Origin of the sequence: Mesonia hippocampi, from assembly GCF_014197445.1 — a bacterium.
GTDB lineage: Bacteria > Bacteroidota > Bacteroidia > Flavobacteriales > Flavobacteriaceae > Mesonia > Mesonia hippocampi.
Window position 1 is genome coordinate 173,014 of the sequence record NZ_JACIFO010000002.1, and the last position, 230,686, is coordinate 403,699.

General features: G+C 34.1%; 224 protein-coding genes and 4 tRNA genes (2 of these 228 running past the window's edge). 112 read left to right on the forward strand and 116 right to left on the reverse strand.

Annotated elements, in window-relative coordinates; genetic code table 11:
- On the forward strand, positions 1-113 hold the final stretch of the coding sequence (locus tag GGR32_RS02935; RefSeq protein ID WP_183476223.1) for an efflux transporter outer membrane subunit. 1,288 nt of this gene lie to the left of the window's left edge; the window shows 113 of its 1,401 coding nt (coding positions 1,289-1,401); its start codon lies off the left edge, out of view; it ends in the stop codon at positions 111-113.
- A 49-nt stretch (positions 114-162) separates the two neighbouring features.
- Here the strand turns inward: GGR32_RS02935 and GGR32_RS02940 are convergent, their stop codons facing one another.
- Entirely contained in the window at positions 163-642 is a 480-nt protein-coding gene (locus GGR32_RS02940) for a CYTH domain-containing protein (protein ID WP_183476226.1), read from the reverse strand.
- A gap of 97 nt (positions 643-739) precedes the next feature.
- Between GGR32_RS02940 and dinB the strand changes: the two genes are divergently transcribed.
- A complete protein-coding gene (gene dinB / locus GGR32_RS02945; protein WP_183476229.1) occupies positions 740-1,831 on the forward strand; it encodes a DNA polymerase IV in 1,092 nt (363 codons plus the stop codon).
- Between the two features lie 272 nt (positions 1,832-2,103).
- Here the strand turns inward: dinB and pyk are convergent, their stop codons facing one another.
- From pyk to GGR32_RS02970, 5 genes are all read right to left on the reverse strand, one after another.
- Positions 2,104-3,534 carry a pyruvate kinase gene (gene pyk, locus GGR32_RS02950; RefSeq protein ID WP_183476232.1) on the reverse strand — a complete coding sequence of 477 codons (1,431 nt, stop codon included), beginning with the start codon at positions 3,532-3,534 and terminating at the stop codon, positions 2,104-2,106.
- A complete protein-coding gene (locus tag GGR32_RS02955) occupies positions 3,535-4,023 on the reverse strand; it encodes an IPExxxVDY family protein (protein ID WP_183476235.1) in 489 nt (162 codons plus the stop codon).
- 78 nt (positions 4,024-4,101) lie between these two features.
- Positions 4,102-4,842 carry a ribonuclease III gene (gene rnc / locus GGR32_RS02960; RefSeq protein WP_183476237.1) on the reverse strand — a complete coding sequence of 247 codons (741 nt, stop codon included), beginning with the start codon at positions 4,840-4,842 and terminating at the stop codon, positions 4,102-4,104.
- A 15-nt stretch (positions 4,843-4,857) separates the two neighbouring features.
- A complete protein-coding gene (gene fabF / locus GGR32_RS02965; protein ID WP_183476240.1) occupies positions 4,858-6,111 on the reverse strand; it encodes a beta-ketoacyl-ACP synthase II in 1,254 nt (417 codons plus the stop codon).
- 11 nt (positions 6,112-6,122) lie between these two features.
- Complete coding sequence (locus GGR32_RS02970) at positions 6,123-6,356, reverse strand: acyl carrier protein (protein ID WP_183476243.1); 234 nt, start codon at positions 6,354-6,356, stop codon at positions 6,123-6,125.
- Positions 6,357-6,503: 147 nt separating this feature from the next.
- Here GGR32_RS02970 and purN point away from each other — a divergent pair, with 147 nt between their 5' ends.
- The 7 genes from purN (at position 6,504) to GGR32_RS03005 (ending at position 13,792) form a co-directional block, all read left to right on the forward strand.
- Positions 6,504-7,088, forward strand: a complete 585-nt coding sequence (purN, locus tag GGR32_RS02975; protein WP_183476246.1) for a phosphoribosylglycinamide formyltransferase — start codon at positions 6,504-6,506, stop codon at positions 7,086-7,088.
- Positions 7,088-7,726: a ribonuclease H1 domain-containing protein gene (locus GGR32_RS02980; protein WP_183476249.1), complete on the forward strand. Its 639-nt coding sequence runs from the start codon at positions 7,088-7,090 to the stop codon at positions 7,724-7,726. The genes purN and GGR32_RS02980 overlap by 1 nt, the downstream gene beginning before the upstream one ends.
- A gap of 63 nt (positions 7,727-7,789) precedes the next feature.
- A complete protein-coding gene (locus tag GGR32_RS02985) occupies positions 7,790-8,713 on the forward strand; it encodes a PfkB family carbohydrate kinase (RefSeq protein ID WP_183476251.1) in 924 nt (307 codons plus the stop codon).
- Between the two features lie 63 nt (positions 8,714-8,776).
- Positions 8,777-10,675 (forward strand): amidophosphoribosyltransferase, encoded by a 1,899-nt coding sequence (locus GGR32_RS02990; protein WP_183476254.1) that lies wholly within the window; start codon positions 8,777-8,779, stop codon positions 10,673-10,675.
- Between the two features lie 61 nt (positions 10,676-10,736).
- Positions 10,737-11,072 carry a hypothetical protein gene (locus tag GGR32_RS02995; protein WP_183476257.1) on the forward strand — a complete coding sequence of 112 codons (336 nt, stop codon included), beginning with the start codon at positions 10,737-10,739 and terminating at the stop codon, positions 11,070-11,072.
- A gap of 45 nt (positions 11,073-11,117) precedes the next feature.
- The gene (locus tag GGR32_RS03000; RefSeq protein WP_183476260.1) at positions 11,118-11,471 is read left to right on the forward strand and encodes a hypothetical protein; all 354 of its coding nucleotides are present in this window, start codon (positions 11,118-11,120) and stop codon (positions 11,469-11,471) included.
- A 104-nt stretch (positions 11,472-11,575) separates the two neighbouring features.
- On the forward strand, positions 11,576-13,792 hold the full coding sequence (locus tag GGR32_RS03005; protein WP_183476263.1) for a TonB-dependent receptor: 2,217 nt from the start codon (positions 11,576-11,578) through the stop codon (positions 13,790-13,792).
- 170 nt (positions 13,793-13,962) lie between these two features.
- Here the strand turns inward: GGR32_RS03005 and GGR32_RS03010 are convergent, their stop codons facing one another.
- The 3 genes from GGR32_RS03010 to GGR32_RS03020 all read right to left on the reverse strand — a co-directional run bounded on the left by GGR32_RS03010 (position 13,963) and on the right by GGR32_RS03020 (position 15,115).
- Positions 13,963-14,373: a hypothetical protein gene (locus GGR32_RS03010; protein WP_183476266.1), complete on the reverse strand. Its 411-nt coding sequence runs from the start codon at positions 14,371-14,373 to the stop codon at positions 13,963-13,965.
- Positions 14,374-14,394: 21 nt separating this feature from the next.
- Positions 14,395-14,724: a hypothetical protein gene (locus GGR32_RS03015; protein WP_246415162.1), complete on the reverse strand. Its 330-nt coding sequence runs from the start codon at positions 14,722-14,724 to the stop codon at positions 14,395-14,397.
- A gap of 106 nt (positions 14,725-14,830) precedes the next feature.
- Positions 14,831-15,115, reverse strand: coding sequence for a hypothetical protein (locus tag GGR32_RS03020; RefSeq protein ID WP_183476272.1), 285 nt, complete (start codon positions 15,113-15,115; stop codon positions 14,831-14,833).
- A 118-nt stretch (positions 15,116-15,233) separates the two neighbouring features.
- On the opposite strand from GGR32_RS03020, the gene GGR32_RS12025 reads away from it, so the two are divergent.
- From GGR32_RS12025 to feoB, 4 genes are all read left to right on the forward strand, one after another.
- Positions 15,234-15,467 (forward strand): helix-turn-helix domain-containing protein, encoded by a 234-nt coding sequence (locus GGR32_RS12025; protein WP_343066418.1) that lies wholly within the window; start codon positions 15,234-15,236, stop codon positions 15,465-15,467.
- A 321-nt stretch (positions 15,468-15,788) separates the two neighbouring features.
- Positions 15,789-16,475, forward strand: coding sequence for an SCO family protein (locus GGR32_RS03030; RefSeq protein WP_183476278.1), 687 nt, complete (start codon positions 15,789-15,791; stop codon positions 16,473-16,475).
- Between the two features lie 64 nt (positions 16,476-16,539).
- On the forward strand, positions 16,540-16,770 hold the full coding sequence (locus GGR32_RS03035; RefSeq protein ID WP_183476281.1) for a FeoA family protein: 231 nt from the start codon (positions 16,540-16,542) through the stop codon (positions 16,768-16,770).
- Positions 16,767-18,866 carry a ferrous iron transport protein B gene (gene feoB / locus GGR32_RS03040; protein WP_183476744.1) on the forward strand — a complete coding sequence of 700 codons (2,100 nt, stop codon included), beginning with the start codon at positions 16,767-16,769 and terminating at the stop codon, positions 18,864-18,866. The genes GGR32_RS03035 and feoB overlap by 4 nt, the downstream gene beginning before the upstream one ends.
- 146 nt (positions 18,867-19,012) lie before the next feature.
- Here the strand turns inward: feoB and GGR32_RS03045 are convergent, their stop codons facing one another.
- Positions 19,013-19,837 carry a ZIP family metal transporter gene (locus GGR32_RS03045; RefSeq protein WP_221403680.1) on the reverse strand — a complete coding sequence of 275 codons (825 nt, stop codon included), beginning with the start codon at positions 19,835-19,837 and terminating at the stop codon, positions 19,013-19,015.
- Positions 19,837-20,493 (reverse strand): metal-dependent transcriptional regulator, encoded by a 657-nt coding sequence (locus GGR32_RS03050; RefSeq protein WP_183476284.1) that lies wholly within the window; start codon positions 20,491-20,493, stop codon positions 19,837-19,839. The genes GGR32_RS03045 and GGR32_RS03050 overlap by 1 nt, the downstream gene beginning before the upstream one ends.
- 184 nt (positions 20,494-20,677) lie before the next feature.
- On the opposite strand from GGR32_RS03050, the gene GGR32_RS03055 reads away from it, so the two are divergent.
- From GGR32_RS03055 to GGR32_RS03065, 3 genes are all read left to right on the forward strand, one after another.
- On the forward strand, positions 20,678-20,971 hold the full coding sequence (locus GGR32_RS03055; RefSeq protein WP_183476287.1) for a hypothetical protein: 294 nt from the start codon (positions 20,678-20,680) through the stop codon (positions 20,969-20,971).
- A gap of 131 nt (positions 20,972-21,102) precedes the next feature.
- Positions 21,103-23,457, forward strand: coding sequence for a TonB-dependent receptor (locus GGR32_RS03060; protein WP_183476290.1), 2,355 nt, complete (start codon positions 21,103-21,105; stop codon positions 23,455-23,457).
- 17 nt (positions 23,458-23,474) lie between these two features.
- Positions 23,475-23,966, forward strand: a complete 492-nt coding sequence (locus tag GGR32_RS03065; protein ID WP_183476293.1) for a thioredoxin family protein — start codon at positions 23,475-23,477, stop codon at positions 23,964-23,966.
- On the opposite strand, the gene GGR32_RS03070 is transcribed toward GGR32_RS03065, so the two are convergent.
- Together GGR32_RS03070 and trpS are read right to left on the reverse strand one after the other, a co-directional pair.
- Positions 23,963-24,700 (reverse strand): TerB family tellurite resistance protein, encoded by a 738-nt coding sequence (locus tag GGR32_RS03070; protein ID WP_183476296.1) that lies wholly within the window; start codon positions 24,698-24,700, stop codon positions 23,963-23,965. The two genes, GGR32_RS03065 and GGR32_RS03070, sit on opposite strands and share 4 nt — an antisense overlap.
- Before the next feature lie 28 nt (positions 24,701-24,728).
- A complete protein-coding gene (gene trpS, locus GGR32_RS03075; RefSeq protein ID WP_183476299.1) occupies positions 24,729-25,697 on the reverse strand; it encodes a tryptophan--tRNA ligase in 969 nt (322 codons plus the stop codon).
- Between the two features lie 120 nt (positions 25,698-25,817).
- Here trpS and GGR32_RS03080 point away from each other — a divergent pair, with 120 nt between their 5' ends.
- A complete protein-coding gene (locus tag GGR32_RS03080) occupies positions 25,818-26,555 on the forward strand; it encodes a lysophospholipid acyltransferase family protein (RefSeq protein WP_183476302.1) in 738 nt (245 codons plus the stop codon).
- Here GGR32_RS03080 and GGR32_RS03085 read toward each other — a convergent pair.
- From GGR32_RS03085 to recA, 4 genes are all read right to left on the reverse strand, one after another.
- The gene (locus tag GGR32_RS03085) at positions 26,538-28,046 is read right to left on the reverse strand and encodes a hypothetical protein (RefSeq protein ID WP_183476305.1); all 1,509 of its coding nucleotides are present in this window, start codon (positions 28,044-28,046) and stop codon (positions 26,538-26,540) included. The genes GGR32_RS03080 and GGR32_RS03085 overlap by 18 nt on opposite strands.
- Positions 28,043-28,597: an RNA polymerase sigma factor gene (locus GGR32_RS03090; RefSeq protein WP_183476308.1), complete on the reverse strand. Its 555-nt coding sequence runs from the start codon at positions 28,595-28,597 to the stop codon at positions 28,043-28,045. Before GGR32_RS03090 ends, GGR32_RS03085 begins: the two co-directional genes overlap by 4 nt.
- A 6-nt stretch (positions 28,598-28,603) precedes the next feature.
- A complete protein-coding gene (locus GGR32_RS03095; RefSeq protein WP_183476311.1) occupies positions 28,604-29,023 on the reverse strand; it encodes a hypothetical protein in 420 nt (139 codons plus the stop codon).
- 127 nt (positions 29,024-29,150) lie between these two features.
- Positions 29,151-30,167, reverse strand: coding sequence for a recombinase RecA (recA, locus tag GGR32_RS03100; RefSeq protein WP_183476314.1), 1,017 nt, complete (start codon positions 30,165-30,167; stop codon positions 29,151-29,153).
- A 345-nt stretch (positions 30,168-30,512) separates the two neighbouring features.
- Here recA and GGR32_RS03105 point away from each other — a divergent pair, with 345 nt between their 5' ends.
- From GGR32_RS03105 to GGR32_RS03140, 8 genes are all read left to right on the forward strand, one after another.
- The gene (locus tag GGR32_RS03105; protein WP_183476317.1) at positions 30,513-31,754 is read left to right on the forward strand and encodes a peptidase U32 family protein; all 1,242 of its coding nucleotides are present in this window, start codon (positions 30,513-30,515) and stop codon (positions 31,752-31,754) included.
- Positions 31,754-31,984, forward strand: a complete 231-nt coding sequence (locus tag GGR32_RS03110) for a ferredoxin (RefSeq protein WP_183476319.1) — start codon at positions 31,754-31,756, stop codon at positions 31,982-31,984. Before GGR32_RS03105 ends, GGR32_RS03110 begins: the two co-directional genes overlap by 1 nt.
- 33 nt (positions 31,985-32,017) lie before the next feature.
- Positions 32,018-33,046: an oxygen-dependent tRNA uridine(34) hydroxylase TrhO gene (gene trhO / locus GGR32_RS03115; protein ID WP_183476321.1), complete on the forward strand. Its 1,029-nt coding sequence runs from the start codon at positions 32,018-32,020 to the stop codon at positions 33,044-33,046.
- A gap of 112 nt (positions 33,047-33,158) precedes the next feature.
- Positions 33,159-34,331, forward strand: coding sequence for a PSP1 domain-containing protein (locus GGR32_RS03120; RefSeq protein ID WP_183476748.1), 1,173 nt, complete (start codon positions 33,159-33,161; stop codon positions 34,329-34,331).
- Positions 34,324-34,800, forward strand: coding sequence for a gliding motility lipoprotein GldH (locus GGR32_RS03125; protein ID WP_183476323.1), 477 nt, complete (start codon positions 34,324-34,326; stop codon positions 34,798-34,800). The genes GGR32_RS03120 and GGR32_RS03125 overlap by 8 nt, the downstream gene beginning before the upstream one ends.
- 5 nt (positions 34,801-34,805) lie before the next feature.
- Positions 34,806-37,139, forward strand: coding sequence for a transglycosylase domain-containing protein (locus tag GGR32_RS03130; RefSeq protein ID WP_183476327.1), 2,334 nt, complete (start codon positions 34,806-34,808; stop codon positions 37,137-37,139).
- A 153-nt stretch (positions 37,140-37,292) separates the two neighbouring features.
- Positions 37,293-37,991, forward strand: a complete 699-nt coding sequence (locus GGR32_RS03135; RefSeq protein WP_183476330.1) for a CoA transferase subunit A — start codon at positions 37,293-37,295, stop codon at positions 37,989-37,991.
- Between the two features lie 32 nt (positions 37,992-38,023).
- Positions 38,024-38,677 carry a CoA transferase subunit B gene (locus tag GGR32_RS03140; protein ID WP_183476333.1) on the forward strand — a complete coding sequence of 218 codons (654 nt, stop codon included), beginning with the start codon at positions 38,024-38,026 and terminating at the stop codon, positions 38,675-38,677.
- Between the two features lie 66 nt (positions 38,678-38,743).
- Here the strand turns inward: GGR32_RS03140 and GGR32_RS03145 are convergent, their stop codons facing one another.
- The 5 genes from GGR32_RS03145 to GGR32_RS03165 all read right to left on the reverse strand — a co-directional run bounded on the left by GGR32_RS03145 (position 38,744) and on the right by GGR32_RS03165 (position 43,339).
- Complete coding sequence (locus GGR32_RS03145; protein ID WP_183476337.1) at positions 38,744-40,075, reverse strand: HTTM domain-containing protein; 1,332 nt, start codon at positions 40,073-40,075, stop codon at positions 38,744-38,746.
- Positions 40,076-40,079: 4 nt separating this feature from the next.
- A complete protein-coding gene (locus GGR32_RS03150) occupies positions 40,080-41,006 on the reverse strand; it encodes a bifunctional riboflavin kinase/FAD synthetase (RefSeq protein ID WP_183476340.1) in 927 nt (308 codons plus the stop codon).
- A 69-nt stretch (positions 41,007-41,075) separates the two neighbouring features.
- A complete protein-coding gene (gene pth, locus GGR32_RS03155; protein ID WP_183476342.1) occupies positions 41,076-41,642 on the reverse strand; it encodes an aminoacyl-tRNA hydrolase in 567 nt (188 codons plus the stop codon).
- Positions 41,643-41,748: 106 nt separating this feature from the next.
- The gene (locus tag GGR32_RS03160) at positions 41,749-42,366 is read right to left on the reverse strand and encodes a 50S ribosomal protein L25/general stress protein Ctc (protein ID WP_183476344.1); all 618 of its coding nucleotides are present in this window, start codon (positions 42,364-42,366) and stop codon (positions 41,749-41,751) included.
- Positions 42,367-42,394: 28 nt separating this feature from the next.
- Positions 42,395-43,339 carry a ribose-phosphate pyrophosphokinase gene (locus GGR32_RS03165; protein WP_183476346.1) on the reverse strand — a complete coding sequence of 315 codons (945 nt, stop codon included), beginning with the start codon at positions 43,337-43,339 and terminating at the stop codon, positions 42,395-42,397.
- Between the two features lie 143 nt (positions 43,340-43,482).
- Here GGR32_RS03165 and GGR32_RS03170 point away from each other — a divergent pair.
- Positions 43,483-43,564: transfer RNA gene (locus tag GGR32_RS03170), tRNA-Leu, on the forward strand.
- Positions 43,565-43,762: 198 nt separating this feature from the next.
- Here GGR32_RS03170 and GGR32_RS03175 read toward each other — a convergent pair.
- The 3 genes from GGR32_RS03175 to GGR32_RS03185 form a co-directional block, all read right to left on the reverse strand.
- Positions 43,763-43,836 (reverse strand) — tRNA-Asn (locus GGR32_RS03175).
- Between the two features lie 90 nt (positions 43,837-43,926).
- A complete protein-coding gene (rseP, locus tag GGR32_RS03180) occupies positions 43,927-45,237 on the reverse strand; it encodes an RIP metalloprotease RseP (RefSeq protein WP_183476349.1) in 1,311 nt (436 codons plus the stop codon).
- A 151-nt stretch (positions 45,238-45,388) separates the two neighbouring features.
- Entirely contained in the window at positions 45,389-48,454 is a 3,066-nt protein-coding gene (locus tag GGR32_RS03185; RefSeq protein ID WP_183476352.1) for a CHAT domain-containing protein, read from the reverse strand.
- Positions 48,455-48,660: 206 nt separating this feature from the next.
- On the opposite strand from GGR32_RS03185, the gene GGR32_RS03190 reads away from it, so the two are divergent.
- Complete coding sequence (locus GGR32_RS03190; RefSeq protein ID WP_183476355.1) at positions 48,661-51,639, forward strand: CHAT domain-containing protein; 2,979 nt, start codon at positions 48,661-48,663, stop codon at positions 51,637-51,639.
- Between the two features lie 18 nt (positions 51,640-51,657).
- Here GGR32_RS03190 and GGR32_RS03195 read toward each other — a convergent pair whose 3' ends face one another.
- Both GGR32_RS03195 and GGR32_RS03200 read right to left on the reverse strand, forming a co-directional pair.
- Positions 51,658-52,374, reverse strand: a complete 717-nt coding sequence (locus GGR32_RS03195; protein ID WP_183476358.1) for a tetratricopeptide repeat protein — start codon at positions 52,372-52,374, stop codon at positions 51,658-51,660.
- Positions 52,371-52,916: an RNA polymerase sigma factor gene (locus GGR32_RS03200; protein ID WP_183476361.1), complete on the reverse strand. Its 546-nt coding sequence runs from the start codon at positions 52,914-52,916 to the stop codon at positions 52,371-52,373. Before GGR32_RS03200 ends, GGR32_RS03195 begins: the two co-directional genes overlap by 4 nt.
- A 197-nt stretch (positions 52,917-53,113) precedes the next feature.
- On the opposite strand from GGR32_RS03200, the gene GGR32_RS03205 reads away from it, so the two are divergent.
- The 7 genes from GGR32_RS03205 to GGR32_RS03235 all read left to right on the forward strand — a co-directional run bounded on the left by GGR32_RS03205 (position 53,114) and on the right by GGR32_RS03235 (position 61,406).
- Positions 53,114-54,949, forward strand: a complete 1,836-nt coding sequence (locus GGR32_RS03205; protein ID WP_183476364.1) for a T9SS type A sorting domain-containing protein — start codon at positions 53,114-53,116, stop codon at positions 54,947-54,949.
- Between the two features lie 50 nt (positions 54,950-54,999).
- Entirely contained in the window at positions 55,000-56,592 is a 1,593-nt protein-coding gene (locus tag GGR32_RS03210; RefSeq protein ID WP_183476367.1) for an ELWxxDGT repeat protein, read from the forward strand.
- 6 nt (positions 56,593-56,598) lie between these two features.
- The gene (locus GGR32_RS03215) at positions 56,599-57,171 is read left to right on the forward strand and encodes a hypothetical protein (RefSeq protein ID WP_183476370.1); all 573 of its coding nucleotides are present in this window, start codon (positions 56,599-56,601) and stop codon (positions 57,169-57,171) included.
- Positions 57,172-57,206: 35 nt separating this feature from the next.
- Entirely contained in the window at positions 57,207-57,719 is a 513-nt protein-coding gene (locus GGR32_RS03220) for an outer membrane protein (RefSeq protein WP_183476373.1), read from the forward strand.
- 12 nt (positions 57,720-57,731) lie between these two features.
- The gene (locus GGR32_RS03225) at positions 57,732-58,988 is read left to right on the forward strand and encodes a hypothetical protein (RefSeq protein ID WP_221403681.1); all 1,257 of its coding nucleotides are present in this window, start codon (positions 57,732-57,734) and stop codon (positions 58,986-58,988) included.
- A gap of 86 nt (positions 58,989-59,074) precedes the next feature.
- The gene (locus GGR32_RS03230) at positions 59,075-59,620 is read left to right on the forward strand and encodes a DUF6252 domain-containing protein (RefSeq protein WP_183476376.1); all 546 of its coding nucleotides are present in this window, start codon (positions 59,075-59,077) and stop codon (positions 59,618-59,620) included.
- 19 nt (positions 59,621-59,639) lie between these two features.
- Positions 59,640-61,406, forward strand: coding sequence for an outer membrane protein assembly factor BamB family protein (locus tag GGR32_RS03235; protein ID WP_183476379.1), 1,767 nt, complete (start codon positions 59,640-59,642; stop codon positions 61,404-61,406).
- Positions 61,407-61,561: 155 nt separating this feature from the next.
- Here GGR32_RS03235 and GGR32_RS03240 read toward each other — a convergent pair whose 3' ends face one another.
- The 4 genes from GGR32_RS03240 to GGR32_RS03255 all read right to left on the reverse strand — a co-directional run bounded on the left by GGR32_RS03240 (position 61,562) and on the right by GGR32_RS03255 (position 63,555).
- Positions 61,562-61,978, reverse strand: a complete 417-nt coding sequence (locus GGR32_RS03240) for a PH domain-containing protein (protein WP_183476382.1) — start codon at positions 61,976-61,978, stop codon at positions 61,562-61,564.
- A 9-nt stretch (positions 61,979-61,987) separates the two neighbouring features.
- Positions 61,988-62,473, reverse strand: a complete 486-nt coding sequence (locus tag GGR32_RS03245; RefSeq protein WP_183476385.1) for a hypothetical protein — start codon at positions 62,471-62,473, stop codon at positions 61,988-61,990.
- Between the two features lie 55 nt (positions 62,474-62,528).
- Positions 62,529-62,894: an SdpI family protein gene (locus GGR32_RS03250; RefSeq protein ID WP_183476388.1), complete on the reverse strand. Its 366-nt coding sequence runs from the start codon at positions 62,892-62,894 to the stop codon at positions 62,529-62,531.
- A gap of 172 nt (positions 62,895-63,066) precedes the next feature.
- On the reverse strand, positions 63,067-63,555 hold the full coding sequence (locus GGR32_RS03255; RefSeq protein ID WP_183476391.1) for a hypothetical protein: 489 nt from the start codon (positions 63,553-63,555) through the stop codon (positions 63,067-63,069).
- 171 nt (positions 63,556-63,726) lie between these two features.
- Between GGR32_RS03255 and serS the strand changes: the two genes are divergently transcribed.
- From serS to GGR32_RS03295, 8 genes are all read left to right on the forward strand, one after another.
- Positions 63,727-64,998, forward strand: coding sequence for a serine--tRNA ligase (gene serS, locus GGR32_RS03260; RefSeq protein ID WP_183476394.1), 1,272 nt, complete (start codon positions 63,727-63,729; stop codon positions 64,996-64,998).
- Between the two features lie 47 nt (positions 64,999-65,045).
- Entirely contained in the window at positions 65,046-66,827 is a 1,782-nt protein-coding gene (locus GGR32_RS03265) for a tetratricopeptide repeat protein (RefSeq protein ID WP_183476397.1), read from the forward strand.
- 75 nt (positions 66,828-66,902) lie between these two features.
- The gene (locus GGR32_RS03270) at positions 66,903-67,223 is read left to right on the forward strand and encodes a DUF4286 family protein (protein WP_183476402.1); all 321 of its coding nucleotides are present in this window, start codon (positions 66,903-66,905) and stop codon (positions 67,221-67,223) included.
- Positions 67,207-68,040, forward strand: coding sequence for a 16S rRNA (adenine(1518)-N(6)/adenine(1519)-N(6))-dimethyltransferase RsmA (gene rsmA, locus GGR32_RS03275; protein ID WP_183476405.1), 834 nt, complete (start codon positions 67,207-67,209; stop codon positions 68,038-68,040). Before GGR32_RS03270 ends, rsmA begins: the two co-directional genes overlap by 17 nt.
- Positions 68,021-69,373: a magnesium transporter gene (gene mgtE / locus GGR32_RS03280; RefSeq protein WP_183476408.1), complete on the forward strand. Its 1,353-nt coding sequence runs from the start codon at positions 68,021-68,023 to the stop codon at positions 69,371-69,373. The genes rsmA and mgtE overlap by 20 nt, the downstream gene beginning before the upstream one ends.
- 81 nt (positions 69,374-69,454) lie before the next feature.
- A complete protein-coding gene (locus GGR32_RS03285; RefSeq protein WP_183476411.1) occupies positions 69,455-69,853 on the forward strand; it encodes an acyl-CoA thioesterase in 399 nt (132 codons plus the stop codon).
- Between the two features lie 5 nt (positions 69,854-69,858).
- Positions 69,859-70,809, forward strand: a complete 951-nt coding sequence (locus GGR32_RS03290) for a 2-hydroxyacid dehydrogenase (RefSeq protein WP_183476414.1) — start codon at positions 69,859-69,861, stop codon at positions 70,807-70,809.
- Between the two features lie 6 nt (positions 70,810-70,815).
- A complete protein-coding gene (locus GGR32_RS03295; protein ID WP_183476417.1) occupies positions 70,816-71,271 on the forward strand; it encodes a DUF1801 domain-containing protein in 456 nt (151 codons plus the stop codon).
- Between the two features lie 63 nt (positions 71,272-71,334).
- On the opposite strand, the gene GGR32_RS03300 is transcribed toward GGR32_RS03295, so the two are convergent.
- A complete protein-coding gene (locus GGR32_RS03300) occupies positions 71,335-72,477 on the reverse strand; it encodes a trans-sulfuration enzyme family protein (protein WP_183476420.1) in 1,143 nt (380 codons plus the stop codon).
- A 157-nt stretch (positions 72,478-72,634) separates the two neighbouring features.
- Here GGR32_RS03300 and GGR32_RS03305 point away from each other — a divergent pair, with 157 nt between their 5' ends.
- Both GGR32_RS03305 and GGR32_RS03310 read left to right on the forward strand, forming a co-directional pair.
- A complete protein-coding gene (locus GGR32_RS03305; protein ID WP_183476423.1) occupies positions 72,635-73,429 on the forward strand; it encodes a DUF3298 and DUF4163 domain-containing protein in 795 nt (264 codons plus the stop codon).
- Between the two features lie 4 nt (positions 73,430-73,433).
- Positions 73,434-73,793, forward strand: a complete 360-nt coding sequence (locus GGR32_RS03310; protein ID WP_183476426.1) for an arsenate reductase family protein — start codon at positions 73,434-73,436, stop codon at positions 73,791-73,793.
- On the opposite strand, the gene GGR32_RS03315 is transcribed toward GGR32_RS03310, so the two are convergent.
- Positions 73,788-74,276, reverse strand: coding sequence for an acyl-CoA thioesterase (locus tag GGR32_RS03315; protein ID WP_183476429.1), 489 nt, complete (start codon positions 74,274-74,276; stop codon positions 73,788-73,790). The genes GGR32_RS03310 and GGR32_RS03315 overlap by 6 nt on opposite strands.
- A 112-nt stretch (positions 74,277-74,388) precedes the next feature.
- On the opposite strand from GGR32_RS03315, the gene GGR32_RS03320 reads away from it, so the two are divergent.
- The 3 genes from GGR32_RS03320 to nadD are packed head-to-tail and all read left to right on the forward strand — an operon-like array spanning position 74,389 to position 76,420.
- Positions 74,389-75,246: a YicC/YloC family endoribonuclease gene (locus GGR32_RS03320; RefSeq protein ID WP_183476432.1), complete on the forward strand. Its 858-nt coding sequence runs from the start codon at positions 74,389-74,391 to the stop codon at positions 75,244-75,246.
- Entirely contained in the window at positions 75,247-75,819 is a 573-nt protein-coding gene (gmk, locus tag GGR32_RS03325) for a guanylate kinase (protein ID WP_183476435.1), read from the forward strand.
- Positions 75,820-75,832: 13 nt separating this feature from the next.
- Positions 75,833-76,420, forward strand: a complete 588-nt coding sequence (gene nadD, locus GGR32_RS03330; protein WP_183476438.1) for a nicotinate (nicotinamide) nucleotide adenylyltransferase — start codon at positions 75,833-75,835, stop codon at positions 76,418-76,420.
- Between the two features lie 6 nt (positions 76,421-76,426).
- On the opposite strand, the gene GGR32_RS03335 is transcribed toward nadD, so the two are convergent.
- From GGR32_RS03335 to GGR32_RS03345, 3 genes are all read right to left on the reverse strand, one after another.
- Entirely contained in the window at positions 76,427-77,470 is a 1,044-nt protein-coding gene (locus GGR32_RS03335; RefSeq protein WP_343066419.1) for a glycosyltransferase family 9 protein, read from the reverse strand.
- Positions 77,471-77,475: 5 nt separating this feature from the next.
- Entirely contained in the window at positions 77,476-78,084 is a 609-nt protein-coding gene (locus GGR32_RS03340; protein ID WP_183476754.1) for a DUF4254 domain-containing protein, read from the reverse strand.
- 83 nt (positions 78,085-78,167) lie between these two features.
- Positions 78,168-79,094, reverse strand: coding sequence for a DUF6427 family protein (locus GGR32_RS03345; RefSeq protein ID WP_221403682.1), 927 nt, complete (start codon positions 79,092-79,094; stop codon positions 78,168-78,170).
- A 42-nt stretch (positions 79,095-79,136) separates the two neighbouring features.
- On the opposite strand from GGR32_RS03345, the gene GGR32_RS03350 reads away from it, so the two are divergent.
- Positions 79,137-79,382, forward strand: coding sequence for a DUF6341 family protein (locus tag GGR32_RS03350; RefSeq protein ID WP_183476445.1), 246 nt, complete (start codon positions 79,137-79,139; stop codon positions 79,380-79,382).
- Here GGR32_RS03350 and purD read toward each other — a convergent pair.
- From purD to GGR32_RS03445, 19 genes are all read right to left on the reverse strand, one after another.
- On the reverse strand, positions 79,379-80,653 hold the full coding sequence (gene purD / locus GGR32_RS03355) for a phosphoribosylamine--glycine ligase (protein ID WP_183476448.1): 1,275 nt from the start codon (positions 80,651-80,653) through the stop codon (positions 79,379-79,381). The genes GGR32_RS03350 and purD overlap by 4 nt on opposite strands.
- 20 nt (positions 80,654-80,673) lie before the next feature.
- Entirely contained in the window at positions 80,674-82,029 is a 1,356-nt protein-coding gene (locus tag GGR32_RS03360; RefSeq protein WP_183476451.1) for an undecaprenyl-phosphate glucose phosphotransferase, read from the reverse strand.
- Positions 82,030-82,031: 2 nt separating this feature from the next.
- Positions 82,032-83,024 (reverse strand): UDP-glucuronic acid decarboxylase family protein, encoded by a 993-nt coding sequence (locus GGR32_RS03365; protein WP_183476455.1) that lies wholly within the window; start codon positions 83,022-83,024, stop codon positions 82,032-82,034.
- 35 nt (positions 83,025-83,059) lie between these two features.
- A complete protein-coding gene (locus tag GGR32_RS03370) occupies positions 83,060-83,806 on the reverse strand; it encodes a WecB/TagA/CpsF family glycosyltransferase (protein WP_183476458.1) in 747 nt (248 codons plus the stop codon).
- 34 nt (positions 83,807-83,840) lie between these two features.
- A complete protein-coding gene (locus GGR32_RS03375; RefSeq protein WP_183476461.1) occupies positions 83,841-85,007 on the reverse strand; it encodes a delta-aminolevulinic acid dehydratase in 1,167 nt (388 codons plus the stop codon).
- 7 nt (positions 85,008-85,014) lie between these two features.
- Positions 85,015-86,229 carry an O-antigen ligase family protein gene (locus GGR32_RS03380; protein WP_183476464.1) on the reverse strand — a complete coding sequence of 405 codons (1,215 nt, stop codon included), beginning with the start codon at positions 86,227-86,229 and terminating at the stop codon, positions 85,015-85,017.
- The gene (locus tag GGR32_RS03385) at positions 86,216-87,145 is read right to left on the reverse strand and encodes an SGNH/GDSL hydrolase family protein (RefSeq protein ID WP_183476466.1); all 930 of its coding nucleotides are present in this window, start codon (positions 87,143-87,145) and stop codon (positions 86,216-86,218) included. The genes GGR32_RS03380 and GGR32_RS03385 overlap by 14 nt, the downstream gene beginning before the upstream one ends.
- A gap of 156 nt (positions 87,146-87,301) precedes the next feature.
- On the reverse strand, positions 87,302-88,552 hold the full coding sequence (locus GGR32_RS03390; RefSeq protein ID WP_183476468.1) for a phenylacetate--CoA ligase family protein: 1,251 nt from the start codon (positions 88,550-88,552) through the stop codon (positions 87,302-87,304).
- Positions 88,552-88,974: a serine O-acetyltransferase gene (locus GGR32_RS03395; protein WP_183476470.1), complete on the reverse strand. Its 423-nt coding sequence runs from the start codon at positions 88,972-88,974 to the stop codon at positions 88,552-88,554. The genes GGR32_RS03390 and GGR32_RS03395 overlap by 1 nt, the downstream gene beginning before the upstream one ends.
- A complete protein-coding gene (locus tag GGR32_RS03400; RefSeq protein WP_183476472.1) occupies positions 88,967-89,995 on the reverse strand; it encodes a glycosyltransferase family 4 protein in 1,029 nt (342 codons plus the stop codon). The genes GGR32_RS03395 and GGR32_RS03400 overlap by 8 nt, the downstream gene beginning before the upstream one ends.
- A complete protein-coding gene (locus GGR32_RS03405) occupies positions 89,988-91,205 on the reverse strand; it encodes a hypothetical protein (protein ID WP_183476474.1) in 1,218 nt (405 codons plus the stop codon). Before GGR32_RS03405 ends, GGR32_RS03400 begins: the two co-directional genes overlap by 8 nt.
- Before the next feature lie 21 nt (positions 91,206-91,226).
- Positions 91,227-92,396 carry a lipopolysaccharide biosynthesis protein gene (locus GGR32_RS03410; RefSeq protein ID WP_183476476.1) on the reverse strand — a complete coding sequence of 390 codons (1,170 nt, stop codon included), beginning with the start codon at positions 92,394-92,396 and terminating at the stop codon, positions 91,227-91,229.
- Positions 92,397-92,399: 3 nt separating this feature from the next.
- Complete coding sequence (gene cysQ, locus GGR32_RS03415; RefSeq protein ID WP_183476478.1) at positions 92,400-93,161, reverse strand: 3'(2'),5'-bisphosphate nucleotidase CysQ; 762 nt, start codon at positions 93,159-93,161, stop codon at positions 92,400-92,402.
- A gap of 12 nt (positions 93,162-93,173) precedes the next feature.
- Complete coding sequence (gene rfbD, locus GGR32_RS03420) at positions 93,174-94,016, reverse strand: dTDP-4-dehydrorhamnose reductase (protein WP_183476480.1); 843 nt, start codon at positions 94,014-94,016, stop codon at positions 93,174-93,176.
- A gap of 2 nt (positions 94,017-94,018) precedes the next feature.
- A complete protein-coding gene (gene rfbC / locus GGR32_RS03425) occupies positions 94,019-94,570 on the reverse strand; it encodes a dTDP-4-dehydrorhamnose 3,5-epimerase (protein ID WP_183476482.1) in 552 nt (183 codons plus the stop codon).
- An 8-nt stretch (positions 94,571-94,578) separates the two neighbouring features.
- A complete protein-coding gene (locus GGR32_RS03430) occupies positions 94,579-95,523 on the reverse strand; it encodes a hypothetical protein (RefSeq protein ID WP_183476484.1) in 945 nt (314 codons plus the stop codon).
- Positions 95,520-97,205 (reverse strand): DUF6909 family protein, encoded by a 1,686-nt coding sequence (locus GGR32_RS03435; protein WP_183476486.1) that lies wholly within the window; start codon positions 97,203-97,205, stop codon positions 95,520-95,522. Before GGR32_RS03435 ends, GGR32_RS03430 begins: the two co-directional genes overlap by 4 nt.
- A gap of 3 nt (positions 97,206-97,208) precedes the next feature.
- Entirely contained in the window at positions 97,209-98,705 is a 1,497-nt protein-coding gene (locus GGR32_RS03440; RefSeq protein WP_183476489.1) for a GH3 auxin-responsive promoter family protein, read from the reverse strand.
- Between the two features lie 7 nt (positions 98,706-98,712).
- On the reverse strand, positions 98,713-99,588 hold the full coding sequence (locus GGR32_RS03445; RefSeq protein ID WP_183476491.1) for a M23 family metallopeptidase: 876 nt from the start codon (positions 99,586-99,588) through the stop codon (positions 98,713-98,715).
- A 120-nt stretch (positions 99,589-99,708) separates the two neighbouring features.
- Here GGR32_RS03445 and GGR32_RS03450 point away from each other — a divergent pair, with 120 nt between their 5' ends.
- Positions 99,709-99,909 (forward strand): Sec-independent protein translocase subunit TatA/TatB, encoded by a 201-nt coding sequence (locus GGR32_RS03450; RefSeq protein ID WP_183476493.1) that lies wholly within the window; start codon positions 99,709-99,711, stop codon positions 99,907-99,909.
- Positions 99,910-100,007: 98 nt separating this feature from the next.
- Here the strand turns inward: GGR32_RS03450 and GGR32_RS03455 are convergent, their stop codons facing one another.
- Genes GGR32_RS03455 through GGR32_RS03465 form a run of 3 tightly spaced genes read right to left on the reverse strand, consistent with a single transcriptional unit; the run spans position 100,008 to position 103,713 of the window.
- Entirely contained in the window at positions 100,008-100,988 is a 981-nt protein-coding gene (locus GGR32_RS03455; RefSeq protein WP_183476495.1) for a DUF4837 family protein, read from the reverse strand.
- A 19-nt stretch (positions 100,989-101,007) separates the two neighbouring features.
- Entirely contained in the window at positions 101,008-102,525 is a 1,518-nt protein-coding gene (locus tag GGR32_RS03460; RefSeq protein WP_183476497.1) for a lytic transglycosylase domain-containing protein, read from the reverse strand.
- Positions 102,526-103,713 carry a phosphoglycerate kinase gene (locus GGR32_RS03465; protein WP_183476499.1) on the reverse strand — a complete coding sequence of 396 codons (1,188 nt, stop codon included), beginning with the start codon at positions 103,711-103,713 and terminating at the stop codon, positions 102,526-102,528. It abuts the gene before it with no gap.
- A gap of 87 nt (positions 103,714-103,800) precedes the next feature.
- Between GGR32_RS03465 and GGR32_RS03470 the strand changes: the two genes are divergently transcribed.
- Positions 103,801-104,949 carry a DNA polymerase III subunit gene (locus GGR32_RS03470; RefSeq protein WP_183476501.1) on the forward strand — a complete coding sequence of 383 codons (1,149 nt, stop codon included), beginning with the start codon at positions 103,801-103,803 and terminating at the stop codon, positions 104,947-104,949.
- A gap of 102 nt (positions 104,950-105,051) precedes the next feature.
- Here GGR32_RS03470 and GGR32_RS03475 read toward each other — a convergent pair whose 3' ends face one another.
- From GGR32_RS03475 to GGR32_RS03500, 6 genes are all read right to left on the reverse strand, one after another.
- Positions 105,052-105,603 carry an OmpH/Skp family outer membrane protein gene (locus tag GGR32_RS03475; RefSeq protein WP_183476503.1) on the reverse strand — a complete coding sequence of 184 codons (552 nt, stop codon included), beginning with the start codon at positions 105,601-105,603 and terminating at the stop codon, positions 105,052-105,054.
- 213 nt (positions 105,604-105,816) lie between these two features.
- A complete protein-coding gene (locus GGR32_RS03480) occupies positions 105,817-106,662 on the reverse strand; it encodes a class I SAM-dependent methyltransferase (RefSeq protein ID WP_183476505.1) in 846 nt (281 codons plus the stop codon).
- Between the two features lie 5 nt (positions 106,663-106,667).
- Positions 106,668-107,165 (reverse strand): hypothetical protein, encoded by a 498-nt coding sequence (locus GGR32_RS03485; RefSeq protein ID WP_221403684.1) that lies wholly within the window; start codon positions 107,163-107,165, stop codon positions 106,668-106,670.
- A 14-nt stretch (positions 107,166-107,179) separates the two neighbouring features.
- Positions 107,180-109,051, reverse strand: coding sequence for a tRNA uridine-5-carboxymethylaminomethyl(34) synthesis enzyme MnmG (mnmG, locus tag GGR32_RS03490; protein WP_183476509.1), 1,872 nt, complete (start codon positions 109,049-109,051; stop codon positions 107,180-107,182).
- Between the two features lie 11 nt (positions 109,052-109,062).
- Positions 109,063-109,482, reverse strand: a complete 420-nt coding sequence (gene ybeY, locus GGR32_RS03495) for an rRNA maturation RNase YbeY (protein ID WP_183476511.1) — start codon at positions 109,480-109,482, stop codon at positions 109,063-109,065.
- Positions 109,475-112,906 (reverse strand): DUF4175 family protein, encoded by a 3,432-nt coding sequence (locus GGR32_RS03500; RefSeq protein WP_183476513.1) that lies wholly within the window; start codon positions 112,904-112,906, stop codon positions 109,475-109,477. Before GGR32_RS03500 ends, ybeY begins: the two co-directional genes overlap by 8 nt.
- A gap of 130 nt (positions 112,907-113,036) precedes the next feature.
- Between GGR32_RS03500 and gltX the strand changes: the two genes are divergently transcribed.
- Both gltX and GGR32_RS03510 read left to right on the forward strand, forming a co-directional pair.
- Entirely contained in the window at positions 113,037-114,557 is a 1,521-nt protein-coding gene (gene gltX, locus GGR32_RS03505; RefSeq protein WP_183476515.1) for a glutamate--tRNA ligase, read from the forward strand.
- Positions 114,558-114,660: 103 nt separating this feature from the next.
- On the forward strand, positions 114,661-115,674 hold the full coding sequence (locus GGR32_RS03510) for an SPFH domain-containing protein (protein ID WP_183476517.1): 1,014 nt from the start codon (positions 114,661-114,663) through the stop codon (positions 115,672-115,674).
- Positions 115,675-115,748: 74 nt separating this feature from the next.
- Here the strand turns inward: GGR32_RS03510 and GGR32_RS03515 are convergent, their stop codons facing one another.
- The 4 genes from GGR32_RS03515 to GGR32_RS03530 all read right to left on the reverse strand — a co-directional run bounded on the left by GGR32_RS03515 (position 115,749) and on the right by GGR32_RS03530 (position 118,560).
- Positions 115,749-115,970 carry a DUF6327 family protein gene (locus GGR32_RS03515; RefSeq protein WP_183476519.1) on the reverse strand — a complete coding sequence of 74 codons (222 nt, stop codon included), beginning with the start codon at positions 115,968-115,970 and terminating at the stop codon, positions 115,749-115,751.
- Between the two features lie 53 nt (positions 115,971-116,023).
- Complete coding sequence (locus tag GGR32_RS03520) at positions 116,024-116,422, reverse strand: competence protein (RefSeq protein ID WP_183476521.1); 399 nt, start codon at positions 116,420-116,422, stop codon at positions 116,024-116,026.
- 8 nt (positions 116,423-116,430) lie between these two features.
- A complete protein-coding gene (locus GGR32_RS03525) occupies positions 116,431-116,778 on the reverse strand; it encodes a YtxH domain-containing protein (protein WP_183476523.1) in 348 nt (115 codons plus the stop codon).
- Positions 116,779-116,886: 108 nt separating this feature from the next.
- Positions 116,887-118,560, reverse strand: a complete 1,674-nt coding sequence (locus GGR32_RS03530; protein ID WP_183476525.1) for a glutamine--tRNA ligase/YqeY domain fusion protein — start codon at positions 118,558-118,560, stop codon at positions 116,887-116,889.
- A 109-nt stretch (positions 118,561-118,669) separates the two neighbouring features.
- Here GGR32_RS03530 and folB point away from each other — a divergent pair, with 109 nt between their 5' ends.
- Together folB and GGR32_RS03540 are read left to right on the forward strand one after the other, a co-directional pair.
- On the forward strand, positions 118,670-119,026 hold the full coding sequence (gene folB, locus GGR32_RS03535; RefSeq protein WP_183476527.1) for a dihydroneopterin aldolase: 357 nt from the start codon (positions 118,670-118,672) through the stop codon (positions 119,024-119,026).
- Positions 119,027-119,078: 52 nt separating this feature from the next.
- A tRNA-Cys gene (locus GGR32_RS03540) sits at positions 119,079-119,152 on the forward strand.
- 37 nt (positions 119,153-119,189) lie between these two features.
- On the opposite strand, the gene GGR32_RS03545 is transcribed toward GGR32_RS03540, so the two are convergent.
- Positions 119,190-119,882 (reverse strand): LysE family translocator, encoded by a 693-nt coding sequence (locus GGR32_RS03545; protein WP_183476529.1) that lies wholly within the window; start codon positions 119,880-119,882, stop codon positions 119,190-119,192.
- A gap of 167 nt (positions 119,883-120,049) precedes the next feature.
- On the opposite strand from GGR32_RS03545, the gene GGR32_RS03550 reads away from it, so the two are divergent.
- Positions 120,050-120,319 carry a hypothetical protein gene (locus GGR32_RS03550; protein ID WP_183476531.1) on the forward strand — a complete coding sequence of 90 codons (270 nt, stop codon included), beginning with the start codon at positions 120,050-120,052 and terminating at the stop codon, positions 120,317-120,319.
- A 45-nt stretch (positions 120,320-120,364) separates the two neighbouring features.
- Here GGR32_RS03550 and rnr read toward each other — a convergent pair whose 3' ends face one another.
- A complete protein-coding gene (gene rnr, locus GGR32_RS03555; protein WP_183476533.1) occupies positions 120,365-122,563 on the reverse strand; it encodes a ribonuclease R in 2,199 nt (732 codons plus the stop codon).
- Between the two features lie 180 nt (positions 122,564-122,743).
- Here rnr and GGR32_RS03560 point away from each other — a divergent pair, with 180 nt between their 5' ends.
- The 6 genes from GGR32_RS03560 (at position 122,744) to GGR32_RS03585 (ending at position 128,480) form a co-directional block, all read left to right on the forward strand.
- A complete protein-coding gene (locus GGR32_RS03560) occupies positions 122,744-122,986 on the forward strand; it encodes a DUF2007 domain-containing protein (protein ID WP_183476535.1) in 243 nt (80 codons plus the stop codon).
- 563 nt (positions 122,987-123,549) lie between these two features.
- Positions 123,550-123,981 carry a ribose 5-phosphate isomerase B gene (gene rpiB / locus GGR32_RS03565; protein ID WP_183476537.1) on the forward strand — a complete coding sequence of 144 codons (432 nt, stop codon included), beginning with the start codon at positions 123,550-123,552 and terminating at the stop codon, positions 123,979-123,981.
- A gap of 6 nt (positions 123,982-123,987) precedes the next feature.
- Complete coding sequence (locus GGR32_RS03570; protein WP_183476539.1) at positions 123,988-124,890, forward strand: cation diffusion facilitator family transporter; 903 nt, start codon at positions 123,988-123,990, stop codon at positions 124,888-124,890.
- On the forward strand, positions 124,890-125,336 hold the full coding sequence (locus GGR32_RS03575; protein WP_183476541.1) for a GNAT family N-acetyltransferase: 447 nt from the start codon (positions 124,890-124,892) through the stop codon (positions 125,334-125,336). Before GGR32_RS03570 ends, GGR32_RS03575 begins: the two co-directional genes overlap by 1 nt.
- An 81-nt stretch (positions 125,337-125,417) precedes the next feature.
- On the forward strand, positions 125,418-126,761 hold the full coding sequence (locus GGR32_RS03580) for a DUF5723 family protein (RefSeq protein ID WP_183476542.1): 1,344 nt from the start codon (positions 125,418-125,420) through the stop codon (positions 126,759-126,761).
- A 183-nt stretch (positions 126,762-126,944) separates the two neighbouring features.
- Complete coding sequence (locus tag GGR32_RS03585) at positions 126,945-128,480, forward strand: SulP family inorganic anion transporter (RefSeq protein WP_183476544.1); 1,536 nt, start codon at positions 126,945-126,947, stop codon at positions 128,478-128,480.
- Between the two features lie 3 nt (positions 128,481-128,483).
- Here GGR32_RS03585 and GGR32_RS03590 read toward each other — a convergent pair whose 3' ends face one another.
- The 8 genes from GGR32_RS03590 to GGR32_RS03625 form a co-directional block, all read right to left on the reverse strand.
- A complete protein-coding gene (locus tag GGR32_RS03590) occupies positions 128,484-129,302 on the reverse strand; it encodes a DUF1853 family protein (RefSeq protein ID WP_183476546.1) in 819 nt (272 codons plus the stop codon).
- Between the two features lie 2 nt (positions 129,303-129,304).
- Complete coding sequence (locus GGR32_RS03595) at positions 129,305-130,939, reverse strand: S41 family peptidase (RefSeq protein ID WP_183476548.1); 1,635 nt, start codon at positions 130,937-130,939, stop codon at positions 129,305-129,307.
- Between the two features lies 1 nt (position 130,940).
- Positions 130,941-131,774, reverse strand: coding sequence for a DUF4349 domain-containing protein (locus GGR32_RS03600; protein WP_183476550.1), 834 nt, complete (start codon positions 131,772-131,774; stop codon positions 130,941-130,943).
- Positions 131,761-132,117, reverse strand: a complete 357-nt coding sequence (gene rnpA, locus GGR32_RS03605; protein WP_183476552.1) for a ribonuclease P protein component — start codon at positions 132,115-132,117, stop codon at positions 131,761-131,763. The genes GGR32_RS03600 and rnpA overlap by 14 nt, the downstream gene beginning before the upstream one ends.
- Before the next feature lie 139 nt (positions 132,118-132,256).
- Positions 132,257-134,077 carry a M1 family metallopeptidase gene (locus GGR32_RS03610; RefSeq protein ID WP_183476554.1) on the reverse strand — a complete coding sequence of 607 codons (1,821 nt, stop codon included), beginning with the start codon at positions 134,075-134,077 and terminating at the stop codon, positions 132,257-132,259.
- A gap of 117 nt (positions 134,078-134,194) precedes the next feature.
- On the reverse strand, positions 134,195-135,859 hold the full coding sequence (locus tag GGR32_RS03615; protein WP_183476556.1) for a S8 family peptidase: 1,665 nt from the start codon (positions 135,857-135,859) through the stop codon (positions 134,195-134,197).
- Positions 135,860-135,869: 10 nt separating this feature from the next.
- Positions 135,870-136,730 (reverse strand): MBL fold metallo-hydrolase, encoded by an 861-nt coding sequence (locus GGR32_RS03620; protein ID WP_183476558.1) that lies wholly within the window; start codon positions 136,728-136,730, stop codon positions 135,870-135,872.
- Positions 136,731-136,802: 72 nt separating this feature from the next.
- A complete protein-coding gene (locus GGR32_RS03625; protein WP_183476560.1) occupies positions 136,803-138,587 on the reverse strand; it encodes a monovalent cation:proton antiporter family protein in 1,785 nt (594 codons plus the stop codon).
- A gap of 119 nt (positions 138,588-138,706) precedes the next feature.
- Between GGR32_RS03625 and GGR32_RS03630 the strand changes: the two genes are divergently transcribed.
- Positions 138,707-140,548, forward strand: coding sequence for a cation:proton antiporter (locus GGR32_RS03630; protein WP_183476562.1), 1,842 nt, complete (start codon positions 138,707-138,709; stop codon positions 140,546-140,548).
- A 6-nt stretch (positions 140,549-140,554) separates the two neighbouring features.
- Here GGR32_RS03630 and GGR32_RS03635 read toward each other — a convergent pair whose 3' ends face one another.
- The 9 genes from GGR32_RS03635 to lepA all read right to left on the reverse strand — a co-directional run bounded on the left by GGR32_RS03635 (position 140,555) and on the right by lepA (position 153,459).
- Entirely contained in the window at positions 140,555-142,057 is a 1,503-nt protein-coding gene (locus GGR32_RS03635) for a helix-turn-helix domain-containing protein (protein ID WP_183476565.1), read from the reverse strand.
- Between the two features lie 135 nt (positions 142,058-142,192).
- A complete protein-coding gene (gene galE / locus GGR32_RS03640) occupies positions 142,193-143,218 on the reverse strand; it encodes a UDP-glucose 4-epimerase GalE (RefSeq protein ID WP_183476567.1) in 1,026 nt (341 codons plus the stop codon).
- Between the two features lie 10 nt (positions 143,219-143,228).
- The gene (locus GGR32_RS03645) at positions 143,229-143,762 is read right to left on the reverse strand and encodes a DUF1573 domain-containing protein (RefSeq protein ID WP_183476569.1); all 534 of its coding nucleotides are present in this window, start codon (positions 143,760-143,762) and stop codon (positions 143,229-143,231) included.
- A gap of 6 nt (positions 143,763-143,768) precedes the next feature.
- The gene (locus GGR32_RS03650) at positions 143,769-145,904 is read right to left on the reverse strand and encodes a DUF4838 domain-containing protein (protein ID WP_183476571.1); all 2,136 of its coding nucleotides are present in this window, start codon (positions 145,902-145,904) and stop codon (positions 143,769-143,771) included.
- Entirely contained in the window at positions 145,891-148,680 is a 2,790-nt protein-coding gene (locus tag GGR32_RS03655; protein WP_183476573.1) for a tetratricopeptide repeat protein, read from the reverse strand. Before GGR32_RS03655 ends, GGR32_RS03650 begins: the two co-directional genes overlap by 14 nt.
- 34 nt (positions 148,681-148,714) lie before the next feature.
- Complete coding sequence (locus GGR32_RS03660) at positions 148,715-150,169, reverse strand: glycosyltransferase family 2 protein (RefSeq protein WP_183476575.1); 1,455 nt, start codon at positions 150,167-150,169, stop codon at positions 148,715-148,717.
- 26 nt (positions 150,170-150,195) lie between these two features.
- Positions 150,196-150,996: a HEAT repeat domain-containing protein gene (locus tag GGR32_RS03665; RefSeq protein WP_183476577.1), complete on the reverse strand. Its 801-nt coding sequence runs from the start codon at positions 150,994-150,996 to the stop codon at positions 150,196-150,198.
- Positions 150,977-151,180: a hypothetical protein gene (locus tag GGR32_RS03670; RefSeq protein ID WP_183476578.1), complete on the reverse strand. Its 204-nt coding sequence runs from the start codon at positions 151,178-151,180 to the stop codon at positions 150,977-150,979. The genes GGR32_RS03665 and GGR32_RS03670 overlap by 20 nt, the downstream gene beginning before the upstream one ends.
- Positions 151,181-151,662: 482 nt before the next feature.
- A complete protein-coding gene (gene lepA / locus GGR32_RS03675) occupies positions 151,663-153,459 on the reverse strand; it encodes a translation elongation factor 4 (protein WP_183476580.1) in 1,797 nt (598 codons plus the stop codon).
- A gap of 349 nt (positions 153,460-153,808) precedes the next feature.
- Here lepA and GGR32_RS03680 point away from each other — a divergent pair, with 349 nt between their 5' ends.
- From GGR32_RS03680 to dusB, 7 genes are all read left to right on the forward strand, one after another.
- Positions 153,809-153,985 carry a hypothetical protein gene (locus tag GGR32_RS03680; RefSeq protein WP_183476582.1) on the forward strand — a complete coding sequence of 59 codons (177 nt, stop codon included), beginning with the start codon at positions 153,809-153,811 and terminating at the stop codon, positions 153,983-153,985.
- Positions 153,979-154,731 (forward strand): GLPGLI family protein, encoded by a 753-nt coding sequence (locus GGR32_RS03685; RefSeq protein WP_183476584.1) that lies wholly within the window; start codon positions 153,979-153,981, stop codon positions 154,729-154,731. The genes GGR32_RS03680 and GGR32_RS03685 overlap by 7 nt, the downstream gene beginning before the upstream one ends.
- Before the next feature lie 51 nt (positions 154,732-154,782).
- Positions 154,783-155,526 (forward strand): GLPGLI family protein, encoded by a 744-nt coding sequence (locus GGR32_RS03690; RefSeq protein WP_183476585.1) that lies wholly within the window; start codon positions 154,783-154,785, stop codon positions 155,524-155,526.
- 254 nt (positions 155,527-155,780) lie between these two features.
- Positions 155,781-155,942 carry a hypothetical protein gene (locus GGR32_RS03695; RefSeq protein ID WP_183476586.1) on the forward strand — a complete coding sequence of 54 codons (162 nt, stop codon included), beginning with the start codon at positions 155,781-155,783 and terminating at the stop codon, positions 155,940-155,942.
- Between the two features lie 63 nt (positions 155,943-156,005).
- Positions 156,006-156,731: a GLPGLI family protein gene (locus GGR32_RS03700; protein ID WP_183476588.1), complete on the forward strand. Its 726-nt coding sequence runs from the start codon at positions 156,006-156,008 to the stop codon at positions 156,729-156,731.
- Between the two features lie 6 nt (positions 156,732-156,737).
- A complete protein-coding gene (locus GGR32_RS03705) occupies positions 156,738-159,440 on the forward strand; it encodes a TonB-dependent receptor (RefSeq protein ID WP_183476590.1) in 2,703 nt (900 codons plus the stop codon).
- A 38-nt stretch (positions 159,441-159,478) separates the two neighbouring features.
- Entirely contained in the window at positions 159,479-160,474 is a 996-nt protein-coding gene (gene dusB, locus GGR32_RS03710) for a tRNA dihydrouridine synthase DusB (RefSeq protein WP_183476592.1), read from the forward strand.
- A gap of 7 nt (positions 160,475-160,481) precedes the next feature.
- Here dusB and GGR32_RS03715 read toward each other — a convergent pair whose 3' ends face one another.
- Positions 160,482-161,681: an ABC transporter permease gene (locus GGR32_RS03715; RefSeq protein ID WP_183476594.1), complete on the reverse strand. Its 1,200-nt coding sequence runs from the start codon at positions 161,679-161,681 to the stop codon at positions 160,482-160,484.
- Position 161,682: 1 nt separating this feature from the next.
- Positions 161,683-162,078: a 30S ribosome-binding factor RbfA gene (rbfA, locus tag GGR32_RS03720; RefSeq protein WP_183476596.1), complete on the reverse strand. Its 396-nt coding sequence runs from the start codon at positions 162,076-162,078 to the stop codon at positions 161,683-161,685.
- Positions 162,079-162,156: 78 nt separating this feature from the next.
- On the opposite strand from rbfA, the gene mce reads away from it, so the two are divergent.
- From mce to GGR32_RS03770, 10 genes are all read left to right on the forward strand, one after another.
- The gene (mce, locus tag GGR32_RS03725) at positions 162,157-162,555 is read left to right on the forward strand and encodes a methylmalonyl-CoA epimerase (RefSeq protein WP_183476598.1); all 399 of its coding nucleotides are present in this window, start codon (positions 162,157-162,159) and stop codon (positions 162,553-162,555) included.
- Positions 162,556-162,629: 74 nt separating this feature from the next.
- Positions 162,630-162,703, forward strand: a tRNA-Ile gene (locus GGR32_RS03730).
- A 550-nt stretch (positions 162,704-163,253) separates the two neighbouring features.
- A complete protein-coding gene (locus tag GGR32_RS03735; RefSeq protein WP_183476600.1) occupies positions 163,254-163,826 on the forward strand; it encodes an RNA polymerase sigma factor in 573 nt (190 codons plus the stop codon).
- 126 nt (positions 163,827-163,952) lie between these two features.
- Complete coding sequence (locus tag GGR32_RS03740) at positions 163,953-165,092, forward strand: FecR family protein (RefSeq protein WP_183476602.1); 1,140 nt, start codon at positions 163,953-163,955, stop codon at positions 165,090-165,092.
- Between the two features lie 46 nt (positions 165,093-165,138).
- The gene (locus GGR32_RS03745; RefSeq protein ID WP_183476604.1) at positions 165,139-168,498 is read left to right on the forward strand and encodes a SusC/RagA family TonB-linked outer membrane protein; all 3,360 of its coding nucleotides are present in this window, start codon (positions 165,139-165,141) and stop codon (positions 168,496-168,498) included.
- A 10-nt stretch (positions 168,499-168,508) separates the two neighbouring features.
- Complete coding sequence (locus GGR32_RS03750; RefSeq protein WP_183476606.1) at positions 168,509-169,933, forward strand: RagB/SusD family nutrient uptake outer membrane protein; 1,425 nt, start codon at positions 168,509-168,511, stop codon at positions 169,931-169,933.
- The gene (locus GGR32_RS03755) at positions 169,920-170,405 is read left to right on the forward strand and encodes a hypothetical protein (protein ID WP_246415164.1); all 486 of its coding nucleotides are present in this window, start codon (positions 169,920-169,922) and stop codon (positions 170,403-170,405) included. Before GGR32_RS03750 ends, GGR32_RS03755 begins: the two co-directional genes overlap by 14 nt.
- A 6-nt stretch (positions 170,406-170,411) precedes the next feature.
- Positions 170,412-173,207, forward strand: a complete 2,796-nt coding sequence (locus GGR32_RS03760; RefSeq protein WP_183476608.1) for a M16 family metallopeptidase — start codon at positions 170,412-170,414, stop codon at positions 173,205-173,207.
- Positions 173,208-173,240: 33 nt separating this feature from the next.
- Entirely contained in the window at positions 173,241-174,707 is a 1,467-nt protein-coding gene (locus tag GGR32_RS03765) for an NHL repeat-containing protein (RefSeq protein ID WP_183476610.1), read from the forward strand.
- Positions 174,708-174,787: 80 nt separating this feature from the next.
- Entirely contained in the window at positions 174,788-176,278 is a 1,491-nt protein-coding gene (locus GGR32_RS03770) for a calcineurin-like phosphoesterase C-terminal domain-containing protein (protein ID WP_183476612.1), read from the forward strand.
- Positions 176,279-176,352: 74 nt separating this feature from the next.
- Here GGR32_RS03770 and GGR32_RS03775 read toward each other — a convergent pair whose 3' ends face one another.
- The 4 genes from GGR32_RS03775 to GGR32_RS03790 form a co-directional block, all read right to left on the reverse strand.
- Positions 176,353-176,805, reverse strand: a complete 453-nt coding sequence (locus GGR32_RS03775; RefSeq protein ID WP_183476614.1) for a hypothetical protein — start codon at positions 176,803-176,805, stop codon at positions 176,353-176,355.
- A gap of 4 nt (positions 176,806-176,809) precedes the next feature.
- On the reverse strand, positions 176,810-177,220 hold the full coding sequence (locus GGR32_RS03780) for an OsmC family peroxiredoxin (protein WP_183476616.1): 411 nt from the start codon (positions 177,218-177,220) through the stop codon (positions 176,810-176,812).
- Positions 177,221-177,317: 97 nt separating this feature from the next.
- Entirely contained in the window at positions 177,318-178,148 is an 831-nt protein-coding gene (locus GGR32_RS03785) for a helix-turn-helix domain-containing protein (RefSeq protein ID WP_183476618.1), read from the reverse strand.
- A gap of 21 nt (positions 178,149-178,169) precedes the next feature.
- Complete coding sequence (locus GGR32_RS03790) at positions 178,170-178,757, reverse strand: riboflavin synthase (RefSeq protein ID WP_183476620.1); 588 nt, start codon at positions 178,755-178,757, stop codon at positions 178,170-178,172.
- Positions 178,758-178,862: 105 nt separating this feature from the next.
- Here GGR32_RS03790 and pdxA point away from each other — a divergent pair, with 105 nt between their 5' ends.
- The 6 genes from pdxA (at position 178,863) to accC (ending at position 183,888) form a co-directional block, all read left to right on the forward strand.
- Complete coding sequence (pdxA, locus tag GGR32_RS03795; RefSeq protein WP_183476622.1) at positions 178,863-179,912, forward strand: 4-hydroxythreonine-4-phosphate dehydrogenase PdxA; 1,050 nt, start codon at positions 178,863-178,865, stop codon at positions 179,910-179,912.
- 72 nt (positions 179,913-179,984) lie between these two features.
- A complete protein-coding gene (locus tag GGR32_RS03800) occupies positions 179,985-180,527 on the forward strand; it encodes a YceD family protein (protein WP_183476757.1) in 543 nt (180 codons plus the stop codon).
- A gap of 9 nt (positions 180,528-180,536) precedes the next feature.
- Positions 180,537-180,734 (forward strand): 50S ribosomal protein L32, encoded by a 198-nt coding sequence (rpmF, locus tag GGR32_RS03805; RefSeq protein ID WP_183476624.1) that lies wholly within the window; start codon positions 180,537-180,539, stop codon positions 180,732-180,734.
- A gap of 199 nt (positions 180,735-180,933) precedes the next feature.
- A complete protein-coding gene (locus GGR32_RS03810) occupies positions 180,934-181,929 on the forward strand; it encodes a beta-ketoacyl-ACP synthase III (protein WP_183476626.1) in 996 nt (331 codons plus the stop codon).
- Between the two features lie 29 nt (positions 181,930-181,958).
- Positions 181,959-182,441, forward strand: a complete 483-nt coding sequence (gene accB / locus GGR32_RS03815; protein WP_183476628.1) for an acetyl-CoA carboxylase biotin carboxyl carrier protein — start codon at positions 181,959-181,961, stop codon at positions 182,439-182,441.
- A gap of 88 nt (positions 182,442-182,529) precedes the next feature.
- Positions 182,530-183,888 (forward strand): acetyl-CoA carboxylase biotin carboxylase subunit, encoded by a 1,359-nt coding sequence (gene accC, locus GGR32_RS03820; RefSeq protein ID WP_183476630.1) that lies wholly within the window; start codon positions 182,530-182,532, stop codon positions 183,886-183,888.
- A gap of 73 nt (positions 183,889-183,961) precedes the next feature.
- Here accC and GGR32_RS03825 read toward each other — a convergent pair whose 3' ends face one another.
- From GGR32_RS03825 to GGR32_RS03865, 9 genes are all read right to left on the reverse strand, one after another.
- Complete coding sequence (locus tag GGR32_RS03825; protein WP_183476632.1) at positions 183,962-184,411, reverse strand: TlpA family protein disulfide reductase; 450 nt, start codon at positions 184,409-184,411, stop codon at positions 183,962-183,964.
- A 129-nt stretch (positions 184,412-184,540) separates the two neighbouring features.
- Positions 184,541-186,691 (reverse strand): prolyl oligopeptidase family serine peptidase, encoded by a 2,151-nt coding sequence (locus GGR32_RS03830; protein ID WP_183476634.1) that lies wholly within the window; start codon positions 186,689-186,691, stop codon positions 184,541-184,543.
- Positions 186,692-186,783: 92 nt separating this feature from the next.
- On the reverse strand, positions 186,784-187,590 hold the full coding sequence (locus GGR32_RS03835; protein ID WP_183476636.1) for a DUF4625 domain-containing protein: 807 nt from the start codon (positions 187,588-187,590) through the stop codon (positions 186,784-186,786).
- A 382-nt stretch (positions 187,591-187,972) separates the two neighbouring features.
- Entirely contained in the window at positions 187,973-190,345 is a 2,373-nt protein-coding gene (locus GGR32_RS03840) for a TonB-dependent receptor (protein WP_183476638.1), read from the reverse strand.
- Positions 190,346-190,408: 63 nt separating this feature from the next.
- Positions 190,409-190,738 (reverse strand): hypothetical protein, encoded by a 330-nt coding sequence (locus tag GGR32_RS03845; protein ID WP_183476640.1) that lies wholly within the window; start codon positions 190,736-190,738, stop codon positions 190,409-190,411.
- Between the two features lie 58 nt (positions 190,739-190,796).
- Positions 190,797-191,786: an aspartate-semialdehyde dehydrogenase gene (locus GGR32_RS03850; RefSeq protein WP_183476643.1), complete on the reverse strand. Its 990-nt coding sequence runs from the start codon at positions 191,784-191,786 to the stop codon at positions 190,797-190,799.
- Between the two features lie 133 nt (positions 191,787-191,919).
- Positions 191,920-192,339, reverse strand: coding sequence for a large conductance mechanosensitive channel protein MscL (gene mscL, locus GGR32_RS03855; protein ID WP_183476645.1), 420 nt, complete (start codon positions 192,337-192,339; stop codon positions 191,920-191,922).
- Between the two features lie 53 nt (positions 192,340-192,392).
- Positions 192,393-193,505, reverse strand: a complete 1,113-nt coding sequence (gene alr, locus GGR32_RS03860) for an alanine racemase (protein WP_183476647.1) — start codon at positions 193,503-193,505, stop codon at positions 192,393-192,395.
- Positions 193,483-194,139 carry a thymidine kinase gene (locus GGR32_RS03865; RefSeq protein ID WP_183476649.1) on the reverse strand — a complete coding sequence of 219 codons (657 nt, stop codon included), beginning with the start codon at positions 194,137-194,139 and terminating at the stop codon, positions 193,483-193,485. Before GGR32_RS03865 ends, alr begins: the two co-directional genes overlap by 23 nt.
- 100 nt (positions 194,140-194,239) lie before the next feature.
- On the opposite strand from GGR32_RS03865, the gene GGR32_RS03870 reads away from it, so the two are divergent.
- Both GGR32_RS03870 and rsmI read left to right on the forward strand, forming a co-directional pair.
- Complete coding sequence (locus GGR32_RS03870; RefSeq protein WP_183476651.1) at positions 194,240-195,034, forward strand: hypothetical protein; 795 nt, start codon at positions 194,240-194,242, stop codon at positions 195,032-195,034.
- Positions 195,034-195,702, forward strand: coding sequence for a 16S rRNA (cytidine(1402)-2'-O)-methyltransferase (rsmI, locus tag GGR32_RS03875; protein WP_183476653.1), 669 nt, complete (start codon positions 195,034-195,036; stop codon positions 195,700-195,702). Before GGR32_RS03870 ends, rsmI begins: the two co-directional genes overlap by 1 nt.
- A gap of 56 nt (positions 195,703-195,758) precedes the next feature.
- On the opposite strand, the gene GGR32_RS03880 is transcribed toward rsmI, so the two are convergent.
- On the reverse strand, positions 195,759-196,148 hold the full coding sequence (locus tag GGR32_RS03880; protein ID WP_183476655.1) for an ankyrin repeat domain-containing protein: 390 nt from the start codon (positions 196,146-196,148) through the stop codon (positions 195,759-195,761).
- A gap of 113 nt (positions 196,149-196,261) precedes the next feature.
- Positions 196,262-196,693: a hypothetical protein gene (locus tag GGR32_RS03885; RefSeq protein ID WP_183476657.1), complete on the reverse strand. Its 432-nt coding sequence runs from the start codon at positions 196,691-196,693 to the stop codon at positions 196,262-196,264.
- A 37-nt stretch (positions 196,694-196,730) separates the two neighbouring features.
- On the opposite strand from GGR32_RS03885, the gene recJ reads away from it, so the two are divergent.
- Entirely contained in the window at positions 196,731-198,428 is a 1,698-nt protein-coding gene (gene recJ / locus GGR32_RS03890) for a single-stranded-DNA-specific exonuclease RecJ (protein WP_183476659.1), read from the forward strand.
- A 64-nt stretch (positions 198,429-198,492) separates the two neighbouring features.
- Positions 198,493-198,828 (forward strand): DUF6686 family protein, encoded by a 336-nt coding sequence (locus GGR32_RS03895; RefSeq protein WP_183476661.1) that lies wholly within the window; start codon positions 198,493-198,495, stop codon positions 198,826-198,828.
- Here GGR32_RS03895 and GGR32_RS03900 read toward each other — a convergent pair.
- A complete protein-coding gene (locus GGR32_RS03900) occupies positions 198,825-199,580 on the reverse strand; it encodes a UDP-2,3-diacylglucosamine diphosphatase (RefSeq protein ID WP_183476663.1) in 756 nt (251 codons plus the stop codon). The two genes, GGR32_RS03895 and GGR32_RS03900, sit on opposite strands and share 4 nt — an antisense overlap.
- 23 nt (positions 199,581-199,603) lie before the next feature.
- Positions 199,604-200,062, reverse strand: a complete 459-nt coding sequence (locus GGR32_RS03905) for a 6-pyruvoyl trahydropterin synthase family protein (protein ID WP_183476664.1) — start codon at positions 200,060-200,062, stop codon at positions 199,604-199,606.
- A gap of 107 nt (positions 200,063-200,169) precedes the next feature.
- Here GGR32_RS03905 and GGR32_RS03910 point away from each other — a divergent pair, with 107 nt between their 5' ends.
- Complete coding sequence (locus tag GGR32_RS03910) at positions 200,170-200,808, forward strand: 2OG-Fe(II) oxygenase (protein WP_183476665.1); 639 nt, start codon at positions 200,170-200,172, stop codon at positions 200,806-200,808.
- 3 nt (positions 200,809-200,811) lie between these two features.
- On the opposite strand, the gene GGR32_RS03915 is transcribed toward GGR32_RS03910, so the two are convergent.
- The 3 genes from GGR32_RS03915 to GGR32_RS03925 are packed head-to-tail and all read right to left on the reverse strand — an operon-like array spanning position 200,812 to position 203,598.
- Positions 200,812-202,131, reverse strand: a complete 1,320-nt coding sequence (locus GGR32_RS03915) for an MATE family efflux transporter (protein WP_183476666.1) — start codon at positions 202,129-202,131, stop codon at positions 200,812-200,814.
- A gap of 2 nt (positions 202,132-202,133) precedes the next feature.
- On the reverse strand, positions 202,134-202,643 hold the full coding sequence (locus tag GGR32_RS03920; RefSeq protein ID WP_183476667.1) for an acyl-CoA thioesterase: 510 nt from the start codon (positions 202,641-202,643) through the stop codon (positions 202,134-202,136).
- Between the two features lie 22 nt (positions 202,644-202,665).
- Entirely contained in the window at positions 202,666-203,598 is a 933-nt protein-coding gene (locus GGR32_RS03925; RefSeq protein WP_183476668.1) for an HU domain-containing protein, read from the reverse strand.
- 98 nt (positions 203,599-203,696) lie between these two features.
- Here GGR32_RS03925 and dprA point away from each other — a divergent pair, with 98 nt between their 5' ends.
- The 11 genes from dprA to GGR32_RS03980 all read left to right on the forward strand — a co-directional run bounded on the left by dprA (position 203,697) and on the right by GGR32_RS03980 (position 213,071).
- Positions 203,697-204,794, forward strand: coding sequence for a DNA-processing protein DprA (gene dprA / locus GGR32_RS03930; protein ID WP_183476669.1), 1,098 nt, complete (start codon positions 203,697-203,699; stop codon positions 204,792-204,794).
- A 607-nt stretch (positions 204,795-205,401) separates the two neighbouring features.
- Positions 205,402-206,661, forward strand: coding sequence for a protein kinase domain-containing protein (locus tag GGR32_RS03935; RefSeq protein ID WP_183476670.1), 1,260 nt, complete (start codon positions 205,402-205,404; stop codon positions 206,659-206,661).
- 540 nt (positions 206,662-207,201) lie between these two features.
- Positions 207,202-208,230 carry a DNA-binding protein gene (locus GGR32_RS03940; RefSeq protein ID WP_183476671.1) on the forward strand — a complete coding sequence of 343 codons (1,029 nt, stop codon included), beginning with the start codon at positions 207,202-207,204 and terminating at the stop codon, positions 208,228-208,230.
- Positions 208,230-208,664 carry a type II toxin-antitoxin system death-on-curing family toxin gene (locus tag GGR32_RS03945; protein ID WP_183476672.1) on the forward strand — a complete coding sequence of 145 codons (435 nt, stop codon included), beginning with the start codon at positions 208,230-208,232 and terminating at the stop codon, positions 208,662-208,664. The genes GGR32_RS03940 and GGR32_RS03945 overlap by 1 nt, the downstream gene beginning before the upstream one ends.
- A 107-nt stretch (positions 208,665-208,771) precedes the next feature.
- Positions 208,772-208,894, forward strand: coding sequence for a DprA-like winged helix domain-containing protein (locus GGR32_RS03950; RefSeq protein ID WP_183476673.1), 123 nt, complete (start codon positions 208,772-208,774; stop codon positions 208,892-208,894).
- A gap of 58 nt (positions 208,895-208,952) precedes the next feature.
- Complete coding sequence (locus GGR32_RS03955; RefSeq protein ID WP_183476674.1) at positions 208,953-209,375, forward strand: lipocalin-like domain-containing protein; 423 nt, start codon at positions 208,953-208,955, stop codon at positions 209,373-209,375.
- Complete coding sequence (locus GGR32_RS03960) at positions 209,359-209,958, forward strand: hypothetical protein (RefSeq protein WP_246415165.1); 600 nt, start codon at positions 209,359-209,361, stop codon at positions 209,956-209,958. Before GGR32_RS03955 ends, GGR32_RS03960 begins: the two co-directional genes overlap by 17 nt.
- Positions 209,959-210,106: 148 nt before the next feature.
- On the forward strand, positions 210,107-210,517 hold the full coding sequence (locus tag GGR32_RS03965; RefSeq protein ID WP_183476675.1) for a BrxA/BrxB family bacilliredoxin: 411 nt from the start codon (positions 210,107-210,109) through the stop codon (positions 210,515-210,517).
- A 137-nt stretch (positions 210,518-210,654) separates the two neighbouring features.
- Positions 210,655-211,392 (forward strand): lysophospholipid acyltransferase family protein, encoded by a 738-nt coding sequence (locus GGR32_RS03970; RefSeq protein WP_183476760.1) that lies wholly within the window; start codon positions 210,655-210,657, stop codon positions 211,390-211,392.
- Positions 211,393-211,414: 22 nt separating this feature from the next.
- Positions 211,415-212,407: an acyl-ACP desaturase gene (locus GGR32_RS03975; RefSeq protein WP_183476676.1), complete on the forward strand. Its 993-nt coding sequence runs from the start codon at positions 211,415-211,417 to the stop codon at positions 212,405-212,407.
- A gap of 7 nt (positions 212,408-212,414) precedes the next feature.
- Positions 212,415-213,071 carry an HD domain-containing protein gene (locus GGR32_RS03980; protein ID WP_183476761.1) on the forward strand — a complete coding sequence of 219 codons (657 nt, stop codon included), beginning with the start codon at positions 212,415-212,417 and terminating at the stop codon, positions 213,069-213,071.
- Positions 213,072-213,073: 2 nt separating this feature from the next.
- Here GGR32_RS03980 and GGR32_RS03985 read toward each other — a convergent pair whose 3' ends face one another.
- The 7 genes from GGR32_RS03985 to GGR32_RS04015 all read right to left on the reverse strand — a co-directional run bounded on the left by GGR32_RS03985 (position 213,074) and on the right by GGR32_RS04015 (position 220,565).
- Positions 213,074-214,144: a PA0069 family radical SAM protein gene (locus GGR32_RS03985; RefSeq protein ID WP_183476677.1), complete on the reverse strand. Its 1,071-nt coding sequence runs from the start codon at positions 214,142-214,144 to the stop codon at positions 213,074-213,076.
- 239 nt (positions 214,145-214,383) lie between these two features.
- Positions 214,384-215,166, reverse strand: coding sequence for an enoyl-CoA hydratase/isomerase family protein (locus tag GGR32_RS03990; protein ID WP_183476678.1), 783 nt, complete (start codon positions 215,164-215,166; stop codon positions 214,384-214,386).
- Complete coding sequence (locus GGR32_RS03995) at positions 215,163-216,581, reverse strand: sensor histidine kinase (protein ID WP_246415166.1); 1,419 nt, start codon at positions 216,579-216,581, stop codon at positions 215,163-215,165. The genes GGR32_RS03990 and GGR32_RS03995 overlap by 4 nt, the downstream gene beginning before the upstream one ends.
- Positions 216,582-216,629: 48 nt before the next feature.
- Positions 216,630-217,181 carry a CopD family protein gene (locus GGR32_RS04000; protein ID WP_183476680.1) on the reverse strand — a complete coding sequence of 184 codons (552 nt, stop codon included), beginning with the start codon at positions 217,179-217,181 and terminating at the stop codon, positions 216,630-216,632.
- A 4-nt stretch (positions 217,182-217,185) separates the two neighbouring features.
- Positions 217,186-218,553, reverse strand: coding sequence for an MATE family efflux transporter (locus GGR32_RS04005; protein WP_183476682.1), 1,368 nt, complete (start codon positions 218,551-218,553; stop codon positions 217,186-217,188).
- A 6-nt stretch (positions 218,554-218,559) separates the two neighbouring features.
- On the reverse strand, positions 218,560-219,585 hold the full coding sequence (hemH, locus tag GGR32_RS04010) for a ferrochelatase (protein ID WP_183476684.1): 1,026 nt from the start codon (positions 219,583-219,585) through the stop codon (positions 218,560-218,562).
- An 89-nt stretch (positions 219,586-219,674) separates the two neighbouring features.
- The gene (locus GGR32_RS04015) at positions 219,675-220,565 is read right to left on the reverse strand and encodes a helix-turn-helix domain-containing protein (protein WP_183476686.1); all 891 of its coding nucleotides are present in this window, start codon (positions 220,563-220,565) and stop codon (positions 219,675-219,677) included.
- Between the two features lie 195 nt (positions 220,566-220,760).
- Here GGR32_RS04015 and hemA point away from each other — a divergent pair, with 195 nt between their 5' ends.
- From hemA to GGR32_RS04070, 11 genes are all read left to right on the forward strand, one after another.
- Positions 220,761-222,014, forward strand: a complete 1,254-nt coding sequence (gene hemA, locus GGR32_RS04020) for a glutamyl-tRNA reductase (RefSeq protein ID WP_183476688.1) — start codon at positions 220,761-220,763, stop codon at positions 222,012-222,014.
- An 8-nt stretch (positions 222,015-222,022) separates the two neighbouring features.
- Complete coding sequence (hemC, locus tag GGR32_RS04025; protein ID WP_183476690.1) at positions 222,023-222,943, forward strand: hydroxymethylbilane synthase; 921 nt, start codon at positions 222,023-222,025, stop codon at positions 222,941-222,943.
- A gap of 355 nt (positions 222,944-223,298) precedes the next feature.
- Entirely contained in the window at positions 223,299-223,949 is a 651-nt protein-coding gene (locus GGR32_RS04030) for a uroporphyrinogen-III synthase (protein WP_183476692.1), read from the forward strand.
- An 11-nt stretch (positions 223,950-223,960) separates the two neighbouring features.
- A complete protein-coding gene (gene hemE / locus GGR32_RS04035) occupies positions 223,961-224,986 on the forward strand; it encodes a uroporphyrinogen decarboxylase (RefSeq protein WP_183476694.1) in 1,026 nt (341 codons plus the stop codon).
- Positions 224,987-224,989: 3 nt separating this feature from the next.
- A complete protein-coding gene (gene hemF / locus GGR32_RS04040) occupies positions 224,990-225,892 on the forward strand; it encodes an oxygen-dependent coproporphyrinogen oxidase (protein WP_183476696.1) in 903 nt (300 codons plus the stop codon).
- A 25-nt stretch (positions 225,893-225,917) separates the two neighbouring features.
- Positions 225,918-226,910, forward strand: a complete 993-nt coding sequence (gene hemB, locus GGR32_RS04045) for a porphobilinogen synthase (RefSeq protein WP_183476762.1) — start codon at positions 225,918-225,920, stop codon at positions 226,908-226,910.
- Positions 226,911-226,957: 47 nt separating this feature from the next.
- On the forward strand, positions 226,958-227,320 hold the full coding sequence (locus tag GGR32_RS04050) for a hypothetical protein (protein ID WP_183476698.1): 363 nt from the start codon (positions 226,958-226,960) through the stop codon (positions 227,318-227,320).
- Positions 227,321-227,397: 77 nt separating this feature from the next.
- Positions 227,398-227,850: a hypothetical protein gene (locus GGR32_RS04055; protein ID WP_183476700.1), complete on the forward strand. Its 453-nt coding sequence runs from the start codon at positions 227,398-227,400 to the stop codon at positions 227,848-227,850.
- A 128-nt stretch (positions 227,851-227,978) separates the two neighbouring features.
- Positions 227,979-229,085, forward strand: coding sequence for a CNNM domain-containing protein (locus GGR32_RS04060; RefSeq protein WP_183476702.1), 1,107 nt, complete (start codon positions 227,979-227,981; stop codon positions 229,083-229,085).
- A gap of 43 nt (positions 229,086-229,128) precedes the next feature.
- Positions 229,129-229,842, forward strand: coding sequence for a 3'-5' exonuclease (locus tag GGR32_RS04065; RefSeq protein ID WP_183476704.1), 714 nt, complete (start codon positions 229,129-229,131; stop codon positions 229,840-229,842).
- Between the two features lies 1 nt (position 229,843).
- A protein-coding gene (locus GGR32_RS04070; protein ID WP_183476706.1) for an ABC transporter ATP-binding protein crosses the window boundary here: on the forward strand, positions 229,844-230,686 show its 5' portion. The gene runs 846 nt beyond the window's last position; only the first 843 of its 1,689 coding nucleotides appear in the window; it begins with the start codon at positions 229,844-229,846; the stop codon falls past the right edge of the window.

Below are 230,686 nucleotides of genomic sequence, written 5' to 3' on the forward strand. Positions count from 1 at the left end.
TAACCGCTAAAGAAAACTCCTTAAATTCTGAACTCGGTTTAATCGATGCTAAATTTAATCAGTTAAAAGCTACCATAGACTTATACAAAGCCGTTGGTGGTGGATGGAAATAAACCATAAAGCACATTACAAAAATAGCCTTGCAAAAAGCAAGGCTATTTTTTATTCTTTTCCCCATGTTTTAAAAGGTTTATTAACCAATGCTGCATTATAAAACCTAGCATCTCCTGTAACCTCTTTTCCTAACCAATCTGGATAAACAGGTTGCTCTTTTTCTGAAGAAAGCTCTACCTCTGCGACTACCAAACCATTGTTATCTCCAAAAAACTCATCTACTTCATACAAGAAATCTGCTACTTGTACTAAGTAACGTCTTTTTTGTATTTTTCCTGGCTCACATAACTTTAAAAGTTCTTTTGCATCGGTAATCGCAATAGGTTTTTCCCACTCAAAACGACTTAATCCATCTTCAGAAGACTTCCCTTTTACCGTTATAAAAGCTTCATTTTCCTTTATCCTAACACGTACCGAACGCGCTGGGTGGCTATTTAAATAACCCTGCTCTATTATAAAAGAAGCATAAGCTTCCTTTTTATAAATTTCTGAAAGCACTAAAAATTTACGTTCTATCTCGTAGGCCATAACATTAACGTTTTATGCTGCAAATTTCTGCTTTTTAAAATTGTTGTCCCGAGAATAGTGATTAAAAAATTGAATAAATTTAACCTAAGTTTGCAGAATGAATATGGGCTTACAATCTCGAAAAATAATTCATATCGACATGGATGCATTTTTTGCTTCGGTAGAGCAATTGGACAATCCTGCTTTACGCGGAAAACCCATTGCTGTTGGCGGAAGCTCTAAACGAGGCGTAGTAAGTGCCGCCAGTTATGAAGCTCGAAAATTTGGTGTCCGCAGCGCGATGAGTTCCATTACGGCAAAAAAATTATGTTCTGAGCTTATTTTTGTTAAATCTCGTTTTGATAGGTATAAAGAAATTTCAAGAAAAATCAGGGCTATTTTTCTCGAATATACCGATTTAGTAGAACCTTTATCCTTAGACGAGGCCTACCTAGACGTTACCAAAAACAAAAAAGATATGGATAGCGCCAGCTCGATAGCCAAAGAAATTAGAGCAAGAATATATAAAGAAACGGGACTTACGGCATCGGCAGGAATTTCTATCAACAAATTTATTGCTAAAATTGCCAGCGATTACCATAAACCTAATGGACAAAAAACCGTTTCGCCCGACGAAGTCGAAGACTTTCTAGAACAATTAGAAATAAAAAAGTTTTACGGAGTAGGAAAAGTTACCACCCAAAAAATGTATAGCTTAGGAATTTTTACAGGTTATGATTTAAAACAAAAAAGCCTTGCCTTTTTAGAGAGAAATTTTGGGAAAAGTGGCGCTTATTATTACAATGCGGTAAGAGGAATTCACCATAGTGAAGTTAAACCTAACCGCATACGAAAATCGGTAGGTGCAGAACGTACTTTTGCAGAAAACATAACCTCTGAAGTCTATATGTTAGAAAAACTAACCCATATTGCAGAAGAGCTCGAATTGCGCTTAAAAAAAGGCAAAATTGCAGGAAAAACAATCACCCTAAAAATTAAGTACAGTACCTTTGCTACACAAACCCGAAGCAAAACCTTGGTTTACTTTATTGCTAGTAAAGATTTAATTTTAGAGAATGCCAAAGCATTACTTTATCAAGAAAAGCTTACCGACTCGGTGCGTTTATTAGGTATTTCCTTAAGCAATTTAAACACCGAAAAAGAAGAGAAAAAGCAACCCGAATATATCCAGTTAAGTTTTAAGTTTTAAAAGAATTTACTGCTTCCTAAATACCTTAACCGCTTTTTTTATCCCTAGAACAAGCCCTACGAGAAACTCCCTTAAAAACACCTGGTATACTTTCTATAAAATAATAAAAGTATGTTTTGTGCAAAACTTATCCAGAAGCCAAAGGAATAGTTAGCAGTACAAAAACTCTAAGCAAATGCTATAAGGAGATCTATTCAAGTTATTATAAAAGCCTATAAATTTAAAAAACATTTACAGGCTTTATATATACTGTTTTCAATAAAAAAACAGCTCTATTCTATCTCCGAAACACGTAATGTATTTACCATTCCTTTATTGCCAATAGGCATCGCTGCAAGGTTTACCACAAAATCTTTTGGGTCTAAAAAACCATGTTCTTTTGCAAACTGATTAACGTCATCTACCGTTTCATCTGTACTTACAAACTTATCGTAATAAAAAGCATTTACGCCCCATAATAAGCTCAACTGTGTTATTATTTTAGGGTTAGAACTAAAAGCTAGAATGTGAGCATCTGGCCTCCATGCCGAAATTTGAAATGCGGTATAACCACTATTGGTTAATGTACAAATAGCTTTAGCACTTATCTCGTTTGCTAAGTGTGCTGCATGGTAACAAATAGATTTTGTAATATAACGATTGGTACGTATGTGTGGGGGTTCTTGAGGAACTTTTATCAACTCAGAGTCTTCTACACTTTTAATAATATCAGACATCCGCTCGATAACTTGCACGGGGTATTTTCCCACCGAGGTTTCTCCACTTAACATTACGGCATCACTTCCGTCCATTACAGAGTTGGCTACATCGTTTACCTCTGCTCGGGTTGGCGTTAAACTAGAAATCATTGTTTCCATCATTTGGGTTGCAATAATTACCGGAATACGTGCTTGCTTAGCCCTGCGCACCAATTGCTTTTGGATAAGCGGAACCTCGTTAGCGGGTACTTCTACACCAAGGTCTCCACGTGCCACCATAAGTCCGTCGCATTGTGTAACAATAGCATCGATATTTTTAACGCCTTCTGGCTTTTCTATTTTGGCAATTATCGGAATTTTATGGTCACTATGCTCGTTAATAATGTCTTGCAGTTGCTTTAAATCTTCTGCATGGCGAACAAACGAAAGGGCAATCCAATCTACTTCTTGCGCAATAACAAACTCGGCATCTTTTTTATCCTTTTCGGTTAGTGCAGGTAAAGATATATCGGTATTGGGCAGGTTTACCCCTTTTCTAGAACGAAGCGGACCTCCCTGAATTACTTTAGCTTCAACCTCATCGATATTATTGGTTTTCACCACCTCAAAGATAAGCTTACCATCATCTAGCAAGATTCGTTCTGTTGGTTTTACATCTTTCGGGAAGTTTTTATAATTCATATAAACCCTATCGGCCGTTCCTTGAAACTCTTTTGTGGTAGAAAACACAATTCGGTCGTTTTTTGCAACCACAACGTCCTCTTTCATTGCACCTATCCTTAGTTTAGGGCCTTGTAAATCGGCTAAAATCCCTACGTTATAACGATAGGTTTCATTTAGCGATCTGATAATATTTATTTTTTCTTTTACATCTTCGTAATCAGCATGAGAGAAGTTTATTCTAAAAATATTCACTCCTTTTTCTATCATGGCTTTTATCGTGCTTTTTTGGCTAGTTGCAGGGCCTAATGTTGCTACGATTTTTGTTTTCTTTAATTGCTTCATTTAACTGAAAATTAAATTTTCTTTAGATTTTATATGGCTTTGGTCTATCTGGTACGCTGTGTTTATTAAAGGAATCTCTTTTATTTTTTCGATAAATTCCTGAATAGAGAAGCGTTCTGGAGGGTCTTCTATTTTTATAAAATAATCTACCTTTTTATACTCTGGTATCAATATACAATCTAAACTCTGCGTGATTTCTTCAAACAGAGATTGTGTAGTTACAGAAAGGTTTATGGTTTCTGTTTTAACTTTATTTCCTACTAAAAAATAATCGCAATTTTGCACTATATCATAATACGTAAATAAAGGGTAATATGCAAGTATTTCATCTCTTTGTTCATCTACATCATCTGTTCTATAAAAACTTGTACGCAGATGTTTATTAAGTACAAAAGCTATTTTATAGGCTTCAGCATGGCTATGTATAGCTAGTAGAAGGAAATTTTCCTCAAAAAAATCATCAAACAGAATGTGCTTTTTAGCGGACATCTACAATTTTATTTTTGTATAAAAATACTGTTTGTATACCGAATGCTAATGCTATACAATGTTAAATGTTCTTGAAGATTATTGGGTAGGTTTTATTTTGGTTTGTAATGCAAAATAAGCTCTTTTAGAGGCTTTTTCTTCTGCTTTTTTCTTTGAAGTAGCTCTTGCTTTTGCGATTACTTTTTCATCTATTCTTAACTTAACCGCATAATGTTTTTGTTCGTCTTTTCCGGTGTCTTCATAAACTTCATAATCAAAATCGTGCTTCTCTTTTTGGCACCATTCTATCAGTAGGCTTTTGTAGCTTATTATTTTGCCTTCTAGTTGCTCTATATCAATATAGGGGTCTATTACACTTTCGTGAATAAAACGCTTGCAATAAACAAACCCTCTATCTAAATAAATTGCGCCTACTAAGGCTTCAAATAGGTTTCCATAGATATTATCTCCAAACTGCTCTTTAGGGATGTTTGTTTTTACAAACTCGATTAGGTGTAAGTCTTTTCCTAATTCGTTGAGGTGCTTTCTGCTTACTATTTTAGAGCGCATTTTTGTTAAATAGCCTTCGTTACCCCCTGGAGCTTCATCAAACAAAAAGCTTGCAATAACTGCGCCTAGCATGGCGTCTCCCAGAAATTCTAAGCGCTCATAATTAAGCGCATTTCCTTTTTCATCTTTTTTATTTAGCGATCTGTGTGTAAAAGCACGCTGGTAATGTGCGATATCTTTAGGCTTAAAACCTATAATTTTATGTATTGCTGAAAAAAAATTCTCGCCCTTAGCAGAACGAGAATTTAGTATTTTTTGGATTACATTCATCTTAGAATGTGAAATTTACTCTTTCAATTTTTTAAATAAGAGACATGCATTATGTCCTCCAAACCCAAATGTATTGCTCATAGCTACATTTACTTCTCGTTCTTGAGCTTTATTTAGGGTAAGATTCAATGACGCGTCAATATTTTCATCTACAACCTCATGATTTATTGTTGGAGGCACTACACCATTTTCCATAGAGAGAATAGAGGCAATTGCTTCTATTGCTCCTGCGGCACCTAGTAAGTGTCCTGTCATAGATTTTGTAGAGTTGATATTAATACTTTTAGCATGCTCACCAAACACTTCGCCTATTGCTTTAAGCTCTGCAACATCTCCTAAAGGAGTTGATGTACCATGGGTATTAATGGCATCTACATCTTGAGGTTGAAGCCCTGCGTTTTGCAAGCAATTTTTCATTACAGCGATTACCCCTATCCCTTCTGGGTGTGGTGCGGTAATATGGTAAGCATCAGAAGACATCCCTCCGCCTACAAGCTCTGCATAAATTTTTGCTCCTCTTGCTTTTGCGTGTTCATACTCCTCTAAAACCAATGCTCCAGCACCTTCTCCTAAAACAAAACCATCGCGTGTAGCATCAAAAGGTCTTGATGCCGTTGCAGGCTCATCGTTACGGGTAGAGAGTGCGTGCATTGCATTAAACCCTCCCATACCTGCTTGGGTAATGGCTGCTTCGCTACCTCCTGAAATAATAACATCACTATAACCTAAACGGATATAGTTTAATGCATCTATCAAGGCATTTGCCGAAGAAGCACAAGCCGAAACTGTGGTATAGTTAGGTCCCATAAATCCATTTCTCATAGAGATATGCCCTGGAGCTATATCTGCTATCATTTTAGGGATAAAGAACGGGTTAAAACGAGGAGTTCCGTTTCCGTTTGCAAAATTTTTCACTTCTTCTTGAAAAGTTTCTAAACCTCCAATACCTGCTCCCCAAATAACTCCTACTCGTTGCTTATCTATTCGCTCTAAATCTAAGGCGGAATCTTTTATTGCTTCATCGGAAGCAACAATGGCATACTGAGAAAATTTATCTAGTTTACGAATTTCTTTTCGGTCAAAATAACTTTTAAAATCAAAGTTTTTAATCTCGCAAGCGAACTTCGTTTTGAAATTTTCTGTATCGAAATAGGTAATGGGTGCACCACCACTTTTACCGTTCACCAAGGCATTCCAATATTCTTCAATATTATTACCAATTGGTGTTAGTGCGCCTAAACCAGTAACTACTACTCGCTTTAACTCCATAGAATAACTAATTATTTAGCGTCTTCGATATAAGATATTGCTTGACCTACTGTTGCGATGTTTTCTGCTTGGTCATCTGGGATCTGAATATCAAATTCTTTTTCAAACTCCATAATTAATTCTACAGTGTCTAAAGAATCTGCTCCTAAATCGTTTGTGAAACTAGCGTCGTTAACTACTTCGTTCTCGTCAACGCCTAATTTATCAACGATAATTGCTTTTACTCTTGATGCAATGTCTGACATAATCTTAATGTTTTTAAATTTTGATTAAGTTGCAAAAATAAAAAACTTTAGTATAAAACAAGTTTTCTTCGTGAAAATATGGTTCCAATTTACATATTTTTGCCAAAAGTAACTATTTTTAACCTTCATAATTTGTAATTTTTAGTTTTGGACACCCAAATAGCACACCCTAAAAAACTCGTTATTTTCGCCTCAGGCACAGGAAGTAACGCCAAAAATATCATCGAATATTTTCAAAGCAACCCCAAGGTGGTTGTCTCTCATGTTTTTTCGAACAATCGTAGAGCAAAAGTACTTCAAACAGCATTAGACCTAGAAGTTACAGCCTTACATTTTGACAGAGAAAGCTTTTTTAACTCTAACGAGGTATTACGCATCTTAAAAGACATACAGCCCGATTTAATTATTCTTGCTGGTTTTTTATGGCTATTTCCCGAAAACATCATAGCGGCATTCCCGCAAAAAATAATTAACCTTCACCCCGCTTTATTACCCAAATATGGAGGAAAAGGAATGTATGGGCAGCATGTACACGAAGCCGTCTTAACTAATAAAGAGCAAGAAAGCGGCATCACCTTCCATTATGTAAACCAAGCTTATGATGAAGGAGAAATTATAGCCCAGTTTAAAACCTCGATAAGTGCCGATGACAATGTAGCAAGCTTAACGCAAAAAATAAGAAGCTTAGAACATAAACACTTCCCCGAAATAATCGAAAATTTACTCGCGTAATGGCGAAAACAAAAAAATACTATGTAGTTTGGAAAGGGCATAAACCTGGGGTTTACGACTCGTGGCAAGCCTGCAAAAAAAGCATAGACAAATATAAAGGTGCGCAATACAAATCTTTTCTTAGCCTTCAAGAAGCTAAAAAAGCTTTCGATAAAAGTTTTAACGATTACAAAAACAAGAACACAAAAACAACCTATACCACTGCAGCACAATTAGCTTTAATTAAAAAAGAAGTAAATTTCAACTCTATTGCTGTTGATGCTGCTTCTAGCGGAAACCCAGGTAAAATGGAATATCAAGGCGTAGACACCGCAAGTAAAAAAGTACTTTTTAAAATAGGCCCTTTTGAACAAGGCACAAACAATATCGGGGAGTTTCTTGCTTTGGTTCATGGGTTAGCTTTTCTTAAACAACACAACAGCAATCGTATTATTTACACCGATTCTAAAATTGCACAAGGTTGGGTGTCGAAAAAAAAATGCAATACAAAACTAGCCCCTAATGCTAAAAACAAAGAGCTTTTCGAGCTCATTTCCCGGGCAGAACACTGGTTAAAAACAAACACATACACCACCAACATTGTAAAATGGCAAACGAAACGATGGGGAGAAATCCCCGCAGATTTCGGAAGAAAATAAACAGATAGGCATCCTTTATATTTTTTCGATTCAACGTATATTTGCAGCAAATTGTTAACAATTATGAGTAAACTAGTTATTGTAGGTACAGTAGCCTTTGATGCTATCGAGACACCTTTTGGGAAAACCGATAAAATTCTTGGAGGAGCAGGAACATATATAGGCTTAGCCGCAAATAATTTTGATATAGACAGTAGCATTGTCTCTGTTGTAGGAGGAGATTTCCCTCAAGAATACATCAATATTTTAAAAGAAAGAAACATCAACCTCGACGGGCTCGAAATTATCCAAGAAGGCAAAACCTTCTTCTGGAGTGGGCGTTACCACAACGATATGAATTCTCGAGACACCCTAGATACTCAACTTAACGTGTTAGCAGACTTTCAACCCAAAGTACCTAATGCATATAAAAACGCCGAAGTGGTTATGCTAGGTAACCTACACCCACTTGTTCAACAAAGTGTTTTAGAACAAATGGAAAAACCTAAACTTGTTATTTTAGATACCATGAATTTCTGGATGGATAACACCTTAGAGGAATTAACCAAAGTAATAAGCCAAATAGATGTTATCACGATAAATGACGAAGAAGCTAGACAATTATCTGGAGAATACTCTTTAGTAAAAGCAGCTAGAAAAATAAATAAAATGGGGCCTGCTTACGTTGTTATTAAAAAAGGAGAACACGGAGCTTTACTTTTCCATAACGACCAAATGTTTTTTGCCCCAGCATTGCCGCTAGAGGATGTTTTTGACCCTACGGGAGCTGGAGATACTTTTGCAGGAGGCTTTGCGGGCTATTTAGCCAAAACAGGAGACTACTCCTTCGAGAACATGAAAAACGCCATTATATACGGCTCTAATTTAGCTTCTTTCTGTGTAGAAAAATTTGGCACCGAACGCATGCTTAATTTAGACCAAAAAGAAGTAGAAAAACGCTTAGAAACGTTTAAAGCCTTAACGCAATTTAATATCTCTTTAGCTTAGAAAAATATGCCCTTGACTCAAGGGCTTTTTTAATATTTACAATCAACACAACACCCAAAACTTATGAGTGACGCAATAAAACACGAATGCGGAATTGCCTTAGTTAGACTCTTAAAACCTCTTTCGTATTATAAAGAGAAATACGGTACTTCATTTTATGGATTAAATAAAATGTACCTTATGATGGAAAAGCAACATAATCGAGGGCAAGACGGAGCTGGACTAGCAAGTATAAAGCTAGACATGAAGCCAGGAGACCGCTACATTAGCAGAGTGCGCTCTAATCAGGCACAACCCATACAAGATATTTTTGCACAAATTAACGACCGTATAAACACCACGTTAAAAGAGCACCCTGAATATCAAGACGATTTAGAAGAACAAAAAAGAAATGTTCCCTACATCGGAGAAGTGTATTTAGGGCACGTGCGTTACGGTACTTATGGAAAAAACAGCATTGAAAGTGTACACCCTTTTCTTCGCCAAAACAACTGGATGCATAGAAACTTAATTGTTGCAGGAAACTTCAACATGACCAATGTTTTTAAACTCTTTGATAACCTTATCGAGTTAGGACAGCATCCAAAAGAACGTACAGATACCGTTACTGTACTCGAAAAAATAGGTCATTTTTTAGACGACGAAGTAGAAAAACTTTACCGAAAACTAAAAAAAGAGGGACACAGTAAAAAAGACGCTTCGCCACATATTGCAAAAAAATTAAACATTGCAAAAATTTTAAAAAGATCATCTAGAGATTGGGATGGAGGTTATGCCATGGCTGGCTTATTAGGTCATGGAGATGCTTTTGTACTTCGCGACCCAGCAGGAATCAGGCCAGCATATTACTATAAAGATGATGAAGTAGTAGTGGTTGCCTCAGAGCGCCCTGTAATTCAAACCGCATTTAATGTAGCTTTTGATGATGTACACGAATTACCACCTGGAAACGCGCTAATTATCAAAAAAAGCGGAAAAACAAAGCTTTCCGAAATTTTAGAACCACTGCCCCGTAAAGCCTGTTCTTTCGAGCGTATATACTTTTCTAGAGGAAGCGATGCCGAAATTTATCAAGAACGAAAAAACTTGGGTAAATTTATCATGCCTGAAGTTTTAAAAGCTATTGATTACGACACCATAAACTCGGTATTCTCATACATTCCTAACACTGCCGAAACTTCTTTTTACGGAATGGTAGAAGCCGCACAAGACGAGCTTAATCGTCAAAAAAACGAGGCAATCCTAAAGGAAAAAGACAGCCTTACCGACGAGCGGCTAACCGAAATTTTATCTTACCGATTACGTACCGAAAAAATAGCCATCAAAGATGCTAAATTACGTACGTTTATCACAGAAGATAGCAGCAGAGACGACTTAGTAGCGCACGTATATGATATTACTTATGGCGTTGTAAAACCTACAGACAACCTTGTTATTATAGACGATAGCATTGTTAGGGGAACCACGCTAAAGAAAAGCATCCTAAAAATGCTTGACAGGTTATCACCCAAGAAAATTATTGTAGTTTCTTCTGCACCACAAATTAGGTATCCAGATTGTTACGGGATAGATATGGCACGACTAGAAGATTTTGTTGCTTTTAGAGCTGCCTTAGCCCTACTTAAAGAACAAAACAAATACAACTTGGTAGAAGAAGTTTACCAAAAATGTAAAGCACAAACCACATTAGAAGATCATGAGGTTAAAAACTTTGTAAAAGAAATTTACGCCCCTTTTACCGACGAAGAAATCTCCGATAAAATTGCCGAATTATTAAGCAATAATGATTTAAAAACCGAGGTTAAAGTAATCTATCAAAAAGTAGAAAAACTACACGAAGCTTGCCCTAAAAATCTAGGAGATTGGTATTTTACAGGAGACTATCCAACACACGGAGGAAATCGGGTTGTAAACAGAGCTTTTATCAATTTTTATGAAGGCAACAAGCAACGCGCTTATTAGAATAGAAGTTAAACTTTCTGTTCCATATTTTAGTTTATAGATTAATTTATATCTTTGAAATATGGGACAGAAAGTTATCATATACTTTTTACTAAGCGTTTTCCTTCTTATCAGCTTTAAGCCAGGTATAGCATACGCTTTCGAAAAACCTTCTACCCAATGCTGCAAAACAATACTATCCTGTAGCGCGGAAAACACACCATCAAAAGAACAAAAAACACCTACAAAACACTGTAGCACACACGCTTGCAGCTCTTGCATTATTTTCTATAAAGACCTTATCGTAATAGACCTTCAACAAGTAAGCAACAACTCACTTACACATATTTTTTCATACAAAAATATAACTTATACCCATTATCTAAAATCTTCGTGGAAACCCCCACAACAGGTTTAATTTACATCGTTAACACTTAACCTTATAAATTTAAACCATTTACCCATGAAATATTTACTAATTACAGGGGCTCTTTTTTCTGCCCTAATGCTACAGCCTATACAAGCACAAGAAAAAAACAACTCCTTAAACCAATCCCAAACCACCAAACAGTCTGTAGTTGAAATACAAACAAAAGTAAAAGGCATTACTTGTAAAAATGATGTGAGTACACTCGCTACCAACGTAGAAAAACTACATGGCGTTATTTCTTGTACAGCTAAAAAACTTGGACCAACAACCACTTTTACCATTAAATACAACGAAACCTTAGTGCGTAAAGAGCGTATTTTTAAAACCCTTGAAAATACACCAGGCTGCAAAAACCCAGAAGAACGACCTTATCAAATTAAACACTAAGGTTTTTATTCCCGATAAACATTTTACCAGCACTTCCGCTAATTAAATTAATTAGCGGAAGTGCTCCCTAACCCATTTTTTCACATCAACAAACATAAAAAGTCATGAAAAAACACTTTTTCTTATTAGGGTTTTTCTTCATTTCCTTATATACAATAGCACAAAACCTTACAGGAAATATACGCAACGAGTATAATGAACCGCTTATGGGAGCAAACCTTATTTGGCTAAACTCAACCACAGGAACAACTTCTGATTTTGACGGAAATTTTAAACTTCCCCAAAAAAGTAATCAAAAACTTGTTGCCAGTTATCTTGGTTACCTTTCAGACACCCTCAGCATTACCCAGCAAACACATATCAACATCGTTTTAAAGGAGGATAACAACCTAAACGAAGTTGTTATTACCTCAAAAGAAAAAGGCACGCGTATAAACAACAAAACAAGTATTAAGTACGAGCATCTTTCTAAAAAAGAACTTACCAAAGCTGCTTGCTGCGATTTATCTGGATGTTTTCAGACTCAAACCACCGTACAACCACAAACTACCAATTTGCTTACCAACGCTAAAGAACTTAGCATCTTGGGGCTCTCTGGAGCTAACACCCAAGTGCTTATCGATGGATTTCCGCTTATACAAGGCTTAGCCGGCACTTATGGCATAAGCAGTATTCCAGGAACATTGGTCGAAAATATTTCTATTTCAAAAGGGGCAAATAGCATCTTACAAGGAAGCGAGAGTTTAAGTGGGCAAATCAATGTACAACTCCTAGATCCCGATACTGCCGATAAGCTTCTTATAAACACTTACCTTAATAGTTTTGCAGAAAAACAGATAAACAGCCACCTTAGCTTTCGCGGAAAAAAATGGCGAAACGCCACTGCAATACACCTCGTGCTGCCCGCCAATAAAATTGATAATAATAATGATGATTTTTTAGACCTCCCTTTATTAACACGTTATTTGGGCTATACCAAATTTAAGTACGGAAGAGAAGCCGATTGGGGATGGCACACTACAATAGGCGGGCGGTTTCATCACGAAAAAAGAATTGGCGGACAAAAAAACTTTACAGAAGCTAAAAAAGGAACTTCGACTAATTATGGGCAAGTTATCCATATCAACCAACCTGAAATTTGGGCAAAAACAGGTTACAGGTTAAACGACACGCACAACCTTACCCTATACACAGCAGCGCTGTTTCATGAGCAAAAATCTTATTTTGGCACAACAAGCTACGATGCAAAACAAACAAACGCTTACCTTAACCTTCAGTATGATTTTAACTACAAACAGCATCAACTCAAAGCAGGGATAACCTATAGAATGTTAGACTTAAATGAAGCGCTTTTATTCTTAGAAAACCCTACAAACAAAACTTATCAGGGCGAATACCAAAAAAACGAAAACATCAGTGGTATTTTTGCCGAAAACAAATTAAGCTTATTTGATGAAAAACTAGATTGGACTCTTGGCATAAGGGCAGATTACCACAACAAACACAAATTAAAATGGACGCCAAGAACCATGCTTAAATACGCCATTACCCCAAACACAACCGCCAGAGCAAATATAGGTTGGTCTTGGCGAACTTTTAACCTGTTTAGCGAAAATATAGGCTTACTGGCTAGTGCAAAAGATATTATCATTGCAGAAAATTTAAACCCAGAGGAAGGCTTAAATTACGGGCTAAACCTTACACATAACTTTGAGGGAAACAATATTTCAGGCTTTATAAGTTTAGATTATTACCAAACACGTTTCCGTAATCAAATCTGGATAGATTATGATACAGACCCAAATCTAGTTTTTGTACAAAACTTTGATGGTAAAAACAAGAGCGAAGTATTCCAAGTAGAATCGCTTACCAACATCGGTGAGAACCTCGAAATAAAATTAGGATACACCAACATGAATGTTTTTAGAAACATCGACCACAAAAAACAATCGGTGGTTTTTATCCCTGATTATAAAATTGCAGGGTCTGTAAATTATACTTTCTTAAAGAATTTTAAAGCAGATATAAACGCACACTTTTTTGGGCGCAAACGTTTGCCAGACACCCAGCAAAACCCCATAGCCTATCAACGCCCTAATTATTCTAAACAATTTGGCATCTTTAACGGCCAGTTAAGTTATGATAAAAACCAATGGAATATTTATGCTGGATGTGAAAATATATTTAACTATACACAAAAAGACCCGATTATTGCCAATAACGACCCTTTTGGCCCTTATTTTGACACTTCTGTAATTTGGGCTCCTATACGCGGCAGGGAGTTTTTTATAGGCGTTAAATACCGTTTAAAACATAAATAAATTCCCTCAGAAAAAAGACAGGTAATTTCGATAAGTTAATAAGGGTGTAAATATTTAAGAGGCAAACTCCGCCGCTATATAGTAGCGGAGTTTGCCTACTTGATTATTAGCCCAAGGGAAAACTAGTTTAATAAAATTTGGTTTTTAACTCAGTTCTTTGTTGGGCAAAGTTATTTTTTGTATTCCAAAATTTTGCCATCCTTTTTGAATATAACAATAATCGATTTGTCATTGGCAGTTAAAATTTGGACTGGGCCACTACTTTGTGTATCGTAATAGATGCTCTTTTGAAAAATTGTGCTACCTTTTTCAACATATCCACTGTCTTCAATTAACGCATAATAATTTGGGTTATAATCTTTGCCTGGCTCTAAAACGGTAAATAATTTCTTAATTTGTGGGTCTGATGGATATTCAAATTCAATTTTGTAAGAGCCATATTTAGTATCTAAAACACGATTAGATGTTCCGTTTTGAGTTTCAACATTAGCCAGTATAGTTAATTTTGAAAACTTATATGTTTGACTATATGTCGAGGCTGTAAAAAAAATAGATAATATAAATATTATTGTAGATTTCATAGATTGATATTTAAAGGTTTTTTATTCAAAATCAGGTGCACAATCTAAATTCTTATTATAAGGTTGGATATATTTCCAAAACGCTTTACCAGCACTATCCAAATAGTTTAAAGAGTAATTTAGTTTAGTATTGGATGCAACTTGATATAAGTATTCACTACAATTATAAGAATATTCGCTTTTAAAACATACGATTGCAAAATAATATGTTTGATAATCAATCATTACTTCATAGAAAGTTACTTTTGAGATGGCTTCGCTCGTGTAACTACTATATGTTGTTCCGTAGTTGTTTGCTTTAATAGATTCCATAAGCTCATCACAAGACTGAGAATTACCTTGGTATCCCATAAAACATAAAAAAATTAAAATGTAAATCCTTTTCATATTATTGGTTTTAATTGCTTACAACACCCTGTTGACCAGTGTTTAGCAAGACAAAATAAATAACTATATATTATTTAGTTAAAGAATTAGAAAGATTTTTAGCTTTAGTGGCTTCCATAAAAACAGAACCAACTTGTTTATAGACGTATCTTTCTCCACAAGCTTCAATAGAATATGTTGCTCCTCCCGACCTTTTTATACGATCTACTATTTTTATGTTTTCTTTAGAACAGTTTTGTTCGATTGAAACAGTTTTAATTAAGTTTTTTTCCGTTGAACCTGTCCAGGTTCTGCTAACAGAACCACAAGAAAATAAGGAAAAAGATAAAACAGACAGTAGAATAATTTTTTTCATAATTTTTAAATTAAAGTGTGATTAGATTAAAAAACTGTGGAAATCCACAATCTATAAAACAAAAGTACAAAAAATAATCAAAAGACACATTTATGTGTCTGATTAGTTTATTAGATAAGTGCAATTTTCACTTGTGTTAGAAGAAAAGGAAATAGAGCTACTTAAATCCGTTGGAAGTAAAATAAAACAACGGAGAAAAGAACTTGAGTTATCACAAGCTATTCTTTCATACGATGCTAACATCCCTAGAAATCAAGTAGGCAGAATTGAAAGAGGAGAAATAAACACTTCTATTTTAACTTTACAAAAAATATGCAATGCCTTGAAAATAGACATTAAGGACTTATTTTAAAAAATAAGCAGACATTTAAAGGATCAATCTCAAAAGTTGTGTGTAAATTGGATTTATAGTATGATCTTTGTTTTAAAAACAGACTTTATTGGATCCATACATTGACTTACTAAGGGTTCTCTTACCTGAACTATTAATTACTCATTTCGATATTGCTAAGCACAAAATAAACAGATAGATTACATTCTCTATAGTTTTTACTTTACAAATCCTTTATTTGTTCATAGTGTTTATGAATCAGCTATATTCAACATTAAGCGAATGTTAAAGTAGCTCTAAATCCAAAAAATAGATTGTATTTTTGTAAGAAATATTACCGCTATGCTCGATTTTTTCAAGAAGTATAAGTTTTTTTGGATTTTCTTTTTTGTCCTTACGGCAACCATCTGTTATATTATATTCACCTTGCTTATTCCCAAACCTTCATTGCCTATTTACCAGCCCAATATGGTAAATGCAGAACTGGTAGATAGCACAGTACAATACATACGTAAATACCATAAAATAAGCGACTTTAAACTTATCAACCAAAACGGAGATACCATTACTCAAGAAAACTATAAGGATAAAATTTACATTGCTGATTTTTTCTTTACCACTTGTCAAACAATTTGTCCTATCATGACAGATCATATGGCAAAAATACAAGAGGAATTTAAAAACGATGATGAAATAATGCTCCTTTCGCATACCGTTACCCCTAGTATAGATACCGTTGCACAACTTAAGCGTTATGCGGTAAAAAAAGGAGTTCTAGACCATAAATGGAATTTAGTTACAGGCGATAAAAAACAAATATACGACCTGGCAAGAAAAGCATACTTGGTAGCAAAAACACAAGGTGATGGCGGAAAATATGATATGGTACATACCGAAAATTTTGTACTGGTAGATAAACAAAAACGCATCAGGAAATTTTACGATGGCACCGACCCCGAAGCCATTGAAGAACTTATCGAAGATGTTAAAATCCTTAAACAAATAGAAGCTCAAAAAGAAGTCCAATAATCGGTTTTAAAAACTCGATAAAATCACTTACTTTTGAGCTGTTTAAATCTAATCTAAATTAAGTTTGGAAACAACAGCTGCACAACTCAAAAAAGGACAAAAAGGCATTATAAAAACCTATCATGCTGAACATATTCCTTTAAAGCTTTTAGAAATGGGGTGCCTCCCAGGAAACGAGATTGAATTATTGCATATCGCACCATTAAAAGATCCGTTATACATAAACATTAACGGAAGCCACCTAGCTATACGTAAAGAAACTGCCAAACATATAGAAATAGAAGTCGTAAAATAATGCAAGAAATAAATGTTGCCCTTGTCGGAAATCCCAATACTGGAAAAACCTCTGTTTTCAACCAATTAACGGGTTTAAACCAGCAAGTAGGAAATTACCCTGGAATTACTGTTGACAAAAAAACAGGAGGCTGCCAGCTTTCTAAAAACCAATCGGCAAAAATCATAGACCTTCCTGGTACTTATAGCCTTAATGCCTCATCTGAAGATGAACGCATTGTAACCAAACTGCTATTAGACGAAAATCAGACCGATTTCCCAAACCTTGCTGTTGTAGTATGCGATGCCCTTAATTTAAAAAGAAACCTACTGCTTTTTACACAGATAAAAAGTCTTGGTATCCCAACCATCCTAGCCATTAATATGGCAGACCAAATGGATAGAAAGGGAATAAACATAGATGTACCTGCCCTAGAAAATGCTTTAGATACAAAAATAGCCCTAATAAGCGCAAGAAAAAAACAGGGTTTTAACGAGTTAAAGCAACTTATTGCAGACTATAAAAATTTACCGGTAAATACTTCTTTCAACATCGATGACATTGCTCCCGAATATTTTAATACGTTAAAAAATGAGTTTCCTACGCAAGAAGCTTACAAACTATGGCTGGTAATTTCGCAGGATATAGTGTTTGGCAATATTACAAAACAACAAATTTCCGATAAAAATAAAAACCTACTTCTTGAAGCTTCTGCACTTAAAAAGCTTCAACACAAGGAAACCGTAAAGCGCTACCAATTTATAAAAGAAAAATTAGACAAGCATTATAATATAGACTTGAATAAAGCAACAGGCTTTAGGGCTAAATTAGACAATATCCTAACCCATAAAGTTTGGGGTTATGTGATATTTTTCTTTATCATGCTATTAATTTTTCAGGCGATTTATGACTGGTCTAGCTACCCAATGGACTTTATAGATAGCTCTTTCGCCTCGTTAAGCACGTGGATAAGTGAGTTACTCCCTCCTGGAAAATTTACCGATTTACTTACCGAAGGAATTATCCCAGGAATAGGTGGTGTTGTAATTTTTATCCCACAAATTGCATTTCTGTTTTTCTTTATCTCTATTTTAGAAGAATCGGGGTATATGAGTCGTGTTGTATTTCTTACCGACAATATCATGAAACGATTTGGGCTTAGCGGAAAAAGCGTAGTTCCATTAGTATCAGGAACAGCTTGCGCCATTCCCGCAGTAATGGCTACGCGAAACATCGAAGACTGGAAAGAACGCCTAATTACCATATTGGTTGTTCCGTTTACCACCTGCGCAGCAAGGTTACCTGTTTATCTTATTATAATTGCGCTAGTAATACCCGACCAGCGTGTTTTAGGCATTTTCAACTTACAGGGGTTAACCCTAATGGCACTTTACGTACTTGGGTTCGGGATGGCTATCTTATCTGCTTGGCTTCTTAACAAAATACTCAAAAGCAACGTTAAAAAGTACTTTATTATCGAGATGCCAGCCTATAAACTTCCGCTTGCAAGAAATGTTTTTTTTAATGTGGTAGAAAAAACAAAAGCTTTTGTGTTTGGTGCGGGGAAAATTATTCTTGCCATTTCAATTATTTTATGGGTATTGGCAAGCTATGGCCCTACAAAAGAATTTTATGACGCAGAAACCTTTGTTACAGAAAATTATGCCGATAGCTTAAGCCCAGAAGAAATAGATACCAAGATAGCTTCTATTAAATTAGAGAATTCTTTCCTTGGCTTAGCAGGAAAAGGAATAGAACCTATTGTTGCTCCGCTAGGTTACGACTGGAAAATAGGCATTGCCATTGTAAGTTCTTTTGCCGCTAGAGAAGTTTTTGTAGGAACACTAGCTACCATATATAGTGTAAATAGCGAAGAAGAAGAAACTATAAAAAACCGTATGGCTGCAGAGGTAAACCCTATTCTTGGTGGACCATTATTTAACTTTGCTAGCGGAATAAGTTTGCTATTATTCTATGCCTTTGCCATGCAATGTATGAGCACATTAGCTATTGTAAAACGAGAAACAAAAACATGGAAATGGCCTATGTATCAGCTCATATCTATGTCGGCAATTGCTTATATTTTTGCCTTAGCCGCCTTTCAATTATTAAAATAATCTAGGTATGCTTCAAGAAATTTTAGTTTTTATATGTTTTGGTTTAGCCGTTGGGTTTATGATAAAGAAATTCTTTTGGAGTGGTTCTAAAAAGAAAAAAGCCGCAAAAAATTGCGGCTCTAATAATTGCGGATGTGGGTAGGCTCTTAGCCTAAACCTACATCTAATGTCATCATAACCATAAAGCCTCCTATAAAGCCTAAGGTAGCCAAATCGGTATACGAAGCGCGTTGAGATTCTGGTATTACTTCCTCTACCACTACAAAAATCATAGCACCTGCAGCAAATGAAAGCGCATAAGGTAAAATAGGCTGGAACTCCATAACTGCCCAAGCTCCTAATACCGCCGCAAAAGGCTCTACAATTGCCGAAAGTTGCCCGTAATTAAAACTTTTCCAACGGCTTAATCCTTGCCTTCTTAAAGGCACAGCCACCGCAAACCCTTCTGGGAAATTTTGCAGGCCAATTCCCAAAGCTAAAGCCACCGCACCACCAATAGAAGCTCCTTCAAAACCGGCTGCCGCACCACCAAAAAGTACACCTACCGCTAAGCCTTCTGGAATATTATGCAATGTAATGGCTAAGGTTAATAATACAGATTTATGCCAAGGGGTTTTTATTCCTTCGCGCTCATGGGTTTGAAAATTTACGTGTAAATGAGGTAAAATTTTATCTAAACCAAAAATAAAAAGGGCGCCTAAACCAAAACCTACCACTGCCGGAATTACTTTTTCAAAACCTTCTCCGTCGCTCATTTCTATTCCTGGCGCTAATAAACTCCAAAAACTTGCCGCAACCATTACCCCTCCAGTAAAACCTAATAAGCTATCAAATACAGCCCTGTTAATTTTCTTAAAAAAGAATACCAACGAGGCACCTAAACCTGTAACACCCCATGTAAATAAAGTGGCATATAAGGCTGCTAAAACAGGGTCTATACTTCCTAAATGTTCTATTACATTTTGTATCATTATTTTACTATTTTAATGTATAAATTTGTTGAAACTAAGCTTGATAATGTTAATTCATCCTCTCCTACTTTTACCAACATAGAGTTATCAAAGCTTTCTTTCCCTAGTACTTTGATAGATTTTCCTAAAGAGATATGATGCTTATCAAGGTATTTTAAAAATGCAGACGAAGAATCTTTTACCCCTATACAAACCCCACCTTGCCCAACTTCTAGTTTGCTTAAAATGGTTTTTTCTATACGGTGTATTTTTCCGTTTTCATCAGGAATAGGGTCTCCATGAGGATCTGTTTTGGGATACCCTAAAAATTTATCCAACTCCTTTATCAGTTTTTCCGATTTTATATGCTCCAATTGTTCTGCCACTTCATGAACCTCATCCCACGAAAAATCTAGCTTATCTACCAAGAAGCTTTCCCAAAGTCTATGCTTTCTAATTACTTTTACAGCATGCGCACTGCCTTCTTTGGTTAATTTAGCACCTTGATAAGGTTTATATGCTATTAAATCTTTTTCAGATAAGCGCTTTATCATATCGGTAGCCGAAGATGCTTTCGTATCCATTTCTTCTGCAATGGCATTGGTAGGAACTCCCTTTGTATATTTTTTCTCTAAGTGAAAAATTGCCTTTAAATAATTTTCTTCAGATAGCGTCATTCTATTTTTTTATGCAAAAATACATTTTTTTACAACAATAAAACTTATTTTTTAGATTAGACTAAAAATAAATTTCAAAATGATTTTCATAAGCGATTACAATCAATATACTTTTAGAACTTTAAAGAATTAATTATTTTTAGTCTATTCTATTATTATTCTGTACCCAACCAATATGTTATTTATGCCTGATAAAAAAACCATACGACTAATTGCCAACAAATTAGACCTAAAAAATATACCCGATGACAATAAATCTTATCAAGAACAATTTGAAACTTTAGCCGCTTATATCGAGCAGTTAATCCAAACAGATTTTAATAGACTTATCGCTATTTTATATCGGATAGATGTAAATGAAGATAAATTAAGAAAGGTATTGGATGAACATAAAAACACATCATCAGGAAAAATTATAGCAAAACTCATGATAGAACGCGAGGCAGAAAAAATAAAATGGCGTGAAAAATACCGCTAATAGCAACTAAACAAAGGCTTACACACATAAGAATTTCTGTTACTTGTATTTATTCTAAATAATATTTCATTTGTTTAAATTTTATTTTTAGTTTTGTCTAAAAATTTATTTAGAGTAAAAACAAAAACATTATGAGAATATATTACACATTATTATTCCTCTTTAGCTTAGGCTATACTGCCTCTGCTCAATACGAAATAAAAGGAGTAGTTACTGATGAGCAAGAAAAAATCCCTTATGTAAACATTTACATCCCTAACTCTTCTTACGGAACGTATACCGATGAGGAAGGGAATTTTAGTCTAACCATAAAAGAAGAAGGCCTTTATACTATTGTTTTTCAAGCCATAGGATTTCAGAGCTTAACAAAGAAAATTCACACAAAAGATTTAGATGAAAAACCGTTAAACATCAACCTTAAAAAAGATTTATTAGGGTTAGAGCAAGTAGTAGTAAGTGCTACCCGAAACCGCGTAAATGCAAAAAAAGCACCTGTTGTGGTGAATATTCTAGGAGAAAAGTTATTTAATGCCACACAATCTATCGCTGTAGCAGAAAGCTTAAATTATCAGCCAGGTGTGCGTGTAGAAACCAACTGCCAAAACTGCGGATTTACCCAAGTTCGGCTTAACGGATTAGACGGAAGTTACACCCAAGTATTAATTAACAGCAGGGCCGTTTTTAGTGCGCTAAATAGTGTTTATGGATTAGAGCAAATTCCTACCTCTATTTTAGACAGAATAGAAGTAGTACGTAGTGGCGGCTCTGCTTTATATGGCTCCAATGCAATTGCCGGAACCGTAAATATTATTACAAAAGATCCTGTGTTAAACTCGTGGGAAGTAGGAGGAAATCTAGGTTTAATCGATGGAAAAGTAGCCGACAGAACCACCAATGTAAATGCCTCTGTAGTAAGCGAAGATTTAAAAAGTGGGGTAACCGTATTTGGAATGAATAGAAACCGAGATGCCTACGATGCAGACAACGATGGTTTCTCTGAAATAACAGAACTCACCAATACTACCATGGGAGCCAAAGCCTTTTTTAAACCTAACGAACTAAATAAATTAAGTATCGACCTAACCGCTATAGATGAATACCGAAGAGGAGGAAACAAATTAGATTTAGCACCACATCAAACCGATATTACAGAACAATTAGACCACAATACTTTTCTTGGTGGAATTACGTATGATATTACCAATAAAAAAGAAAACAACAAATTCTCAATATATGCATCTGGGCAACATACCGACAGAAAAAGTTATTACGGCGGACTTGGAGGAGGAAGAACCTCAGCAGATTCTATTTTAGCAGCTAATGCCTACGGAAATACTAAAGATTTAGCAGTATTGGGAGGAGGGCAATTTACACATCAATTTAAAAACAACGACATCCTAACCGCAGGAGCAGAATACAAATACAACAATACCGAAGATGCCATTGCAGGCTATAACAGAGTTATAGATCAAGAAGTAAATGCCCTAGGCGCATTTGCCCAATACGAATGGAAACCTTCAGAAAAATTTACCGCCTTACTTGGCGCACGATTAGATAATATAAATGTAACCGGAAGCTACCAAGTAGGCAATGTTCAACGATCGGTAGATATAGACCAAACAGCATTTAGCCCACGTATTACACTTATGTATGATGTTAACGAGAACCTTAAATTTAGAGGTGGTTATGCACGCGGATTTAGAGCTCCACAAGCGTTTAATGAGGATTTACACGTATCCTCTGTAGGTGGCGAACCACAATTTGTAATTCTATCAGAAAATCTAGATACCGAATATTCTAATGCATTTACGGCTTCTTTAAACTTTACTAAAAACTATAACAAAGTACAAACCAACTTTCTTATCGAAGGTTTTTATACCACGTTAGAAAACCCATTTACCCCCGTAAGCACAGGAGCAACCCTCGCAAACGGATCTATCCTAGAAGAAATAAGAAACGGTGAAGGTGCTTACGTAGCTGGAACCAACTTTGAATTAGGAATATCGCCTTCCGAGCGTTTTATTTTCCAATTAGGAGGAACCCTACAGCAAGCCAAATACAACGAGCCTCAACTGCTTTATGAAGCAACAACCCCAGAGGAATCTAATATTTTAATCGATAAATTTGTAAGAAACCCTAATACCTATGGTTATTTTAACACCAATTATAAACTTACCGAGGCTACTACAATAGATTTAACCGGAACTTATACGGGAAGTATGACGGTTCCGCGTGTAATTTCAGATACAGGTTTTCTTCAGCTTAATAAAACAGATGCTTTTTTTAATATGAATTTTAAACTGAGTCACCATATAGATTTTACAGACACATTCCACATAACATTACATGCAGGAGTGCAAAACATATTTAACAGCTATCAAGATGATTTTGATACGGGAGCTACAAGAGATTCAGATTATATTTATGGTCCTTCTCAACCACGAACTTTTTTCTTTGGATTAAAGTTTGGAAATTTACATAACTAAAAAACAATAGAGCAAGTATGATAAAAAGGTTGTTCAGCTATTGCTTTATTTTTATATCATTCGCAGCAATAAGCCAAAACGCTGCGAATGATTCTTATTGGATAAGTTTTGAAGAAGCAGAACAAAAACTAACCGAAAAACCTAAAAAAACACTGCTTTACTTCTACACAGATTGGTGTGTTTATTGTAAAAAAATGGAGCGCAATGCTTTTGTAAATGATGAAGTAAAAAAGCTGCTTCAAGATAATTTTTACGCCATAAAATTAAATGCCGAACATACAGGGCAAATACATTTTGATGGCATCTCTTTCGGAAATTCTGATGCAAAAACACAACGCAATGCCGTTCATGACATTGTTAAAATATTTGCCCGTCGAGATAAGGCACCAATAGCTTTTCCTGCAGTAATTTTACTCGATGAAAACTTTAAGGTTATCGATAGGCGTTTTACCTACCTCACTACAGATAAATTAGTAAACTTTCTAAAACAAACAGAAGGCATTAATTAAAAGCCTCGTTGTTTTTGTAATTGCTCGTAAGCCTCTTGTACTTTGGTAAATTTTTCTTGTGCTCCTTTCCGATAAGCCTCATCCATGTGTTGTAATTTATCGGGATGGTATTTTTTTGCCATGTTCCGATAGGCTTTTTTTATTTCGGCTACGCTTGCATTCTTATCAATTTCTAAAATCTTATACGCGTTATCTTCAGATTTTACAAACATGGCTTTAATACTGCTAAAATCGGCACTATTAATTCTAAGATAACCTGCTATACGTTGCAACACATGCAATTCGCTATTAGAAACATTGCCATCGGTAAGTGCTATTCCAAACAGGAAATGTAAAATTTGCAGCCTAACCTCATAACTTGTTCTTGCTGCCAAATAAGTACAAATACGTTGTTCATCTATTTGGCGTTTTTTTATTACTTCATTAAAGGTTCTAAAAGTTGCATTGGCTTTATCTTTACCGTATGCCCCTACAAAATAATTTCTAACGTAATCTAATTCGCGTTGGCTTACACTGCCATCGGCTTTAATAACAATAGAACTTAAGGTAAGTAAGTTAAGCTCAAAATCTCCAGGAGAAACTCTATCTTCGGTATCTATATTAAAATCTGTGTATTTATAAGCTTTTCCTTTGCTTATAATCGCATCGATAATACTGCCTATAAAAAAACCTACTACCGCTCCAAAAATACCCCTATAAGAAAGCCCTACTACTGCGGCGATCCATTTTACCATTCTTAATTTTTCCTTTTGGGTGCTATTATTAATATCCTAATTTTTCTCGTACACGTTGTAAAACTCCATTTGCTACAGCTTGTGCACGTTCTGCTCCTGCTGTTAGCGCTTTATCTATTTCGTGAGTGTTTTCTATATAATACGCAAACTTTTTACGCGGTTCTGCATATTTTTCTACAATAAGTTCATACAATGCTTGTTTCGCATGCCCATAACCAAAACCTCCTGCTAAGTATTTTTCTCTTAGTGCTTCTGTTTGAGTTTTACTTGCTATAACTTTATATAAATTAAAAACATTACAAGTGTCTGGGTTTTTAGGTTCCTCTAGTGCTGTACTGTCGGTTTGTATACTCATTACCTGCTTCCGAAGCTTTTTATCGGTCTCGAAAATATTAATAAAGTTACCTCTAGACTTACTCATTTTCTCTCCGTCTGTTCCTGGAATATATTTGGTTTCTTCCTGTACTTTCCCTTCAGGAAGCACAAAGGTTTCTCCTAACTTTGCATGAAAACGACTAGCAACATCGCGTGTAATTTCTAAATGCTGCATTTGATCTTTCCCAACAGGTACAATATTAGCATCATACAATAAAATATCTGCTGCCATTAACATAGGGTAAAAAAATAAACCTGCATTTACATCTTGTAGCCGGTCTGCTTTATCTTTAAACGAATGAGCAAGCGTTAAACGTTGATACGGAAAAAAGCAGCTTAAATACCAAGTAAGCTCGGTTGTTTGCGGAACATCACTTTGCCTGTAAAACACTGTTTTTTCTATGTCTAAACCAAAAGCTAACCAAGTTGCCGCTACGGCATACGTATTGTAACGCAACTCTTCGGCATCTTTAATTTGGGTTAATGTATGTAGATTTGCAATAAAGATAAACGAATCGTTATCTTGCTGGTTTGCCATTTCGATAGCGGGTTGTATTGCTCCTAATATGTTTCCTAAATGTGGAGTTCCTGTACTCTGAACTCCTGTTAAAACTCTTGCCATTATGTATAGAAATCTTTTTTTAGGTAAAGATAATGGTTTTGTGCTATTTCCTAAGCTTGTATTTTATATTTTTGGTTTTATAATTGAGTTTAATTCTAAAAATTAGGCTACATTTATCTTATGAGCTTCTTTAAAAAAATTCTTATTTTAGGTTGGCGTATTTGGTTTTACCTTCTGGTGCTGGTAAGCCTTCTTATAATGTTTCCGTTATTGTTAATTTTTACTGCTTCAGAAAAGCTTTATCCTTATTTTTTTAAACTCGCACGCGTATGGGCAAAAACCATACTCTACGGGATGGGCTTTTTTCCTATTATTAAGTATCAGCAACAGCTTATCCCTAACAAAAGTTATATGCTTATTGCCAATCACACTTCTATGACAGATATTATGCTGATGCTTTGTGTAGTAAAAACGCCTTTTGTTTTTGTTGGAAAAAAAGAATTAGCCAAGCTTCCTATTTTTGGTTTTTTCTATAAACGCACTTGCATTTTGGTAGATCGTAATAATGCCCATAGCAGGAAGGCTGTTTTTGAAAGTGCAAACCAACGTTTATTACAAGGAAATAGCATTTGCATATTCCCTGAAGGAGGTGTTCCCGATGATATTAGTGTTGCTTTAGACAGCTTTAAAGATGGCGCCTTTAGGCTTGCGATAGAACACCAAATACCTATTGTGCCTATGGTTTTTTATGATAACAAAAAACGTTTTCCTTATGTTTTCTTTAAAGGAAGCCCCGGCAGAATGCGTGCTAAAGTATTACCGTTTATAGAAACTAAAGGAAAAAACATCAACGATAAAAAAGAGCTTCGAGAAAAAGCCCATCATATGATTTTGGAGGAATTAAAATCTAAATTCTAATCCGGTATAAACGCCAAAATAATAAGGGTTATAATCGCTTGCGCTACCACTAAAAGCATTTAATTGATACTTAAAAGTAGGCTCTACACTTAAGCCTAAGTTTTGTGTGATTTTATAACCAAAACCAAGCCCTACATTTGTACTAAAGCTTACGTCGTTTAAATTATCTGCTTTTCCTAATGTGGTATTACCAACAAGTGTTTGCAGGTGCACTTCATTTTTTTGAACAAACATAGTACTCGCTCCTCCAATTACTTCTATTCCAAAACGCTTGTCTAACAAAGTGTAAGATATCTCTAAAGGAATTTCTAAATACCCGTATTGCTGACTCACTTCTGCCAAACCATAAAAGCTAGGCGCTACTGCAGAAAGAGCTACCCCTTCGGTACCTTCATGTTTTGGAAGATTTTTGGCATTATACAAACTAATATTTTGTGTGCTAGGATGGGTATTTATATTTTTTAAACTTACCCCTCTACCGTCTGGAGCAAATAAAACATCTTGAGTACTATAATTCATCTGAACTTTATTAACCCCCGTACGAAGCTTTACTTTATCTGATACCGCATAAGCTATTTGTACACCATAAGCCATAGTTACTTCACTTTTACTTGGGTTGTCTGAAATACCTGGGTCTAAAATTTTTCCCGCTTTATTACCTTCATAATAAACAGGTGTTAAAGTTGGTTGAACAGCCCAGCGTTTTGAAGATGAAAATTGCTCGTCTAACCCATCTAAGATTTCCTCTTGTTCTTTTTGTTTTTTTATTTCCTCCAGTAAAGATTTTTTAGGTAGGGTTTGTTCTGCTATGGCTTTTTCTTCCGTTTGGGTATCGTTAAATTTTTGACGACTATGGGTTTGTTCTGATTTTTGAGAACTTTCAAACGCTATATCAAGAGAAGAAGCTTCTTGGTTAATTTCTTCTGTTGCTTTTTCTGTTGTTTGTTTTGTATTTTGCACCTTAGCTCGTTTTCCAGCAGTGTTTTCGTGATTTGCTGCAATTAAACTTGCTTGGGTATTTTGGTTTTTGGTTTTACCTGTTGGTTTTTGGTATGCTCTTTTCTTTTCTGGGTAATCTTCTTTTAGTATTTTTTTCTCCTCTTCTGTCTTCTTTTTTGTGTTAACAATGGCTACTGATGTTGTTTCTGCTTCTTTTGTTAATCTATTTACCTCAATTTCCTCAATAAAGCCTTTTTCTTCAACCAATTCTTCTTTAGCTTTTTTATTTTGCTCTTCTGCCTCTTGATGGGTTACTGAATTCTCTATAGGTAATTTACTTTCTGTGGTTGTAAAAACGCCACTCAATCCCAGTATTAAAGCAATTAAGGCAGCAACGCCTCCTAATTTATACCACAACGGAAGCAGAAAAACTCTTCTTTTCTTTGGCTGAAGCTCTTCTTTTATCTTTCCCCAAAGTTCAGGAGAGGGCGAGGCTTCAAAGTCTTTAAACTTTTCCTGAAACAAACGGTCTATGTCTTTATTTTCTTTCATTTCACAAACTGAAAATTAGTAAGTGTCGCATCTTGTGCGCTTATTTTTTGTTGTAATATTTTCCTAGCTCGAGCCAGGTTAGATTTCGATGTTCCTTCCGAGATATTCATCAATTCGGCAATTTCTTTATGCGAGTAACCGTCTAACGTATAGAGGTTAAATACCATTCGGTAGCGGTTTGGAAGTTCTTGCACTATTTTTAGCAGAAACTCTAAAGAATACTGCTCATGGTCTAAGTTTTCTTCTGGAATTTCGGGTATTTTCTCTTCATTTACCAATTGAAACACCTTCCCCGAGCTCCGGTAACGTTGAAGAGCCGTATTAACAACAATACGTTTCATCCAACCTTCAAAAGAGCCTTTGTGCTTAAACTGATGTATTTTTTTAAAAATAGTTATAAAGGCATCTTGCAAGTTATCTTCTGCCTCTTGTCGGTTTCTTGCATATTTTAGACTTACCCCAAAAAGCTTATGTGCAAACAACCTGTACACTTGCTCTTGTGCCTTTAGGTTTTGCGCTTGGCATTGCTTAATGAGTTCTGGTAAATCCATATAATTTTACTGTTGCATTGACACAACGGGTATTTCTTTTTCGATAAACGTATCTTCTCCTTCTTCATTTACTCCCGACCAAAACCTAAAACTATATGCCTCTCTGTTTTGTATGCTTATTTTAAAACTCTCCTCTTGTGTTTCTCCTTCTAACACTTCACATTGTTCCCCTCGTTTAAAAGCTATTGCCGTGATGTAATGTTTATTTTCACTAAAACTATATGCAATATCATAAAACTGGTGGCAATCTGTTTTCTTTAAAAAAGAAATTTTAAAGTTTTCTTGTTTACCAAACATAAGTGTATCGGGAGCTTCTACAGATACAATAGGCATTTTATCATAAGTCACTTTAGATTCCTCACCATCATCTAAGCTACAACTTACCAAACTTAATACCAATACTAAACTTAAAATAATTTTTTTCATGATTCAACTATATTTACTCCTCTTTTCTTTATAGATAAAAAATTAGTGAAAGGGTTGCGTCTCAACAAAAAAAGCCTTACTTAAAAACTAAGCAAGGCTTTTTTTACGTTATTGTATCGCTAAAATATTACTCCGATTTTGCTATTTTGATAGCTTCGGTAATTTTAGTTTCTAATTCCTCCATCAATTCTGGGTTATCGCGTAATAGTGTTTTAACAGCATCGCGTCCTTGACCAAGTTTAGTATCTTCATAACTAAACCACGACCCCGCTTTTTTTATAATTTCATAATCTACACCTATATCTATAATTTCCCCTACTTTAGAGATCCCCTCTCCGTACATAATATCAAACTCTGCGGTTCTAAAAGGTGGCGCCACTTTGTTTTTTACCACTTTTACTCGGGTTTTATTCCCCTTAACCTCACTGTTATTATCTTTTATTTGTGTAGATCTTCTAATATCTAAACGTACCGAAGCATAGAATTTAAGTGCATTTCCTCCAGTTGTTGTTTCTGGATTTCCAAACATCACCCCAATTTTCTCTCTTAACTGGTTAATAAAGATAACTGTACAATTTGTTTTGCTGATAGTAGAGGTTAATTTTCGTAAGGCTTGCGACATTAATCGCGCATGAAGCCCCATTTTAGAGTCACCCATTTCTCCTTCTATCTCACTTTTAGGCGTAAGTGCTGCAACAGAATCTACGACAATAATATCTATAGCTCCAGAACGGATTAAATTGTCGGCAATTTCTAAAGCTTGCTCCCCATGATCTGGTTGGGAGATAATAAGTGAATCTATATCGATTCCTAACTTCTCTGCATAAAACCTATCAAAAGCATGCTCTGCATCGATAAAAGCAGCTATCCCTCCTGCTTTTTGAGCCTCTGCAATGGCATGTAAAGTCAAGGTTGTTTTCCCAGAAGATTCTGGCCCGTAAATCTCAATTATTCTTCCGCGAGGGTAACCTCCAACTCCTAAAGCCAAATCTAAGCCTAAAGAACCCGATGAAATCGCTTCTACATCCTGTACGGCTTGGTCGCTCATTTTCATTACAGTTCCTTTTCCGTAAGTTTTATCTAATTTATCTAGGGTAAGCTTTAATGCCTTCAGTTTAGCCTCTTTCTCTGTATCTTTACTCATATTCTTATTATTCAAGGTGTTAAGTTATTGCTTCAAGAAATGCTAAAGTACTATATCTTTTACTGTCGGGCAACTCTACGCAACCTTTTTATATCATTTTCATCTAGAAATTAGATAATATCTGTTATGAAAATAGTAGTAAAAATAATAATCTCCGAGCTAAAATCGCTTTCTAAAAAAGTGATTTTAGTTGGCATAATTAGATTAGATGGCGGTTAGTTTTATTTCTTTTAATTGAAGAATAAAATTTTAAAAATCAGAATTAGCCGCCTAAAAATACTCGTAATTTAAACGGGTATTTTTATTTTTTGTACCTTTGCCGCTTAATTTGTAAGTAACTCTCTAATGACTGATTCTGGTAAGATTGAGCTTATGGCTCCTGCAGGGAATTTTGAATCGCTACAGGCTGCAATAGTAAACGGAGCCGATTCTGTTTATTTTGGGGTAGAACAATTAAACATGCGTGCCCGTGCAAGCATTAATTTTACACTTGACGATTTACCCGAAATTTCTCGCAGATGTAAAACGCTAAACGTAAGAACCTATCTTACCTTAAACACTATTGTTTACGACCATGACCTCTCTATTATAAAAACAGTATTAGATGCCGCTAAAAAAGCCGACATCACTGCCGTTATCGCTATGGATCAAGCCGTAATTGCTTATGCGAGGCAAATTGATATGGAGGTGCACATCTCTACACAAATAAACATTACCAACATAGAAACCGTGCGTTTTTACGCCATGTTTGCCGATACTATGGTAATGAGCAGAGAACTAAGCCTTAGACAAGTAAAAAAGATTACAGACCAAATAGAGAAAGAAGAAATTAAAGGCCCTTCTGGCAACCTAGTAGAAATAGAAATTTTTGGACACGGAGCTTTATGTATGGCCGTTTCTGGAAAATGTTACCTAAGTTTACATTCACATAACTCCTCTGCCAATAGGGGCGCTTGTAAACAAAATTGCCGAAAAAAATATACGGTAATCGACCAAGAAAGCGGATTTGAAATAGAAGTTGACAACGAGTATATGATGTCTCCTAAAGACCTCTGTACCATAGATTTTCTAGACCAAGTAATCGATGCGGGAGCAAAAGTACTAAAAATAGAAGGAAGAGGAAGAGCACCAGAATATGTAACCACTGTTATAAAAACCTACCGCGAAGCAATTGATGCTTATCACGAAGGCACCTATACAAAAGAAAAAGTTACGCAATGGATGCAAAACCTAGAAAAGGTTTACAATCGTGGTTTTTGGAGCGGTTATTACTTAGGGCAAAAACTAGGCGAATGGAGTGATAGTCCAGGCTCTCAGGCAACACAAAAAAAAGTATATGTAGGCAAAGGAGTACATTATTTTCCGAAAGCAAACATTGCTGAGTTTAAAATTGAAGCTTACGATATCAAAGTAGGCGATAAACTGCTAATCACCGGCCCGACAACTGGTGTAGAAGAATTTGAACTGACAGAAATGATGGTGAATGATGCAAAACTAGATATTGCAAAAAAAGGAGACTCCTGTACGATTCCAACAAAGTTTAGAATCCGAATGTCCGACAAATTATATAAAATAGTTCAAGCATAATGGTGGTTGTAACCCTACAACGAGCAAAATGTATTGGGTGTAATTATTGTGTAGAAATGGCACCTGGACAATTTCAAATGTCAAAAAAAGACGGTAAATCCGTGCTATTACATTCTACAGAGAAAAAAGGTTTTTTTACCCTAAAATCTCATGACGATGGTATTTTTGAAGAATGTACAGAAGCTCAAAAGGCTTGTCCTGTCAATATCATTTCTACCAAAAAAATATAAAATTAATACCTTTAACCTTAAAAATAGTATAGCATGCAACTGTACAACAAATTAAGCGCAAAAGAGAGAGCAGAATTATTAGACAAAGCTGGCGAAGACCGCCTAACGCTTTCTTTTTATCAATACGCAAAAATTGGAAACCCTGAGTTATTTAGAAATCATTTATTCCTTGCTTGGGATAATATGGAAGTTTTAGGACGTATTTATGTAGCTCACGAAGGCATAAATGCACAACTTTCTGTCCCTGCAAAACGATTTAATGAATTTAAAAACTTCTTAGATCAAATATATTTCTTAAACAATATCCGTTTAAATATTGCTATAGAACACGACACAAAATCATTCCTTAAGCTCAAAATAAAAGTTAGAAAGAAAATTCTAGCAGATGGGCTTAACGATGCTAGTTTTGATGTAACTAAAAAAGGCGTACACCTAAATGCAAAACGCTTTAACGAAATTACAGAAGATCCTAATACTATTATCATTGATATGCGTAACCACTACGAAAGTGAAATAGGACACTTTAAAGAAGCAATAACACCAGATGTAGACACTTTTAGAGATTCTCTTCCTATTATCGAAGACCAACTAAAAGACTATAAAGAAGATAAAAACATTGTAATGTATTGCACTGGCGGTATACGCTGCGAAAAAGCAAGTGCTTATTACAAACATAAAGGCTTTAAAAACGTATATCAGTTAGAAGGCGGAATTATAGAATACGCCCGTCAGGTAAAAAATCAAGGTTTAGAAAATAAATTTATCGGGAAAAACTTTGTTTTTGATCACCGTCGTGCAGAGCAAATTTCAGAAGATATTATTGCACAATGCCACCAATGTGGCAAAGCTTGCGATACGCACATTAACTGCGCTAACGAAGCCTGCCATTTGCTTTTCATACAATGTGATGAGTGTGCCGAAAAAATGAATCATTGCTGTTCAGACCACTGCAAAGAAGTACACGCACTACCAGAAGATGAACAAAAAGCATTACGCAGAGGAAAGCATAACAGCAATAAAATATTTAGAAAAGGAAGGTCAGAAGCACTTACCTTTAAATAGCAGCCAACTAGTTTTGCAGCTATTTTTTGGTATATTTACCTTCTAAAAATAATTACTAACATACAACATAGGTTGGTTTTATAACTAACCTATGTTTCAATATATAGATTATATGGCGTGTGGCAACTGCTCTACAGGAAAAGATGGAGCCCCAAGAGGATGTAAAAACAATGGAACCTGCGGAACCGATAGCTGTAACAAGCTTAATGTTTTCGATTGGCTTTCCAATATGACACTGCCTCAAGACCAAGAAGAATGCAAACTGGTAGAAGTGCGTTTTAAAAATGGTAGAAAACACTTTTACAAAAACACCGAAAACCTTTCTTTACTTATGGGCGATGTGGTAGCTGTAGAAGCCTCTCCAGGTCACGACATTGGCATAATAACCCTTACAGGCGAGCTTGTAAAAGTGCAAATGCGCAAGAAAAAAGTAAAACCTGATAGTGAAGAAGTTTTAAAAATATACCGCAAAGCAACTCAAAAAGATATCGATGTTTGGCAAGAAATGAGGCAGCGCGAAGAAAGTATGAAAGTTCGTGCGCGAGAAATAGCCATAAAACTCAAACTCCAAATGAAAATTAGTGATATCGAATTTCAAGGAGACGGCTCGAAAGCTACTTTTTACTACACCGCAGAAGAACGTGTAGATTTCAGACAGCTTATTAAAGAATTTGCTTACGAGTTTAAAACCCGTATCGAAATGCGACAAATAGGCTTTCGCCAAGAAGCAGCACGCCTCGGTGGAGTTGGCTCCTGCGGAAGAGAATTATGCTGCTCTACATGGCTTACCGATTTTAGATCGGTTACCACCTCCGCCGCCCGATACCAACAATTATCGTTAAACCCCTTAAAACTTGCAGGACAATGCGGAAAATTAAAATGCTGCCTTAACTTTGAGTTAGACGCCTATTTAGACGCACTTAAAGCATTCCCAAAGCAAGACATAAAACTTCAAACAAAAAAAGGTACAGCTGTTTGCCAAAAAATAGATATTTTTAAAGGCGTTATGTGGTACGCTTATGAAGGCGAATGGATGAATTGGTTTGAACTAAGCACCCAGCAAGTTACACAAATAATAAAAGCTTCCGAGAACAAAAAACCCATAGACAGCCTTGAAGAGCTTGTGGCCGAAAAACAAACAGAAATAGAAAATACAAACTTTGAAGACACCGTTGGGCAAGACAGCCTAACACGTTTTGATAAACCAAAACGTAAAAAACCTCAAAAAAGAAGACCTAACAATAAACAAAACCGAAGAAGAAAAAAGCCTCAAAAAAATGCATAAGTACCTTGTTTTTTTTATAAGCTTAGCTTTGTTTTCTTGCGACAGCAAACAAGTGTATGACCAGTACCAAAGTCTTTCGGGCTATTGGTCAAAAAACAACACCATCTCTTTTACTATAAAAGAAATAGACACCACCAAAAAATACAACCTATTTATTAACGTTAGGAATAATAACAATTATCCTTATCAAAACCTATTCTTAATTACCAATATGAACTTCCCAAAAGGAAAAACCATTACCGACACACTAGAATACGAAATGGCAAACCCCGACGGAAGCTTAAAAGGTAGTGGCTTTGGCAAGCTAAAAGAAAATAAACTTTGGTATAAAGAAAACATAAGCTTTCCCGAAAAAGGAGAGTACACTTTTAGCATTAGACAAGCTATGCGCAACAGAGAAGATCAAAACGCTATTGATAGCTTAGCTGGAATTATAGATATTGGTTTTAGAATAGAAAATACAAATTAACAACCGTGACAAAAAAAACAAATCCATCAAAAAAAAAACCTCAAAAGCCTACCTATAGAAAATATATACTTTGGTTTTGGGGTCTCTTCATCGCTGGTTTATTAACCATTTCCTTTTTATTTGTCCTTGCAGGCTGGGGGGCTTTTGGAAAAATGCCAACTTTTGAAGAGCTAGAAAACCCAGAAACCAACCTTGCTACCGAAGTCTTCTCTTCAGACGGAGAAACGCTAGGAAAATATTACAACGAAAACCGCACCCCTATAAAATATGAAGAATTACCCAAAACATTAATTCAGGCCTTAGTTGCCACCGAAGACGAACGCTATTATGAACACTCAGGAATAGATGCCAGAGGAACCCTTAGGGCTGTTGCCTATTTAGGAACAAAAGGAGGTGCAAGTACCATTACCCAACAGTTATCAAAATTACTTTTCTCTGCCACACCAGATAACAAATTAGAACGTGTCCTGCAAAAACTTAAAGAGTGGGTTATTGCAATCCGTTTAGAACGACAATACACAAAAGAAGAAATTATCACCATGTACTTAAACAAGTACGATTTCTTATACCAAGCGGTAGGAATACGTTCTGCCTCTAGAATTTACTTTTCTAAAGAACCTACAGACCTAAAAACAGAAGAAGCAGCAGTTTTAGTTGCCATGCTCAAAAACCCTATTCTATACAACCCACGAAAAGAAAAATTTAAAAAAAATGCCCTACAACGCAGAAACCAAGTACTAAAACAAATGCAAAAAAACGGGTATTTAGACGAACAACAAAAAGACTCTCTACAACAATTACCCTTAAAACTTAAATTTTCTCCCGAAGGGCATGACGAAGGGGTAGCTACTTATTTTAGAGCATACCTACAAAGCTTTTTAAAAGAATGGATTGAAGAAAACAAAAAACCTAACGGAGAAAAATATAACATTTATCGCGATGGACTTAAAGTTTATACCAGTATAGATTCCCGTATGCAAAAATATGCCGAAGAAGCTGTAGAAATGCACATGGCAAAACTCCAAACAGAATTTGACCGGCAAAACAAAAACAACAAAACCGCACCGTTTAGAGACCTCTCTAAAAATCAAATAGAAAACATCATTACCCGAGCCATCAAAAACAGTGACCGTTGGCGAGCAATGAAAACTAAAAACATCCCAGAAGATAAGATTCTCGCTTCTTTTGATGAAAAACAAGAAATGAGGGTTTTCTCTTGGAAAAACAATACCGATATAGACACTATCATGTCTCCAAGAGACTCCATTTACTACTATAAGTCATTCCTAAATACAGGAATGATGTCTATGGACCCACAAACAGGAGAAGTAAAAGCATGGGTAGGAGGCATTAATTTCAAACACTTTAAATACGAACACGTAAAACAAGCCAAAAGGCAAGTAGGCTCTACTTTTAAACCGTTTGTTTACGCCACAGCTATAGACCAATTACACCTCTCGCCTTGCTACGAACTTCCTAACACACAACACACTATTCCTGCAGGAAGACATGGCGTATCTAAAGACTGGACGCCTAAAAACTCTAGCGGAAAGTACGGAGGAATGGTTACTTTAAAAGAAGCCCTGGCAAACTCTTTAAATACAATTACAGCACGACTTATCGATAAAACAGGACCAGAACCCGTTATCGATTTACTTAAAAAACTAGGAGTAGACACCTCTGAAATAGACCCCGTTGCTGCTATTGCACTTGGATCGGTAGACATTAGTGTTTTTGAAATGGTCTCTGCATATTCTACATTTGCCAACAAAGGTATCTATGTAAAACCCGTTATTGTAACACATATAGAAGATAAAAACGGTACTATTCTCTACCAACATATTCCAGAAAGTAGAGATGTAATGAGCGAAGAAGCCGCTTATGTTACTGTAAAACTCATGGAAGGCGTAACAGAAAGCGGTTCTGGTTTACGTTTACGCACCACATGGGCAGTAAACGCACCCCATTATAAACGCGCCGTAACAGGTTATCCTTATGCACTGAAAAACCCCATTGCAGGAAAAACAGGAACAACACAAAACCAAAGTGATGGTTGGTTTATGGGAATGGTTCCTAACCTAAGCACAGGCGTTTGGGTTGGTGGCGAAGATAGGTCTGTACACTTCCCAGGAATAACTTACGGGCAAGGAGCAACTATGGCCTTACCTATTTGGGGGATATACATGAATAAAGTTTATGAAGATGAAAGCCTAAATGTTTCTAAAGCAGATTTTGAAGCTCCAGAAGAATTGACTATAGAAGTAGATTGCGAAAAAGCAAAAAAAGAAAATCCAGAAAACAACAATGCTGAAGAAATTCCAGACGAATTAGATTTTTAACCCCTATATTTACTAGCAACAACAAAAAGCTCTTTTTTATTAAAGAGCTTTTTGTTGTTAAATCAAATTCTTAAAGCCACGAATGTATCGCTGAAAGCTTTTTATGGAATCTTTATATTTTTTTCGTATTTTTCAACAAAATTTTTTTATCAAATGATAACAAAAACCGTAAAAAACGTACAAGAAGCCCTAAAAGGGGTTGAAAACGGAATGACATTTATGCTTGGAGGCTTTGGCTTATGCGGAATCCCCGAAAATGCGATTGCAGAACTTGTAAAACTTAACATTAAAGACATTACTTGTATTTCTAACAATGCAGGCGTAGATGATTTTGGATTAGGCTTACTTCTCCAAAAAAAACAAATCAAAAAAATGATCTCTTCTTATGTTGGTGAAAACGCAGAATTTGAACGCCAAATGCTTAGCGGAGAACTTGATGTAGAGCTCACCCCACAAGGAACACTCGCCGCAAAATGTCAAGCAGCACAACAAGGTTTCCCGGCTATTTACACCCCTGCAGGCTATGGCACCGAAGTTGCCCTAAACAAAGAAACCCGTATGTTTGACGGAAAAATGCACGTTCTAGAAGAAGCTTACAAAGCAGATTTTGCCTTTGTTAAAGCATGGAAAGGCGATACAGCTGGCAACCTTATTTTTAAAGGAACTGCCCGTAACTTTAACCCTTGTATGTGTGGTGCTGCAAAAATAACCGTTGCCGAAGTAGAAGAACTCGTTCCAGCAGGAGAACTAGACCCTAACCATATTCATATCCCAGGAATTTTTGTTCAACGTATCTTTAAAGGAGCACATTTTGAAAAACGTATAGAGCAACGTACAGTTAGACAAAAATAAAACCTTACTATTAACAACAACTCAACAAAATCATGCTAGATAAAAACGGAATAGCAAAACGTATTGCACAAGAAGTTAAAAATGGGTTTTATGTAAACCTAGGGATTGGTATTCCTACCCTTGTAGCCAACTTTGTACGTGACGATATAGAAGTAGAATTTCAAAGCGAAAATGGAATATTAGGAATGGGAGCTTTCCCTTTTGAGGGCGAAGAAGATGCCGATTTAATTAACGCAGGAAAACAAACCATTACTGCACTACCAGGAGCAAGCTATTTTGATTCTGCAACAAGCTTCGGGATGATACGAGGAAAACACGTAGACCTTACCATACTAGGCGCCATGGAAGTTGCCGAAAATGGAGACATTGCCAATTGGAAAATACCAGGAAAAATGGTAAAAGGCATGGGCGGAGCTATGGATTTAGTAGCCTCGGCAGAAAATATTATTGTTGCCATGATGCACACCAATAAAGCAGGCGAATCTAAACTTCTAAAAAAATGCAGCTTACCACTCACAGGAGTTGGCTGTGTAACAAAAATTGTAACCAATCTTGCGGTATTAGAAGTAATCGAAGAAGGTTTTAAACTCATAGAACGTGCCCCAGGGGTAAGCGTCGAAGAAATTCAAAAAGCAACCGAAGGAAACCTTATTATAGAGGGCGAAATCCCAGAAATGGAGCTATAAGAACCGTTCAAAAAGCTAAAAATCGCCTTTATTACAAGGCGATTTTTAGTTTCAAATATATTTATTTCAATCACTTTTATTTTTATCTAAAGCACTAGGCAGTATCCATTCTGCATGACCAAAATAAGGCCAAGGTTCTGCGGCCAAATCTACTTTACTGTCTATAAAATTGGTATAAGGCCTTCCGTTTACGCTTACATTGGCATGTACATAAACTTCAATAGCTTTTCCTTTTTTAGCGTATTCTTTTTTCAGGTGTTGAGCAAATTGCCAAATCATATCGGGTTTGGTCGCTATTCTGCGCTGTTGTTTTTCCGAAAGGTAATCGGCTTTTTTTATAGCTTCTTGCTTTCCTGTTTTTTTATCTTTTACAATAAAGGTGCTTGTGCCACTTTTAGAGCGAAGCATCATTCGCCAGCTTAATCGGTGTCCTTCTTCGGTCCATAAAACATCATCGTTAATAAACCAATGCCTTAAGGGTAAAGCTACCTGAATAAGCATCCAAACACTAAAAAAAACAGCAATAAACTTGGCGTTTTTGGGAATTTCTAATTGATTTTCTTTATAAAAGGTTTTCTTTTTGAGAAAAGTTTTATGGATTGTTTTTACAGGGAAAAAGAACAAACAAAAAGCTAATGATAAGTACGGGAAAATACCTATATGAAATACAAGACTATTGAAAAGATGAAAAAATACAGCAGCAAAAAAGGTAAACTTGCGTGTAGGTTTAAATAGCAATAACGGAACAACAAGCAAATCGAAAAATATGCCGTAATACGCAACCACTTTAGGAACCCATACTGCCTGTAACCATTGGCCAATAATAGGCAAGTTAGCTTTACTTTGCATAAGCAGTGTAGGCATTGTGCCATCTAGCCAATCGGGGTATAATTTTGCTATAGCAGCATAGGTGTAAACAATAAAAAGCTGTAAAATGATAAAATACTTTATCCATACAGGCATGTTTGCTTTTTTTAGTTTGGGATTTAGCCGAGTGTCTATTGAGGCATACCTGTTAGCAGGCGCAATAAGCATAAATACACAAATTAACAGCAAAAGGTAGTAGTGATTATTGTAACTTGTTTTCTGCATAAAATACACCGCAGCCCACATTGTGGTAAATCCAGCCATACTCCAGCGATATTTATAACCAATAGTAACTAGAACCCCTAAACACCCCATAAGGAAAAAATAAAAATACATGCCATTTCCGGGTAAAGGCTGTAGAAAGTCTAAACCTATAAAATTAAAAGTAAATTGGGGCTCGATGAGTGTACGTTTTATCCAACCTGTAAAAATAGCTCCCCATGCTTCTAATGTAATTAAGATTCCGAAAAAAATACGAAATACAATAAGGGCACTGTTATCGGTTTGGCGAAATAAAAAACATATACTCATGGCATTATACTTTACTTAAGTTTTTTATAAAAGTTTGGGTGTAAAGCTTATCGGCTTCCATGGCATTGATTAAATCATCTACTGTGGCAAACTTTTTTTCATCTCGGATGCGTTTAAGGAACTTGATACGAAAGGTTTTCCCGTATAAATCTTCATCAAGATTAAAAAAATAGGTTTCTATATTCTCTTTAGTTTCGTTAAAGGTAGGATTGGTACCTATGTTGGTCATTCCAAAGATTTTTTTCCCGTTGTAGGTACTTTCTACAATGTAAACTCCGTGTTTAGGAATAAGTTTATAGCTTTCTGGTATGGCTAGGTTTGCGGTAGGAAAACCTAATTTTTTTCCAAGACCTTTACCTTGTTGTACAACGCCACTTAGGCTGTAGGGACGCCCTAAGTATTTGTTGGTCGTTTCTATATTGCCTTCTTTTAAAGCGTTTCTAATTTTTGTAGAGCTTACAGCAACTTCATCTATATCTTGTTTAGAGATTTCTTCTACTGTAAAGTGATATTTCTTTCCAAATTCTTTAAGCTCTGTAATACTGGCGGTTCTGTTTCGCCCAAACCTATGGTCGTAACCAATAATTATTTTTTTTACATTGAGTTTCTTTATTAAGATTTCTTCAATGTACTCTTGTGCAGTAAGTCTAGAAAACTCTTTAGAAAAAGGATAAACAACAAGCTGGTTAATCCCGAGGGTTTTGATTATTTTTTCTCGCTCTCCAATAGTATTTATCAGGCGTATATTCATTTCTTTTTGTAGCACCATTCTTGGATGAGGAAAAAAAGTGAGCACTGCCGAATCTAGGTTTAGTTTTTTTGCTTCGTTTACAACACGTTGTAGTATTTTTTGATGCCCAATATGTACACCATCAAAGGTTCCTACTGTTAAAACACAGGGTTTTGTAAGCGAAGGTATATTGTTATCCATATAAAGCGTAGCGATAAGTTTTCTTAAAAATTGTTATGATAGCAAATGTAAATGAAGTTTTTTAAAGTTTTAGGTATTATTAAAACTGTTCATGGTATTTGTTACGCCAGCTATTCCAAAAGATTTTATGGCTTCTGCAGAACGATCTATGCGTTCGGGCAGTGATTTTTCTTCATTCTTAGACCAAGTTCCTAAAACGTACTGTATTTGTTTTCCTTTCGAAAAATCGTCACTAATGCCGAATCTAAACCTACTGTATTTGTTAGTGTTTAATGTTTGCTGAATGTGTTTTAAACCGTTGTGCCCTCCGTCACTTCCTTTTGTTTTGATGCGTATGCTACCAAATGGTAAGTTGAGGTCGTCTGTAACAACCAGTAAGTGTTCTAGTGGAATTTTTTCTTTTGTAAGCCAGTAGCTTACAGCTTTCCCGCTAAGGTTCATAAAGGTACTTGGTTTTAATAGAATAAACGTTCTTCCTTTTTGTCTAAATGTTGCCATTTCTCCAAGTTTTACACTCTCGAAAGTTACCTCTTGTTGCTTTGCCAGGTAATCTAGTATTTGGAAGCCTATATTGTGGCGTGTATTATGGTATTCTGGACCTATATTGCCAAGGCCTACAATTAAAAACTTTTTCATGTTTAGAAAAGTGCGATTTATTTTTTGCTAAATTACGTAAATTCTTATAAGCATAAAAAAGCACCCTTTTTGAGGGTGCTTTAAGGCTGTTATAACTAACAAAATTTTATGCTTCTGCGGTTTCAGTAGCTTCGCTAGTTCCTTCTGTATCATCATCATCATCGTCGTCTGCTACAGCATTACGAGATGTTCTTACTTGGCAAATTACAGTGTTGTCTGGGTGTAAGATTGTGTAATCTTCACTTTCAACAGCAGTTACATATAATTTGTTTCCTATTCTTAGGTTTGTTACTTCTGCAGTGATATAATCTGGTAAGTTTTGCGCTAAACCTCTTACGCGTAAACGACGTAAGTTTAAACGTAAAACCCCTCCACTTTTCACCCCTCTTGCTACTCCTTGAGTATGCACTGGGATTTCCATAGTAATTTCTTGATTTTCTGTGAATTGATAGAAATCTATGTGTAAAATAACATCGGTTACAGGGTGGAATTGAATGTCTTGAAGGACAGCGTTTGCTTTGCTTCCGTCTTCTAATTCTATCACTACGGTATGTACATCTGCAGTGTAAACAAGACTGTTAAACTCAACTTCTGGTGCTGAAAAGTGCAATGGCGTGTCTCCTCCGTATAATACGCAAGGAACCTGTCCAGCATTACGTAAGGCTTTTGTTGCTTTTTTGCCTACGCTTTCTCTTTTAGATCCTTTGATCGTAATTGACTTCATTTCTAAAAATTATAATTAATAAATATTTTTACATTAAAAATTTTGAGCTAATCGATTTGTTTTCATGAACGCTTTTCATGACAGCGGCAAAAAGATCGGCACAAGATAATACTTTTATTTTTTTGGTTTCCTTTTCTAAAGGAATGGTATCGGTAACAATTAGCTGTGTTAGCTGAGAATTTTCGATACGATCGTAAGCTTCGCCCGAAAGTATTGGGTGTGTACAGATAGCTCTTACGCTTTTTGCGCCACGTTCTATCATTAAATCTGCTGCCTTGGTTAATGTACCTGCTGTATCCACCATATCATCTACTAGTACCACATTTTTTCCTTTTACATCTCCTATCAAAGCCATGTGCGAAATTACATTTGCTTTAGCTCGTTGTTTATAGCATATTACAACATCGCTTTCTAAGGCTTTAGAGTATGCATAAGCTCTTTTAGAGCCTCCCATATCTGGAGATGCAATTGTAAGGTCCGACAGGTTTAACTCTCTTAAATAAGGTAAAAAGATTGTTGATGCAAAAAGATGATCTACTGGTTTTTCAAAGAAACCTTGAATCTGATCTGCATGTAAATCCATGGTAATAATACGTGTTGCACCTGCTGTTTCTAGCATTTTAGCTACTAGTTTTGCTGCTATTGGCACACGTGGTTTATCTTTTCTGTCCTGTCTTGCCCAACCAAAATAAGGCATAACCGCAGTAATGTGTCTAGCCGAAGCACGTTTTGCAGCGTCTAGCATAAGTAACATTTCCATTAGGTTGTCACTACTTGGGTGCGTAGATCCTACAATAAAAACACGGGCTCCACGAATAGATTCTTCAAACGAAGGTTGAAATTCTCCATCACTATACGTAGAAGTAATTACGTTACCTAAAGGAATGCCGTAAGCATTCGCTATTTTTTTTGCAAGGATTTTACTTTGTGAGCAGGCAAAAATTTGTGCATCTGCGGTAATAATCTTAGACATTTTTCTTTAAGTTTTTGTAAACTAATTATTTACCTATCTTGTAATGGGGTGCAAATTTAAGAATATTTTTTAAGTAAGAAAAGAAAGTTTATTTTTTTTATACTTCAAATAAAATATAATTGTTATTTTTGCCCTGTACTTTTGCTCAAGTGGCGGAATTGGTAGACGCGCTGGATTCAAAATCCAGTTCTTTCGGGAGTGTGGGTTCGATTCCCACCTTGAGTACAAAAAAACCTCAACTATTTAATTTTGAATAGATTGAGGTTTTTTTATTTTAAACCCTCTATATTTAAACGGATAATAGAAGGTCAAGAACAATTGTTGTGTTTATGCAAAAATTGTAGTTAATCTATACAGGAAGAATTCACTAGAAAAATCGCAATAAAAAAGCCTTACATTTCTGTAAGGCTTTCGTTTATTTTGCTCCTCAGGTTGGGCTCGAACCAACGACCCTCTGATTAACAGTCAGATGCTCTAACCAACTGAGCTACTGAGGAATTTTTCATACTCATTTGTTTCGCTGAGCGGTTGCAAATATAAACACTTTTTTAGTTCTGCAAAATATTTTTTCTATTTTTTTATAAAAATTATCCAAACAACCACCTATATACGTCATTTCCATTGGCATACAATACTAAAGCGATAAGGATAAAGAAGCCTATCATTTGTGCATACTCCATAAATTTGTCGTTTGGTTTTCTTCCTGTAATCATTTCATATAATAAGAACATCACGTGCCCGCCATCTAATGCTGGAATAGGAAGTATATTCATGAAGGCCAAAATAATAGAAATAAGGGCTGTTGTCATCCAAAACGATTGCCAATCCCAAACGGAAGGAAACAGGTTCCCTATAGCTCCAAATCCACCTACTTGGGTTGCTCCTTTTTTGGTAAATACGTATTTAAATTGTGCTACATAATCGTGTAATGTCCAGTAAGCAAAATCAAATCCTTTTACAATGCTCTCCCCAAAGCCATACTCTTTTACGCTAATTTTAGGGGTATCAAAAGACATAAAGCCTACACTTCCTTTTTCGTTAGGGGCAACTTGCAATTGCTTTATCTCGTTATTACGTTGCACCATAAGCGTTACTTGATCTTTTCCTTTTAACTCCTTACGAAGCTGATCGAGATATTCTACTTTTTTTCCTTCTGCTGCTACAATTTTATCGCCTTTTATAAGTCCTGCTTTTTGTGCTGGAGAATCGGGTAAAATAGAATCTACTTTTGCCAATACTTTTATTGCAAAAGGCTCTAAAACTCCTGACTGGAACATGGTATGCCCGATATCCTCTGGCAGAGAAAGCACTTCTTCTGTTCCGTCCTGGTGCCTTACCTTCATTGTTTCTACTCCTCGTACTAATAAATGCTGATTTACGGCACGCATATTTTCTAATTCTTCCCCATTGGTTTCTAAAACGATATCTCCGTCTTTAAAACCATATTGATGAAAACTTTCATGAACCGAAAAACCTTCAGGAATAGCCTCTTTAGAAATATAGCCTGTACCCCAAACAAAAAGTACCATAGCATAAATTAAGAAGCCTAAAATTAGGTTTACCGTAACTCCTCCTAGCATAATAATAAGTCGTTGCCATGCAGGTTTACTACGAAACTCCCAAGGTTTAGGCGGTTGTGCCATTTGCTCTTTATCCATGCTCTCGTCTATCATCCCAGATATTTTTACATAGCCTCCTAAGGGAAGCCAACCTATACCGTAAACGGTATCGCCTATTTTCTTTTTAAACAGTGCAAATTTCACATCGAAGAAAAGAAAAAATTTCTCTACGCGGGTTTTAAAAATTTTGGCAGGAATAAAATGACCTAACTCGTGTAAAACTATTAAAAATGAAAGACTTAATAATAGTTGAATGGCTTTTATTGCAAATGGACTCATAGTCTGTTTGTATTCTAATTTTTATTTTAAAAATGCTACAAAAGTAGTCTTTTTCTATGGGTAGAAAAAATTAAAATCGTCTTACCTTAAATAGATTAACATTTCTTTGAATTTGATGGTAGTTTGTTTTTGACTTTTAAAAGCTGGCTTTTTATTTTTTAATTTTCTTAAAATATGCATATACCAAAATCAAAATTGCAATTACAATTAATGCCAACCACAAACCATCTGTCCATTCTGATTTTTCTGCTAACAAAATAGGTGTTTTATCGCCAGAAAGCACAAAGCCTGCCCAGTAAAACGGGTGTTGTAAGTTAGCATTTGTTGTGTTTTTAAGATAGTCTAGTTTTGCATTTTGTAGCGCGGTTGCTTTATTTTCTCCATTTTGTAGGTTTTTGTAAAAAGCAACCATAATTTCTTTAGTAGATAGGTCTGGTGCATTCCAGAGGCTTGCAACAGTAGACGGAATTCCGGCGGTAGTAAACGCATAATGCATGGAAACGAGGTTACCTCCGTCCTTAAAACCTCCAATACCTGTATTACATGCACTTAAAACAGCTAGGTTTGCATTAAAACTTAGTCCGTACAACTCTGAAATATACATTTCATAATCTTGCTCTGAGTCTGAAAAAACCAAATTACTTAATTCTGGCGCTTTATCGTTAAGGTTAGAGTGCATTGCAAGGTGAATAACGGAAACATTGTTTTCTAAGGATTTGAATTGTGTTTTAGAGGCCTGATTTCCGATATATACATCTCCTTCTATAAACGATGAAATTTGAGTAACTTCTTCTTTTGCTCCTAATAAAGAGTAGGCTTCTCCTCTAACGGCTAGTTTACTTTCTGCTAGTTGTCCAGAATATTCTGGAGCGAAAAAAATTGCCTTTTCGGCTTTACTGCTAACAGGAGTACTGGTTTGCTCTGCTATAAAATAAAGACTCGGCGTGTAAGAAATAGTGTAATTTTCTACGAGGTACTTGTTATCTTTTACCAAAAGATCAAACGGTAGGTAATGCAGTACATCGTCTGGAATAATAGTAGTAACTGTGGCTGCTGTATCAAAGTCGTTTGTAAACAATTTTTTATACAAATGAGCTCCTTGCTTTTTTAAATCGTTTATGCCTACATTTAAATTGTTTATGCTTTCCAGGTAATGCTCTATTTCTTGTTTTATATTGTTGTAATTTTCTAGTTTAGTATACGTTATATTTCCCTCTCGAATAGTTATTTTAAACAACTGATTATCTAAAGCTTTAAACTTTATAATATTCTCGCCTGTCAAGCTTTTAATATCAATTGCAGGGCTTACAAAAGGGTTGTTGCTTTTATATTGTGTTGCAATTTTTTCGGTAACTTTTTTTAGTTCTAGTTCCTTCTCGAAAATTTGTTGTTTAAGGGTTTCTTCTTTTTGTTTTAAATATTCTTTTTTAAGGTATGTAATATAAGCCCTAAGGTATTGTTCTTCTTCTATAAGGTTGTAATGCTGTGTACTTCCTGCTATTTCTCTTTTTAACAAAAACTTATTTATAAATTCTTGCGAAGATACTTTTTCTATAAAATTAAGCAATTGGTTGTTTTCTTCATCTGAAAAAGGACGTTCTAAAGCACTGTTTATTAAACCTGCTGTTATTTTATCGAAGGTGTTTTTAAGGGTCTTGTTTAGAGGCGTATTCCCTATGTTGTTTTGGAATTGTGCTAATGCCAACCAATAGAGTTTTTCTTCTTCAGAGGAGTATTCTCCATAATATTCTCGAAAAGACTCGGCTAAACGCACCAATCTTACCGCATCTGAAATTGCTTCTCCAGGAACAAAGTTTTGCACCTCGCTTTCAGGAAGTTTAAATGTTATATTTTGGTTTGATATTTTAATTAGAATTTGGTTGATAACCTCATATCCTAAGGCTAATTTATTTCTACTAAATAGGCATTCGGCTTTTAATTCTAATAGTCGTTGATCGTGTAGATTTCCTCCTGTTTTTTCTGCTTCATCAATTAAATCGAGTGCCTGCTGATAGTGCTTTTTTTGAAATAATATGTTAATCTCATCTATTTTTACTTGTTGATTAAAGGTTTCTAGGGAATAAGGGGCTTTTTTAGAGTCAAAAACAACTTTTTTTGCTAGATTATTATACTTTTCAGCTTCTCCTGGTAAGTTATGACCTAAGTAATAACGAGTTACTATGCTTAAAATTCCTTTGTAATTAGCTTTTTCCACTTCATCAAGTTGGTTTTCTTGTGTGATTTTTATTACTTCTCTTAGGTTTTCTAATATTAATTGTTCTTCACTTCTATCTCCTTGTTCGCTTTTATCCATGAGAATAGTTAAGTAGCTTCTGTATAAAGCAAACTCGAGTTTAAAACCAATCTGCGGGTTAGCGCTTAGTTCTTGCTGGTGCTTTTTATATAGTTTTAATGCTTTATTAATATAATTTATACTACTTTCATAATTATTGTATTCTCTTTCAAAAAGAGCTAATCTCCTATATGTGTTAATTATCGATTCATTATGTAAAGATTCCATTTGCTCAAGAACTTCTTTAGAAGCTATTGTATATTGATATTCTTTTTGTGGAATATCCATAAACTGCGCATTATAAAGCAAAGCCATATTATAGTAAATTTTAGACTTCAACTCTAAGTCCTTGTCACTTTTAACCTTTAGTTCATCAAAAAGTTTCAGCCCTTTTTCATTGGTTTTAATAGCCTCTTCGTAATCTCGAGATAAAATTTTCATATATCCAGAAAACTCTAGCATTTCTATTAAATAGATAGTGTCTTTTTGAGTTGTTTCAGAAAAATAGTTAAAGGCTTTACCTAAATACTTTTCGGCCTCTTTTGGGTTATACATATAATCAAAAGAATTTTCTGCCAATCTGCGATTAACACGACTCATTCTCTCTGGAGCTGCATTTGCTTCTTGCAAGGTATCAATTGCATTTTGCATTAACTGATAAGCCTCTATATTTGATTTTTTTGTAAAAGAAAAACTGGCCTCGGCTTTTGTAAACAGCTGTAAGCCTCGTAACATTTTCTGAGTGGAATCTGGTGCTTTATCAGCTAGCTCTAATGCTTTTGTTCGATAATTTAAAGCTGCTTGAAATTGAAAGTTTAAATCAAGAGAATCGGCTTTTTTTGTATGCAAATCCCATTCATTTTGAGAAAAAAGATGAATACTTGTTAATAAAAAAGCAAAAATTAAAACAATTTTATTTTTCATATTGTTAAGGGTTGGTTGTATTACAAATATAACTTTTAAAAATAATTAGCACATTAAAAAACTAGCTTATAGCCTTTTATACAGTTATTATTATTTGTTCTATTTTAGAATAGCGCACTTACCCTTATTTCCAAAAAACTATTTTAAAAAACATAATTAAAAATTTAACATTTTTAATACCTTTAAGTTTTAATTCCCTTTAAGTAATGAGGTATCTGTTATTTCTATTCGTTTTTAATTTTTGTACACTACAAGCATTTTGTTACACCTACAAGGATAGCACCACTGTAAGAAAAGCTAAAGAACTTGTAGATGAAAAAGACTACAACAACGCATTGGCACTTTGGAAAGACATTAATAATCAATCTCCTGAAAATAAAGAATATACTGCTTATTACAACCTATGTAAAGCAAAAATAAAAGCAGATAATAGAAATTATAAAGAAGCCATAGAGCTTTACAAAAAAGAACAAAAAGCATTAGAAAATCATAAAGAATATTCAGGCTTACTTGTTAAAATTTACAACGGATTATATCATGCATTAGCTTATTCTGGCAATTGGAACGAAGCCTTAAAAGAAGGAGAAGAAGGGCTAGCTTTAGTATACAAACTTAACGATATAGACATTACCGAAAAAGCAAATTACATCTACGATTTAGCTTACATTAACGACCGGTTAAAAAACTACCCAAAAGCTATCGAGCTATATAACCAATCTATAAATTTATACCTGCCACTAGAAAACAAAAACTTTGATATTGGGTTAGCTTACAACAATTTAGCTACTTGCTATGCTAAAATTGGGTACTTTACTATGCGCCTAGAAAGCTATAAAAAAGCACAATACTATTGGGAGATAAATAAAGAGGAAACAGGAAAAAACTATTTAAACACCCTTTATGGTAACCTTTTAAAGCTTTATGCTGAATATGGCGACATTGACCACGCAAAAGACTATCACCTTGCCATTAATAACCTAATCGATATAGAAACAGAACAAAATATCAGCTTAATAGCAAGCGTTTATAATCGTAATATTTTGTTTTTTAACCTGGTAAATAATTTTGACGAAATAAAAAAGCAAAGTAAAAACTTTAAAACTTTTTTTTACAGTTTACCTAAACCCGAACAACAAAAAATAAGTCATTGGCTATTGGCTAGCTTAAACACTACCCTAAATGTATACGTAAATCATAAACTAGATAAAGAAGCCCTTAACCTTGCTGACACCATTATAAACCTTGCAGATACTTACAGGAAACCTTATGAAAAAATACACCCCTATGTAAAAACCAGTACCATTTATACAGAAGTAAAAAAACCGCTTTTGGCCATAGCTCAAATAGATAAAGCCATTGCCATTAGCAATCAGATAAATATAGGGTCTATTAACCTTGCCGCCCTTCAATTAAACAAGGCAAAACAACTACTCGAAATAAATAAACTAGATGAAGCAGAAATTTCGTTTCATAAAGGGGTTCGTTCACTTATAAATAAAGACTACACAGAACCTACAGACCTTATTAATTATTTTAAAGAAACCACTTTCGATTATTATCGTATTTCAGCAATAATAGATATTGCCGATTATTACCTTAAACACCACCAAAAGCTCAACAACAAACAAAGTTTAAGGCATGCAGCGACAGTTTATTTGTTAGCCGCAGAAAATTTTAATAAATATTACCAAAAAAACGCTTACAACTTATACTTAAACAGGTTAAATTCAAAAATAACCGAAGGTATTTTAACTACGAGCATTCTTTTAGAAGAACCTATAAATACGGTAACCTTAACCCTGTTAGAGCACAATAAATCTCATGTATTAAGAAAAGAATTTTTAGCAAAACATTCTAAACTTGGTGTAGATAAAGCACTTATTTTAGAAAAAAATACTTCCCAAATAAAATTAGAGCAACTACGCTCTCAAAAAGAAACCAACCCAGACAGCATTACTCTAATAAAAACCAAGTTAGCCCGTATAGATGAAGAGATTAATAAGGCACAACCCATGTACTTAAATTTCTACTCTGGGAACTTTTCGGCAGATACCTTCCTCAAAAACATCAAAAAGAACGAAGCCATTATAGCTTATTTTATAGGAATAAAAAACAGTTATGCCATTGTTTATACAAACCATAAAGCTTCTGTTTTTAAACTAGGAGACACTCAAAAAATAGAACCGCTTATTATTGCTTATCATCAACAATTAAAAGATCCTAAAGAAGATTACGCAGACACCAGCAAACAATTGTACCAAGTTCTAATTGAACCTTTAGACAATCTTCTAAAAGAAAAAAATAAGCTCACTTTTATCCCAGATAAAAACTTAAATTATATTCCTTTTGAAACTTTACAAAGTGAAACATCACCACTGATAGAGGATTACGATATTTCTTATCATTCTTCTCTATCTATGTTACAAACCATAAACAACGTTAACACAAATCATAACGCTTCAAAAAAAGCATTGGCAACTTTTGCCCCTAATTATACGGCAAACAAGAGTATAGAAATTGTTTCTAGGTCTAATCGATTCTCTGCATTAGAAGGAGCTAAAAATGAAGCCCAAACCATTACAGATTATTTTAAAGGAGACGCTTATATCGCTAAAAATGCCACAAAACAAAACTTTATCGATGCCACTACATCGTATCAGGTATATCATTTAGCAATGCACGCTATATTGCATGAGCAAGAAAATATTTCTCCTAGTTTGGTTTTCCAAGATAATGAGCTTTTAAATATCAACGCTATTTACAATTTACATTTCCCTGCAGAACTGGTTGTTTTAAGTGCTTGTAATACAGGAATAGGAAAACTAGACCAAGGCGAAGGGCTTCTAAGCCTTTCTAGGGCATTAACCTATGCAGGGGTAAAATCTAATGTTTTTAGTTTATGGGAAGTTCCCGATAAAGAAACTGCCGAAATCATGATTAATTTCTACAAGTATTTAAAAGAAAATAAAGAAAAAAACACCGCTTTGGCCTTAGCTAAAAAAGATTTTATCAAGGCAAATCCTGTTAAAGCTCATCCTTATTATTGGGCGGGATTTGTAGTAAGTGGAGATGTTGCTGAAGTTGCTACAAAGCTTCCTTTTTACCAAAATGTTTTTTTTATTATTACCAGCGCTTTTTTTATCATTATTATTTTCATTTTGTTTTTTTACAAGAAGAAAAAATAACGTTTTATCAACTAATACCTACTTGATTGCTTTTAGTATTTTTTGGGCTTGTGCTGCTCGCGAAGCCTTACCTGCTTTTACTTTCTCTAAATATGTTATGGCATTAGTTTTATCTTGAAGCTTTAAATAACCCAATGCAATATACCAATCAACTTGTTCTTGGAGTATTTTTGAAGCCTCCCAATTTTGGTTTTCCAACACCTTGATTGCTTCTGTAGTTTGGTTATCGGCCATTAAGCTAATTCCATAATAAAAATTAAAATAAACCTCCTTGTCTTGTATATATAGTTTTTTTAAGGCTTCTGCCGCGTTGGCATAATCGCGATTATCGTATGCATTAAAGGCTTTTTTTACATCGCTTTTATCGGCAGTATTATCGCCTCGTACTGTTGGAACAACAACATTAGGATAAGGCTTAAAATTTTCGGCATAAATTTTATCATAATCAAGCGGTTGGTTAAAAAACCAAAATAAACCTACTCCTAACACTAAAACAGCAGCCACCTTCCAAACTACCGAAAATATGTTGGTTGATTTTTCGTTTTTATCTACTTGCTTTAAGTATTCTTTAATCTCCGCTCCCTCTTCTTGCTTAATAGCTGCTTGTAGTGTTAACTGAAAAGAAACCTCTTTTTTAAAGTCCTCATCTTCTTCCAACAGCCGTTTCACCTCCTCTTGTTCTTCTGGGGTTAGCTTATGCTGAATATATTTTGCTATTAAATTAGAATGCTTCATTTATTTTCCTTTAACATCATTTCTCTTAACTGTTTTAAACAGCGCGATTTTTGGCTCTTTACTACATCTTTAGAGGTATATTTTAGTTGTTGTTTAATTTCCTCTAAAGATAAATTTTCATAATAAAACATTTTCAAAACCTCTTTACATTTTCCGCCTAAGTTTTTATAAAAAAAACGCAGTTTTTTTATATTCTCCTCCTGAAGTTCTGTGTTTTCCTCGTTCTCATCCTTCAATAAGTACTCGAAATCTGTAATATCTTTTGGAGACATTTTCACCTTTAAACAGTTATATATTTTATATTTTCCTATAGCAAACAAATAGGTTTTTACAGAACACGATAAAGTTTCTAATTTACCCGAAACAATATTTTCGTATAGCGCAACAATAGCATCTTGATAAATATCTAGAACTTCTTCTTTTGGTATAGAAAAGCGCGAAGAGTACAACAAAAACTCTTTTTTATACTGAGTATACACACGCCCTAAGGCGGTTTTATTACCAGATTTTATATGTGCTATTAAACGTTTTTCTTTATTCATTAATAACTAAAAGTTAGGCAAGTAAACATTTTTTTAAAAAAAATATAAAAATTAATGTTTACCTATTTCCATTTTCTATATCAATTATAAAACCCTCGTGCATTACAGGGCAAAGTTATGCTTTTTTATAAACAAATAACAGCGTACAAAACTAAAACTAACCAATATCAAGAATTTATTCTTAAAAAATTAAAACTATGAAAAAAAACTACTACACATTACTTGCATTTCTATTTGCACTGAGTGTTGCTGCGCAAAGCACCCGTTATGTTGATCCTACAGGAACAGATTCAGGAAACTGCCTAGACCCTTCTAGCGCCTGTGCAACAATAAATTACGCGTTAAGCGTAGCAGGAAGCGGTGACACTATTGCTATTGCTTCTGGCGTTTATACAGAACAGCTTGACATAACTAAAGAGATAACACTACAAGGTACAGGAAACAATCAACCTGGTGGTAGCATTATTCAGGCACATACCTCATCTGGACAAGCGACAGGAAGTGTAATTACTATAGACGGAAATTATATTGTTCAAATTGCAGACTTAATCATTAAAAATGGTGGAGCTACACTACCTAACAATCCTACCGGAGGAGGAATAATGTTAAAAAACGGAACTTTAAATCTAACCAATATTACTTTTATAAACAACGAAGCCTCTGAAGCTGGTGGAGGTTTATATAACCAGAATGGAACATTAACATTAAGTAATGTAACCTTCAACCACAATGAAGTTTTTAATGATAATTTATCTGCTGGCGGCGCAGGTTTATTCTCAATCTATGGGACGGTAAACCTCAGTAATGTTAGTTTTAATGCAAACCTAGCCACCGAGAGTCATGGCGGAGGGATGTTTCTTTCAGAAAGCAACGGTACATTAACCGATGTTAGCTTTATAAATAACGAAGCTGAAGGTGGTGGTAGTGGCGGCGCTTTATCTATTAGTGAAAGTACACTGAGTTTTACCAACACCAATTTTACTGGAAATAAAACTGACGCAAATTCTGGTGGAGCTATATATGCAGAAAATAGTACACTTGATTTTGTTAGCACCAATTTCATTGAAAATGAAGCCTATCAGCTAGGAGGCGGAATATTTTCTATTAACAGTAACCTCACACTTTTTGATGTACTGCTTGACGAAAATATTGCAGGAATGGGAGGCGGCATTATTTGTCTTGGAAGTAATACGGCCATCACCTCTATAAAAAACACCTATTTTAAAAATAACGAGGCAAGAGGTATCTACGGAGGAGGGCTTCTTAATGAAGGTACTACAGTAACATTAGTCAACACCTTATTTACTGGAAATAAAGCCATGGAAGCAGGTGGGGCTATCATCAATGCCGGGGAATTACACCTATTAAATAGTACCATCACCCAAAATGAAGCAACTCTACTAGGCGCAGGGGGTCTATATAATTTTGATGCCAATAGCAACATGACAATGACCAATAGTATTGTATGGGGAAATATAGCACCCGGAGCTCCAGACATTGCTAATAATGGTGATTTTATAGGAAGCTACTCTCTTTATGACAATTCAGATATTTTCAATGATGGCGATTTTGCTTGCGACAACTGCCTAAACCTTGCCCCTAATTTTGAAGATGTTGCAGGGGGTAATTTTAGGCTTGCAAGCAACTCGCCTGCTATTGACGCTGGCGACCCTAATACCAACCTCTCTTTATTCCCCACAAATAATAATAATACAATAGATTTAGATAATAACAATCGAGTACATGACAATAATATAGATATAGGAGCATACGAATATGGCTCACTCTCTATAGACAACAGTAGTGCAATAACTCCGAATATTCGCACATACCCTAACCCTGTGACGAATGTACTCCATATCAAAACTCGCCACGAAATAAACAGTCTAAAACTGTATAGCATTACAGGGCAACACCTACAAACTTGGCAAAATCAAACTCAAATTAATCTAGCCACCTACGCTAAAGGAATCTACTTCTTGCAAATACAAACCCCTAGAGGTATAAAAACAGAAAAGATAATTAAAAAGTAGAGTCTTTAATACACGCATAAATACCATTACTAACCCACATATTTTTAACTATGAAAACAATTACAAACTTATTAACAGCAGTATTCGCACTTATATCTACCATGAGCTTAAACGCACAAACTTTTGAAATGGTCAAAGATATTAACCATGGAAACTTAGACAGTACCCCAGAAGAACTTACCCCAACAGACAATTATTTGTTTTTTAGAGCAACAATTGAAGAACAACAAGGACAAATGCTAGAACGCTTATGGAGAACCGATGGAACAGAAGCTGGCACCACAATAATAGCTGGCGGACAAGAAAACCTTATAAATCCCAGATACATGGTTTCCTTAAATGGAGTCCTATACTTTAGTGCTGCCAGTGAATACGATGGAAACGAATTATGGAAAACAGACGGAAACTCAACCCAACTCGTTAAAAACATTAACCTTACCACCTACGCAGGAAGCAACCCCCGAGATTTAACCGTATTTAATAATAAAATTTATTTTTCTGCCGATAACGGAACAAGCGGAAGAGAGCTTTGGGTAACCGACGGAACTGCTACAGGAACACATATATTAAAAAACATTAAGCCTAATGGAAGTGGGGATCCGTATGGCTTTACCGAATATAACGGGAAACTTTACTTTTCGGCTGATGATGGAACAAATGGCGATGAACTTTGGGTAACCGATGGTACTACTGCTGGAACACAACTATTAAAAGACATTAATCCTGGTGGAAACTTGCTTAACTCTACTAAATATAATGGGGAACTTTATTTTCTCGCTGATGACGGAACAAACGGAAGAGAGCTTTGGGTAACCGACGGAACTGCTACAGGAACACAACTATTAAAAGATATTAACCCTAACGGAAGTTCGTTTCCTAGTCAACTTATAAAATATAACGGGCTACTTTATTTTCTCGCTGATGACGGAACAAATGGCGATGAACTTTGGGTAACCGATGGAACTACTGCTGGAACACAACTATTTAAAGACATTAATCCTAGTGGAAGTGGGGAACCGTTTGGCTTTACCGAATATAACGGGAAACTTTATTTTTCGGCTGATGACGGAACAAATGGCTTTGAACTTTGGGTAACCGATGGAACCTCAGCTGGAACACAACTATTTAAGGACATTAACCCTAACGGAAGTTCGTTTCCTCATCAATTTATAAAATATAACGGGCTACTCTATTTTAAAGCTGATAACGGAACAAATGGCGATGAACTTTGGGTAACCGATGGAACCTCCGCAGGGACACAAGTAATACAACCCGCTGTTTCTCCTAATAACAACCCTTTAGCAATAAAGCCTTTTTTTACAATCTTTGATGGTTCATTATACTTTTCCGCCAATTACGATAGTAACGGACAAGAGCTTTGGAAGCTCACCACACCTAACATGTCTGTAAAAACAGAAAAACTTGCAACTGTTAATATATACCCTAACCCTGTGGCGAATGTTCTCCATATTGAAACTCGCCAAGAAATAAGCAATCTAAAACTGTATAGCATTACAGGGCAACACCTACAAACTTGGCAAAATCAAACTCAAATTAATCTAGCCACCTACGCTAAAGGAATCTACTTCTTGCAAATACAAACCCCTAGAGGTATAAAAACAGAAAAGATAATTAAAAAATAATAAGTCATGAGAAAATTACTTTTTACCCTAATAACCTTGTTTTCAATAGGACTTATAGCCTGCGAAAACGATGACAATAAAAACAACCCTCCCAATAATTCAGATTTTGGAGAAATTACACTTAAGGTTGCAGGAGACCTAAATGCTAATTTTTCTGGGATGGCAGATTTTCATTTATTAAAAATTTTAAATGTAGAAAGCTGGGAAGTAAATGGGCATGATTACAATCCCCAAACATTTTCTATTACTATTAGCAATAGAGCTATTAACAGCGCTTCTCAAAGACCAAACCCTGGTACTTATACCATAGGAAGTTCTACCAATGCTGATTTCTCAGTAGACCTTACCTATATTCCAGATGGAGATTTTATAAACACCGTAGAATTTAGCACCTCATTATTAGCTGACTTGGCTGAACCTGCCGAAAACAGAGGAACCCTCACCATTACTTCTTCTAACGAAGATACCGTAAAAGGACATTTTGAATGTACTGCCTTTAGAATCGATGATGACCTAAATATTGTGGAAACCATAGAAATCTCTGGGGAGTTTACTGCAAATAAAAGAAGATTTGACTAAGCGTTTAACTTTAAAAATAAATAACAATTAAAACTATGAATTTAAAATCAACATTTTTTGGAATTTTAATAGGCCTTGGGCTGGTATTATCGGCACAAGCACAAGAAAACATCCGTATAGGCGCCATGCTTGCTTATGGATCTGAAATAGAAAACCCAGGAATAGGTGTTAATGCAGAAATTCCTATTATGGAAAATCTAAACCTTGCCCCTTCCTTGATTTACTTTATCCCGAAAGAACAATACGGATTTAAAACAAACTGGTTTGAAATCAGTGCAAATGCTAATTACTATTTCCTTAAGCAATCAGGCTTAAACGTTTACGCTTTAGGCGGTCTTAATTACACCCATCTAAAAACTTCATACGACGGAAAAAATATATGGGGAGTTACTAACGATGTTTCTGCTTCAGAAGGACGCTTTGGGCTCAACCTTGGCGGAGGCGTTAACTTCCCTCTAGGAAAAATAACACCTTTTGCAGAGGTTAAATATGTTGTAATAGAAGACGGACAAGTAGTTGCAGGAGCAGGCGTAAAGTTTAATTTATAAACCATCATAATTATGAAAATGTTAAAACAAACCCCAAAAATTGTAGCCCTATTAATGGGCTCATTAATGCTATTATCCTCTTGTTCTGAAGATGATGATGTGGCAACAGAACCAGAAGCAGAAATACTACCTCCCATTGTATTAGACTGCGATTATTTTAAAGAAGATCGTATTTTAGAGAACGACCCACAAAGACCCATAGATTACATTGTAACCTGTTGGGCACGTGTACAAGGAAGCCTAAAAATAGAAGCTGGAGTAGTTATTGAATTTGAAAACCATGCAGGACTTAGAGTAGACCTCGATAATAACGTTTTTGAAATTAAAGGAACTTCTAGCGAACCTGTCATTCTATCGGGAACCTCTAAGCAAAAAGGGTATTGGCGAGGAATTTTTCTTTCAGAAGCACATAACCCTAACAACCTTATTGAACACACGGTTATTGAATATGCAGGTTCACAAAATTTAACGGGTTCATCTCCCGTATATGAAGGTAGCTTGGCTATTAGAGGCTCTTCTGGAACCACCCCACAAGCCCTTACGTTAAATCATGTAGAAATAAGTAACGGAGGTAGTGTTGGAATAGATTACCATAGAGTTACAAAGCAAAATTCTGTTGCTACCTCCAACCTAATTATCACAGGAAATGAGGATGTCCCTGTAAAAGTTTCGGCAGAAATGGCTCATATTTTTGATAGCTCTTCTTCTTATAGCGGAAATGCCTCCGATTTCTTGAATATCACCACTTCATCTTATGAAATTGAAGACCAAACCGTAACTTGGGAAAAGTTAGACGTACCTTATTTGGTAGATGGTCGAGTAAGTATTGGTGATGATGGTCACCTCACCATTGAAGCAGGGGTAGAAATGGAATTTAAATCTGGAGCATACCTACAACCTTACGGTTTTCTTCCACCTTATAATTTAAGTCTTAAAATTATGGGAACGGCAGCAGATCCTGTACATTTAAGAGCTCATAACGATATTAACTGGGGCGGTATTCAATATGGCTTTACACAAGAAGACAATATTATAAACTACGCCATTATTGAAAATGCCAAAGGCGATTTTCCGGTGGGAAACCATCAAAATACAGGGGCTATCTATATGCACGCAAGTCCTAAATTAAGAGTTTCCAACACCACGTTTAAAGATTTACAAAACTGTGCCTTTTACTCACCATACGGTGCCGATTATTTTGATAACCTGGAAGTAACCAATGTTACTTTTGATAATGTGGCAGGTGGCGAGTACTGCGATAATGATTAATTTCTAACAGAACCCACAAACGGCAAGCCTGATTTTATGAGTTAGTCAGTGGTTTGCCGTTTATTTTCTTAATTTAATCTAATTTTATGAAAAATTTCAACCTTCTTTATACCGCATTGCTTATTTTTTCTTTCCTTTTATTTTCTTGTAATAAAGATGATGATACTGGTAACAGCAATAACAACAGCAACAATATAGGTGTCAACAAAATAGCTATGGATGTTTCTGGCTCGCAAACAGGCCACATGTCCGGAAATGCCTTTATAGAAATATACAACAGCCAAGGTTATAACACTTTTGAAATAGAAGGAGGTGATGCCTCCGAAGCTACTTTTAAAATAAATTTTTACACCTACAACGGCGGTAGCAACCCTGTGCCTTGGCCCGAAAAAGGAACATACCCATTAGATAGCGGCGCTGATATTATCAACGGGAAAGGCTATAAAGTAGGTTTTGAATATATTCCTGAGTGGCGAGACTATAGTAAAAATGTTACCGGAAGCCTGACTATTACCGACAATAGTAACAACCAGCTTAAAGGCACTTTTGAGTTTTCTGCCGATGAAAATGGAGACAATGGAAGTATTACAGTAACCAACGGTACTTTTCATGCAGAAATAAAAGAAGAATAACCTCTTGATATAAAAAATTATGGGAAAAATTTCAACAGCAATATGCTTTCTTTTAGTTGCTTGGATCTCCTTAGCACAAAGCACACAAAAGTCCAATACCATTAACCTAGATTTTACTCCAGATTTTATCGATTTTTCTCCAGACGATAAATACATGATCGCTGAAAACGAAGACCATTACAGCGTTTGGGACATTAAAAAAAATACGAAAATTATTGAAGGAGAATATAATTTTAAAATAGGTAGACTCTTAAAAAACACACCTATTCCAACAGGAAGTGGTTATTTTTTATTTGGTAATGAACAAATTTTTCTGACCATAGACTATCAGCACAACAACACCAAAATAAAAGGCTTTAGCTTAAAAAACGGTTCACTCCTATGGGAAACCAACCAGCTAGATATCGGTGTAACAGTAACCGAAACAATTATTGGTGCTCATGCAGGAGGAATGTTAACCATAGAAGTAAACGGAAATAAATTTTCAAAAACACAAAAAGCTAATAACTTTTTTACCCGAGACCGGTTTTTAGATAGACTTATTAATTACATTCCTGCCAAAAATGCCATTGTTATTAACGGGAAAGATGGTTTGCAAATGTTAGATATACGCAATGGAAAAACACTATGGACTCAAAAAGATTTTAAAGGAGGTATAGGCGAATTATTATTCAGCCAAAAAAACAATAAGCTACTTGCTATTACTATACCAGCTACCGATGGAGCTTTAGACCTCCTAACCACAACTCCAAAAGTTATTGCCTTAGAGGCTAACACAGGGAAAATACTATGGGAAGTAACATACACAGGAGATTTTATTCCAAATTATGCCACTATAAAAGATAACACACTAATATTACCTTATCTAGATCTTACATTTATCGACCTAAAAACAGGTTTAGAGCGCAACGGAGATATAAAAAATCGCACCGCTACGGCTAAAAATGTAACAAAAGGATTAGGGAAAATTATGGCGCTTGATAAAGCCCTGAATGGCAACACTCATACATTTAACAATGCCCCAAATAAATACAACAGGCTAATTCCTAGGCAACTTTATTTTAACAACAACGGAAAATTATGCTATTTTACAATATTTGATAAAAACGGAAAATGGAATACTGGCAGCAAAAAAGGCTATACCATTATCGATATACACAACGATAAAATAGCACTAGAAAAATATGCTGTACTAGACAACCAATGGACCGTTATGCAAGATGCCCTAGCTAATAACATTTTCTACATAAAAGCGAGTGGTAACCTTAACAGAACCATTATCAAAGCAATAGACGCAAAAACAGGCGCCGATATTTTTGAAACAGAAAAAGCAAAAAACAGTGCCGATATCGCTAAAGCCTTTAATCCGTTTATTGTAAACAAAAACCTGCTTATAGATATTGTTTCCCGAGGAATTTATATTCTAAACGCAAAAACAGGAGAAAAAATTTCTTACACCTCCACCAAAGATTTAGGAACAGGAACCATAAAGTTTAGTGAGCTTTACAACAACGGGATTATTATTTTTGGAACAAAAGCCGTTGGGGTAATAGATTACAAAGGAAACATCATAGCTAATGTTCCTGCTAAAAACGTAAAAAGCTTTGCGGTTACCGAACACGAAATATTACTATTGGAAAGTAAAAACTTTACCCGTATAGATGCTAAAAGCGGAAAAATATTAGAAACCTTCGGTTTTAAAAAAGCAGACAATGTTGCTTTTAGCTCTTCAGGAAAAACCCTTGCTAAATATAAAGGCAAAAGCATAACCTTAATACAACAATAGAGTTTTAAAAACATTCTTAGAAAAATAAAACAACCCCTAAAATTTCACATTTGTTTTCTTTAATGATGCCTGTTTTATTACCCTTCTTAAAAACCTTTAAGAAGGGTTCTTTTTTTGGCAAATTGCATTAAAAACGCTAAAACCCTTACCTAAACTTACACTTCCACAACCTTTATTTTGGGGTTTAGTGTAAGTAAATCGTTTACAAATTTATCATTATCCTGAGGAGCTATATAAATTTCGTCATACTTACTGTATTTTATAATAATTCCACCGCTTGACATGGCGGGTTTTAACCCGCTCCACATGGTTTTACCTACATGAAGCTGAACAATTTTACTAATCTCTATTCTTCCTTCTATAAAAGCTGAATGGTAATAAAGATATTTTGAATCAACTCTATAACCCGTGTTAAAATAAATCCATAAAAATAAGATAAAGGGTAACAACAATAAAAGACCTACTATTTTACCTTCGGAAAATATGACATATATACCAACCCCTGAAAGAAGAGCAAAAATAGCTAGTAAATAATGTATAAACTTACTTTTTTTAGCTTTATAAGTTTTCATAACAAGATTTTATAAAAGTGTATTCACTATAAACGGGAACTTACTATATTTTTCTGGTTTTTGGATACCGATAAGCAAGTGCTTACCGCTTTTATAGGTAATACTCAGTCCTAAGTTTCCGCTTATATTATAGGCCATACCTTTTTTTCCGCTTCGAAATCCCCAATCGCCATATTCTTTTAATGGTTTGTATTTTACAATTTTTGCTTCCGCTATATCTTTTATTAAAATAACCTCTTCTGCTACTAAGGGCGGAAACTTAACAACAATTTTTTCGTTATCAATATAGGTTTTCAACACAATATTATAAATAAAATAAAACAGTCCTAATGTCATTAAGCAGAAAAAAATTAACAAGATATCTGGACCAGAGTTGTTTCCAAAAGGTATCTTAAATATTATTTGCTGCACAAAACCATAAAGCATAAAAGCGTTTATGCTTATAAGGATAACCCAAAGCCATATTTGGCGAAATCGTTGTTTTTCTATTAGCATTTTGTTTTAAAATTAAAATCAATCTGGCCAGTTGCACTTATAACTTGGGCATGGCTTATTCATTTTTATCAAATTTATTTTTTATAGCACGTTCCGTTTGGATAATCGGAAAAATTGCACTGAGAATAATTAGGATAGCAATAACTCCTATAATATAAAGAGTATATATTTTATTTTCAGGAATTATAAACCCAAAAACTGTGGTTGCACAAAGAAATATACCTGAACGTATAAGTTCTTTGGCACTTTTACATTGAGCAAAGTCCCAACGGGTTTGATTTTTCATGGAACTTTTTGAACGATACCCGTATAGTGGATTGATTTTTTTAGGTGGATTTTTCTTAAAAAGAAATCCTGTAACAATAAGAAGAATTCCGCCAATTAAAACGCCACCTATAAAAAGTAATTGATTAGGATTCATGGGTTGTTTTTTATAAAAAATCTTAAAGATAATTGAAACAAGAAAAATAATAGTTTTTTGGCAGAATATCTTTGAAAACTATCTATAATACTTACTCCCCATAGTTTAGGGAAACCTATAACCATAAAGTACATTTACTTTTTTTAGCTTTATAAGTTTTCATAACAAGATTTTATAAAAGTGAATTCGCTATAAACGGGAACTTACTATATTTTTCTGGTTTTTGGATACCGATAAGCAAGTGCTTACCGCTTTTATAGGTAATACTCAGTCCTAAGTTTCCACTTATATTATAGGCCATACCTTTTTTTCCGCTTCGAAATCCCCAACCGCCATATTCTTTTAATGGTTTGTATTTTACAATTTTTGCTTCCGCTATCTCTTTTATTAAAATAACCTCTTCTGCTACTAAGGGCGGAAACTTAACAACAATTTTTTCGTTATCAATATAGGTTTTTAATACGATAACATTAAGAAAAAGATAGGATAGTCCTAACATCATTAAGCAGAAAAAAATTAATAGGATATCTGGACCAGGATTATCTCCAAAAGGTATCTTAAATATTATTTGCTGTACAAAACCATAAAGCATAAAAGCGTTTATGCTTATAAGGATAACCCAAAGCCATATTTGGCGAAATCGTTGTTTTTCTATTAGCATAATCATTTAAATTTTATGGAAGAAGTAGGTTTCAAAAATAATTAACCTCATCTAAACAAGAAAACCCTATAAATATTATGAAACACTAAATGTAAAAAACTTCTGTTAGAATCGTTATTTTTTAATTTATAAATCTATAAATTTGACTTCTTAGCATATAAAATTTACAACATGTTACAAGTAGCCCAAATTAGAGCCCATAAAGAGGCGTACATCGAAGCATTAAAGAAAAGAAATTACGATGCGGCTCCGGTGTTTGAAAATGTTTTACAATTAGACGAAACACGTAGATCTACACAAACTACATTAGATGCTACCTTGGCAGAGTCTAATAAATTATCCAAAGAAATTGGGCTTCTTTTTAAATCGGGCGAAACAGAAAAAGCAAACCAAGCAAAAGAAAAAACCGCAGGTTTAAAAGAAACCACCAAAAATTTACAAGAAAAATTAAACACAACTGTTACTGCTTTAACAAAGCTGCTTTATGAAATTCCTAACATTCCGCACAACACAGTAGTGGCAGGAACTTCTGAAGAAGATAACGAAGAAGTGTTTAGAGCAATAGATTTTCCTAACCTAGAAGAAAATGCTTTGCCCCACTGGGAATTAGCAAAAAAATACGACCTGATAGATTTTGACTTAGGAAACAAAATTACAGGAGCTGGTTTTCCTGTATATAAAGGGAAAGGAGCCCGTTTACAACGTGCGCTAATCGCCTATTTTTTAGACAAAAACACCCAAGCAGGTTATACCGAATACCAAGTACCTCTTATGGTTAACGAGGCTTCGGGCTACGGAACAGGGCAATTACCAGATAAAGAAGGACAAATGTATCATGTTACCGAAGATGATTTATACCTTATTCCTACTTCTGAAGTTCCGCTTACCAACTTTTTTAGAGATGTCATGTTAAATGAAAACGAGCTTCCGCAGAAGCTTACGGCATACACACCAAACTTTAGACGAGAAGCAGGCTCGTATGGAGCTCATGTACGCGGATTGAATCGTTTACACCAATTTGATAAGGTAGAAATTGTAAACGTAACCTTGCCCGAAAAATCTTATGAAGTTCAGGAAGAAATGCTTTCTCACATCAAAAATATCTTGAAAGAATTACACCTTCCTTATCGTATTTTACGCTTATGCGGAGGCGATTTAACCTTTACCTCTGCCCTAACTTACGATTTCGAGATTTATTCGGCAGCACAAGAGCGTTGGCTAGAAGTTTCTTCGGTATCTAATTTTGAAACCTACCAAGCAAACCGCTTAAAATTACGTTACAAAACCAACGACGGGAATAAAGCGCTTGCCCATACACTTAACGGAAGTTCTTTAGCTTTGCCTAGAATAATGGCAGGAATTTTAGAGAATTACCAAACTCCAGAAGGTATAAAAGTACCAGAAGTTTTGAAACCCTATACAGGTTTTTCTATCATTGATTAATCCTAAAAAAACAAGCAATTTAAAATCGCATTTTCTATCTTAGCAAAATGCGATTTTTATTTTTTATAGGATTTTTTTTAGGGAGCTTTATATACGTAAATGCGCAATCTCCTGCATTAGCAAAAAACTATTTCGAACAAGGTGAGTTTGCCAAAGCTAAAGCCATTTATCAAGAAATATATCAAAAAAACCCGCAGAACCTTAGTGTGGCTTACAGCTATATAAACACCTTACAAGAGTTAGAGGAATACCAAACTGCCGAAAAAATTATCCGAGAACAATTAAAACTTTATAAAAACTACCCCAATTTGTATGTAGAGTTAGGATACAATTACCAGCTACAACAAGAAACAACAAAAGCCAAAAACGCTTACCAAGAAGCAATACAAGAACTAGAAAAGCGACCTAATTATGCTTATGGCGTAGGAAAAGCCTTCCAGAAATACAACCTACTAGAAGAAGCCATTAACGCATACAGCATAGCTTTAGAACGCTCCTCGAACATCTCTGCCCGTGTAGAGCTTGCAAAAATTTATGGCGAGCAATTAAAGCATAAAAAAATGTTCGACACGTATATAGACGTGGTAAAAGAACAACCCAATTACCTTTATGTAATTCACCGTAGTTTTGCCGAATACATTACCGATGATAAAGAAAATACCGAAAATAAAGTTTTAAGGCAACTGCTATTAGAACGCTTACAGGAAGAGCCTCTGCTTCTATATAATCAATTACTCAGTTGGCTTTTTATTCACGAAAAAAACTTTAAGATGGCGTTTATCCAAGAAAAAGCCATTTATAACCGAGAAGGAAAAACCAATCTTCAAGCCTTTTTTCAGCTAAGTGAAATTGCACAAGAACAGGGCGATTTAAAAACTTCGGGAGAAATTTTGGATTATATCATCACCGCATCTCCTCTTCCTTATGTTAAGATAAAAGCAGAAGAGTTACGCCTACAACAACAAATAGATATTGCCACGGCTAAAGATTATCCGAACATAACTAAAAACTTCGAAAAAGTTTTTACCACCTATGCCCCTGATGAAAATTTATTTTATATAAAACTTCAACATGCGCGTTTTTTAGCCTTTAAACTATCGCAAACTTCACAAGCCTTAACACAATTAAAACAACTGCTCACAGCAGATTTATCGATGCGAAAAGAAGCTTTGTTAAAAATGCTTTTAGCCGATATTTTAGTACTAGACGAACGCTATAACCAAGCCCTAATCTACTACAGCCAAGTGCAAAACCTTTACGAGAATTCTCCCATAGGGCACGAAGCCCGATACAAAGTAGCTAAAACCAGCTATTATAAAGGAGATTTTGATTGGGCAAAAACACAATTAGATGTTTTAAAAACCTCTACCTCTCAGCTTATTGCTAACGATGCTTTAGAACTTGGTTTACTCATAAAATCAAACACAGAGGAAGATAGCTTACAACCTGCCTTAAAAAAGTTTGCAAAAGCAGATTTACTTCAGTTTCAAGAAAAATATACAGACGCTTTAACCCTTCTAGACACCTTGTTAAACCAATACAAAGGCTATAAAATAGAAGACGAAGCTTTTTTCCGTAAAGCTAAAATTCATGAACATTTAAAAAACTATGAATTAGCTGCCACTTATTATGAGAAAATAGTTGCTTTCTATCCAGAGGAATCGCTAGCAGACGATGCGCTCTTTGCGCTTGCTAAACTACACCAAGAAAAGCTTAACCAAACTACAAAAGCTCAGGAATACTACAAACGTATTATCTTTGAATATCCCAATAGCCTTTATGTTAATGAAGCAAGGAAAGCCTATCGGGAAAATATCCCTCCTACTTAATGCCATATAAAACCTAAAAACATCGAGTAAGCTTTCTAAAAAATAATACTTTTGCAGTAACACTAAATAAAAACCATGTATATTTATAATGTAACCATCAATATTGCAGAAGATGTCCATGACAAATGGGTAAAATGGATGAAAGAAACACATATCCCAGAAATGCTAAATACCGGCAAATTTATAAAAGCACTTATGAGCCGTGTAATGGTTGAAGAGGAAATGGGCGGGATTACCTACGCTATACAATACACTGCAAAAAACAAAACAGATTTAGAAAACTATTATAAAGAAGACGCCGAAACATTAAGAGCTAAATCGGCTATTTTTGAAGGAAAATTTGTAGCCTTTAGAACAGAGTTAGAAGTAATAAGTCAACATGAAAAAAACACCTAAACTTAGTGACCAAGTCCGTGCTAAAAAGCATTTAGGACAACATTTTTTAAAAGATGAAAACACTTCTAAAAAAATAGCCAACACCCTAAGCCTAAACAATTACACTAAGGTATTAGAAATAGGTCCAGGAACAGGGATGCTCACCAAGTATCTTCTTCAAAAAGATATAGAGGTTTTTGCCATGGATATCGATAAAGAATCGATTGCTTATTTACAACAAAATTTTTTTCTAGATTACCCTTCCCTTACCAAAAATAACAAATTACATGTTTTAGAAGCCGATTTTTTAAAAACCAACCTCAGCGAATATTTTGGAAAGGAAAACTTTGCCATTACCGGAAATTTCCCCTATAATATTTCTACCCAAATAGTTTTTAAAACCTTAGCTATAAAAGAACAAGTTCCTGAGTTTACGGGCATGTTTCAAAAAGAAGTAGCCCAAAGAATTTGCGAAAAACCAGGCAGCAAAACCTATGGGATTTTATCGGTTTTAACACAAGCATTTTACCATGCCGAATATTTATTTACCGTTCCTCCAGGAGTATTTAATCCGCCCCCAAAAGTAGATAGCGGTGTTTTACGCTTAACCCGAAAAGAAAACACCCAACTCCCTTGTAGCGAAAAGCTGTTTTTTAACGTCGTAAAACTAAGTTTTCAACAACGCCGAAAAACCCTTCGTAATAGCCTAAAAAGCTTTAACTTGCCTCCTAACTTAAAAGAAGAAAAGCTATTTGGGCAACGCCCAGAACAACTCTCGGTAGAAGAGTTTATAATGCTCACTCAAAAGATCGAAGCACATGCAATTTCAGATAAGTAAAGAACTCATAGAGAAAATAGAACAGCTTATTGAGCAACAGCACAATAAGGATCTTCTGTTATATCTAAACGATTTGCACCATGCAGATATTGCCGAAATAATCGATGAGCTAGACTTAGACGACGCTACGTATATTATAAAGCTTCTTAACAGCGAAAAAACCGCAGAAGTACTTATGGAACTCGATGAAGACAATCGAGAAAAAGTACTAAGCAACCTCTCTGCAAAAGAAATTGCCGACGAAATTGAGGAAATGGACACCGACGATGCCGCCGATATCGTTGCCGAACTTTCCGAAGAAATTAAAGACCAAGTAATTGCCAATATCGAGGATGAAGAGCATGCCGAAAATATTGTTGAATTACTACGTTACGATGAGGATTCTGCTGGAGGACTCATGGCCAAAGAGCTAGTTAAAGTAAACGAAAACTGGAGCGTTACCGGTTGTATGAGCGAAATGCGCGAACAAGCCGAAAATGTAACCCGTGTTCACTCCATCTATGTAGTTGATAATAAGCAACGTTTAAAAGGAAGGCTTTCCTTAAAAGATTTACTTACCGCCCCAAGCTCTGCACAAATTAGCGATGTTTACATAAAAAAAGTTGATTATGTAAAAGTAAATACGCCAGGAGAAGAAGTAGCTAGAATTATGCAAAAATACGACCTCGAGGCCATTCCCGTAGTAAATGAAACAGGAAAACTCGTAGGTCGAGTTACCATAGATGATATTGTAGATTTTATAAAAGAAGAAGCCGATAAGGATTACCAAATGGCAGCAGGTATATCGGAAGATATCGAGGCCGATGCTGGAATTTTAGACATGGTTAAAGCCCGACTACCTTGGCTAATTTTAGCCCTTTTAGGAGGTTTTGTAACTGTACGTATTACAGGAAATTTTGAAGACGCCATGACCAAATACGGAGTATTATTTTTCTTTACACCCCTTATTGCAGCAATGGCAGGAAATGTGGGGGTGCAATCTTCTGCAATTATGGTACAAGGTATTGCCAACAACACCCTTCGAGGCTCACTTATAAAACGTTTACTAAGAGAAATAGGACTTAGTTTGCTCAATGGTCTAATTCTCGCAGGAATTTTATTACTAGGCTCTCACTTCCTATTAGGCCAAGCCTATATTATTGGTGTTACCGTAGCTATTTCACTCATATCGGTAATTATTATAGCCTCTACCATTGGTACAGTTGTCCCAATTACTTTACACAAATATGGGATAGACCCTGCACTAGCAACAGGACCTTTTATTACCACAAGTAACGATATTTGCGGAATTCTAATTTACTTTACCATTGCTAAATTTATACTTGGTTTTTAACTTTTTTAAAATAACTTAGGCAAAGCCTTACCTCTTAAGGTTTTTAAAATTTACTTACCTTTACTTCTTAAAAGGTATTTTATGAAACCCATCCCCTACGAAGATACACTTATTGTTCCTTCAAGTGCTATCGACCAATTAAACCATGTAAACAATGTTACCTATTTACAGTGGATACAAGATATCGCTCAAAAACATTGGGAAACAAAAACACCTAAAACAATAAGAGAAAAAGTAGGTTGGGTAGTTTTAGACCATTTTATCGAATATAAAAAACCCTCGTTTGAAGGAGAAAAACTATCGTTAAAAACATGGATAGAAGACTACGGAAACTTTAAAAGTCAACGTTGTGTAGAAATCAAAAACACCAATACCAATGCCTTAATTGTAAGAGCAAAAACCACCTGGTGTTTAATCGATTTAAAACGCCAAAAACCAACCCGTATCACACCAGAAATAACCCAACCTTATTTTGAATAAACCTTATGAAAATTATTCATATAGATAAAAATCACTCGCTACTTATCCAACAATTGTCAACCTTAGGATTTGAGAATATCGAAAATTATTCTTCGCCAAAAGAAGAAGTCCTAAAAAGCATTCACCAATATGAAGGTATTATTATAAGAAGTCGGTTTAAATTAGACAAAGACTTTCTTAAAGCCGCAAAAAAATTAAAATTTATAGGTCGGTTAGGCGCAGGCTTAGAAAATATTGACACTGAATATGCCAAAGAACAAGGCATTACACTATTCTCGGCACCAGAAGGCAACCGAAATGCCGTTGGAGAGCATGCCCTAGGAATGTTATTAAACCTAATGAACAAACTTCGCATTGCAGATAACGAAGTTAGAAACGGAATCTGGTTACGGGAAGAAAATAGAGGCTATGAGATAGAAGGTAAAACCATAGGTATTATTGGCTACGGAAACATGGGAAAAGCATTTGCTAAAAAATTGCGAGGCTTTGATTGCCAAGTGCTTTGCTACGACATAAAAAAGCAGGTAGGCAATCAAGATGCAACACAAGTTAGTTTAGAAGAATTACAACAAAAAGCCGATATTCTAAGTTTACACACGCCGCTAACTCCAGAAACGACCAACATGATAGATGCCGCTTTTATAGCGCGTTTTAAAAAACCTTTTTGGTTTATTAATACCGCCAGAGGAAAATCGGTAATAACCTCCGACCTTGTTACCGCATTACATACGGGTAAAATTTTAGGAGCCGGTTTAGATGTTTTAGAATACGAAAAAAGTTCTTTTGAAAACCTATTTCAGGAGGATGGTGAAATGCCCGAAGCTTTCCAATACCTTATTAAATCTAACAAGGTGTTGTTATCTCCGCATATTGCAGGATGGACCATAGAAAGTAAAGAAAAACTTGCACAAACAATAGCAAACAAAATAAAAAACTGGTTAACCGAAAATAAATAACAACGCATGAAATACGATGCAACATCTCCCGAAAACTATATAAATAAAACCCCAGAGGAACGCCATGAAGCGCTCCAAAAATTACGTAAAACCATAAAAAAACACCTTCCTAAAGGTTTTCAAGAAGGCATGCAATATAACATGATTAGTTATTATATTCCGCATAGTTTATATCCTGATGGTTACCATTGTAACCCTAAAAAACCTTTGCCTTTTATGAGTTTTGCTTCGCAAAAAAATTCTATAAACTTATACCACATGGGAATCTATGCAAAACCAGAGTTGTATAACTGGTTTGTTAATGAATACCCTAAGCACTGTTCCTTAAAGTTAGACATGGGGAAAAGCTGTATCCGTTTTAAAAACGTAAACAAAATACCTTTCTCATTGATTGCTATGCTTTGTGAAAAAATGACGCCACAAGATTGGATAGATTGTTATGAAAAAAGTTATAAAAAATAAAAGGATGAACATTAACGCTCATCCTTTTTACTTTACCATATCCGCTAAAAAACAAGATTGTTTTTATCCTAAAGCTTGCTTTAAATCGTTAATTAAATCTTCCTTATCTTCTACACCAACACTAAGCCTTACTAACGAATCTACCACGCCTGTTTTCACTCTTTCTTCGGCAGGAATAGATGCATGTGTCATGCTGGCAGGATGACCCGCCAAAGATTCTACACCTCCTAAAGACTCCGCTAGCGTAAATACTTTTAATTTTTCCACAAAAGAAATAGCCTCTTCTAGCGAGTTATTTTTTGTGGTAAACGATAACATCCCTCCAAAATCACGCATTTGTTTTTTAGCAATTTCATGATTTGGGTGTGTTTCAAACCCCGGCCAATATACTTTATCTACTTTAGGGTGTTGTGCAAGGTATTCGGCTACAGCTTTCCCGTTTTCGCAATGTCTTTGCATGCGTAAATGCAAGGTTTTTATCCCTCGAAGCACCAAGAAACTATCTTGCGGACCAGCCACTCCTCCACTTGCATTCTGGATAAAATAAAGCTTATCGGCAAGTGCTTTATCTTTTACGGCCAACACTCCCATAACAACATCACTATGCCCGCCTAGGTATTTTGTTGCACTGTGCATAACGATATCTGCGCCTAAATCTATAGGAAGTTGTAAATACGGTGTTGCAAATGTATTATCTACCGCCAACAAAAGTTCATGCTTTTTAGCTGTTTTTGCTAAGGCTTCTATATCAATAATATTTAGCATTGGGTTGGTGGGTGTTTCCGCCCAAATTAACTTTGTATTTTCCGAAATATGTTTTTCTATTTCCGAAGCTTTTTCCATCCCGATAAATTTGAATTTGATTCCAAATTTCTCATAAATCTGGGTAAACAAGCGGTAAGTACCTCCGTATAAATCGTTGGTAGAAACCACTTCATCTCCTGGTTTTAAGAGTTTCATTACCGCATCTATAGCTGCCAAACCAGAACCAAATGCTAAACCATAATTAGCGTTTTCTATGCTTGCTATTGCTTTTTCTAGCGCATGGCGTGTGGGGTTTCCACTTCTAGAATACTCAAATCCGTTATGCCCTCCTGGTGTAGATTGTGCATAAGTTGATGTTTGGTATATAGGCGGCATCACCGACTGGTAAGCAGGATCTATATTTTCTTGCCCGCCGTGGATTGTTTTCGTATTAAATTTCATTTTTATTTATTTTAAATTTCATGGCTAAACTCGCCAATAATCATTCCAAAAATTGTAATTTTTTCTTATTTCTTTCTTAACAAAAATAAAGGAAGCTTTGTGCTTTACCAAAATTGATGTACTTTTATTGTAGATAACAATACCTTTAATCTTTATCATGAAAAAAATCATTTTATTCCTTAGTATTATTGGCTTGCTTTTTTCTTGTAAAAATGATCCAAAAACCACCAACAAAACAGAGGTAACAACGACAGAAACTCCTATTGAAAAAATAACTTCTAAATTAGAAAACATTAACGTAGAAGCTTTTAAAGCTTGCGAGGAAGCTGATTGCCCAATTCTTGAAGTTAGTTACCTAACCATTACAGGAGCGCATGCCGAGACTATAAATAAAGTAAACCAACAGCAGCTTATCACTATTTTTAATTCTGCCGAAGAAAACGCACCTCAACACGCTAGCCTTAAAGATGCTATCGGTTCTTTTATAGACGACTATATTAATTTTAAACACGAGTTTCCTGATTCTCATGCCGAGTACGAGGCCAATATTTCTCAAGAAGTTAGAGCAGAAACAGCACAAACCTTATTATTACAAACCAATTATTACCTGTTTACGGGTGGTGCACACGGTTATGGCGCTACAAGATACACCAACTTTGATAAAAAAACAGGAAAGGCACTAAGCACTAAAGATTTAATTAAAAATTTAGATGCATTTACCGCTTATGCAGAAAAAGAGTTCCGAAAAAAATATAAACTTAGTAAGGAAGAAAACATCAATGCAAAAGGGTTTTTGTTTGAAGACAACAAATTTGCACTCCCTACTAACATTGGGATTACTAACAACAAAGTTCTTTTAGTATACAACCGTTATGAAGCGGCAAGTTATGCTGATGGCGAATTAACAATAACCCTAGACAAAGAGACTGTTAAAAACTGGCTTAATTATTAATAAAATGCCGAAAAAAGTATATTACCTAGCTACTTGCGATACGTGTAAACGTATTTTAAAAGAAGTAGCACTACCCGATTTTTTTGAAAAACAAGAGATTAAATCATCTCCTCTTACCCCTGAGCAATTAGAAGAACTCTATCAGTTATCAGGAAGCTATGAGAGTTTATTTAACAAACGTTCAAGGTTATATAAAGAAAGAGGTTTAAAAGATAAAAACTTAGAAGAAAGCGATTATAAAAAGCTTCTTTTAGAGCATTACACCTTTCTTAAAAGGCCCGTATTTATAGTTGACCAACATATTTTTATAGGAAATAGTAAAAAAAACATTCATGCCCTAAAAGAAGCTTTAAGTAATTTATAAAGCTATTTCTGGACAGTTTTCTGGCTTCTGCCCATAACGACGTGTATCTTCTTTAGTCAACACTTTAAAATCTGATGTTTTAGAGAGTTTGTTTAAATTGGCATACATATGTGGCTGAAGCTTTGTTATTTTACGCGTTTTTAAATCTATCCAAGTTCCCATCATTTCACAACGCGCATAATTTACACCTTTATCATCATAAAAATTATGCTCAAATTGGAAAAACTTTCCATCTTCAGAAAGTCCCTTTAACTCTAGTGACACCCGTATTTTTTGGTCAGGAAAAATCTCCTTAAAGTAGTATACATGCTCGTAAAAAACTACAGGCCCTAAATTGTTTTTTATTAATTCTTTCTGCCCAAAGCCATTTTCTACCAAAAACGCCATACGTGTATGGCTCATAAAATTAATGTATGCCGAATTGGCTAAATGCCTATTCGCATCTACATCACTCCAACGAATGTCAAACTCTTTTAAATACATATCTTTTTTAGGTAAAATTACAAAAAAGCCCTCTATAAAACCTAACTAGGTTTAAAATCTATTTCTATCGTAAATGATTTTATTACCTTTGCCTAACTTAAAATTGTACGCTATGATTCAGTCAATGACGGGTTACGGAAAATCTGTTTTAGAGCTTCCTAACAAAAAAATTAGTATAGAACTCCGTTCGTTAAACAGTAAAAATTTAGATTTAAACACCCGTATTCCCTCACAATATAGAGCAAAAGAGCTTGATTTGCGTAATATAATTTCTTCTAAACTAAAAAGAGGAAAAGTAGATTTTTCTCTCTATGTAGAACTTACAGGAGAAGAAACCAACACCATTATTAACACCGAGGTGGTAAACCATTACCTAAAGCAATTACAGCAAATAGAAGGTGCCAATAACAACAACCTGCTAGAAATTGCCATGAAGCTTCCAGATACTTTAAAAACCACTCGAGAAGAAATAGATGAAGCTGAATTTAATGCCATAGAAAACAGTTTAAAAGCAGCGATAACCGATATTGAAGCTTACCGTCTAGATGAAGGAGAAGCGCTGGCTAAAGACTTTAATTTACGCATTGGAAACCTAGAAAAGCTACTTAAAAACGTAGAAGAAATTGATCCTGAGCGCATAAAAGCTGTAAAAACAAGATTGCAAAAAAGCATTGAAGAATTAAAAGAAGAAGTAGATAAAAATAGGTTTGAACAAGAGCTTATTTATTACCTAGAAAAATACGACATCACCGAAGAAAAAATAAGGTTAAGCAACCACTTAAGTTATTTTTCAGAAAATTTAAACTCAGAAGTTTCTAATGGAAAAAAATTAGGCTTTATTGCGCAAGAAATAGGTCGAGAAATAAATACCATAGGCAGCAAATCTAACTTTGCCCCCATGCAGCAATTGGTAGTACAAATGAAAGACGAACTAGAAAAAATTAAAGAACAACTTTTAAACGTACTCTAAATGAAACAAGGTAAACTATTAGTTTTCTCGGCACCTTCTGGCTCAGGAAAAACCACTATTGTAAGGCACCTCCTTAAGCAAGCAGATTTAAACCTTGCTTTCTCTATTTCTGCAACTTCACGCGAGCCACGAGAAAATGAAGTAAACGGAAAAGATTATTATTTTTTTCCGCTAGAAAAGTTCAAAAAATTTATAAAAGAAGATAAATTTCTAGAGTGGGAAGAAGTTTATAGAGATAACTTCTATGGCACATTAAAAAGCGAAGTAGAACGCCTTTGGGCAGAAGGAAAAAATGTTGTTTTTGATATTGATGTAGTTGGAGGTTTAGATATTAAACGCATTTATCCTGAACGCACTTTAGCCGTTTTTGTAGAGCCGCCCAGCATCGAGGAATTAAAAATAAGACTTAAAAAGCGTAAAACAGAAACCGAAGAGCGTATTAATATGCGTGTAGCTAAAGCATCTATAGAGATGGCCACAGCTCCTCAGTTTGACCACATCATCATCAATAACAATCTTGATACAGCTTTAAACGAAGCTTATCAACTCGCTAAAGATTTTCTAACAAAATAACCTAAAACTTAGGATGTTTAGTAAAAAAATAGGCTTATACTTTGGTACATTTAACCCTATACATATAGGGCACCTAACCATTGCAAACCATATCGCAGAATTCTCTGATGTAGACGAAGTATGGCTTGTAGTAACCCCTTTAAGTCCTTTTAAAAAGAAAAGCACTATGCTTCCCAGTTACGATAGGTTTGAGATGGCTTTACAAGCTACCCAAGCTTATGAAAAAATTAAACCTAGCGACATCGAGTTTAACCTTCCGCAACCAAATTATACCGCCAATACACTCGCTTATTTAGAAGAAAAACATCCCAATTACTCCTTTGTATTAATCATGGGAGAAGATAACTTATATAGCCTCCCTAAATGGAAAAACAGCGAGGTTTTATTAAACAATTATGAAATTTTAGTTTACCCTAGAATAACTATACATAAAGAAAAAAGCCCTTTGGCTAAACACCCTTCGGTAAAATTTATAGACGCCCCGATAATGGAAATCTCTTCTTCTTTTATTAGAAAATGCATAAAAGAAGGAAAAAACGTTCGACCAATGTTGGCTCCCGAAGTATCAGCTTATATTGAGAAAATGAATTTTTATAAATAAAAAGTGCTAAGAAAGCACTTCTGTTAAGGTAGTTACTACTGTTTCTGGCGCTATACTATACATTACCTCTTCATAGCCTTCTACCGCTTTATTTCCATAAATAGAAGTAGGTAAAAGCGGGTATTTTTCTAAATCGGGTACTAATTGCTGCGATGCAGGTTGTAAAAACGGAGCAAAACCAGCATAAGGATGAGTAGCTCCCCAGAGCGTTACTACAGGAACCTGATAAGCAGCGGCCAAATGCCCATTTCCACTATCCATCGATAGCATTACATCTAGGTTTGCTATCAGCTGTAATTCTGCTGTAAAGCTCATCTTCCCTGCCACACTATACACATTGCTATACTTCTTACTTAAGGCCGACAGCTGCTCTACCTCTTGTTTTCCGCCTCCAAAAAGCAAAACGATATAGTTATTTTCTTGCTGAAGAAGCGCTAGCGTTTTCTCTGTTAATTCTAACGGATACATTTTACTTGTATGAGCTGCAAAAGGAGCAAAACCTATCCATTTTTTTGTATTTCCGTTTATATTTTCATTCAGAATTTCTTCTGGAATTGGGTACGAACGCTTTGGTAAGGCAACCGATAAATCTATAGGAAATCCCAATTGTTTAAAAACATCTGCATAACGTTCATGAGTTGTTTTTAAAGGCTTTAGTACTTTGTTTTCAGCACGTACTAAAGCCTTTTTTTCTTTTCGTCCTTTATCAATGGTTTTCCAATGTTTTTTTGGAATACCCTGCATAAAACTACTCACTATTTTTGTGCGTAATACATTGTGTAAATCTGCAACCTTTGTTACGGGTAATGCCTGTAGTTCTTTAGATAGTTTCCAGAGCCCTAGAATGCCTTTATGTTTATCTTTTACATCAGCAGCAATAATGTTTACCCTTGGAATATCTTTAAACAAAGGTGCAAAAAAAGGCCGTGTAACAAACGTTATTTCTACAAAAGGGTATTGTGCTAAAAGCAACCTTATTACTGGTACACACATAGCGACATCACCCAAAGCAGATAATCTAAAAACTAATAAGGATTCTTTTTTTGACACAAAGTTTATTTTTTCCCACGAAGAACAGGGTTTAGTTCATCGTCGTTATACATTTTCATCTGCTTATAAACCTTCATATACTTATCACCGTTTTCAATATCAACTAACAATTGGTCTATGGCAGACGATAAATCTGTTCGTTGCTCTAAAAGCACCTCTAGTTTAGCTTGGCAAGCATCACGATGCTCCTGAGAGGCATCTGTACGATTGGCTTCTTCTTCCATATGGTAAACTTTAAGTGCCAAAATAGAAAGACGATCTATTCCCCAAGCAGGGCTTTCTGTATTGATGGTAGCACCCGATTTAGCTTTTGTTTCTTTATATTTTTCCAAAAAATAACTGTCTATATACTCTACCATATCGGTTCTATCTTGGTTAGAGGCATCTATTTTACGCTTTAAAGCCAAGGCAGAAACTGGGTCTATCTCTGGGTCTCTAATAATATCCTCATAATGCCATTGTACCGTATCTATCCAGCATTTTCTGTAAAGTAGATGAGCTAAGAGCTCTTCTTTATCGTTGTATGGATTAGAAAATGTTTGGTTTACATCGTCTTTAATATGATATGTATCGATTGCTTCTTGAAAAATTTTATTTGCTTTTACTGAAAACATCATTTAATTTTTTTAAAATTACTTCATTAAACTTTCGCAATATACAGATTTATTGTGCTTTTAAATGCTTTATCGTTTATAATTTACAGTAAAAAGCTGCTAAAATAAATACTAAAACAACCCAAAATAAGCCCCCATAGAAGCACTTCATTTTTCCATCGTTTACGAGATTGCTCCAGGTAATTGCCTCCTAAAATACTAATGGGTATTATGGGAAATAAAATTTCGGCAACATTATTTTTTGCCGAAAAAACAACCATACCCAAACAAATAAGCGTTGCGGTTAATAACAAGTACACACTTACCCTAAAGTTTCTCACGCTTTTTTGCATATTTTTAAATAGCAATGCTAGGCTAAGAAAAAAAGAAAGCAGCAATACACTAACTCCTGCAAGTATTTGCCATTTGTAAAAATTTAAAAAATTAAATTGAGGAAGCACCTCTTGGATTGCTACGTGGTAAAACTGATTGGTAGAAAAAAGTGATACTGTAGTTGCTAATATATAAACGCAAAATACAGAAACTAAAGGAATTGCCCAATTACTAATTACTTTGGGTTGATAAAAATAAACACTTGCCCAAACCAGCAACAAAAACAATCCGCTTTGAGGAACACATAAAAAAGCGAAGCAACTCCACAGTGATGCGTCAAAAATTTTCTGTTTAAGTGCCTTTCCAGATTGCATACTCATTATACGGCGTAACGCCAACAATAAGAAAAGAGAAGCGCCTAAAACTTGATAATCTGTATATATTTCGGGAAACATACAGGTAAAAGCAACAAATAAAAATAAGGTATAAGTATTCTGTTCGGTAACTTTATTACGATGAACAATAAAATTTACTAACACCATTAAAAACAAGTATAAAAGCAAGAAAAAGAGGCTTTCTCCTAAAGTATTTAATGCAAAAAATTTAAAGAAGTTATTATTTATATAGAAAAAGCTTGCCACAACTCCTACTAATAAATAATTTATAGGTTTTGATTTGCGAAAAAAACTTGTTAACATGGCTTTATTTTATACTTTTGTATTTATATAAATTTATATACAATGAAAGACTTCTTAAATGCTATTGCATATTTGTTTGAGGACATTTTACTTGTTCCGTTAAACACTCTCCGTGAACTAGAGCTTGAAAATTGGTTTGCTGCAAATACACTAAACTGGGTATTTATGGCTATTACTTTTGTTGCTTTTGTATATTGGATGAAACAATTAAAAGAATTTGACCGTAAAGGCGATGACAGAAAAGATGTTACTGCTCACCGCATTTTAGGAAAAAACGCTGAGCTTTAACTCAGGTCTTTTCCTAGATCTTTTCTATAATACATCTTATCGAAATGTAGTTTTTCTGCATTTTGATAAGATTTCTTTAGTGCTTTTTTATAATCTGTACCCAAAGCTGTTACGGCTATTACGCGCCCTCCGTTGCTAACAACTTGTCCTTCATTTATAGTTGTTCCTGCATGAAAAACAATAGCCTCCTCTATTTTATTTAATCCTGTAATTATTTTACCTTTCTCGTAAGCTTCTGGGTAACCTCCAGAAACAAGCATTACAGTGGTTGCAGCTTGTGGATTTATTTCTAGCTGAACCTCATCTAATTTTTGCAATGCCGTTTTTTCTAAAATCTCTACTAAATCTGTTTTTATTCTAGGCAATACTACTTCGGTTTCAGGGTCTCCCATACGTACGTTGTATTCGATAACATAAGGCTCGTCTCCTACCTTGATTAAACCTATAAACACAAAACCCTTATAGTTTAGTTGGTCTGCTTGTATTCCTTTTACCGTTGGTTTTATTACTTTTTCTTCTATTTTTTGCATAAAAGCATCATCGGCAAAAGGTACTGGAGATATTGCTCCCATTCCTCCTGTATTTAGTCCAGTATCGCCTTCTCCTATACGTTTATAATCTTTAGCGGTAGGAAGGGTTAAGTAGTTTTTACCATCGGTAATTACAAACACGCTTAATTCTATTCCGCTTAAAAACTCTTCGATAACTACGGTGGCACTAGCTTCTCCAAACTTATTGTCTTTAAGCATTTGTTCTAATTCTGCTTTAGCTTCGGCTAAATTGTCTAGAATTAAAACACCCTTTCCTGCTGCAAGTCCATCGGCTTTTAATACATAAGGAGGCTGTAGGCTTTCTAAAAATGCTTTTCCTTCCTCTAGGTTAGCTACGGTAAAGCTCTGATATTTTGCCGTTGGGATATTATGCTTATTCATAAACTTCTTGGCGTGCTCTTTACTCCCTTCAAGCATAGCGGCGGCTTTATCTGGACCTATGATAAGCACATCTTTTAGGTCGTTATCTGTAAGGAAAAAATCAACAATTCCTTCTACTAAAGGAGCTTCTGGCCCTACAACCACCATAGAAATATTATACGCTAATACCGCTTGTTTAACTTCTGTAAAGTTTACTGGGTTTACGGCAAGATTTGTTGCTATTTGAGCGGTTCCTGCATTTCCTGGAGCAACGTATAATTTATTACAAGATTTGCTTTTTGCTATTTGATAGGCAAACGTATGTTCTCTACCTCCAGAGCCTAATACAAGAATATTCATAAGTTATTGTTTTTAAGTGATTAATATGCTTTTTCTTCTCCGCGAACGGCATTATATACCGTTTGAAAAATTATTTTTATATCGAGTAATAACGACCAATTTTCTAAGTAAAAAATATCGTAACGCACACGGCTAATAATGTCATGATCTGTTTCTACTTCGCCTCTATAACCGCTTGTTTGTGCCAAACCTGTAATGCCTGGTTTTATAAAGTGACGTACCATAAATTTATCTATTCGGTTTGCATACATGTGCGTATGGCTTACCATGTGTGGTCTTGGTCCAACAACAGACATATTTCCTAAAAATACATTGATAAATTGAGGCAATTCGTCCATACTTGTTTTACGAAGAATTCTCCCCACTTTTGTAACCCTTGTGTCGTTTTTAGTGGCTTGTATTAAATTTGCCTCTGGGTTATCTTGCATAGAACGGTATTTATAACAGAAAAACTCTTGATAATCTAATCCATTACGCTTTTGCCTAAAAAATACAGGCCCTTTAGATTCTAATTTTATAAGTATTGCCAAAATAGGCGTTAACCAACTTAGAATAAATACAATAACAAAGGTAGAGAGCGCTAAATCGAAAGCTCTTTTTATAAATTTATTAAAGGGATCGTTAAGAGGAATTTCCCTAAGCGATAAAATGGGTTGGTAACCATAATAATCTAATTTCATTTTACGAGAATACACATCCTTATTATCTGGAATAAACTTTAAGGTTTTTAGGTTATTGTCGGAAAAATCTATTAATTTATTAAGTTGTTTGTTGCTAAGTTGACTTATGGAGCAATAGATTTCGTCTATATTTTCGTCTAAAATATAATTGAATATAGGTTTTAATTTAAACTTTTCTGTAGTGGATATTGCTATTGTTTTTTTACATTGGTAGCCATATTCGGTAGCTTTTTCAAAGAACCCTGCCAATTTCCGGGCCTGAAATGTATCGCCGATAATAATTGTTGTTCTGTAATTTCCGCCAAGGTGTTTACGGTAGCGTTTTAATAAATAAAACATACTTAATTTTACAAGTAAAACAAGGCTAAAAGAATACAGCATGTATTGTAAAACGCTTTTTGCTGAACGGTTTAACTCTTCAAAAATCCCAAAAAAGGAAAATACAATAAGGCAGAATATTAAGGCTTGTAGCAAGGTTAACGAAATTATTTTTACCACTTGCGTGTATCTATAAATTTCATAATAACCCGATTTTATTGACAATATCATCCAGCCTGTAGCAATGTATACACAAAAACCTATGTAGTTTTCTATAGGCAATTTAAACAAGGCTGCCATCACGAAAAAGATACCCAAATCTATAAGGTAAGAAATAGGTTTTAAATAAATAGAATATCTTCCGGGGCGTTTAGGCATATTTACTTTCTGTTATGTTTACTGAAATCTTTATGTGCTATTTTTTCGAGCGCTGCTTTAGGCAATTGTTTAAAGTAATTAAAGGTTTTTTGCATGCCCTCTTCTCTAGTTACTTTAGGTTCCCATCCTAAAATTTCTTTTGCTAAATTTATGTTGGGTTGACGCTGCATAGGATCGTCTGTTGGTAAAGGTTTAAATACTATTTTTTGTGTAGTATCTGTAAGTTTTATTATTTCCTTTGCAAAATCTAAAATACTTATTTCATGTGGGTTTCCTATATTAACCGGTAAGGAATAGTCGCTTAACAGCAGCCTGTAAATTCCTTCTATCTGGTCTTCTACATAACAAAAAGATCGTGTTTGAGAGCCATCTCCAAAAACGGTAATATCTTCACCTCGTAAAGCTTGTCCCATAAAAGCAGGTACGGCACGACCATCGTTTAAACGCATTCTTGGTCCGTAGGTATTAAAAATACGAACAATACGTGTTTCTAAACCATGAAACCTATGGTATGCCATGGTAATAGATTCTTGAAAGCGCTTTGCTTCATCATAAACCCCTCTTGGTCCTATGGCGTTTACATTACCGTAATAATCTTCTGCTTGTGGATGAATTAACGGGTCTCCATAAACTTCTGAAGTACTTGCAATAAGGATTCTGGCGTTTTTTTCTTTAGCAAGCCCGAGTAAGTTATGCGTCCCTAAAGAACCTACTTTTAGGGTTTGAATAGGAATTTTTAAATAGTCTATAGGGCTGGCTGGACTAGCAAAGTGTAAAATATAATCGAGCTTTCCTGGAATATGAACAAAAGTGGTTACATCGTGATGATAAAACTCAAATTGTGGCAACTTAAACAGATGCTCGATATTTTTAAGATCGCCCGTAATAAGGTTATCCATCCCGATAACGTTATAGCCTTCTGCTATAAACCTATCGCAAAGATGCGAGCCTAAAAATCCTGCGGCTCCTGTAATCAATACTCGTTTCGATTCCATGGGTTACTTTTCTAAACCTATTACATTTTTTGCTTTTATTTATTTTTTGAAAACTTCTCCCGGAAAACCAAGGCTATAAATTTTGAGTTTCCTATCAAATACCTTTTCCACATGCGCTTAGGCTCTTGAATAAATCTATAAAACCATTCTAAACCTGTTTTCTGCATCCAGAGGGGAGCGCGTTTTGTTTTTCCTGCTAAAACATCAAAACTTCCGCCTACGCCCATAATAAAATTAAGCTTTTGTAATTGGTTTCTATACTGATGCAAAAATATTTCTTTTTTAGGAGAACTCATTGCTACAAATAACATATTTGCGTTGCTTTGAGTTATTTCTTCTACAATTTGAGGTTCTTCTGCGGTTGTAAAATAACCGTTACGATAGCCTGCTATAATATTTGGGTTATATTTCTCTGAGATGATAGTTACAAGGCGTTCTACCACCTCTTGCTTGGCTCCTAATAAATAAAATTTATACTTATGTTTATGTGCATGTGCAATTAGGTTTTCAAACAAATCTATTCCTGCAACACGCTCTTTAAGGGGTTTGTCTAAAAGCTTAGCCGCCCAGATAACCGCTTGCCCATCGGCATTAATAATATCTGCTTCGTTTACGCTTTTGCGCAAAGTAACATCGGTTTGCATGGCTACAATTTTACCGGCATTAACTACTGTATGATGGATATGTTTCTGTTTTTCTATTGCATCAGAAACCAACCTCAAGGTTTCTGTCATCGAAAGGTTATCGATGTTGGTGTTTAAAATATGTATTCGGTTAATCATGTGTGTGTTTTAATCTAAAAATACAGTGCTTCTTTTATGAATTGGATTTTATGTAATATGAAAACGCATAAAACATCCAAGCTTGAGCCCAACGCATATAAGGTATTTTTGAAGATAAAAATTTTCTTTTTTGATAATAAAAATAACCTTTCTTATCCTGCATATTGGTAATGGTCCATGTTAACACCCGGTTAACTTCATTGGAGTACTCCTGTAACTTTCCTAATTTATATAATGTAACTATAAATTGTGCTGGAGCATGTATATCTATCGGATAAGTTTGATTGTTGTAATACTTCGACTTCCCGTCTGCTGTAAAAAAGTTATTTATATAATAATCAAATCCCAAATCGATTTCATTTTGATATGAAGTATCTCCTGAAATATGTTGGTATGTATGTAAGCATTCTAAATTGTAACCTGTATGAAAACTATCTATCCACTGGTGATAAGGTAAATTACTATACGCCCAAGCACCTGTTTCCTGTTGTTTATCTACAACATATTGTACTATTTTTTTAGAAAACGCTAAATATTCTTCTTCCTTAAAAATGGGATATAAAAGGCATAAGGTTTTTACCCCTAATAAACCGGCATTAAAAACTTGTGTATGGTCTAATGGAGAATAAGATAATGTAAAGTTATTTTTATCATCAAAAGTTTTATTCAAATCTTTGGTTATAAATAACCCAACCGACTTTAAGGTTTCTAAAATATCTTTACGCTTTGTGATATGGTAAGCCTCGATAAGGGCTTCTGTTATAAACGATGTAGCTACCACCGTTGGTGTGTTTTTAGGCTGAAAAAAGGCTCGTGCTTGCCAATCAAAATTATATCCCCAACAAACTCCACTATATCCTTTTGCTTGTTTCTCTAAAAGTAAATTGATAAGGTTATTTATCTGGATTAAATGCGCTTCTTTTTTTTCTATTTTATACAGATTGCAGTAACCTATTAAAAAAAGCCCCAAGCCTTTTGGATTATGTGTTTTATCTACCCCAGTTATAGGTCTTAAATTAACAGGTAGGCGTTTAAAAAGCTGTATCCATGCTAGCCGAGCAAACCTACTTTTCTTTAAAAAAGGGGTTTTATTAAACAATTTACTGTTTAAACCGTCGTAAGGATCCCAGCCTTTAAAGTCTTGAGATTCGCAAAATAGTTTTAATTTTAAAAAACTTTTCTTAGCCGTTGTATTCTGCAAAGCTTATCTAATTATTAATTTCTAATTTCTTTTTATTGCTAAAGTGAATTATACTACAAAGCAATGCCACAATGAGTATTCCTGATTGACGCTCCAAAATAGATTCGGTAATTCCGTACATAAAAAAAAGTAGTACTATTAATATTCCAAAAATATCATTCATCCGAATTGCGTAAACTAATGCCGTTAAGAGTAATATTATATAGCTAAAAACTCCAATAAAACCATTAGATAGCAACAACTCTATGTATTCATTATGAGTATTATACTTATTTTTATAACCTACTAAAAAATCATTTTTTAAATACTGATTGTATAAATTTTCTTTTCCGTCTCCCGTTCCTTTTCCTATTAAATAGTTTATGGGTTTTAAGGTTTCTAATGCCGATTTCCAATGCACCAATCTTGTATTTAGCTCGTTGTTTTCGGTGATTTTATCAGGGTTTTCTGATATAGACTCAAATCGAGCAACATAATTACTACTAAATAACAAAGTGCTTAGTAAAGCGGTTATCACTATTAGGCTTAAAAAAACTTTTTGTCTTTTCTGTGTAATTTGAATTTTAATAAAGTAAATAGCCACCAATAATAACGCCAAAATAGCAATTCTGGCACTTAACAAGTAAATAAATACCAATAAAACAACAATGCCTAATAATGAAAGAAATTTATTTGTTCTCTTCAGGTATAACATATCATATACAAAATATACAAGTGCAATTACACAGTATAAAGAATAGTAGGTTGTATGCTTATCGAGCAACAAGGCTAATTTATCATAAACAAAATAAGACCCTAAGCCTTGCGTATACATATAGCTAGCCTTTAAAAATGCAAACACCGCCATTAATACCACCGATATGCTAAATATTTTTACAAAATTATACTTATTCTTTAATAAATTTTCTTGATTTGTAGCCATAATAAAAGGCAGTAGTAACAAAGGAAGCTTATCTTTTAATTGCTCCAATCCGTGCGAGGTATTTTGCGTATATAGCATTCCCAGAATAAGAACAATATAGAGACCACTTAATAAACCAAGGCTTGCTAAGTTTTTTTTAATTGTAAGCGCTTTTTCTTTAAAAGAACTTTGTAATAACCAAGCTATACAAAGCACAATAAATGCTTGGGTTGATAAACTATATTTTGGCATAGGAAGCGTAATAAACACCATTGCCAAACTCCAATTAAAAAAATGCTGTTTGAGTTTATTTATTTCCATCTATTTTTTTATTAAGAAGTTCTACCAATTGTTTATATGCTTCTGCATTATAATGTATGCCGTCTTGCGTTTTTACCCCTGTTTTTTGATTTTTAATAAGTGCATAAAAATCTATTATTTCTACTTGATTTTTAGCTATACTCGGTAATTGTTTATTTATAGCTTGATTATATTTTTCTCTTTTATTATCGAGCGATGGCGGAAGGTTTATAACATAAATAGTTGCCTTAGGGCTTTTTCTTAGCAAGGTTTCTTTTAAGGTATTAAAACCTTCTATAACTTTAGGTGTGTGTGTTGTTATATCGTGTGTTCCAAGCATAACAACATATACACTAGCGGCTGGTATATTTGCTTTATTCTCTAGTGTTTTTTCTACACTATTTAAAATTTCTCCTGTATAAGGAAAGCCATAAACATCTGTTTGGTTACCTACAAAAACATAGTTTTTATTTTCTTCGAATAACCATTTTCGAACATTTTTACCTCCACGCCAAAGCAAATGAGCATCTGTAATTATATTTATCTTTAAATTTCCAGGCTGTTTTACTGGTAAACGTACGGTTTTAGCAGAAGCTTTTCCTTTTTTTATAGGTTGATTTAAAACCCAAAAACCTCCTGTAAACTTAATTTTATTTTGCTTGATATATGCGTTTTCAAAATTGAAGTAATAATTGTTGTTTAATAAAAGTGTATTCCCTGTAACTTGTTCGGGTGTTTTTTGCGTGGTTATTTCTATATAATTATACCTTACAGAATCTATTTTTACTTCTCCAAAATCTTCTAGATTCTCTATCGAATCCCATTGGTAATTAAATTGCCAAAATTTCTCTTCTTTCTTTTTAGAAAAATCTATTATTAAATAGCCTATCAAAATAATGTAGGTGATTATTAATGCTTTTATAGGTATAGATTTCATAGAAATTTAATGTAGATTTGATTGTATAAAAGTAGTTATTTTTTCTGCCATATAGTGAGCTTCTTTTACCTCAAAAAGGAATTGTTCTAGAAAGCACTTTTAGCTGATGTTTATTTTAATTATTTTGTTCTTACAAAAGAAATTAAATCCATCTTTTCATATTTTTGATATTACAAATTTATATTTTCCAGAAGCTGATGTAATCAAATCTTTTTCTAAAATTACTTGAAATTCTATCTCAACCTCATCTCCAAGTCTTTTTCGCAGTTTAGCCTCTAATATATTTGTAGCTATTGTTTTAGCCTCTTCTTCTTTTACTAAATTTATACACAATTTATCTAAAGAAACCTGAATGACTTGAGCTTTTTGTAAACCTTCTATTCCTGTAAAATCTCTATTTAACCTATTTATTCTTGTGCCATCTTTTAGTACAATAGCATCCTCCAATCTGCCTACAATGCTTTTTATTTCTACCGATTTTTTTGTAGCGCTGTAAGTTGATGTTGTTTCTATAAGATCGTTTACTTGATAACGTATTAAAGGAAAAGTAGTGTTTATAAGTCCTGTGGTTATTACTTCTGTTTGCTTATACTCTGTTATCGCATACAAAGGAGGCTCATAATAAGCATCGTTTTCTGAATATAGCGCTATTGTTCGTTCAGCATTTCCGTACCAATCAAAAATAGTGGTGGTTAATAATTGTTCTATCTTCTCCCGTTGAAATCCTAAAATATTTTCAGAGCTTGTAAACGTTAATGGGATTTTTAGTTTTGTATTTTCTTTTGCCAATAATAAAGCAAAATTATAGGCTGTACTTGGGTAACTAATTAACGCTTTAGGAGCAAAATCTTTAACTTTATCAATAATCTGCCTAGCGTTTTCTTTGTTTAAATGATTAGGTGAAATGTATAAAGTGTTTTCTGCTTTATTGAATTTAAAAAGTGATGTTCTGTTTAAATCGCTTCGAAAAGAAATTTTTCTATCCTTACTTGTTAAACCACAATTATTTCTGTACCACCAAACATAAGCATTCTCTTTAAGAATAGCTTTTAAATCTCTATAAACCATTAATGGCGAACCTGTACTTCCGCTTGTAAAACCTTTGATAATGCCTATGGGCATTTTTTTACTTAAAAAAGCTTTAGGGTTGGTTTTTACCATTGCTTTGGTTAGTACAGGTAGTTTTGGCAAATCATCTAAACTGGATATTTTATAAATATCTATCCCATTTTCTTTGTAGAATTTAGGGTAAAAAGTTGTTTTTTGCGCAGCTTTAATCAGCTTTAAAAATGCCTGGTTTTGTGTTTCTTTTAGCGTGTTAAGTTTAAAATAAGCATCTATTTTCTTTATTTCTTTTTCAAGAAAAAAGTTATGACGAAGGCTATATTTTAATTTATCTTTTATCATTAATTATATTTGATGATTTTTGCGGGAATTCCAGCTACTACGGCGTTATCTGGCACATCGTGAACAACTACAGCATTTGCACCTACAGTTACATTATTTCCTATTTTAATTGGGCCTAAAATTTTTGAACCTGTTGCTAAATATACGTTATCGCCAATAACAGGCACTTCATAATGCCCAGATTTACCACCAACGGTAACTTGAGTTCCTATCATACAGTTTTTCCCCATAACCGTTCTTTTATGCAACACAACACCTATTCCGCTATAAGCAAAACGAGTGCCTTTACCTAAACTACACTCATAAGGAATGCTAGAATTATAAATTAAAAAACAAAGTAGTTTTATCAATTTAGGAAGCACAGGAATTCTCTTTTGATAAAGTTTATGGGCTAAATAATAAAAGGAATAGGCATTAATCATAACTTTCTAAAATTCTTTTAAAAACAATATCTGAATTAAATTTTTTAAAACTACTTAACGCGTTTTTACTATATGCTGTATAATTATCTGTAGTAAAACTTTGCATCGCATTTGCCAAGGATTTTGGCGATTTTGTAGGAATAAGTAACCCATCTTTATGGTTGGCAACCAATTCTTTTAAGGCATTCCAGTCTGTACAAATTATAGGAACACCTACCGATAGTGCTTCTATTATTACTCCAGGATACCCCTCTCCTTGGTGAAAGGTAGGTAAAAGCATTACGTCGTAACCTGTAAGCGTGGGGACTACTTTTTCCGCGGGTAAGTTTCCGCAGTAATTTAACCCCATTTCATTAAGTTTAGTTTCGGTATAAAAACGTTTATCTATAGGTCCGTAAATATCTACTGTATATGCTTCTGGCAGCGTTTTTAACGCTTCTGCTATAATTTCTACACCTTTGGTTGGTGTTACCCTAGATATAAAAACAAAACGCATGCTATAGCTTTTTACAGGAATTTCAATAGCTGAAGGTTTCCTAGAGTTTGGTAGCCATTCTACTCGTATATTTTTTTCGTTAAAATAAGTTATCATCTCTAGTGTTTCCATAAAAATAGTGTTGGAACTAAAAATGGTTCTTTTTAAAATATATTGAAAAAATAATGGCAAGCGCTCATATTTTTTATGAAAATCTCCCCCTACAAAATGATAGGTTATTTTTTTAGAACAAAGTTTACTAAGCAAAATAATAAATGGCGCTATTGTTAAGTGAAAATCGGCAGAGGCATGAATGCTTACATGTGTTTTTCCTTTTATTCTTCTTAAAAATTTGAATGGAAGAAGAAAATAATCGAAAAGTTGAGCCTTAGGTTTCCAGTTCTTTCGAGTAGAAAGAAAATCTACTTTTACGCCCTGCTCCTGCAAATACTCATATATACGTTTGGTAAGTACGGTAGCTCCTCCGATAGAACGAGCATCGGAAGTAGGTAAATTACCCAGCATTAATATTTTTTGCTTAGACATTTTCATGTTTCTGTGTGTAATAAATTACTGGAAAAACCCATATTAGAGCAACAACCAAATAGCCTGTATTGTTTAATGAGTAGGAAAAAGCAGCATCAAAAAACAAGGCAAAGTATATGATACAGAGTATACGCAATGCGGGTATTGTTATTTTTTTTCTAAATAAAGGAGAAAGAAGAAATAATAAGTAGGCAAGCGCTCCTAACAAACCTATTTCAACAAATAAATGTGGAAAATAAGTATCGGTTGTGGCTAACTCCAAACCATACCAATTAAAATTTACCTCTCCATAAAAAGGCGATTTATGTGTTACCGAAGCAGGACCGCCAAAGCTTCCTAATCCTTCTCCTAATAATAACCCGGTATGCTCAAGCATCACCCTATAAGATTCTGATCTTGCAGAAGTTCCTTCAGAGATGTATAACTCTGTACGTAATTTTGCTCCTTCTATAAATTCATAGGCTTTTTCTGGAAAAGAAACTATAAAAATAACGGTCATTAACAAAAAGGCACTTACAATTTGAAGCTTCTTTTTTGATAAAATAAAAATTAAAATAAAAAAGGTAATAATCCCTTTATAAGATATACTCGCAAACAAACCTACAACAGCTAGCAACATCAGTAATACTTTAAACTTGCCTTTATAAAATGTTTCTACCAAAAAAAACATTAACAAACACAAAAAACCAAATAAGCTAAAAAAACCCATTATCCCCGTAGCTCTCAAAAAACCGTTAACGGTAGGTGCTGTATAATATCCATTGTCATGAATATCAAAAAACCATAATACTACCCCTTTTTGCCAAAGGATATAATGAAAAACTTGCGCAACAATATTGATAAGTAAAAAGGCAATAAAAAATTTAAAAATAAGCTTAAACTTATGCCTTAACGTAAAACTGTAAAAAATAATAACCACCGGAAATAAATACCTTATCAGCTCTTCTAACCCTGCTCTAAAGCTAAACGAAAGGAATAGATGGATTACAAGTATTGGAAGTACGATTAAAAATAACTGTACACTTATAATATTAAATTTACCTTTAGTTACACTAAAAATCAACATTAATAAAAGTGCCAAAAATTTAACTCCTACCCCAAGTTGTGGGGCTATAAAGTGAAATATTTCTGATAGAAACACCAAAACAAGCGGAAATAGAAGAAATGCATCTTCTATTTTACTTTTATGTATGGCGAGAGAGAGTTTCATAGGCTTAACGCAATGTTTCTTTTATATTTCATTGGTAACATAATATCTTAAAATAACGTACCTTATAGCTAACGACAATAAACTTCCTAATGCTATACCTATAAGCCCAAACAGCTTAAAAAACAAAAAGCTTATTATTAAATTAAATAATAAAATAAAAATATTAATATATAAATTCTGTTTGTACCTTTTTTGTATAATGATGCAAGCTCCAAACAAAACAGATTGAGACTGAAAAAATTTAGCCGCTAATATTGTTAAAAACAAATACATTGTGGTACTATAATTCTCATAATAAGTATTAATAAGTATTAAATACGCAGATAAAAGAAATAAAAGAAAAAATAAAGAATAAACCCCTATTCTTTTATCAAGGTTTTTAATTTTATTCTCTTTCTTTATACTCTCAACATCTACTTGAACTATTGTAAGAGGAATAAAAATTAACATATTAGCTATATTTAATACAAAGCTATAGTTTGCAATATCATTATTCGCATTTTCTGAAATCAATTTAATAATCATAATATCAGTATATAGAAACATTATATTAGCAAAATTACTAACAACCAATGTTAATGTATTCAATATCATTTTTTTAAATAATCTATAATACTTTTTTAATCTATTTATATCAATCGAGAACGATATAATTAACTTTCCTATATAAATGACAGCAAAAGGAAACAATATATAGTTGATAGATATAAAAGAATACTGAGGTTGACTACTAAAAATGAGTAACAATAAAACCCCTATATAGAAAAAGAATGATATTATCGATTTATAAATAGCTGATGTATTACTTCCTCTATCTGTTAAAAAATAAACAGGAAGTATCCCATTATTAAAAAATATAGCATGAAATAAAACGGGAATAAGCAAAAATAAGCTCTCCGAAATTATAAAAAAAGGAATAGACAACACTCCTAGAAGAAGAAGAAATAAAAAAGAAAGTGTAAAAAAATAAATTTTACTTAGCTTACTTCTTGTATATGTTAACAATAAACTTGGTAAACCAAAAGCAAAAAATACTGTAAGAGATTCTATAATTTTTTTATAAAATTCTAACTCTCCATATGCTTCTTTAGAAAGGAAATAAGCAGCATATAATAGTACTAAATACTCTAACCCTCTACTAAAAGCTATAGATGTCCCGTAAATGATATATTTTTTATTTATAAATTTCACACCTCAACGTTTCACTATAAAATTAGGGTTTTGTAAATTCTCTTTATTGTATTGCAAAGGCTTTCCGCTATTTTGATTGATAATTTCTATACCTAAACCATTACTTTTTAAAATGGCATGTGCCGCTGCGGTATCCCACTCCATTGTTGGAGAAAACCTCGGGTAAATTTCTGCCTTAGCTTCGGCTAAATGCATAAACTTTAGAGAACTTCCCATGGGGATAATTTCCGCCTTTGGGAACTGAAGCACATAACTTGCCATCCTGCTGCTTAAATGCGATCTAGAGGTTAATATACGTGTAATTTCTAAAGGTTGTTCTTTTCTCGTTAAAACAGTCGTTTTTTGATTGGTATAAACCTTTGCTGCGAGGTTTTCTCCTCCTACATAAAGCTTTTTCCAGACAGGAGCATAAATAACGCCCAAAACGGGTTTGTTTTTATAAATTAGAGCGATGTTTACACTAAACTCATCGTTGCGTTTTATAAATTCTTTCGTACCGTCTAAAGGGTCTACCATCCAGAAATAGGTCCAGTTTTTTCGTTCTGCAAAAGGAATTGTTCTGCCTTCTTCCGAAAGGATAGGGAAATCTGTTTCATTAAGTGCTTTTACAATAAGCTCATGGGCTTTTTGGTCTGCTTTTGTTAACGGACTATCGTCTTCTTTTTGCTCTACCGAAAAATCTTCTGATTGATATACCGATAAAATTTCTTCGCCTGCATTTTTAGCCGCTTCCATAATTAGCGGAATATAATTTTTCAGCTCCATATCCATATTCCTTTACTTAGGTTGTAAATTTCTTAAACTATCTTCCCACAAAGGGCTAGTTTCCTGGAAAGTTTTCTCGAACTTGGTAAGGTCTAGCACACTAAAAACAGGGCGTTTTGCTTTTGTTGGGTAATAATCTACCGGATTTACTTTTGTTGTTAACCCCGCATTTTTTACAATTTCCTTTGCAAATGTAAACCAGGTTGCTTGCCCTTTGTTGGTATAATGATATACCCCATATTTTGTGTTGTTTTTGGCTATAAGTTTTAAAACCATTTTAGCCACATCGGTAGCATTGGTAGGCGTTCCTGTTTGCTCGGTAGTAATGTTTAGTGTTTTATGAGTATTTGCTAAGTTTAAAATACTGGTGTAAAAATTTTTATTATAAGAAGAATACAACCAAGATATCCTAAAGATAAAATAGGTAGCTAGCTGCTCTTTAATAAGGTTTTCTCCTTTTAATTTTGATGCTCCGTAAACATTAATCGGATTGGGAATATCAGCTTCGGAATACGGTTGCTTTGCAGTGCCATCAAAAACATAATCTGTAGAAAAATGAATAAGTGTTAGGTTATTCTGGCGGCAACATTTTGCTAAGTTTTCTACTCCTATGGCATTTACTAAAAAAGCTTGTTCTTGAGCTTCTTCGGCAGTTTCTACATCGGTATAAGCCGCGCAATTTATGCAATAATCAAATTTATTTTCTAAAAAAAAAGCTTGCACAGCAACCGGAGAGCTAATGTCTAATTCGGTTTTATTAACAAAATAAAACGCAATGTTAGGGTATGCGGATTGTTCTGCCCGAAAGCATTTCCCTAACTGCCCATCTGCTCCTGTTACAAGTACTTTTTTCATTGCTACAAGGTTGTTTTAAAAGCTTCGAAGGTGGGTAATATTTTATCCTTATCAGAAATAATCATTTCTGCTGCTGGAATTCCCCAATCTATTGCCAACGTTGTATCGTTATAAATAATGCCCGATTCGGCATGTTTTGCATAAAAATTATCGCATTTATAAGCAAATATGGCTTTTTCTGATAAGGTAGAATACCCATGAGCAAAGCCTCTAGGAATATAAAGTTGATAATTATTTTCTCCAGACAACACTACGCAATAAACCTGACCAAAGGTAGTTGAGCCCGGCCTAACATCTACCACTACATCTAGGATTTCTCCTTGTATTGCCCTTACTAATTTAGCTTGTGCAAACTCGCCTTTTTGCAAATGTAAACCTCGTACGCTTCCATACTTTGATAAAGCTTGATTATCTTGAACAAAATTAGGCGCAAAACCTACCTTTCCCTGAAAAACCTGTTGATTATAACTCTCAAAAAACAAGCCTCTATTATCTTTAAATACTTTAGGTTTTATAAGGAAACAACCTTCTAACGGGGTTTTTTCTATCGTCATACTTCTTCTTAAGCTTTATTTAGTTTTCTGGCTTTTTTAAGCATTCTAACAAAAAGAATAAAAGCAATATATAAGAAAATAAATGCTATTGGAAAAACATAAATACGCTTTCCGTAAAAAGAAAAACCTTGCACTTGTTTTGCCGAGCCTTTGGTAATTGGTTTTAAAAACTCCTGGTGAGCAATTTCCTCTTTTTGCAGGTCTAATGTATGCTTTTGTAATTGTTTACGTGCTAGCACATAGTTTTCAAAATCTATAGCTTCTCCATTTATAGAGTAGGGTAATTTTTCTGCTCCTGTAAGTTTTGTATTTAAAACCTTATCGAGTTGTTTCTCGGCTTCTAAATTACTTTGTATATGAATTGCTAGCTGCTCTTTATAAATCGCTGCTAATTGCTTGTAATATTCGTTTTTACGAAGGTAATCTAGCACTTTAGTTAACACTTGTTGCCCGTTGATGGTTTTAGGGTGTGTTAAGCTTAATTGTACTCTAGAAGCTTTATCTAAAATGGTTTTTTTAAGCTCTTCTTTTTCTAAAATATTATTCTCGGATACAAACCTTAAGAATAGGTGTTCTTCTCCGTCAATATGCCTTAAATCCGTCAAGGGTTTTACTTGTAGGCTATTAAAATCTGTTGCTTTTACTCCTGCTTTTTGTAAAAGCGCTGGATTTTTCGCGTTAAAATCTTCGCTAAAATCTTTAAGGTATTCTCCGGTAGAAAAAGCTACGGGTATTACCAAAGTGGTCTGGTAGCTCGGTGTAATACGTTTATCTAAAACATAACCCGCTACAATTCCCAAAACAATAAGAACAGCTATAACGATAGCATTGCGGATAAAGAAATTTATAATTCTAAGAAAAAAGTGTTCTGTTTTTTGTCCCGCTTTTTTAAAAATTTTAAATAAATCGAGTATATCTACCTCTTGCGTGCTATTTTCTTCTGAATTTTTCATTGATATTCTGCAAAAATTTGTTCAAGTATTTTTTCTGTAATTAAATAAGTTGGCTTTACTCCTGTTGTACCTAAACCTCCCGAAGCCAATGTACTTCCTGTTTCTAAAGGATTATCGCTGGCGTAATATGCATACCTAACTTTTACACTTGGTTTTATATTACCGCGTAACATTGAGGCAGATTGGATAGCTTTTTGGTAATGCGCACCTTCCATCTCTAAGCCTATAACATTCCAAGTAGAGTCGTGAAAAAAGTTTAATACATCTTTATTTTGTAAAGAGGTTCCTAAAACAGTAACCATAGATCCTGCTACAACCCCTATATCATGCCCTTCTAAGTCTTCTTTTCTTAATTGGTTCTGAAAAGGATAATTGTCTGCTGTGCCTTCAAACAAATGCGCACTCGGAATCATAATATCGCCTTTAACTCCTTCTAATATTCCTGCTTTTCCCATAATAGATATAGAATTTACATTTAAATGAAAATTCTCATCTCCTATTTGATACGGCTTTAATAACTCATCCATTGTTTCATAAGCTTGCTCTCCAAAAGCATAATCCATCACAACAATTACAGGAGCTGCTGCTGGGTTTGAAACCTGAAAAGGAGTTTTATCCTGCGGTAGTTTACCCGTATCAAATACTTGTACATTGATATTTGTACCGCTGGTATCCTCTAGGTAAATCATCCCATTTTCTAAAGCCTTTTTAGTTACTTGCTTTCTTAAGTTTGAATTTTCTGAATCACTAAGTGCTTCATATACTACAAATTCATTTCCTTCCTTAAATTCTTTAGGCAAAGCTAGAGGAGCGTATAGCGTATTCATTACGCTATGCATATTGGCGCTAATAATATGAATTTCCCTATCTAATAAACCGTGTTTAGCTAAAGTATCTTTAATATTATTGGCCCATACTTCTCCATGAATGTGATGTCCTAAACGCTCTCGTAATACAGGACTAAACGAAATAGCGCGTTTTAGGTTATGCAGAGCCTCATCGATAGCTAATTTTCCTAAATGATAAATAATGTGAAGAAAACGCTCCTTATTTTCGGGTACGGCATAATGCTCGTATGTGTTTCTTACATCATAAAATGTTCTGCCTAAAATGTTTGCTGCATGGGTAATGGCTACTTCGCATTCTTCGGTAGTTAGTTTTCCTTTTTTTACGGCTTCTTCTAATTTAATCCAATCGCGAGAAACATTACCTTCCTCATCTACAATAGCTCTGTTTTTTATTTTTTCCGATTCGATAAATAAGAACGTAAGGTGGGTTAGAATATCATAAATATCAGACCTGCCTCGTGTAATTTCTATATTCATTTGCTCCTCATCTATACGATAGCAGTTTCTTCTTCGTTTAGGAGGAATAATAGATTTAAAATGAGAATCTTTATAGCCTTCGCTACTGGTAAGGTTTATATATCGGCATTCTTCTATGCCAATGGGCAACCTGTCCATTACATACATTAGTCCGTCTAATTCAAATTTTTCTTCTGCTATAAAGCCATATATTTCTGGACGTAAGGTTAGTAAACTTTCTCGTAGTGTTTCGCCAGAAACGCCCATAGGTTTATAAAAACCTCTGTTTATTAGATGTCGCATGGTAATGTACAAACGTTCTATGGCGTTGGTACTTTGCTGCGCTCTGCTTCTATGATAATACTTGTTTTCTTTCATAATTTACTTTTTATACCAAGGTTTTAAAGCATCTGCAATGTTTCGGTTATTTGCCAATCTGGCAACTTTATTTTGTCCTCCTAGCTTCCCTATAGATTTCATGTATGCCTGAAAGCCCTTGGGTGCTATTTTTGTAATCACTAAAGGTCGTAAAATATTGCCTTGTATAAGGTCTAAATAATACGAATTTTGCTTTTGCATATTTTCATCTAGCCTTAAGGCAAAAGCCTCTATATCGTCGGGCTCTTGATCAAACTCTATAAACCACTCATGGTAAGGTAATCCCGATGTTGGATTGGTTTGTGGCGCTACACTAAACTCGTTTACAGAGGCGTTAGTTGTTGCAATGGTTTCCTTTAATGCGTGTTCTACCTCTTTGGCAATTACGTGTTCCCCAAAGGCAGAAGTAAAGTGCTTTATTCTACCAGATACCAAAATCCTGTATGGTTGCGTAGAAGTAAACATAATTGTATCGCCTAAATTGTATGCCCAGAGCCCTGCGTTGGTAGAAATTATCATGACATAATTTACATTAACTTCTACTTCGCCTATGGTATAGCGTTTAGGGGCAGCGGTATCAAACTCGTCTGCTTTTATAAACTCATAAAAAATTCCGGCATTTAAGCGTAAAAGCATTCCTGGATTGTTTTGTTTATCCTGAAAAGCAAAAAAGCCTTCCGATGCAGGATAAAGCTCTATGCTTGGAATGGTTTTTCCTATCAACTGATTAAATTTTGCTCGGTATGGTTCAAAGTTTACTCCTCCGTAAATAAAAAGTTTAAAGTCTGGAAAAACTTCGCTAATGCTTTTATTGGTTTGTTGCTGAATTTTTTCAAAATACATTTGCACCCAAGAAGGTATTCCGCTAATCACACTCATCTTTTCGGGAAGGGTTTCTTTAATAATAGCCTCTACTTTTTCTTCCCAATCTTCAATACAATTGGTTTCCCAGCTTGGTAAACGGTTTTTTTGTAAATATGCCGGAACGTAATGCGCTACAATTCCTGAGAGTCTTCCTGTTTTTATTCCGTTGGTGCTTCCCATAACAGGGCTTCCTTGCAGAAAAATCATTTTCCCGTCTACAAATTTATTTTCTCCGGTTTCGGCAATATAATTTAGAATGGCATTTCTTGCTCCTTCAATATGAGTTGGCATAGATGCTTTGGTAAGCGGGATGTATTTTGCCCCACTTGTAGTTCCCGAAGTTTTAGCAAAATACAAAGGTTTTCCTGGCCATAAAATATCTGCTTCTGCTGCTACAACCCTATCTATATATGGTTTTAAAGCTTCGTAATCGCGTACAGGTACTTGTTCCGAAAAATCTTTATGGGTATGTATCGCTGTAAAATTATGTTCTTTTCCAAAAGCGGTATTTTTAGCTTGATTTATGAGTTGCTGAAATACTTTCTCTTGGGTTTCTACAGGATTATTGGCCCATTTTTTTATCTTTTTGCGAACTGTTTTGGCAAATATTTTTGCAGCGAACGATTTTATCGACATTGTTTTTTTAATTAAATTCTATAAAGTCTGTTGGGTTTAAAGGGTAACCATTACTCCATAATTCAAAATGTAAATGAGGTCCTGTAGAAAAATCTCCCGTAGAGCCTACACTCGCAATAACTTCTCCTGTTTTTACAAAATCGCCTTGTTCCTTAGCAAGGCTTGCATTGTGTTTATAAACCGATATTAACCCGTCTAGATGTTCTAAAATTAACACAAAACCTGTTTCTGTTGTCCATCCCGAAAATATTACTGTTCCATCGGCTACGGCTTTTATAGGGGTGTTTTCTTCTGCAGCCACATCTACAGCAAAATGTTTTTCTGCAATATTATAAGTGTTTGTAATTTCTCCTTTTAATGGTGGGAACAATTTAACATTGGTTTCTGCCACAGCAACATCAAACACGTTGTATTTATCTTCTTGTGCAACTTTTTCTCTTAATAACGAATCTACTTTAGAGGGTTTCATGTTTAACCGCTCTATTTCTATTTCTGCCGAAAGGCTATCTACAGGGCTTTTAATATCGATACTGTCTATGCTTACTTTTCCTTTTAAAGCCTGCTGTACACTAGCGTAATAAATATTGTTCCGCTGGATAATACGTTCTAACGAGTCTGCTTTGTAAATAAGCTCTATCGCCTCTTTTTTAACATTGTTCGAGGTGTATCCTGGGATATACTCTTTTAACGGAGTATAGGCTATGAGCATTGTAGTAAGCCCTATAAGAATAATTGCCGATAGCCCTAAAATAACGTATACATTAAGCCTTGTAAGCCTTATAGAGAGACGTTCTTCGTAGGTATCTTCATTAATAATAAGTAAGCGGTATTTATGCAAGAGCTTTTTTACCAGCTTCTTTTTTTGTTTTTTTGATGCTTCCATACCGAGTTTTTAGTATTGCAAATATAAGCGATAAATAAATTGTTTGCTTTTATTGGTTAGATAAGATTTTTGTTTGAAATATAATTATTAATTTTGTAGCATCTTAAAAAACATAGAATTATGGTTACAGGCATATTTTTAGCAATTGGTGTATGGCAGTATGTTATCATTGGGGTAGTTATTTTATTGATTTTTGGTGGAAAAAAAATCCCAGAACTTATGCGTGGCTTAGGTAGTGGTATCAAAGAGTTTAAGGATGCTTCTAAAGATGAAGAAGCCAACAATACACCTAAAAAAACAAACGACTCTGAAAACAATTAAAAAAATAAACCTTTTGTAAAGGTGTAAAAAAGGGCTGAAGTGAATTTCAGCCCTTTTTTAATATCTTATCCCGTCTTTAAAAATTAAAAACGCGTTTCTTAATTTTTAAACTTTATCGATTTTAAGATAGCTTCTAATTCTAGCATGTGGTCTCTTTTATTAACCGATGGTCTAAATAAAAAGCCTTCTGCAATAAGGTAACGGTTATTTTTCTCGTCTCTAATGGCATAATTAACAAAAGGTCCTGCCATAAAAGCACCTTTAACATCCCAGGTTCCTTTGGTTTCGTAAGCAAACTTTCCGTCTATTTTGGTAGTGAAAAGATAAGGAGAAAAGGCTTCTTCTGTTCGCATATAACTATCTTCTACATCGCCAGAAGGTCCTGGTATATATTTTTTCCCGATAGAATCTCGTATTTTTATGATGTCTGCAACTACATTGTTTTCATCTATTTTAGATAAAGGGACTTGATAAAGCAAAATTTCCATACTGCCTTTAGGAATATCTTTTCTTATCCAAAAAAAGTCATCTCCTTCTTTAGCATAGCGGTATGCGGTAGGGAAATCTATATTTATATGAAGCTTTTCTGTTATCTTTTTATCGTCTTTTAAAGATTTTGCTATCCTGCGTTGCTTCTCTGTGATTTCGGTATCTCTAATAGCCTTTAAAATAGCTGGTTTTTGTTCATCTATTTCTTTTGTAATTTCTGCAATATTGCTTCCTCCTATAAAAATACCTGTTTGTGGTTTTGCAAAAGTATCAGTTACAATACTAAAGTATGGGGTTTCTGTTTTTATGATTTTTACAAAGGTGCGATTGTTTCTTACAAAACCTGTAAATGCATTGGTTGGAATATGGTTGATGTTAAACATAGGTTCTTGTTGAGGCAACCCATCTACAGGGCTTGCCAAAACTTTGCGTAAATGCTCTCCTATTTCTCCTTTCCAATTTTGGTGATCTACAACTACCGATAGGTTGTTTAACCTTCCGGAAGATGAGGGGATGTGCTGAGCTTCTGCGCCTTCTTTACAGGAAAACAATATCCCAAACGCACAAACTAAAACGATAATTTTTTTCATACAAGTCCTATTTATAATTTTATCCAGAGATTTTGAGTTTCATTCCTGGTTTTAAATTACTACCACTAATACCGTTCCATTCTTGGATATCTTTAACACTAATTCCTGTAAATTTTCTAGAAATACTCCATAACGAATCTCCTTCTTGTACGGTATAATACTTTTTACCGCTTCTTTTTACTTTTGAAGATTTTTTGGCAACCACTCCTTCTATGTTTGGTTTTTTAGGATATATGGTTAAGTACTGCCCTGTACGTAAGCTAGAGTTTCGCATGTTATTCCAACGTTTTATTTCACTTACACGAACGCCAAATTTTCCTGCTATTTTACCCAAATAATCTCCAGATTGTACGCGATACCTTACTTTATCGGTAGCTTCATAATACTTAGGCAGCTCTTCTTCTGCTTGTGCTATTTGTGTTGTTGCTACTTCATATATTTTATCTTCGTTAGCAACAAACTTCCCTACTTCGGATACGGGTAAACGCAGGTAGTATGTTTCTCTTTCTATACTCGGAATAATATCTAATTTATAGCTTGGGTTTAAAAACATTAATACATCTTCATCTACTCCTGTAGCTTCTACAATTTGATCAAACTTTATAAGTTGTTTTACTTTTATGGTATCGGTATCAAAATAGGTAATTTCGGGCTTATAACGTTGGTAACCATGCTCGTTAGCATACTCAAATAAATACATTGTAGCAATAAAAGCAGGAACATAGCCTGCGGTCTCTTTAGGCAGGTAATCTCTTAATACCCAATAGTCTTTGCTTCCTCCGCTTCTTCTAATTGCTTTAGATACATTTCCAGGACCTGAATTGTAGGATGCTAAAGCCAAATCCCAGTCTCCAAAAATACCATATAACGTAGAAAGGTATTTGCAAGCTGCCTCGGTAGCTAATACAGGGTCCATGCGTTCGTCTACATAGCTGCTTACTTCTAAACCGTGCATTTTTCCTGTTGTAAACATAAATTGCCATAAACCCGTTGCTCCTACTCTAGATTTTGCTCTTGGATTTAATGCCGACTCTACAATAGCTAGGTATTTCATCTCTAAAGGGATGTTATGCTTGTCTAGCTCTTGCTCAAACATAGGGAAATAGAATTCGCTTAATCCCATTAGTTTTTCTACATGTAATCTGCTACGCTGCAAATAATAATTGATAACTTTCTCTAAACTCTCGTTATACGAAATATGAAAGGGTGTTTTAGCATCCAATCGTGCCAATCGTGCCTTTAGCGTATCGGTACTTACGGTTTTTTTTATTTCTGGTAAAGAGTCTATCTTAGGATCGGTATATGATTTATTGGCTAAAGATGTTTTCATTAAATCTTTCCAAACCGAATCTACTTTTGCCGTATATCTTATATCTTCTATATTAGAAAAAACAGCATCTACGGCTTCTATTGTAGCTTTAACACTGTCTGGAATAGCAATATTATTAGGGTTAATTTCTGGCGTTTGTGCAAATATGCCTGCCGGAAACAAACAGCAAATTCCTAAAAGTTTAAAATGTTTAAAATACTTCATCATTTATTCGTTTGTAATTGCTGCAATTCCTGGTAATGTTTTTCCTTCTAGCATTTCTAACATTGCTCCGCCGCCTGTAGAAACATAGCTTACCTTTTTCTCTAAGCCAAACTTTTTTGCTGCAGCTACACTATCTCCTCCTCCTACTAACGAAAAACTTCCATTTTTTGTTGCCTGAGCAATGCTATTTCCGATGGCTTTTGTTCCTCCTGAAAAATTTTCTAATTCAAAAACTCCCATTGGACCATTCCATAAAATAATAGCCGATTTTAAAATAACTTCATTAAATGCTATCTGTGTTTTTTCTCCTACATCTAATCCCATCCAGTTTTCAGGAATTTCATCTATTTTGCACAATTTTTTGTTTGCATTATTACCAAATGCATCAGCAATTATAGCATCTTCTGGTAAATATACGGCTACATTTTTTTGTTTTGCTTTGGCTAAAATTTCCAACGCTAAATCAAGCTTATCATCTTCAACCAACGAGTTTCCTACCTTTCCGCCTTGGGCTTTTATAAACGTAAAGGTCATGCCTCCTCCTATAATCAGGTTATCTATTTTATCTAAAATATTTTCGATAACCGTAATTTTAGACGATACTTTTGCGCCTCCTAAAATAGCCGTTACGGGGTGTTCTGTGCTATTTAAAACTTTATTTAAGCTCTCAATTTCTTTTGCTAATAAATAACCTAAGCATTTCTCGTTAAAAAACTTTGCAATAATTGTTGTAGAGGCATGCGCTCGGTGTGCTGTCCCAAAAGCATCGTTTATATAAATATCTGCATAGCTTGCTAATTGCTTAGCAAAAGCTTCGTCTCCTGCTTTTTCTTCGTCATGAAATCTTAAGTTTTCCAACAATAAAATTTCTCCCATAGCTAGTTCATCGGCCATTTTTTTGGCTTCTTCTCCAATACAATCTGGAGCAAATTTTACGGCAACACCTATAATTTCTGAAACTCTTTTTACAATATGTTTTAAAGAATATTTAGCTTCTTCTCCTTTAGGTCTTCCTAAATGACTCATTAAAATTACAGCTCCTCCATCTTCTAAGACTTTTATAATACTGGGTTTAGCAGCATCTATTCTGGTAGTATCTGTAATTTGGAAGTTTTCATCCAAAGGAACATTAAAATCTACACGTATAATGGCTTTTTTGCCCTTGAAATTGTAATCAGAAATGGTTTTCATAAATTTAAATTTTTCCAAAAATAAGTAATTCTATGTTTTTTAATTTCGGTACTCAAAAATAAATTAAAATAACTAATTTCGCTTTCTATGGAATTTTCAGACGTTTTAGGTTTACCCCATCTAAAAAATCATTTAATAACAAGTGCCGATAGCGGGAGAATACCTCATGCACAATTGTTTGTTGGTGCCAGTGGTAGCGGAACTTTACCTATGGCAATTGCCTATGCTAGGTACCTGATTTGCAACTTAAATAAAGATACTAAAGCACAAGCCTGTGCTGCAAAATTTAACAAATTAGCGCATCCCGATTTACATTTTGCTTTTCCCGTAAATACCAGTACTAAAGTAAAAAAAGATGCTGTATCTGCTCATTATTTAAACGATTGGAACAGTTTTTTGGCAAATAACCCCTACGGAAACTTATACCAGTGGTATAGCCATATTGGGATTGAAAACAAACAAGGCATTATTGGTGTAAATGAAGCTACTGATATTGTAAAATCGCTTTCGTTAAAATCGTTTGAAGGCGGGTATAAAGTAATGTTGATTTGGGGAGCTGACAAAATGAACGATAGTGCCGCAAATAAACTTCTTAAACTAATTGAAGAGCCTCCACAAAAAACAGTATTTATTTTAATTACAGAACAAGAGGACCAAATACTTACCACTATAAAATCTCGTTGCCAAGTATTACATTTCCCTCCTCTAAGCGAAGAAATAATTACCCAAGCCCTTATAGAAAAACAACAGTGCGAACCCACTGAAGCTAAAAAAATAGCACATGTTGCTAATGGCGATTATAATAAAGCACTAAAAAATTTAAACCAAGATTATACCGACGATGTTTTTGAAAATTGGTTTATTATATGGGTAAGAACGGCTTTTTCTGCCAAAAAAAATAAAAAAGCCATACAAAGTTTATTACAATGGAGCGACGAAATAACAAGTAGTAACAGGGAAACGCAAAAGAATTTTTTACTCTATTGTTTAGACTTTTTTAGGCAAGCATTACTCTTGAATTACAAAACCGATAACTTGGTTTATTTATCTACAAAAACAAAAGGCTTTGAATTAGAAAAATTTGCTCCCTTTGTACACAACGGAAATATTTTAGAAATACAAAAAGAAATAGAAAAAGCCATTTATCATATAGAACGCAATGGCTATGCAAAAACCATTTTTACCGATTTATCTATCCGTTTAACACGTTTATTACATCGTAAAGAAATCGTTTAACAACATATAAAGTATTGATTTACAATAAATTAAAAACCCCTATTTAGGTATTTCTAAATAGGGGTTTTTAATAAGCATTCCTTTTAACCTTTTTGGCTAAATTTATTTTTTATCGGTAGTAGTATCGGTAGTATCTTTTACTGCCGAACCATATTTTTTATTTAAAGCCTCTAATACGGTTTTGGTAATATCTTTACCTTCTTTGGCATACATAATATTGGCGGTTTCGTTAGAACCAAAAATATAAGTGTAGCCATTATTCTTACCATAATCTGCAACAAAATCTTTTACTTGAGTGATAATAGAATCGATAGCTTGATCGCTCTCTTCTCTAAGGGTGTTGCTTTCTGCCTGTTGCTGACGCTGTAGAATTTGCTGTTTTTGCATTAAAGCTTCTTCTCGTTTTTGACGCTTAGCCAACGAAAGCGTTGGCATTTCTTTCTGATAAGTTTGTACTTCTTCCTGAAAAGCACGAGCTACAGAATCTAAACGCTTACGCATTGCCTCAGATTTTTTACTAAATCTTTCCTCTGTAGATTTCATTACCTCAAAATCTTGCACTAACACCTTATTGTCTACATAAGCTGTTTTCTCTTTTTCTTGACAAGCCATAAGTGTAAAAACACCCATAACTGTAAGCAGCATTTTTTTCATGTTCTATTAAAATTTTAAAATACAAATTTAATAAAGTAAATACTAAAAGTGTACTTCCGTAGAATTATTTATATTTTTTATAACAAAAATTTAATCTATAAATATAATTGATAAAAATTAGCTTATTATAAAGACTATTTAAGAGTATTTTAAAAAACAGTAGATACATAACATATCTTAAAGCTGTATCTATTCTTAAAACGCCTTAAAAAGCTATTTTAAACAAAAAACATAGACCAATGATGAATACTCTCCCGTTTTTTTTGCTTTCCGATTACTTTTATAACCTAGTTGCATTGCTTTAAGAAAATTAGTTGATTTGTGTTTGTATTTTTCTGAAAGCAAGCTTACATAATAAGCATCAAAAATAAGAGGATGAATATTGCAAAGCTTAAAACCTTGCTGAGAAAAAATACGCTCAATACCTTCTTTAGAAAAATGCCAAAGGTGCCTTGGTACATCGTAAGCCGCCCAATGTTCTTTGTAATAAGCAGCATCGTAACTTTTAAAGTTAGGTACTGCTATAAAAACAAAACCATTTTCTTGTAGGTGGTTTTTTATAAAAGAAATTTCGTTTTCTAAATTTGGCACATGCTCCAAAACATGCCACATGGTTATTGCCGAAAATTTAGTATTGATTTCGGCATGAGTCTCGCATAAAGTTATTCCTTTTTTTAAGGCTAATTTTCGAGCGTCGGCATTTGGTTCTATACCTTTTATTTTCCAATTTTTATTTTTTGCTTCTTTAAGAAAATCTCCTGTTCCTGCGCCAATATCCAACAAAGTTTTTGCTTCTCCTTTTATATAATTATTTAGCCAAGAGATTTTTTTAGCAAGCATGTATTTTTTTACCCGTTGGTAAATTTTATCTTTTATAGAAGTTGCAGAATCGGTATGCGAAATATAAGCTTCACTTTTGTAGTAATAAGGAAGCGCTGTTAAATTAGGTACAGGCTTGGTTTGTAAAATATCTCTTTCTTGATTATAGCATAAATCAAATGTTTCTCCCGAAACGGTATAATCTTTACAACGTAAAAAGGTTGTTTTATTTACATCCATATTAATCAATCTATCAAACGTTGATAACGATTTAGTTTATCCATTAGCGTTTGGTTTCTTATACTTTCTTCTTGTAAAACATCATTATCAAACTGGTCTTTTATTGCGACAGAAATATAATAATACGGATATTTTTTAGGTAAAGGTTCGCTTTCATCAGAACCCAAAAGCTGTTGTAAGGTAACTAAACGAATCCATTTATCGCTATCTGAAGAAGTATTTATAAAAACCGTCAACGTATCTTTAGGGTATAGTTTTGTCGTGGTAAAACTATGTGGTATAAAAGCATTAGGGTTTAACCCAAAAAAGGATTTTGTTTTGCGTTCAAAATCTACATAATCTCCATCAAATTCAAAAACAAAAGCAGAAAGCCCTATGCCGTTTCTATCATCAATTTCATTAATATCTATACGTCTTGCCTTATGTACACGAAAACAAGATTGCATACAAAACAGCAGGATTAATAAACCTAATAGATAATGATATTTATTATTATGTTTCACGTGGAACATTTTATTTACCTTCCCATATAAACCAACAAAACAGAAATATCTGCGGGGCTTACACCACTTACTCTAGAAGCTTGAGAAACGGTTCTAGGTTGAATTTTATTAAGCTTTTCCCTTGCCTCCATCGACATAGATTTCAGCTTTGAATAATCAAAATTTGAAGGAATTTTTATGTTTTCTAAACGGTGCAATTTGTCGGCATTGTTCTTTTCCTTTTCGATATAACCAGCATATTTCACCTGAATTTCGGTTTGTTCTAACACCTCATCTTTCAAGTTGTTTTCTACAATATAATTTTCTACAGAAGGAATTACCCTTAAGTCTGACAAGGAAATATTTGGGCGTGCAAAAATCTTAAACATCTTTCCGCTTTGCTTCACTTCTGCCGATTTTTTTCCTTTTAAAACAGGATTAATTTCTTCCGGTGCAACGCTGGTTTCTTTAAAAAAGGAAACAAAAGCTTCGGATGCTTTTTTCTTATCTTCCATTACACGCAAACGCTCTTGGCTAGCTAAACCGAGTTTATAAGATTTTTCAGTTAAACGAAAATCAGCATTATCTTGGCGCAATAAAGTTCGGTATTCTGCCCTACTGGTAAACATACGGTAAGGCTCTTCTGTTCCTTTAGTAATTAAATCGTCTATCAGAACACCTATGTAAGCTTCGTCGCGATTTAAAACAAACTCTTCACGCTCTTGTACTTTTAAAGCTGCATTTATCCCTGCCATTAAACCTTGACAGGCTGCCTCCTCATAGCCTGTTGTTCCGTTAATTTGACCTGCAAAATACAAACCAGAAACAAGTTTGGTTTCTAAAGTTTGCTGAAGTTGTGTAGGCGGAAAATAATCGTATTCAATCGCATATCCAGGGCGGAAAAACTTTACGTTTTCAAATCCTTTTACAGAAGATAATGCTTTATACTGCACATCTTCTGGCAAACTGGTAGAAAATCCATTTACATAATATTCTATCGTATTCCATCCTTCTGGTTCTACAAACAGTTGGTGCCTATCTTTATCAGCAAACCTATTAATTTTATCCTCGATACTTGGACAATAACGAGGACCAATACTTTCTATTCGTCCATTAAACATAGGAGAACGGTCAAAACCTTCTCGTAATAAATCGTGCACCTGTACAGAAGTATAAGTCATGTGGCAAGAACGTTGTTCTACCAGTGGTTTTGTAATAGGCAAATACGAAAATTTAGCAGGATTTTCATCGCCAGGTTGTTCAATCATTTTAGAAAAATCTAAAGATCTTCCGTCTACTCGTGGCGGTGTTCCTGTTTTCATTCTACCAGCTTCAAACCCCAAATCAACCAAATCTTTCGTAATTCCTGTAGCGGCTCTTTCGCCAGAACGTCCTCCTCCAAAGCTTTTCTCTCCGATATGAATCAATCCGTTTAAAAAAGTTCCGTTAGTAAGTATAACCGCCTTAGTGTTTATGGTTAATCCGAGTGATGTTTTTACCCCAACAATTTTCTCTCCTTTCACCAAAATACCAGAAACCATATCTTGATAGAAATCGAGATTTTTAGTTTTCTCTAGCATCAAACGCCAATCTTCTGCAAAACGCATACGATCGCTTTGCACTCGAGGACTCCACATTGCGGGTCCTTTAGATTTATTAAGCATTTTAAACTGAATTGCGCTGGTATCGCTTACTATTCCGCTATAACCTCCCATAGCATCAATCTCACGCACAATTTGCCCTTTTGCAATACCTCCCATGGCTGGGTTGCAAGACATCTGCGCAATGTTTTGCAGGTTCATTGTAATAAGCAATGTTTTGCTTCCCATATTTGCAGCAGCAGCGGCGGCTTCACTTCCAGCATGCCCTCCTCCAACAACAATTACATCATATTCTGTAGAAAACATAGATTCTAGTGTTATTGTTCCACGTGGAACATTTTTATTTTTTCATCTTCTTTTTCACGCATTAACTTCGCTTCATTGGCTGTTTTATCTTTATAACCACAAAAGTGCAACAACCCATGTGCCATAACACGTAAGAGTTCTTGCGCTAAAGAAACCTTAAAGACTTCTGCATTTTCGGTTACGCGTTCTATGCTAATGTAAATATCCCCGCCTACTTGCTTGCCTTCGCTATGCTGAAAACTTATAATATCGGTTAAATCGTGATGGTTCAAATATTTAATATTGATTTCATTTAAATACGCATCATCACAAAAAATATAATTAAGCTCGGTTAAGGCTTTGTTTTCAGAAGTGGCTATCTGTAACAACCAAGCTCGGTAAGCATCTTCTGAGGTTAAATTAAAACTTGTCTCTGAAAAAAAATTAATCATTGTCAATTTGAAAATATCGATTTACTTTTTCTTTATAAATAGGCTGCAAAGGTAAACTATGTCGGTTTAAAATCTCTGTGGTATTAAAATATTCTTTTGCTTTTTCTTCAAAGTTATCTAGTTTACTTTGGTGTTGCATTTTTGCCGATTCTGCTTCTCGTTTACGTTCTTGTTCTTGCTCTAAAGCGGCTTCATTTAATTGCATTAGTTTATGTTCTACCTGCAGCATTCGTTTACGGGTTTGCTCGTTATATCCGTTTCGTAAAAGTTCATCTTCTATTGTTTTCATTTCTTCCAAAAGCATATTAGCATCCTGCGGATTTCCTAATTCCTTAAGCATGTTTTCTAACTGAAACCTAAGCTGTTGTTGTTCTTTATATATTTCATACAACATACGGCTTTGCTCCTCTCCTTCTTCTCCTAAAGAGCCTTCTTTGCCTCCTTTATTTCCTTCACCAGAGGCACCCGATTTCCCAGATTTTCCTTCTTTACTTCCTTTAGACGAACTCCCTTCGCTACCTTGTTCTCCTTTTTCTTTTCCTTCTCCTTTACTTCCTCCTGGCTTATTGCCTTGTTGCATTTGATTAGACAATTCCTGTTGTTTTTTTATAATGTCTGGCAACTGAAAACCTTTACCTTTTCCACTGCCTGATTTCCCCTGTCCCGATTTACCTTTACCTGAACTCCCTTTCCCCATAGCGCTCATTTGCATCTGCATTTGGTCTAAGCTTTGGTCTAGCAAGTTTGCTAAATCGTTTGTTGCTTTAAAGGCAAATTGTTGTGAAGCTATCCCCTGAGAGATTCTGTTTTGAGCAAAATCGTCTAAAGCTTCGTCTATATTATGGGTAACTTCAACCAGTTTTTCGGTTACTTTTTCAGAAATCAAAGGGTTTCTTGCCGCCAGTGCATACAAGCTATCATCAATAAATTTAAAGTTTTGCTTTAACGCATGTTGCTTACGCAAACGCTGGGCAAAATTTGGACTATTCTCTTCCATTGCTCTAAAAGCTTGCATTAGGTCTTCTTGTTGAAATGAAAATGCAATTAAATTATCTAAAACTTGTTTGAGCATTGCAGCGTCTTCTTCTTGCTGTTCCATCTCGGCTTCCATTTGCATTTGCTGCATTTGCGAACTCATTTGTTTCATTTTATCGGCAGCCGATTGTTGCTTTTGCTGAGCATTTTTCTGGCTATTTTCACTTTGGCTACCCGATTGTTCTTGTTCTTCTAAAAGTTTTTCTGCAGCTTTTTGATCTTCCTCAGCAGCGGCTTCTGTAGGTTTATCTCTACCCAGCTCCATAGGTTCTTTTAGTTTGCTATTTTCTTCTTCCAAAGCATCTAATTCTTCTTGGAATTTTTCAAAATCTTGATGCAATTCTGCTTGCTTTTCTTTGGTATTTGTAGAATCGTTTTTAGCTAATGCTTCTTGTTTTTTGGCAATATCTTGTAAATCTTCCCTTAATTTTTTTGCTTTCTCTTCTACATAAAAACGCTTGGTAAGTTCTAAGAGTTGTTCTAAATCTTTTTGTTGAACTTGCTGGTTTTTGGCTAATTTTTCTAGTCCTTTATCAAGCCTATCTTTATTTATTTTATCTTGGTATTTTTCTAATTCATCAATTAATTTTTCATTTTCTTTAGCTCGTTCCTTTTGCTTTTCTAAACGGTTTTCTAAAGTTTTTTGAAAATCATCTTTATTTTCTTCTTTAAATTCCTCTAGATTCTTTTTTAATTGTTCAGAGAATTTTTGCATCAGTTGTTCTTGCTCTTTCTGTCGGTCTAGGTATTGTTGTACCTTTTTACGATCTTGATACGAGTATTGGTTTTTTTCTTTCTGGAGTTGCTCTATTTTTTTATATTCTTGCTTATTTTCTTCTAGCTGTTTTAAGGCATTATCCATTCCGTGAATAGATTCTTGTTGTTCTTTTAATTGTACTTCCTCTTTTTCTTTTTTAGAAAATTTTCTAAAACTAAAGGTTTTGCTTTTTGTTTGTTTTGCCCCATTAACGCCATCGTTATCTTTTACCACAAAATACATTTCGTAGGAAGTCCCTTCGGTTAGGGTTAAATTTCCTGGAAAAGCGGTGGTAAACTGTGTAAGTGCTGCTTTGGGAACAGAAAGCGTTTTTATATTTTTATCACTTTGATTATCAATAGGATAATAAACTAAAGCTACCGAAGAAATTCCGTAATCATCTGAAGCATTTCCGAAAAAATAAAGCTGTTGATTATCGATAGAATCTCGCTTCACTTTAACATCAATCTTAGGGTATTGGTCTTTAAGTACTTTTAATTGATATGTTAGCTTTTCATAATGATGAATACTTGTGTTAGAGCTTGCTACGGTATAAGTAAAACTGTTTTTTACCTTAGGTTTTTGGTAAGTAAACAAGTTATTGCTTTTGTTAAATAAAGAAGCATTAGCTGTTGTAATAAAAGCTAGCGTATCTGTATTTTTTGTGGTTACCTTCCAGCTTACTTTTGTTCCTTCTGGAATAGTGGCATTACCTGTACCTATCAGGTTTTTATTTTTTTGTTGAACATAGGCAGGATAAACTAAATTCATCTCGAAATTTACCAAACTAGGAACTTTAGTAACCGATAATTGGTAGGGAATAGAAAAAACTTCATTTGCCGAAATTTTAAACTCCTGCTGCTGTTTTACTCGCTGAAAAGTATAAGAAAAAACTCCTGGAGAAAGCGTTTTCATTACATAGGTTTTATCGTCTATATGAATTTTAGCCTGTTGTGGAATAAGATTTCCTGTAGTTTTTACTTGCAGAGTAAAGTCTTGATTTTCGTGAATGTTTAGCGTATCGTTAAGCAACATAAACTGAAAAGGTGCTGGCGGAGTGTATTCTTTCTGATAATTAACTACCCGTTTATAAGAATCTGAAAACAAATCTACACTTCCAGAAAGGTATATTCCTACAATCACAAGCACAGGCAACAAAACATAAGCAGCATACTTTAGGTTATTTTTAAAGTTTATGGCTAATTGAAAAGGTATGGGTTTTAAATCGATAGATTTTTGTTCTATACTCGCCAAAAGCAAATCGGACGTTAACTTAGCTGCTTGTTCTTTAAGTTGTAAAATATTAACCAGCTTATCGTTAACTTCAGGAAAATGTTGCCCTATAATTTTAGAAGCTTCTGTATAACTAATTCCTTTAGACAACCGAAATAGTTTTGCTAATGGAAATAAAATAAACCTAAAAAACAAAAGACTTTCTACCCCAATAAAAGCCCAAAATAAAACAACACGAACCTTACTTGGTAACCAAAACAAATACTCTAATCCTACAATTAGAAGAAAGTAAAACAGCCCAATTCCTAGAAAAAACAAGCTTCCTTTTATCAAATCGTTTGTATAATACTTTCTGATAAAGCTTTCTAATTTTTTTATAATTAGGTCGTAATTACTCATTTGTATTGTTTTGTATAAAACTTATAAAATTACAATAATTATTTTAGACTAAAATAATTATCTGTTTTTACAAAAATATAGACTTTTAGCTGTAATATTTTTAATGTATTTTTGCCAAAAAAACAAGACTATGGCTACTGTACGCGTACGCTTTGCTCCAAGCCCAACCGGACCACTGCATATTGGAGGTTTAAGAACGGCTTTATTTAATTACTTATATGCAAAAAAACACAACGGCGATTTTATTCTTCGTATAGAAGATACCGACCAAAATAGGTATGTAGAAGGTGCCGAAGCCTATATTATAGAAGCATTAAACTGGTGTAATATTCCTTACGACGAAGGTCCAGGAAAAGAAGCCAATGTGGGTCCTTATAAACAAAGCGAACGTAAAGCATTATACGCAAAATACACACAACAATTGCTAAACGAAGGAAAAGCTTACTATGCATTTGATACCCCTGACGAGCTTACAAAATACCGCAGTGATTATGAAGCCGAAGGAAAAACCTTTATTTATAACTGGCATAACCGCTTAACGCTAAATAATTCTTTAGCCCTTACCGAAGCAGAAGTAAAAGAAAAACTAGCAACAAATACGCCTTATGTAATACGCTTTAAAAGTCCAGAAAATGAACTGCTTGCTATGCACGACGAAATTAGAGGCAATATACAAGTACAAACAAAAACCTTAGACGATAAAGTTTTATTTAAAAGCGATGGGATGCCAACCTACCACTTGGCAAATATTGTAGATGATCACCTAATGGGCATTACCCATGTAATACGCGGAGAGGAATGGCTACCCAGTTTAGCCTTACACCTCCTACTCTACCGAGCTTTTAATTGGGAAGCACCAAAATTTGCTCACCTACCACTTATCTTAAAACCTACCGGAAAAGGAAAATTAAGCAAACGCGATGGTGATAAAATGGGCTTTCCTGTTTTTCCATTACTATGGGAAGACCCTAAAACTAAAGAAATAGCCGCAGGATATCGCGAAGATGGTTACTTACCACAAGCTGTTATCAATATGCTTGCCTTTTTAGGATGGAATGAAGGCGAAGGTTCTGAAAAAGAAATTTACAGCCTAGAAGAACTCGTACAGGCTTTTAGCTTAGATCATGTTTCTAAAAGTGGCGCTAAATTTGATCCTGAAAAAACAAAATGGTTTCAGCAGCATTATTTACAAAAAGAAGATAACCAAACACTTGCTAAACAATACCTAAGTATCTTAGAAGAAAAAAATATTTCTACCACACTTAGTTATGTAACACAAGTTGTAAATAGCATTAAAGAACGTGCAACTTTTGTAAGCGATTTTTGGGAATTAAGCAGTTTTTATTTTGAAGCGCCAACTACCTTTAACAATAAAGCTGCAAAAAAAGCTTGGAAAGAAGATACGGCAGAAATTATGACTAAACTTGCAGAAGTACTTAGCACAATAGAAGATTATAAAACAGAAAACATACAAGAAGCAGTAAAACCTTGGATAAGTGAACAAAAAATAGGCTTTGGTAAAGTAATGCAACCTTTACGCCTTGCTTTGGTTGGCGATATGAAAGGTCCAGATTTATTCGATATCCTCTCAAGCATAGGCAAAACAGAAAGCTTAAAACGTATTGCATTTGCCATAGAAAAATTAGCTTAACACGATAAAATAACAAAGCTATAAATCCTATCGAGTTCGGTAGGATTTTTTTATTTCCAAATCATAAAAATACGTATCTTTAATGCAAATTAAACTATTTATTATGGGAAATGTATTTTTTGGATTTATAGTCTTTTTTGGACTAGTAATCTTAATTACAGGGATTTTCACTGTAAAACAACAAAGTGCCGCAGTTATCGAGCGGTTTGGAAAATTTTTAAGCATCAGAAACTCTGGATTACAATTTAAAATTCCAATTTTTGATAAAATTGCAGGACGTATAAATTTACGTATCCAACAATTGGATGTAATTGTAGAAACAAAAACTAAAGACGATGTTTTTGTACGCTTAAAAATATCGGTACAATTTCAAGTGATTAGAGAAAAGGTTTACGATGCTTTTTACAGACTTCAAAACCCGCAAGACCAAATTACTGCCTATGTTTTTGATGTAGTACGTGCCGAAGTTCCTAAAATGAGACTTGATGATGTTTTTGAACGTAAAGATGATATTGCAATTGCTGTAAAATCTGAACTTAACGACGCTATGAGCGATTATGGTTACGATATTATTAAAACATTGGTAACCGATATAGACCCAGATATACAAGTAAAAGAAGCCATGAACCGCATTAATGCTTCTGAAAGAGAAAAAGTAGCTGCCGAGTACGAAGCAGAAGCAGAACGTATTAAAATTGTAGCCAAAGCACGTGCAGAAGCAGAAAGCAAACGCTTACAAGGACAAGGTATTGCAGACCAACGCCGCGAAATAGCTAGAGGTTTAGAAGAATCTGTAGATGTATTAAACAACGTAGGGATAAACTCTCAAGAAGCATCGGCATTAATAGTAGTAACCCAACATTACGATACTTTACAATCTATAGGAGAAGAAACCAATACCAACCTTATTTTATTACCTAACTCTCCGCAAGCAGGTAGCGATATGCTTAACAATATGATTGCATCCTTTGTAGCCTCTAACCGCATAGGTGAAGAAATGAAAAAACAAAATGAAGCTAGAGGGATAGAACCTAAGAAAAAAAATAAACCCGAAAAACCTAGAAATGAGAATAGAGATGATTTTCTAGATTATGGAGATGATGAATATGTAAGCTAAACCAAACATGTTTAGATAAAAACTAAAAACCCCAAATCTTGATGATTTGGGGTTTTTAGTATACTGTTTTATATTTAAAAAAATCGTTTCGGGAGGATTTTGGTAATTAGTTTAGAAACAAAAGCTTTTTTAGTAAAAGAAAGAATAGCATTACTTGCTATAGAAGATAAAGACAAGTCCTCTTTTACGTAATGAAAATTTCGTTTCATCTTTTCTTGATTAATTTTGGTTTGAAGTCTTAAAATTTTCAAATCATAATCCACTTCATCAAACGAGGTGTATTGCGTTTTTTTCATTTCGTAAGGGTTTGATACATTTTTTATTTAAAATGCAGAGAAACATATCTTATTTACTCTTTTGGAGTAATAGAACCTTTTATAATGTTCTCTATAGGTTCTTCATTATCAAAAAATAAAGTAGAAAAACGTTTTAGAATAACTTTATCTACCAATTGTTTTCTAAAGATGTAAATAAGAATTGTTATTAATAGAAAAACACCACTGATAATAAAAAAACCAGCACTGTAACTATCAAGAGCAGCTCCTATTAAAAAAGCAAAAGCAAAAGCTGTAAAAGCTAAGAAAAATAAAAAAAGGCTGCCAATACATAGTAATTTAACCAGCATAGCAGCACTTTGTGATGTTTTCTTAAATATATCGAGTTTATAATAAGCTAATAAACTCTCTATATAATTTTGTGTATGCTCATTTAAGTCTTTAAAATTATTATTTAGATGATTAAATGCCATATACTAAACTATGCTATTGAGCTTTTTTCTCCTTTTTGAAGTTTAGCGTTTTTTTTTCTTAATTCCTCAAGCTTTTCTTCCATTGCTACCAAAATATCATCGGCTTTATAACTTGCAGAAGATAGGGTTTCTTCTAACCTAGATTCAAAACCTGCTTTTGCTTTGGTAACCGATTCGTTTAAATTAGAAGCAGCCTCTTTTAATTGATGATCAAATTTATCACGAGCTTTATCGGCTTCTTCTCTTATTCTTCTACGGGTTTTGCTTCCTTTATCTGGTGCGTAAAGTATTCCTAATCCTGCACCTATGGCAGCGCCTGTTAATAAAGCTAAAATTGTGTTTCCTGTATTGTTCATAATGATGGTTTTTAAATTATTAACGTATTACTCAAATATACTATAAATAGCTAAGTAGTACTGTTAATTTGCCGTTAATATAATTTTAAAAACTACTATTTTATAAACTTAATTCTTTTTACCCCAAGAATCTCTTAAACCTACTGTTTTATTAAAAACTAATTTTTTAGCTGAAGTATCTTTATCTATACAGAAATAACCTATACGCTGAAACTGAAATTTATCTAAAACTTTTGCTTCTTGCAGACTAGGTTCTACATAACCTGTTATTACTTCTAACGAATTTGGATTTATAAATTCTAAATAATCTTTTTCTTTATCTGCATCTGGAGATTCTACGCTAAATAAACGATCGTACAAACGTATTTCTGCAGGAATAGCATGTTTGATAGATACCCAGTGTAAAGTCCCCTTTACTTTGCGTTGCGAAGCTTCTGTACCGCTGCCACTTTTAGTATCTTTATCGTAAGTACAATGTACTTCTAAAATGTTTCCTTCAGCATCTTTAATTACGCTTTCTGCTTTTATAATATAGGCATTTTTAAGCCTAACTTCTTTGCCTAATTTAAGTCTAAAAAACTTTCTGTTGGCTTCTTCTTTAAAATCTTCTCTTTCTATATAAAGCTCTTTAGAAAAAGGTACTTGCCTACTTCCTGCATGCTCATCTTCAGGATTATTTTCGGCAGTTAGCCACTCTTCCTCTTCTTCGTAATTGGTAATTACAATTTTAAGCGGATCGATAACCCCCATAACACGTGGAGCTATTTTATTTAAATCCTCACGAACACAAAATTCTAAATGCGATAAATCTACCACGTTTTCACGTTTTGCTATCCCAATAGAAGTTGCAAAATTACGTATAGAAGCTGGTGTATAACCACGGCGTCTTAACCCAGAAATGGTTGGCATACGCGGATCGTCCCATCCTGTTACAATACCTTCTTGTACCAGTTTAGCCAATTTACGTTTACTAACTACGGTGTGGCTAAAGTTTCTTCTGGCAAATTCTCGCTGCTTAGGTAAGAAATCGCCTGGTTTTTCTATTTTCTTTAAAAACCAATTGTATAATTCGCGGTGAGGTAAAAATTCTAATGTACAAAAAGAGTGTGATATCTGCTCGATAAAATCACTTTCTCCATGTGCCCAATCGTACATTGGGTATATTTTCCAAGTATTGCCTGTACGGTGGTGTGGTTTATGCAAAGTACGGTACATAATTGGGTCGCGCATAAGCATATTTCCAGCAGTCATGTCTATTTTTGCTCTTAATACATGTTCCCCTTCATTGGTTTCTCCGTTTTTCATAGCTTCAAATAAAGCTAAGTTTTCTTCGACAGAGCGGTTACGAAACGGACTCTCTTCTCCTGGTTTGGTAGGCGTGCCTTTTTGGGCTGCAATCTCTTCAGAGGTTTGGCTATCTACATAAGCATCGCCGTTTTTAATAAGCGCTATTGCCCAATCGTAAAGTTGCTGAAAATAATCTGATGCATAGCATTCTTTAGACCAGGTAAAGCCTAACCATTCTACATCCTTTTTTATCGCATCTACATATTCCTGCTCTTCTTTTGCAGGGTTTGTATCATCAAAACGTAAATTTACAGGAGCATTATAGCGTTTACCTAAACCAAAGTTTAAGTTGATAGAAGAAGCATGACCTATGTGTAAGTATCCGTTAGGTTCTGGAGGGAATCTAAATTTTAATACTTCTTTGGTGTAGTTTCCTTTTAAATCTTCTTCTATAATTTGCTCTATAAAATTGAGTGATTTTGTTTCTTCTGCCATGGCTAAATATTAGACTGCAAAGTTAATTAAAATAAACAGATTATAAAGCTAGCTTTCTTCTATAAACATGATAAATTTGCATAGAAATTTTTAGTATAAATTATTTATTTTGGGAAAAATTAAACTTACAAACATTAGGGTATTTACAAACCACGGATGCCTAGAAGAAGAAGGTAAAATTGGTAGTGAATATCGGGTAGATTTAACCATAGAGGCTAATTTCTCTAAATCGGCAGAAACCGATAACCTAGCAGATACAGTAGATTATGTGCATCTTAACCGAATTGTAAAAGAAGAAATGGCTATACGAGCAAAACTTTTAGAACAAGTTGCTAAACGTATTTTAGACCGTATAATGAATGAACTACAACTTGTTGATAAAGCTGAAGTTAGCGTTTCTAAAATAAATCCTCCCTTAGGTGGCGATGTAGAAATGGTAAGTTTAATTTTAAGCAAAACAAGATAGAATGTTTGTTATTTGCTAATTTTTATTACATTTGCATTTCTATTGCAAATAAGGTGTCGTGGCCGAGTGGCTAGGCAGTGGTCTGCAACACCATCTACAGCGGTTCGAATCCGCTCGACACCTCCACAAAAAACTCCTGATATTTTCAGGAGTTTTTTATGTTTTAATCTAAGCTATCTAAAGGTATTATTTGTTCTACACTATGCTCAAATTTATCTATACCTGTAGGGAAAATTCCTTTACTCATCATAATTAAACCACAAACAATAATAACTACACTTATGCTGCGTTTAAGTTTATATATTCTGGTAGGTGTTAATTTATGATTGAGTCTTTTTGCTAAAATTATTTTTAGCATATCTATTAAAAAATAGGTTATTATTATCGAGGTAAAAAATACCAATAAGCGTTGCGGATTCATATCCATAGCTGGACCAAAAGCGATAATTAAACCTAACCAAAAGCCCAAAACCCCAATGTTTACAAAGTTTAGTAGAAAGCCTTTTACGATTAAACCAAAAACATCGCTTTTTTTAAGTTTTTTAAACTCTTTTAAATCTGTATGCGGAACCTCTTTTTTTTGTTTGATAAAAGTTATAAACCCGTAAACTACCAAGATTGACCCTCCAAAAATAAATAATGCAGGCTCATCTTTTATACGGTTTAGAAGTTTACTTGTACTAAAATAAGCTATAAGTAAAAATACAATATCGGCAAAAATTACGCCTATATCAAAAAATATGGCAGCACGTATGCCTTTTAAGGCTGCGGTTTCTAACAATAAGAAAAAAACTGGCCCTAGTAAAAAAGCCAATAAAATACCTAAGGGTATGCCCGCAACAATATCTTGAAACATAATAAAACTCTATATTATTATTGTGCTACAAAGGTAGTTAATTTAAAAACTAGAAAATATATTATCTTTTCTTATTATAATTTTTATTCTATTGATAATTAATAATATATAAAAATAATTAATATATTTAGCACACTAACTCTTTTGTAATGTGTAAAATAACTATTATGAATACTAAAAAAATAAAGCTAATACTTAATGTATTAATTGCTTCAGCAATAACTATCGTTTTTATTAATTTAATAAGTTTAATTTTTAGCTTATTAACATTAAAATCTCCTATAGAGATAAATTCATTAATATTCGATAACGGAATGTTTTTTTTAAATGGAGAAAATATAGGAATGAATTTTATAGAAACAAAGTACTGGCTTTTTTACACGCTTTTACTTGTTACATATTATCATCTTTTTAAAAACAAAGAAAGCACTATTTAAAATTCTTATTTTTTCAATAAAAAGATGTTTTATAGATATAAAAACCTACAAAACATCTTCTTTACTTCCTAATAAGTTAAAATCTAAATGGCGTTTAGCGAGATCGGCATTTTTTACGTTAACATAAACCTCATCGCCTAAACGATAAGCTTTTTTTGTAGCCCTTCCTATTACTGCATACTCTTCTCTAACAAAATCAAAATGATCTTCAGGGATATCTTTTAAACGCACCATTCCTTCGCATTTATTTTCTTCTACTTCTACATAAATTCCCCACTCGGTAACCCCAGAAATTACACCAAGAAAAGCTTGATTTTCATGATCTTTCATAAACTTAACCTGCATGTATTTTATCGAATCACGCTCGGCATTGGTAGCAAAATTTTCTGCTTCGCTACAATGTTTACAATTCTCTTCGTAATTTTCTTGATTTGCCGAAGCTCCACCTTCTAAATATGTTTGTAAAAGCCTATGTACCATTACATCTGGATACCTACGTATGGGTGAAGTAAAATGCGAATAATAATCGAAAGCCAATCCGTAATGCCCAATATTTTTGGTAGAATAATAAGCTTTACTCATCGACCTAACTGCCAAGGTATCTACCAGGTTTTGCTCTTTTGTGCCTTGTACGTCGGTAAGTAATTTGTTTAAAGATTGGCTGGTAGATTTTCTATCTTTTAAATTTAATTTATAACCAAATTGGGCTATGATTGTTTGTAATGAAGCTAGTTTTTCATCATCTGGATCGTCATGGCAACGGTAAACAAATGTTTTTTCGGGTTCTTGTTTACCTATAAATTCGGCTACTTTTTTATTTGCCAATAGCATAAATTCTTCAATAAGTTTATTTGCTTCCTTTGCGGTTTTAAAATAAACTCCTACAGGTTCGTTAGCTTCGTCTAAATGAAATTTAACTTCTACTTTATCGAAAGATATAGCTCCTACTGCCATGCGCTTTTTACGCATTTGTTGGGCTAAATTATTAAGTTTTATAACGGCTTCTACTATTTTAGGATCTACCGTATATTCTTTATCTTGAATACTTATTTCTTTAGGGATAAAGCCTGCATTGGTTTCTATAATTTGCTGAGCTTCTTCGTAAGCAAAGCGAGCATCGCTATAAGTTACGGTACGCCCAAACCATTGGTTTTTTACTTGCGCGTTGTTATCTAATTCAAACACGGCAGAAAAGGTATATTTTTCTTCGTGCGGACGTAAAGAGCAAGCATTGTTTGATAATACTTCTGGAAGCATAGGTACTACCCTATCTACCAAATAAATAGAGGTAGCTCTTTCATAAGCTTCATTATCTAAAATACTACCTGGCGTTACGTAATGAGAAACATCGGCAATATGGATACCTACTTCTACGTTGCCGTTTTCTAAGGTTTTAAAACTTAGGGCATCATCAAAATCTTTTGCATCTTTTGGGTCTATGGTAAAGGTAAGTGTATCGCGCATATCGCGACGTTTTTTTATTTCTGAAGCTTGTATAGAGGTATCTAATTTGTTAGCAAATTCTTCTACTTCTGGCGGAAAATCGTGTGGCAACCCATTCTCGGCAAGTATGCTTTGCATTTCGGTCTCGTGGGTGCCTGCTTCACCAAGAACTTCTATAATTTTACCTTCGGGAGAATCAGATTTTTCTTTCCATTTTACAAATTCTACAACAACAATTTCTTTATCTTTAGCTTGGTTAATATGGTTTTTAGGAATAAATATATCGGTGTACATTTTATTTCCGTTTACCGTTACAAAACCAAAATTATCGTTTAGATGTAATTGCCCCACAAATTGGGTTTTATTACGTGTTAACACTTGTGTTATTTCGCCTTCGTTATTACGATTACGGCGGTGTTTATACACATAAACTTCTACTATATCGCCGTTAAAAGCACGGTTGATGTTATTTTTTGGGACATAGATATCTTCCTCCAGCTCTTCTACCACAACATAACCGTCGCCTTTGGCGGTTAAATCTAATTTACCTTGGTAATAATCTACTTGTTGGTTTAATTGAAATTTTCCGCGTTCTACTTGTATAAGTTTATCTTTACTAGCTAGTGCAGCTAACTCTTTTATAATTTGATTTCTGCTATTGGCATCGTTTACTTCTAAACGGGCTGCAATTTGTTTATAATTGAATGATTTTGTGGCATTTTTACGTAAAATGCTTATTATTTTGGTTGTAAGGTTCGGAATTTTTTTACTTCCTCTTTTTCTTTTCTTACGTTTTTTCATAGGGTATTTTATATATTTTAAAAGTACGTCTATATTTTAAGCTACACACATATTAAAATTAAAGTTATGTTAAGCCTATAAATGCTATTTTGCTGTAAAAAAGTGTACTAAGCTTATTTACAGTAGCTTTTTAAAATTATTTTTTTTGTATTTTGAGCAATAAATTTTTAATTAAGTTAAATGCAAGACTTTGTTACCTTAGCACAATTTACTTATGCTTACGAATATACGGTTCTTAAACACTTGTTAGACGAAGAAAATATTCGTTATTTTTTTCAGAACGAAACGGTTTTAGGTGTGGTTCCTTTTTACGCAAATGCTTTGGGCGGAATTTTTTTAAAAGTACATCCTAAAGACTTTGTCAAAGCTAAGAAAATTTTAGATAGCTTTTATAACGATAATCATCTTCATGTTATAAAATAAGTTGTTATCAACATTTATTAATATAATATCTTTTTTCTTTTTTTTTAAATTTAAATAATGATAGTTATAATAGCCTGTTAATAGCGGTATATTTAGAAGAAAAAAAAGTTGTAAAAGTGATTTATAAAAATATATGCACTTTATTAAAACTACAATGTTAATATTAATTAATTGAAAATGAAGCTTTATTAAATAATTATTAACAATTTCTAAAAGTTAAGTGAACAATAAAGTGTTTATTTTATATTCTAAAAATAGCTGTTAATAAGTGTTTATTTACGTTTAATAACTTTTTACCAAAAACTAAAAACTTCATTTTGAAATAAGAATTCTTTTTTTGATATAGTTATTTTTTAGAAAAAGTCAATAAAAACTTATAAAAAGAATCCGTTAGTTATTCACAATTGCTGTTTAATTTTAGAACTATGAAAATGAAGCTTTTAAATATTTTAATTAACAACAAAAAAATAGGCGATAATTAAAGCTTTAATTACCTTTGCTAACAAGGATAATATCTTCTTAATAAATATATAACTTATTAAAAATCAATAAAATAAAAATATATGAAAATCTCTATAGGAAACGATCACGCAGGAACCGCTTATAAAAATTACATTGTTAATTACTTAAAAGAACAAGGCTATACAGTAAAAAATCACGGAACAGATGATTCCTCTAGCGTAGATTATCCAGATTTTATTCATCCTGTGGCTACCGATGTTGAAACAAATACTGCCGATTTAGGTATCATAATTTGTGGAAGCGGAAATGGTGCCGCAATGACCGCAAATAAACACCAAGCCATAAGAGCTGCTTTATGCTGGACGGTAGAAATTGCCCAACTTGCCCGCCAACACAACAATGCCAATATATTAAGTATTCCCGCACGCTATACAGCAAAAGAACAAGCTTTAGAAATGGTAAAAACATTTTTAGAAACTAAATTTGAAGGCGGAAGACACCAAAATAGAGTAGAAAAAATAGCTTGTAAATAATTTTTTATGGCTGCCGAACATAAACATAGTTCTAGCCTTAGTGCTAAAAAACTTTTGTTTTCTATCTTGCTTAACCTAGGCATTACTTTAGCACAATTTATAGGCGGTATTATAAGTGGGAGTCTTTCTTTATTATCTGATGCGTTACATAATTTTACCGATGTTATATCTTTAATAATAAGTTATATAGCACATAAAATGGCTAGGAAAAATGCCTCTATCTCTCGTACATTTGGTTATAAACGTGCAGAGATTATGGCCGCTTTTGTAAATGCAGCATCACTTATAGTTATTGCAATTATTCTTATAAAAGAAGCAATTGGGCGTTTTTTTGAACCACAGGCTATCAATTCAACAGTAGTAATATGGTTAGCCATTATCGCAATTTTAGGTAATGGTTTAAGTGTTTTATTAATGAAAAAAGATAGCCAAAGCAATTTGAATATGCGTTCGGCATACCTGCATTTGTTTACAGATATGCTAGCATCTATAGCAGTACTTATAGGTGGATTGTTTATGAAATACTACCAGCTTTATTGGATAGATAGTATATTAACCATTATGATTGCTGTATATTTAATTGTTGTAGGTTATAAACTATTAAAATCTTCCTTTAAAATATTAATGTTGTACACACCTACCAATATCGATGTAAAAAAAGTAGTAGCAAAAGTTTGTGAAATTCCAGCGGTAAAAAATATACATCATATCCATATATGGTCTTTAAATGAAGATGAAATACACCTGGAAGCACATTTAGATTTACACGAAAATATATCGGTAACAAGTTTTGATGTTGTACTACAAAAAATAGAAAAACTGGTTAATAAAGAGTTTAATATAAACCATGTTACCATACAACCCGAACATAATAAACCCGATAGCAAAGCAATAATAATTCAGGATTAATGGAATTATCTTTTCAGATTAAAACTTTTCAAGAACTAACAACAACAAGCCTTTATGAGGTATTGCAACTACGCGCTAAAGTTTTTGTGGTAGAACAAAATTGCAATTATCAAGATGTAGATGGTTTAGATACCAAAGCTTTACATGTTTTAGGTTATATAGATAATCACCTTATAGCTTATGCACGTTGTTTTGCTCCAGGAGAATATTTTCCGCAAGCGGCTATTGGGCGTGTTTTGGTCGAAAAAAATTACCGCAAAGAAAACTATGGGCATCGTTTATTAGAGGAAACCATTAAAGTTATAGGTACTTATTATAACACAACTTCTATAAAAATATCGGCACAAGAATATTTGCTTAAATTTTATCAGCAACATGGGTTTAAAGCTATAGGCGATACGTATTTGGAGGATAATATTCCACATAGAGCCATGCTTAAAGCCTAAAACAAAAGTTTACTTTTTTAAAACATTTATACAAAAATATAACTATCTATAATAAAATTAACCAATTAAAATGTATTTTTTATGAAAACAAAACTATTATTTTTATTACTTCTTATAAGTTTAGATTTTTTTGCACAAGAACATTTTTTAGGTATAAATACCTCTAGAAGAGTAGGTTTATTAAACACACAAGAAAATCCTGCAGAGTTAACCAATTTAACCCATAAATTTGATGTAAACCTATTTAACATAAGCATACAAGCTGCTAATAATAAATTTAGTTTTAAAGATCTTATAAATGATAATAAAACATTTGATGATTATAAAAACGATCTCTACACTAGCAATACTCCTTTTAGTACCAATATAGACACTAAAGTAAACCTTTTAGGCTTAGCATTTAAGTATAAAGATTGGGGTTTTTCTATAAGCAATAATGTTTATGGAAAATTTACTATGACCGATGTAAACCCAAAATTAATCGAAGTAATAGAATCAGATTTTGAACAAGCAACCTATATAGAAAGCAAAGATAATCAACGTATAAATGCTATTGTTTATAGCGAAATAGCCCTTGCTGCAGCCAAAAATATTTATAAAACAGAAAAACATACACTAAATGTTGGAGTCTCTTTAAAATTACTTTCGCCAGAAGCATATTCTAACTTAGGCGTAAAAAATCTAAAAGGAACTTTTTCTAACCAATTGAATAAAGATACTTTTATGCAGGGTGCAACTGCCGAGATAGATCTATCCTACGCAGGCCAGTTAACAGATGATTTTGAAAACAATTCTTACTCTTTATTTTCTATGGGAATTAAAGGAGTTGCTGCAGATTTGGGTATAAATTATCAATTAAAAAATGAAGATTTAACATACGCTTATAAATTAAATGCAGGAATATCTATTCAAAATATCGGCTCGATGACATTTAAAAACAATGCTCAACACCATACATACCAATTAGCCATTCCCGAAAATGCAAGCTTTGATATTTCAAAATTCGAAGATGTAACAAGTGCTGAAGAATTTAATAAAATATTAGAAGAAAGCGGTTACTATACCGCAACCAGTTCGGGTGATAACATCAAGGTAAATTTACCTACAACAATTTCTTTATATGCAGATTACCAAGTGTATAATAACTGGTTTGCTACAGTATATACTAAACAGAAATTAAGTAAAAATAATAAGAATAAAAACTTCCCTACCTTCAATACTTTTTCAATAATCCCGCGTTATTCTTCCAATTTTTTCGAGGCTTATACTCCGTTGTCATTTAACGAAGTTTCTAAATTTACAGCAGGATTAGGCATAAGGTTAGGTGGTTTTTATATAGGTTCCAGTTCTATTTTTACAGCTTTAGGAAACAATGCTAAACATTTTGATGTACATATAGGTGCTAGATTTGGCTTAGTTAAGTAATCATAACAAGTAGGTTTAGGCTTTTGTTTTTAACTTCCAGCGTTCAAAAAAACATAAATTATCTACTTGAATTTTAATTGCTTATAAAAAATAACGTTTATAATTTATTAAATATTTCTTTATCGTATTAGGTTGTGAGATTCTGCTATTATCTATACTTTTGCCGACTTTAAAAATTATCTCATGAAAAAAATTCTTAACCTATTCGATTTTAAACAAAAGGTTAATTATAAAAATGAAATTTTAGCAGGACTTACCGTAGCCATGACCATGATTCCAGAATCGTTGTCATTTGCTTTATTGGCAGAGTTACCAGCTTTAGTAGGTTTATACGGAGCTTTTATTATGGGAATAATAACAGCTATTTTTGGAGGAAGACCAGGATTGATTTCCGGAGCCGCTGGAGCCACTGTTGTAGTGCTTATAGCATTGATGAAATCTCATGGGATAGAATATGTTTTTGCCGCAGTAGCCTTAGCAGGAATTATACAATTGTTCGTAGGAATATTTAAATTAGGAAAATTTATACGGTTAGTTCCTCAGCCTGTTATGTATGGTTTTGTAAACGGGTTAGCTGTAATTATATTTATGGCACAAATAGAGCAATTTAAGCATAAAGTAGGCGATGTTACCGTATGGCTTTCAGGAAGCCCAATGCTTATTATGATTGCTTTGGTAGCCTTAACCATTGCTATTATTGTAATTTTTCCTAAAATAACTAAAGCAGTACCATCATCTTTAGTAGCTATTATTGTTGTATTTGCGTTGGTTTTACTTTTTAATATAGATACAAAACAAGTAAAAGATTTATCTTCTATTAGTGGTAGCTTACCTCCTTTCCATATTCCAGATATTCCATTTACCTTAGAAACCTTAAAAATTATTCTTCCGTATGGTTTAATTATGGCAGCCGTAGGGCTTACCGAAGGACTTCTAACCTTAAACCTGGTAGATGAAATTACAAAAACCAAAGGAAATAGCAACAGAGAATGTGTAGCACAAGGTGCAGCAAATATTGCAAACGGATTTTTCTATGGTATGGGAGGTTGCCCAATGTTAGCCCAAACTTTAGTAAACCTTTCTGCAGGATCAAGGGCAAGACTATCGGGTATTATAGCTGCTTTAACTATTCTTTTTATCATTTTATTTGCAGCTCCAGTTATCGAACTTATCCCAATGGCAGCACTTACTGGGGTAATGATTATGGTAGCTGTAGGTACTTTTGAGTGGGCAAGTTTTAAAGCTTTAACCAAAATGCCTAAGCAAGATATTTTTGTAATGATAGTAGTAACTATTGTAACTATTGTAATGCATAATTTAGCTTTAGCAGTACTTATTGGGGTTATTATATCGGCTTTAGTATTTGCTTGGGAAAGTGCTAAACGTATACGTGCTAGAAAGTATATAGATGATAACGGAACAAAACATTATGAGTTATACGGACCATTATTTTTTGGTTCTACAACAACATTTATAGATAAATTTGATGTAGAAAACGATCCCGATGAGATAGTTATAGATTTTACTGAAAGCAGAATAACCGATATGAGCGCCATAGAGGCTGTAAATAAAGTAACCGAAAAGTATAAAAAAGAAGGTAAAAAAGTACACCTAAAACACCTTAGTGCAGATTGTGTTAGGTTACTAAATAAGGCCAATGCCATTATTGATGTAAATATTATAGAAGATCCTACTTACAAAGTGATAAGTAATAAATAAAGGTTACCACCATACTACAAATAGCCGAGTGTAGCAATGTTCAGATTTTTTTACCCAAAGTAAAACAGATTTCTTTGCTAATATAAATTTTTCTACCTGAAGGTTTATTTGCTCAAAATTTAACCAGGTTTTATGCTCTGCTAAAGGTGGTGTAAACCAAATAGATTTTTTTGGTGAATAGAATAGAAATTCACCATAAACTTCTTTAGTAAATTTTGTGTAACTTGTATAATAACCAACTATGCAAGCTTGGTTTATACTACTAAAATCTGGTTTTACACTTTTATCTTCAGGAATAAAAAGCTGAGCTTTAAAACAAACTTTTTGCTTTAAATTATTAGCGTGTATACCATGAGATTTTAAAAGAAGCTTACTTTCTTGTGTTAATGCTAGTGGGAGCTGATGGCTTTTTAGGCGGCTTACTTTTTTTAATAAAGTATCTTTTCGGTTAGGGCCTATCCAGCGTTGTTCTTCTATTTTAAAACTGGGGTTGTATAAGTATATTTTATACACTAATTCTATATGCAATACCTGTTTTGTAGTTAGTTCTTCTATAAAAAAATCAAATTCTCCTAAGGTTTTTTTGTTTACAATAAGCTGCAAATTACTAGCTAGTAACTTATAATTTTCTAGTAGGTTTATACTGTGTGTAAAAAATACTTCGGCACGTTTTCCTAAAATTAAGCTTGGTGAAAGCCCAGTTAAGCTGAGGTTTAGTTTTTTTGGTTTTGGTAAGAAAAAACAAGACATCCCCATAAAATGAGGATGTTTACTTATGTGTGGTGTAGCCAAAAAGCCTTGATATGCCTTTGTTTCATCCAAAGTTAATTGGTTTTTAGAATTTTTTTGTATTCCGCTGGGTTGTTAAGTATTTCTTTGGCTTTTTTAATAACATCGTTGTTGGTTAGATAGTAGGCATATAAACCTTTTTCGTACACATAGCGTTTTACAATTTGGTCGGTAAGAAGTTGTTTTATTTCTTCCGATTTTTCTTGCAACTCATGTTGTTTTGCCTGTTGTATACTTGCTAATAGTGTTTGATATTCTTGTTCTATATCTTTATCTAAACCTTCTTTTTTTGCTGTTTTTAAGGTGTTTTGAAGACTTTTTTCTGTTTTGGTGGTATATGTAAAGTTATTGTTTTTTAAATAGCTTAAAAAGTCTGTATAGATTTTTTCATCTACATAGAATTTTTTAGGGTCTAATTGTGGATTATCGTAGTAAAATTTTGTAACATAGTTAAAAATAATGTCTTCGGTTTCTAGGGCTTTTGTAATTTCGCTGTACGCTGCTGTTTTTAGTTCTATATCAGGAAGAATTCCTCCACCGTCGTAAACTTTTCTTCCGTTTTTTGTAAGAAATTCTTTATAGTTATCTTCTTGTGTACGTATGGCGTTTCCTTCTTTATCTCGGTGTTGATAGTCTAGGGCTTGGATGCATCTTCCACTTGGGGTGTAATACCGCGAAATGGTTACTTTAAGTTGTGTGCCATAGGTAAGTTTTTTAGGGCGTTGTACAAGTCCTTTTCCAAAACTTCTAGCACCTAAAACTACTCCACGGTCTAGGTCTTGTATGCTTCCAGAAACAATTTCGCTTGCAGAGGCACTTCTGCCATTTATAAGTACGGCAATTGGAATGTTGGTATCTAAGGCTGCTTTTTGGGTAAAATAAGTCTTGTTGTACTTTTCTATTACAGATTTTGTACTGGTAATTAAAGCTCCTTTTTCAATAAATATATTGCTAACATTTATGGCTTCGGAGAGTAAACCTCCGGGGTTGTTTCGTAGGTCTAAAATAATTTTTTTAGCGCCTTGTTTTTTTAATTCTTGTAGGGCTCCGGCTACTTCTGCAGATGCTTTTTTATTAAATTTTGTGAGTACAATATAACCAATATCGCCGTCGGTAAGCTGATAAAAAGGCACGGCGTTGATGTTTACTTTTTCTCGGGTAAGTGTTGTGGTTTTGGTTTTGCCTTGTCTTAAATAGGTAAGTTTTACTTGTGTATCTGGGCTTCCTTTTAGTAATTCTCCTGCATCTTCATCAAAATCTTGTAAAGTAATATTATCTATTTTAATAATTTCATCGCCCGCTTTTAATCCGGCTTTATCTGCGGGATAGTCTTGATATACTTCTCTAAGAATAATTTTATTTTGGGTTGTTTTTACATGGGCTCCAATTCCGGTATATTCACCTGCGTTTTGGATACGTGCTTGCTCTACTTCTTGTTCGTTCCAAAACTTGGTGTAAGGGTCTAGGTCTTCCAACATGGCTTCAATGGCGGTATCCATTAGCTTTGCTGGGTTTGTTTCATCTACATAATTCATGTTTAATTCTTTGAAAAGTGTAGTGAAAATTTCTATTTGTTTAGCTATTTCAAAAAAATCTGATTTGAAACTTGTAGTAATGCTTAGGATTCCTACGGCCAGGATACCGGTAATAATTCTTTTTTTATAGCGCATATTAAGATACCTTTTTTCCTTTTTTATTTCGTTTAAAGTAAATATAAAGAAATATAATAAGAATAAAAGCAAGGATAAACAGTGGCCAAAGGTAAATTAAACCAATAAAAACTACCGAAACGCCATCCCAACCTCCTTTAAAGGCATTGATGATTTTTTGTCCGTAAGACTCGGTTATTCCTGTTTCTGCGGTTACTTTATAAAAGTTTATGCTTAGGGTACTCATAGAAACTTGACTTTTTAGGTAGTTTAACCTGCCTTGTCTTGCTTCTATTTCTTCTCGTATATCTGCTATTTGCTTTTCTATGGCTAAAATCTCTTTGATATCTTTAGCTTTTTTTAGTAAGTCAATATACCGTGTTTCTAAGGCTCGTTTGGTTTTTAATCGTGCTTCTAAGTCTATAAATTCTTCGGTTACATCTTTACGAGAAATTTGTTTTTGTTCAAAATAAGTAACGCCTTTAGAGATTTGATCGATAGTGTTTTGGAAATTTTCTGTAGGTACTCTTATTTCCAAATTTCTATTTATCCGATTATAATTTTTGTAAGAATTATCACTAACAAAATAACCTTTGTTGGCGTTTACAATTTCCGAAATTTGTTGTTGAGTTTTTTCTATATCTTTAGTTTCAAACCTTAATGAAGCTGTTTTTATAATTTTTTGCTCTTGCTTTTGTGGGCTTGTGTTACTAGCTTTAGCATTTGGAGAACTTGCATAAGCTTTTGGTTGTACGGCATCGCTTTCTAGCTCGGTGTGCTTATAAGCATTTAGATTATCTCCGCCTTGTGCACATGCAAGCGGAAGCAAAAAGAATAATAGACTAATTAATTTCATGTAATAAAGTATTTACAGCTTGTTGTATCTTAGAATACGGCTTGTGTTCTTTGCCTAAATATAAAAATAATATTGCAAACTTTTTATGGTTTGGAGTATATATAATTTGTTTTTGTGTACGGTAAGCTTCTCTTATTAGGCGTTTTATGCGGTTTCTATCTACAGCTTTTTTAAAATTTCGTTTGGGTACACTTACGGCTACTTTATGTGTAGTATAATGTGTTGGTAAGGGATAATACAACAATAGTACCGGAAATTTTTTTACTGATTTTCCTTTAGAAAATACTTGTCCGATAAGTTGTTTACTTTTTAATTTTTCTATGCGCGGAAAGGTTTGCTCCATGAAACAAAGATAAGAAGTAATCTAATTGTTTAAACTTGATTTTATTTTTATTAAAAAAGTAGTTATAAGAATTAAAATAATAACCCTGCTCCTATAGGTATTAGAGCAGGGTTTATGCATTTAACTTAAAATGTATATATTAATTTTGATATACATTATTTGTAGGATCTACATCTGCCATACGCTGGCTAGGATCTATTTCTATTTTTTCGATATAAGCTTTAGGTTTATCTAATTTTAAGGTATAGGCAGGGTAAGCCCACGCCCAGTTATCTAGTACCAATCCTGCATTAGGTTTTATAAAACGCATCATTCTTAAAGGAATATAAAAGCGTTGTGTTGCGTTGTCTTTGTAGGTAACAAGTACTTCTAGTGGCATTGGCATTAAGCCTTTTCTTTCTAGGGTAATTATTGTTTGGTTGTTTTCTTCTACAAGGCCTTTAATGGCATAGTCTATGATATTGGTTGTTTGCGTCCAATCGGTTAAATACCAATCTAAATGAGCTCCAGATACTTTTTCGGCAACCCGTTTAAAATCGTTAGGTGTAGGGTGTTTAAATTTCCAATCGTTATAGTATCTGTGTATGGTTTTTTTAAAGTTTTCTTCACCTATTAAGTATTCTAATTGACTAAGGAATATGGCTCCTTTAGAATAAGCTGTAATCCCATAGGCTTGGTTAAAGTTATACCTATCGGCATGGGTACTTGCAGGTTGTTCTACTCCAGAGTTTGCTAGGTATAAATAGCCTTTATAGGTGTTTGCAAACGGATTTTTGTTGGTGCTGTTCATTACATATTCTTCTGCCAAGGTAGAGAAATAAGATGTAAAACCTTCGTCCATCCATTCGTGTTTACTCTCGTTAGTGGCTAAAACTAACTGAAACCATGCATGGGCTAATTCGTGAGCAGTAACGCCTACTAAGCTTCCAAAACTTCTTTCTCCGGTAATTAAAGTACACATAGCATATTCCATTCCGCCATCACCACCTTGAATCACAGAGTATTGCTTGTAGGGGTAAGGACCAATGTGTTTATTGAAAAACAACAGCAATCCTTCTGTTTTTTCTTGTAAATTTTTCCAATTTTTTATAAACTCAGGATTTTTATTGTTTTTGTATAAGAAATGAAGCTGAGTTCCGTCGCTAGCCATGCGTTTATCATGGATATAATCTGGATCGGCAGCCCAGCTAAAATCATGTACATTAGGTGCGATAAAATGCCAAGTTAATTTTTTACCTTTTCTTTTTACTTTTACGCCTTCATCTTCATAGCCATAACCTATTTGGTTAGGGTTTTGTAGGTAACCAGTACCGCCTATTATATAATCTTTATCGATAGTTATTTTTACGTCAAAATCTCCCCAAACGCCATGAAATTCTCTCCCGATGTAAGGGTCTGCATGCCAACCTTCAAAATCGTATTCGGCTAATTTTGGATACCATTGCGTCATAGACAGGGCAACTCCTTCTGTGCTATTACGTCCTGAACGTCTAATTTGTTTTGGTACTTGTGCATCAAAATCCATTTTAAAAGTTGTTTTTTCTCCTGGTAAAATAGGTTTTTTCAGGTTTACTTCTAGAATGGTTCCTACAGTCGTATGCTTTATTTCTTGGTTGTCTTGGCTAAGACTTTTTACTTTGATGTAGCCAATTTCGTTGGGTTGAAGTTTACTTATCCTGTCCTCTACTCTTCTATCGGGATCTTTTATGGTTCTTGAGCGTACATCCATTTCGCTACCTGGTTGAAAAGCATTAAAATGCAAGTGATAAAATACACGGTAAAGTGTATCTGGAGAGTTGTTGGTATAGACTAAGGTTTGTTTTCCGTGGTATTGATAATTTTTTACATCCATATCAATTTCCATCTTATAATCAACATGTTGCTGCCAATAGGAATGGTTGTTTTGTGCTTGTATCCCAAAACTTAATAGGGTAAATGATAAGAAAAGTAGTTTTTTCATTATTTTAAATTTTAGTTTTTGAAGATAATAAATTTTAATTATAAATAGGGATAGGTATTTAAAAAAAGAGATTCCTGTACAAGGCAGGAATCTCTTCTAATTATTTAGTAACTAAGCTTATTTTTTACTAGCTAAGATAAGAGCGTTGTAAAGGTTGGCTAATCTTCCAGATTTTGAAAGTTCACTAAAGGCTTTAACGTCTTCTTGTCCAGGTACAATTACTTGTGTATCTAGCCATAAGCCACTTTCCATAATTACTTCTTTTACTTGTTTTGCACTTAATTTAGGAAAGTAAGATCTAATCATTGCAGCTATCCCCGCCACTGCAGGCGAAGCCATAGAGGTACCTTGTAAAAACTCGTAGGTATTTAAAGGTGTTGTAGCATATATTTTTGTTCCAGGAGCAAAAACATCTACATTTTCTTTTCCGTAGTTAGAAAATGTAGCAATAAGGTCTGTACCGTAATCATAGTTAGATGCGCCAACAGTTAATACGTTATTAGAAATTTCTACTGGATTTTCTGGTGTTTGATCGTTCGGGTATACTTGTTTTTCATCAAGGTTTGTAGCATCGTTACCTGCTGCATTTACGATAAGTACGTCGTGTTTTTCTGCGTATTTAATAGCATCGATAACCCATTCTGGATTTGTAGAGAAGTATTTACCAAAACTTGTGTTTAATACTTTTGCTCCGTTATCTACTGCATAGCGGATGGCAAGTGCAATATCTTTATCGTATTCATCTCCATCAGGTACTGCGCGGAGGGCCATAATTTTTACATTATTGGCAACGCCATCCATCCCTATGTTATTGTTGCGTTGTGCAGCAATAATTCCGGCAACGTGTGTACCGTGTTTTGCATCTTCTTTTTTAGGGTCTGGACCGTCTACATCTCCGTTACCATAATATTTATCGTTAATATCATGGATGTTATCGTTGGTTTTTCTGCCGTATAGGTTTTTATTGAAGTGGGTATCTAAACGGCTTTGGAAATATTCTGTTGCTCCTGTAAGTCTTTCGGCAGCTGCTTCTATACTTCCTAGATTATTTATCATGTTAAGTAAAAAGCTTTTAGCTTCTAGTTCTTCTGCTCCTTGAGGTTCGTATGCTGCTAGGTTTTCTTTGGTAAGTTCTTTTTTACCTGTTTTTTCTAGCATTAATTTGTTAGAAGCGTTTATTTTATCGGCAAGACCTTTGTAGAAGTCTATGCTTTGTTCGGTTTCGGTATATTCTTTTTCAAATTCTTTTAAAGCGCGTTGATAGGTTTGGAAAGCTTTTTTATCGGCAGCTGCAATTTGGCTTTCTGTTTTGCCTTCAAATTTCTTTTCAAAGTCTCTAATAATTCTCACATATTCCATGTTTTCTTCGATGGTATTTCCTAAGAAATTCCATCCATGGATATCATCTATATAGCCATTTTTATCGTCGTCTATTCCATTTCCTGGAATTTCGCCTTCGTTTACCCAAAGCACATTTTTTAGGTCTTCATGTTCTATATCTATTCCACTATCTATTACACCTACGATAACCGTTTTTCCTTCTTGATTTTTTATAATTTCTTGGTAGGCTTTATAGATGCTCATCCCTGGGATAGTATCTTGGGCTAAGTCTTGGTGCCACCAATCTTTTAGTTGTTCTTCATTTAAAGGAGTGGTTTTTAAAACCTGTGTATCTATATTTTCTATTGGAGTAGAAGTAATTACAGGACCCGATGTACCACAAGCAGTTGCAAAGGCAATAATTGCTGCTGCTAATAAGGGTTTTAATAGAATCTTTTTCATTTGGGTTTATTTAAGAATTAAAAATTTCGTCGAATGTATAAGTTTTGTCTAATCGCACACCTTTTTCGGTATGTTTTACGGTTATTATTTGGTTGTGCGCATCGTGCTCTAGGAAAAGGTAATAACCTTTGGTTGCTGCGGTTTCTAAGAATTTCTTTTTTTCTTGCAGCGTTAGCAAGGGTCTGGTGTCGTATCCCATTACATAGGGTAAAGGCACATGCCCTGCGGTAGGTAATAAATCTGCCATAAAAACTAAGGTTTTTCCTTTATATTCTATATGCGGAATCATTTGCTTATCGGTATGCCCGTCTACATATAGGGTGCTAAAGTTTAGTCTTTCATGGTATTGAAATGTTACACTTTTATCTAAAAAATTTAATTGTCCGCTTTCTTGCATTGGTAGAAGGTTCTCTTTTAGGAAAGAAGCTTTTTCGCGCGCGTTTGGGTTGGTAGCCCATTGCCAATGTTCTTTATTGGTCCAAAATTTTGCATTTTTAAATGCAGGTTCATAGCCTGTACGGTTTTTGTTCCATTGGATACTTCCTCCGCAATGGTCAAAGTGTAAATGGGTCATAAAAATATCGGTGATATCGTCCCGATGAAAGCCTTTTTCTTTTAGCGATTTATCTAGCGAGAAGTCTCCCCAGCGGTGATAATGACTGAAAAATTTTTCGTTTTGTTTATCGCCTAATCCGTTATCGATAAGGATAAGTTTGTCACCGTTTTCTATTAAAAGGCAACGTGCTGCAATATCGATAAGGTTATTGGCATCTGCAGGATTGGTTCTGTTCCAAAGTGCTTTGGGTACAACGCCAAACATTGCACCACCATCGAGTTTAAAATTTCCGGCTTCTATGGGGTATAGGGTCATAGCTATGATTTTAAAACATGCAATTTAGTAAAAGCTTGTTCAATTATTTAATTTTTTATTCTTAGAGTTTTGTTAAGTTAGGTAAATAACTTTTTCTTCTGGCATTATAGATTCTTTGTTATGGAAAAGGCGTTTTTTGCCTTCTTTGTTTACAATAAATAAAGGAAGAACATTTTTATTGCTTTTTTGGTGGCTTTCTACCCAATTTTCTGCTGTTATTTTTTGTGTTGCATCGAGGGTTTCTTCTTTAAAATTTTTGTTATCTATTTTATTTACCCAGGGTTGTAGTTTTGTTTTATTGGCAAACATGGTAAAGGTGTCTACTTTGTCTAGCATTTTAGCATTTACGCTATTCTTCTTAGGGGAAAATAAAATTATTTTCTGTGGGATATAGAAAGTATCGTTAGCTAATTGGGCGGCAAGAAGGTTTATTTCGCTATTTCCTGTAAGGGCTATAAAGGTTTGTTTTTCTGTAGCGTTGGCATCTTCTAGGGTTTCTTCTTCTAGAATATTTCCGTGTATGGTTTTTAAACCTTTTTGTTGGGCTTGGGTGAGCATTTCTTTATTGGCATCGAGGATGGTTACTTCGTTTTCTTGGTTTAAAATTTCGGCAATGTATAAGCCTAATGGGTTTGCACCTAGAATTAGGTAGCCTTTTCTGGTGTCTTGTTCTACAAGTTCCCCTCTTTTGCGTAACCAGTTGGTTGTCCAGGTAAGAAATACAGGAACGGTAAGGGTTGTAAAGATGGCCATGAACACCAATATGGAGAAAATTTCGTTAGAAATAATGCCCATTTTAAGTCCTATTCCTGCAATAATTATTTCTACTGCTCCTCGGCCATTCATGCCTGTTCCTACGGTTATTCCTTCTCGCCAACCATGTCCGCTTGGTAGGTAAAATAAGGCTGTACCTACAATTTTACCAACAATAGCTACTATAATTACGCTTATAAATAAAGAGAGGTCTGTTTTAAAAACATCTAGTGTTACATGAAATCCGGAAGAAACAAAAAATATGGGAGCTAAAAAGCCTATAGAGACATCGTGAAAGATATTGTTTACTTCTTTAGATACTTGTCTATCAAATATTCCGTCTCTAATAAAAAGTCCTGCCATAAAAGCGCCTAAAATACTGTGTAATCCTGCTATTTCTGCTAATTCAGAAAAACCAAATGTAAGGATAAGGATAAGGGTAAAGTGTAAGGTGCGGTTTTTAATATTTGCTTTACGTAGGTATTTGCCTAGTAAAGGTAATAGATAAATACCTATTAAGGTGGTAACAATAAAAAATAGGATAGCTTTACTGGCAACCCATAGGAGACCAAGGGTATCTATATCTCCTACGTCTATATAGGTTATAATTCCAGCAAAAATAATTAATGCAAGGGTATCTGAAATTAATGCGCCTGCCATGAGCACGTAAGCAATTCTGGTATTGAGTAATTTTAGGTCTACTAGAATTCTGCTTTTTGTTGCGAGCGAGGTAACCGCAACAGCTATTGCTACAAATATAGCCGACATCTGTGTTCCTCCAAAATGGAGTATGGTATAATACCCGAGTATAAAAGGGACTATAAAGCCTCCTATAGCGGCAAGCAGGCCAGGCCAAGAAGCTTTACCGAGGTCTTTAAAATTTATTTCCATGCCTATATGAACCATGAGGAGGATGATACCTACTTCCGATAAAATATCAATCATTCCTGAAGGGGCTAACCAGCCTAAGAGTGCGGGTCCTAGAATAATACCTATAATTAATTCTCCTAAAATTGCGGGGTAACCAAGGCGTTTGGATATGAGTCCGCCTATCCAAGCACTTGCTAAAACAGCAAGGAGTGTTAAGAGGCTAAATTCATCCATAAATGAGTGTTTATAAGGGGTTAAGCCTCTAAAATATCAATATTTTTCAGATATAGGTGATTAATTAAGAATAAAAAATTTAATTTTAACTTTTTAAATAGCTTAAAAAAACACATTACATGATAGAATTAGCTGGGATTGTTATATTAGGAATATTTGCACAATGGTTGGCATGGAAAACCAAAACGCCTGCTATCCTCCCACTTATTATAATTGGTTTGCTAGTAGGACCTATTTCTACTTTATTTTCTGTAGATGGAACCAAATGGATAGAGCCAATATGGAATGGAGAAAAAGGCTTATTTCCGGGAGAGAGTTTATTTTATTTTGTCTCTTTAGCCATTGCGGTAATTTTGTTTGAAGGAGGTTTAACCCTTAAAAAAAGCGAGGTAAGTAATGTTGGGCGAGTAATTTTTAACTTAATAAGCATAGGCTCTATCATTACCTTTGCAGGAGCAGGTTTGGCTGCCCATTTTATTTTTGAGCTTTCTTGGCAAATCTCCTTTTTATTTTCTGCGTTGATTATTGTAACAGGGCCAACGGTAATTGCGCCTATTCTGCGGAATATACCTTTAAAAACAAATGTTTCTTCTGTATTGAAATGGGAAGGAATCTTGATAGATCCCATTGGGGCACTTGTATCTGTATTGATGTTTGAATTTATAAGGGTTGAAGGAGGCCAGGATTTTACACTTACCGCTTTAATCGAGTTTGGTAAAATTTTACTTTTTGGGCTAACCTTTGGTTTTACCTTTGCTCATATATTAGCTTTGCTTATCAAACGTCAAATCATACCACATTATTTGCTAAATGTATTTATTCTGGCAACGGTTTTAGGCGTGTTTGTTGTAGCAGATATTTTTGCTCACGAAAGCGGTTTGTTGGCCGTGGTAATTATGGGTATGGTAATGGGTAATAAAGAACTTCCAAATATTAATGAGTTGTTATATTTTAAAGAATCACTAAGTATTTTATTGGTTTCTATCTTGTTTATATTGCTCGCGGCCAATATTAATATTAGCGATTTGTTATTGGTTTTACGTTGGGAGTCGCTTATTTTATTTGCCATTGTTGTATTGCTAATACGCCCTTTAGCGGTGTATATTAGTGCCATAAATTCTGATTTAAAATTTAACGAAAAAGCTTTTATTTCTTGGGTAGGCCCTAGAGGTATTGTTGCTGCAGGTATTGCTTCTCTTTTTGGGTTAACATTAAACAAGCAAGGAGTTCCAGGAGCAGAATATATTACTCCTTTAGTGTTTATGATTGTATTGGGTACCGTTTTACTTAATGCAACTACTGCTAGGTTATTTGCCAAACTTGTAGGTGTTTTTATTAAAGATTCTAAAGGAATATTGATTATTGGAGCCTCGTCTATTTCAAGACTTATAGGAAAATACCTTAATGATAATAATCGCCATGTAGTTTTATTAGACAGTAACTCTGATAATGTAAGAAAGGCACAAGAAATGGGGATAAACGCCATAGAAGGAAGTGTTTATGCAGAAGATATTTTTAACAATATAGAATTAAATGATGTTGGCTACCTTATGGCAATGACAGGTAATAGCAACATAAATAAAACGGCTATAAGTAAGTTTAGAAAACAGTGTGGGGAAAAAGGCTCTTATCGTTTAATTACCTCCGATGAAATGGTTGATCCTGAAAATAATCCTTCAGAAGGCTTGTTCTCTCCTACAGATGATTATATAAACCTTATGGAAATTGCAAGGAAGTATCCGCAAATACAAGAGCTAAAGTTAAACTCCTTAGAACACCTAAGAGGTTTATTGGAGCTTATAAAAATCAACCCAGAAAGTATTCCGTTGTTTGTAAAAAACCCACAAGGAGAATTAAATATTATCCCAGCACATAACAGAGACCAGTATTTAACAACAATAGAGGAAGGTAGTTACCTTGTTTATGTAGGAAAAACATTGGAGTATGAAGGGGAGAAATAGCTTTAGTTAAATAGATTTCTTTTTTAAAGAACTGATAAAAGCCGAGGGAGATAAGCCGGTACTTTTTTTAAATGCAACAGTAAACCTACTATGAGAAGAAAAACCGCTTAAATCGGCCAAATAACTTATTTTATACTTAGAGTATTTAGGTTTTGTTTTTAAACAGCTAACAATATAGTCTATTCGTAAATCATTAATATAGCTTGAAAAATCTTTTTGTTTATACTTATTTATAACATGAGAAAGATACCTGTTGTTTATTTCTAAATATGACGCCACTGTAGCAAGAGAGGTGTTTTTTTCTAAGTAAAAATTAGATTTTTCATATTCTTCAAGCTTTTTTAATATTAAATCTTCTGTTTCTTTCGGCATGTACTCTTTATTATTATTTGTCTCACTTTTTTGAGGGAGCGCAAGTTTGGTTTGGTTATAAGGTTTTAGGTGTTTTTTAGAATTCTTTTTTCTTTCGTAGTAGAACAGAAGCAAAAGAAGCGAAATACAAACAATAGATATTGATAGTGTATAAAATATGTTTTTTGAATAACTGTTTTTAAGGTTATTCTCTTTTGTGTTTAGGTTTTCCAAGAGTTTATTGGCTAATATTTGCTGAGTTTCATGCTCTTTTTTTATTAAATCTATTTTTAGGTTATTGTAAACAATGTATTTAGTATTATTATTTGTTGTTTTGTAGTAATATTGTAGTGCTTTATAGACTTCTGTTTTTAAGTTATAAAAATCTGATTTTTTAGCTATTTTTAATGCTTTTAGGTAATTTACATGAGCATTAACAGTATCGTTTTTTTGCATATATGCATTTCCTAAATCATTATAAATAAATCCTTTTAAAGGGCTATTGATATAAGCTGAACTATTAAGGTTATTGTTTGCTTGTATAAGATAGTAAAATGCAGAGTCTGTTTTTTGTAAAGAAAGGTAGCTTTTTCCTATCAATTCTTTATTTACGGCTAAAAGAAATTTTTGTTCTTTACTTTTTTCTAGTTTAGAGATAAATTCCCCACCTTTTATTAAATTTTGGATAGCTTTTGTATATTGTTTATCAGCAATATTATAATAAGCCATCTCTTGCTGCAGGTTATTTAAAAACTTATAACGTTCGTTTTTGTTTTCTATTTCTTTACTGGCATTTATAGCTTTTTTTAAAGCTTTTTTTCCTGCCCATGTAATACCTGTTTCTCTATATAGGGTTGATAATAAGCCATTAAGCCTTGCTATATAACTGTAATTTTTATTGTTACTGGCTATATTATTTGCTTTTTTTATAACTTCAATGGCTTCATTTTTTAAACCGTATTGTCTTAAAATAGAAGCTTTTAACATAAGTGCGTTAAGCTTTTCAGCATTATTTTGAGACGTATTGTAAAGTTTTTCTGCTGTAGCTAAAGCTTTTAGAGGGGTATCTCTTAATGCTTCTATAGAGATACTATCTATATTTTTAGGAAAACATAAAGTGCTTTTAAAAATAAAAATATAAATAATCCATTTTGTCATAATGACATAGAAATTAGAGACTTATTGAGATTTAAAGTTGTATTAATTTAGATACAAAATTAAGATTAAAGTCACATGTTTCTTAAAAATGGATTAAATTTAGTGCTAAAGGAAAGAATTTGTGTTAATTAATATTTAGAGTTTTTCTTTTTCTTTAAGTGTTTTTTGCCAATTCCATACACTTATCAAGGCCTCTTCTATAGTGGTTTTTGTTTGCCAATTAAGTTCGTTTTTTGCTTTGTTAGCATTAGCGTAGGCAATAGTAATATCTCCAGGGCGTTTACCTTCTATTTTGTAAGGTATTTTTAGGAGGTTTACTTTTTCAAAAGTTTTTACAATTTCTAGAACAGAATGACCTTTTCCTGTGCCTAAATTATAAATGTCTAACCCTTGTTTTTGTGTGTTGTTTAGCAAATTATTTAAAGAAGATACGTGAGCCTCAGCAAGATCTTTTACATAAATATAATCGCGTATGGCGGTACCGTCTGGGGTAGGATAATTTTTACCAAAAATACTTAAGTAGTCTCTAATCCCACTAGCTACTTGAGCAACATAAGGGATTAGATTATCTGGAGCGCCGTTGGGTAACTCGCCTATTAATCCAGAAGGATGTGATCCAATAGGGTTAAAATACCTTAATATGGTGGCTTTTTTTGTGTATGCTTTTACAAAATCTTCTATAATTTCCTCTCCCATTTGTTTTGTTTTTCCATAGGTAGATTCTGGTTTTTTTAAAGGAGTATTTTCATCTATAGGCATTTTATCTGCTTGCCCATAGACAGTACAAGAGGAACTAAAAATAAAATTTGTTAGGGTGTTACGTTCCATTTCTTGTAGTAAGTTTATTAGTCCGTATAAATTATTTTTATAATAATGTAAAGGTTCTTTTTGGCTTTTTCCTACCGATTTATAAGCTGCAAAGTGGATTACGCCATCAAAACAATGTTGGTTAAATACTTTAGAAACTAAAGCTTCATTTTTTAAATCATAAGGATAAAATGTAGGAAGCATACCTGTAATTTTATGGATGCTATCTAGCACAGAGATATTAGTGTTTGAAAGATCATCGATAATTATAACTTTATAATTGCTTTGTATAAGTTCTACTACAGTGTGTGATCCTATATAGCCTAAACCTCCTGTTACGAGTATTGTTTTCATGCTGTTTTTTTTAATTGCTTAAATGATGTTCTGTGAAGTTTTCATCCAGGTAATAGCCTTTATTATTTTCATTACCATCTACCATATCTTCTATATTGCCAGCTTTATTTTTCTCTTCTTGATATAGTTCTTCATAGTCTTTAGTATAATGAGCGTCTGGTACTACACGTACATCAAAAGTTAGTTCTATTTTATTGGTGTCTGCAAAGTTTCCATATAGGGTTATGTAATGTTTTACGTAACCAATGTTTTTGTTACTGTTATAAGTAAGAAAGAGCCTTGCTTCTTCTCCAGCAGGGATAGCGTTTATAGATGATTTAGGAATAAGACACCCGCAAGAAGTAATGATGTCTTTGAGTATAAAAGTGTTTTCTCCGATATTTTTTATTGGGAAAACAACTTCTAATTCTTGCCCTTGAAGAATAGGATAATAATGCCTATTGTTATCTTCTATTTCTAAGGTTGTTTTTTCGTTTTTTATGTTACAACTTAAGGCTGTAATTAATATAAAAAAGCTTAGTATGGGTGTAATTATTCTTTTCATGTTGGTTTAAAAGATTTGTATTTCGTCACAAGCAATGCTGCTTTTTCCAAGTTCTTTTTGAATAAATTTTAGCTTAACATTTTCTGTCCCTGAAAAGTTTAGGTTAATGGTATATATGGCCACACCATTTTCTATAATAAGGTTTTCTTTTAGTTTACTTTCTTTTAGCACATCATCAATATAGAGTTCTATCTTTTTAGGAGGATAGAATTTATGTTTCTCATGCATAAGGAAGCGTAGTTTAATTGTTTTTGCTTGCTGTAGTGTAAGGGTGGTAAATTTTAAAACCATGTTACCTATACTATTAATGTACCAACCTTGGTGATAATCTGAAGCAAAACCAAGAATTCCGTTATTTAACAACCTTGTCGTTTTAAAACTTTCGTCTGCTTCTGAAAGTAGTTCTATCTTGGTATTTATTAAGAAATTCTTGTAAGGGGTGTTTAGTAGATTTGTTTCCCATGCTTCGCAATATACGGGGAGAGCGCCATCTGCTTCTTTGTAGTTTTTTAGTTCAGGATAGTTTTTATACGCTTTTAGCGATGCTAGCCATTGTTTAGTTCTAGGTTTTATGGTTGTTTGGGTGTTATTTTTTATAAGAAAACCTAATGGTTTATCTTCCAATGCATACCCTATTTGTAAGCGCGTATAAGATAGGGCTGTAAACAGTTTTTTAAGTTTTTCTTTTTCATTTCCTGTTGTTTTAGGAATTATTTTTTCTAAATCTTTATAAAACTGAGTAAAAGCTGTTGCATCGAGATAGGTATTTAGGATTTCTCTTATGCCACCATATAAGGGATATTTTTTTCTTTTGGCTTTAAAATTTTTTTCGAGCGAGAGGTAATAATTGGTTAATAGTGCGTGATTTTCGGGATATTCTTTTTGGAAGAAAGCCTTAATCAAATTATCAATATTAACCTCTGTGTTAAGCATTAATGCTGCGGAAATAAAGGTTTTAAGGTCATCGAAAGAAGCGTAATCATAGCCATTTGCATTAAGGAAAACACCCTTTATAGCAAACTTTTTAAAAAAGCGGAGTTGCTCTTGAAGTGCATATAAAACCGGAATAGGCGTAAGGTAATCATCAAAGTTTGCCGCATAATCCCACAGATAAATATTCTCTGTTTTTTCTTTCCAGGCATTTACTTGTTTTATAAAGTTTCTGCTAGGTGTTTGTTGCTCGTTTAATGCAATACCTTTAGGAAGCTCTATGGTGCTTATCATAACCCCAATATTTTTAGTAAGTTTTTCTTTTGGTGGTGTTTTTGTGGTTAAGTATGCAGAGGTGAAAAAATGATGATTAGGGAATCTTTCTGCTAATTTTTTTATAAAATAGGTTACAGCAGGAGTAGCATTAGAGGTTGTATTTCCTAAGCTTAGGCAGTGCTTACAAGTACAAACTAGTTTATTGTCATTAGGCATAATCATAAACCTATAGGTAACCTTTTTTCCGTTACCGTAATTATTTACGATATAATTTAATGTTTGTTGGTATAAACTAACAGAAGAGAAACAAAACTGCTGAGGCAGTCTCTTGTGGTTAACTTCAGCATAGAGGGTTGGCGGTTTTTTGGTTATTATTTTATGTAAATTATGACCCCATAAGCCCCAATCTGTTTCAACATTATTGGTGTTTAAAATAGCGGCGTTGTTTTTTTGCAGATTGTAATAAAAATGAGGTTCACGGTACGAGAAATCAAAATTTATACAATCCGTTTTGAAGTCTATTATAGCGGGTAAAAGATTATGGGAAGAAAACCGATGATCTGTTTTAGATAAAACAGCCAGAAGCTGATTAATTATCCACTTACTTGTTTTTTCATTTTTTACTTTTAAACTTATTTTAGTGGAGGTTTTTTCAATACAATAATCGTAAGCTAGATTAGGGTCTAACACCAAGTAAATTCCGTTATTTTTTTTAGCATCCTTATAAGAAGCGTTTTCTACAGAGGTACTATAGATTATGTTTTTTTCAAGACTTTGTTGCTCAAATTGATTATAGGTATAGTTAGCCCATTCTTTACTTTTAGAATCGTTGGCTGAGGTTATAAGGTAAACATCCGATTTAAGGCTGTATGTGCTTTGAGAAAAACAGAATATAGGGAATAATAAAAAAATAAAAAAGTAATTAAAACGCCACATTGATACCAAAGTATAGATTATATAAATTTTTATACTGTACCTCTTCAGGGTCATTAACTTTATAGTTGTACCAAGTACCTAAAAAGTTTCCGTATACATTTTTATAGATATTCCACCCAAAACCAGCTCCTACCATTGTATTTAGAACAGAAAACCCGTCGTAGAGTTGATAATTTACAAGTTCAACATCGGGAGAAGAACCTATGCTACCTACTGCTGTAATGTAATTTTTTGGGGATGAAAAATAATACCGCGTGTTTAAGGATAAATTATACAGCAGTTTTTTATCTAAAAGAAAAGTATTTATTCGTGTATTGATACGGAAATGGTCTAGCTCTTTAGTAGCTCCTGCCACAACATTAAACATATTGTTGTTGGTATTGGTAATTTGAGGTTCTGATAATTTACGATAACCTGCACCAAATTCAAACTGTATTCCATTAAGAATATTAAAATACCTATACACAGAAGCGTTTAGAGTGATTTCGGGAAAAAATTGGTTTGCCCAAGCAGCATTTATCATGGTTGATGTTCTCTCATTCCAATCTCGTAACCATTCTCCTTGTATTTGGATCCCTTTTCCTGATGGTCTCCCTGCATAGTTTATGCGGCCTATATAAGTGTTTTTTTCTTCAAAACGGGCATATTCTATTGTGGAAATAGTATTGATAGCATAATGGTCTCCATGGCGACTGCGTATATGAGAAATTCCTATGCTGTTTTTATAACCTCTAGATTTTAAGTAGTTTAATTTCTCTTTAAACTCACTAGCTTCCATATTGGAAGGTTCGTAGAACGATTGATAGTAATATGCAGAATCGTATTGCTTTAGTTTTTCAAAAGCTAAACCTTTTATGTATTTTAAATTGTTATTATTAGGGATATAATTTAATGCGGTGTCTATTTTAGTTATGGCTACATTGTTTAGTTTTTCTTTTAGTAAAGAATAACTATAATCTTCTGTTATTTGAGAAAAAGTGTTTAATACCAGCTTATGATAAGGGTTTATTTTTAGCTCTTTATGGAGGCTATGATATATTTGTGCATATTCTTCTAAGTTTGCTTTTTGTCCTTTAATTTCGGCTAATTTTATTTTAAAAAACACATCGTCTGGGTAGTAATTACTTCCTTTTTGAGCGTAATTAAACATTTCTTTAGTGTTGCCTGTTTGGTGCGATAGATTTACGGCATAGCGGAGGGCATTTTGGTTTGTAGGGTCTATAGTTAACCAATGTTTAGTGAATTTTAAGGCTTCTGTATGCCTGAAGTTTTTATTAAGCTCACTAATAATTTTTGTAGCCATATCGGCATATCCGTTTTTATATTTTAGTTTTTGCTCTCCGTCGGTGAGGTTTAGAGCTTGCTCGTATGAGTTTAGGGCTTTATGATAGTTTTTTTGGAGATAATATATTTCTGCTCTTTTAAGGAATAAATCTTTATTATTGGCATCTAAAAAAATTAGTTCATTTAAGGCATTTAAAGCGTTATTATAATCTCCTTGAGCTAAATAAGCATTGTAAATGGCGTTTTGAGCTATTTGGTTTAACTCGTTATCTCCGTACAATCCAACTTGTTGCCAATCGGCGATGGCTTCATAATATTGAGCCGATTCCATCTTATTTTTGGCAGAAATCAACATTATTTTTACATAATCATCTTTAATATCACTATCATTAGGATATCTATAAAAAAGCTCTTTGGTAAACGATGCTGCTTTAGCATCATTTCCCATGCTTTTATAAATGCTCAACTCTTTTACCGACAATTTTTTTGAACCTCCTGCTGCTTGGCGATGTTTGTTTAATAAAAATAAAGCTTCTTCATACTGGTGTTTTGCCATGGCATCATTAAACACATAGGTAAAAGCTTCTGTATTACTGGGATTAGCAAAAAAAACTTTTCCATAAAGGGTAACGGGGTCTTTATCTTTAGCATTTCTTGCGGCTTCTTTTAGGTAATAATTATATTGTTTTCTACGTTTCTTTTTCTGAAGAAATTCTAATAGTTCATCATACCGATTTTGCTCCGCTAAAATGCCTGCTTTTTTATTGATTAATGCATCATTTTGAGGAAATTGGTTAAGTCCTCGCTCTACAAATGCAAGTGCAGCATAATTATCTCCTGCTTTAAGGTTATCGTTAACAACATTTAGGTAGTAGTCTTCTCTTTGAGGGTTTTCTTTTACTAATTTTTTACTTAGCTCAAGGGCATTATCTATTTTTCCTTCTTCTCGTTGGGCATTTGCTGCTACTTCTATGCTGTATAAGTAATCTTTTTTAAGCGTACTATCTTTTGGATATATGTGGCGAATACGTTTTCTTAATCTATTTGCTTCGATATGGTTGTTTTGTAATTCATAAAGTTCTATTTTCTTTCTCCATAAGCCTTTCCAGTACGGGTTAACTTCTAGTAGTTCGTTTACATAGCAAATAGCACTAGAATAACGTTCGGACTCCATTTCTACGTTCACTAAAATTTGTTTTGCGTCTACGTTGTTTGGGTTAAGCTCTAATGCTTTGTTTAAGTCATACCTAGCCCTGTCGTATTGTTTGAAATGGTGATAATATTTACCAGATAGCATTTTAAGGTCTGAATCTATCGGAAATTTTAACAAGCCTTTATCGACTATATTTTTACCTGCTTCCCAATTGTTGTTTTTAAACAGGTTTATAGCTTCTGTTATATAGTCCTGGCTATTATTTAGTTGTATAGTTACTTGCGCATAGCTAATGCTATGAGTATACAATACGATTAATAATAGAAATATATTTTTCATTATAATTATTTCTTTTCTCTGATAATATGATTAGTTAAAGACTTTCTTGAGCTTTTAGCCTTGTATCATCGGGGTTTTTATTAGAGTAACCTTTACGCGTCATTTGACCCCATTTGAAATTTTTCCTGAATAAAAATTGTAGGTATCCTCGCAGACTAAAAATTACAATGAACGGATGGTAGATAAGAGCTTCTAATGCAGAAAATAGAATAAGCCATAAGTATTCAACGTATGTTTTATAAACTTTTTTTACAGACAGGTCGTAGGAAATAGTAATAATAGAAACCGTTACACCTATTAAGTAAGCAAAAAAGAGCATTAACCAAAAAGTAGCAAAGTTTATTTGATTAGTAAGAAGTAAGTAGCATAAAAAAATTACCCCACTAAACTCAATAATAGGAGCTAGAAACTCAAAAATAAAAGCATAGGGCATAACAATTAGTCCTGTACGCCCGTATTTTCGATTAAATAAAAGTCTGCGATGCACTACAAAAATTTGTAATAGTCCTCTTCCCCAACGTGTTCGTTGACGAGCTAAGATATTGATGTTTGGGGGGCCTTCGGTCCAACATAAAGAGTCTGGTATTTGTACAATACGATATTTTTGATTGTTATCTCGTTTATAAGTAATCATTCTTAGTGTCATGTCCATATCTTCGGCGTGAGATAGAGAATCAAAACCTCCTGTATTAATTACTGTTGAGGTATGAAAAAGACCAAAGCCTCCAGATACATTTGGAATACAATTTATATACGACCACCCCATTTTTGCTACCAAATAGGACCTAAGGTATTCTGTTTCTTGAAATAAAGGAATAAAAGGTCTAGGTGGCCTAACTCTTTTTATGATTCCGTTTTTTATGTCGCAACCATTTACCATTCGCATTGTGGCTCCTACAGCAATTACCGGTGTTTTAGAATCTAATACAGGAAGTATAATTTTAGTAAGTGTATCTTTGGCCAAAATGCAATCTACATCGGTATTTATAAAATAATTGTATTTAGCCATATTTACACCAGCATTCATTGCATCGGCTTTAGTTCCTCCATTTTCTTTATCTACAATTATCAGGTTGCTAAATTCTGATTTTGTAGATTTAAAAATACGCTTTACAGGCTGGCAATTAACTTTTTCTATATAAGGATAAGGAATCTCGGTTAGGTGGAAGTTTTCGATTAATAACTCGAGCGTTTTATCTTTACTTCCATCATTGATAATGATTACTTCAAAATTAGGATAATCTAGATTTAGTAGCGAGTTTACATTATCTATGATAATTACTTCTTCATTATAAGCAGGAGCAATAACAGAAATTCCAGGAGCAATTTCAGGATGTTCTTTTAGTTTCTCTTCCTCGATACTTGTATATTTAGCTTTTATTTTGGCAATATTTATATAGCTTAAAAAGGCAAGAATAATGTATATAAGCGTTATTGCAGCAGCATAAAAGTATATAAGGTATTGGTATATATACGTGATAGTATCCATAATAAAGCGAAGCTTTTTATTAAAATTTAAGAGGGGGTAGAATTTAGCTCTACGTATGCAATAGCTGTTTTTTCAAATTCAGAAGAGGCTTTATTTTTTAGCTCATTATAAATATTCCCTTGAGAATCTATTAGGCGTATGTTTTGTAGAATTTCAATAGTCATTTCTTTATCATGGCTTTGAAAACAAATAGTTTTTAAAAATGATAAAGCTTCATCGCCTCCTATGTTTCCTATTGCTTTAATAATGGTTTGCTGGATTTCTTGAGAAGCATAATTAAAGTCTTGTATAAAAGTATCAACAGCAGGCTTATGTTTTAACTTACCTAGCGTAGAGATTAATTCTTTTTTTACCAAGTTATTTTCTTCCTCTATATAAAGGTCTAATAGATTAGAGGCACAATCCTCTTGATTAAATAAGCCTATTTCTTTGATAAGAAATGCTTTATACTTAGGGTTTTTAGCTAGGTTTACCCAACGGATTAAAAGCGGTAAGGGCTTTTCTTTTTGCTTTTCTTTTAAAGCTGCATGAATTCTTATTTCATCTAGTGAGTTGAAATCTTTATCAAAATCATCTTCTAAAAACCTAAAAGAGTTATTATTAGAGAGCTCTAAATGAACACTTTTTGCAAGCTTTCGTATTTCTCCATTTTGGGTGTATATTCTTCGGGAGATAGTGCTATCAGAAATCTCTTCTTTAATGTCACTTAACATTCTTAAGGATGTTCCGTTGACTTTTGCATTGTTTTGCTCTAATTGTTTTTTCCAAAATTGAGACAATGATAAAGCCGTTAAAATTTTTTTATAATTATGTGTATTTAACTCCATGCTCATCTTCTATTATATCTAGTAGTATATGTGTGATATATTCTTTTTCCCATCTTCTTAGTTTATTATGATCAATACCTAAAATATTACGGGTTTGTGATACACTTAAATTATTTTTTTGATAAATAATATCTTTTATTTTATCTTCATATTTTAATCTAATTTTTTCTTTTCGCTTTACCATCTTTTTTTGTCGATAAGCGATGTAGAAAATCCTAATTAAAAAGAACAGATACATAAGTAACAAGGCTGTAACCAATATTACGGTTACGCGTATGATGAAAGGAAAACCATAGAATAAAGATTCTAAATAGTACCAGTAAAAATTAAACACATCCATAAGCTTTTAATTAAAAGGGAATTAACCCCACAAAGCTGCAAGAAATAATTTTAAAAAACAGGAGCTTTACTTTATAAATTCCGTAATATTATATGCTTAATTTTTATTAAATGGCGTAATGTGTAAAGCTTTTTTAATTGTTTAATTCTCTCTATTTTAGGTGATTATGTTATTTTTGGGGTTGTAGAGGTTAGAAGAGAATAGAAAAGGAAACAATCATATTTTATGAGAAGATACAATAAGGGTAATAGCGATATTTTGAAGAGAATTTAGGGCTTAAGTTAGGCTGGTATTTAATAAAAAAGCTCCCATTTGGGAGCTTTTTTCTAATCGTTTAATTTTAATACGGCCATAAATGCTTCTTGTGGAATTTCTACATTACCCACTTGGCGCATACGTTTTTTACCTTTTTTCTGTTTTTCTAGTAGTTTACGTTTACGAGATATATCGCCACCATAACATTTTGCGGTTACATCTTTACGTAAAGCTTTAACCGTTTCTCTAGAAATAATTTTAGCTCCAATGGCTGCTTGTATCGGAATATCAAATTGCTGACGAGGGATAAGCTCTTTTAATTTTTCACACATTTTCTTACCTACATCATAAGCATTATCTTGGTGTAATAAAGCAGAAAGCGCATCTACAGTATTTCCGTTTAATAAAACATCTACTTTTACCAACTTAGAGGCTTTCATCCCAATAGGCGAATAGTCGAACGAGGCATAACCTTTAGAAACCGTTTTTAGGCGATCATAGAAATCAAAAACAATTTCGGCTAGTGGCATATTAAAGGTGAGTTCTACACGTTCTGGAGTTAAGTAAGTTTGGTTTACAATTTCGCCTCTTTTCTCTATACATAAGGACATTACCGGACCAACAAAGTCAGACTTGGTAATAATGGTAGCTTTAATATAAGGTTCTTCTACTCTTTCTAGTTTAGAAGGCTCTGGTAAATCTGAAGGGTTGTTTACCAAAATTACTTCTTCGGGGTTTTTATGAGTAAAAGCGTGGTAAGATACGTTAGGAACGGTGGTAATAACCGTCATGTCAAATTCACGCTCTAATCTTTCTTGTATAATTTCTAGGTGTAACATTCCTAAGAAACCACATCTAAAACCAAAACCTAATGCAGCAGAGCTTTCTGGAGTAAATACCAACGAAGCATCGTTCAGTTGTAGTTTTTCCATCGATGAGCGTAACTCCTCGTAGTCTTCTGTATCTACAGGATAAATTCCTGCAAAAACCATAGGTTTTACATCTTCAAAACCTGCAATAGCTTCGGTGGTAGGTACTTTGGCATCGGTAATGGTATCTCCTACTTTTACTTCGCGGGCATCTTTTATTCCTGTTATTAAATAACCTACATCTCCGGTTTTTATTTCTTTCTTAGGGTGTTGTTTTAATTGTAAAGTACCTACTTCGTCTGCAAAATAGTTTTTCCCAGTAGCTACAAACTTTATTTGTTGCCCTTTGGTAATAGCACCATCAAGTACCCTAAAGTAAGTTTCTACTCCACGAAAAGGATTGTAAACAGAATCGAATATCAAGGCGCGTAACGGAGCGTCTTGTTTTCCTACTGGAGCAGGAATTTTGGTTACAATAGCGGTTAAGATTTCTTCTATACCTATTCCTGTTTTTGCACTTGCTGGGATTACTTCAGATGGGTCGCAACCTAATAAATCTACTATATCATCGGTAACTTCTTCTGGGTTTGCGCTTGGCAAATCTACTTTATTTAATACCGGGATAATCTCTAAGTCGTTTTCTAACGCAAGGTAAAGGTTAGAGATGGTTTGTGCTTGTATGCTTTGTGCAGCATCAACAACGAGTAACGCCCCTTCGCAGGCAGCAATAGAGCGAGAAACTTCGTAAGAAAAATCTACGTGCCCAGGGGTATCAATGAGGTTGAGTACATATTCTTCTCCTTCATGAAGATAACGCATTTGTATCGCATGACTTTTTATGGTAATGCCTCGTTCGCGTTCAAGATCCATACTGTCTAGCAGTTGGTTTTGTTTTTCTCTTTCGGTAACCGTCCCCGTAAAATCTAATAAACGATCTGCCAAGGTGCTTTTTCCGTGGTCAATATGGGCGATGATACAAAAGTTTCGGATATGCTTCATATACTTTCTATAATTCTTACGTAAACTGCAAATATATGTTTTTTAACGGCTAACTCTTTAATCTTTTTTTAATTGACTAAAAATACTGTGTTTGTGATGCTTTGTTGAGCTCTGGGTTAGAGAAATAAAACTATATTGTTAGTTTTATCTGTTTTAAGAAGAAAGATGATTATTTTTTAACTTGTTTACTTATAGTAATTTTTGTTAAGTAAATTACCGATAAAATAAACGTTTTAGTTATTTCTTCTTATATAATAATTAAATTAAAGTTAATTTTGGTTAAAAAATTTTAAATGATGTTTTTTTTTGGGGGAGATTCGGGTTATTGTTTAATTTTAAATTTTTTAACATGAAAAAACTAACTTTAATTTTAGTATTAACACTTGGGTTTGCATTTAGTGCAGATGCAGGGTGTTTTGAAAATGCGAGAGAATGGGTGATACAAACAGAAGGAAGTGTAAATCTCGAAAATGTAGGCTTTTTAATAGAACTTACAGCATATTTTGAAGCAACAGGCCTATGTTAGTAAAAAACTTATACCTGAAATTTATCTTGAGCCTGTTTTTTGTTAATAGTATTACTAATGAAACAATACAGGCTCAAGATGATTATAAAATAACTTATGCTATTACCTCAATTAAATCACAAAAAGATATAAATGAGGCAAGTGATAGAATTAAAAGTTTTTATAAGCAAGTAGTTGAGTACACAAGGAATATAAATTATACACTTGTGGTTAATAAAAAAGAATCATATTTTGAGAATAGTGATTTTTTAACAAATACTAACAACACTCCTCTTGATGATATTTTAAAAAAGTCAGCTTTACGATTTCCCAATTTTAATGAAAACGTTTATGTAAACTATCTTGATGATTATATAGTTTTTACCAAAAAGCTACTAGGAAAAGATTTTACAATAAAACAAGTTCCTTGTAACTTTAATTGGGATATTAAAAAAGATACACGAAAAATACTGGGATTAAATGTTAAAAAGGCAGAAGGGTTTTATTTTAACCCTGTTTTAAAAGAAAAAATTAAAGTGATTGCTTGGTTTGCCCCTTCAATTCCTTTACAATCTGGTCCAGATATTTTTATGGGTTTACCAGGGTTAATTATGGAAGTTGATTTAAAAGGAGCTATTGTAACTGTCAAAAAAATTGAACAAATAAAAAGCGGGCAAATTAAGCCAGAAAAAACAAAAAATATATTAACGCAGGAAGAGTACGAAAAGCAGATAAAAGCATTAAATAAGAAGTTTTTAGATGAGTAAGTTATAAACTAATCTATTTTTTGTGTGCTAAGTAATATTTAACTTATATAGATGAAAAAATTAAAAATACTAATAATTTTCTTAGCATTCCACTGTGCTTATGGGCAAACTTACAAAGCAGTTTATAGTATAGAGGTAAAACAAAAAGAAAAGAGCAACAATGGCAATAATGAAGATTATTATGCTAAACAAGCTAAAATTTTAGGTAAAAAAATGATAGCTGAAGTAAATGCTACAACATTTTCTTTATTGTTTAACTCAGAAAAAGCACTTTTTCAACCTATAGAAAGAATGGGCGTTGAGGAAATAAAACAGAAATTAGCAAAAGTAGTTTTGATAAGGCTACAATCGCATAATAAAGTATATTCGGATGTTAGCTGTAACGAGGTTTATATTTATCATGAAGCAGGCGGGAACCATCATTTAAGAGGCTATCCTTTAGAGCATATAAATTGGAAATTAACCAATGAACAAAAAAAGTTTCAAGGCTATACCTTAATAAAAGCTACCGCAGAAATGCAAAATAATAATGATGAAAATATAAACGTTGAAGCATGGTTTTGCCCTGATATATCTACAAAATTTGGGCCTGCCTTATTTAATGGTTTGCCAGGGCTTATTATGCAAGTAAAAGCTATAGGCGGAAAGTATGATTATTCATTTGAGTTAAAATCCTTAAAAAAAGAACGAAAGAACACAGAGATAACTATTCCTTTAGACAAATATGATGTATTAACAGAAGAAGAGTCTAACGCTGTTTACAGAAAAATGATGAGTAATTTAAAGCCTAATTGATTTTTTTAGGATACTTAAAAAAGTAAATACATAAAACTATATTGTTAGTTTTATTTGTTTTAGAAGAAAGATGATTATTTTTTAACTTGTTTACTTATAGTAATTTTTGTTAAGTAAATTACCGATGAAATAAACGTTTTAGTTATTTCCTCCTACATAATAGTTAAATTAAAGTTAATTTTGGTTAAAAAATTTGAAATGATGTTTTTTTTTTTTGGAGATTCGGGTTATTGTTTAATTTTAAATTTTTTAACATGAAAAAACTAACTTTAATTTTAGTATTAACACTTGGGTTTGCATTTAGTGCAAATGCAGGGTGTTTAGAAGATGCAATGGATTTTGGATACTGCTACGGAGGGGGTAATGCTGAGTATGAATATCTGTTAATGGATGCTTACTTTCAAGAATTTTGCTAATCTTTAAATTTTATATGTCTTTTTAGTGTGTGCTAAAAAGACATATTTTTACTTTATTTAGATATGAATAAAATATATATAATACTAATTTCATTACTTTTCTATTATTATAGTGATGCACAAAATATCTCTGCTACGTATAGCATATCGGTTGTAGATAAAGACCAAATAGCTAAGCAGAAACACGATGATAAATTTAATAAGGTATATAAAATATTAATGGAAAGAGTTGGGAATATTTCCACTCAGGTTTCTTATCAATTAAAAATTTCGGGACAACAAGCTGTTTTTTCAATGAATGATTTTTTAGTGAAAGACAGAAAGGAGCAGAGTTCATTAAATCTTTTAAATACTCATTCTAAAGGGCTTTTTTATAACGATATTACTTGTCCTGAACAATTACAGCAGACAGAAGTTTTTGGTAAGATGTATATTGTAGATTTACCGGAACCTGTATGGGAAATAAAAAATGAAGAAAGCAAAATAGGAAATTACACTTGTAAAAAAGCCCTTACAAAACAAGTATTTTACGATAAACACGGAGAAGAGAAAAGTTATGAAGTTGTTGCTTGGTTTACAAACGAGTTACCTTTTTCTTTCGGGCCTGTAGGCTTTGCCGGCTTACCCGGTTTAATTGTAAAGTTAGAGATAGAAGATAGAATATTTATATTACAAGATATAAAAAAAGAGAAGACGTCTCTTAGCATAAAAAAGCCTACCAAAGGTAAAGAAATTAGTTTAAAAGAATATTATGAGCTTTTTTCTACCGCAATGGGTGATTTTAAATAAACTTTTTTGAGTATTAAAAAACTACATAGCTATAAAAAAGCACTCGTCATCCTGTTTTTATTAGCAGGATGCTTTGCTATATATGGGCAAGAAGCTAGCTTACAAGGTAAAGTAACAGATACACTACAGGAACCTATAGCTTATGCAAACCTTATTGCTACACCTTTAGAGGAAAACCAAAATATTACCTTTGCTATTTCAGATGCAGAAGGCAGGTATAAGCTTAAACTCTTACAAGCGGTAAACTATAAGGTAGAAATTACCCACATGACATTTAACAAACATACAGATAGCTTAACCATAATAAAAAACACACAAAAAAATTATAGCTTAAAAGAAAGAACCGAAAGCCTAAAAGAAGTTATTATAGAAAAAGAGATGGCAGTAATTGTAAAAGATGATACCATTACCTATCGCACTAATCAATTTGAAACAGGAGAAGAAAGAAAATTAAGAGACATACTAAAAAAATTACCTGGAGTAGAAGTAGATAAAGCGGGAAACGTTACTGTAAACGGTAAAAAAGTAACCAAGCTTATGGTAGAAGGGAAAACTTTTTTTACAGGCGATACAAAACTGGGGGTAAACAATATTCCTGCAGATGCAATAGAAGAGGTAGAGGTTTTAGACAATTATAACGAAGTAAGTTTTCTAAAAGGGCTAAGCGATAGCGATCAAATGGCACTTAACATTAAGCTAAAAGAAGGAAAAAAGAAATTTGTTTTTGGGGATATAGAAACAGGAGCAGGGGTAAAAAACAGGTATTTAATACACCCTAAACTGTTTTATTATAGTCCCAAAACAGCGATAAACATAATAGGCGACTTTAATAACATAGGAAAAAAATCGTTTACAATACAAGATTATATAGATTTTGAAGGAGGCTTTGCCTCGATGTTAGAAAATAGCACATCGTTTAAAGATATAACTAATTCAGACTTCGCAGTATTCTTAAATCAAAATGATTTTAAATATCAAAAAAATGATTTTGCAGCAGGTAGCTTGTCTCAGCAAATTAATTCTAAACTTCGCTTAGAGGCATTTAGTATTGTAAATAAAGGGAAAACTCAAACCCAGACAACAAATAACATTAGTTATTTAACACAAGGAAGTTTTAACGAATTTAGAGAAGACAAAGAAGAGAATTCCATTCTATTTAGCTTAAACAAGCTTAAATTGCGCTACCAACACAATGATAAGAGCGATTTAGCCTACGATGCTTTTATAAAAACATCTAATGGAGATGCTTTACAGCAACTTGGCTCTTTTACAGAAAACGATTCTACGTTGATTAAAACCAAACAAAAGCCTAAAAACATTTCAATTAACCAAGAGATACGCTATAATAAACAATTTTCTTATAAGCATACCTCTACATTAACGGCAAATTATAACTATAATCATCAAGAAAAAGATAACAATTGGTTGTTTAATCAGCCTGTATTTACGCAATTAATTCCTTTTCAGCAACAAAAAGAGTTTTATAAGCTTTTACAAACCACCGAAACAAAAAAACATCAAGCTACCTTAGATTTGAAACATTATTGGGTTCTTAATAACTTTAATCATATTTACCCAAGGGTAGGAGTAGTTTTTTTAGACGAAACCTTTAACTCTTTAGATAAACAATTATTAGAAAACGGAGAAATTAATAATTTTCATCACGCAGGCTTTAATAATGATTTACATTTTCGTTTAACCGATAACTATATTGGTTTTCAATACAAAACAAAAGTAGGAAGCTTTATTTTTAAACCTGGAATAATGTACCATTCTTATTTTTGGAAAATCCATCAATTTTCAGAAGAGGCCTTTAGCAAGCAAAAAAACGTTTGGTTGCCAGAATTGAATATAGATTATGAAATTTCTTCTATAGAAAAAATAGAGCTAAATTATTATTTAAAAACATCGTTTTCTAATGCTTCTGCGTACGCAAATAGGTTGAGGTTAATTAGTTTTAATCAGTTATATAGAGGAAATGAGAATTTAGAAAATCAACTTTACCATTCAGCTTTATTGCGTTATCGTAAATTTAATATGTATAGAGGTGTATTTTTTAATGCGAGTTTAAGTTATATTAAGCGAGAAAAATCGGTAAGAAATACCACACAAATAGAGGGTATAGACCAAGTAAATACTTCTGTTTATACCAGTTTGCCAGAAAACACATATTCCTTTAACGGCTCTTTTACCAAGCAAATCTCTAAATACAGATTTACTTTTAGGGGAGGTGTTAGCATATCTGACTATTCAAGATTTATAAACGATAAAGTAAACAATTACCAATCAGAAAACTATAAATACACCATAAAAGCCGAAACCCGCTTTAAAACATGGCCAAATATAGAGATAGGTTGGCAACAACAGTTAAGCAATTTTCAGGGAGCTAGTTTTTCTAATAAATTTATAGAAAATAAGCCTTATGCAAATTTAGAATGGGATTTTTTTAACGACTTTATCGTTAAAGCAAACTATAGGTATAACTACTACAAAAACAAGAACACAAATCAAATTAATCATTTTGACATAGGTGATTTTTCTATTTTTTATAACAAAGAAAACAGTCTTTGGAGCTTTGAATTGGCTGTAGATAACATTTTTGATGTTGATTATAAAAATGAAAATACCATAGATCAATTTATGATAACAGATAGAAATATTTACCTGCAACCTAGAACAGTGCTATTTAAACTTTCATACAAATTATAATCTTACTAATTTTGCCTTTTTAATTCTTAAAAATAATTTTGGCAAAAATAGGTGATATAGATGTAGGCAATTTTCCATTGCTGTTAGCTCCCATGGAGGATGTAAGTGATCCACCATTTCGAACTTTGTGTAAAGAACAAGGTGCCGATGTGGTTTATACCGAGTTTATTTCCTCAGAGGGTTTAATTCGAGATGCTGCAAAAAGCGTCATGAAGCTTGATATATATGAAAAAGAACGCCCTGTTGGGATTCAGATTTTTGGTGCCGATTTAGAGGCAATGTTAGCTTCTGTAGAGATTGTAGAAAAATCGAACCCAGATATTATCGATATTAACTTTGGTTGTCCTGTTAAAAAAGTAGTTTGCAAAGGAGCTGGAGCAGGAATTTTAAAAGATATAGATAAAATGGTGAGCCTAACCGAAGCGATGGTAAAACGCACCAACCTCCCCATAACTGTAAAAACCCGTTTAGGTTGGGATAACGATAGCATAAAAATTGTTGAAGTAGCAGAACGTTTACAAGATGTTGGCTGTAAAGCAATCTCCATTCATGGCAGAACTCGAGTACAAATGTATAAAGGTGATGCTAATTGGGCACCTATAGCAGCGGTAAAAAATAATCAGCGTATGCATATTCCTGTTTTCGGAAATGGCGATGTAAATACCCCAGAACGCGCTGTAGAGATGCGAGATAAATATGGCTTAGATGGGGCTATGATTGGTAGAGCAAGTATTGGTTATCCTTGGTTTTTTAGAGAAGTGAAACACTTTATAAAAACAGGAGAACATTTAGCTTCTCCTACCATGAGAGAGCGTATAGATGCGGCTCGCAGGCATTTAGAAATGGCTATAGATTGGAAAGGAGAGCGTTTAGGTGTTTTTGAAACCAGAAGGCATTATACCAATTATTTTAAAGGAATTCCTCATTTTAAAGAACACCGAATGAAAATGGTTACTAGCGATGATGCTAAAGATGTTTTTGCAGCTTTTAAGGAAGTAGAGGAAAAATTTGGAGATTTTATTTTTACAAAATAATAAGCACTTAGCGTTCTAAAACTTTAGAAACACGCGTAGCCCCTATATATGACGCTATAACCCCTAAAAGCATAATGGTTATAAATACAACCAAGACGTTTTCCCATAAAAGAGAGATAGGGTAAGCCATTGTAGGTGTTATCATTACAATACTAAATTGCTGTTGTAGCAATACGATAATTATTCCTGCACTTAAGCCAAAAATTCCGCCAAAAAAGGTAAGTAAAATGCCTTGTAGCCAAAAAATATTTTTTAAGGTTTGGCGTTGTGTACCTAAGTAATATAGGGTTTTAATGTTTTTTTGCTTATCTAGAATGGCCATTACAATAGCTCCTCCCAGATTAAATAAAGCAATAATAAGTACAATGGTAAAAATAAAATAGACGGCTAAATTTTCGGTATTTAGCATTTTATACAATTGGCTGTTTTGCTCTATTTTATTACGGATGATAACATTATTGCCAAGAATTTCTAGCAGTTGTTTTTTTATATCCTCTTCATTTGCCGTTGTATTAAATTTAATAGCAAGACTGTTGGTACTGTTTTTAGGGTAGTTGAGCAATTCTTTGGCTTGTTTGTACGATGTAAAAACATATTTACCATTAAGGTCATCACTAATGTTATAAACCCCTATTACAGTTGTATAGGTACTATTAAATGCTTTTGTAGGGTCTGTAATTTGCCCTTTACCAGGTTTAGGAACTTGTATTTTAAGCAAAGCACTATAATCTAAAACACCTAGCGATAGCTGTCTAGAAATATCGTTGCCTATTACCGCTTGGTTAAAACCTTGGGTTAACCAAGTTCCTCTAATAATGGCACTATCTAAAGGATTTACTTGTAAAAAATGCTCGTCAATCCCTTTTACATGGGCAAGCATTTGCTTTTTTTTAAAGCTTAGCAATACACGTTCTTCAATTATACGGCTGCTAACGCTAACGCCTTCTAGGCTATTTATTTTTTTTAACTGAAGGCTATCTACAACAAACCATTTCCCCGTTTTGGGAGTAATACTTAAGTCGGGGTCGTATCTATTAGAAAAAGATAAACTAAACTCTTTAAGACCAGAAAATCCAGAAAGTACAATAAATAAAGCTAATGCTCCTGCAAAAACACCAATCCCTGCAATGCGAGTGATAATGTTAATGGCATTGTTTTTACTTTTGGTAAAAAGGTAGCGTTTAGCGATATATAAAGCGAACTTCAATTTAAGACTTTTTTCTTTTTTGTAATAGCTCAGGGTTTTTTATAGGGTTTTCATCTCCCTTTACGGCTTTTTCAATTTGGTCGATGTACTCTAACGAATCATCTATAAAAAAACTTAAATCGGGCATTTTACGCAACTGATTTTTAGTGCTTAAAGCCACCTGATGTTTTATTTGATTTTTTATTTGGTTAAGCTCTTCTAAAAGGGTTTCTGCATGCTGTGCAGGAAAAATGCTTAAGTATGCTTTAGCAATAGAAAGATCGGTAGTTACACGAACTTTCGAAACCGAAATAATAAGATTTTGGCTACCTGCTGCTTTTAAGCGTTGCTGAAAAACCCCGGCTAATTCTTGCTGCAAGACTTTTCCTATCTTTTTTTGTCTATTTGTTTCTTCCATAGTGCAAAAATAGGCTTTTCTATTTTAAGGTGATTTTCTAAATTAAAAAATATAAATTTGTTTTTAAAACTTAAGAACGTGAAAAAGATAGAACATATTGGCATTGCCGTAAAAAATTTAGAAGAAGCCAAAGCAACATACGAATTATTGTTGGATGAGAAACCTTATAAAGACGAAACCGTAACAAGTGAAGGGGTAATAACCTCATTTTTTAAGGCAGGAGAAAGTAAAATAGAGCTGTTAGCGGCAACTAACCCCGATAGTCCTATTGCCAAATTTATAGAAAAACGCGGCGAAGGCATTCATCACATTGCTTTTAATGTAGCCGATATCGAAAAAGAAATAAAGGTATTGGAAGAAAAAGGATTTCAATTAATAAACAAAAAAGCCAAAAAAGGAGCTGATAATAAATGGGTTGCCTTTTTACACCCTAAATCGGCAAATGGGGTATTGGTAGAGCTTTGCCAAGATGTTTAAAATTTTTACACAAAAATTTGTATGCTAAGCATATTATTTATAATTTTGCGGTCTGTAAAAACTTTATGTTTTTTGGTCCTATAGCTCAGCTGGTTAGAGCACTTGACTCATAATCAAGGGGTCCATGGTTCGAGCCCATGTGGGACCACTTTAAAATCCCTTCAGAAAATTATTTTTTTGAAGGGATTTTTTTATACCTGCAGCTAATCAAGGGGCAAGAAGATTTTCTGTTTTTTAAAAACTATTTAGTCTATACAAAATCAGTTCTGCATCTTAAACCTCTCTAAACTGCCGTCAGATTTAATAAAATTCACTCATAAAAAACCTTGTAAAATATTAGTTAAGTGCAAGTTGAGTCCAATATAGGTCCAATGTGATTCCAGTATTTTGTGTGAAATTTTGGAAACAAAGTGAAAGTATCCTCAAAAATAGTTTGTAAAAGAAGTGAAGCTAGATGTATAAACTTATTCTTTGCAAAAAAACCTTTTCATAAAAGCAATAAAACCCACCAAACTAAAAAATTAATCTAATGATATGCTAAAGATTTTTTTCAAATAAAAAAATTGCATGTAATTTGTGTTTAGAAAAAGTATTTGCGTATAGTTGTCGTTTAAAACCTTTTAGGAAGCATTTTTTCTTTTAGAGCGTTTGTTTTAAAAGCGCATTTGTTTTCTTGACGTGTAATAGCGATTTTTAAGATGGGGGTTTCAAAATATTCATATAATGACGATCGGCTCTTAGTTTCCCGACTAAAAGAGGGGAACGAAAAAGCTTTTAGAAAACTGTACGATAAGTATAGCGGAGGTATTTATGGTTTTGCTTTAAAGTTAGTTAAATCGACCGATTTTGCTGAGGAGATAACACAAGAAGTATTTTTGAAAGTATGGAACGGTAGAGAAAGCTTAGACATAGCGCTTAATTTTAAATCTTATATTTATACAATCGCTAAAAACTTAGCCTTAAATATCCTGAATAAAGCAGCTTATGATATCGATTTTAGAAATCAATTGCTTTACACAAAAGATACTGTTGTTACATCTACAGGAGATTATATTCTTTTAAATGAATACGAAGCGGTAAAAAATAAAGCAATAGCTAGCCTTTCTGAAGGACGGCGAACCGTTTTTTTGATGTCTCGAGAACAAGGACTCTCTTATGAGGAAATAGCTAATGAGTTAGGTGTTTCGGTAAACACGGTTAAAACCCAAATGAAAGCAGCTCTTAAACACCTCCGAGAATACCTCTCTAAATATGGCGATCTAGAAATTTAAGCTTATTTTTTTGTTTTTTAATCAATTGAAAATAAATAAGTTGCTTTATTTTTTGTGTTTTTTTTAATAGAAAGGTCACCCTTAATGCGTTATTGTTTGTATTAGAAATAGACACCATGCGTTATTATGAAAGCCGAAACTCGCTTTAAAACCTTATTTAGTAAATACCTTAAAGGAAATTGCAGTCCTGCAGAAATAGAAGAATTTTTTGAATTGTGGAAACAGTTTGAAGGAACATCTTTATTCGAAGCTGATTTTATAGAAAATGAAGCAAGTAAATTACCTTCGGCAGAGTTTCCCGTAGCCAAGTCTGAACAAGTTTTTAAACGCATTACGCTAAAAAAGAAACCAGTTCGAAAACAATTTAACGTATTAAAAATTGCAGCCGTTTTTATAGGTTTAATTATAGGAACAGGGCTAATTTGGTTTTTTAATCAAACCACAAGTCTTAATAATACCAATAGCAATGGTGGTTTTGCTGTTATAAAGCGCGAAGGGCTAAAAGATATAATTTTAGACAATACAGAAATGCCTATCCTATCTGAACAAGGCGACACCATAGGGATAAGAAAAGGAGGCAAAATACAATACACCAAAGAGGTAGAGTCATTATCTTATAACACGTTATATGTTCCTAAAGGGAAAAAGATGGAATTAAGTTTGGCCGATGGCTCACATATTCATCTAAACTCAGGATCTTCTATTCGTTACCCACTAAACTTTAAATCGGCAGATAAACGTGTTGTAACGCTTAAAGGAGAAGCTTATTTTGAAGTTGCAAAAGATAGCCTTAAACCTTTTATCGTAAGTGCTTCTGGGGTAAATGTTCAAGTATTAGGAACTTCTTTTAACTTCAATGCATATCAAGAAAACCCAGCAACCGAAGTAGTATTGGTTGAAGGATTAGTAGCAATGTATAAAACAACCGATGCTTTTAAAGCAGATGAGACTCAGCTATTAAGACCAGGTTTTAAAGGAAGTTATACCGAAGGTAAAGAAATCACTAAAGTAGCAGTAGACACAGATACCTACACTTCTTGGAGGTATGGGCATTTGATATATCGCAACAAGACTTTAGCGCAAATTTTTATTTCGTTAGAGCGAAACTTTAACATCGAAATTAAAAATAAAAATGCCAAGCTAGCACAAGAAGTTATCAATGCAAACTTTGGTTCAGAGTCTATCGAAAACATTATGGAGTACCTGCATGAAATTTATGATTTTGAGTACACATTTAAAGATAACCTCTTAATTATAAAAGAATAACACGTTTGTTTAAATCTAATATTATTTCCATTTAACTATTATAAAAATGAAGAAAACCCTACTTAGTCGAGTAGCTATGTTAGCTGTATTTAAGAAAGTAGCTTTTTTTATATTGCTAACTTTTATAAGTACACTTAATGCTGCAAACGGTAATTTTCAACAAAGTAAAATTAGCTTAGACGTTTCAGATACAACAATATTTGAAGTTTTTTCAATTATAGAAAAAGAAGCAAATTACAGGTTTGTTTATAGCGTTAACGATGTAGATGTTAATAAAAAAGTTTCTATAAAGGTAACCAATGTAGATATCGAATCTTTTTTAACATCACTATTACCTAGTAAACACTTAACTTTTGATGTTCGGGGCAATCAGGTTATTATAAAAAGCAAAACCAAAAAGAGCACAAAAAAAACAACTTCTAGTCAAAATAATGTTAACAGTAGTGCTTTCCAACAACAAATAATAGAAGGCTTGGTGTTAGATCAGGAAGCGATGCCGCTTCCTGGGGTAAATGTTATCATAAAAAATGCTCGAAGAGGCACAACAACAGATTTAGATGGGCAGTTTAGAATAAAAGCAACTCCTAACGATACATTGGTATTTAGTTTTGTAGGTTTTGCAAAACAAGAAATACCCGTTGGCAGTAAGCAACACATGGAGGTTACTTTAGTAATGGATGGGCAACTTTCAGAGGTTGTAATAACCAGCAGTTACGGGACAAAACAACGTAAAGAACATTTGGTAAGCAGTACTTATACCGTAGGAAAAGATGAAATAAAAAACTTACCATTAGAACGAATAGATAAACTATTAGATGGTATTGTTCCTGGGTTACAATATTCACCACAAAGCGATAATACAAGTAGTGCAAGAAGCCGATATTCGGTATCTATTCGAGGAGATGCCTCTTTGTCAGCATCAAATGAACCATTATGGATATTAGACGGTACACCTTTATATACCGGAGGTAAAACCAATATGACGGGAATGAGTACAAGTGTAAGTCCTTTATCATACATAAACCCAGAAGATATCGAGTCTATAACCGTGTTAAAAGATGCTGCTGCAACAACGCTTTATGGAGCCGATGGAGCTAATGGTGTGATTTTAATCACTACAAAAAAAGGAGAAAAGGGAGAAACAAGGTTTAATGTTTCTGCAAGAAAAGGACTTAGCTTTATTGCAGAAAACACTCGCTTTAAAGTGTTAAACGGGCAACAGTATATGGGGCTAGCTCAAGAAGCGTATACCAATACAAATAGAGATATAAACTATTTTCCGTTTACAGATAATGCATTAAATACTTATAGCAATACCAATGTAGATTGGTATGATGTTTTTTATGACCAAGGAGAAACATCGCAAATAGGTATATCGGCTAGCGGAGGTTCAGAAAGAAACAGCTATTACATTTCTGGAGGTTATTATGAAGAAAAAAGTACACTTATAGGAAATAAACAACAGCGTTTTTCTATTAGGGCTAACAATAATATAGACTTCACAGATAAAATGAATATAGATTTATCTTTGGGCGCATCATACAATGTTAATGAGCTTTTTACCCCAGGGAACGATTATTATGAGAACCTACCTATTATCTCTCCATATAATGAAGATGGTTCTTTTAGACAGTATTATCGAGTAATAAATGGTTACAACCCAGACGGAACACCAAAATGGGAAGACAGACGCTTTTTTAACTCATTAGCAAGAAGAGAGCAAAATGACGATAGGCAGCGAGGTTTTGCGTTTCAAGGAAACCTAAAATACAATTATGAGTTTTTAGAAGGAATTTCATATCGCTTACAATTAGGTGTAGATTATTTAAGCAGTAATGAAAACAGGTATCACTCTATGAAAAACTGGTCTGGGAAAGACCAAGATGGTAATAGAGTAGGCTACGCTTCATTAATAAATCAGGATTACCTAAAGTGGCTTACCACACATTTATTAACCGTAAATAAAACCATTAATGAGCATAGCATTAATGGTTTATTAGGCTATGAGTTAATGAAAGATAATACACGACTTGTAAGTGCTAATGGCTCGGGCTTTGTGAACGACCATGTAAGAAGTGTAGGCTATGCAGCAGAACAAGATGGAGGAAGTAATTTTCGAGAGAAAGCAAGAATGTCTTATTTTGGAAATTTAACCTACTCTTACGATGGGCGTTATAATGCTACCTTGGTGGTAAGGCGCGATGGGAATTCGGGTTTTGGAGAAGATGTCCGTTGGGGTAATTTTGCCTCTTTGGGTGCCGCATGGAATATTCATAACGAGAATTTTTTCTCTAGCGATTATATTAATGCACTAAAATTAAAAGCTAGTTATGGAAGTAACGGGAACTCTCGTATTGGCAGTGTGGAATCTATGGGAGTTTATGGCTATGGTGATGCTCATAATTATGCAGGCTTACCAGGAGCAGGAATGGAGAGTAGTCCAAACCCAAGCCTTAGTTGGGAAACTACTTATATGACTAACCTTGGTGTAGAGTTAAAAGCTTTCGATAAACGAGTAAACCTTATTGTAGAAGCTTATAGAAATAAAACAGATCGTTTAATTAGCGATTTAGATGTATCGAGAACCACAGGAGATGTTCGTGTATATAGAAATATAGGAGCTATCGAAAATAAAGGAATCGAAGTTACCTTAAATACCATTAACTGGAGAAACGAGGACTTCATTTGGTCAACTACAATTATGGCTTCCCATAACAGAAATAAACTCTTAAGCTTATTTAATGATATTCCTAAAAATAATGGAAATAAAAGATGGGAAGTAGGAGAAGATAGTAATGCATACTATTTAATCCGTTGGGCAGGAGTAGACCCAAGAGACGGCTATCCTTTGTGGTATGATAAAAATGGAAACATTACCAGAGAATATAGTGTAGATAACAGGGTGGTTTACAAAACATCTACCCCAGATTTGTTTGGTAGTATTACCAACAATTTTTCGTATAAAAACTTTAACCTAAGGGTACAGGCATCTTATATGCTAGGCGGATATGGCTTTAGTAGTTTTGGTAGAGGCGTAAGCTCCGATGGGCTTAATATAGAACATCAAAATCAATCTGTAAATCAATTAGACCATTGGGGAGAACCAGGAGATTTAGCACTCTCACCAGTTCCTTTATGGGGAGTAAGCACAAAATCGGTAATGAACTCAACTCGCTTTCTATATAACAAAACACATATACGATTACAAAACGTGTCTCTTGGGTACACCATGAAAAGAGAAATAACCGAAAAATTAGGTTTACAAAACCTAACCTTAACCCTAATAGGAGATAATTTAGGGATATGGACGCCTTACGATAAGAAAAATAGAAACTCTTACAAAAATAACATCAGTGGATTTCCTATGGAAACGTCAATTTCATTTGGGTTAAACGCAAGCTTTTAAAAAAATAATTATGAAAAAATTCAATAAATTTTTAGTATTCATTTCTTTGCTAAGCTGTTTTTCTTGCAGTGATTTTTTGGAAGTTGAAGAAGTAGGTAAAGTGTCAACTCCTGTTTATTTCTCAGATTTAGACGGAATAAAATCTGCAATACCAGGAGCTTATAGTAGTGTATATAAATATTACAATTCAGAATTCTATATTTATCCTCAAGTAGCAGGAGACCTTTTAGACCTTGTACCAACCAACGAGGGGGTTAAAGTATTAGACCAGTATAATTATATTTCAGACGCAAGTCAGGAAGCTTCTACTGTAGGACACATCTGGACAAATGCCTTTCATGCTTTGGCCAATATTAATAATATCCTAAAGTACCAACCAGAACTACTTAATAAGTATCCTAAAAACCACAAAGAGCTAGAACAAATAAAAGCGCAGGCGTTGTTTTTAAGAGCTTTGGTACATTTTGATTTGGTAAGAACCTATGCACAAAACTACACCTATACCCCAGATGCATCACATCTAGGAGTTCCTGTTTTACTAAGCTCACCAGGGGCAGAAGATAACATAGGGAGAAGTAGTGTGAAAAAAGTTTACGACCAAATATTGTCCGATTTACACGAAGCAAATGACATTTTTGAAAATGAAGGGACAGACACTAATCAAACTCAGCCTTATTTTGGTTCAGACATTGCTGCAAAAGCACTATTGTCTAGAGTTTACCTTTATATGGAAGATTGGGAAAAATCTAAAACATACGCACAACAAGTATTATTGGAAGTAGATTTAACTTCGCACGATGCTTATGTAGATATGTTTAAGACCTCAGGGCCTTCACAAGAAGCTATTTTTACCTTAAGCGGAATAAAGAAGAATTCTTTTATCAAGCGTTTTTATTCTACACAAGAGCCTTCTGCTTTTGCTTCTAAAAAACTGCAGGCAATGTTTACAGAACCTTCAGACGTTCGTTTAGAGCTCTTACAAAATGTTGAAGGAAGCGAAAACCTAATAACACTAAAATATTTTAGACCAGAAGAAGCTCAGTTAAACGGGAGCGATTTACCTGTTCTGAGAGCTTCTGAAATGGTACTTAACCTAGCCGAAGCCAATGCTAATTTAGGTTTGCTGGAAGAAGCAAAAAATAATGTAAAAACAATACAAGCCAGAGCATTAGGCGTGCCTGAAACTTCTATTGTAATTAATGCTGTTACGCAGCAAGAAGTGCTTGAGGTAATTAGCATAGAAAGAGCGAAAGAACTTTGTTTTGAAGGGCAACGCTTTTTTGATATTACAAGAAGACATAAAGACCTAGAACGCTCTCCGCAAACAACGTCTAATGTAGAACATATAGCATACCCAAGTAATTTATTTGTGTTGCCTATCCCTTTAAAAGAAATGAATACAAACCATAATATGATTCAGAATGAAGGCTATTAAACTATCTCAAAAGCATATTCAGGGCGTGGCCCTATTTACCATGTTCTTTATGCTGTTTTCTTGTAGTAAAGAGCAAATAGAAAAATTTGACGACCCTTTTGTACATATTATGAAAGGTAACCAAAGCCGTATAGAAGTAAACACACAACGAAGAGATGTGGTTTCTTATTACTTCTATTATAGCACAAAAAACAACAATAAAGATTTGGAGGTTACGTATTCTGTAAAAACAGGAAACGGCTTGCAACAAGGGCGTGACTTTGACCTTTTAACAACCGAAAACCCTTTGTTGTTTCCTAGCGGAATTTACAAAAGACCCATACAAATACAATGGCTTAATAGAACGGTAGAAGACGATGAAGATAATACATTGACCATTACCATAGAGCAAACCAATTTAAAGGAAGTAAACATAGGTTTACCAGGTCCGAATCATTATCAATCGGAATTTATAATAGAGAAAAAGAACTAAAAAAACATGTTGAAGAAGCTGCTATTACCTATTCTTATTTGTTTTTTTCTAACGGGAAAAGCACAACAACTAAAGCAAAACCCAGATTTGCTGGTAGATACCTTAGCTAATGGGTTAACCTATTATTTGTATAAAACAGATCAAGTTAAAAACAAAGCAATATTTAGGCTGTTTATAAAAGTAGGTTCCCTGCAAGAAAACGATCGCCAACGCGGGCTTGCCCATTTTATGGAGCATATGGCTTTTAACGGAACAACAAATTTCCCAGGAAATAGCATTGTTGATTTTTTAGAAAGAAAAGGAGCAAAGTTTGGGCACGATTTAAATGCACACACCAGTTATGCAGAAACCGTTTATAAACTTCAATTACCGTCTGATAATAGAAGTTTAGTAGACTCAACACTTACTATTTTGGCAGATTGGAGCAATGGTATTGTTTTAGATTCGGTCGAAATCGAGAAAGAAAGAGGTGTGGTATTATCAGAATGGCTTTCTAAACAAAATGCAACACAAAAAACTCAAAATGCTTTTTTAAACTTATTACTAAATAACTCTAGGTATACAGCACGTAAAGTAATTGGCGATACTGCAACATTGCGTAATTTTAAAAGAAAAGACATCCTTGATTTTTATGAAAAATGGTACGACCCAAATATAATGGGAATTGCCATTGCAGGAGATATTGAAATAGATGATGTTAAAACACTTATTGAAGATAAATTTGCTAAAATCCCAACAAACCATACAAAACCACAAACTTATTCTATTGATAGTTTTGAGAATGCAAATTTTGAAGTGGTTACAGATAAGGGCACAAAAAATACTGAACTTATAGGAGTACAGCTAATAGAACCTTACCGAGATATCCAGACAGAAAACGACTTTTATAAATACTTAAACAAAAATGTATTAAACGATTTATTTAAAGAGCGTTTTGCAAATTTATCTTTTAGTAATCCTAGTTATACAGATGCAAGCATAAGTATTGGTAATTATTTCCCGGTAAAAGGAGCTTTAATGACCTCGGTAGAACTTAAAGAATCAGCTATTGAAGAAGGAATTCAAGCGTATTTTTATCATGTAGAGCAAATTTTTAATTATGGGTTTACCCAATTAGAAATCGAAAAAGTAAAAAAACAACTTCTTAAACAGTTAGAGGTAACAAGCCAAAAAACAAAGGAGACCTCTCCAGGAGTTATGATAAAAGAAATGTACCAAAATTTCTTTTACGGAAATGCCATAATTACAAAAGAAGAAGAATTTAGACTAACAAAAAAATATTTACAACAAATAGATTCTTTAACATTAAAAAATGAGCTTGCTAACATTTATAAACCCAAAACAGCCCATTACCTTTTAACAGCAAACAACTCTTTGCGTGATAAACTACCAACGGCAACAACTTTAGAAAACCTTAGAAAGATAAACCTAGAAGAAGTAAAGCCATTTTTTAGAGATTTATATGTGCCAGAAACCTTATTAACAACACAACCCAAAGCAGGATATATAGTTTCAGAAAAACCGCTTGCTGAGATTGATGCAACCGAGTATATGCTATCTAACGGGGTGCGATTAGTGTATAAACAAACCGATTTAGATAAAGATAAAATTATTTTAAGCGGGTTTAGAAAAGGAGGTTATTACTCGTTAAAAAAGAAAGATTATATCAACGGGATTTATAGTACACCAATAATTTCGTTAAGCGGATACGGGGCGTTTACCCGTGAAGCGTTAAGCCAATACTTGGCAGGGAATAGTGCAAAAGCAACAATGCTGGCAGATAAAACCAGAACAGGCTTCTATGCAAGCAGTAACTTAAATGATAAACAAACATTGTTTGAACTGCTTTACCTAAAATGGACTTCCCCAAAAGTAGATTCTGCCTTATTTTCTCAAGTAAAAAACCGTACCATTGAAAGTAAAAAGAATGAAAAACTAAGCCCAAGTCAACTTTTTAGTAAAGAAATTAAAAAACACCTTAGAAAAGAAGATTATGTAACCAAACCATTGTCGGCAAAAGCAATTGCTAAAAAATTACAGGTAGATGAGGTTATAACCGCATACAATCATTTTTTTGGGAATGCTAATGGGTACACAATAGTTTTAATTAGCGATAAACCGTTTAATTATTTTAAGAATGAAATCGAAGAATATATTGCAGCCTTACCTTCAGGCAAAACAAAGGTAGATTATCGTTATACATTTAAAAATAAGCTTAAAAAAGACCAAACAGTAATAAAAAATACAGGAAACTCTCCTAAAGCAAGTGTTTCTTTGGTATATCAACAATCAGAAAAAATAAATTCTCTTTCCAATAGAGATTTAGAAGATGTGGTAGTAAAAGATATTTTGCGGTCACTTTTACTAAAAAAACTACGCGAAGACATGGGAGCGGTGTACAGCGTAAGCGTAAGTGCAAGCAGTGCAACACAACCTTCGGTATTAAGCCGACAAAGCATTAGCTTTTTATGCGAACCACAAAGAGCAGAAGAGCTTATAAAAACTACCGATGAGCTTATTCAACAGATTGTAAATAAAGAAATTTCTATTCAGGAAGATTTAAGCAAGGTAAAAACAAACTTGTTAAAAATGGATAACCTCTTACGTCAAAAAAATACGTATTGGACAAAAGTGATTAGAGAGCATTATTTCAACAACTATAAAGATTGGAGTGCTGTAAAAAACTACCAAGATAAAGTAAAAGCTTTAGACGAGACAACAATAATAAACAGGATTAAGGCTTCTTTTATAGATGCTCCAAGGGTAAAAGCTGTATTGTACCCAGAAAAAACAAACCTTTAAATAGATAATAATTATAACTTAAATTTTAGAACAATGAAAAAACAACCTAAATTTATTTTTTTGCTTGTAGCTTTAACAAGCCTATTTTTTGCTTGCTCAAGCGACGATGACACTACAACAGAACCAGAAAAACCAGCTGAAGTTGCTTTAGAAAGTTTCGGTTTTTATAAAGAAGATAACACGCAATTACTAGAAGATTATGTTGTAGAGAACATAGAAGGAGACGAAGTTAAAATCGCTTTGCCAGCCGAAGTAGATAAAACTTCTTTAATAGCAAGATTTACTACTAGTGCTAACGATAAAGTAACCGTTGGAGGCGTAGAACAAGTAAGTGGTGTAACAGCTAACAACTTTTCGGCACCTTTAGAATACATTTTAAATGAAGGAAATAAAAATGTGATCTATACAATAAAGGTTACCGATAAAGCCTATGCAGTTTGGAGCATATTACCTGCTTTTGATATGGAAGTAACAGATATTTCAATGAGTGTTAACCCAACAAACTCAAATCCAGCTATTGCTTATGTTTCAAACCCAGAAAGTTCTTCAGATAGAAAATTAAATTTAATTTCTTTCGACGGAAATCAGTGGGGACATATCGGAGCAGAAAACTTTACTCCAGCAAGAGCTAGAAATGTAAATTTAGCGTATAAAAAAGACGGGACGCCATTAGTTAGCTTTCGTGACGATAACCTAGACCCTAGCCAAATCTCTGTGATGGGATACCAGTCTAACACTTGGGATTATGTAGGAACACCAGGTATCTCTGGAGTGAAAGCTAGTCATGGAGTAATAAGCACAGATACAGAAGGGAACATCTACGATTTTTATATTCATGATGATAATAGCGACCCAGCTAATAAAAGAAGCATTTTTGCTAAAACTTACAAAGGAGCAGCATGGGCAGAATTACCTATTACAGGGCGTACAGGAGCGGCTATAGTTATAAAAACAAAAGAAGCAAACGGTAATATTTATCTTTTAGCGTTAAATTTTGGTGACTTACAATCAATTTCTGTTTATAAATATGACGGAAACAATTGGACAACATTAGCAGACCAAATGAAAGACTCTCCAGAAAACACTATCTCATACCGTGAAGCTTCGTTTGCAATAGATGCACAAGGAAATGTATATGTGGCTTATGCCGAAAATAATGGAGAAGGTACAGAAGCTCAATTAAAAGTTAAAAAATACACTGCAGAAACACAGTCATGGTCAACCTTAGGAAGTAACATCGTTACTACTTCACTTAGATCGTTTGATATTGCTGTAGATGCTTATGCTAACCCAATGGTATTATATAAGAATGATACAGAAAATCCTGTAGTGGTTAGTTTTGATAATAAAACATACAACTGGGGAGAAACAACAGTACTTTCTAACCTAGAGGCAGACGATTTGCAAATAACAGTAGCTCCTAATGGAGTAGGTTACGCTAGTTATAAGGTAGAAAACCAATTGTATGTTCATAAATACGATTCTCCAGATAACAATTAATTTTTTAAAATAAAGCTATTTTCATATATGCCAGGGCGGTGTTTTATACCGTCCTGGTTTATAACAAATAACAATTGCTTATGAATAAGGTGTTTTTATACTTCATTTTAGGGTTAGTATCAATTAGTAATTGGGCAGCTGTAAATACAACTACCATAAAAGGAGTAGTGTATATAGATGAAAATTTAAACGGAACTTTTGATAAGCGAGAAAAGAAACTTAAAGATGTTTATGTTTCAAACGGGGTCGAAATTGTAAAAACCAACCCTAAAGGAGAGTATCAATTACAAAATACTACATCCCAAACCATTTTTGTTATTACACCTACAGGCTTTACAGCTTCTATCCCTAACCAATGGTATAAAACAATAGACCAAAACAGCAATGAAATTAACTTTGGTTTAACCAAGGTTAAATCAACAAAAAAGTTTAAAATCATGGCTGTTGGCGATGTTCAAGTAGGCAACAATAACGAAGTTAAGTATGCCGGAAACACATTAGGAACCCATTTGATTAATACAAAAGATTATGACTTTAGTATTTTTCTAGGAGATTTGGTTAATGACCAAGTAGATTTGTTTTCGCCACTTAAACAGGTGGTAGATTTTAGCAGCTTTCCATATAAAATGGTTTACGGAAATCATGACCGTAATTTTAAAAACACTCAAGAAAGTCAAGAAGAAAGCTTTGAGAAAATTTTTGGACCAACTACTTATGCGTTTTTCCATAAAGGAGTTCTATTTATTAGCTTAAATACAATAAAACCTAAAGGGAAATATGGGTATGAAGGTGTTTATGAAAAAGAAGAAATCACGTTTGTAGATAATGTTTTAAAGCTAATCGACGATAATCAACTTATAGTAATTAGCCAGCATATTCCTTTAGTAGGAATAAAAAATAAGGAAGATTTGTTAGTGAGCTTAAATATAAAAAACAACATCCTTATCCTTTCGGGGCATACACATAGCATAAGTAGAAGGTTTTATAAACGCAAAAAGGGGTACAGCGATATCCAAGAGTTAACGGCAGGAGCAGTATCAGGAAATTGGTGGACAGGTCAAAAAGATTGGACAGGAATCCCATCGGCTTTAATGAAGTGCGGCAGCCCAAGAGGGTATTTTGAAGTTACATTTACTAAAAATAAATATCATTTTAATTTTAAATCGCTAGGTTTTAATCCAGAAACGCAAGTGAGTCTTTGGTTTGGTGATTTAAACCAAGATGAGCTACCTTTCACGGTAGATGCTAAAAATAATAAACTCTTAGTAAATTACTTCTCAGGTTCCGATAAAACCGTTGTAAAAGCTTTTATAAACGGCAAGTATTATAGCAATCTTAAAAAAGAAAAACAAGTAGATCCTTATGTGGCGAGAATTAAGAGGTGGCAAAGCGAAAAAGTATCGCCAGATAAATTAAGTAAAGGCTCACCATACTTAAACACAAGATCAAATCATATATGGCAACTTGATTTACCTACAGAAAAGCTAAAAGAAACAAACCGTATTAGGTTAGAAATAACAGACCCGTATCTTGAAGATTTTGAAAAAGAATTTATCTTTTGGAAAGAATAAATTTCAAGCCTATTTAATCACAAAAATCCGCTTCTATACAGAAACGGATTTTTTTAATTTCACAGCTGTTTTTTTTAGAGGTTAAGGGTGTTGTAGCCCTCGTCTTTCAACTCAAAAAACTTTAACCATACATCGGGTGTAGTTTGTAGCCTTGAGTCTAATTCTTCTTTTGGAATATTAAAATAGCTCAGTGCAACTTCGCACACATATATATTTATACCTAATTTTTTAGCTTCGGCAATTTGTGGAAGCAAGTTTTCGTCTTTAGCTAATGCTTTAGCCAACTCGCCATATACTAAAATGCTGTATTGGTAATTATTCTTTTTTATTTGCATGCGTTTTGCAAGGCTAAGCGCACCTGTAAATCTTCTGGTGTTACCCACCATTAACGCAAATTTTGTAGATTCTCCTTTGTAATCTAAATAGTAGGAATCTTTTTTGGGTTCCGTTTGTGCGTATAGGTTGTTTGAGCTTAACGAAATTAAGTTAGCTACGATGATTAATAAGCTAATATAAAATATTTTCATAAGGTTATTTTTTGTAGTTTACGGTAAGCGTGCTAGGGAAGGCAAAACTATTCCCGATAGGGCATAATTTTTTTGCCTGTGCTGCCAATTCAAGGAATTCTTCTTCCTCTAAATTATCTATCGTTGTTGTAATTTCTATTTCGGCAGCTTTTATATTGTCCATATCATAATCAATATGGCAATGTGTTTCTAAACATTTTGGCGTGTGGTTGTTTTCTGATAGCACCATTGCTAAAGTCATATTATAACAAGCAGAATAGGCTGCAGCAAGAAACTCTTCTGGGGTGGTTGCTGCTTTGTTAGGTCTTTTTGTAAAATGATAATTCATCCCATCCATAAGTGTATTTTCAGAAGAAAAAGAGCCTTCGCCTTTTTTTAAGGTGTTTTCCCAAGTAGCTTTAATCGTTGTTTTCATTGTTAGGTTTTTATTAAAATAAGAGTAACAAAATTAAAGGCTTTTAAAAAAAGCATCAATGGATAAAACAGAAGTAAAATAGGACTTTTATAACTTTTTAGAAAATAAGCTGTTTTGGTTTTTTCTGTGTTTTTCTAAAAGTTAATGGAGTTGTTGAGGTTTGTTTTTTAAAAAAACGGTTAAAGTAAGAGCTATCAGTGTAGCCTAATGTATGCGAAATTTCTTTTACAGATAAGTTGGTGTGTGCCAAGAGTCTTTTGGCTTGTAGTATTATCCTATTGCTTATAATTTGTTGTGGTGTTGTATTAAAGTTTTTAACAACATTGTTGTTTAATGTTTTTGGGGTGATGTTAAGCATTTTTGCATAACAAGTAACTTGGTGTATTTGGGCGTAATTTTCTTCTACAAGCTTGCTAAACTTTTTTATAAAATTTTGTTTCTTAGAAAAATCGGAGGTGTTTATTTGCCATTGTATTGCCCATATTCGTGTAGCTTCAATGATAATGTATTTTAGGAGGAGTTTAATTTTTTCTTCACTCCAATAATCGGTATTTTTCTCTTCTTTTTCTATTTCAGTCACTAACCTGCAGAGGTTAGTTGCTTGTTGGTGGGTGAGATGAATATAAGGTGTTAAGGTTATGTTTCGGTATAATAACCCATCGCAAGCAAGCTCCTGGTCGTGTAGCTCTATACAGTAAAAATCGGTATCAAAATAAATAAGTTGCCCTTTTGCTTTTTCATCTAATACAAAAAAATGCTCTTCATTTAAAAAGAAAAAAGTATCGGCAGGACAGTTTATGGTATCAAAATCTATTTTAATTTTACTTCCTTTCTCTAAAAAAATTATTTTATAGTAATCTTTTAATCGGTTACAAAGCTGAGAAGTATTGGTGGTATTGGTAATATAAAACGAGCCGAAACCTTCCATGTTAATTCGAGAAGCTAAAAACTAAAATTGGGCGAGGCGTTGTACATATTTCCCAATAACATCAAACTCAAGGTTTACGGTATCGCCTTGTTTTAGGTTTTTAAAGGTGGTGTGTGCTAAAGTATAAGGTATAATGGCAACACTAAAACTATTGTTTTTACTGTTTATTACCGTGAGGCTTACACCATTTATGGTTATTGAGCCTTTCTCTATAGTAACATGCGGAATATTTTTATAATTGTAGCTAAACGTAAAAATGGTGCTACCATCTTGTGGAATAATTTCGGTACAAATACCAACTCCGTCAACATGGCCTTGCACAATATGCCCATCTAACCTAGCAGGAAGCTGTAAACCTCGTTCAAGGTTAATTTCATCCCCAACGTTTAGCTGTTCAAGGTTGGTTTTTTCTAAGGTTTCTTGGATAGCGGTTACGGTAAAGGTCTCATCGTCTAAAGCAACCACAGTAAGGCATACACCGTTGTGAGCTACAGATTGGTCTATTTTTAGTTCGGGGGTAAACCTAGCCTTAACAGTAAGGTGTAAATTACCTTGTTCTTTTTTAATTTCTTGTAGGAGAGCAACCTCTTCAATTATTCCTGTAAACATAATTTATTTCTTTACCTTTGTATTGCAAAAATAGCTATATTTTGTAAGAAAAAGTTGTTAAAGAAAAAGCATTCTTATCTCTTATAAAATTATGAAAATAGGATTATGACTCAAGAAACCTCAAAAATAAAAGTAGGAATAAGTATAGGCGATTTAAACGGAATTGGATGTGAAATTATATTAAAAACGTTCCAAGACAGCAGAATGTTATCCTTCTGTACACCTGTAATCTTTGCAAATACAAAAGTAGTATCATATTACAAGAAGATTTTAAAAATACCAATAAACTTTCAGGGGATACCTTCGGCAGATAAAGCCATAGATGATAAAGTGAATGTGGTAAACCTATGGAAGGAAAATATCAAAATAACACCTGGCGCAGAGGATAAAGTAATAGGAGAATACGCTTTTAAATCTTTACAAGCAGCAACAAATGCATTAAAAGAAAACCAAGTAGATGTACTTGTTACAGCACCAATTAATAAACACGTTATTCAGTCAGAAGAGTTTAACTTTCCAGGACATACAGACTATTTAGCCCAAGAGTTTGGCGGAGAAAGCTTAATGTTTATGGTATCTGAAAACTTAAAAATAGGTTTGCTTACCGACCATGTACCTGTAAAAAATGTTCCTGAGAAGATAACAAGAAAACTCATAGAGCAAAAAGTAAACACCATTGCAGAGAGTTTAAAAAAAGACTTTTGTGTGAGTGTGCCTAAAATAGCCGTTTTGGGAATAAACCCTCATAACGGTGATAATGGAGTAATAGGCGATGAAGACCAAAAAGTACTTATGCCTACCGTTAATCAGTTAAATAAAAAAGGACAGTATGTATTTGGACCCTATGCCGCTGATAGTTTTTTTGGAAGTAAAAACTATCAAAACTTCGATGCAGTAATTGCCGCCTACCACGATCAAGGATTGGTTCCTTTTAAAACATTAGCTTTTGGAAATGGGGTAAATTTTACCGCAGGACTAAGTAAAGTACGCACTTCTCCAGATCACGGTACAGCCTATGAGATAGCCGGAAAAGGAGAAGCAAACCATAATTCTTTTGAGGAAGCTGTTTTTACAGCAATAAAAATATATAAGAACAGAAACGAATACCAACAACTAACAAAAAACCCGTTAAAACGTCAGGGCAAAAAATTATAAACATTTTTTTGTTAATAAATACACTTAATATACTATTTTTTATATATTTGCACGCCCGAAATTGATGAAATGATGAAGAAGTTTAAAGCATACGAAATTCAATTTGTAGGGTTAAAGCTCGGTAAACATTACTATGATTATACCATAGACAATGCGTTCTTTGATTTATTTGAATACGACGAATTTAACCACGTTGATGTAAAAGCCCATCTAGAACTAGAGAAAAAAAGTACGATGTTGGAGCTTACCTTTAAGGTAGAAGGTCTTGTAAACATAAATTGCGATGTAAGTAACGAACCTTACAATCAGCCAATTGAAGGAGATCTCAAAATTATCATTAAATTTGCAGAAGAATATAATGATGATAATGAAGAAATCCTTTACATACCTCATGGAGAATACAAAATACAAGTAGAACAATACATCTACGAAAGTATTATTTTAGCCATGCCTTATAAGCGAGAACACCCTGGAATAAAAAACGGGACATTAAATTCTGAAATACTCGATAAACTAGAAGAGCTTCAACCAAAAATTAAAGAAAACAAAGAAGAAAACGAGGAAATAGACCCTCGGTGGAATAAATTAAAAAACCTATTAAACGAAAATAAATAGTATTGAGATATGGCACATCCTAAGAGAAAGACCTCAAAAACAAGAAGAGATAAAAGAAGAACGCATTATAAAGCGAAAGCTCCGCAAATTGCAACAGACCCTACAACAGGAGAAGCTCACGTTTATCACAGAGCTCACTGGCATGAAGGTAAACTTTACTACCGCGGTCAAGTATTAATCGATAATAGCGAAGAAGTTGAAGCTTAAAAGCTTCTAGAAATAAAACAATATAAAAACTCTCACGCTGTGAGGGTTTTTGTTTTTTATATGCTTAAAATGAGTAAATTACATTTTTTTGGTTGAATAAGTCATAAAAACATAGTAATTTGCACCTCTCTTTAAGCTTTAAATAATCAAAGGCTTTTAAATTAAGAGAATAAGTATTTTTGGGAACTAAAAATATATTATGAGTAAAATAACAGCAGCCATTACCGCTGTAGGTTCTTACGTTCCAGAAGATGTGCTTTCTAACAAAATGTTGGAAAGTATGGTAGAAACCAACGACGAATGGATAACTACCCGTACAGGAATAAAAGAACGCAGAATATTAAAAGATCCTACTAAAGGAACTTCTTACCTTGGCATCCAAGCGGCAAAAAACCTTATAGAAAAGAAAAATCTAGATCCAGCAGAAATAGATTTAGTGCTTTTTGCTACCGCAACCCCAGATATGCCTGTAGCTTCTACCGCAGTATATACCGCAACGCAAATAGGAGCAGTAAATGCTTTTGCTTACGATTTGCAAGCCGCATGCTCTAGTTTTCTTTACGGAATGTCTACAGCAGCAGCTTATATAGAATCTGGAAAATATAAAAAAGTATTACTGATAGGAGCCGATAAAATGTCTTCTATTATAGATTATACAGACAGAGCAACCTGTATTATTTTTGGAGACGGAGGAGGAGCAGTCCTTTTTGAACCAAATACAGAAGGCTACGGTCTACAAGACGAATACCTACGTAGTGATGGAGTAGGAAGAGAATTTCTAAAAATAGAAGCAGGAGGCTCTATCATGCCAGCAAGCCAAAAAACAATAGACGAGCGCTTACACTATGTACACCAAGATGGTAAAACAGTGTTTAAATTTGCCGTTTCTAATATGGCAGATGTAAGTGCAAAAATTATGGAACGCAATCAATTAACATCTAACGATGTAAATTGGCTCATAGCACACCAAGCGAATAAACGTATTATCGATGCTACGGCAAAACGCATGGAAATAGAGCAAGAAAAAGTATTAATAAATATAGAGCGTTACGGAAACACCACTTCTGCAACGCTTCCTTTATTATTGGCCGATTTTGAAAAACAATTCAAAAAAGGCGATAACCTTGTATTTGCGTCATTTGGAGGCGGATTTACTTGGGGGTCTATTTACTTAAAATGGGCTTATAATTCTTAAATAAAAAAACAGCAAAAACCCTTACAGTTATGAAGTTAAAAGAAATTCAGAATTTAATAAAATTTGTAGCCAACTCTGGCGCAAGTGAAGTTAAATTAGAAATGGATGATGTAAAAATCACCATTAAAACAACCTCAGAAGATAAAGTAAATACTGTTGTTCAGCAAATCCCAATGGGGCAAATGCAACAAGCAGCAGCTCAACCAGCTGCACCAGTACAAGAAGCTCCAGCAAGTAACACAACAACTGAAAACACCGCAGACGATAGTAAATACATTACTGTAAAATCGCCTATTATAGGAACATTCTACCGCAAGCCATCGCCAGATAAACCTACATTTGTAGAAGTTGGTGATACCATTAAAGAAGGAGATGTATTATGTATTATCGAAGCAATGAAACTTTTTAATGAAATAGAAAGTGAAGTGAGCGGTAAAATTGTAAAAGTATTGGTAGACGATACCTCTCCAGTAGAGTTCGACCAACCATTATTCTTAGTAGATCCTTCTTAAGAAATTTTAGATGTACATTTTCTGTTTCCTAATTATACAGAAATGCATTGTGTTAAAATGAAATAATGATATTTAAAATTTCAAAAAGATGTTTAAAAAAATATTAATAGCCAACAGAGGAGAAATTGCACTACGTGTTATCCGTACTTGTAAAGAGATGGGGATAAAAACAGTAGCTGTATATTCTACTGCAGACAGAGAAAGTTTACACGTGCGCTTTGCAGACGAAGCCGTGTGTATTGGCCCAGCACCAAGTAATCAGTCTTACTTAAAGATACCTAACATTATTTCGGCAGCAGAAATTACCAACGCCGATGCTATCCATCCAGGATATGGCTTTTTAGCAGAAAACGCAAAATTTTCTAAAATTTGTCAAGAGCACAACATAAAATTTATTGGTGCTTCTGAAGAGCAAATCAACAAAATGGGAGATAAAGCTACTGCTAAAGAAACCATGAAAAAAGCAGGAGTTCCTACCATACCAGGTTCCGAAGGTTTATTAGACTCTATCGAAGAAGCTAAAGAATTGGCAGCAGAAATGGGCTACCCTGTAATGCTTAAAGCAACCGCAGGAGGTGGCGGAAAAGGAATGCGTGCAGTATGGGCTGAAGATGAAATAGAAAAAGCTTACGAAAGTGCAAAGCAAGAAGCAGGAGCAGCTTTTGGGAACGATGGCTTGTACATGGAAAAACTTATCGAAGAGCCTCGACATATTGAAATACAAGTAGTAGGCGATCAAAAAGGGAAAGCATGCCATTTATCTGAAAGAGATTGCTCTGTACAACGTAGACACCAAAAACTTACCGAAGAAACTCCATCGCCATTTATGACAGATGAGTTGCGTGAGAAAATGGGAGAAGCAGCAGTAAAAGCTGCCGAGTATATTAAGTATGAAGGAGCAGGAACCGTAGAATTTTTGGTAGATAAAGATAGAAATTTCTACTTTATGGAAATGAATACGCGTATCCAAGTAGAGCACCCAATTACAGAGCAAGTAATAGATTATGACCTTATACGTGAGCAAATTTTAGTAGCAGCAGGCGTTGCTATCTCAGGGAAAAACTATTTCCCAAAATTACACTCGATAGAATGTCGTATTAATGCAGAAGATCCATATAACGATTTTAGACCTTCTCCAGGTAAAATTACAAATTTACATGCTCCAGGAGGGCACGGTGTTCGTATAGATACACATGTGTATAGTGGTTATATTATTCCGCCAAATTACGACTCGATGATTGCTAAGCTTATTACAACGGCACAAACCCGTGAAGAAGCAATTAATAAAATGAAGCGCGCTTTAGATGAATTTATTATTGAAGGGGTAAAGACAACCATTCCTTTTCACCGTCAATTAATGGAACATCCAGATTATATTTCAGGAAATTACACTACCAAATTTATGGAGGATTTTGTGATGGACGAAAAGTATAAAGACGAAGCTTAATTTTTTTGATAAATTAAAAAGCAAGGCTCTTCGGTACCGAAGAGCCTTGCTTTTTTTAGGTATATATTATTTTCTAGAGGATGTCTTCTAATAAGTTTTCTATAGCGTAATAAAGCCTATTTTGAGCATTTTCTTGCGAACCAAATATAGAACGGTAAATTTCTCCTTTAGAAGTTAATAAAACCCATTGCGGTGTACCTTCTGCTTGAAAACTATCATAAACTTTGTGGTTGTTATCTAGGTAAATAGGAAAGGGTAATTCTTTAACCGAAAAAATACTCATAATATCTTTTTCTGTCACGTTATTAGTGCTAAAGTTACTATGAATACCTATTACCTGTATTTCTGGATAGGTTTGCTGGAATTTATATGCTAGTGGGATTGCTCTACCTGTACAACCAAGGCAAGCGTTGTTATAAAATAGAAGTAATAAGGTTTTATCGGGGTATCTTTTTATTAAATCTACCGGAGACTTATCAAAATCTGAAACATTGATAGTAGTTATGACGCCTGTGTTTTTCATTTTATGGACAAATAAGTTATAAAAGTAAAATTACTTAAAAAAGAAGCGTTATTTTTCTTAGAATATAATTAAACTAAAAGAAGCTGCCCTTTCAGACAGCTTCTTTGCTTAATTGTTTATAAAACCTTCTTAAATTTCGTTAAGTGTTTTAATACCCATATTCCAAAGTGTAAAACTATAAATATCGGCATATTGCTCTATGGTTTTGCTTACAGGGGTTCCTGCTCCGTGGCCTGCATTGGTTTCAATACGGATAAGTACAGGGTTATTTCCTGTTTGTTTAGCTTGTAGTTCTGCAGCAAATTTAAAACTGTGAGCTGGTACTACACGGTCGTCATGATCTCCTGTGGTTACTAGAGTAGCAGGGTATTCAACATCTTTTTTCACATTATGAACAGGGGAATAGTTAAGCAGGTAGTTAAACATTTCTTTAGAATCTTCTGCTGTTCCGTAATCGTATGCCCATCCTGCTCCAGCGGTAAAGGTATGGTAGCGAAGCATATCTAAAACGCCTACTGCTGGTAAAGCTACTTTGATAAGGTCAGGGCGCTGTGTCATGGTAGCTCCCACCAATAAGCCTCCGTTAGACCCACCTCTAATAGCTAAGTAATCGCTAGAAGTATAGTTGTTTTTAATAAGGTATTCTCCTGCTGCGATAAAATCGTCAAATACATTTTGTTTTTGCATTTGCGTACCTGCTTTATGCCATTTTTTGCCATATTCTCCGCCTCCGCGAAGGTTGGCAACAGCATAAACACCACCTTGTTCCATCCATACTGCATTGGCAATACTAAATGAAGGCGTAAGGCTTACGTTAAACCCTCCGTAACCGTATAAAATGGTTGGGTTTTTTCCGTTTAGCTCTGTACCTTTTTTGTAAGTAATAATCATAGGAACTTTTGTTCCATCCTTAGAAGTATAAAATACTTGTTTACTTTCAAAATTATTAGGGTTAAAATCTATTTTTGGAGTTCTAAACAGGGTAGAGGTTCCTTCTTCTATTGCATATTTATAGATGGTTCCTGGGGTAACGTAGTTTGTGAAAGAGAAGTAAAGTTCTTTTTCTTCAGGCTTAGCACTAAATCCTCCAACGCTACCAATTCCTGGGAGTTTAACCTCGCGGATAAGTTTCCCGTTATAATCGTATTGCTTTACTTTAGATACGGCATCTTGCATGTATTCTGCAAATAAATAACCTCCTGCAGTAGATGCGGTTAATACGTTTTTAGTTTCTGGGATAACATCTTTCCAGTTTTCTGGAGTTGGTTTATCAAATGTAGTTGTTACTATTTTCTTGTTGGGTGCGTTGATGTTGGTTACAAAAAACAACTTATCATCTTTATTATCAATTAGGTAAGTGTCGTTTTCTGCGTTAGCTACTACGGTAACAAATTTACTGTTTGGGTTTTTTAAATCTTTTATAAAAAGTTTATTTCCAGAAGTAGTAATGCTTGCGCTTACAAGCAGGTAGCGGTCATCTTCGGTTACGCTTCCTCCAACATAACGGTATTTCTCATCTTCGGTGGCACCAAAAACAAGTTTGTCGTTTTTTTGTGCGGTGTTAAGTTTGTGATAGTAAAGTTTATGATGATCTGTTTTTGCAGATAACTCACTTCCTTTAGGCTTGTCATAACTAGAGTAGTAGAAACCTTCGTTGCCTTTCCAAGAAATACCGCTAAATTTCACATCGACTAAGGTGTCTTCGATTGCTTTTTTGGTTTCAACATCTATGATGATAATTTTTCTCCAATCACTTCCTCCTTCAGAGATAGAGTAGGCTAAAATTTTCCCGTTTTTAGAGAAGCTTACATTTCCTAAAGAGGTGGTTCCTTCTTTACTAAATTTATTTGGGTCTAAAAATACTTCTGCAGTAGTGGCATCTTCTCCAGTTTTATAACGGTATAGTACATATTGGTTTTGTAAGCCGTCGTTTTTATAAAAGTAGGTATAATCGCCTTCTTTAAACGGAGCGCCTACTTTTTCGTAGTTCCAAAGTTTAGCTAAGCGTTCTTTTATGCTGTCTTTGTAAGGAATTTGATTTAGGTAGGCAAAGGTTACTTTGTTTTCTTCTTTTACCCAAGCTTTAGTTTCTTCGCTACGGTCATCTTCTAGCCAGCGGTAAGGGTCTTTAATTTCCTTTCCGAAATATACATCGGTGGTGTCAACTTTTTTTGTAGTTGGGTATGTTATTTTGCTAGCAGCTGCGGTTTCTTTTTTTGGGTTTTGATTACAGCCAATAATTGCAGCTAGAATTATGGCACCAAATACTGTTTTCTTCATAAAAAAATAATTTTACTTGCTAAACGCTATGGAAAATACCAAAAATACACAAAAAAAGGCTTACCGAACTTCGATAAGCCTTTTTTATTTTGTTAGTGGTCATGCCCGCCCGCTTCATGATTTATATGGAAATGAGCTCCTTTAGAGGTGTGCTCTCCATCGTTATCTATTAGGGTTAGGGTAATGTGGTACTCTCCTTCTGTAGCATTGGCAGGAACATCGATATGCTCGTGGAATGTTGCCGAAGTCCCACTGTAATTAGTGTATTCTTGGTCAAATGTCCAAGCAATTTCATCTCCTGTAGGGTTAAGTCCATGTCCGTGAATGTTTACGACTACCTTTTGGATACCATGTGCTGCTGTTAATGCAGCTTCGGTATGAATGTCTGAACCTGGAGCAACATCTGAAGCAATAAGGTTTTCTATGCTTAGTGTATGGGTGTCTCCGTGATCGTTATGATGTCCTATTTCTATTTCAATAAAAGCTTGGTTTTGATTACCTACATGGTCTATTGCAGTGATACCAAGGTGGTAAGCTCCTTCTAAAATATCTTCAGGAATAACAATATGTTGGTGGATGTTATATTCTTTTACATTGCCTTCAATATTCTCGGTGCTTTGGTATGCCCACGGAGAAGCGGTGGTAAGTAAACGAGCTTCACCATGCGTATGCCCATCAAAATTACTATGTATTTCTATTTTATAAGAGGCTAGAGCTTCATTATCTAATAAATCTACATCTAAGTGTATTTCTTCTCCTTTATGGAAATGAGCATCGTTTGTAGGTTCGTTTACAATTATTTCGGGTGCTGTGGCATCTAATGAGTCATCATCATCACTACAAGAGGTAAAAAGACTAATTCCTAATAGTGCAGGAAGGTATATATGTTTTAATTTCATTATTGTTTGTTTAAATATGATTATTTTAATTGCTTTTATAATTGGTTGTTAATTTATACAGTTGAAATAAGCATTGGGGGACCTCTAGGGTAATGTTGATTTTTAAGAAGCTTTATTTCGCTTCTTAAATAGAAAAAAACTACGTTTTTTTGATATTTTATTTCTGTAGAAAGAATGTGTATGCTAGGCGAATTGAGGAAAAATAAATGACTTATTTGTTGGAATACACTACACTGATGCCCAAGCTCTATTTTGCTTATTGTTGTATGGTTTTTTTGTAGACTATTGTCGTGAGAAAACCATATATGATGCAGGCTATTGGCTGTTTGTAAGGTTAAAAACAAGCCGAGTAAAAAAATGCTTATATGTTTTTGAAAGCTCATCATTTTCCGAAAGGAATAAGGATGCTAAGCTGAATGTTTCTGCCCATTTCAGGAATTTCTAATCGTCTATAAAAACTGGTGTGGTTATAGTACTTATCGTCAAAAAGGTTGGTCGCTTTTAAGTGTATGGTGGCCATAAACTTTCTCCAAGAAATATCTGTGCTAAATCCTGCTCCAAAAATGCCATAGCTTGGGGTTATTTTTTCGCCTTGTGCGATTCTGTTTTGTTTTGCATTAAAACGAGCGTTTATTGAGAATCTTGTGTTTTTTAAATACTTATGGCTCTTCCAAGCTTTATAACTTACTTCTGTGTATAAGTTGTTGGCTGGGGTGAATGGTAATGGGAAGTTTTTGTTTTTTTCTTCGGTAAGCTGTTGGTTGTAAATATATTCAGCTACGGCTAAAACATTTAGCTTGTTGAAAAAGGTTTTAGAGATACTGATTTCTACACCAGAAAGAAGTGCTTCAGATTCTGTGTATTTAAATAATTGCCCTGCATGTGGAAGTATAGAAAACTCTCCTGTTGGTTTTAAGAAAATGTAATTGCTAAAATAGTATGCATAAGGACTTATGCTTGCTTTAAAATCGGCATGTTTATAACTTAAATTTAAGTCTGTAACCCAGCCTTTTTCTGGGTTTAAGGTGTTATCGCCTTGTTCGTGTCTAAATGAACCATGGTGAATTCCGTTAGCCGCTAATTCTATTGCTGTTGGTATTCTAAAATTGGTGCCGGCATTGGCGCTTATCTCCCAAAAATTACTAAACTCATGTTTTACTCCTGCCATTAAGTTAAAACTATGGTATTTTTTATTTAAAGGAGAACTGCGTAATGCATAATGGTTAGCTTCTTGGGAAGTGCTTCCGTTTTGAATTAGGTATTGGTACAGGTTGTTGTCGTAATATTTCTCTATATCAATGTGATTATAATCATAACGCAAGCCTAAGCTGATTAAAGTAGCTTTACTTTTTCTGTATTCGTGTGTTGCAAAAAAAGCCAAATTGCTGCTTTTGTACTCTGGGAGCAAAAAGTTATAACCCGAAATTTGATTGTCTTTTAGCTGGGTTTGTATCCCTAGTTTACTTTTGTGCTGTTCATTAAAAGTTTTGTTATAAACAAGCGCTAGGTTGTATGATTTTAATAAAAAATCTAATTCTACATTAGGGTCTTTTATAGGCGCTTGCTGGTTTGGGTAATGTGTGTGGAAAGCGCTCCACTCTTGGCGATGATTTTCTTGGTATCCAAGGCTTAAATCAACCGAAGCGTTTTCTAAATAATAAGTGCTGTTGTTTATAAACTTTAAGTGATTAACGCGTTGAAAAGGTAAATCTATATTGCGTTTATCCCCATCGGGAAGTACACGTTCTATCGAAGGAATCCCGTGAGACCCTGGGAAAAAACCAGCCTTTTGGTATACGTTACTTATGCTTAGGGTAGATTTAAATTTTTTAGAATCATAACCTATTTGCCCATATAAGCTGGTCGATTTTCCTGCCGTGTTTTTAAGCGATTCGTCGTAGATAGGAATTTGATAGTTGAGGTAGTTTATCATTTTAGTAGGCACATGATAATCTCCATAACTCGTACCAGAAGCTTTTACTTTGTAAAACCAATTGTTGTTTTTATAGTTAAGCTGAAAAGCTCCACCAGTAGTATTATTAACGGTTTTCCCAACTAGATTTAACATGCCCGATAAGCCTTCTTTGTCGGGTGTGTTTTCATTGTTTACTTTTAGCACACCACCAATGGCATCACTACCATAGGCAATAGCGCCTACGCCCTTTATGATTAAGGCTTCTTCTACAGCCATGGGGTCTATTTCTAACCCGTGGTCTGCTCCCCATTGCTGTCCTTCTTGCTTTACCTCGTTTTCGGCAACTACAATACGGTTTAATCCAAAACCTCTAATAATGGGTTTGGCACTTCCTGCTCCTATTTCCATAGCATTAACACCAGGGAGTTTTTCGAGGCTTTTTGCTAAAGAACCTGTATATTCTTTTTGGAGGTAAGCTTGGTTTACACGCTCTATAGAAAAGGTTGATTTTGTAATTTTAGAACCTTCAATAATCACTTCTTCAAGCAAATTATCGCTTTGTAAAATGATATCTAAATGGATGTTTTTATCAATCTTTATAATGGTGTCTAAAGGCTGATATCCCACATAAGTTATGGTAAGATAGTAGTTGTTCTCGGAAAGGTTTTTTATTTTAAAATTACCATACTCGGAGGCAATTTCCGAGATATCATTTAGATGAATATGTGCATTAGGTAATGCTTCTTGCTCAGCATTATGGATATGTCCTGTAAGTTGATATTGTGCATGTATACTTGTAGAAAAAACAAGTATAAACATAGCAAGCCAAAAAGCTTTCATGAAATAATATTTTAATGAAAAAAAGAAATGGAGTAACCTTTTTTAAGGTTAAAGTACGTGCTTTTAAGCGTTTACAGGGGGAGCTCTTAACCTAACAAAAGCTTGTGCTTCTGTAGACGAAAGCTGTTTAATTAAGGTGCCTTCTGTATTTTGAGGTACTAAAGCTACTTCTGAAAATTGTATAATTTCAGGAGATAGATAGGGTTGAAAATGAAAATCACATAAAGAGCAAGTAAAATCCTGAGAAGCGATTTGTGTCTCTTGCTTGTGTGATGTTTCGGTTTTTGAGATGTTATGATCGTGCGAAAACTCATGTATTGTTTGCATAGCAATACAAACAAGCAACACAAAGGCACTAAAAATGCCTATTATATTTTTAATTTTCGGATTCATAACGGTACAAATCTAATCAAAATGTACAGATAAAGTGTTTTTAAGAAGTTTTTTAACGTTAACTTAAAATATTTTTGATTAGATACTCTGCTATTTGTATCGTGTTAGTTGCGGCTCCTTTGCGGAGGTTGTCTGCAACAATCCACATGTTTATGGCCTTTGGGTGAGAGTGGTCTTTTCGGATACGTCCAATAAAAACATCGTTTTTCCCTTCGGCATATATTGGCATAGGGTAGCTGTTTACTGCAGGGTTATCTTGTAAGGTAATTCCAGGAAAATCTTTTAAGGTTGTTTTTATTTCGTTTAGGTCAAAATCCTTTTCAAATTCAATATTTACCGCTTCACTATGTCCGCCAACTACAGGAATACGGACTGCCGTAGCAGAAACAAACACGTTTTCATCTCCCAATATTTTTTTGGTTTCGTGTGTAAGTTTCATTTCTTCTTTTGTATAATCGTTATCTAAAAAAACATCGCAATGAGGCAGGGCATTTTTATGAATAGGATAAGGGTATGCCATTTCATCCTTTTTGTTGGCATATTCGTTCTCTAATTGTTTTACTGCTTTTACTCCAGTTCCTGTGATGGATTGGTAGGTAGATACAATTACACGTTTAACACTAAATTTGTCATGTAAAGGTTTTAACGCCATAACCAATTGTATGGTAGAGCAGTTTGGGTTGGCAATAATTTTATCGTTTTTAGTTAAGCTCGTTGCGTTTATTTCTGGCACGATGAGCTTTTTTGTGTCATCCATTCGCCATGCGGAAGAATTATCGATAACATAAGTGCCAACAGCTGCAAATTTTGGTGCCCAAGTTAAGGATGTTTCTCCTCCAGCAGAAAATAAGGCAATGTCTGGTTGCATGTTTACGGCGGTTTCTAGTCCAACAATGCTATATGTTTTATGGTTAAAAGTGATTTTTTTTCCTACAGATTTTTCTGAAGCAACAGGGATTAATTCTGTTACGGGAAAATTTCTTTCGGCCAATACTTTTAGCATAACCTGTCCTACCATACCGGTAGCTCCTACAACTGCAACTTTCATAAAAGAGATAATTTTATTTTGGCTAAAATATAAAAAGTTAGCCCAATTTAAAGAGACTAAGATAAAGAATTTTATAAAAGAGTAAACCCTGTAAAAACAGGGTTTAAAAATTATTTAGGTAGAGAAAAAAGGCTTATTTTTTTCTTAATTCATCTCTAATTTCAATAAGTAATTCTTCTTGTGTTGGGCCTTTTGGGGCTTCTTTTACAGGAGCTTCTTTCTTTTTTGTTTTATCGTAAGCACGTAAGAAAATAAAAATAAAGAAGCCTACAATTATAAAGTTAATTATAGCTTGGATAAGGTTACCATAGGTAATAACTGCAGCTTTAGCTTCGGTTGCTGCTGCAAGGCTATCGTAATGCTTTCCGTCTAAAGCGATAAATTTTTGGGTAAAATCTGTTCCTCCTGTTATTAACCCTATAACAGGGGTAATAATATCCTTTACCATAGAATCTACGATAGATTTAAAAGCTGCTCCAATTACTACGGCGGTAGCGAGCGAAACAACATCTCCTTTCATTAGGAATTTTTTAAAGTCTGAAATAAAACTCATATTAGATTATTGTTTGATTATACATAACGAAGTTACAGGATAATCTGTAATAATTAAGAAATTATTTTTCTTTTTACACGTTGTGAAACCGAAGTGATTAATTCGTAAGAAATAGTTCCTGCGTTGTTGGCAAAGCTTTCTGCGCTTTTTCCTTTTCCAAAAACAATTACTTCGTCGCCTTCTTCACAGGGAATATCTGTTATGTCGACCATAACCATATCCATACAAACATTGCCTATTATGGGGGCTAGCTTGTTATGGATAAGCACATTTGTTTTTTCTAAGCCATATATTCTATTTAATCCGTCGGCGTGTCCTAAAGGCAAGGTTGCTGTCCGCATGGTTTTTGGGGCAAAAAATTTACGGTTATAACTTACAGATTCCCCTTTGCTTATTGTATGAATTTGAGAAATAATGGTTTTTAAGGTAGCTGTAGGGATTAGTTGTTTATCAATTTCAGGTGTGTTTCCATATCCGTGTAAACCAATTCCAGACCTAACCATATCAAAATGTGCTTCAGGATAGTTTATAATACCAGAGGTGTTACAAAGGTGTTTTAGAAAAGAGGCTGTTAATTTTTGCTCTAAAAGCGCACACATTTGTGTAAATTTTTCTATTTGTTGTAGGGTAAAAGCTTTTTCAGATAAATCTTCACTTGCTGCCAAATGCGAGAATGCTCCTTCAACACGAATGCTTTTAGATTGATTGATTTTATGGGCAATGTTTTCTAATTCAGGCTCATCAAAACCAAGACGATTTAACCCTGTATTAAGTTTTAGGTGTATGGGGTAAGCTTGTAATTTTTTCTCTTGTGTTTTGTTTATAAATGCATCGAGTACAAAATTACTGTATATGCTAGGGGTTAAGTTGTTTTTTATGAGGGTTTCAAAATGCACAGATTGAGGGTGCAATACTAGGATAGGTGTTGTAATACCTCCCTTGCGCAAATTTACACCTTCTTTAGTATAAGCAACAGCAAAATAATTTACTCCTAAATCCTCTAGTTTTTTGGCAATGGCAACGGCATCGCTTCCGTAGGCAAACGCCTTTACAACGCCTAAAAAAAGTGTGTTTTTATGTATTAGTGAACGTAGAAACCTGTAATTATGTTCTAATGCATTAAGGTCTATTTCTAGTAAAGTTTCATTTACTTGGTTTGGTTTCATGTGTTTTTACTTTTTGTATTTCTTCGGCTGCTTTTACATCGATGTTGTTTGTTTTATCATAAAGCATTGCTTTGTAATAGGCGGCTCGGCTTAGCGGTTCGTAGGCGTCAACTTCTCCTAGTAAAACAAGTTCTTTATTGGTGTTTTTTCGATAACTAAATTGTGCTAAATTACCTGTGCGCGTACAAACGGCATGCACTTTAGTTACATACTCGGCAGTAGCCATAAGGTTGGGCATTGGCCCAAAAGGATTTCCTTTAAAATCCATATCTAAACCAGCTACAATTACTCGGATACCTTTGTTTGCAAGGTCGTTACATACATGGACAATTTCTTCATCAAAAAACTGCGCTTCATCTATTCCTACAACATCACAACCGTCGGCAAGAAGGCTGATATTTGCCGCTGCAGGAACAGGTGTAGATCTAATTTGTGAATCATCGTGCGATACGACCAATTCATCATCATAACGCGTATCTAATGCGGGTTTAAAAATTTCTACCTTTTGCTTTGCAAATTGAGCACGCTTAAGCCTGCGGATAAGCTCTTCGGTTTTACCAGAAAACATACTCCCGCAGATTACTTCTATCCACCCAAATTGCTCTTTATGGTTTACTGTATTTTCGAGAAACATTTTGTAATTTTCAGCACTTTTTCAGAAAAAATCCTATTATTTTTATATCGGATAAAGTTACTAAAATACAAGCCTACCTAAAAGCCAAATTAAAAAAGTTATGAAGAAGAATTTAGAAGCAGAATTGTTAAGTATAGCACATAAAATATTACAACTGAAAGATAAATCAGATATAGAAGAACTTAAAGCAATTACGGCAAAACTGTATGAGAAAATACTGGTGCTTTCTTATGTAGATGAGCATTTTAAAGAAACTGCTCCAACCTTGGGGAAGTCTGGATATGAGGAAGTGATAAAGGAAGATTTCGCCCATCAAAAAGCACGCCCAGATGGAACAGAATACAACGAAAGTGCCGAAGAGCTGATCGAGCCAAATACTGAAAAGATAAAAGATATTGTGGCACAAATGGATCCCGAAACTACACAAGTAGATGAACTTTTTAAGGAAATAACCGAAACAGATACTCCTAAAGAAGAAGATTTTGGCGTGCATTATGATAAATTACCAACTTTCGAGCCCGTAAACAATAACGAAAAACCAACACCAGAGCCTAAAAATACTGGAGAAACCGAAGAAAATAATGAACCTGAAGAGAATTTATTCACCCAAAAAACAACCAACCAGAATTTAGGAGAGCAAAAACAATCTTTAAACGATCGCCTAAAAAAAGGAATCAATATAGGTCTTAACGACAGGCTTGCTTACATTAAACATTTGTTTGATGGCAATGCAGACGATTATAACCGAGTGTTATCGCAATTAAACACCTCTTCGTCTTTCGAAAAGGCAATAACATTTATCGAAACAATGATAAAACCAGATTATAATAACTGGGAAGGAAAAGAAGAATGGGAAAATAAATTTTTACAAACGATAGAAAATAAATTCAATTAATGTCAAAACTATATATAGTACCAACACCTATAGGGAATTTAAGCGACATTACGTTTAGGGCTATCGAGGTTTTAAAAACAGCCGATTTTATCCTTGCGGAAGATACACGTACAAGCGGAAAGCTTTTAAAACATTATGAGATAACAACTCCAATGCATAGCCACCACATGCATAATGAGCACAAAACATTACCTAAAATTATAAACAGGCTAAAAGCGGGAGAAACGGCAGCTTTGATTAGCGATGCAGGAACTCCTGCAATTTCAGACCCAGGTTTTTTAATTACCCGTGCTTGTATAGAAGAAAATATTAAAGTAGAGTGCCTGCCAGGAGCAACTGCCTTTGTTCCTGCTTTAGTAAACAGTGGTTTGCCAAACGATAAGTTTGTTTTTGAAGGTTTTTTGCCTCCTAAAAAAGGAAGAAAAACAAGATTAACAACACTTGCAGAAGAAGAGCGCACGTGTATTTTTTACGAATCTCCGTATAAATTACTAAAAACATTAAAGGACTTTGCAACTTATTTTGGCGGGGAAAGAGCTATTTCGGTATCTCGAGAAATTAGTAAACTGCACGAAGAAACCATTAGAGGAACAATAACAGAAGTGATGGCTCATTTTGAGCAAAAACCACCAAAAGGAGAGTTTGTTTTGGTCGTGGCAGGTAAATAAAAATATAAACGCAGCCTATTGTTAATTTTAGGATGCGTTTATTTGTTTTCTGTAAATTACTTGTTGCTAGCAGTAATTACCGCTAGAGCATCTTTTGCATTAGAAAGTTCTGCAAATTTCTTAGCTGTAAATTTTTCTTTGTCAGATTTTAAAGAAAGCTTAGCTCCGTTTTCGATAAGAAGCGCTAAAATTTCAGCTTTGTTATAACGCGCAGCATACATTGCAGGCGTTTTTCCTAAAGATTTTTTGTTAACATCCTCACCTAAGGCGATAAGTTGTTTTACAACTTCTACATTTCCTTTGATGATTGCTTTGCAAAAAGAGTTTAATTCCGTTTTTTCTACAGGAGAAGACGCTATAACTTCTGGGTGAAAATGAGAATTGCTATACGCAAAACTTCCTAAAGAAAAACTGGCGAGTAAACAGGTTAAAATAACTTTTTTCATGAGTAAAAATTTTTAATAGTAAATAAGTTCATTTATTTAATAAGACTCATAAAAGTTACATTTGTTACAACCTAAAGTTTAATTTTAAATAAAAATAAGGTTAAAAAAATGTATTATTGCTTTGTTTTTGTGCTATTTATACGACATATATTTTTTAATAATAAATAGAATTCATCAATGCTTTCTTGGGTATAGGAGGATAAATTAATTGCGATATGCTCGTTTTGTTGCGTTTTTATAAAAATATCTTTTCCCTGCTTTTTAGCTTCTAATAAAATGTCGTTTTTTATTCTTTCGGCGGGTTTATCACCAAGTTTATACCTTACAAATACGGCATCATAAACAACGGTGTTTTTGGTTGTTTTAGAAACAAATAATACATATAATATCCCTGCGTTGGCAATAACAATAAGAAAAAAGAATAAGGTTTTAGGATAGAAAAAGTAACCTATTAAACTCCCGATAAGCGTTAAAATTGATAAAAGCAAAACAATTAAATGCTGTAAGGTTTTTTTATGCTTAAATTTGAGCTGTTTGTTTTCCATGCCCTAAAAGTAACAAAGAAACTTTATACCCAAAAATATGCGTTGGACTTTAAAAGAAAAGCCAGATGTTAACATTATCCGTAAACTTCAAGAAGAGCTTGGTGTATCTCATATAGTTGCCCATTTATTAGTACAACGAAAAATTTATAATTTCGAAGAAGCCAAAAATTTTTTTCGCCCTCAACTTGATCAACTTCACGACCCGTTTTTGATGAAAGGGATGGAAATTGCCGTAAATCGTATAGAACAAGCCATACAAAAACAAGAAAAAATATTGGTTTATGGTGATTATGATGTTGACGGAACTACAAGCGTAGCTTTAATGCATAGTTATTTACAGGAACAAACAACGTTGGTTTCTCGTTACATTCCAGACCGTTACAAAGAAGGTTATGGTTTATCTTATCAAGGAATAGACTTTGCTTTCGATAACGAATTTAGTTTAATTATTACTTTAGATTGTGGTATAAAAGCAGTCGAAAAAGTAGCTTATGCTAAAACTAAAAATATCGATATCATTATTTGCGACCACCACCGTCCAGGAAATATTATTCCAGATGCTTATGCCGTATTAGACCCTAAACAAACAGATTGTAATTACCCTTATAAAGAATTGTGCGGTTGTGGGGTAGGTTTTAAACTCATACAAGCTATAGAACAGCATAAAAACCGGGGCTTTTCTAACCTATATAACTATTTAGATTTAGTAGCGGTAGCTATTGCTGCCGACATTGTTCCTATTACTGGCGAAAATAGAATTTTAGCTTATTATGGCATAAAAATGCTTAATACAAAACCCAGAGAAGGTTTTCAGGCGTTACTTAAATCGCAAAAGAAAGAAAATTACAATATTACCGATGTTGTTTTCGGACTCGCTCCTAAAATAAATGCTGCTGGTCGTATAGAACATGCGCTTTATGCGGTAGATTTACTAGAAGAAACCAACGAAGAGCAAGCCTTAAGTAAAGCCGAAAAAATAGAACACTTTAACGAATATAGAAAAACCCAAGACCGCCGTATTACAGAAGAAGCTTTAAGTCAAATAGAAAAATTTAAAGAACAAAAAAACTACACAACAGTAGTTTACCAAGAAGATTGGCACAAAGGCGTTATAGGAATTGTAGCCTCTAGGCTAACAGAAACTTATTACCGCCCCACATTAGTATTTACTAAAAGCGGAGAAAAATTAGCAGCTTCGGCTCGCTCGGTAAAAGGATTTGATGTGTATAACGCATTAGAAGCTTGCGATGATTATATAGAGCAATTTGGAGGACACAAATATGCAGCAGGACTTACCCTTGAAGAAAAAAATTATCTGTTATTTAAAAATAAATTCGAAAAGGTTGTAAAAGCAAATATTTTAGAAGAACAACGCACACCAGAAATCGCCATAGATATTCTGTTAGATTTTAATGAAATAAACAACAAGTTAATGCGAATCTTAAAGCAATTTGCACCTTTTGGCCCAGGCAATATGTCGCCTGTTTTTTGTACAAAAAATGTCTATGACACAGGCTTCGCTAAAGCTGTGGGGAAAGATAAAAGTCACCTTAAATGTGAGTTTGCTCAAGAAGGCTCAGCAGTAAAATTTCATGCCATTGGGTTTGGGATGGCAGATAAACTTGCATTGCTTTCCGATGCTAAGCAAGTAGCCATTGTTTATGCTTTAGAAGAAAACCATTGGCAAGGCAATACAAGCTTACAGTTAAAGCTAAAAGATATTAGACCAATATAATTTCTATTTTATTTAGAATTGCTCTAAATAAAACACTATCTTCGTGATGCTTAATAATTAGGTTATGGAAGATATAGAAATTGTTCATAAAAATGATATTGGAATCGCTTTTTTTTGGAAAGGTAGCTTTAATAAATTACAGCTAGTGTTTAAAGATTTAGGATTGTATTTAACCTATCAAGATTTAAAACTCTTTTCAAAAGCGGTTCGAGAAACCGAGAAACAATATGCATGTAAAGACTGTAACAACCAAGCTTGTAAAGCTTTCTTATTAAGAACACCTTCCGATAAAATAGATATAGCACTTACACAGGCAGAATTTAAACAGGTAAAAGCCTTAATTAGAGGAGCGTTATTTAAAGTAGAGCTTAAATTGTATTTGGAGAACAGTAAAAACTAATCAAATGTTTTCACTTCAAATTTTTCTCCGTCAAAAACACCGTAGGTGTAGTAGTTAATCCAATCCCCAAGATTAAAATAACTTGCGTTTTTCCCTACATTAATTTCCATAGGTAAATGCCGGTGGCCAAATACAAAATAGTCGTAATGCTTTTGTGTTAATTTGCGTTTGGCATATACGGCAAGCCACTCTTTATCTTCGCCTAAAAATTTAGCATCCTCATCACCCGAGATAAGTTTGTTTTTTACAGAAAGGTGCTTTGCTAACGGAACACCAATATCTGGGTGTAACCAACGGTAAAGCCATTTGGAAAACGGATGAATAAAAACTTTTTTCATGCGTTTGTAGCCTTTATCGCCAGGACCAAGACCATCACCATGACCTATTAAAAACACCTTGTTGTTGAAAGTAAATTCTTTTGGCTGATGATAAACGGGGATGTTAAGTTCTTTTTCAAAATAATTATTCATCCAAAGGTCGTGGTTGCCAACAAAGAAATAAATAGGAATTCCACTATCGCTAATTTCGGCAAGTTTTCCGAGTGTTCTTACAAAACCTTTAGGCACAACATGCTTATATTCAAACCAAAAGTCGAATAAATCTCCTAGTAGGAAAATAGCGGCAGCATCTTCTTTTATGTTGTCTAACCAACGCACAAATTTTTTTTCTCGCGGCTTACTAGCCTCGTCGGTTGGAGCACCAAGATGGTTGTCGCTAGCAAAGTATATTTTTTTGTTTTTAGGGATTTCCATAAAAATATAAGCTAAATTTACGTTTAATCTCTAGGATTGTCTGCTGCATACCATTCAGCATAACTGGTATCCGTTTCTTGTAGTTTTAAACTGTGTAAACTAATGCTATGAGGAAGGCGAAGGTTTATTTTATTTGCAAAATCAATAAGCATTTGCTCGCTAGTAGGTTGGTAATCTACCAAAATTATGTTGTGCCCTTGTTTTTCTAGTTCTAGCGCAAGTTCCTTATGAGGCGTATTTTTGTTAAAAACACTGGCGTGGTCAAACACATCAACAATTTCTTCTTTTACAATTTTTTTTAAATCGCCAAAATCAATCACCATTCCTAGTTTCACATGGTTTTCCTCCTTAATAGGGGTGCCAATTACAGTAACGCTAAGTTTGTAGCTATGGCCGTGTACATTTTTGCATTTACCATCATAGCCATAAAGTGCATGTCCAGTTTCAAAAGTAAACTGTTTGGTGATTCTAATCTTACTCATTTTTTTAATTTACGACAAAGGTAGCTAAAATATGTGGTTAAAATTAATTGTTAAATGTCGGAGCAACTTGAAAATAGATTAAATTTGCTCAGCTTTTTTTAAAATTAGTGAATAAAGAATTATTTGAACAGCTGGATTTCGAGGAAAATAGGCTGTACGAGCAAATCATAACAGATTTGTCGGAGCAACAGTATTGTGTGGTAGATAATTTTTTTACTTCGGAAGAAGTCTTGCTATTGCGAACAAAACTTTTGCAAAATTATAAAGCGGATGCATTTAAGAAATCGGCAATCGGTAATCGTACTAACGAGCTGATAAAAAACAATGTGCGTGGCGATTTTATTTTGTGGATAAATGAAGCATCTACAGCGGCAGCCGAAAAATTGTTTTTCCAAAAAATAAATCATTTGGTAGCATACCTTAACCGTACTTGCTTTATGGGAATATTACATAAAGAATTTCATTATGCAGTATATCCCAAGGGAACTTTTTATCAGCGGCATTTAGATACTTTTCAAAACGATTCTCGCAGGAAACTATCGGTGGTTTGTTATTTAAATGATAAAGATTGGGCGCCTGAAAACGGAGGGGAGTTGGTGATTTATAAAGAAGATCAGACGGCAATAAATTTATATCCTTTACCAGGGCGAATAGTTATTTTTGAGAGTCAGTTACTAGAACATGAAGTAAAAGAAGTAAAAAAAGGAAAACGCCTTAGTATTACCGGTTGGCTAAAAACTAGGTAAAGTTTATTTTGCTAAGTAATGTTTTTTAAAGTAAACAACTAGAATACCGCCTCTTAAAATCATCCAAGCAAAAAAGGCAGCCCAAATGGCATATAATTTCCAACCGAGGTAATCGGTAAGTAGTAGGGTAGGTACAAAGCCTAAAAATGTAGCAATTAAAAGTACGTTGCGTAAGAGTTTTGCACGCCCAAGTCCTTTAAAAATACCATCGTATATAAAAGCAACAGCATTGATGGGTTGCATAAGGAGTACAATCCAAAATACCGACGAAAATATAGTTAACACGGCAGTATCTTTATTAAATATTAAGCCTATTTGGTTGTAAAACAATACACAAACACAAATTAATAGTATGGCTATAATTACCGCGTATTTAGAAATGTCTTTGCTTAGAGTCCAGAGTTTTTTATATGATTTTTCGCCTAAAAGTTTACCGCCAATGGCGTTGCCAGCACTAGCATAGCCGTCTATAAAAAAGGAAAAAAACAACCAGATATTCATTAAAATACTTTGTGCAGCAATATAATTAGCGCCATAGTTTGTGGCGTATTTATTAGCTAGGTAAATAGCAAAATTTAATGCAGCTGTACGTACAAATAGGTTTGCTGCCATAAGGTAAAGCGGTTTAAGCTTTGGGTTAAAACTTTTTTTAATTTTTAGGCCAAATGGGGTTTTCTTGATGAGAAAATATACAGCCATGAGCAACATTACAAGCTGAGCAATAAGGCTTGCATAAGCTGCTCCTTTTAGGTGCATGGCAGGAATTATATCGCCCAAGCCATAGACTAACAAATAATCTAAACCAATATTTATGATGGCTGCTGTGATGCTGCATTTCATAGCCCAATAGGTGTTTTGTAGCCCCCGAAAAACTCCAAAAATGGCAAAAGTAACTAAGGTTAAGGGTAAACCAATAGCTCTAATTTGATAATAATCTACAGCATAGGTAAGAATTAAGCCTTTGGCCTCATAGGCTTCAAAAATTTGGGTTGCAAAAGTAGCCGTAATGAAGTAAAGAAATAAACTAATAAATAAATTTAAAAGTATTACTTGTGGTACCAGTGTTTTTACTGCAAAAAGTCTATGTGCGCCAAGGTGTTGTGAAACAATAGTAGAAATGGCAGTTTTGGTTTGTGCTAGTATCCAAATTAATGCCGATAAAAAGGACCCTACAATTCCTGCTGCACCAAGTGCTTCTACAGGGTTTAGGGTTACGTTACCAATTACAGCCATGTCTGTTAACGAGATAAAAGGCTCTGCAATGCCAGCAAAAATAGCAGGAACGGCAATTTTATTTATTTCGCTAAACGAAACTTTTTTCACTTTTACTGGAAAATTGCCTTAAGCTCGGTAGCTTCAGCGGGCTTCATTTTTCCCGCAAGAACAAGGCTTAGTTGTTTTCTGCGTAAAGCAGCTTCGTAACGTTCTTTTTCTAGGTTTGTTTCTGGGATTATAGGCGGTACATGTACCGGTCTTCCTGTTTCGTTTACGGCAACAAAGGTATAGATAGCCTCGTTAGCTTTGGTTCTTTTTCCGCTTTCGCGATCTTCAATCCATACATCGATAACTACCTCCATCGAAGTATTAAAAGCGCGAGAAAGTTTGGCTTCTACCGTAACAACACTGCCTAAAGGAACCATGTGATTGAAGGCTACGTGATTTACCGATGCGGTTACTACAATACGGCGGCTGTGCCTTCTAGCGGCAATACTACCTGCGCGATCCATACGTGCTAGTAACTCTCCTCCAAATAAATTGTTTAAAGGGTTGGTTTCTCCAGGTAAAACTAAATCGGTTAAAATGGTTCTCGATTCTGCGGGTGTTTTTGCTTCCATAAATAAAGAGCTTAAATTTTGCTTAAAGCTGTTTAATTAAAAGCCAAGCTTCGGGATTTTCTGAACGTTTAATTTGGTTTAGCTTGTTTGTGGCAGACCTACGGTCGTTAAAACTTTGGTAAACAACAGGGTGTAAGCCGTATTTGTTTTCGCCCAATTTAAAAGCATTATAACCTTTTTGTTTTAACTGATTTATTTTTTTAAGGGCGTTGGCTTCATCTCTAAAAGCACCTGCTACAATATGGTATCCACCAGTTGGTTTTTTAAGGGTAAATGTAATTTCTGGTAAAGGATTATCAATAACAAAAGTAGCTTGTTGTATTTTTTGTTCCACAAGCTTTTCTGCTTTTTGCTGTTCAGCAATATTGTGGTTTTTTATACTTTGGCTGTACCAATTGGCGGTTAAAAAGCCAGAAATTCCTATAGCAACAACACCAACAGCAGCATATTTCCAAATATTGGTTTTTGCTTTAGAAGTGTTATTTTGTGGTAATGAAACAACCTTAGGTGTTTTTTCTTCTTGCGGAAGAGGTTCTTGTATTGCTTCTTTTTCTATAGTGAAAGAAGACAGTCCAAAAGCTTCTGGTAGGTAATTTTTATGATATGAAGGTTCAAACTCAAGGGTTTCATTAGTTAATAGAAAACCACCAATATTATCGAGTACCACTTTTTTATCGGTGGTGAGGGTGTTTTCTAAATCGATAACAAAACCTTTGATGCGTTGTAAAGCATCGGTGTAACTTAGTTTTTCAGCGTTAGCAATATAATTGGCTAACAAGCCGTCGTTTTGTTGCAATTGCCTATTAAAGGCTATTGTTTTTGATGGCGGATAGAATGCTTGTGTGGTTTCATGAATTTGAGCCGATTTACGTTGTGTTAAAAAAGCACCAAACTCAGGAACAATAACGCAATCGTACCTATATAAAAGTTCTTGGATGTAGTTTTCAATCTTCATATAAAACAAAAATACTAAGTTTTTATAAGTCGGGAATTCAAATTATCAACTTTTTATTAACAAAAAAGTGATATATTTATAAACCTATTGATAGTAAGATGGATAAAAAAGAGTTGTTGTTTGCTTTGGCTTTAAAACGTATTCCTGGTGTGGGCGATATTACCGCTAAGAAACTAATTGCGTATTTTGGTTCGGCAGAAGCAGTATTTACTTCAAACGCTTCAAAATGGGAAGGTTTGAACAGTGTAAAAGGCTTTTTGCAAAAGGAAATCTCAAAAACCTTATACTTAAAAGAAGCGGAAGCAGAATTAGCTTTTATAGCAGAACAGGAACTAAAGGTTTTTTATTATAAAGATGAGGCTTACCCCGAAAATTTAAAACATTGTATAGATGCTCCGTTTTTATTTTTTGGAAAAGGAAACTTAAATTTCAACAAGCCTAGGATTATAAGTATTGTAGGTACACGTAAGGCCTCTTGGCGAGCTAAAGAATTTTGTCAAAACCTTGTCGCCGATTTAGTGCCGTATAAACCACTTATCGTATCGGGTTTTGCTTACGGAGTAGATATTTGTGCGCACCAAGCGGCAATTGAAAACAACTTGCCTACAATTGCTTGCTTAGCTCATGGGTTTAAGCAGCTTTACCCAGCAGCTCATAAAAAGTACGAAGCCGAGATGCTATACGCAGGCGGTTTTGTTTCAGACTTTTGTAGCGATGCTGTTTTTGATAGAAAAAATTTCCTAAGAAGAAATAGGATTATTGCAGGTTTAAGCCAAGCAACTTTGGTTATTGAAAGTGCCAACAAAGGAGGCTCGCTAGTAACCGCAACAATTGCAAACTCATACAACAGGGAAGTATTTGCCGTTCCGGGACATCCTACAGAAATACTTAGTGAAGGTTGCAATAACCTTATAAAAACCCAACAAGCAAACTTGCTAACCAGCGTAAAGGATTTGGTGTATATGTTAAATTGGGATGTAGAAAAAAACATAAACAAGCAACCTGTGTTATTTCCTACCTTATCCGAAAAAGAACAAATTATCGTAGATGCTATACAAAAACTAGGCAAAGCCTTGCTTGACGAGCTTGCCCTAGAAACCCAAATCCCAACTTATAACCTGGTAGGAGAATTATTAAACCTGGAGCTAAAAGGAGTAGTAAAACCTTTACCAGGGAAGAAGTATGAGTTGACCTGAGTTGGTTTGTGTATAAACTTATAATTTGCTGCTATTTAAAAGTTCGTAAAACATGATGGGTATGTATAATAAAGTTTAATAGCTGTTCATTTTATCTTAACGCAAAACGAACCGAAAACAGACGAAAAAATCACTGTTTTTTTTAGATAAAAACAAGCCTGTAATGACAATAAAGCCTACAGGTTATTTATGCCATTATTTTACGAAAAACCAGTCTTTAGTTTTACCCATGTTTTTCCCCTATCAAAGCCATACCTAGTCCACACCTAGTCCACACCTAGTCTAGGGTGAGACCACAAATTGTCCACTAAAAAATGGGCTAATTTTAGTTTAACTGTGGTTTAAATATGGTGTAAAAAAGGCCTATTTGTAAACTATAAAAAACAACAGAAACATAGCTTCTTAATAGAACTGTTTTAGTTTGTTTTTTTTTTGACGGTTTTTATTAAAAAAACTATCTATATATAGTTTTTTACTTAAACCCTTTTTAGACTCTACACTCCCTCTTGTTTTAACATAAAAAGTTATATATATTTGAAGTTGAAAGTTTAACGCAAATCGCCATATCCGTCAGGGCTTTGTAACACATTTTGAAAAACAGAAAATCGTGAATTGGAAAGATAAGTATGATACCATAACTAGAAATTTTGGAGGTGGGCAGGGCGACTGTTTTGTTGTCCAAGAAAAAGAGACAGCCCTGCAATATTTCCTTAAAAAGCTCAAAGACAATAGCTCAGAGAGAAGGTCACGTTTTTTCAGAGAAACAACTCTATTCAAATCTTTAAATGTAGAAGGGGTTCCCAAAATAACTGACACCAATGTTGACGAATTTGCAGGTGATGATGAGCTTTTCTATTGTGCTGAATTTATAGATGGAGAACGACTCGATAATTATGTGCAGAAGAACAAAATTAATGAAATTCAGTTAGTAGATTTTTCATTGCAGCTTTTCCATATTCTTCAAAAATTACATTCGCAAGACATAGTTCATAGGGATATTAAACCTGAAAATATTATCATTTCCAATTTAAAGGTTTACCTCGTTGATTTCGGAATAGGTGTAGAAATTAGTGATAAGGAAAAGTTAACAAAATCAGGACAAGAAATTGGAAACAGATTTCTAAGATTACCTGAATTTTCTGCCGGAAGCACAAGTAAAAGAGATATTAGAAGTGATATAACTCTTGCGGCTGGAGTAGTGTTATTCATGATTACAAGAAGTTATCCGAGAAATCTAGTCAATGAGAATGGGCAATATCCCCATCAAACTAGAGAGTCGCTAAAGATATTGGTTTCACTTGAAAACAGCTTTTACTGGAATAATATTTTTGATAGGGCTTTTCAGCAAGATATCTCTAAGAGATGGTCCTTATCAAATGACATTATTGAAATTTTAGAACAGATGAAAGATAAGACTCATGAAAGCGAGGAAGGTCTAATAGATATTGAGAAGGGACTAGAATTACATGCCAAATCAATTCAAAACCGTGATTTTTCTGAATTAAAGAGAAACCTAACTGAATTAAACATCCTAATTGGAGAGGAAGTTTCTTCATTGATAAATACAAAGGCAAAAGGCTTTAGGCAGGAAAAAATGGGATGGGTTTATAATTTAGGGGAACCCGAAAACAAAAATCAGATTCGTGTATATCCAATCGGTAAAAAAGAGCATGTTACGATTAATATAATAACACGAATTATTGGTGAACAAATCATCGGTATCATTGAGGTGAATGATGAATATGTGGAGATTTGCAGAGTTAAAACAAACGATAGTTTAGACAAGTATCAATACCAGAAAATGTGTGGAATGATCAACGCTAAACTACTTCCAAAACTAATTGAGTTAATAAACAACAACCGCTAACATTCGTCGTCGTTGCACAAGCCTATAACTTTGCATAAATTGATTTTATATAAGCCGTTTTAAGCGGCTTTATTTTTTTATTAGTTGAGTGAATAATCAATAGTTGAGTGTCTTAAAAATGAAGATATAGATATTTACATGCTGCTTTTATAAAACCCTAAAGCTTTTTGCTTAGGCATTCTTAAGCTTTATACCTCTTCTTGTTTTAACATAAAAGTTATATGTCTTTTGAGGATATATAAAAGTAGTTCGAGAATACCCTATGTGTCGCTCAAGTCATGTCGCCTACGGCAACACTTTTTCTTGAGTTATTCTCGAACAACGCCCTGACAGTACGACTATAATTCGCTATATTTGTAGTAAACTATTAATAACTATTGATTTGAGACGCCTACACAGGCGAACTCTCGACAACTAATGGATATAGCGAATTACGTCTAATGGCTCTCTTTGCTTTTGAAGTATACACTTCAACGCAAATCGTCATATCCGTCAAGGTGTTACCCAACATTACGAAAAACAAAAATCGTAATTTTCAAAATGAACAAAGATTTAACAACATCTGACTTACATAGAAAAAATATTCTGAATAATAATTATGCTTTAGAAATCATCTATGATGAAATTTCTTTTCCAGGTGTAATGTTTGAAAATAAATATAGATTCACCAAGAAACAAGTAGCAGAGTTCTTTGAAATTGACGAAAGAACTGTGGAAAGGTATATCGAAAATAACAAGACAGAATTTGAAGAGTCTGGATATGAAATTCTAACTGGAAACAGGTTGAAAGACTTTAAGTTAGCATATGGTGCCGACACAAATGTCGGTACCATAGATGGGTCCTTAAAGAAAACATCTGTTTTAGGAGTTTTCACTTTCCGTACATTCCTAAATATTGGGATGATTTTAACCGAAAGTGAAAAGGCAAAATTACTACGAGCTTTTATTTTAGACATCGTAATAGATGCAATTAATCAAAAACTTGGTGGAAATACAAAATATATAAACCAAAGAGAAGAAGAATTTTTATCAAGTGCTTTAAAAGAACATAATTATAGACAAGAATTTACAAACGCACTCGATAGTTATGTTGAGTCTAATAAATTCAAATACGCACAATTGACCAATAAAGTATATAAAAGTATATTTAAAGAAAATGCTAAAGAATATCGGCAAATACTTAAATTAAAAGATAAAGAAAGTGTAAGGTCGACAATGTATTCAGAAGTATTAGATTTAATATCAAGTTATGAAAATGGATTTGCAGACTTTTTAAAAAAACACTCTGAAAAATTAAATAGAAAACTACGATTATCAGAAACAAATGCCTTGTTTGACCATTTTGAAAGCATTACTAACTCTATTTATGAACCATTAAGAGAAAAAGTAAGGGGATTAATGGCGAGTAGAGATATGGCTTTCAGAGATGCTTTGCACGAAAAATTGAAAAACTATATAACCCATCTTTCTACAGAAGAGTTTGATAAGTTCCTTGGAGAAAAGAGTATGGACTTGGAAGAGCGAATCCTAAATAACATAGACGTGTTTAAGAGATTAAAAAATAGATAATGGAAACATATATTTATTTTGACATTGAACACGCAATAAGAACTCACGATTTCATAATAGAAAATTCGGGAGGAAATTCAGGAATTATAGAAATTGGAAAGGTTGAAAGTGTTTTAGACCATATTAAAAATGACTTATACTATCCAGAATTTGAGGACAAACTAACTCATCTTGTTTTTTCGGTAAACAAATTTCACGCATTTAGTGACGGAAATAAAAGAACATCTATCGCATTAGGAGCATACTTTTTAGAAGTTAATGGAATAGAATACTGTATTGATAAATTCATTATCGAAATGGAGAATATTGCAGTTTATGTTGCAGATAACAAAATTGACAAAGAATTATTACACGAAATTATTTGTTCTATATTGACCGAAGATGACTTTAATGAAGAACTAAAATTAAAAATAATAGAAGTATTAAGTGAATAAGTAACAATTGCCAACAAAGAACTAAGCTGAAAAACCAAATATTTTCAGACTAATTTTGATACATAATTTTCATTGTAGGGAATCCTTGATTTAGCAATTGCAAAGCTTTGCTTGATGAGCTTGCCCTAGAAACCCAAATCCCAACTTATAACCTGGTAGGAGAATTATTAAACCTAGAGCTAAAAGGAGTAGTAAAACCTTTACCAGGGAAGAAGTATGAGTTGACCTAAGTTGGTTTGTATGTTAAATAAAATATAATAGATTTGTATTTTAACCAAAAACACTATTATGAAAAAAACTATATCAAGAATTTTTATCGTTTTTCTAGTAGGCTTATTTTCTTTAGCTTGTAGTAATGATGATGATAATGAAAGTAAAAATGAACTGAAACCTGAAGAAACAATAATAGGAACTTGGGAATTACGAAACCGTGAACCTGACGGAATAGATATTTGCGAATTCTCTTCATACTTTTCTTTTTTGGATAATAAAACAATTAATGGAGAAGTTTATGCTGGAGACGAACCTTCTGAATGTGCATCGATTAATATATCTGGCTCTTGGGAGTTTGAAGGAGGATCAAAATTTATGATCCAAATTGATGGAAAGCCTGATGTTGTAGAGGTTGAAATTAATTTTCCTAATAACAATACAATGGAAATGAGTTCTCAAAAAGAAGGATATTCGGAGTTTTATGCGAGAAAAAAGTAAAACAGGTGTTTATAACCTAAGAAATTTATTCTTTTTGAGCATTTTATGTTTGGTGTTTTCACCTCTTCAGTCTCAAGAGAACAAAGAATATACCCAATCAGTAGGAAGGTTTAATTTTTTAAATCCAGGAGTAGAGGTTGAGTTTCCTACAGGAAAAACCACTGCTTTTTCTGCAGGATTAGGTATAGGCTATGGAAGCAGCTATCCAGATTTGGATACATCTACTAAGTCGGGATGGATATACGTCGTTGCTCCCTTTTTAGATGTTCAGCACAAATGGTTCTATAATTTTTTAAAGCGGGAAGCCAACGGTAAAAATACCAATTTTAATTCAGCTAATTTTGTTTCGGCTCGTATGTTGGTTCGTGGAGAATCTATGTCCGACAATATTGAACGAACTTCTAGCTATGACTACGCTATAGGGCCTACTTGGGGCATACAGCGTAATTATGGAATTCTACATTTGTTGTTGGATGTAGGACCTATTTATTATTTTGATGCGAAAGGAAATGGTAATTTTTTTCCGATTATGGTACAACTTAATTTAGGACTTAATTTGTGGAAACAGAAGGGAAGCCGTTAGCCAATTATACAGTGATTTAATATGGGTTTATACGTATGCTTGTAATGAATAAAAGCCAATTTCGACCAATATGCTGATGATAATTATGGGAAAAGCCAGCAGATTATTTATCTTTGAATTTATTAATTAGATAAAAAACCTTAGAAATATGTATCCAGCAGAATTAGTAAAGCCAATGCGTGAAGAGCTAACCGTTATTGGGTTTAAAGAAGCACACCAAGCAACCGATATAGAAGAAGCATTAAAGCAAAAAGGAACTACATTAGTTGTGGTAAACTCTGTTTGCGGTTGTGCAGCAGCAAACGCAAGACCAGGAGCAAGAATGTCGTTAGATAATACAAAAACTCCAGACCAATTAATTACGGTTTTTGCAGGCGTAGATAAAGAAGCTACCGATAAAGCACGTTCGTTTATGCTGCCTTTTCCGCCAAGCTCACCTTCAATGGCGTTGTTTAAAGATGGCGAATTGGTACACATGCTAGAGCGTCACCATATTGAAGGAAGACCTGCAGAGATGATTGCAGAGAATTTGAAAGATGCTTATAACGAATTCTGTTAAGCACTTAAACATAAAAAAAGAGCCATTATCAAAAAGTAATGGCTCTTTTTTTATTATGCAAGCATACATAATTCTATAAAAAGCTATAAAAATACCTAATTTAAATACTATTTTTGGGGTTTAATTAAAATTTTATGCTGAAAAAGATAATAGCCTATCCGCTTACGCTTCTTTATTATTTAGTTTTCTTGATAATACTGCTTATTTTTCATGCAATACAATGGTTGTGTTTTAATGTTTTTGGTTACCAAGCACATAAAAAAAGTGTAGATTACCTCAACTTCTGTCTATTAAAAATTTTATACCTTATTGGTGTTCACACTGTTTTTGAAAATAAACAAAAGTTAGAAGCAGGAAAACCACATATTATTGTGGCTAATCACCAAAGCCATTATGATATTTCTCCAATTGTTTGGTATTTAAGAAAATTACACCCAAAGTTTATTAGTAAAAAAGAATTAGGCAAGGGTATTCCGAGTATATCGTACAATTTACGTCATGGAGGTTCTATCCTTATAGACAGGAAAAATCCTAGGCAAGCCTTACCTGAAATTAAAAAATTTGGGCAATATTTAAATAAAACCAATAGAGCGGCCGTTATCTTTCCTGAGGGAACACGAAGTCGAAACGGAAAGCCAAAACGTTTTTCTCCAAACGGATTAAAAACACTATTTAAATACTGTCCCGATGCTGTCGTGGTTCCTGTAACGATAAATAACTCATGGAAAATTCTAAAAAATGGAATGTTTCCATTAAACCCATTTGTAAAAATGACGGTTAAAGTACAGCCGCCAATAAAGATTAGTGATTATCAAGATTTAGACCTGTTAATTACCGATATAGAACAAAGTATCACAAAAGACATTCAATTATAAATTCCCCCAACACTATATATTTATGCTTAAAAAAAATATTCGCTTAGAGGTAATGCAGCAATTAGAAGATAAAGTAGATAACTACATCAAAGATTTTCTAATTCCTGTAGATAATATTTGGCAACCAACAGATTTTTTGCCGAATTCACAGAAAGATTCATTTTTTGACGAAGTAACAGAACTTAGAGAATTAGCAAAAGAGTTACCGTACGATTTTTGGGTGGTTTTAGTAGGCGATACAATTACAGAGGAGGCATTACCTACCTACGAGTCTTGGCTGATGGACGTAGAAGGAATTAGCCAACAAAATGGAGGAACTTCATGGACACGTTGGGTGCGCTATTGGACAGGAGAAGAAAACAGGCACGGAGATGTGCTTAACAAATACCTTTACCTTTCGGGTAGGGTAGATATGAAAGAAATAGAAAAAACCACTCACCACTTAATTAACGATGGTTTTGATATTGGTACAGACCAAGACCCGTATAAAAACTTTGTTTATACAAGTTTTCAGGAATTAGCTACGTACATTTCGCACAATCGGGTGGCAAAATTAGCAAAACAATACGCTAATAAATCCTTATCGCGTATGTGCCAGATTATTTCTGGAGATGAAATGCGCCATTACAATGCATACAGTACGTTTGTGAAAGATATTTTTAGCATAGACCCAAGCGGAATGATGATTGCTTTTAAAGATATGATGAAGCATAAAATAATTATGCCAGCACATTTTCTTCGCGAAAGCGGAAAACAAAAAGCAAGTGCTTTTGATGAGTTTTCGGATGCAGCACAACGCTTAGGTGTTTATACAGGGCAAGATTATATAGATATCATGAAAAGGTTGATTCAGCGTTGGGATATAGAGAATTTAAATGGCCTATCGGAAGAAGCAGAAAAAGCAAGAGATTTTGTAGTAAAACTTCCTGCCAGAATGCAGCGTATTAATGAGCGTATAAGAATACCGCAAGAAATTACACATTTTGCGTGGGTAAACCCTGCAATGGTAAAGTAAATTTGTGATGAACAACCATGAAAACCTTATTGCAATTACAAAAAAGTTTGTGCAGCAACACTTGGAAAATGCAGAAGGAGGGCATGATTGGTTTCATATAGAACGTGTTTATAAAACAGCAGTATATATAGCCTCTAAAGAGCAAGCCGATTTGTTGGTGGTGCGATTAGGGGCTTTATTGCATGATATTGCCGATGCTAAGTTTCATAACGACGACGAGCTGTTGGGCGGAATAGTAGCTCGGCAATTTTTAGAACGCCAAGAATTGCCCCTCGCCATTATCAATCATGTAGTAGCTATTATAGAAAACGTTTCATTTAAGGGAGGTAACGAAACAGAAAGCTTTTCTTCTACAGAATTGAAAATTATTCAAGATGCAGATAGGTTAGACGCCATAGGAGCCATAGGGATTGCCCGAGCATTTAATTACGGAGGCTTTAAAAACCGGAAACTTTACGACCCCGAAATTTCTCCCAATTTGAATATGGATAAAGAAACCTACCGAAAAAGCACTGCGCCAACCCTTAATCATTTCTACGAGAAGTTATTGTTGCTAAAAGATAAGATGCATACACAAACAGCAAAGAGTATAGCAGCAGAGCGTCATGCTTTTATGGAAGAATATTTAAAGCAGTTTTATAAAGAGTGGGATGCCGCTTACTAAAATTAGAAAAGCTTATATTGCCCTGTTTTAAATTGTTCAAACAGGTTGTTGTTTAACGGTTTTATTTCTTTATTGCTGAGGTATTTGTTTTGAGCTATTTTAAATAGGTCTGCTATTTGTTTAGCAAATACTCCATTCCCTCGCATTCGTTGTCCGTATTGCGAATTATGTAAACTTCCATTATGGCAATCTGCAATTTGGTGTAATACTTTTTCGGCTTTATTGGGCATGGTTTTTTTAATCCAATCAGAAAAAATGTCTGCAATAGCACCATTAAGCCTTACAAGGGTATACCCAACACTAGTAGCTCCTACTTCGCTTACTTTTTTTACTAGCGGAAGAATTTCGTGACTGTTTATTCCAGGAATAATAGGAGCCATCATTACATTTACAGGGATGTTAGCTTCGGTTAAAGTTTTTATGGTTTTTAAACGTAATTTAATACTTGCAGTTCGGGGTTCCAAAAGTCTTCTTGTTTCTTCGTTAAGAGATGTAACCGAAATATTTACGCGTATTAGGTTGTCTTTGGCTAAGGCTTTTAAAATATCTAAATCTCTTGTAATTAATGCATTTTTGGTAATGATAGCAACAGGATGTTTGTAGTTTAGAAACACCTGTAAGCAACTACGTGTTAAGTTAAGCTTTTTTTCTATAAGCTGGTAGCAATCGGTATTGCCAGAAAGAACAATAGGCGTAGCTTTCCAAGATTTACTGTTTATTTTGTTTTCCAGGAGTTTGGCAGCGTTTTTTTTAACTAAAATTTTTTGTTCAAAGTCTAATCCTGCGCTATATCCCCAATATTCGTGTGAGTTTCTGGCATAACAATAAATACAACCGTGTTCGCAGCCTTGGTAAGGGTTTAAGGAATAGGTCATCCCTACATCAGGGCTTTTTACTTTATTGACAATGCTTTTAGGGAAAACTTCCTGAAATTGTGTTTTATTGTTAGTAGGAGCCTCGTTTTCTTTATGGCAATAGTCTAAAAAATCGTTGTCTAGGGTGTGGGAAAGTTCAAAAAATCGGTTAGCGACATTTTTTTGAGCTCCACGACCTTTTATGTAGTTAGTGGGCATAAACTTTAGCTTATTGGATAAGCCAAATATAAACCTATTTATGGATTATTTCCTATTTAAAAGGATATAGTCCAATTTGCAAATTGCATTGTAGTTTATGAAGGGTTAGTGATAAATTTATGTATACTAAACAAAAAAGCGGTGTTATTCACCGCTTTTTTGTTGTTTTTCAGTTGTTTCGTAAAAATAAATTTTAACAAAATACCTTATAAAACATTTCTTTTTTAGAAAAAGTAAGCTTATTTATTAGGGAAGGTTGCTTTTCTTTTTTCTAAAAACGCAGAAGTTCCTTCTTTAAAATCTTCGGTGCCAAAACTTTTTCCAAACGCATCTATTTCTTTATCAAAACCATTTACACCATCTTGATAATTTGCATTAATGGCTTCGATTGCTGTGGCAATGGCAACCATCGAGTTATTCATGATTTTTTCTGCTATTTTTTGGGTGAAATTCAATAACTCTTCGGGAGTTGTAACGTGGTTTACTAAGCCATAGGTTAAGGCTTGGTTTGCATTAATCATTTTTGCGGTCATAATCATTTCCATAGCGCGGCCTTTTCCGATAAGTTGCGGTAAGCGTTGTGTGCCTCCGTAACCAGGAATTACACCAAGTGAGGTTTCTGGTAATCCTAATTTAGCGTTTTCGCTTGCGGTACGGAAATGTGCTGCCATGGCAAGCTCTAATCCGCCTCCTAAGGCAAAACCGTTTACGGCGGCTATTACGGGTTTGTTGTAGTTTGCAATAAAGTCGAATACTTCTTCCTGTCCTTTTGCGGCTAAATTTTTACCTTCTTCTACCGAGTAATCTGCAAACTCCGAAATGTCTGCTCCTGCGACAAAAGCTTTTTCACCACTTCCGGTAAGGATAATTACTTTGGTGTTTTGGTCTGTTTTTAAAGCCGTAAAGGCTTGGTGAATTTCGTGTAAGGTTTCTCGGTTTAACGCATTTAATTTTTTGGGTCTGTTTATGGTAATTTGCGTAATGTAGTTTTGGGTTTCTACTAATAAATTTTCAAATTTCATGATTGTTGTTTTTTTGGAAATTGAACGTAAAATGTTGTGTTTTTATTTTCTTCGGAAATAAACCATATTTTTCCGTGATAAGCTTCGATAATAGTTTTTATGATACCTAAACCTAAGCCCATTCCGCTAGATTTGGTAGTAAACTTTGGTTCAAATATTCGTTTTTGATATGCTGGAGAGATTCCTGTGCCGTTATCGCTAATGCAAATTTTTACTTCGGTATCATTGCTAGAAAGCTTAACTTCTATTTTAGGATTATCTTTATGCTGTGTGGCTTGACTTGCATTTTTAAGCAGGTTGGTAATAATTCTGATAAGTTGTGCACGATCGAATGTTGCGTAGATTTCTTCTTCGTTTGTTGTGAAGTTAATATAATCTTCATTAAAAATATCTACGGCAAGTTTTACCACCTCGACAATGTTGAGTAGCTCGTTTTTTTGTTCGGGCATTTGTGCAAAATTAGAAAAGGCAGAGGCAATGGCACTCATGGTATCTATTTGCTGAATTAAAGATTGGCTAAACTCTTTTACTTTTGGTTGTATGTTGGGGTCGTTTGGGTTAAACTTCCGTTCAAAGCTTTGTATGCTCAACCGCATTGGTGTTAGGGGGTTTTTAACTTCGTGAGCTACTTGTTTTGCCATTTCTCGCCAGGCTTGTTCGCGTTCGCTAGCGGCAAGTTTTGCTACACTTTCTTCAAGTTCGTCAACCATAGCGTTATAAGCTTGTAGCAGTTGAGTTATTTCTATCGAAGCGTTTTTGACATTTATTTTTTTATTGGCTTTATCTAAACGCATTTCGCTCATTTTTTTTCCTAAGGTTTTTAAGGGAAGTGTAACGTAACGAGAAAGGAAATAGGCTAAAATAACCGCAGCAAGTATTAGAAAAACATATACTTGGGCTAGCATTTTAAGGAAAGCATTAAGTTGGCGTTCTATAAAACCGTCATCTTCAATATAAGGTAAATTAAGGATGGCAAGCGGCTTAAAATATTGGTCGGTAATATAGGTGTAAGAAGAGAGATAAGAGTCTCCTTTATCTTGTAAGTGATACGTTACATAGCGTTTTTGAGGCGCGTTTTGTAGCGAATCTAATAAGGGTTTTTCTATTTGTTGGCTTAGGGTATCTCTAAAAAATGACGCCCGAGAGGTTTTTAAAAGTTTTCCGTCAAGGTTATAAATGTTTATCTCGGTGTTGTGGATGTTTTTAAGCTCATAGATTTTATCTCTAAAAATTAGCGGAATATGCTTGGTGTTTACAGGATAGGTAGTGTTGCTAATTTCGTAATCGATGCTTGCCCTTATAGAGGCTTCTTTTCGTTTAAGTTTATCTTTTTGGTATTGTATTGCCTCGTCTCTATATTGAGAAATGGTAACCGCAGCAATAAGTACAGACGCTCCTAAGATTAGCAAGATCATACTTAAGAAAATGCGTGTTCGAAGTGAGCGGAAAAACCTCATGATTTATTATTTATTAAGCTGCTTTCTTTCTCGGATACGTTTATAGAGTTTAATGCCTAACATAAGCATAACGGCCAAAACAAAAATACCAATAACGCCAAATATCCAGTTGATAGAACTTTTTAAAATTACTAAAAAAACTACTGAAAAAAGAATTAAAGTTGCGCCTTCGTTAAAAATACGCATTTTATTAGACGACCATTTTAATTGTCCTTTTTGAGAAGCGAGAAATAAAAGGTGGCATTTGCCATGATAAATAAATAATAGAAGTACAAAAGTAAGTTTTACATGCATCCAACCTTGTTGTAGCCATGCGGGTTGAAGCAAAAGTAAAACAATGGCAAAGATGCTGGCAAGAATGGCAGATGGCCAAGTGATAATGTACCAAAGGCGTTTAGTCATTACCTGTAATTGTTTTCCGATAACTTCTTTCTCTATGGGCGCTTTTTTATAGGTTTCTATTTGGTATATAAATAACCTAGGGATGTAAAATAACCCTGCAAACCAAGTGATTACAAAAATGAGGTGTAAAGCTTTTATATAATTATAATATTCCATAAGCTTAAGAATTTACAAGAACTTTCTCTTTTGTGATAAGTGTATTTTTAACTTCCCTGTTTAAAAAATAGGCGGTGATAATAGTTGCTGCGCCATCGGCAATAGGGAAAGAAACCCAAACCCCTATTTCTCCAAAAAACTTAGGAAGAATAATAACTAAAGGGATAAGGAAAAATGCCTGTCTCGTTAAGGTAAGTAACAGTGCAGGAGTAGCTTTTCCAATAGCTTGAAAGTAAGCTGCCCCGATGAGTTGTAAGGCAATAATAGGAACTACACAAAATACCCATCGCATGGCAGAAGGAGCTTTTGCTAAAATTTCGGCTTCTGAAGTGAAAACACGAGCGATACTTTCTGGGAAAATCATAATGATAAAAAAGATCGCAACCCCCATAATACTGGCGTACAGTACTGCTTTGTTGATACTTTCTCGTACACGGTCTAGTTTTTTTGCTCCATAATTATAGCCTGCAATAGGAAGAAAGCCTTGTGTTATACCAAATACAGGAAATAATGCGAACATTAACATTCGTCCGATAATGGCATAAACCGTTACCGATGATTCTCCGCCTAGTTCGTATAAAATATTGTTTAGTAGTAAATAGGTAATGCTTACAGCGGCTTGCCTAGATAAAGTAACAAAACCTAAGCTTCCAATTTCTTTTAGAATAGGGAAGTTTAGTTTAAAGTGAGGCCAGCTTATTTTTAATTCAGAATGTTTTGAGAGGAAAAAATAAAGAATATAGCTAAAACTCCAAACATAAGACAATGTGGTAGCCCATGCTGCGCCTAGCATTCCCATGTCTAGGAATTTTATAAAAACAACATCCCCAACAATGTTTCCTATAGAGGGGATAATCATGGCAATCATGGCAAATTTTGGTTTTCCTTCGGCGCGTATCACCGCATTTCCCATCATGGTTAAAGCCAGTATAGGAACTCCATACATTACTACGCGGTAATAAATTTTAGCGGCATCAAAAATATTCCCCTTTCCTCCAAAAGCAGGTATGAGCTCATCTATAAAATAGAGTCCAGCAATAACCATGCTTACGCACAGCAATAAAGTAATGCTTATTTGGTTGCCAAAGGTTTTTAGTGCTTTTTCTTTATGTTGCTCTCCTAATGCTCTAGAAATAATAGAGGCGCCCCCTATTCCGATTGCCATTCCTAAAGCAGCAATAAAAAACGAAATAGGCAATACTACATTTATTGCGGCGATAGCGGTAGAACCAATCCAATTTCCCACAAAAATCGTGTCGATAAGTATGTTTAGTGACATGACTAAAATACCAATCGAGGCAGGAACCGATTGTTGTATTAATAATTTGCTAATAGGCAGCGTACCTAATTTACTAGCGCTATCTTTTGTCATTTATGGTTATTTTTGAGGCGTAGCCACCCATTCATTAATCCATCGCGATAGGGTTTTTACCCAGTCTTCTCTGTCGTTAAGGCATGGGATTACATTAAAAGTTTGTCCGCCAACTTCTTCAAAAATTTCCTTCCCTTCCATGGCAATTTCTTCAAGTGTTTCTAAGCAATCAGAAACAAAAGCAGGGGTTACGATGGCCATGCTTTTAATTCCTTTTAGTCCAAATCTCTCTATGGTGCGGTCGGTATAAGGTTTTAGCCAAGGGTCTACGCCTAAACGAGATTGGAAAGATACACTAAATTTGTCTTCGGGAATTCCTAATTTTTGAGTAACAAGCCTTGTGGTTTCAAAGCATTGATGACGGTAGCAAAACTCATGTGCTGGGGAAGCTGTTTTACAACATTCGCCGTTTATTTTACAGTGAGATTTTGTTACATCACTTTTTCTAATATGCCTTTCGGGAACACCGTGATAACTAAATAATAAGTGCTCGTAAGGTTTGTTTTCTAAGCCTTCTTTAATGCTCTGGGCGAGTACATTTATATAATCGGGGTGGTTATAAAAAGCAGGGATGCTGGTAATGTTCATTTCTGGGAAATGAGCTTGCCTAAGTTGCTCTGCGAGGACCAAAATGGTCTCGGTGGTAGCCATAGCAAATTGTGGGTATAGCGGAATTAATAAAACTTCGGTTACTCCTTTTTGTTTAAGTTCCTCTAAGCCTGTTTTTATAGAAGGTTTTCCGTAGCGCATTGCTAAGGCTATAGGGACATCGGTAAAACGATCTATTTTTTCTTGGAGTTTTTCCGATAACACAATTAAAGGGGAACCTTCTTCCCACCAAATTTTTTGATATGCTTCTGCAGATTTTTTTGGTCGAGTGTTTAAAATAATACCACGTACAATAAAAGCTCTCAGTAACCAAGGGAGGTCAATTACGCGTTCATCCATCAAGAATTCATCCAAATACCTTTTTACATCTTTAGGTTTTGTACTGTCTGGCGAGCCAAGGTTTACTAATAAAACTCCTTTCATAGTTTAAATTTTTAGGGTAAAAGTAATGCTTTTATAATGTAAATAAAGTAATTTACGATTGGTTATTACAATTGTATTAAGTTATTTATTTATAGCGCTTGGATATATTTTTTGGGTGTGGTGCCAAACTTTTTTTTAAACGCGGCAATAAAATGGCTTGCCGTACTATAGCCTACTTTTAAGCCAACTTCGTTTACGTTGTATTTTCCTGTTTCTAGCAATTTACGGGCGTAGTCCATTTTATAATCAAATAGAAATCCAAAAACAGTATCGCCATAAATTTCTTTAAAACCTTCTTTTAGTTTTTTAAGGCTTAACCCAATTTCTTCAGATAGTTCTTGTAGCGTTGGAGGTTCTGCCATGCGTTTTAATATAATTTCTTTGGCTTGGCGTATTCGTTTTACATTGTCTTCATCTATCAAAAAAGGGCATTGCTCCACATCGGTTTCTTCTGTTCTGTTAAAGCATAAGCCTATCAACTCGTAAGCTTTACCTTTTAAATAAATCTTTTTGATAGAATTATGAAGATTGAAATTAATTATTTGACTTAAAACTACCGCCATAGAAGGTGTAATGGTTAACTCTTGGTAGTATTTTTTATGCTTGTTTTCTTCCGAAAGGAAATCTATATAATGGGCTTCTTCCGAGAATAAAGCATGTAGCTTTCCAATAGAAACAAGTACAGAAACAATCCATGTTTTTGGTTGAAGCTTTACTTGTATAGGAAGGTTTTTTGAGGGGTTGTATAACAGCAAACCTTTATCGTTTTGTAAGGGTAAACAATACCTCCCTTCGTTAAAAATAAACTCTAGGTTTCCTTTTATGCAAAAATGAAATTGTATAGCATGTTGTCCAGAGTCGTGTTGTAGGTTTATAGTGCTATCTTCTTCATTTTTATAGATTAACATTTTTAAATCATTTTCTGTATGAAGAATTTCAAAAGAACCTTTAGCGTTATTTTTATTTGTGATGTTTGACATTTTTGGCGTTATTTATTTAGAATCGTTCTAAAGTAATTTGCTTTAAAAGCCTTGTTACTGTGCGAAATTAAGCCATTTGAAGCGAAAGTGTATAACAAATTGCAAAAATAACTTGTATCGACACTAAAAGTTCCTTTGGCGTTGTTTTTTGAAAATCAATCATTATATATTTGTGCGTATATTTTTTTTGAAGTTTTGACGAACTATAATATTTCCAAATACAATACTTTTTACGCGATAGGCTTAAGCTACCAAAAGGCAGATGCAAATATTCGTGGTGATTTTAGCTTGGGACAAGCGCAACAAAAAGCACTTATCGAGGAAGCAAAACAGCAAGGGATAGACGCTATTTTGGTAACTTCTACTTGCAACCGTACCGAGATTTATGGCTTTGCAAAACACCCTTTTCAGTTAATAAAATTGCTTTGCGAGCATACAAACGGAAGCTTAGAAGTGTTTGAGAAAGCCGCCTATGTATATAAAAACCAAGAAGCAATTACGCATTTGTTTCGAGTAGGAACGGGCTTGGAAAGTCAAATTTTAGGAGACTTTGAAATTATAAGTCAATTAAAAAATGCCTTTATATTATCTAAACAGCTAAAAGCTACCAATCCTTTCTTAGAGCGTCTTATTAATAGTGTAATTCAGGCAAGTAAACGTATAAAAAACGAAACAGAAATATCTTCAGGAGCTACTTCTGTAGCTTTTGCTTCGGTACAATATATACTAAACGAAGTGGAAAATGTTGCCCAGAAAAATATATTGCTTTTTGGAACTGGGAAAATAGGAAGAAATACTTGCGAAAACCTAGTTAAACATAGTAATAACGAGCATATTACGCTTATAAATAGAACTAAAGAAAAGGCAGAAAAAGTAGCGGGTAAATTTAATCTTGTTGTTAAAGATTATATGGCTTTGGAGGAAGAAATTAACCGTACAGATATTCTTATTGTAGCTACTGGCGCACAAATGCCTACCATAACAAAAGCACAAATTAAAGCAGGAAAAAAAATGTTGATTTTAGACCTGTCTATGCCTAAAAATGTTGCAGAGGAAGTGAAAGAACTTGACGGCGTAGAAGTTGTACACCTTGATTATTTATCAACATTAACCGATGAAACGCTAGAGAAGCGTAAAGCTTATATTCCGCAAGCAGAAAACATTATTGCAGAGGTGAAATACGAGTTTCAAGCATGGCTAGAAACGCGTAAATTTGCCCCAACAATTAAGGCATTAAAAACAAAACTGCATACCATCAAAGAGGCAGAGCTTGATTTTCAGCGAAAGAAAATATTAGATTTCAATCATGAGCAAGCAGAAATTATTAGTGAACGCATTATTCAAAAAATAATGACACGCTTTGCTAATCATCTCCGAGAAGATTCAGAAAACACAAACGAAAGCATCGCACTTATTCAAAAAGTGTTTCAGCTTGAAGACATTTCATAACATTAGCAATGAGTAAAACGATTCGCATTGGTACGCGTGATAGTGAATTGGCACTATGGCAAGCCAATTATGTAAAAAATCAATTAGAAAATTTGGGAATCTCCGCAACGCTTGTTCCTGTAAAATCTTTAGGCGATTTAAACCTAGACCAGCCCTTATATCGTATGGGCATTACAGGTATTTTTACAAAAACCTTAGATGTAGCTTTACTCAATAAACAAATCGATTTAGCTGTACACTCTATGAAAGATGTGCCTACACAGTTACCTGAAGGTATTGTAGAGGCAGCTGTATTTAAACGAGCAAAAAGTGATGACATTCTGGTTTTTAAAAACAAAGCGGATAAACTTCTACAAGAAAAAACCACGATAGCCACAGGAAGCTTGCGCAGAAAAGCCCAATGGTTACATCAATACCCAGCGCATCAAGTGGTAGATTTACGAGGAAATGTAAATACACGCATGAAAAAACTGCAAGACAACCCTTGGAAAGGAGCAATTTTTGCGGCAGCAGGATTAGAGCGTATTTCCTTAACACCAGAAAGTTTTACCGTATTAGATTGGATGATTCCTGCACCAGCTCAAGGAGCAATGTTGGCGGTGGCTAGAGAAGAAGATACTTTTGTAAAAGAAACCTTAGCAACATTAATGCATCACAGTACCCGAAAATGTGTTCAGGAAGAACGAGAATTTTTACGTGTTTTAGAAGGTGGATGTACTGCACCAATAGGGGCTTTGGCAGAAATAAAAGAAGATAAATTCTTTTTTGAAGGTGCATTGTTTAGTTTAGACGGAAAAATTAAACTGCATGAAAAAGCAGAATTTCCTCTTCAGGAAGCTAGGGGAATAGGGAAGCAATTAGCCCAAAAAATATTAGCTCGCGGCGGAAAGGAACTTATCCAACAAATACATCAGCAACTTAAAGACTAATGTAATGTTAAGTAACAAGCCAACTCATATACTATTAGCACTTACAGGTTTGTTTTTAATAGTGTTTTTATTTACGAATTTTGGCTTTGAAACTTTCACTTACTATAAAAGTTACAAACTTGTAGTTTTAGCTTCTTTAGGGCTTATTTTTATAGATTTTTTTATGCAAATAAAAATAGCTGTATCGAAACCTTTTTTAAGCACCGATATGTTATTGGGTATAGATTTTTGTTTTAGGGCAAACCACTTCCCGTCAAGAAGTTTTAGGAACGTTAAAACCCTCGGTTATTTTTCAAGAAAATGATATCTTGGTAGTTTTTGGAAAGAACTCAGATATCGAAAATTATTAAAAAACATGCCAACAATTCTCATCACAACAAAGCTTAATGCATCGCAAGGATTGCTTTTGAAACAAGCTTCGGTTGCTTGGTTAGAACAAGAATTTATCCAAATAGAAACTTGTAAACTACAGGTAGAAAAACAACCAGTAGAAAATGCAATTATAACGAGTAAAAATACTGTAAAAGCATTATTAGAAAATAATATAAAACTAAAAAGTGCTTTTTGTGTTGGGCAAAAAACAAAACAAGCTTTAGAGGAACAAGGCGTAAAAGTTATCGAAAACACAGATTACGGAGCAGATTTAGCAAAATGTATAGCCGAAAACTATGCAGCATTAACATTTACTTTTTTTTGTGGCAACTTACGTCGTCCAGAATTGCCAAACACTATGAAAGCTAAACAGATAAACTTTACAGAGATGCAAGCTTATAAAACACGCTTAACCCCAAAGACGATAACTCAGCCTGTCGATGCAGTTTTGTTTTTTAGTCCTAGTGGTGTGCAAAGTTTTATAGAAAAAAACACCCTAGATAAATCCATTGCTTTTTGCATAGGAACAACTACCGCAAAGGAAGCTCAAAAACACACCAAGAATATACTATTGGCAGAAAAACCTACAATAGATAGTCTATTACAAACCACTTTAAAATATTATACAGCTTAAAATATATAGCCATGATAAAGAACGATTTATTTTTAAAAGCCTTAAGAGGGGAAACGGTAGAACGCCCACCAGTGTGGATGATGCGCCAGGCAGGACGATATTTACCTGACTTTATGAAGCTGAAAGAGAAGTACGACTTCTTTACACGTTGTCGCACCCCAGAATTGGCAACCGAAATTACCGTAATGCCTATACACCAAGTAGGGACCGATGCAGCTATATTATTTAGCGATATTCTAGTGGTGCCACAGGCAATGGGAGTTACTATAGAAATGAAACCCGATGTAGGTCCTTGGCTTCCTACACCTATTCGTAGTGAAAAGGCAGTAAATCAAGTGGTCGTACCTAATGTATATGAAGAATTGGGCTATGTATACGAAGCTATAAAAATGACAAAAGAGGCACTTAACGATGAGGTTCCTCTTATTGGTTTTGCAGGTTCTCCTTGGACCATTTTATGCTACCTAATACAAGGGCAAGGCTCTAAAAATTTCGATAAAGCAAAAGCTTTTTGTTATACAGAACCTAAAGCGGCTCATTTGTTATTACAAAAAATTACCGATACAACCATTGCTTACCTAAAAGGAAAAGTAGAAGCAGGCGTAGATGCTTTACAAGTTTTTGACTCTTGGGGAGGCATGCTATCTCCTGTAGATTATCAAGAATTTTCATGGAAATACATTCAACAAATTATAGATGCTTTAAAAGATGAAGTTCCTGTAATTGCCTTTGGAAAAGGTTGTTGGTTTGCCTTAGATGAAATGAGTAAATCTGGAGCAGCTGCCTTAGGAGTAGACTGGACTTGCTCGCCGCAAAATGCACGTTACCTTTCTGGAGGAAAAATAACCTTACAAGGAAACTTCGACCCTTCTCGATTATTATCGCCTCCAAAAGTTATTAAAAAAATGGTGCATGAAATGATAGATGCTTTCGGGAAAGATAAGTACATCGCAAATTTAGGACATGGTATATTGCCTAATATTCCTGTAGAAAATGCACAAGCTTTTGTAGATGCAGTAAAAGAATACAAGGCTTAGGGGATGAGAGAGGAATTTTACACGTATATTAAAGAATTACAAAATCGTATTTGTACAGCCCTAGAAGCTGTAGATGGAAAGGCTCATTTTCAAGAAGATTTATGGGAACGTCCTGGCGGCGGCGGCGGGAGAACACGTGTTATCCAAAACGGAAATGTTTTTGAAAAAGGAGGGGTTAATATTTCTGCAGTACATGGTCCTTTACCACCAGAAATGCAAAAATACTTTAACGTAGAAGAGGTAGATTTTTTTGCCTGCGGATTAAGCTTAGTCTTACATCCTAAAAACCCTATGGTACCTACAGTACACGCCAATTGGAGATATTTTGAAATGTATGATAAACAAGGCAATACGATAGACCAATGGTTTGGCGGCGGACAAGATTTAACACCTTATTATTTGTTTGAAGAAGACGCAGAGCATTTTCATACGATATGTAAACAAGCTTGCGATAAACACGATAAAACATTCTACCCACTATACAAACAAAAATGCGACGAGTATTTTTATAACACACACAGAAATGAAGCCCGAGGAATAGGAGGTTTATTTTTTGATTATTTAAAAGCTTCCGAAAACAGGAACATCTCAGCATGGTATAACTTTGTTACAGAAGTAGGCGATAGTTTCTTAGAAGCCTATCTTCCAATTGTAGAAAAACGTAAAAACCTATCCTACACCAGTGCACAACGAGATTGGCAAGAAATTAGAAGAGGGCGCTACGTAGAGTTTAACCTAGTGCATGATAAAGGTACTTTATTCGGGTTAAAAACCAATGGGCGTATAGAAAGTATACTCATGAGTCTTCCTCCGCATGTACAATGGCAATACGATTACCATCCAGAAAAAGGAAGTGAAGAAGAAAAATTAATAACTGTATTAAAACAACCAAAAAATTGGGTATAACCCGTTTTTAAAATATATAAAAATGATGTTTCCTTTATCAAGAAATAGAAGATTACGCAGCAGTAATGCAATTAGAAATTTAGTACAAGAAACCCTTGTTACACCAAAAGATTTTCAAGCACCTTTATTTGTAATTGAAGGAAAAAACAAAAAAGAGGAAATTCCTTCAATGCCAGGTTACTATAGGTATAGTTTAGATACCTTAAAAACAGAAGTAAAAGAGTTATGGGCAGTAGGAATTCAGTCGGTTTTACTATTTGTAAAGGTAGATAACAACTTAAAAGACAATAAGGGTACAGAAGCTTTAAATGCAGATGGGCTTATGCAACGCGCCATAAAAACAGTAAAAGAAACTGTTCCTGAAATGTTGATAATGACCGATGTTGCCCTTGATCCTTTTTCTATTTATGGGCATGATGGGATTGTAGAAAACGGAATAATTAACAACGATGCTTCGGTAGAAGTACTTGCTAGAATGGGATTATCGCACGCAGAGGCTGGAGCAGATTTTATTGCTCCAAGCGATATGATGGATGGGCGTATTCTTATCATGCGTCAATTATTAGAGCAAGAAAACTATACGGATGTTGGAATTATGAGTTACAGTGCCAAATATGCTTCGGCATTTTATGGGCCATTTCGAGACGCGTTAGATTCTGCTCCTGTAGATGCTAACGATATTCCAAAAGATAAGAAAACTTATCAAATGAATCCGGCAAATAGATTAGAAGCAATTAAGGAAACCCTACAAGATATAGAAGAAGGTGCAGATATTGTTATGGTAAAACCAGGGCTATGCTATTTGGATATCGTTAGAGATATTAAAAACGAAGTTAACATCCCTGTTTCTGTATATCAAGTAAGCGGTGAGTATGCCATGATTAAAGCAGCGGCAGAAAGAGGTTGGCTAGACCATGATGCTGTTGTTTTAGAGCAACTTACAGCAATAAAAAGAGCTGGGGCTGACATTATTTCTACATATTTTGCCAAATATGCCGCAAAACTCTTTAACGGATAGCTTTGGCATAAAATTAGCTTAGCTTTTTTTAGTAGAAAGTTTAAAAAATGAAAGCATTAATAAGAACTAAAATTTCTTACCTCATACTTGGCTACCTGGCATGCCTTACTACCTATGCGGGCATACCAAGTAATGAGTTTGTTTTTAATTCTTTCGCTTCAATAGAAGAAAAAACAGAAATTTCAACTGCTCAACAATACAAATTTCAAGCGGTTGAAATTTCTTCTTTCCAGCTTAACCTTCAAGAGTCTGAGCAAAACACATTAGGAAGTTCATGGGGAAGTAGTTTTGTCCCTTCTGTTGGTAAACAGAGGTATAAACTACAGCGAACACCTGTATTTGAAGAATTTTCTAATGAAATTCGTTTTCAAATATTAACCCATATACATCCCTATTATTTTTTCTTTTAAGCTTTTTGAAATGACTTACTAAAGGTCTGATTTTTTTGACCTTATACTACATTTTAAAAACAGAAAAAATAATATTTATGGATACCACCACCACTTTATTAGGGATAGGTTTTTTCTTACTTTTTATGTTGCCTATACTTTGGATTGTTTTAAAACAAAACAATCACACAAATTACTTAAAAAACAGTTTAAAAAACTTTGGCACAACAGAAAATTTAGAATTTTCAGAAACAGAAATTACACACCGCGCAATATTAGCCATAACAGCAAATAAGGAAGTTTTGGTTTTTGCAGCAATTGCTAATGATAAAAAAAGCAATATAGATTTCCAGAAAATACCTCTAAATAAACATGCCAAATTTACAATAGAAACCACACAAACAAAAGGCGAGGGCATAACTTATATAGCTTTAAAGAAACACGATGATAAACAGGAGTCTATTGTTTTTTATAATGACGATACCGATTTAGGTACAGATGCTTTAACTTGTTTGCAAGTGGCAAAAAAGTGGGAAAAACTTCTTAATTAAAATTTTGTTGAAAGTTCAAGGAAAATCTCCTTGAACTTTTAATTCTTAAAAAAGATTAAAAATTAAAAGCGTCATACACAAAAGGATAAATTATTTTATATCTTTCAACAAAATAATTATTTTAATAAATGACACTATTAATTGTTTACGCAATTTTATCTATCCTATTCTCATTCCTGTGCTCTGTATTAGAGGCAGCTTTACTGAGTTTTACCCCTACTTTTTTGAAAATGAAAGCAAAAGAAGGTAAAAACTATGCAACAAAACTTATTCAGTATAAAAAAGATATAGACCAACCGCTAATAGCCATTTTAACAATAAACACCATAGCCCATACCGTAGGTGCTATCTTGGTAGGGGTAGAGGCAGAAAAAACCTTCGGAAGCGGGAATAGTGCCGTAGGTATTGTTTCGGCAATTATGACATTTTTAATTTTAGTACTCTCAGAAATTATACCCAAAACCGTCGGAGCAACTTATTGGAAATCCTTAGGAGGCTTTACAGCAGCTACCTTAAAAATTATTATTTTTCCTTTAAAATATACAGGAATGTTGTGGCTATTAATGTTTACCACAAAAGCCATTGGTTCGGCTTCACACGCAACAAGCATTAGTAAAGAAGAGTTTATCGCTATGACAGAATCTGCCGAAAAAGAAGGCGTTTTTAAAGAAAGCGAAAGCACATTTATTAAAAACCTTTTACTCTTTAAATTGGTTTTAGCAAAAGATGTAATGACGCCTTTTTCTGTTGCAACCATAGAAGACGAATCTATAAGTGTGGCAGAATTTATACAAAAACATCCTAATTTAAAGTTCTCTAGAATTCCAGTGTATCATGAAAAACCAAACAACATTACCGGTTTTGTACTTAAAGATCATATTTTGGAAGAAATGATTAACGATAAAGGTAACGAGCCTATCGCTAGTCTTCGTAGGGAAACATTAATCACTTATGCCGATACCCCAATCCCCGATGTATTTGAATTTTTTGTGGCTAAACGTTCGCACATGGCAATTGTAGCCGATGAGTACGGAAATACCATAGGGTTAATTACCATGGAAGATATTATAGAAACTTTGTTAGGCTTAGAAATTATGGATGAAAGTGATAATGTTGAAGATATGCAAAATTTAGCACGCCAAAATTGGGAACGTAGGGCAAAACGCTTAGGGATTATTCCAGACTCTAGAGCAGAGCAGGCAACACCACCAGATGAAATTCCACCTATATCATAAGAAAATTATTTTTAGTACCTTTAGTAAGCTATAAATCAATATTATGCTTCATAAGATAAAACTTGAAAATATTTTGTTTCTAGACATAGAAACTGTTCCGCAGCAAGCAAATTATGACGCTTTAGACGAAACTAGCCAAAAACTTTGGGAAGCAAAAACAGCATACCAACGCAAAGAAGACTATTCGCCTGAAGCATTTTATGAACGTGCAGGAATATGGGCAGAGTTTGGTAAAATAGTATGTATTTCGGTAGGCTTTTTTAATTTTAAAGGAGAACAAAGAAGTTTTCGGGTAACAAGTTTTTATGGGGAAGAAGCACAATTGCTAAAAGAATTTAAAAACATTTTGAGCAGTTACTTTTATCGGCCTCAGCACTTGCTTTGTGCACATAACGGGAAAGAGTTTGATTTTCCCTATATAGCAAGAAGGATGCTAATACACGGAATTTCATTACCTTATAAATTAGATTTGTTTGGTAAAAAACCATGGGAAGTTCCGCATTTAGATACCTTAGAATTATGGAAATTTGGCGATTATAAACATTACACTTCTTTAAAATTGCTAACCCACGTATTGGGTATTCCCTCTCCTAAAGATGATATTGATGGGAGCCAAGTAGGAGAAGTTTATTACAAAGAAAATAATTTGGATAGAATTGTAACCTACTGTGAAAAAGATGTAATCGCTATTGCTCAAGTTGTGCTGCGGTTACGTCAAGAAGAATTATTGACTAAAGAAGAAATACGCTCGGTGTAATATGAAAAACCCATTGCTAGAAGTTAAAGACCTAACGATTTCTTTTGGAGATAAACACAACAAAAAGCAAGTGCTTCAGGAGGTAAATTTATCCCTACATGAAAATGAAATTCTTGGAGTGGTAGGAGAATCAGGTTCAGGGAAATCGTTAACCAGTTTAGCCGTAATGGGATTGCTTCCTAAAACTGCGAGAATAGAAAACGGAAGTGTAAATTTTTGTAATACAGCCGTATTTCAAATGTCTGAAAAACAACTCCAAAAGTTTCGAGGCAATGATGTTGGGATGATTTTTCAAGAACCCATGAGCTCTTTAAATCCTGCTATGCGTTGCGGAAAACAAGTAGCAGAAGTATTGTTGCAACACGCTAAAGTACCTAAAAATAAAGTAGAAGAATACTGTATCTCGTTATTTGAAAAAGTAAAATTACCAAACCCCAAAGCAATTTTTAAGGCCTATCCGCACCAATTAAGTGGTGGGCAAAAACAACGAATTATGATTGCTATGGCAATTGCCTGCAAACCAAAGTTGTTGATTGCAGATGAGCCAACAACCGCGCTAGATGTTACGGTGCAAAAAGAAATACTACAATTGCTAAAAGATATTCAGGCCGAAACAAAAATGAGTATCTTGTTTATATCGCACGATTTAGCCTTGGTTGCCGAGTTTTGCAGCCGTGTAGTTGTGATGTATAAAGGAAAAGTAGTAGAAACCAACGCTGCATCAGAAATTTTTCATCAACCACAAGAAAAATATACAAAAGCATTATTGGCGTCTAAGCCTTCCACTTCGGTTAGGCTAAAACCCTTGCCTACAGTAGAAGATTTTTTAAATAACACGGTCTCT

Bases quoted from the DNA above. Each gene is read 5' to 3' on its own strand.
- GGR32_RS02940 (WP_183476226.1), bottom strand. From the start codon at position 642: ATGGCCTACGAGATAGAACGTAAATTTTTAGTGCTTTCAGAAATTTAT.
- dinB (WP_183476229.1), top strand. From the start codon at position 740: ATGAATATGGGCTTACAATCTCGAAAAATAATTCATATCGACATGGAT.
- pyk (WP_183476232.1), bottom strand. From the start codon at position 3,534: ATGAAGCAATTAAAGAAAACAAAAATCGTAGCAACATTAGGCCCTGCA.
- GGR32_RS02955 (WP_183476235.1), bottom strand. From the start codon at position 4,023: ATGTCCGCTAAAAAGCACATTCTGTTTGATGATTTTTTTGAGGAAAAT.
- rnc (WP_183476237.1), bottom strand. From the start codon at position 4,842: ATGAATGTAATCCAAAAAATACTAAATTCTCGTTCTGCTAAGGGCGAG.
- fabF (WP_183476240.1), bottom strand. From the start codon at position 6,111: ATGGAGTTAAAGCGAGTAGTAGTTACTGGTTTAGGCGCACTAACACCA.
- GGR32_RS02970 (WP_183476243.1), bottom strand. From the start codon at position 6,356: ATGTCAGACATTGCATCAAGAGTAAAAGCAATTATCGTTGATAAATTA.
- GGR32_RS02980 (WP_183476249.1), top strand. From the start codon at position 7,088: ATGGCGAAAACAAAAAAATACTATGTAGTTTGGAAAGGGCATAAACCT.
- GGR32_RS02985 (WP_183476251.1), top strand. From the start codon at position 7,790: ATGAGTAAACTAGTTATTGTAGGTACAGTAGCCTTTGATGCTATCGAG.
- GGR32_RS02990 (WP_183476254.1), top strand. From the start codon at position 8,777: ATGAGTGACGCAATAAAACACGAATGCGGAATTGCCTTAGTTAGACTC.
- GGR32_RS02995 (WP_183476257.1), top strand. From the start codon at position 10,737: ATGGGACAGAAAGTTATCATATACTTTTTACTAAGCGTTTTCCTTCTT.
- GGR32_RS03000 (WP_183476260.1), top strand. From the start codon at position 11,118: ATGAAATATTTACTAATTACAGGGGCTCTTTTTTCTGCCCTAATGCTA.
- GGR32_RS03005 (WP_183476263.1), top strand. From the start codon at position 11,576: ATGAAAAAACACTTTTTCTTATTAGGGTTTTTCTTCATTTCCTTATAT.
- GGR32_RS03010 (WP_183476266.1), bottom strand. From the start codon at position 14,373: ATGAAATCTACAATAATATTTATATTATCTATTTTTTTTACAGCCTCG.
- GGR32_RS03015 (WP_246415162.1), bottom strand. From the start codon at position 14,724: ATGGGATACCAAGGTAATTCTCAGTCTTGTGATGAGCTTATGGAATCT.
- GGR32_RS03020 (WP_183476272.1), bottom strand. From the start codon at position 15,115: ATGAAAAAAATTATTCTACTGTCTGTTTTATCTTTTTCCTTATTTTCT.
- GGR32_RS03030 (WP_183476278.1), top strand. From the start codon at position 15,789: ATGCTCGATTTTTTCAAGAAGTATAAGTTTTTTTGGATTTTCTTTTTT.
- GGR32_RS03045 (WP_221403680.1), bottom strand. From the start codon at position 19,837: ATGATACAAAATGTAATAGAACATTTAGGAAGTATAGACCCTGTTTTA.
- GGR32_RS03050 (WP_183476284.1), bottom strand. From the start codon at position 20,493: ATGACGCTATCTGAAGAAAATTATTTAAAGGCAATTTTTCACTTAGAG.
- GGR32_RS03055 (WP_183476287.1), top strand. From the start codon at position 20,678: ATGCCTGATAAAAAAACCATACGACTAATTGCCAACAAATTAGACCTA.
- GGR32_RS03060 (WP_183476290.1), top strand. From the start codon at position 21,103: ATGAGAATATATTACACATTATTATTCCTCTTTAGCTTAGGCTATACT.
- GGR32_RS03065 (WP_183476293.1), top strand. From the start codon at position 23,475: ATGATAAAAAGGTTGTTCAGCTATTGCTTTATTTTTATATCATTCGCA.
- GGR32_RS03070 (WP_183476296.1), bottom strand. From the start codon at position 24,700: ATGGTAAAATGGATCGCCGCAGTAGTAGGGCTTTCTTATAGGGGTATT.
- trpS (WP_183476299.1), bottom strand. From the start codon at position 25,697: ATGGCAAGAGTTTTAACAGGAGTTCAGAGTACAGGAACTCCACATTTA.
- GGR32_RS03080 (WP_183476302.1), top strand. From the start codon at position 25,818: ATGAGCTTCTTTAAAAAAATTCTTATTTTAGGTTGGCGTATTTGGTTT.
- GGR32_RS03085 (WP_183476305.1), bottom strand. From the start codon at position 28,046: ATGAAAGAAAATAAAGACATAGACCGTTTGTTTCAGGAAAAGTTTAAA.
- GGR32_RS03090 (WP_183476308.1), bottom strand. From the start codon at position 28,597: ATGGATTTACCAGAACTCATTAAGCAATGCCAAGCGCAAAACCTAAAG.
- GGR32_RS03095 (WP_183476311.1), bottom strand. From the start codon at position 29,023: ATGAAAAAAATTATTTTAAGTTTAGTATTGGTATTAAGTTTGGTAAGT.
- recA (WP_183476314.1), bottom strand. From the start codon at position 30,167: ATGAGTAAAGATACAGAGAAAGAGGCTAAACTGAAGGCATTAAAGCTT.
- GGR32_RS03105 (WP_183476317.1), top strand. From the start codon at position 30,513: ATGACTGATTCTGGTAAGATTGAGCTTATGGCTCCTGCAGGGAATTTT.
- GGR32_RS03110 (WP_183476319.1), top strand. From the start codon at position 31,754: ATGGTGGTTGTAACCCTACAACGAGCAAAATGTATTGGGTGTAATTAT.
- trhO (WP_183476321.1), top strand. From the start codon at position 32,018: ATGCAACTGTACAACAAATTAAGCGCAAAAGAGAGAGCAGAATTATTA.
- GGR32_RS03120 (WP_183476748.1), top strand. From the start codon at position 33,159: ATGGCGTGTGGCAACTGCTCTACAGGAAAAGATGGAGCCCCAAGAGGA.
- GGR32_RS03125 (WP_183476323.1), top strand. From the start codon at position 34,324: ATGCATAAGTACCTTGTTTTTTTTATAAGCTTAGCTTTGTTTTCTTGC.
- GGR32_RS03135 (WP_183476330.1), top strand. From the start codon at position 37,293: ATGATAACAAAAACCGTAAAAAACGTACAAGAAGCCCTAAAAGGGGTT.
- GGR32_RS03140 (WP_183476333.1), top strand. From the start codon at position 38,024: ATGCTAGATAAAAACGGAATAGCAAAACGTATTGCACAAGAAGTTAAA.
- GGR32_RS03145 (WP_183476337.1), bottom strand. From the start codon at position 40,075: ATGAGTATATGTTTTTTATTTCGCCAAACCGATAACAGTGCCCTTATT.
- GGR32_RS03150 (WP_183476340.1), bottom strand. From the start codon at position 41,006: ATGGATAACAATATACCTTCGCTTACAAAACCCTGTGTTTTAACAGTA.
- pth (WP_183476342.1), bottom strand. From the start codon at position 41,642: ATGAAAAAGTTTTTAATTGTAGGCCTTGGCAATATAGGTCCAGAATAC.
- GGR32_RS03160 (WP_183476344.1), bottom strand. From the start codon at position 42,366: ATGAAGTCAATTACGATCAAAGGATCTAAAAGAGAAAGCGTAGGCAAA.
- GGR32_RS03165 (WP_183476346.1), bottom strand. From the start codon at position 43,339: ATGTCTAAGATTATTACCGCAGATGCACAAATTTTTGCCTGCTCACAA.
- rseP (WP_183476349.1), bottom strand. From the start codon at position 45,237: ATGAGTCCATTTGCAATAAAAGCCATTCAACTATTATTAAGTCTTTCA.
- GGR32_RS03185 (WP_183476352.1), bottom strand. From the start codon at position 48,454: ATGAAAAATAAAATTGTTTTAATTTTTGCTTTTTTATTAACAAGTATT.
- GGR32_RS03190 (WP_183476355.1), top strand. From the start codon at position 48,661: ATGAGGTATCTGTTATTTCTATTCGTTTTTAATTTTTGTACACTACAA.
- GGR32_RS03195 (WP_183476358.1), bottom strand. From the start codon at position 52,374: ATGAAGCATTCTAATTTAATAGCAAAATATATTCAGCATAAGCTAACC.
- GGR32_RS03200 (WP_183476361.1), bottom strand. From the start codon at position 52,916: ATGAATAAAGAAAAACGTTTAATAGCACATATAAAATCTGGTAATAAA.
- GGR32_RS03205 (WP_183476364.1), top strand. From the start codon at position 53,114: ATGAAAAAAAACTACTACACATTACTTGCATTTCTATTTGCACTGAGT.
- GGR32_RS03210 (WP_183476367.1), top strand. From the start codon at position 55,000: ATGAAAACAATTACAAACTTATTAACAGCAGTATTCGCACTTATATCT.
- GGR32_RS03215 (WP_183476370.1), top strand. From the start codon at position 56,599: ATGAGAAAATTACTTTTTACCCTAATAACCTTGTTTTCAATAGGACTT.
- GGR32_RS03220 (WP_183476373.1), top strand. From the start codon at position 57,207: ATGAATTTAAAATCAACATTTTTTGGAATTTTAATAGGCCTTGGGCTG.
- GGR32_RS03225 (WP_221403681.1), top strand. From the start codon at position 57,732: ATGAAAATGTTAAAACAAACCCCAAAAATTGTAGCCCTATTAATGGGC.
- GGR32_RS03230 (WP_183476376.1), top strand. From the start codon at position 59,075: ATGAAAAATTTCAACCTTCTTTATACCGCATTGCTTATTTTTTCTTTC.
- GGR32_RS03235 (WP_183476379.1), top strand. From the start codon at position 59,640: ATGGGAAAAATTTCAACAGCAATATGCTTTCTTTTAGTTGCTTGGATC.
- GGR32_RS03240 (WP_183476382.1), bottom strand. From the start codon at position 61,978: ATGAAAACTTATAAAGCTAAAAAAAGTAAGTTTATACATTATTTACTA.
- GGR32_RS03245 (WP_183476385.1), bottom strand. From the start codon at position 62,473: ATGCTAATAGAAAAACAACGATTTCGCCAAATATGGCTTTGGGTTATC.
- GGR32_RS03250 (WP_183476388.1), bottom strand. From the start codon at position 62,894: ATGAATCCTAATCAATTACTTTTTATAGGTGGCGTTTTAATTGGCGGA.
- GGR32_RS03255 (WP_183476391.1), bottom strand. From the start codon at position 63,555: ATGCTAATAGAAAAACAACGATTTCGCCAAATATGGCTTTGGGTTATC.
- serS (WP_183476394.1), top strand. From the start codon at position 63,727: ATGTTACAAGTAGCCCAAATTAGAGCCCATAAAGAGGCGTACATCGAA.
- GGR32_RS03265 (WP_183476397.1), top strand. From the start codon at position 65,046: ATGCGATTTTTATTTTTTATAGGATTTTTTTTAGGGAGCTTTATATAC.
- GGR32_RS03270 (WP_183476402.1), top strand. From the start codon at position 66,903: ATGTATATTTATAATGTAACCATCAATATTGCAGAAGATGTCCATGAC.
- rsmA (WP_183476405.1), top strand. From the start codon at position 67,207: ATGAAAAAAACACCTAAACTTAGTGACCAAGTCCGTGCTAAAAAGCAT.
- mgtE (WP_183476408.1), top strand. From the start codon at position 68,021: ATGCAATTTCAGATAAGTAAAGAACTCATAGAGAAAATAGAACAGCTT.
- GGR32_RS03285 (WP_183476411.1), top strand. From the start codon at position 69,455: ATGAAACCCATCCCCTACGAAGATACACTTATTGTTCCTTCAAGTGCT.
- GGR32_RS03290 (WP_183476414.1), top strand. From the start codon at position 69,859: ATGAAAATTATTCATATAGATAAAAATCACTCGCTACTTATCCAACAA.
- GGR32_RS03295 (WP_183476417.1), top strand. From the start codon at position 70,816: ATGAAATACGATGCAACATCTCCCGAAAACTATATAAATAAAACCCCA.
- GGR32_RS03300 (WP_183476420.1), bottom strand. From the start codon at position 72,477: ATGAAATTTAATACGAAAACAATCCACGGCGGGCAAGAAAATATAGAT.
- GGR32_RS03305 (WP_183476423.1), top strand. From the start codon at position 72,635: ATGAAAAAAATCATTTTATTCCTTAGTATTATTGGCTTGCTTTTTTCT.
- GGR32_RS03310 (WP_183476426.1), top strand. From the start codon at position 73,434: ATGCCGAAAAAAGTATATTACCTAGCTACTTGCGATACGTGTAAACGT.
- GGR32_RS03315 (WP_183476429.1), bottom strand. From the start codon at position 74,276: ATGTATTTAAAAGAGTTTGACATTCGTTGGAGTGATGTAGATGCGAAT.
- GGR32_RS03320 (WP_183476432.1), top strand. From the start codon at position 74,389: ATGATTCAGTCAATGACGGGTTACGGAAAATCTGTTTTAGAGCTTCCT.
- gmk (WP_183476435.1), top strand. From the start codon at position 75,247: ATGAAACAAGGTAAACTATTAGTTTTCTCGGCACCTTCTGGCTCAGGA.
- nadD (WP_183476438.1), top strand. From the start codon at position 75,833: ATGTTTAGTAAAAAAATAGGCTTATACTTTGGTACATTTAACCCTATA.
- GGR32_RS03340 (WP_183476754.1), bottom strand. From the start codon at position 78,084: ATGTTTTCAGTAAAAGCAAATAAAATTTTTCAAGAAGCAATCGATACA.
- GGR32_RS03345 (WP_221403682.1), bottom strand. From the start codon at position 79,094: ATGTTAACAAGTTTTTTTCGCAAATCAAAACCTATAAATTATTTATTA.
- GGR32_RS03350 (WP_183476445.1), top strand. From the start codon at position 79,137: ATGAAAGACTTCTTAAATGCTATTGCATATTTGTTTGAGGACATTTTA.
- purD (WP_183476448.1), bottom strand. From the start codon at position 80,653: ATGAATATTCTTGTATTAGGCTCTGGAGGTAGAGAACATACGTTTGCC.
- GGR32_RS03360 (WP_183476451.1), bottom strand. From the start codon at position 82,029: ATGCCTAAACGCCCCGGAAGATATTCTATTTATTTAAAACCTATTTCT.
- GGR32_RS03365 (WP_183476455.1), bottom strand. From the start codon at position 83,024: ATGGAATCGAAACGAGTATTGATTACAGGAGCCGCAGGATTTTTAGGC.
- GGR32_RS03370 (WP_183476458.1), bottom strand. From the start codon at position 83,806: ATGATTAACCGAATACATATTTTAAACACCAACATCGATAACCTTTCG.
- GGR32_RS03380 (WP_183476464.1), bottom strand. From the start codon at position 86,229: ATGGAAATAAATAAACTCAAACAGCATTTTTTTAATTGGAGTTTGGCA.
- GGR32_RS03385 (WP_183476466.1), bottom strand. From the start codon at position 87,145: ATGAAATCTATACCTATAAAAGCATTAATAATCACCTACATTATTTTG.
- GGR32_RS03390 (WP_183476468.1), bottom strand. From the start codon at position 88,552: ATGATAAAAGATAAATTAAAATATAGCCTTCGTCATAACTTTTTTCTT.
- GGR32_RS03395 (WP_183476470.1), bottom strand. From the start codon at position 88,974: ATGATTAATGCCTATTCCTTTTATTATTTAGCCCATAAACTTTATCAA.
- GGR32_RS03400 (WP_183476472.1), bottom strand. From the start codon at position 89,995: ATGTCTAAGCAAAAAATATTAATGCTGGGTAATTTACCTACTTCCGAT.
- GGR32_RS03405 (WP_183476474.1), bottom strand. From the start codon at position 91,205: ATGAAACTCTCTCTCGCCATACATAAAAGTAAAATAGAAGATGCATTT.
- cysQ (WP_183476478.1), bottom strand. From the start codon at position 93,161: ATGGAGCTGAAAAATTATATTCCGCTAATTATGGAAGCGGCTAAAAAT.
- rfbD (WP_183476480.1), bottom strand. From the start codon at position 94,016: ATGAAAAAAGTACTTGTAACAGGAGCAGATGGGCAGTTAGGGAAATGC.
- rfbC (WP_183476482.1), bottom strand. From the start codon at position 94,570: ATGACGATAGAAAAAACCCCGTTAGAAGGTTGTTTCCTTATAAAACCT.
- GGR32_RS03430 (WP_183476484.1), bottom strand. From the start codon at position 95,523: ATGAAAAATTCAGAAGAAAATAGCACGCAAGAGGTAGATATACTCGAT.
- GGR32_RS03435 (WP_183476486.1), bottom strand. From the start codon at position 97,205: ATGAAAGAAAACAAGTATTATCATAGAAGCAGAGCGCAGCAAAGTACC.
- GGR32_RS03440 (WP_183476489.1), bottom strand. From the start codon at position 98,705: ATGTCGATAAAATCGTTCGCTGCAAAAATATTTGCCAAAACAGTTCGC.
- GGR32_RS03445 (WP_183476491.1), bottom strand. From the start codon at position 99,588: ATGGAAGCATCAAAAAAACAAAAAAAGAAGCTGGTAAAAAAGCTCTTG.
- GGR32_RS03450 (WP_183476493.1), top strand. From the start codon at position 99,709: ATGGTTACAGGCATATTTTTAGCAATTGGTGTATGGCAGTATGTTATC.
- GGR32_RS03455 (WP_183476495.1), bottom strand. From the start codon at position 100,988: ATGAAAAAAATTATCGTTTTAGTTTGTGCGTTTGGGATATTGTTTTCC.
- GGR32_RS03460 (WP_183476497.1), bottom strand. From the start codon at position 102,525: ATGATGAAGTATTTTAAACATTTTAAACTTTTAGGAATTTGCTGTTTG.
- GGR32_RS03465 (WP_183476499.1), bottom strand. From the start codon at position 103,713: ATGAAAACCATTTCTGATTACAATTTCAAGGGCAAAAAAGCCATTATA.
- GGR32_RS03470 (WP_183476501.1), top strand. From the start codon at position 103,801: ATGGAATTTTCAGACGTTTTAGGTTTACCCCATCTAAAAAATCATTTA.
- GGR32_RS03475 (WP_183476503.1), bottom strand. From the start codon at position 105,603: ATGAAAAAAATGCTGCTTACAGTTATGGGTGTTTTTACACTTATGGCT.
- GGR32_RS03480 (WP_183476505.1), bottom strand. From the start codon at position 106,662: ATGGATGTAAATAAAACAACCTTTTTACGTTGTAAAGATTATACCGTT.
- mnmG (WP_183476509.1), bottom strand. From the start codon at position 109,051: ATGTTTTCTACAGAATATGATGTAATTGTTGTTGGAGGAGGGCATGCT.
- ybeY (WP_183476511.1), bottom strand. From the start codon at position 109,482: ATGATTAATTTTTTTTCAGAGACAAGTTTTAATTTAACCTCAGAAGAT.
- GGR32_RS03500 (WP_183476513.1), bottom strand. From the start codon at position 112,906: ATGAGTAATTACGACCTAATTATAAAAAAATTAGAAAGCTTTATCAGA.
- gltX (WP_183476515.1), top strand. From the start codon at position 113,037: ATGGCTACTGTACGCGTACGCTTTGCTCCAAGCCCAACCGGACCACTG.
- GGR32_RS03510 (WP_183476517.1), top strand. From the start codon at position 114,661: ATGGGAAATGTATTTTTTGGATTTATAGTCTTTTTTGGACTAGTAATC.
- GGR32_RS03515 (WP_183476519.1), bottom strand. From the start codon at position 115,970: ATGAAAAAAACGCAATACACCTCGTTTGATGAAGTGGATTATGATTTG.
- GGR32_RS03520 (WP_183476521.1), bottom strand. From the start codon at position 116,422: ATGGCATTTAATCATCTAAATAATAATTTTAAAGACTTAAATGAGCAT.
- GGR32_RS03525 (WP_183476523.1), bottom strand. From the start codon at position 116,778: ATGAACAATACAGGAAACACAATTTTAGCTTTATTAACAGGCGCTGCC.
- GGR32_RS03530 (WP_183476525.1), bottom strand. From the start codon at position 118,560: ATGGCAGAAGAAACAAAATCACTCAATTTTATAGAGCAAATTATAGAA.
- GGR32_RS03545 (WP_183476529.1), bottom strand. From the start codon at position 119,882: ATGTTTCAAGATATTGTTGCGGGCATACCCTTAGGTATTTTATTGGCT.
- GGR32_RS03550 (WP_183476531.1), top strand. From the start codon at position 120,050: ATGAATACTAAAAAAATAAAGCTAATACTTAATGTATTAATTGCTTCA.
- rnr (WP_183476533.1), bottom strand. From the start codon at position 122,563: ATGAAAAAACGTAAGAAAAGAAAAAGAGGAAGTAAAAAAATTCCGAAC.
- GGR32_RS03560 (WP_183476535.1), top strand. From the start codon at position 122,744: ATGCAAGACTTTGTTACCTTAGCACAATTTACTTATGCTTACGAATAT.
- rpiB (WP_183476537.1), top strand. From the start codon at position 123,550: ATGAAAATCTCTATAGGAAACGATCACGCAGGAACCGCTTATAAAAAT.
- GGR32_RS03570 (WP_183476539.1), top strand. From the start codon at position 123,988: ATGGCTGCCGAACATAAACATAGTTCTAGCCTTAGTGCTAAAAAACTT.
- GGR32_RS03575 (WP_183476541.1), top strand. From the start codon at position 124,890: ATGGAATTATCTTTTCAGATTAAAACTTTTCAAGAACTAACAACAACA.
- GGR32_RS03580 (WP_183476542.1), top strand. From the start codon at position 125,418: ATGAAAACAAAACTATTATTTTTATTACTTCTTATAAGTTTAGATTTT.
- GGR32_RS03585 (WP_183476544.1), top strand. From the start codon at position 126,945: ATGAAAAAAATTCTTAACCTATTCGATTTTAAACAAAAGGTTAATTAT.
- GGR32_RS03595 (WP_183476548.1), bottom strand. From the start codon at position 130,939: ATGCGCTATAAAAAAAGAATTATTACCGGTATCCTGGCCGTAGGAATC.
- GGR32_RS03600 (WP_183476550.1), bottom strand. From the start codon at position 131,774: ATGAAATTAATTAGTCTATTATTCTTTTTGCTTCCGCTTGCATGTGCA.
- rnpA (WP_183476552.1), bottom strand. From the start codon at position 132,117: ATGGAGCAAACCTTTCCGCGCATAGAAAAATTAAAAAGTAAACAACTT.
- GGR32_RS03610 (WP_183476554.1), bottom strand. From the start codon at position 134,077: ATGAAAAAACTACTTTTCTTATCATTTACCCTATTAAGTTTTGGGATA.
- GGR32_RS03615 (WP_183476556.1), bottom strand. From the start codon at position 135,859: ATGAAAAAGATTCTATTAAAACCCTTATTAGCAGCAGCAATTATTGCC.
- GGR32_RS03620 (WP_183476558.1), bottom strand. From the start codon at position 136,730: ATGACCCTATACCCCATAGAAGCCGGAAATTTTAAACTCGATGGTGGT.
- GGR32_RS03625 (WP_183476560.1), bottom strand. From the start codon at position 138,587: ATGGATGAATTTAGCCTCTTAACACTCCTTGCTGTTTTAGCAAGTGCT.
- GGR32_RS03630 (WP_183476562.1), top strand. From the start codon at position 138,707: ATGATAGAATTAGCTGGGATTGTTATATTAGGAATATTTGCACAATGG.
- GGR32_RS03635 (WP_183476565.1), bottom strand. From the start codon at position 142,057: ATGACAAAATGGATTATTTATATTTTTATTTTTAAAAGCACTTTATGT.
- galE (WP_183476567.1), bottom strand. From the start codon at position 143,218: ATGAAAACAATACTCGTAACAGGAGGTTTAGGCTATATAGGATCACAC.
- GGR32_RS03645 (WP_183476569.1), bottom strand. From the start codon at position 143,762: ATGAAAAGAATAATTACACCCATACTAAGCTTTTTTATATTAATTACA.
- GGR32_RS03650 (WP_183476571.1), bottom strand. From the start codon at position 145,904: ATGTGGCGTTTTAATTACTTTTTTATTTTTTTATTATTCCCTATATTC.
- GGR32_RS03655 (WP_183476573.1), bottom strand. From the start codon at position 148,680: ATGAAAAATATATTTCTATTATTAATCGTATTGTATACTCATAGCATT.
- GGR32_RS03660 (WP_183476575.1), bottom strand. From the start codon at position 150,169: ATGGATACTATCACGTATATATACCAATACCTTATATACTTTTATGCT.
- GGR32_RS03665 (WP_183476577.1), bottom strand. From the start codon at position 150,996: ATGGAGTTAAATACACATAATTATAAAAAAATTTTAACGGCTTTATCA.
- GGR32_RS03670 (WP_183476578.1), bottom strand. From the start codon at position 151,180: ATGGTAAAGCGAAAAGAAAAAATTAGATTAAAATATGAAGATAAAATA.
- lepA (WP_183476580.1), bottom strand. From the start codon at position 153,459: ATGAAGCATATCCGAAACTTTTGTATCATCGCCCATATTGACCACGGA.
- GGR32_RS03680 (WP_183476582.1), top strand. From the start codon at position 153,809: ATGAAAAAACTAACTTTAATTTTAGTATTAACACTTGGGTTTGCATTT.
- GGR32_RS03685 (WP_183476584.1), top strand. From the start codon at position 153,979: ATGTTAGTAAAAAACTTATACCTGAAATTTATCTTGAGCCTGTTTTTT.
- GGR32_RS03690 (WP_183476585.1), top strand. From the start codon at position 154,783: ATGAAAAAATTAAAAATACTAATAATTTTCTTAGCATTCCACTGTGCT.
- GGR32_RS03695 (WP_183476586.1), top strand. From the start codon at position 155,781: ATGAAAAAACTAACTTTAATTTTAGTATTAACACTTGGGTTTGCATTT.
- GGR32_RS03700 (WP_183476588.1), top strand. From the start codon at position 156,006: ATGAATAAAATATATATAATACTAATTTCATTACTTTTCTATTATTAT.
- rbfA (WP_183476596.1), bottom strand. From the start codon at position 162,078: ATGGAAGAAACAAATAGACAAAAAAAGATAGGAAAAGTCTTGCAGCAA.
- GGR32_RS03735 (WP_183476600.1), top strand. From the start codon at position 163,254: ATGGGGGTTTCAAAATATTCATATAATGACGATCGGCTCTTAGTTTCC.
- GGR32_RS03740 (WP_183476602.1), top strand. From the start codon at position 163,953: ATGAAAGCCGAAACTCGCTTTAAAACCTTATTTAGTAAATACCTTAAA.
- GGR32_RS03745 (WP_183476604.1), top strand. From the start codon at position 165,139: ATGAAGAAAACCCTACTTAGTCGAGTAGCTATGTTAGCTGTATTTAAG.
- GGR32_RS03750 (WP_183476606.1), top strand. From the start codon at position 168,509: ATGAAAAAATTCAATAAATTTTTAGTATTCATTTCTTTGCTAAGCTGT.
- GGR32_RS03755 (WP_246415164.1), top strand. From the start codon at position 169,920: ATGAAGGCTATTAAACTATCTCAAAAGCATATTCAGGGCGTGGCCCTA.
- GGR32_RS03760 (WP_183476608.1), top strand. From the start codon at position 170,412: ATGTTGAAGAAGCTGCTATTACCTATTCTTATTTGTTTTTTTCTAACG.
- GGR32_RS03765 (WP_183476610.1), top strand. From the start codon at position 173,241: ATGAAAAAACAACCTAAATTTATTTTTTTGCTTGTAGCTTTAACAAGC.
- GGR32_RS03770 (WP_183476612.1), top strand. From the start codon at position 174,788: ATGAATAAGGTGTTTTTATACTTCATTTTAGGGTTAGTATCAATTAGT.
- GGR32_RS03775 (WP_183476614.1), bottom strand. From the start codon at position 176,805: ATGAAAATATTTTATATTAGCTTATTAATCATCGTAGCTAACTTAATT.
- GGR32_RS03780 (WP_183476616.1), bottom strand. From the start codon at position 177,220: ATGAAAACAACGATTAAAGCTACTTGGGAAAACACCTTAAAAAAAGGC.
- GGR32_RS03785 (WP_183476618.1), bottom strand. From the start codon at position 178,148: ATGGAAGGTTTCGGCTCGTTTTATATTACCAATACCACCAATACTTCT.
- GGR32_RS03790 (WP_183476620.1), bottom strand. From the start codon at position 178,757: ATGTTTACAGGAATAATTGAAGAGGTTGCTCTCCTACAAGAAATTAAA.
- pdxA (WP_183476622.1), top strand. From the start codon at position 178,863: ATGACTCAAGAAACCTCAAAAATAAAAGTAGGAATAAGTATAGGCGAT.
- GGR32_RS03800 (WP_183476757.1), top strand. From the start codon at position 179,985: ATGAAGAAGTTTAAAGCATACGAAATTCAATTTGTAGGGTTAAAGCTC.
- rpmF (WP_183476624.1), top strand. From the start codon at position 180,537: ATGGCACATCCTAAGAGAAAGACCTCAAAAACAAGAAGAGATAAAAGA.
- GGR32_RS03810 (WP_183476626.1), top strand. From the start codon at position 180,934: ATGAGTAAAATAACAGCAGCCATTACCGCTGTAGGTTCTTACGTTCCA.
- accB (WP_183476628.1), top strand. From the start codon at position 181,959: ATGAAGTTAAAAGAAATTCAGAATTTAATAAAATTTGTAGCCAACTCT.
- accC (WP_183476630.1), top strand. From the start codon at position 182,530: ATGTTTAAAAAAATATTAATAGCCAACAGAGGAGAAATTGCACTACGT.
- GGR32_RS03825 (WP_183476632.1), bottom strand. From the start codon at position 184,411: ATGAAAAACACAGGCGTCATAACTACTATCAATGTTTCAGATTTTGAT.
- GGR32_RS03830 (WP_183476634.1), bottom strand. From the start codon at position 186,691: ATGAAGAAAACAGTATTTGGTGCCATAATTCTAGCTGCAATTATTGGC.
- GGR32_RS03835 (WP_183476636.1), bottom strand. From the start codon at position 187,590: ATGAAATTAAAACATATATACCTTCCTGCACTATTAGGAATTAGTCTT.
- GGR32_RS03840 (WP_183476638.1), bottom strand. From the start codon at position 190,345: ATGAAAGCTTTTTGGCTTGCTATGTTTATACTTGTTTTTTCTACAAGT.
- GGR32_RS03845 (WP_183476640.1), bottom strand. From the start codon at position 190,738: ATGAATCCGAAAATTAAAAATATAATAGGCATTTTTAGTGCCTTTGTG.
- GGR32_RS03850 (WP_183476643.1), bottom strand. From the start codon at position 191,786: ATGAAAGTTGCAGTTGTAGGAGCTACCGGTATGGTAGGACAGGTTATG.
- mscL (WP_183476645.1), bottom strand. From the start codon at position 192,339: ATGAGTTTTATTTCAGACTTTAAAAAATTCCTAATGAAAGGAGATGTT.
- alr (WP_183476647.1), bottom strand. From the start codon at position 193,505: ATGAAACCAAACCAAGTAAATGAAACTTTACTAGAAATAGACCTTAAT.
- GGR32_RS03865 (WP_183476649.1), bottom strand. From the start codon at position 194,139: ATGTTTCTCGAAAATACAGTAAACCATAAAGAGCAATTTGGGTGGATA.
- GGR32_RS03870 (WP_183476651.1), top strand. From the start codon at position 194,240: ATGAAGAAGAATTTAGAAGCAGAATTGTTAAGTATAGCACATAAAATA.
- rsmI (WP_183476653.1), top strand. From the start codon at position 195,034: ATGTCAAAACTATATATAGTACCAACACCTATAGGGAATTTAAGCGAC.
- GGR32_RS03880 (WP_183476655.1), bottom strand. From the start codon at position 196,148: ATGAAAAAAGTTATTTTAACCTGTTTACTCGCCAGTTTTTCTTTAGGA.
- GGR32_RS03885 (WP_183476657.1), bottom strand. From the start codon at position 196,693: ATGGAAAACAAACAGCTCAAATTTAAGCATAAAAAAACCTTACAGCAT.
- recJ (WP_183476659.1), top strand. From the start codon at position 196,731: ATGCGTTGGACTTTAAAAGAAAAGCCAGATGTTAACATTATCCGTAAA.
- GGR32_RS03895 (WP_183476661.1), top strand. From the start codon at position 198,493: ATGGAAGATATAGAAATTGTTCATAAAAATGATATTGGAATCGCTTTT.
- GGR32_RS03900 (WP_183476663.1), bottom strand. From the start codon at position 199,580: ATGGAAATCCCTAAAAACAAAAAAATATACTTTGCTAGCGACAACCAT.
- GGR32_RS03905 (WP_183476664.1), bottom strand. From the start codon at position 200,062: ATGAGTAAGATTAGAATCACCAAACAGTTTACTTTTGAAACTGGACAT.
- GGR32_RS03920 (WP_183476667.1), bottom strand. From the start codon at position 202,643: ATGGAAGCAAAAACACCCGCAGAATCGAGAACCATTTTAACCGATTTA.
- GGR32_RS03925 (WP_183476668.1), bottom strand. From the start codon at position 203,598: ATGAAGATTGAAAACTACATCCAAGAACTTTTATATAGGTACGATTGC.
- dprA (WP_183476669.1), top strand. From the start codon at position 203,697: ATGGATAAAAAAGAGTTGTTGTTTGCTTTGGCTTTAAAACGTATTCCT.
- GGR32_RS03940 (WP_183476671.1), top strand. From the start codon at position 207,202: ATGAACAAAGATTTAACAACATCTGACTTACATAGAAAAAATATTCTG.
- GGR32_RS03945 (WP_183476672.1), top strand. From the start codon at position 208,230: ATGGAAACATATATTTATTTTGACATTGAACACGCAATAAGAACTCAC.
- GGR32_RS03955 (WP_183476674.1), top strand. From the start codon at position 208,953: ATGAAAAAAACTATATCAAGAATTTTTATCGTTTTTCTAGTAGGCTTA.
- GGR32_RS03960 (WP_246415165.1), top strand. From the start codon at position 209,359: ATGCGAGAAAAAAGTAAAACAGGTGTTTATAACCTAAGAAATTTATTC.
- GGR32_RS03965 (WP_183476675.1), top strand. From the start codon at position 210,107: ATGTATCCAGCAGAATTAGTAAAGCCAATGCGTGAAGAGCTAACCGTT.
- GGR32_RS03975 (WP_183476676.1), top strand. From the start codon at position 211,415: ATGCTTAAAAAAAATATTCGCTTAGAGGTAATGCAGCAATTAGAAGAT.
- GGR32_RS03980 (WP_183476761.1), top strand. From the start codon at position 212,415: ATGAACAACCATGAAAACCTTATTGCAATTACAAAAAAGTTTGTGCAG.
- GGR32_RS03985 (WP_183476677.1), bottom strand. From the start codon at position 214,144: ATGCCCACTAACTACATAAAAGGTCGTGGAGCTCAAAAAAATGTCGCT.
- GGR32_RS03990 (WP_183476678.1), bottom strand. From the start codon at position 215,166: ATGAAATTTGAAAATTTATTAGTAGAAACCCAAAACTACATTACGCAA.
- GGR32_RS03995 (WP_246415166.1), bottom strand. From the start codon at position 216,581: ATGATCTTGCTAATCTTAGGAGCGTCTGTACTTATTGCTGCGGTTACC.
- GGR32_RS04000 (WP_183476680.1), bottom strand. From the start codon at position 217,181: ATGGAATATTATAATTATATAAAAGCTTTACACCTCATTTTTGTAATC.
- GGR32_RS04005 (WP_183476682.1), bottom strand. From the start codon at position 218,553: ATGACAAAAGATAGCGCTAGTAAATTAGGTACGCTGCCTATTAGCAAA.
- hemH (WP_183476684.1), bottom strand. From the start codon at position 219,585: ATGAAAGGAGTTTTATTAGTAAACCTTGGCTCGCCAGACAGTACAAAA.
- GGR32_RS04015 (WP_183476686.1), bottom strand. From the start codon at position 220,565: ATGTCAAACATCACAAATAAAAATAACGCTAAAGGTTCTTTTGAAATT.
- hemC (WP_183476690.1), top strand. From the start codon at position 222,023: ATGAGTAAAACGATTCGCATTGGTACGCGTGATAGTGAATTGGCACTA.
- GGR32_RS04030 (WP_183476692.1), top strand. From the start codon at position 223,299: ATGCCAACAATTCTCATCACAACAAAGCTTAATGCATCGCAAGGATTG.
- hemE (WP_183476694.1), top strand. From the start codon at position 223,961: ATGATAAAGAACGATTTATTTTTAAAAGCCTTAAGAGGGGAAACGGTA.
- hemF (WP_183476696.1), top strand. From the start codon at position 224,990: ATGAGAGAGGAATTTTACACGTATATTAAAGAATTACAAAATCGTATT.
- hemB (WP_183476762.1), top strand. From the start codon at position 225,918: ATGTTTCCTTTATCAAGAAATAGAAGATTACGCAGCAGTAATGCAATT.
- GGR32_RS04050 (WP_183476698.1), top strand. From the start codon at position 226,958: ATGAAAGCATTAATAAGAACTAAAATTTCTTACCTCATACTTGGCTAC.
- GGR32_RS04055 (WP_183476700.1), top strand. From the start codon at position 227,398: ATGGATACCACCACCACTTTATTAGGGATAGGTTTTTTCTTACTTTTT.
- GGR32_RS04060 (WP_183476702.1), top strand. From the start codon at position 227,979: ATGACACTATTAATTGTTTACGCAATTTTATCTATCCTATTCTCATTC.
- GGR32_RS04065 (WP_183476704.1), top strand. From the start codon at position 229,129: ATGCTTCATAAGATAAAACTTGAAAATATTTTGTTTCTAGACATAGAA.